The organism is Ruegeria sp. AB8 (assembly GCF_056542605.1).
On sequence record NZ_JBQGAB010000004.1, the window covers coordinates 1 to 230,686 of the forward strand.

General features: G+C 57.3%; 199 protein-coding genes and 3 pseudogenes (1 of these 202 cut by a window edge). 112 read left to right on the plus strand and 90 right to left on the minus strand.

The features are described from left to right. Window positions 1–52: 52 nt before the first annotated feature. Window positions 53–460 (minus strand): adenylate/guanylate cyclase domain-containing protein, encoded by a 408-nt coding sequence (locus ACR0CG_RS05365; RefSeq protein WP_480523183.1) that lies wholly within the window; start codon window positions 458–460, stop codon window positions 53–55. Between the two features lie 351 nt (window positions 461–811). Between ACR0CG_RS05365 and ACR0CG_RS05370 the strand changes: the two genes are divergently transcribed. Further along, window positions 812–1,738, plus strand: a complete 927-nt coding sequence (locus ACR0CG_RS05370) for an adenylate/guanylate cyclase domain-containing protein (RefSeq protein ID WP_480523185.1) — start codon at window positions 812–814, stop codon at window positions 1,736–1,738. Between the two features lie 322 nt (window positions 1,739–2,060). Here ACR0CG_RS05370 and ACR0CG_RS05375 read toward each other — a convergent pair whose 3' ends face one another. Next, a complete protein-coding gene (locus ACR0CG_RS05375; protein ID WP_480523186.1) occupies window positions 2,061–3,941 on the minus strand; it encodes an adenylate/guanylate cyclase domain-containing protein in 1,881 nt (626 codons plus the stop codon). A gap of 208 nt (window positions 3,942–4,149) precedes the next feature. Here ACR0CG_RS05375 and ACR0CG_RS05380 point away from each other — a divergent pair, with 208 nt between their 5' ends. The 3 genes from ACR0CG_RS05380 to ACR0CG_RS05390 all read left to right on the plus strand — a co-directional run bounded on the left by ACR0CG_RS05380 (window position 4,150) and on the right by ACR0CG_RS05390 (window position 6,755). Then, entirely contained in the window at window positions 4,150–4,782 is a 633-nt protein-coding gene (locus ACR0CG_RS05380; protein WP_480523188.1) for a tyrosine-type recombinase/integrase, read from the plus strand. 350 nt (window positions 4,783–5,132) lie between these two features. Then, on the plus strand, window positions 5,133–6,485 hold the full coding sequence (locus ACR0CG_RS05385; protein ID WP_480523190.1) for a DEAD/DEAH box helicase: 1,353 nt from the start codon (window positions 5,133–5,135) through the stop codon (window positions 6,483–6,485). Window positions 6,486–6,545: 60 nt separating this feature from the next. Further along, entirely contained in the window at window positions 6,546–6,755 is a 210-nt protein-coding gene (locus tag ACR0CG_RS05390) for a cold-shock protein (protein ID WP_170329064.1), read from the plus strand. 324 nt (window positions 6,756–7,079) lie between these two features. Here the strand turns inward: ACR0CG_RS05390 and ACR0CG_RS05395 are convergent, their stop codons facing one another. Then, a complete protein-coding gene (locus ACR0CG_RS05395) occupies window positions 7,080–7,556 on the minus strand; it encodes a MarR family winged helix-turn-helix transcriptional regulator (protein ID WP_480523191.1) in 477 nt (158 codons plus the stop codon). A gap of 209 nt (window positions 7,557–7,765) precedes the next feature. Here ACR0CG_RS05395 and ACR0CG_RS05400 point away from each other — a divergent pair, with 209 nt between their 5' ends. From ACR0CG_RS05400 to ACR0CG_RS05430, 7 genes are all read left to right on the plus strand, one after another. Further along, complete coding sequence (locus ACR0CG_RS05400) at window positions 7,766–8,296, plus strand: GNAT family N-acetyltransferase (RefSeq protein WP_480523193.1); 531 nt, start codon at window positions 7,766–7,768, stop codon at window positions 8,294–8,296. Window positions 8,297–8,334: 38 nt separating this feature from the next. Continuing rightward, window positions 8,335–8,733, plus strand: coding sequence for a helix-turn-helix domain-containing protein (locus ACR0CG_RS05405; RefSeq protein ID WP_480523195.1), 399 nt, complete (start codon window positions 8,335–8,337; stop codon window positions 8,731–8,733). Between the two features lie 67 nt (window positions 8,734–8,800). Next, a complete protein-coding gene (locus ACR0CG_RS05410; protein WP_480523196.1) occupies window positions 8,801–9,076 on the plus strand; it encodes a helix-turn-helix domain-containing protein in 276 nt (91 codons plus the stop codon). A gap of 643 nt (window positions 9,077–9,719) precedes the next feature. Continuing rightward, the gene (locus tag ACR0CG_RS05415) at window positions 9,720–10,508 is read left to right on the plus strand and encodes a hypothetical protein (protein ID WP_480523198.1); all 789 of its coding nucleotides are present in this window, start codon (window positions 9,720–9,722) and stop codon (window positions 10,506–10,508) included. A 46-nt stretch (window positions 10,509–10,554) separates the two neighbouring features. Then, window positions 10,555–10,692, plus strand: a complete 138-nt coding sequence (locus ACR0CG_RS05420) for a hypothetical protein (protein WP_170712025.1) — start codon at window positions 10,555–10,557, stop codon at window positions 10,690–10,692. Next, a complete protein-coding gene (locus ACR0CG_RS05425; protein ID WP_480523199.1) occupies window positions 10,692–11,381 on the plus strand; it encodes a hypothetical protein in 690 nt (229 codons plus the stop codon). The genes ACR0CG_RS05420 and ACR0CG_RS05425 overlap by 1 nt, the downstream gene beginning before the upstream one ends. 74 nt (window positions 11,382–11,455) lie before the next feature. After that, entirely contained in the window at window positions 11,456–11,704 is a 249-nt protein-coding gene (locus ACR0CG_RS05430; protein WP_170678917.1) for a ParB N-terminal domain-containing protein, read from the plus strand. Here the strand turns inward: ACR0CG_RS05430 and ACR0CG_RS05435 are convergent. Further along, a pseudogene (locus tag ACR0CG_RS05435) lies at window positions 11,696–12,589 on the minus strand (fatty acid desaturase). The gene ACR0CG_RS05430 and the pseudogene ACR0CG_RS05435 overlap by 9 nt on opposite strands. Before the next feature lie 191 nt (window positions 12,590–12,780). Next, on the minus strand, window positions 12,781–12,987 hold the full coding sequence (locus ACR0CG_RS05440; RefSeq protein ID WP_170766031.1) for a cold-shock protein: 207 nt from the start codon (window positions 12,985–12,987) through the stop codon (window positions 12,781–12,783). A gap of 592 nt (window positions 12,988–13,579) precedes the next feature. Between ACR0CG_RS05440 and ACR0CG_RS05445 the strand changes: the two genes are divergently transcribed. The 5 genes from ACR0CG_RS05445 to ACR0CG_RS05465 all read left to right on the plus strand — a co-directional run bounded on the left by ACR0CG_RS05445 (window position 13,580) and on the right by ACR0CG_RS05465 (window position 20,825). Beyond that, the gene (locus tag ACR0CG_RS05445) at window positions 13,580–14,260 is read left to right on the plus strand and encodes an IS6 family transposase (RefSeq protein WP_480523202.1); all 681 of its coding nucleotides are present in this window, start codon (window positions 13,580–13,582) and stop codon (window positions 14,258–14,260) included. A 345-nt stretch (window positions 14,261–14,605) separates the two neighbouring features. Then, window positions 14,606–15,574, plus strand: a complete 969-nt coding sequence (locus ACR0CG_RS05450) for a carbon-nitrogen hydrolase family protein (RefSeq protein ID WP_170682689.1) — start codon at window positions 14,606–14,608, stop codon at window positions 15,572–15,574. 50 nt (window positions 15,575–15,624) lie between these two features. Continuing rightward, on the plus strand, window positions 15,625–18,369 hold the full coding sequence (locus tag ACR0CG_RS05455; RefSeq protein WP_480523204.1) for an aminotransferase class I/II-fold pyridoxal phosphate-dependent enzyme: 2,745 nt from the start codon (window positions 15,625–15,627) through the stop codon (window positions 18,367–18,369). Between the two features lie 18 nt (window positions 18,370–18,387). After that, entirely contained in the window at window positions 18,388–19,839 is a 1,452-nt protein-coding gene (locus ACR0CG_RS05460) for a biotin carboxylase (protein ID WP_480523206.1), read from the plus strand. Window positions 19,840–19,844: 5 nt separating this feature from the next. Continuing rightward, on the plus strand, window positions 19,845–20,825 hold the full coding sequence (locus ACR0CG_RS05465) for a C45 family autoproteolytic acyltransferase/hydolase (protein ID WP_480523208.1): 981 nt from the start codon (window positions 19,845–19,847) through the stop codon (window positions 20,823–20,825). Between the two features lie 57 nt (window positions 20,826–20,882). On the opposite strand, the gene ACR0CG_RS05470 is transcribed toward ACR0CG_RS05465, so the two are convergent. Further along, entirely contained in the window at window positions 20,883–22,634 is a 1,752-nt protein-coding gene (locus tag ACR0CG_RS05470; protein WP_480523210.1) for an adenylate/guanylate cyclase domain-containing protein, read from the minus strand. A 238-nt stretch (window positions 22,635–22,872) separates the two neighbouring features. Between ACR0CG_RS05470 and ACR0CG_RS05475 the strand changes: the two genes are divergently transcribed. From ACR0CG_RS05475 to ACR0CG_RS05490, 4 genes are all read left to right on the plus strand, one after another. Further along, window positions 22,873–23,781: a sterol desaturase family protein gene (locus ACR0CG_RS05475; protein WP_480523212.1), complete on the plus strand. Its 909-nt coding sequence runs from the start codon at window positions 22,873–22,875 to the stop codon at window positions 23,779–23,781. A gap of 4 nt (window positions 23,782–23,785) precedes the next feature. Next, entirely contained in the window at window positions 23,786–24,307 is a 522-nt protein-coding gene (locus ACR0CG_RS05480; protein WP_480523214.1) for a DUF2141 domain-containing protein, read from the plus strand. Window positions 24,308–24,611: 304 nt separating this feature from the next. Next, window positions 24,612–25,199, plus strand: coding sequence for a TetR/AcrR family transcriptional regulator (locus ACR0CG_RS05485; protein WP_480523216.1), 588 nt, complete (start codon window positions 24,612–24,614; stop codon window positions 25,197–25,199). Between the two features lie 211 nt (window positions 25,200–25,410). Further along, window positions 25,411–26,661: an aminotransferase class V-fold PLP-dependent enzyme gene (locus ACR0CG_RS05490; protein WP_480523218.1), complete on the plus strand. Its 1,251-nt coding sequence runs from the start codon at window positions 25,411–25,413 to the stop codon at window positions 26,659–26,661. Window positions 26,662–26,843: 182 nt separating this feature from the next. Here ACR0CG_RS05490 and ACR0CG_RS05495 read toward each other — a convergent pair whose 3' ends face one another. From ACR0CG_RS05495 to ACR0CG_RS05510, 4 genes are read right to left on the minus strand one after another with little or no spacing between them, the layout of a single operon-like run. Continuing rightward, window positions 26,844–27,407 (minus strand): ABC-type transport auxiliary lipoprotein family protein, encoded by a 564-nt coding sequence (locus ACR0CG_RS05495; protein WP_170806813.1) that lies wholly within the window; start codon window positions 27,405–27,407, stop codon window positions 26,844–26,846. A gap of 2 nt (window positions 27,408–27,409) precedes the next feature. Then, a complete protein-coding gene (locus ACR0CG_RS05500) occupies window positions 27,410–29,491 on the minus strand; it encodes a PqiB family protein (RefSeq protein WP_480523220.1) in 2,082 nt (693 codons plus the stop codon). After that, window positions 29,488–30,138 carry a paraquat-inducible protein A gene (locus ACR0CG_RS05505; RefSeq protein ID WP_480523222.1) on the minus strand — a complete coding sequence of 217 codons (651 nt, stop codon included), beginning with the start codon at window positions 30,136–30,138 and terminating at the stop codon, window positions 29,488–29,490. The genes ACR0CG_RS05500 and ACR0CG_RS05505 overlap by 4 nt, the downstream gene beginning before the upstream one ends. Next, window positions 30,099–30,581, minus strand: a complete 483-nt coding sequence (locus tag ACR0CG_RS05510; protein WP_480523224.1) for a paraquat-inducible protein A — start codon at window positions 30,579–30,581, stop codon at window positions 30,099–30,101. Before ACR0CG_RS05510 ends, ACR0CG_RS05505 begins: the two co-directional genes overlap by 40 nt. A gap of 604 nt (window positions 30,582–31,185) precedes the next feature. Here ACR0CG_RS05510 and ACR0CG_RS05515 point away from each other — a divergent pair. Then, window positions 31,186–31,920, plus strand: a complete 735-nt coding sequence (locus ACR0CG_RS05515; protein WP_480523226.1) for an MFS transporter — start codon at window positions 31,186–31,188, stop codon at window positions 31,918–31,920. A gap of 32 nt (window positions 31,921–31,952) precedes the next feature. On the opposite strand, the pseudogene ACR0CG_RS05520 reads toward ACR0CG_RS05515, so the two are convergent. The 3 genes and pseudogenes from ACR0CG_RS05520 to ACR0CG_RS05530 all read right to left on the minus strand — a co-directional run. Continuing rightward, window positions 31,953–32,180 (minus strand): annotated as a pseudogene (locus ACR0CG_RS05520) (thioesterase family protein); the annotation flags it as partial. Beyond that, window positions 32,177–33,067, minus strand: coding sequence for an amidohydrolase family protein (locus tag ACR0CG_RS05525; RefSeq protein ID WP_480523227.1), 891 nt, complete (start codon window positions 33,065–33,067; stop codon window positions 32,177–32,179). The gene ACR0CG_RS05525 and the pseudogene ACR0CG_RS05520, both read right to left, overlap by 4 nt. Then, window positions 33,064–34,065 carry a nuclear transport factor 2 family protein gene (locus tag ACR0CG_RS05530; protein ID WP_480523229.1) on the minus strand — a complete coding sequence of 334 codons (1,002 nt, stop codon included), beginning with the start codon at window positions 34,063–34,065 and terminating at the stop codon, window positions 33,064–33,066. Before ACR0CG_RS05530 ends, ACR0CG_RS05525 begins: the two co-directional genes overlap by 4 nt. Before the next feature lie 162 nt (window positions 34,066–34,227). Here ACR0CG_RS05530 and ACR0CG_RS05535 point away from each other — a divergent pair, with 162 nt between their 5' ends. From ACR0CG_RS05535 to ACR0CG_RS05600, 14 genes are all read left to right on the plus strand, one after another. Continuing rightward, window positions 34,228–35,274: an ABC transporter ATP-binding protein gene (locus ACR0CG_RS05535; protein WP_170463835.1), complete on the plus strand. Its 1,047-nt coding sequence runs from the start codon at window positions 34,228–34,230 to the stop codon at window positions 35,272–35,274. Window positions 35,275–35,372: 98 nt separating this feature from the next. Then, window positions 35,373–36,617, plus strand: a complete 1,245-nt coding sequence (locus tag ACR0CG_RS05540) for an extracellular solute-binding protein (RefSeq protein WP_170463833.1) — start codon at window positions 35,373–35,375, stop codon at window positions 36,615–36,617. A 71-nt stretch (window positions 36,618–36,688) separates the two neighbouring features. Next, window positions 36,689–37,720: a carbohydrate ABC transporter permease gene (locus ACR0CG_RS05545; RefSeq protein ID WP_170611510.1), complete on the plus strand. Its 1,032-nt coding sequence runs from the start codon at window positions 36,689–36,691 to the stop codon at window positions 37,718–37,720. A 9-nt stretch (window positions 37,721–37,729) separates the two neighbouring features. Beyond that, the gene (locus tag ACR0CG_RS05550) at window positions 37,730–38,611 is read left to right on the plus strand and encodes a carbohydrate ABC transporter permease (protein ID WP_170463829.1); all 882 of its coding nucleotides are present in this window, start codon (window positions 37,730–37,732) and stop codon (window positions 38,609–38,611) included. Window positions 38,612–38,746: 135 nt separating this feature from the next. After that, on the plus strand, window positions 38,747–39,277 hold the full coding sequence (locus ACR0CG_RS05555) for an ester cyclase (RefSeq protein WP_170682669.1): 531 nt from the start codon (window positions 38,747–38,749) through the stop codon (window positions 39,275–39,277). Between the two features lie 11 nt (window positions 39,278–39,288). After that, the gene (gene hisD / locus ACR0CG_RS05560) at window positions 39,289–40,626 is read left to right on the plus strand and encodes a histidinol dehydrogenase (RefSeq protein WP_480523231.1); all 1,338 of its coding nucleotides are present in this window, start codon (window positions 39,289–39,291) and stop codon (window positions 40,624–40,626) included. Between the two features lie 98 nt (window positions 40,627–40,724). After that, entirely contained in the window at window positions 40,725–41,774 is a 1,050-nt protein-coding gene (locus ACR0CG_RS05565) for an ester cyclase (protein WP_480523233.1), read from the plus strand. 1 nt (window position 41,775) lies between these two features. After that, window positions 41,776–42,543 (plus strand): SDR family NAD(P)-dependent oxidoreductase, encoded by a 768-nt coding sequence (locus ACR0CG_RS05570; RefSeq protein ID WP_480523235.1) that lies wholly within the window; start codon window positions 41,776–41,778, stop codon window positions 42,541–42,543. Further along, the gene (locus ACR0CG_RS05575) at window positions 42,543–43,562 is read left to right on the plus strand and encodes a LacI family DNA-binding transcriptional regulator (RefSeq protein WP_170817123.1); all 1,020 of its coding nucleotides are present in this window, start codon (window positions 42,543–42,545) and stop codon (window positions 43,560–43,562) included. Before ACR0CG_RS05570 ends, ACR0CG_RS05575 begins: the two co-directional genes overlap by 1 nt. Next, window positions 43,559–44,533 (plus strand): nuclear transport factor 2 family protein, encoded by a 975-nt coding sequence (locus tag ACR0CG_RS05580; protein WP_480523237.1) that lies wholly within the window; start codon window positions 43,559–43,561, stop codon window positions 44,531–44,533. Before ACR0CG_RS05575 ends, ACR0CG_RS05580 begins: the two co-directional genes overlap by 4 nt. Window positions 44,534–44,684: 151 nt before the next feature. Beyond that, on the plus strand, window positions 44,685–45,647 hold the full coding sequence (locus ACR0CG_RS05585; protein WP_480523239.1) for a cupin domain-containing protein: 963 nt from the start codon (window positions 44,685–44,687) through the stop codon (window positions 45,645–45,647). A 102-nt stretch (window positions 45,648–45,749) separates the two neighbouring features. Beyond that, entirely contained in the window at window positions 45,750–46,874 is a 1,125-nt protein-coding gene (locus ACR0CG_RS05590) for a cobalamin-independent methionine synthase II family protein (protein WP_480523241.1), read from the plus strand. Further along, entirely contained in the window at window positions 46,871–47,566 is a 696-nt protein-coding gene (locus tag ACR0CG_RS05595) for an alpha/beta fold hydrolase (RefSeq protein ID WP_480523243.1), read from the plus strand. The genes ACR0CG_RS05590 and ACR0CG_RS05595 overlap by 4 nt, the downstream gene beginning before the upstream one ends. After that, complete coding sequence (locus ACR0CG_RS05600; RefSeq protein WP_480523244.1) at window positions 47,563–48,258, plus strand: RraA family protein; 696 nt, start codon at window positions 47,563–47,565, stop codon at window positions 48,256–48,258. Before ACR0CG_RS05595 ends, ACR0CG_RS05600 begins: the two co-directional genes overlap by 4 nt. A 50-nt stretch (window positions 48,259–48,308) precedes the next feature. Here the strand turns inward: ACR0CG_RS05600 and ACR0CG_RS05605 are convergent, their stop codons facing one another. From ACR0CG_RS05605 to ACR0CG_RS05615, 3 genes are all read right to left on the minus strand, one after another. Continuing rightward, window positions 48,309–51,629: an ATP-binding protein gene (locus ACR0CG_RS05605; RefSeq protein ID WP_480523246.1), complete on the minus strand. Its 3,321-nt coding sequence runs from the start codon at window positions 51,627–51,629 to the stop codon at window positions 48,309–48,311. A 357-nt stretch (window positions 51,630–51,986) separates the two neighbouring features. Further along, window positions 51,987–53,111 carry an amidohydrolase gene (locus ACR0CG_RS05610; protein WP_480523248.1) on the minus strand — a complete coding sequence of 375 codons (1,125 nt, stop codon included), beginning with the start codon at window positions 53,109–53,111 and terminating at the stop codon, window positions 51,987–51,989. Beyond that, the gene (locus ACR0CG_RS05615) at window positions 53,104–54,114 is read right to left on the minus strand and encodes a pyridoxal-phosphate dependent enzyme (RefSeq protein ID WP_480523250.1); all 1,011 of its coding nucleotides are present in this window, start codon (window positions 54,112–54,114) and stop codon (window positions 53,104–53,106) included. Before ACR0CG_RS05615 ends, ACR0CG_RS05610 begins: the two co-directional genes overlap by 8 nt. An 88-nt stretch (window positions 54,115–54,202) precedes the next feature. Here ACR0CG_RS05615 and ACR0CG_RS05620 point away from each other — a divergent pair, with 88 nt between their 5' ends. After that, entirely contained in the window at window positions 54,203–54,679 is a 477-nt protein-coding gene (locus ACR0CG_RS05620; protein ID WP_480523252.1) for an Lrp/AsnC family transcriptional regulator, read from the plus strand. Window positions 54,680–54,863: 184 nt separating this feature from the next. Next, window positions 54,864–55,013, plus strand: coding sequence for a hypothetical protein (locus ACR0CG_RS05625; RefSeq protein WP_480523254.1), 150 nt, complete (start codon window positions 54,864–54,866; stop codon window positions 55,011–55,013). Window positions 55,014–55,033: 20 nt separating this feature from the next. Here ACR0CG_RS05625 and ACR0CG_RS05630 read toward each other — a convergent pair whose 3' ends face one another. The 6 genes from ACR0CG_RS05630 to ACR0CG_RS05655 all read right to left on the minus strand — a co-directional run bounded on the left by ACR0CG_RS05630 (window position 55,034) and on the right by ACR0CG_RS05655 (window position 62,004). Beyond that, a complete protein-coding gene (locus tag ACR0CG_RS05630) occupies window positions 55,034–55,219 on the minus strand; it encodes a hypothetical protein (RefSeq protein ID WP_480523255.1) in 186 nt (61 codons plus the stop codon). A 47-nt stretch (window positions 55,220–55,266) separates the two neighbouring features. Continuing rightward, window positions 55,267–56,358, minus strand: a complete 1,092-nt coding sequence (locus ACR0CG_RS05635) for a peptidoglycan-binding domain-containing protein (RefSeq protein ID WP_480523257.1) — start codon at window positions 56,356–56,358, stop codon at window positions 55,267–55,269. A 332-nt stretch (window positions 56,359–56,690) separates the two neighbouring features. Next, a complete protein-coding gene (locus ACR0CG_RS05640) occupies window positions 56,691–57,431 on the minus strand; it encodes an aspartate/glutamate racemase family protein (RefSeq protein ID WP_480523258.1) in 741 nt (246 codons plus the stop codon). A gap of 28 nt (window positions 57,432–57,459) precedes the next feature. Continuing rightward, window positions 57,460–58,698, minus strand: a complete 1,239-nt coding sequence (locus tag ACR0CG_RS05645; protein WP_480523260.1) for an NAD(P)/FAD-dependent oxidoreductase — start codon at window positions 58,696–58,698, stop codon at window positions 57,460–57,462. 4 nt (window positions 58,699–58,702) lie between these two features. Beyond that, window positions 58,703–60,916, minus strand: a complete 2,214-nt coding sequence (locus ACR0CG_RS05650) for a TRAP transporter permease (protein ID WP_480523261.1) — start codon at window positions 60,914–60,916, stop codon at window positions 58,703–58,705. Window positions 60,917–60,996: 80 nt separating this feature from the next. After that, the gene (locus ACR0CG_RS05655; protein WP_480523263.1) at window positions 60,997–62,004 is read right to left on the minus strand and encodes a TAXI family TRAP transporter solute-binding subunit; all 1,008 of its coding nucleotides are present in this window, start codon (window positions 62,002–62,004) and stop codon (window positions 60,997–60,999) included. Window positions 62,005–62,133: 129 nt separating this feature from the next. Here ACR0CG_RS05655 and ACR0CG_RS05660 point away from each other — a divergent pair, with 129 nt between their 5' ends. Both ACR0CG_RS05660 and ACR0CG_RS05665 read left to right on the plus strand, forming a co-directional pair. Further along, window positions 62,134–63,102, plus strand: coding sequence for a LysR family transcriptional regulator (locus tag ACR0CG_RS05660; protein WP_480523265.1), 969 nt, complete (start codon window positions 62,134–62,136; stop codon window positions 63,100–63,102). A 230-nt stretch (window positions 63,103–63,332) separates the two neighbouring features. Beyond that, window positions 63,333–64,029 (plus strand): annotated as a pseudogene (locus ACR0CG_RS05665) (IS5 family transposase); the annotation flags it as partial. Window positions 64,030–64,119: 90 nt separating this feature from the next. Here ACR0CG_RS05665 and ACR0CG_RS05670 read toward each other — a convergent pair. From ACR0CG_RS05670 to ACR0CG_RS05695, 6 genes are all read right to left on the minus strand, one after another. After that, entirely contained in the window at window positions 64,120–64,512 is a 393-nt protein-coding gene (locus ACR0CG_RS05670) for a hypothetical protein (protein WP_480523516.1), read from the minus strand. 221 nt (window positions 64,513–64,733) lie between these two features. After that, on the minus strand, window positions 64,734–66,710 hold the full coding sequence (locus ACR0CG_RS05675; protein ID WP_480523267.1) for a CocE/NonD family hydrolase: 1,977 nt from the start codon (window positions 66,708–66,710) through the stop codon (window positions 64,734–64,736). 125 nt (window positions 66,711–66,835) lie between these two features. Then, window positions 66,836–69,220: a GcvT family protein gene (locus tag ACR0CG_RS05680; RefSeq protein WP_480523268.1), complete on the minus strand. Its 2,385-nt coding sequence runs from the start codon at window positions 69,218–69,220 to the stop codon at window positions 66,836–66,838. 175 nt (window positions 69,221–69,395) lie between these two features. Continuing rightward, entirely contained in the window at window positions 69,396–70,238 is an 843-nt protein-coding gene (locus ACR0CG_RS05685; protein ID WP_480523270.1) for a carbon-nitrogen hydrolase family protein, read from the minus strand. Between the two features lie 2 nt (window positions 70,239–70,240). Further along, window positions 70,241–71,125 (minus strand): MurR/RpiR family transcriptional regulator, encoded by an 885-nt coding sequence (locus ACR0CG_RS05690; RefSeq protein ID WP_170611449.1) that lies wholly within the window; start codon window positions 71,123–71,125, stop codon window positions 70,241–70,243. Between the two features lie 175 nt (window positions 71,126–71,300). Continuing rightward, a complete protein-coding gene (locus ACR0CG_RS05695) occupies window positions 71,301–72,287 on the minus strand; it encodes a LysR family transcriptional regulator (RefSeq protein ID WP_480523272.1) in 987 nt (328 codons plus the stop codon). A gap of 81 nt (window positions 72,288–72,368) precedes the next feature. Between ACR0CG_RS05695 and ACR0CG_RS05700 the strand changes: the two genes are divergently transcribed. From ACR0CG_RS05700 to ACR0CG_RS05730, 7 genes are all read left to right on the plus strand, one after another. Then, entirely contained in the window at window positions 72,369–73,709 is a 1,341-nt protein-coding gene (locus ACR0CG_RS05700) for an aminotransferase family protein (RefSeq protein WP_480523511.1), read from the plus strand. 2 nt (window positions 73,710–73,711) lie between these two features. After that, window positions 73,712–74,641 (plus strand): 3,5-dioxohexanoate:acetyl-CoA acetone transferase, encoded by a 930-nt coding sequence (kce, locus tag ACR0CG_RS05705; RefSeq protein WP_480523274.1) that lies wholly within the window; start codon window positions 73,712–73,714, stop codon window positions 74,639–74,641. 9 nt (window positions 74,642–74,650) lie between these two features. After that, a complete protein-coding gene (locus ACR0CG_RS05710) occupies window positions 74,651–75,673 on the plus strand; it encodes a histone deacetylase family protein (RefSeq protein WP_480523276.1) in 1,023 nt (340 codons plus the stop codon). Window positions 75,674–75,751: 78 nt separating this feature from the next. Next, a complete protein-coding gene (locus ACR0CG_RS05715; RefSeq protein WP_480523278.1) occupies window positions 75,752–76,054 on the plus strand; it encodes a hypothetical protein in 303 nt (100 codons plus the stop codon). After that, on the plus strand, window positions 76,051–77,055 hold the full coding sequence (gene dctP, locus ACR0CG_RS05720) for a TRAP transporter substrate-binding protein DctP (protein ID WP_170611440.1): 1,005 nt from the start codon (window positions 76,051–76,053) through the stop codon (window positions 77,053–77,055). Before ACR0CG_RS05715 ends, dctP begins: the two co-directional genes overlap by 4 nt. A gap of 81 nt (window positions 77,056–77,136) precedes the next feature. Then, a complete protein-coding gene (locus ACR0CG_RS05725) occupies window positions 77,137–77,751 on the plus strand; it encodes a TRAP transporter small permease subunit (protein WP_170611438.1) in 615 nt (204 codons plus the stop codon). Next, complete coding sequence (locus ACR0CG_RS05730) at window positions 77,748–79,040, plus strand: TRAP transporter large permease (RefSeq protein ID WP_170807514.1); 1,293 nt, start codon at window positions 77,748–77,750, stop codon at window positions 79,038–79,040. The genes ACR0CG_RS05725 and ACR0CG_RS05730 overlap by 4 nt, the downstream gene beginning before the upstream one ends. Before the next feature lie 567 nt (window positions 79,041–79,607). On the opposite strand, the gene ACR0CG_RS05735 is transcribed toward ACR0CG_RS05730, so the two are convergent. From ACR0CG_RS05735 to ACR0CG_RS05755, 5 genes are all read right to left on the minus strand, one after another. Next, window positions 79,608–82,811, minus strand: coding sequence for a tetratricopeptide repeat protein (locus ACR0CG_RS05735; protein WP_480523280.1), 3,204 nt, complete (start codon window positions 82,809–82,811; stop codon window positions 79,608–79,610). Window positions 82,812–82,983: 172 nt separating this feature from the next. Further along, entirely contained in the window at window positions 82,984–83,763 is a 780-nt protein-coding gene (locus ACR0CG_RS05740; RefSeq protein WP_480523282.1) for an IclR family transcriptional regulator, read from the minus strand. Between the two features lie 11 nt (window positions 83,764–83,774). Next, window positions 83,775–85,133, minus strand: coding sequence for a TRAP transporter large permease (locus ACR0CG_RS05745; RefSeq protein ID WP_480523284.1), 1,359 nt, complete (start codon window positions 85,131–85,133; stop codon window positions 83,775–83,777). After that, window positions 85,133–85,798 (minus strand): TRAP transporter small permease, encoded by a 666-nt coding sequence (locus ACR0CG_RS05750; protein WP_480523286.1) that lies wholly within the window; start codon window positions 85,796–85,798, stop codon window positions 85,133–85,135. The genes ACR0CG_RS05745 and ACR0CG_RS05750 overlap by 1 nt, the downstream gene beginning before the upstream one ends. A gap of 65 nt (window positions 85,799–85,863) precedes the next feature. Next, window positions 85,864–87,102 carry a TRAP transporter substrate-binding protein gene (locus ACR0CG_RS05755; RefSeq protein WP_170611426.1) on the minus strand — a complete coding sequence of 413 codons (1,239 nt, stop codon included), beginning with the start codon at window positions 87,100–87,102 and terminating at the stop codon, window positions 85,864–85,866. Window positions 87,103–87,210: 108 nt separating this feature from the next. On the opposite strand from ACR0CG_RS05755, the gene ACR0CG_RS05760 reads away from it, so the two are divergent. The 10 genes from ACR0CG_RS05760 to ACR0CG_RS05805 all read left to right on the plus strand — a co-directional run bounded on the left by ACR0CG_RS05760 (window position 87,211) and on the right by ACR0CG_RS05805 (window position 100,161). Further along, window positions 87,211–88,806 carry a GMC family oxidoreductase gene (locus ACR0CG_RS05760; RefSeq protein ID WP_480523287.1) on the plus strand — a complete coding sequence of 532 codons (1,596 nt, stop codon included), beginning with the start codon at window positions 87,211–87,213 and terminating at the stop codon, window positions 88,804–88,806. Between the two features lie 170 nt (window positions 88,807–88,976). Further along, on the plus strand, window positions 88,977–89,444 hold the full coding sequence (locus tag ACR0CG_RS05765; RefSeq protein WP_480523289.1) for a MarR family winged helix-turn-helix transcriptional regulator: 468 nt from the start codon (window positions 88,977–88,979) through the stop codon (window positions 89,442–89,444). Next, window positions 89,441–90,478, plus strand: a complete 1,038-nt coding sequence (locus tag ACR0CG_RS05770) for an efflux RND transporter periplasmic adaptor subunit (RefSeq protein ID WP_480523291.1) — start codon at window positions 89,441–89,443, stop codon at window positions 90,476–90,478. The genes ACR0CG_RS05765 and ACR0CG_RS05770 overlap by 4 nt, the downstream gene beginning before the upstream one ends. A gap of 11 nt (window positions 90,479–90,489) precedes the next feature. Then, complete coding sequence (locus tag ACR0CG_RS05775) at window positions 90,490–93,537, plus strand: efflux RND transporter permease subunit (protein WP_480523293.1); 3,048 nt, start codon at window positions 90,490–90,492, stop codon at window positions 93,535–93,537. A 164-nt stretch (window positions 93,538–93,701) separates the two neighbouring features. Further along, entirely contained in the window at window positions 93,702–94,709 is a 1,008-nt protein-coding gene (locus ACR0CG_RS05780) for a GlxA family transcriptional regulator (protein ID WP_480523513.1), read from the plus strand. A gap of 135 nt (window positions 94,710–94,844) precedes the next feature. Further along, on the plus strand, window positions 94,845–95,984 hold the full coding sequence (locus tag ACR0CG_RS05785) for an aromatic ring-hydroxylating oxygenase subunit alpha (protein WP_480523294.1): 1,140 nt from the start codon (window positions 94,845–94,847) through the stop codon (window positions 95,982–95,984). Next, window positions 95,981–97,516, plus strand: a complete 1,536-nt coding sequence (betC, locus tag ACR0CG_RS05790; RefSeq protein WP_480523296.1) for a choline-sulfatase — start codon at window positions 95,981–95,983, stop codon at window positions 97,514–97,516. Before ACR0CG_RS05785 ends, betC begins: the two co-directional genes overlap by 4 nt. Then, window positions 97,513–98,307, plus strand: a complete 795-nt coding sequence (locus ACR0CG_RS05795; RefSeq protein WP_480523298.1) for an SDR family NAD(P)-dependent oxidoreductase — start codon at window positions 97,513–97,515, stop codon at window positions 98,305–98,307. The genes betC and ACR0CG_RS05795 overlap by 4 nt, the downstream gene beginning before the upstream one ends. 187 nt (window positions 98,308–98,494) lie before the next feature. Beyond that, window positions 98,495–99,235, plus strand: coding sequence for an SDR family NAD(P)-dependent oxidoreductase (locus ACR0CG_RS05800; RefSeq protein ID WP_480523300.1), 741 nt, complete (start codon window positions 98,495–98,497; stop codon window positions 99,233–99,235). After that, window positions 99,235–100,161: a 3-hydroxyacyl-CoA dehydrogenase NAD-binding domain-containing protein gene (locus ACR0CG_RS05805; protein ID WP_480523302.1), complete on the plus strand. Its 927-nt coding sequence runs from the start codon at window positions 99,235–99,237 to the stop codon at window positions 100,159–100,161. Before ACR0CG_RS05800 ends, ACR0CG_RS05805 begins: the two co-directional genes overlap by 1 nt. Before the next feature lie 377 nt (window positions 100,162–100,538). Here ACR0CG_RS05805 and ACR0CG_RS05810 read toward each other — a convergent pair whose 3' ends face one another. The 3 genes from ACR0CG_RS05810 to ACR0CG_RS05820 form a co-directional block, all read right to left on the minus strand. Beyond that, a complete protein-coding gene (locus ACR0CG_RS05810; protein WP_480523304.1) occupies window positions 100,539–102,845 on the minus strand; it encodes a Tex family protein in 2,307 nt (768 codons plus the stop codon). Window positions 102,846–102,930: 85 nt separating this feature from the next. Then, window positions 102,931–103,944, minus strand: coding sequence for an Ldh family oxidoreductase (locus ACR0CG_RS05815; protein ID WP_480523305.1), 1,014 nt, complete (start codon window positions 103,942–103,944; stop codon window positions 102,931–102,933). Window positions 103,945–104,018: 74 nt separating this feature from the next. Then, window positions 104,019–104,957, minus strand: coding sequence for a c-type cytochrome (locus ACR0CG_RS05820; protein WP_480523307.1), 939 nt, complete (start codon window positions 104,955–104,957; stop codon window positions 104,019–104,021). Window positions 104,958–105,005: 48 nt separating this feature from the next. Between ACR0CG_RS05820 and ACR0CG_RS05825 the strand changes: the two genes are divergently transcribed. Genes ACR0CG_RS05825 through ACR0CG_RS05835 form a run of 3 tightly spaced genes read left to right on the plus strand, consistent with a single transcriptional unit; the run spans window position 105,006 to window position 107,451 of the window. Then, entirely contained in the window at window positions 105,006–105,578 is a 573-nt protein-coding gene (locus tag ACR0CG_RS05825; RefSeq protein ID WP_480523309.1) for an RNA polymerase sigma factor, read from the plus strand. Next, complete coding sequence (locus ACR0CG_RS05830) at window positions 105,575–106,321, plus strand: hypothetical protein (RefSeq protein ID WP_480523311.1); 747 nt, start codon at window positions 105,575–105,577, stop codon at window positions 106,319–106,321. The genes ACR0CG_RS05825 and ACR0CG_RS05830 overlap by 4 nt, the downstream gene beginning before the upstream one ends. Window positions 106,322–106,371: 50 nt before the next feature. After that, window positions 106,372–107,451 carry a helix-turn-helix domain-containing protein gene (locus ACR0CG_RS05835; RefSeq protein WP_480523313.1) on the plus strand — a complete coding sequence of 360 codons (1,080 nt, stop codon included), beginning with the start codon at window positions 106,372–106,374 and terminating at the stop codon, window positions 107,449–107,451. Here the strand turns inward: ACR0CG_RS05835 and ACR0CG_RS05840 are convergent. Further along, window positions 107,424–108,314 (minus strand): LysR family transcriptional regulator, encoded by an 891-nt coding sequence (locus tag ACR0CG_RS05840; RefSeq protein ID WP_480523315.1) that lies wholly within the window; start codon window positions 108,312–108,314, stop codon window positions 107,424–107,426. The two genes, ACR0CG_RS05835 and ACR0CG_RS05840, sit on opposite strands and share 28 nt — an antisense overlap. Window positions 108,315–108,422: 108 nt before the next feature. Between ACR0CG_RS05840 and ACR0CG_RS05845 the strand changes: the two genes are divergently transcribed. Continuing rightward, complete coding sequence (locus tag ACR0CG_RS05845; protein ID WP_480523316.1) at window positions 108,423–109,424, plus strand: sterol desaturase family protein; 1,002 nt, start codon at window positions 108,423–108,425, stop codon at window positions 109,422–109,424. Window positions 109,425–109,493: 69 nt separating this feature from the next. Next, entirely contained in the window at window positions 109,494–110,318 is an 825-nt protein-coding gene (locus tag ACR0CG_RS05850) for a 3-methyl-2-oxobutanoate hydroxymethyltransferase (RefSeq protein ID WP_480523318.1), read from the plus strand. Window positions 110,319–110,336: 18 nt separating this feature from the next. On the opposite strand, the gene ACR0CG_RS05855 is transcribed toward ACR0CG_RS05850, so the two are convergent. After that, the gene (locus ACR0CG_RS05855) at window positions 110,337–111,641 is read right to left on the minus strand and encodes a UDP-glucose dehydrogenase family protein (protein WP_480523320.1); all 1,305 of its coding nucleotides are present in this window, start codon (window positions 111,639–111,641) and stop codon (window positions 110,337–110,339) included. A 160-nt stretch (window positions 111,642–111,801) separates the two neighbouring features. Here ACR0CG_RS05855 and gmd point away from each other — a divergent pair, with 160 nt between their 5' ends. Both gmd and fcl read left to right on the plus strand, forming a co-directional pair. Then, entirely contained in the window at window positions 111,802–112,926 is a 1,125-nt protein-coding gene (gmd, locus tag ACR0CG_RS05860) for a GDP-mannose 4,6-dehydratase (RefSeq protein ID WP_480523321.1), read from the plus strand. 11 nt (window positions 112,927–112,937) lie between these two features. Continuing rightward, window positions 112,938–113,915 carry a GDP-L-fucose synthase gene (gene fcl, locus ACR0CG_RS05865; RefSeq protein WP_480523323.1) on the plus strand — a complete coding sequence of 326 codons (978 nt, stop codon included), beginning with the start codon at window positions 112,938–112,940 and terminating at the stop codon, window positions 113,913–113,915. A 32-nt stretch (window positions 113,916–113,947) separates the two neighbouring features. On the opposite strand, the gene ACR0CG_RS05870 is transcribed toward fcl, so the two are convergent. From ACR0CG_RS05870 to ACR0CG_RS05905, 8 genes are all read right to left on the minus strand, one after another. After that, complete coding sequence (locus ACR0CG_RS05870) at window positions 113,948–115,024, minus strand: DUF2793 domain-containing protein (RefSeq protein ID WP_480523325.1); 1,077 nt, start codon at window positions 115,022–115,024, stop codon at window positions 113,948–113,950. A gap of 165 nt (window positions 115,025–115,189) precedes the next feature. Continuing rightward, window positions 115,190–116,623, minus strand: a complete 1,434-nt coding sequence (locus tag ACR0CG_RS05875; RefSeq protein ID WP_480523326.1) for a mannose-1-phosphate guanylyltransferase/mannose-6-phosphate isomerase — start codon at window positions 116,621–116,623, stop codon at window positions 115,190–115,192. A gap of 57 nt (window positions 116,624–116,680) precedes the next feature. After that, window positions 116,681–117,574: a UTP--glucose-1-phosphate uridylyltransferase GalU gene (galU, locus tag ACR0CG_RS05880; protein WP_480523328.1), complete on the minus strand. Its 894-nt coding sequence runs from the start codon at window positions 117,572–117,574 to the stop codon at window positions 116,681–116,683. Between the two features lie 215 nt (window positions 117,575–117,789). Further along, window positions 117,790–119,595: an ABC transporter ATP-binding protein gene (locus ACR0CG_RS05885; protein ID WP_170681233.1), complete on the minus strand. Its 1,806-nt coding sequence runs from the start codon at window positions 119,593–119,595 to the stop codon at window positions 117,790–117,792. A 1-nt stretch (window position 119,596) separates the two neighbouring features. After that, window positions 119,597–120,526, minus strand: a complete 930-nt coding sequence (locus ACR0CG_RS05890; protein WP_170611380.1) for an ABC transporter permease subunit — start codon at window positions 120,524–120,526, stop codon at window positions 119,597–119,599. 10 nt (window positions 120,527–120,536) lie between these two features. Beyond that, the gene (gene oppB, locus ACR0CG_RS05895; RefSeq protein WP_039543927.1) at window positions 120,537–121,460 is read right to left on the minus strand and encodes an oligopeptide ABC transporter permease OppB; all 924 of its coding nucleotides are present in this window, start codon (window positions 121,458–121,460) and stop codon (window positions 120,537–120,539) included. A gap of 66 nt (window positions 121,461–121,526) precedes the next feature. Then, window positions 121,527–123,155: a peptide ABC transporter substrate-binding protein gene (locus ACR0CG_RS05900; protein ID WP_480523330.1), complete on the minus strand. Its 1,629-nt coding sequence runs from the start codon at window positions 123,153–123,155 to the stop codon at window positions 121,527–121,529. A 429-nt stretch (window positions 123,156–123,584) separates the two neighbouring features. Beyond that, window positions 123,585–124,820, minus strand: coding sequence for a lytic murein transglycosylase (locus ACR0CG_RS05905; protein WP_480523514.1), 1,236 nt, complete (start codon window positions 124,818–124,820; stop codon window positions 123,585–123,587). A 159-nt stretch (window positions 124,821–124,979) separates the two neighbouring features. Between ACR0CG_RS05905 and ACR0CG_RS05910 the strand changes: the two genes are divergently transcribed. The 6 genes from ACR0CG_RS05910 to ACR0CG_RS05935 are packed head-to-tail and all read left to right on the plus strand — an operon-like array spanning window position 124,980 to window position 131,537. Further along, window positions 124,980–125,960, plus strand: a complete 981-nt coding sequence (locus ACR0CG_RS05910) for a cytochrome ubiquinol oxidase subunit II (protein WP_480523332.1) — start codon at window positions 124,980–124,982, stop codon at window positions 125,958–125,960. Continuing rightward, a complete protein-coding gene (locus ACR0CG_RS05915) occupies window positions 125,957–128,047 on the plus strand; it encodes a cbb3-type cytochrome c oxidase subunit I (RefSeq protein ID WP_480523333.1) in 2,091 nt (696 codons plus the stop codon). Before ACR0CG_RS05910 ends, ACR0CG_RS05915 begins: the two co-directional genes overlap by 4 nt. After that, window positions 128,044–128,676, plus strand: coding sequence for a cytochrome c oxidase subunit 3 (locus ACR0CG_RS05920; RefSeq protein ID WP_170611372.1), 633 nt, complete (start codon window positions 128,044–128,046; stop codon window positions 128,674–128,676). Before ACR0CG_RS05915 ends, ACR0CG_RS05920 begins: the two co-directional genes overlap by 4 nt. Beyond that, complete coding sequence (locus ACR0CG_RS05925; RefSeq protein ID WP_480523335.1) at window positions 128,669–128,995, plus strand: cytochrome o ubiquinol oxidase subunit IV; 327 nt, start codon at window positions 128,669–128,671, stop codon at window positions 128,993–128,995. Before ACR0CG_RS05920 ends, ACR0CG_RS05925 begins: the two co-directional genes overlap by 8 nt. Window positions 128,996–129,033: 38 nt before the next feature. Beyond that, window positions 129,034–130,017, plus strand: a complete 984-nt coding sequence (locus tag ACR0CG_RS05930; protein ID WP_480523337.1) for an HlyD family secretion protein — start codon at window positions 129,034–129,036, stop codon at window positions 130,015–130,017. Then, window positions 130,014–131,537, plus strand: a complete 1,524-nt coding sequence (locus ACR0CG_RS05935) for a DHA2 family efflux MFS transporter permease subunit (RefSeq protein WP_480523339.1) — start codon at window positions 130,014–130,016, stop codon at window positions 131,535–131,537. Before ACR0CG_RS05930 ends, ACR0CG_RS05935 begins: the two co-directional genes overlap by 4 nt. Here ACR0CG_RS05935 and crcB read toward each other — a convergent pair. Both crcB and ACR0CG_RS05945 read right to left on the minus strand, forming a co-directional pair. Then, window positions 131,534–131,896: a fluoride efflux transporter CrcB gene (gene crcB, locus ACR0CG_RS05940; protein ID WP_480523340.1), complete on the minus strand. Its 363-nt coding sequence runs from the start codon at window positions 131,894–131,896 to the stop codon at window positions 131,534–131,536. The two genes, ACR0CG_RS05935 and crcB, sit on opposite strands and share 4 nt — an antisense overlap. After that, a complete protein-coding gene (locus ACR0CG_RS05945; RefSeq protein ID WP_480523342.1) occupies window positions 131,893–132,261 on the minus strand; it encodes a fluoride efflux transporter FluC in 369 nt (122 codons plus the stop codon). Before ACR0CG_RS05945 ends, crcB begins: the two co-directional genes overlap by 4 nt. A gap of 241 nt (window positions 132,262–132,502) precedes the next feature. Between ACR0CG_RS05945 and ACR0CG_RS05950 the strand changes: the two genes are divergently transcribed. Genes ACR0CG_RS05950 through ACR0CG_RS05960 form a run of 3 tightly spaced genes read left to right on the plus strand, consistent with a single transcriptional unit; the run spans window position 132,503 to window position 136,626 of the window. Further along, window positions 132,503–134,083, plus strand: a complete 1,581-nt coding sequence (locus ACR0CG_RS05950; protein WP_480523344.1) for an FMN-binding glutamate synthase family protein — start codon at window positions 132,503–132,505, stop codon at window positions 134,081–134,083. Between the two features lie 60 nt (window positions 134,084–134,143). After that, a complete protein-coding gene (locus tag ACR0CG_RS05955; RefSeq protein WP_170611360.1) occupies window positions 134,144–134,683 on the plus strand; it encodes an RNA polymerase sigma factor in 540 nt (179 codons plus the stop codon). Continuing rightward, window positions 134,680–136,626: a vWA domain-containing protein gene (locus ACR0CG_RS05960; RefSeq protein WP_480523346.1), complete on the plus strand. Its 1,947-nt coding sequence runs from the start codon at window positions 134,680–134,682 to the stop codon at window positions 136,624–136,626. The genes ACR0CG_RS05955 and ACR0CG_RS05960 overlap by 4 nt, the downstream gene beginning before the upstream one ends. Window positions 136,627–136,640: 14 nt before the next feature. Here ACR0CG_RS05960 and ACR0CG_RS05965 read toward each other — a convergent pair whose 3' ends face one another. The 8 genes from ACR0CG_RS05965 to ACR0CG_RS06000 form a co-directional block, all read right to left on the minus strand. Beyond that, window positions 136,641–137,291 (minus strand): ABC-type transport auxiliary lipoprotein family protein, encoded by a 651-nt coding sequence (locus ACR0CG_RS05965; protein ID WP_170611356.1) that lies wholly within the window; start codon window positions 137,289–137,291, stop codon window positions 136,641–136,643. After that, entirely contained in the window at window positions 137,288–138,604 is a 1,317-nt protein-coding gene (locus tag ACR0CG_RS05970; protein ID WP_480523349.1) for an MlaD family protein, read from the minus strand. Before ACR0CG_RS05970 ends, ACR0CG_RS05965 begins: the two co-directional genes overlap by 4 nt. A gap of 5 nt (window positions 138,605–138,609) precedes the next feature. After that, window positions 138,610–139,425, minus strand: coding sequence for an ABC transporter ATP-binding protein (locus ACR0CG_RS05975; protein WP_480523350.1), 816 nt, complete (start codon window positions 139,423–139,425; stop codon window positions 138,610–138,612). Between the two features lies 1 nt (window position 139,426). Then, complete coding sequence (locus tag ACR0CG_RS05980) at window positions 139,427–140,551, minus strand: ABC transporter permease (protein ID WP_480523351.1); 1,125 nt, start codon at window positions 140,549–140,551, stop codon at window positions 139,427–139,429. Between the two features lie 201 nt (window positions 140,552–140,752). Next, entirely contained in the window at window positions 140,753–141,208 is a 456-nt protein-coding gene (locus ACR0CG_RS05985; RefSeq protein WP_480523353.1) for a YaiI/YqxD family protein, read from the minus strand. Continuing rightward, the gene (gene sthA / locus ACR0CG_RS05990; RefSeq protein WP_170681244.1) at window positions 141,205–142,662 is read right to left on the minus strand and encodes a Si-specific NAD(P)(+) transhydrogenase; all 1,458 of its coding nucleotides are present in this window, start codon (window positions 142,660–142,662) and stop codon (window positions 141,205–141,207) included. Before sthA ends, ACR0CG_RS05985 begins: the two co-directional genes overlap by 4 nt. A 3-nt stretch (window positions 142,663–142,665) precedes the next feature. Next, complete coding sequence (fghA, locus tag ACR0CG_RS05995) at window positions 142,666–143,499, minus strand: S-formylglutathione hydrolase (protein WP_480523355.1); 834 nt, start codon at window positions 143,497–143,499, stop codon at window positions 142,666–142,668. Window positions 143,500–143,602: 103 nt separating this feature from the next. Continuing rightward, the gene (locus tag ACR0CG_RS06000) at window positions 143,603–144,532 is read right to left on the minus strand and encodes an AEC family transporter (protein ID WP_480523357.1); all 930 of its coding nucleotides are present in this window, start codon (window positions 144,530–144,532) and stop codon (window positions 143,603–143,605) included. A gap of 206 nt (window positions 144,533–144,738) precedes the next feature. Between ACR0CG_RS06000 and ACR0CG_RS06005 the strand changes: the two genes are divergently transcribed. From ACR0CG_RS06005 to ACR0CG_RS06035, 7 genes are all read left to right on the plus strand, one after another. Beyond that, window positions 144,739–145,356, plus strand: a complete 618-nt coding sequence (locus ACR0CG_RS06005; protein ID WP_170611340.1) for a TetR/AcrR family transcriptional regulator — start codon at window positions 144,739–144,741, stop codon at window positions 145,354–145,356. 287 nt (window positions 145,357–145,643) lie between these two features. Further along, a complete protein-coding gene (locus ACR0CG_RS06010; RefSeq protein ID WP_480523360.1) occupies window positions 145,644–147,227 on the plus strand; it encodes an ABC transporter substrate-binding protein in 1,584 nt (527 codons plus the stop codon). A gap of 70 nt (window positions 147,228–147,297) precedes the next feature. Then, entirely contained in the window at window positions 147,298–148,392 is a 1,095-nt protein-coding gene (locus tag ACR0CG_RS06015; RefSeq protein WP_480523362.1) for a M24 family metallopeptidase, read from the plus strand. Then, complete coding sequence (locus ACR0CG_RS06020) at window positions 148,392–149,399, plus strand: ABC transporter permease subunit (protein ID WP_480523363.1); 1,008 nt, start codon at window positions 148,392–148,394, stop codon at window positions 149,397–149,399. The genes ACR0CG_RS06015 and ACR0CG_RS06020 overlap by 1 nt, the downstream gene beginning before the upstream one ends. Further along, window positions 149,399–150,301: an ABC transporter permease subunit gene (locus ACR0CG_RS06025; protein ID WP_480523365.1), complete on the plus strand. Its 903-nt coding sequence runs from the start codon at window positions 149,399–149,401 to the stop codon at window positions 150,299–150,301. The genes ACR0CG_RS06020 and ACR0CG_RS06025 overlap by 1 nt, the downstream gene beginning before the upstream one ends. A gap of 4 nt (window positions 150,302–150,305) precedes the next feature. Continuing rightward, window positions 150,306–151,283 carry an ABC transporter ATP-binding protein gene (locus ACR0CG_RS06030; RefSeq protein WP_480523367.1) on the plus strand — a complete coding sequence of 326 codons (978 nt, stop codon included), beginning with the start codon at window positions 150,306–150,308 and terminating at the stop codon, window positions 151,281–151,283. Further along, window positions 151,280–152,236: a dipeptide ABC transporter ATP-binding protein gene (locus ACR0CG_RS06035; RefSeq protein WP_480523369.1), complete on the plus strand. Its 957-nt coding sequence runs from the start codon at window positions 151,280–151,282 to the stop codon at window positions 152,234–152,236. Before ACR0CG_RS06030 ends, ACR0CG_RS06035 begins: the two co-directional genes overlap by 4 nt. A gap of 4 nt (window positions 152,237–152,240) precedes the next feature. On the opposite strand, the gene ACR0CG_RS06040 is transcribed toward ACR0CG_RS06035, so the two are convergent. The 4 genes from ACR0CG_RS06040 to ACR0CG_RS06055 form a co-directional block, all read right to left on the minus strand. Beyond that, on the minus strand, window positions 152,241–152,921 hold the full coding sequence (locus tag ACR0CG_RS06040) for a GntR family transcriptional regulator (protein ID WP_480523370.1): 681 nt from the start codon (window positions 152,919–152,921) through the stop codon (window positions 152,241–152,243). 178 nt (window positions 152,922–153,099) lie between these two features. After that, the gene (locus tag ACR0CG_RS06045) at window positions 153,100–153,726 is read right to left on the minus strand and encodes a class II aldolase/adducin family protein (RefSeq protein WP_480523372.1); all 627 of its coding nucleotides are present in this window, start codon (window positions 153,724–153,726) and stop codon (window positions 153,100–153,102) included. Continuing rightward, complete coding sequence (locus ACR0CG_RS06050) at window positions 153,723–154,382, minus strand: class II aldolase/adducin family protein (protein WP_480523374.1); 660 nt, start codon at window positions 154,380–154,382, stop codon at window positions 153,723–153,725. Before ACR0CG_RS06050 ends, ACR0CG_RS06045 begins: the two co-directional genes overlap by 4 nt. A gap of 21 nt (window positions 154,383–154,403) precedes the next feature. Beyond that, complete coding sequence (locus ACR0CG_RS06055) at window positions 154,404–155,177, minus strand: FadR/GntR family transcriptional regulator (protein WP_480523376.1); 774 nt, start codon at window positions 155,175–155,177, stop codon at window positions 154,404–154,406. Window positions 155,178–155,505: 328 nt separating this feature from the next. On the opposite strand from ACR0CG_RS06055, the gene ACR0CG_RS06060 reads away from it, so the two are divergent. The 4 genes from ACR0CG_RS06060 (at window position 155,506) to ACR0CG_RS06075 (ending at window position 161,180) form a co-directional block, all read left to right on the plus strand. Further along, complete coding sequence (locus tag ACR0CG_RS06060; RefSeq protein ID WP_170611325.1) at window positions 155,506–156,558, plus strand: TRAP transporter substrate-binding protein; 1,053 nt, start codon at window positions 155,506–155,508, stop codon at window positions 156,556–156,558. A 124-nt stretch (window positions 156,559–156,682) separates the two neighbouring features. Continuing rightward, on the plus strand, window positions 156,683–158,749 hold the full coding sequence (locus ACR0CG_RS06065; RefSeq protein WP_480523378.1) for a TRAP transporter large permease subunit: 2,067 nt from the start codon (window positions 156,683–156,685) through the stop codon (window positions 158,747–158,749). A 10-nt stretch (window positions 158,750–158,759) separates the two neighbouring features. Next, on the plus strand, window positions 158,760–160,442 hold the full coding sequence (gene dld, locus ACR0CG_RS06070) for a D-lactate dehydrogenase (protein WP_480523380.1): 1,683 nt from the start codon (window positions 158,760–158,762) through the stop codon (window positions 160,440–160,442). A gap of 366 nt (window positions 160,443–160,808) precedes the next feature. After that, entirely contained in the window at window positions 160,809–161,180 is a 372-nt protein-coding gene (locus ACR0CG_RS06075; RefSeq protein WP_480523382.1) for a hypothetical protein, read from the plus strand. Here the strand turns inward: ACR0CG_RS06075 and ACR0CG_RS06080 are convergent. The 8 genes from ACR0CG_RS06080 to ACR0CG_RS06115 all read right to left on the minus strand — a co-directional run bounded on the left by ACR0CG_RS06080 (window position 161,094) and on the right by ACR0CG_RS06115 (window position 169,867). Further along, a complete protein-coding gene (locus ACR0CG_RS06080) occupies window positions 161,094–161,930 on the minus strand; it encodes an alpha/beta hydrolase (RefSeq protein WP_480523384.1) in 837 nt (278 codons plus the stop codon). The two genes, ACR0CG_RS06075 and ACR0CG_RS06080, sit on opposite strands and share 87 nt — an antisense overlap. After that, window positions 161,927–162,820 carry a tryptophan 2,3-dioxygenase gene (locus ACR0CG_RS06085; protein ID WP_480523386.1) on the minus strand — a complete coding sequence of 298 codons (894 nt, stop codon included), beginning with the start codon at window positions 162,818–162,820 and terminating at the stop codon, window positions 161,927–161,929. The genes ACR0CG_RS06080 and ACR0CG_RS06085 overlap by 4 nt, the downstream gene beginning before the upstream one ends. A gap of 280 nt (window positions 162,821–163,100) precedes the next feature. Beyond that, window positions 163,101–164,033, minus strand: a complete 933-nt coding sequence (locus tag ACR0CG_RS06090; RefSeq protein ID WP_480523388.1) for a phosphotransferase enzyme family protein — start codon at window positions 164,031–164,033, stop codon at window positions 163,101–163,103. After that, the gene (locus ACR0CG_RS06095; RefSeq protein WP_480523390.1) at window positions 164,030–165,322 is read right to left on the minus strand and encodes an aspartate aminotransferase family protein; all 1,293 of its coding nucleotides are present in this window, start codon (window positions 165,320–165,322) and stop codon (window positions 164,030–164,032) included. The genes ACR0CG_RS06090 and ACR0CG_RS06095 overlap by 4 nt, the downstream gene beginning before the upstream one ends. A 1-nt stretch (window position 165,323) precedes the next feature. After that, the gene (locus ACR0CG_RS06100) at window positions 165,324–166,808 is read right to left on the minus strand and encodes an aldehyde dehydrogenase (RefSeq protein WP_480523392.1); all 1,485 of its coding nucleotides are present in this window, start codon (window positions 166,806–166,808) and stop codon (window positions 165,324–165,326) included. A gap of 5 nt (window positions 166,809–166,813) precedes the next feature. After that, on the minus strand, window positions 166,814–168,334 hold the full coding sequence (locus ACR0CG_RS06105; protein ID WP_480523394.1) for a tripartite tricarboxylate transporter permease: 1,521 nt from the start codon (window positions 168,332–168,334) through the stop codon (window positions 166,814–166,816). A 7-nt stretch (window positions 168,335–168,341) separates the two neighbouring features. After that, complete coding sequence (locus ACR0CG_RS06110; RefSeq protein ID WP_480441575.1) at window positions 168,342–168,881, minus strand: tripartite tricarboxylate transporter TctB family protein; 540 nt, start codon at window positions 168,879–168,881, stop codon at window positions 168,342–168,344. 56 nt (window positions 168,882–168,937) lie between these two features. After that, complete coding sequence (locus ACR0CG_RS06115; RefSeq protein WP_170611300.1) at window positions 168,938–169,867, minus strand: tripartite tricarboxylate transporter substrate binding protein; 930 nt, start codon at window positions 169,865–169,867, stop codon at window positions 168,938–168,940. A gap of 106 nt (window positions 169,868–169,973) precedes the next feature. Here ACR0CG_RS06115 and ACR0CG_RS06120 point away from each other — a divergent pair, with 106 nt between their 5' ends. After that, on the plus strand, window positions 169,974–170,753 hold the full coding sequence (locus ACR0CG_RS06120) for an IclR family transcriptional regulator (RefSeq protein WP_480523396.1): 780 nt from the start codon (window positions 169,974–169,976) through the stop codon (window positions 170,751–170,753). A gap of 35 nt (window positions 170,754–170,788) precedes the next feature. After that, the gene (locus tag ACR0CG_RS06125) at window positions 170,789–172,141 is read left to right on the plus strand and encodes an aminotransferase class III-fold pyridoxal phosphate-dependent enzyme (RefSeq protein ID WP_480523398.1); all 1,353 of its coding nucleotides are present in this window, start codon (window positions 170,789–170,791) and stop codon (window positions 172,139–172,141) included. A gap of 33 nt (window positions 172,142–172,174) precedes the next feature. On the opposite strand, the gene hpaR is transcribed toward ACR0CG_RS06125, so the two are convergent. Then, on the minus strand, window positions 172,175–172,615 hold the full coding sequence (gene hpaR / locus ACR0CG_RS06130; RefSeq protein WP_480523400.1) for a homoprotocatechuate degradation operon regulator HpaR: 441 nt from the start codon (window positions 172,613–172,615) through the stop codon (window positions 172,175–172,177). Window positions 172,616–172,724: 109 nt separating this feature from the next. Between hpaR and ACR0CG_RS06135 the strand changes: the two genes are divergently transcribed. The 9 genes from ACR0CG_RS06135 to ACR0CG_RS06175 all read left to right on the plus strand — a co-directional run bounded on the left by ACR0CG_RS06135 (window position 172,725) and on the right by ACR0CG_RS06175 (window position 183,198). Then, window positions 172,725–173,138, plus strand: coding sequence for a 5-carboxymethyl-2-hydroxymuconate Delta-isomerase (locus ACR0CG_RS06135; RefSeq protein WP_480523401.1), 414 nt, complete (start codon window positions 172,725–172,727; stop codon window positions 173,136–173,138). A 3-nt stretch (window positions 173,139–173,141) separates the two neighbouring features. Next, window positions 173,142–174,650: a 5-carboxymethyl-2-hydroxymuconate semialdehyde dehydrogenase gene (gene hpaE, locus ACR0CG_RS06140; protein WP_480523403.1), complete on the plus strand. Its 1,509-nt coding sequence runs from the start codon at window positions 173,142–173,144 to the stop codon at window positions 174,648–174,650. A gap of 141 nt (window positions 174,651–174,791) precedes the next feature. Next, window positions 174,792–175,634 carry a 3,4-dihydroxyphenylacetate 2,3-dioxygenase gene (gene hpaD, locus ACR0CG_RS06145; RefSeq protein ID WP_170611288.1) on the plus strand — a complete coding sequence of 281 codons (843 nt, stop codon included), beginning with the start codon at window positions 174,792–174,794 and terminating at the stop codon, window positions 175,632–175,634. Between the two features lie 69 nt (window positions 175,635–175,703). Then, a complete protein-coding gene (locus ACR0CG_RS06150; protein ID WP_480523405.1) occupies window positions 175,704–176,558 on the plus strand; it encodes a fumarylacetoacetate hydrolase family protein in 855 nt (284 codons plus the stop codon). Beyond that, entirely contained in the window at window positions 176,555–177,355 is an 801-nt protein-coding gene (hpaH, locus tag ACR0CG_RS06155) for a 2-oxo-hept-4-ene-1,7-dioate hydratase (protein WP_480523407.1), read from the plus strand. Before ACR0CG_RS06150 ends, hpaH begins: the two co-directional genes overlap by 4 nt. A 12-nt stretch (window positions 177,356–177,367) precedes the next feature. Next, window positions 177,368–178,423: an aldolase/citrate lyase family protein gene (locus tag ACR0CG_RS06160; RefSeq protein WP_480523409.1), complete on the plus strand. Its 1,056-nt coding sequence runs from the start codon at window positions 177,368–177,370 to the stop codon at window positions 178,421–178,423. Between the two features lie 81 nt (window positions 178,424–178,504). Next, entirely contained in the window at window positions 178,505–179,257 is a 753-nt protein-coding gene (locus ACR0CG_RS06165; RefSeq protein WP_480523411.1) for an IclR family transcriptional regulator, read from the plus strand. Between the two features lie 152 nt (window positions 179,258–179,409). Then, window positions 179,410–181,872, plus strand: a complete 2,463-nt coding sequence (locus tag ACR0CG_RS06170; RefSeq protein ID WP_480523413.1) for an FAD-dependent oxidoreductase — start codon at window positions 179,410–179,412, stop codon at window positions 181,870–181,872. A gap of 78 nt (window positions 181,873–181,950) precedes the next feature. After that, window positions 181,951–183,198, plus strand: a complete 1,248-nt coding sequence (locus ACR0CG_RS06175; protein WP_480523415.1) for a Tm-1-like ATP-binding domain-containing protein — start codon at window positions 181,951–181,953, stop codon at window positions 183,196–183,198. 162 nt (window positions 183,199–183,360) lie between these two features. Here ACR0CG_RS06175 and ACR0CG_RS06180 read toward each other — a convergent pair whose 3' ends face one another. Both ACR0CG_RS06180 and ACR0CG_RS06185 read right to left on the minus strand, forming a co-directional pair. Then, window positions 183,361–183,837: a phage holin family protein gene (locus ACR0CG_RS06180; RefSeq protein WP_170611275.1), complete on the minus strand. Its 477-nt coding sequence runs from the start codon at window positions 183,835–183,837 to the stop codon at window positions 183,361–183,363. A 9-nt stretch (window positions 183,838–183,846) separates the two neighbouring features. Then, entirely contained in the window at window positions 183,847–184,125 is a 279-nt protein-coding gene (locus ACR0CG_RS06185) for a hypothetical protein (protein ID WP_480523417.1), read from the minus strand. Window positions 184,126–184,341: 216 nt separating this feature from the next. Here ACR0CG_RS06185 and ACR0CG_RS06190 point away from each other — a divergent pair, with 216 nt between their 5' ends. Next, a complete protein-coding gene (locus tag ACR0CG_RS06190; RefSeq protein WP_480523419.1) occupies window positions 184,342–185,394 on the plus strand; it encodes a Hint domain-containing protein in 1,053 nt (350 codons plus the stop codon). 256 nt (window positions 185,395–185,650) lie between these two features. On the opposite strand, the gene ACR0CG_RS06195 is transcribed toward ACR0CG_RS06190, so the two are convergent. Beyond that, a complete protein-coding gene (locus ACR0CG_RS06195) occupies window positions 185,651–187,705 on the minus strand; it encodes an alkyl/aryl-sulfatase (RefSeq protein WP_480523421.1) in 2,055 nt (684 codons plus the stop codon). A gap of 261 nt (window positions 187,706–187,966) precedes the next feature. Here ACR0CG_RS06195 and ACR0CG_RS06200 point away from each other — a divergent pair, with 261 nt between their 5' ends. Further along, complete coding sequence (locus ACR0CG_RS06200; RefSeq protein WP_480523422.1) at window positions 187,967–189,667, plus strand: tetratricopeptide repeat protein; 1,701 nt, start codon at window positions 187,967–187,969, stop codon at window positions 189,665–189,667. Window position 189,668: 1 nt separating this feature from the next. On the opposite strand, the gene ACR0CG_RS06205 is transcribed toward ACR0CG_RS06200, so the two are convergent. The 3 genes from ACR0CG_RS06205 to ACR0CG_RS06215 are packed head-to-tail and all read right to left on the minus strand — an operon-like array spanning window position 189,669 to window position 193,502. Further along, on the minus strand, window positions 189,669–190,334 hold the full coding sequence (locus ACR0CG_RS06205) for a D-lyxose/D-mannose family sugar isomerase (RefSeq protein WP_480523424.1): 666 nt from the start codon (window positions 190,332–190,334) through the stop codon (window positions 189,669–189,671). Window positions 190,335–190,351: 17 nt separating this feature from the next. Next, window positions 190,352–191,278, minus strand: coding sequence for a carbohydrate kinase family protein (locus tag ACR0CG_RS06210; protein ID WP_480523426.1), 927 nt, complete (start codon window positions 191,276–191,278; stop codon window positions 190,352–190,354). Window positions 191,279–191,303: 25 nt separating this feature from the next. Beyond that, complete coding sequence (locus tag ACR0CG_RS06215; protein WP_480523428.1) at window positions 191,304–193,502, minus strand: family 1 glycosylhydrolase; 2,199 nt, start codon at window positions 193,500–193,502, stop codon at window positions 191,304–191,306. A gap of 213 nt (window positions 193,503–193,715) precedes the next feature. Between ACR0CG_RS06215 and ACR0CG_RS06220 the strand changes: the two genes are divergently transcribed. From ACR0CG_RS06220 to ACR0CG_RS06260, 9 genes are all read left to right on the plus strand, one after another. Next, window positions 193,716–194,468 carry a sugar phosphate isomerase/epimerase family protein gene (locus tag ACR0CG_RS06220; RefSeq protein WP_480523430.1) on the plus strand — a complete coding sequence of 251 codons (753 nt, stop codon included), beginning with the start codon at window positions 193,716–193,718 and terminating at the stop codon, window positions 194,466–194,468. After that, window positions 194,468–195,514, plus strand: coding sequence for a LacI family DNA-binding transcriptional regulator (locus tag ACR0CG_RS06225; protein ID WP_170681324.1), 1,047 nt, complete (start codon window positions 194,468–194,470; stop codon window positions 195,512–195,514). The genes ACR0CG_RS06220 and ACR0CG_RS06225 overlap by 1 nt, the downstream gene beginning before the upstream one ends. A gap of 22 nt (window positions 195,515–195,536) precedes the next feature. Continuing rightward, window positions 195,537–196,286 carry a basic amino acid ABC transporter substrate-binding protein gene (locus tag ACR0CG_RS06230; RefSeq protein WP_170611251.1) on the plus strand — a complete coding sequence of 250 codons (750 nt, stop codon included), beginning with the start codon at window positions 195,537–195,539 and terminating at the stop codon, window positions 196,284–196,286. A gap of 74 nt (window positions 196,287–196,360) precedes the next feature. Continuing rightward, window positions 196,361–198,007, plus strand: a complete 1,647-nt coding sequence (locus ACR0CG_RS06235) for an amino acid ABC transporter permease (RefSeq protein WP_480523432.1) — start codon at window positions 196,361–196,363, stop codon at window positions 198,005–198,007. Beyond that, entirely contained in the window at window positions 198,004–199,977 is a 1,974-nt protein-coding gene (locus ACR0CG_RS06240; protein ID WP_480523434.1) for a beta-galactosidase, read from the plus strand. The genes ACR0CG_RS06235 and ACR0CG_RS06240 overlap by 4 nt, the downstream gene beginning before the upstream one ends. Before the next feature lie 142 nt (window positions 199,978–200,119). Next, entirely contained in the window at window positions 200,120–201,244 is a 1,125-nt protein-coding gene (locus ACR0CG_RS06245) for an extracellular solute-binding protein (RefSeq protein ID WP_170611241.1), read from the plus strand. Between the two features lie 116 nt (window positions 201,245–201,360). Then, a complete protein-coding gene (locus ACR0CG_RS06250) occupies window positions 201,361–202,473 on the plus strand; it encodes an ABC transporter ATP-binding protein (RefSeq protein ID WP_170681330.1) in 1,113 nt (370 codons plus the stop codon). Between the two features lie 12 nt (window positions 202,474–202,485). Further along, on the plus strand, window positions 202,486–203,406 hold the full coding sequence (locus ACR0CG_RS06255; protein ID WP_170611235.1) for an ABC transporter permease: 921 nt from the start codon (window positions 202,486–202,488) through the stop codon (window positions 203,404–203,406). Continuing rightward, window positions 203,403–204,680, plus strand: coding sequence for an ABC transporter permease subunit (locus ACR0CG_RS06260; protein ID WP_170611232.1), 1,278 nt, complete (start codon window positions 203,403–203,405; stop codon window positions 204,678–204,680). Before ACR0CG_RS06255 ends, ACR0CG_RS06260 begins: the two co-directional genes overlap by 4 nt. A gap of 38 nt (window positions 204,681–204,718) precedes the next feature. On the opposite strand, the gene ACR0CG_RS06265 is transcribed toward ACR0CG_RS06260, so the two are convergent. From ACR0CG_RS06265 to ACR0CG_RS06310, 10 genes are all read right to left on the minus strand, one after another. Beyond that, a complete protein-coding gene (locus ACR0CG_RS06265; protein ID WP_480523437.1) occupies window positions 204,719–206,638 on the minus strand; it encodes a beta-galactosidase in 1,920 nt (639 codons plus the stop codon). Continuing rightward, window positions 206,635–207,495 (minus strand): SMP-30/gluconolactonase/LRE family protein, encoded by an 861-nt coding sequence (locus ACR0CG_RS06270; RefSeq protein ID WP_480523439.1) that lies wholly within the window; start codon window positions 207,493–207,495, stop codon window positions 206,635–206,637. Before ACR0CG_RS06270 ends, ACR0CG_RS06265 begins: the two co-directional genes overlap by 4 nt. Continuing rightward, on the minus strand, window positions 207,492–208,097 hold the full coding sequence (locus tag ACR0CG_RS06275; RefSeq protein WP_480523440.1) for a 2-dehydro-3-deoxy-6-phosphogalactonate aldolase: 606 nt from the start codon (window positions 208,095–208,097) through the stop codon (window positions 207,492–207,494). Before ACR0CG_RS06275 ends, ACR0CG_RS06270 begins: the two co-directional genes overlap by 4 nt. Continuing rightward, window positions 208,094–208,987 carry a 2-dehydro-3-deoxygalactonokinase gene (locus ACR0CG_RS06280; protein WP_480523442.1) on the minus strand — a complete coding sequence of 298 codons (894 nt, stop codon included), beginning with the start codon at window positions 208,985–208,987 and terminating at the stop codon, window positions 208,094–208,096. Before ACR0CG_RS06280 ends, ACR0CG_RS06275 begins: the two co-directional genes overlap by 4 nt. 4 nt (window positions 208,988–208,991) lie before the next feature. After that, the gene (locus tag ACR0CG_RS06285; RefSeq protein ID WP_480523444.1) at window positions 208,992–209,759 is read right to left on the minus strand and encodes an SDR family NAD(P)-dependent oxidoreductase; all 768 of its coding nucleotides are present in this window, start codon (window positions 209,757–209,759) and stop codon (window positions 208,992–208,994) included. Next, the gene (locus ACR0CG_RS06290; RefSeq protein ID WP_480523446.1) at window positions 209,759–211,465 is read right to left on the minus strand and encodes an IlvD/Edd family dehydratase; all 1,707 of its coding nucleotides are present in this window, start codon (window positions 211,463–211,465) and stop codon (window positions 209,759–209,761) included. The genes ACR0CG_RS06285 and ACR0CG_RS06290 overlap by 1 nt, the downstream gene beginning before the upstream one ends. A gap of 58 nt (window positions 211,466–211,523) precedes the next feature. Beyond that, the gene (melA, locus tag ACR0CG_RS06295; protein ID WP_480523447.1) at window positions 211,524–212,864 is read right to left on the minus strand and encodes an alpha-galactosidase; all 1,341 of its coding nucleotides are present in this window, start codon (window positions 212,862–212,864) and stop codon (window positions 211,524–211,526) included. Further along, window positions 212,861–213,709, minus strand: coding sequence for a carbohydrate ABC transporter permease (locus ACR0CG_RS06300; protein ID WP_170619379.1), 849 nt, complete (start codon window positions 213,707–213,709; stop codon window positions 212,861–212,863). The genes melA and ACR0CG_RS06300 overlap by 4 nt, the downstream gene beginning before the upstream one ends. Before the next feature lies 1 nt (window position 213,710). Continuing rightward, complete coding sequence (locus ACR0CG_RS06305; RefSeq protein ID WP_480523450.1) at window positions 213,711–214,634, minus strand: carbohydrate ABC transporter permease; 924 nt, start codon at window positions 214,632–214,634, stop codon at window positions 213,711–213,713. Between the two features lie 97 nt (window positions 214,635–214,731). After that, window positions 214,732–215,991, minus strand: coding sequence for an ABC transporter substrate-binding protein (locus ACR0CG_RS06310; protein WP_480523452.1), 1,260 nt, complete (start codon window positions 215,989–215,991; stop codon window positions 214,732–214,734). Window positions 215,992–216,131: 140 nt separating this feature from the next. Here ACR0CG_RS06310 and ACR0CG_RS06315 point away from each other — a divergent pair, with 140 nt between their 5' ends. From ACR0CG_RS06315 to ACR0CG_RS06345, 7 genes are all read left to right on the plus strand, one after another. Continuing rightward, window positions 216,132–216,938 carry an IclR family transcriptional regulator gene (locus tag ACR0CG_RS06315; protein ID WP_170611200.1) on the plus strand — a complete coding sequence of 269 codons (807 nt, stop codon included), beginning with the start codon at window positions 216,132–216,134 and terminating at the stop codon, window positions 216,936–216,938. After that, the gene (locus tag ACR0CG_RS06320) at window positions 216,935–217,993 is read left to right on the plus strand and encodes an ABC transporter ATP-binding protein (RefSeq protein WP_480523454.1); all 1,059 of its coding nucleotides are present in this window, start codon (window positions 216,935–216,937) and stop codon (window positions 217,991–217,993) included. Before ACR0CG_RS06315 ends, ACR0CG_RS06320 begins: the two co-directional genes overlap by 4 nt. A gap of 173 nt (window positions 217,994–218,166) precedes the next feature. After that, window positions 218,167–219,126 carry a dihydrodipicolinate synthase family protein gene (locus ACR0CG_RS06325; RefSeq protein ID WP_480523456.1) on the plus strand — a complete coding sequence of 320 codons (960 nt, stop codon included), beginning with the start codon at window positions 218,167–218,169 and terminating at the stop codon, window positions 219,124–219,126. Next, a complete protein-coding gene (locus tag ACR0CG_RS06330) occupies window positions 219,117–220,049 on the plus strand; it encodes a 4-hydroxyproline epimerase (RefSeq protein ID WP_480523458.1) in 933 nt (310 codons plus the stop codon). Before ACR0CG_RS06325 ends, ACR0CG_RS06330 begins: the two co-directional genes overlap by 10 nt. Continuing rightward, window positions 220,046–221,287: an NAD(P)/FAD-dependent oxidoreductase gene (locus ACR0CG_RS06335; RefSeq protein WP_480523460.1), complete on the plus strand. Its 1,242-nt coding sequence runs from the start codon at window positions 220,046–220,048 to the stop codon at window positions 221,285–221,287. Before ACR0CG_RS06330 ends, ACR0CG_RS06335 begins: the two co-directional genes overlap by 4 nt. A gap of 9 nt (window positions 221,288–221,296) precedes the next feature. Next, window positions 221,297–222,322, plus strand: coding sequence for a trans-3-hydroxy-L-proline dehydratase (locus tag ACR0CG_RS06340; protein ID WP_480523461.1), 1,026 nt, complete (start codon window positions 221,297–221,299; stop codon window positions 222,320–222,322). A gap of 231 nt (window positions 222,323–222,553) precedes the next feature. Continuing rightward, entirely contained in the window at window positions 222,554–224,767 is a 2,214-nt protein-coding gene (locus ACR0CG_RS06345; RefSeq protein ID WP_480523462.1) for an NADP-dependent isocitrate dehydrogenase, read from the plus strand. Between the two features lie 469 nt (window positions 224,768–225,236). Here ACR0CG_RS06345 and ACR0CG_RS06350 read toward each other — a convergent pair whose 3' ends face one another. From ACR0CG_RS06350 to ACR0CG_RS06370, 5 genes are all read right to left on the minus strand, one after another. Next, entirely contained in the window at window positions 225,237–226,346 is a 1,110-nt protein-coding gene (locus tag ACR0CG_RS06350; protein WP_170611179.1) for a transporter substrate-binding domain-containing protein, read from the minus strand. 45 nt (window positions 226,347–226,391) lie between these two features. Then, window positions 226,392–227,654 (minus strand): type 2 periplasmic-binding domain-containing protein, encoded by a 1,263-nt coding sequence (locus ACR0CG_RS06355; RefSeq protein WP_480523464.1) that lies wholly within the window; start codon window positions 227,652–227,654, stop codon window positions 226,392–226,394. Between the two features lie 22 nt (window positions 227,655–227,676). Continuing rightward, window positions 227,677–228,462, minus strand: coding sequence for a PP2C family protein-serine/threonine phosphatase (locus ACR0CG_RS06360; RefSeq protein ID WP_480523466.1), 786 nt, complete (start codon window positions 228,460–228,462; stop codon window positions 227,677–227,679). Between the two features lie 3 nt (window positions 228,463–228,465). After that, window positions 228,466–229,515, minus strand: coding sequence for an FHA domain-containing protein (locus tag ACR0CG_RS06365; RefSeq protein WP_480523468.1), 1,050 nt, complete (start codon window positions 229,513–229,515; stop codon window positions 228,466–228,468). Window positions 229,516–229,724: 209 nt separating this feature from the next. Beyond that, a protein-coding gene (locus tag ACR0CG_RS06370) for a protein kinase domain-containing protein (RefSeq protein ID WP_480523470.1) crosses the window boundary here: on the minus strand, window positions 229,725–230,686 show its final stretch. It continues 1,258 nt past the right edge of the window; the window shows 962 of its 2,220 coding nt (coding positions 1,259–2,220); its start codon lies beyond the right edge, outside the window; the stop codon is at window positions 229,725–229,727.

Below are 230,686 nucleotides of genomic sequence, written 5' to 3' on the forward strand. Positions count from 1 at the left end.
GCAAATCCGCCGCATAATCAAACCAACCAGATGAGCCACATCCTCTCTTAGATCAGAGCGCCATCTGTCCCAAAATCCCTGACGACGGACACTCCTCAAGCCGTGCTGCGACATTGACACCGTCACCGTAAAGATCATCGCCGTCGATCATCACGTCGCCAAGGTTTATGCCTATCCTCAGTTCAAGCCGCTCTTCAGGAGGCAGGTCTCCGTTTCGCTTTGTCAGTTCCGCTTGGATATCAGTCGCGCAGTTCACTGCATCAACGACCGAAGCAAACTCGACGAGCGTTCCGTCACCCATTAACTTAACGATGCGACCATGATGTTTTTCGAGCTGCGGATCGAACAGCTCCGAACGAAGTGCTTTTAGAGCGTTCAAGACGCCAACCTCGTCTGCGCCCATCAAGCGTGAGTAGCCAACCACATCGGCGGCCATGATAGCGGCAAGTCGACGTTCCATTGGTGGAGCTTACGCCAGAAAGGTTTGCCATTCCAAGAAACGCCGAAATTCAATCTGGTATGCTTGCTTGTTTGGCGGACGCTCTGGTCACAATCAAAAAACCTCTGACTGTTGAAACACCGGACCTGAACGAATTCTTCAGCACTGTCCGGGCATACACCAAGTGTTTTCACGGTTTCCACCGAACGCAGATACGTGAGGATCTGTACCACCGCAATCAACTGGATCGACAGTGTGCTCTCACAAAAACAGAAACGACGTATGTTCCTATTGGACGCAATTGAGACTGCCCATATTTTTGCGAATCGCCAAAAATGGTAGTCTGCCGGACATCTACAAATCGGATTGATGATGAAAAACGCCCGACTCATCGAAGCAGGTGTTTTAACCTTTCAGATCGCGTTTTTGGCAGCGGCGATCTACGTGGCGCTCAAGTTTTCGATACTCGCAGGAACCCTTTTGTTTCTCGGCCTTGCTATTGGTTTTACGGTATTAATTTACAATCATGACGCTTGGTTGATCAAAAAGCTGACTTCGGACGATCAGCCACTTGCGTTCAGTCTTTGTCAGAGCGGTTTCGTGGGACGCGTACGGAGGTTCACTCGATTGCTCCCCGCGTCTCCCAGGTGCCGTCTATGCCTTGTGCCATTTCGAGGTTTTGGCAGAGTTTTCGGTATTAAACCCTCCTCAGAAAACCCGAACTTTTGTAGAAGCTGTTTTGAAGGCTTGCCGACAAAAACACTTGATGCCGAGGTGGGTTTGCTATTTGCCGACATGAGAGGCTTTACGCCTTGGTCCGAACAGCATTCGCCAGCCGAAGCCGCCGACATGCTAACTCGGTTCTATGGTATTGCGGAAAAAGAAATTGCCCGTGACGATGCTTTGATCGAGTTTATCGGAGATCAGGTCATGGCGATTTATCCAGTTCAGATGGCGTCGCTTAGGGAACGAACGGCAGATGTAATGCTTCGGGCGGCGCAACGCCTGTTGGATAGCATAAAGTCTGAACCCAGCATGCTGAGCGTTGGGATTGGTATTAATATGGGCGTTGCGCAAGTCGGGGAAATGGCAACCGGCTCATCCAGAAGTTTTACTGCCGTTGGCGATGTTGTGAACACGGCTGCCCGCCTCCAAAGCCAAGCTTCGGAAAATGAAATCCTCCTTTCAGAATGTGTGTACAACAAACTAAGTTCTCGAACGCTCAACTTCGAAACAAGCGAGATCTTTCTGAAGGGCAAGTCCGAAGCGATGCGAACCTATCTTCTGAAAATGGTTTGAGTGCTCCCCTAAACCCGATTTCGATCAACTACAGGTACGCAAGTAGCCGCTTGTCAACTTTCCGTCTCATCTTCATTCCTTAACGGTTCAGATGAGCCAGAAACCTTCCGTTATGCAAATCCTTCAATCAGGCCCAAAGGTGCTGATGTCAGACAATATTGCCGTTTTCTGCGGTTTACATGGTTGGCGGGTCGCAGCCCAAACCAGACATTCATCAGCGAACTTTGTTGATCCCGAGGAGCGGATTGGTCCGTTCATGCAACGATGCTACCAAAAGTGGAAACCGCGCATAAAGCCAGTATTCGGGGATATGAAAATCTTTCTATTCGGGCAATCCACCAGCAACCATCGCACCAAAATACCGGTCCTGGTCCTCAGTATGCATAAAGGGTGTGTTTCTGTGTGTAGAAACACGGAAGTCCGGCCGGATTTCGAGTAATTTCTTTGCTTCAACCTGTGCATCTTCCAGACGTCCCATTTCAGCAAGGGTTGCGACCAAGATACGGCGCGGAGGAAGCGACTTTGGATAAGTTGAGATACCGGTTTTTGCCAGCAGAATTGCCTGTTCGTAATCTCTGATGAGGAAATGAGAAAGGGCCGCGTTAAAATTGTACCAGCCGGGATAACGCGGATTGACCTTTTTTGCCTTGTTGTTCCACTCAATCGCTTCGGCTGGCTCACCCATAAGCGACCGTAGAAAGCCCATACCATATAGAACCTCAGGATCATTGGAGTTCTCCCGTATTGCCCGCTGAAATGCCTGGTATGCAAGTTGATGATCGTGGTCAGCAAACAAATGTAGCTGGCCCAAGCGGTGTTGAACGCGATAGTCCGATTGATCCAGTTCTAACGCACGCTGTGCGTGCCTACGGGCTTTGTTCAGCGCGGTTTCTGGATCGTCCGACCCACCAAAGCGCCAGAGGCCAAGATAACGGCCGCTCAGTTCAATATGGGTAGAAAGGTAGTCTGGATCGAGAACAATGGCTTGCTCCAGAAGTTCTATTGCCTCTTGCCGACTTGCAGTATTCAACAGTTTGCTTTTGGCGACAGCCCTCAGAAACAGCTCATAAGCTTCTAGATCATCGGTCGGCCGTTTCTTCAGCGACGCGATTTCTTCTTCCTCAACTACTATTTTCAGCGTGGATGCGATTTCCCGAACAAGGTCGGCCTGAGCAGCAAACAGTTCTTCGATCCCAACATCATATTGCTCCGACCACAGAGCGTGCCCCGATGCCGTCTCTATGAGTGTTGAGTTGATTGAAATATTCGCGCCAACGCTCTGCATGCTACCTGAAAGGACATATCCCACACCTAGCTCTCGGCCTATTTCCAATGGTTTGACCGCGCTGTCGGCAAAGGTAATCGAAGTCGAACCAGCGATCACAAATAGCTGTGGAAACTTCGAAAGCTGCGTCGTGATCGCTGTTCCAAAGCCTTCCGCCAGATAGCCGACCTCTTCAACTGGTGAGCGGTTCTCAAAGGGCAAAACGACAATGGAAGGTTCGTCCGGGATGGCAAGCGCCAACTCCTCTTGGTCGGTCAGGGGGCCCACATCTCTGGATCGCCACCATATTACCGCAACCAGCACCAAGCAGATGCATATTGCACCGACCAGAGTTAGCGCCCATTTGGATATGTGTGGTTTCGTATGCGCAACTGGCTCCGATACAGCCAAAGCCTTGGCCTTGTCATCCAGTACGACTTCGAAGGCTCGGACTGGTCTCTCTATGTTCTTGACTTCGGTCTCACCCAGATCCTCGAAATTCAGATCCAGTTTGTCCTGCACCTGATCCCGCACGCTGCGGTGAATGCAAATACCTCCGGGCTCAGCCAAACCTTCAAGGCGGGCAGCGACATTGACGCCATCACCATATATGTCTCCGTCCTCGGCAATCACATCTCCGATATTTATGCCGATCCGAAAAACAATTCTTTCACTTTCTGGAACGTCCGAGTTTCGAGAAAGCATTTCGTTTTGTACAGAAACGGCAAATTTCATTGCCTGTACGGTGCTTTCAAACTCCAGCAGTGCACCATCACCCATCAGCTTGATTGTCTTGCCGCCAAAACTCGCCGCAAAGGGTTCAATGAGTTCCAGCCGATGCGACTTTAGTGCAGCCAGCGTCGATGCCTCATCGCGTTCCATCAGCCGCGAGTAGCCCACGACGTCAATACTCAAGATAGTGGTAAGGCGGCGTTCCACTCCCGTTCTCCCCTACACCGAAGATTATCCACCCTGATCTATTGAATCCATAGTTCTGCTATTCGCCCTACACCAAATCGCATATTTGTGGCGCTGGTCGGGCTTCGACAAAGTCAGATTATTCATGACGGAGACCAAGCATGGTAACCAATAGACGCTGACACTGTGTGGGCGATGAGGTTGTGCGTGGCGGTGTGGAGTATTCGTCATGCAAGTTTTAAATCTACCCGTCATTCGAGTTGGCCGATCTGCGTGGAACAAAGGTCGGGTTATTGGCCAGAAGCGCCCGCTTTTGCCAAGGCATGTCTGGGCAATACGCGTTCGCTTAGAAATTTCAGAAGATCATAGGAACTTAGCACTCTTCAATTTAGCAATAGATAGTAAGCTCCGTGGTTGCGATCTAGTTCGCCTGAAAGTCGCAGACGTGTTTACTGCGGGAAAAGTAAAGGAACGAGCGTCAGTCAACCAAAGCAAGACACAGAAACCAGTTCGCTTTGAAATTAGCAGTGGTACACGAAACTCGCTTCTGAGATGGTTGAAACAACCTGCAATGAAAAGATCCGAGTACTTGTGGCCGGGACGGTTTCAGTATCGGCTGCATATTTCTACTCGTCAGTACGCGAGGTTGGTTCAGTCATGGGTCGCTTCGATTGGGCTTGATCCCAGCCAAAATGGGACCCATTCAATGCGACGCACAAAAGTGGCGCAGATTTATCGTAGAACAGGTAACTTGCGAGCCGTGCAGCTATTGCTTGGTCACACCAAGATGGACAGTACAGTGCGTTACCTGGGTGTAGACATCGAAGACGCGCTCGCCATCGCGGAAGCCACCGTGGTGTAATCCATCAGGCCGCTTTCGAGCGGCCTTTTTTGCGCGCCCCCCCCTAGAGTAGAACTATCAGCCCAAACCGGACATTCAATCCAAGACTTTGCTATTCCGGCTTTGCGACAAACGTAACCTTGGCAAATGTCTGCTCTATGAATGAGTTGTTGCTTTCTTAACCTTTGCCCTGTAGGTGAGGCGCAACGCCGCGTGTGGATGAACAAATCAGCGGTAAAGTATTCTCGCCCGTGATCCCCAGATCGTTGTCTTGAATAGCTCCTTGAGAGCAACGAAACGACGGCGGCTATTTCATACGAGCTTCCCAGTAGATTAGAGAGACCAAGTGCCGATAGCGGTGAACCGCGTTTATGGCACGAGACCAAACGCTTTTGACGACATTTGACACCCTCGGCCTTGCCGAGCCCATCCTGAAGGCCATCAAGGCTCAAGGATATTCGACCCCTACGCCCATTCAGGCCAAGGTCATTCCGCTGCTGCAATCTAAGCGCGACGTGATCGGTATTGCCCAGACCGGCACAGGAAAAACCGCCTCATTTGTATTGCCCCTGTTGCATCGGATTGAGCGTGAGAGATCAAAACCCGCTCCGAAACAGTGCACAGCCCTGATCCTTACGCCCACGCGTGAGCTTGCGGCGCAGATCGTGGACAACATCCTCGCTTACAGCAAGTTCAGCTTGATCACGGCGACACTTGTCGTCGGTGGCGTACGCCCCGGCGGGCAGATCAAGGCTCTCAGCGGCGGTGTGGACATTGTGGTGGCAACGCCTGGTCGCTTGCTGGATCATCTTGGCACAGGCGTCATCAATCTGTCTCAGACCAAGGCCATCGTGGTGGATGAGGCCGATCAGATGCTGGACTTGGGTTTTCTGCCCAGCATCCGAAAGATCATGGCCAAGCTGCCTGAAAAGCGACTGACTGCGCTTCTTTCGGCAACAATGCCGGGGCAGATCAGAAAGCTTGCCGATGATTTCCTGAACGATCCGGCAGAGGTTCAGGTAGCGGCTGTTTCAAAGCCGATTGAACGGATTGCGCAGAGCGTCAGACATGTTGCCAAGCAGGACAAACGCCGTGTCCTGGCAGACATTCTGTCGGACAAAGCTGTTCACCGCGCGGTCGTTTTTACACGCACCAAACGCGGTGCCGATAATGTCTGCAAACACTTGATTGCAGCCGGGATCAACTCAGCTGCCATTCATGGGAACAAAAGCCAGCCTCAGCGCGAACGTGCCATGGCAGGATTCCGGTCGGGATCAACCACCGTCCTTGTTGCCACCGATATTGCCGCACGGGGCATCGACATCGACGATGTATCCCATGTGGTGAATTATGAGCTTCCGAATGTGCCGGAATCCTATGTGCATCGCATTGGCCGGACCGCCCGCGCGGGCAGAACCGGCACCGCGATTTCACTGTGTGATCGTGAAGAGATGCCCCTCCTGCAGGATATTGAAAGGCTGATCGGCAACAGGCTGCCAAATGGCGATGAAATGCAAGCCGAACCTGCGAAACGCGGTCGCAATGCAAAACCGCAAAAGCCCAGCGTTGCCAATCTTGCACCTTCGCCAAAGCCGCGAACCGTTGGCCACGCGACGCACCAGCGAAACGGACACCGACAACACCAGATCGACCCCTCCCAAGCGCAGGACGGTCTTATGCGAATGCTCTCCAACATTGGTGAGTTTACCCAACCTGCTGCCTGAGCGTAGCAAACAGCCCCGACTAATCCCGGCGGGCGCACATGTCATTGAAAGGATAATCTCATGACGACCGGAACAGTAAAATGGTTCAACGAAACTAAAGGCTACGGCTTCATCGAATTGGATAACGGCAGCGGCGACGCATTTGTGCACATCAGCGCGGTTCAGCGCTCCGGCCTCGACAGCCTGAAAGAAGGTGCAAAGGTCGGCTTCGATCTGAAAGAAGACAGGATGCGCGGCAAGACCTCCGCCGAAAACCTGCAATTGCAGTAGGCAATTCACAGACGATGCCAGGCTGCGGCTGCAACTGTCGCTGTCTGGAGGCCCAGGCATTCTGAACCTGCCACTTGCTGCGCAGCGACTAACTGACATGTTAGGTTTAGAGCTGCCGATACCGGCGGTAAGCATGATGGGCCGGTCGAAGTCCAAAGAGGAAGTGTCGTTCCAAAAGGAGATATCGTCTGCTAGCCCGCAATGAATGCGTGGCAATGAAAGATCGACTAAGTTGACGTCGGGTTCGTTTAAGCTGCCAAATCCTTTCTTGATAAAAGCCTCGACAAAAAAAGGTGCGCTAATAGGATCGGTCATTCCGGCCCATTATTCCGCCTTGTTCAAGTCGCCGGTTGTCAAGATCGCGCCGGCCTGAAGGTCTTCGGCGTCTAGCATCGTTGCAACCCTTTCGAGCGCGGCAACAAGCATTGCCTGCTCCCAGTCCTCCATTTGCTTGAACCGCTGCACATAGAGCTGTTGCAGTGGATCAGGGGCGTCCTCAAGGGTTTTCCGCCCTTGATCGGTGATCAGGATATTGGTCTGCCGTCGGTCGGTCATGGATTTCTCGCGCACGACCATGCCGCCCGAAACCAGCTTGTCCACCAGCGCAGTGACAGTTGCCTGGCTGACATGCATGCGCATTGAAATCGCCTTGGCCGTGGTTTGCCCGGTCTCGCCAATCACTTGCAGCACACGAAGCTGGACCGCAGTCAGCCCGGCGGATTGCGCCAGTTCCCGGCCGGACATCTCGGTGGCGCGCAGGATTCGGCGCAGGGCGACAAGGCTGCTGTCGATACGATCCATGTATCTACTCCGCATTCGAATGGAGTGAGATTGTCAAAATTGCATTGATTTCTCAAGCGTTAACGGAAAATGAAATAATTAGTCCTACTAATTAAAATATCACTAATAGAAGTAGATTTACGACGCTTTAGTAAAAAATAGCTTCGTCTTTTGAAGTTTCGACTTTCCTGTGTTACTTAGCTAGTCAAAGTTTATTGATGGAGCGGTACATGCAGCATTCTTTGGAGTTGTTCGAACAACCTATTCCGGTTTTGCGTCCCCCTTTACCGGAAGACGGCGCAGCGGTGTCTTCGCTGGCCAGAACCGAGGATCAGGAAGCTATAGGTGGTTTTCTGGGCGAACTGGCAGCCTTTGATGACTACAAAGAATTCTCGATCATTGCGGAACTGGATGGAAACCTGGTCGGAGCGATGCTGGCTTATGTTCTGCCATATGACCTGGAAACCCTGTTTATCTGGCAGGTCGGCGTTTCAGAGGATGAGGCGGACAAGGGTCTTGCGTCGTTGATGCTGGGGCAGGTGATGCGTCGGGACGTCTGCACCGATGTCACCCGTGTTCAGACCGTAATTGCGTCCAACGACGAGCGAACCTGGGCTTGTTTCCGCCGGTTTGCGCGGTCGCAGCAATCCCGGATGGATATCCAGCCCTTAATCACGCAGGCACTGACCCCATATCGCCGCCATGAATGCAGCAATCTTGTGACGATCCGTCTTGCGGATCGCAATGATCTCGCGGTCTGACCGCGCCACGACATTTTCAACTAAAGTGAGAGAGCAGAATGAACGTAGCCACGACTATATCAAACGACACCTCATACTACGGTGATGAAGCGGCAACTCTGGGCGACCGGATCGTCGCCGCGCGCGAAGCCGTTGGATACTCGCAAAAGAAGCTTGCCAGTCGCCTGGGCGTCAAACTGAAAACCGTGCAGGGATGGGAAGAAGATCGTACCGAGCCACGTGCAAACAAGGCGCAGATGATGTCCGGCATTCTTGGGGTCTCTCTGGTTTGGCTTCTGAGCGGTGAGGGAGAAGGTGTGCTTGAACCGACCGATACCATTTCCGGATCGGAGGATATTCAGGGCGTCCTTGATGAAATCCGGACCCTCCGGACAGATATGGCTCAGACCACCCGCAGGCTGGGCACTGTTGAAAAACGACTGCGCGCCAGACTTTGACATCGGCGCAAGTGCGAACTTCAGGCATGACCTACGGCCATGCCTCAAATGACAAAAAAAGGAGCAGATGATGACAGGACCGGATTCCAGCCTTGTGCCCGTTGATCCGGCGCAAGGCAACCGTTCGGACACCAATTCCGAGCCCTTCGCTACACCGCTGGAGGTCCGCGAAAAGGCAGGTTTGACCGCGGCGGAAATAGCCGAACTTATCGGGATGAGCGAATCTGGTTACAAATTGTGGGAGAGCGGCGTCCGCCGCCCCGGAGGACCAGCGTATAAACTCCTTGCGCTACTGGATGCTCATCCAAAAGAAACAGTTACTCGTCTTCGGGAACAGATTTGAACGATACCCGTGCAGATCGCTTTGTTTTGCTTGCCAGCCGTGGACACGATTGGTCTCGTTGTCAGGCCAGGAACAGAATTGAAATTTACTTTGGCAATGGGCCGATCACACTGCGGTATCAATGTGCCCAGAATTCCTGTCTCGCCATTGTGCCTTAGTACCCGAAATTGGCCTTTGAAGCAGACTTTAAACGCAATGCGTTTGTGCAGTTGTACTGCGCATCACGGAAATCGTTTTCTGCCAGTTTGCCAATAGCTCCGTTTCAAAGGTGGTATCCCGCTGAATTTTGTCTCTCAGTTATTCTCAAAGCCACCTAATAACTCGCCGGTCTCAAAAATTGACCATTCCGCAGCACGCGCTTCTTGACGAGCGTGCGTCCTTGACTCTTCACAGACTAGGAACGACAAGAGTGTATTGGTAAAAAATTACTCGCCGCCGCGATGCTGCCGGTTACGATAATCCAATGGCATTCAGACTAATTGTAGCATGAGCCTCAGCCTAGGAACGGGTTTCGCTGGGGTTTTCGCTATGAGCTCGTTCCTCGCAAGCATTCGCAACTGTCACCTGACGTGCTCCAGTCATCGCGTGACCCATGAAAGAAGGCGCCGTATGAACAGCACATGGCTCTTATATTGCGTGCTTGATGCCCGATAGATCAGGTCTCAGGCTCGGTTTCGACCATTCATTCATCGTGTTTGCTCGCTGCATTCTTTGTTTGTTCCCAACACTTTTGGTGATTCTCTCAGGAACGCAGCTTCCTGCTCAGGTCGCAGGTAATGCCGACGGAACGGTTTGTGACGAAGGTTTCGAAAACAAGAACGGATCCTGCCAAATAACAGACTTGCCAGAAAACGCATTTTTGACGGGTAGCGCCTATGGCAGCGGCTGGGAATGCAATCACGGTTTTCAGAATGTCGGAGAACTCTGCGAGGAAATAAGAGTTCCTGAAAATGCCTATCTTGCATCAACCGGAGATCAGTGGGAGTGCAATCGGCTGTTCCAGCGTGTCGGAGATCAATGTGAAGAAGTGAGTTCGCCTCAAAATGGGTACGTCGAAACCCGGTTTGGCGTGCAGGAAATACACTGCAACTGGGGATTTCGTAAGGAGAACCAGGATTGTGTTGCAATAGAGGTCCCAGAAAACGGCCGTCTGAGCGACAGAGGAAACTCGGATGGTTGGGTATGCCTCAGAGGTTACAGGGCAGCGGAGAGCGGCTGTGAGCCTGTGGCTGTTCCACTGCATGCATACCTTGCGCCTGAAACTTATTCCGGATGGAAATGCGAACGTGGTTTTCGCGCAAACCGGGACAAGTGCGTTGCGATCCTTGTCCCTTCAAACGCGCATTTGAATCGAAGAGGTGATGGTTGGGAATGTAATCGGCCGTTCACGAGACAGAACGACAAGTGCACCGAAAATTTGCCGAGAAAATAGGTTGCTGGAAATCAATATCGCCTGACAAATTCGGAAGGATCAAGCCGTGAACCATAACTCGATTGACGAAAACCTGGGCAAAATGCTCAAGGCCGAAAGGGCGCATCGCTGGTCCTACAGAGCGAAGATGTTTATCGCGTTATTGGTGTTTGTTGCGGCCATAATTGTGGTGGTGTTTCTCTAATGCGCAAAAATGCCCCTCAAGTAACCCTTCCCGGTTCAAAGATGTCAGCTCGTGATCTGGAACAAAGAGCATTTCAGGACCGCAGTGTTCGTAAGTCGCGGAACGCTGACGTAGCAGGAGTGATTGAAGAAGAATTTGGAAAGTACTTGATTAAGGCTGGCATCCTGAGCGGTAACAGCGTTGCGCGCGCATTTCCCAAGCCACCGGCTAAAACGCAGACAATGATTGCCGATGCAGTCGGCGAAACACCAGCATTGGCCATCGAAGCCTTAAAAGAAATTCTCGGTGAACGAGACAGGAAACGTAGTGGTCAACGCCGTTTGGAGGGTAACTCCGGCACTCTCGTTCCCAGCGAAAGAGAATATGCCGAGGCACTGCGACAGATCAGGCTCACCCCTGCGCAGGTCACAATGCTCAAAGCACTTACAATCGCAGGCAAGGACGGCCTGACCATTGGTCACTTGTCTCAGGCGGCTGGTTACAAATCGCGCGAGGCCTCCATCAAGGTTTTCAAGAAAATCGGACTATTGATCGCAGAATATCTGGAACTGGACCTACCCGAAGCTGGATCGGCTCAGAATGATGGAGCCGCTCAGGTCCTGGCATTTTCTCACATCGAAAGTGACGATAAGCCAGCAACTTGGATTATGCATCAGGAACTGCGCGACGCTGTTCGCTCGGTTCTATGACGTACGTTCCAGCCCCCGCTTTGGAAGCGAGCTCTGAACCGGAACAAATGCACGAAAGGTTGCCCACGTAGCTAATGTTGGAAAAAAGACCATATCCGCTCGACCTGATCTATGTTCCTGCGAAACGGGCGAAAACGCTTGATCAACAAAAAGTTCTGACGCTGGCCGAAGATATTCTGAAGAACGGCCAGAAGACCCCGATCCAGATACGCTCGGACAACAAGAGGTTCGTGCTAATTGAAGGCCTTCACCGACTAGAGGCCATTCGCGCCTTGGGCGGTGATACGGTCGAAGCCTATCTGGTACGTGCCAGACTACACTAATTGCCTATTGGAATTGGCGTTCGACAAAGCCTCAGAAAATGTCAGCAGACGTTGACTTTTTTCATCCCAAAGATGCAATCGTGCACAATGAAAGCTCTCATATAGAGTAATACGCTGGCAATTTTCTAACGCAGAATGGTCACGCAAAACTTCGTTTAGTCGGTAAAACGGGATGCGGCTGGCAAGGTGGTGAACATGGTGTACGCCGATATTAGCAGAGAACCACCGCAGGATGCCTGGTAGAGCATAGTGAGAACTTCCATAGAATGCGGCGTTCTGAAGGTTCCACCCCTCTTCCCGTTCCCAGGTCGTGTGTTCAAACTGGTGTTGAATATAGAAAAGCCAAATACCAATCGATGATGCGACAATCATGGTTGGTAGGAAAACATACGCTAAAACCTCAATGCCTCCGGCCCAAAAAACTAGGGCCAATATCCCTGCAATTGCAGCGTTTGTTCCCATCGCACTTGCCCAGTACAGCCAGCCCGAACGCATGAAACCAAGAGGTAGACGGTTTTGAATAAAGAACGTATAGATCGGCGCAACACCGAACAGGAAGACGGGGTTCCGGGTCAGACGATAAGCGGCACGCCCGAACCACTTCCGCTTGAGCTATTCTTCAGTGGTCAATGTAGGGATGTCACCCATACCACGCCGATCAAGGTTACCGGTTGAGGCGTGGTGAATCGCATGGCTTTGCCGCCAAACGTCATAGGGTGTCAGGGCAAGAACACCTAGAACCCGACCGGTCCAATTGCAAACAGTGCGACTTCTAAAGAAAGATCCATGACCGCAATCATGCATAATGATGAAGATACGGACCAGAAATGCGGCATTCAGGATGGCCAGTAGTATTGCGATCCAGACACTAAAATATAAAGCCATCCACGCTAGAGCCCATAGCGCGAATAAGGGGACAACGGTGATCGCAATTTCATAAACACTGCGCTTTGCATCGGGCACACGGTATTGCGCGAGCACCCGCGTCTACTCTTTAGGTTGCAACTTACTTGTTCTCCAACGGCGTATAGTAGCCCATTGTTCAAAAGGGCACCCGAAAAGGGTGCCCTAAAAGGTCAGGCGAGTGCCAGATTGGCGGCGCTTTCGCGCCCGTCACGGCCAGCTTCAACGTCGAAGGTAACCTTCTGGCCATCCTTCAATTCGCTGATACCGGAACGTTCAAGTGCTGAGATATGCACGAACACATCGCGCTTGCCATCTTCAGGTTCGATAAAGCCAAAACCTTTGGTCGAGTTGAACCATTTTACTGTGCCATTTGCCATGGTGGAGGTCTCCTAATACTTGCCGCCCGCATCATTGCGGCGACTCGGCGTGGTCGGTCTGAATCGAAAGACTGAACGCCGAATTGGGGAGACAGCAGGTCGAAAAAGAAAAACGTAAGCCTTGTGTATATGGGCTTCGAGTACGCACGATACAAGCCTTGATGCTTTGGCGGACAACAGAGAATTTGAGCCTGTCTGGCTTAGAACTAGGCAAGTAGAGGTGAAACCGTTGCTCTTCGATCCAAACTTGAAGGTGGCTTGGGTCAGCGGCACAGAAGACTAACGATCATTTTTAGGAAATTATCCTGCTGCATACGAAACAGCGATAAGCGTCCATTTTGGTGCCTTGGCGAGACTTTGCAAAGTTCGCTTTCTGCGCATTTCTGACGTTCTGCAGCCGGGATGCTGCTCAGCAGCGAATTGGAGCTTTGCCCCGTCCCTGTATATCCGATCTCCGTTCCTCACCGCGCTCCGGACGAATTGCGGTTATTCGCTCCGCACCGCGACGGATCTGTTGCAAACTTTTTGCCATTGACGCTCAAGAACGCAGAGAGTGAATAGCGGCCGGTGTAATTCAGCCGAAAGTCAGTTCATGATTTCTTTCAAGGGTGCACAGTATCCGAAAGATGTGATCCTATTCGCAGTATTCTTCTACGTTCGATATGGTGTTTCATACCGTGACCTGGAGGAAATCATGGGTGAGCGCGGTGTTTCGGTGGACCACACTACACTGAACCGCTGGGTGAAGAGATACACTAGCGCGATTGCCGAGGCCGCGCGTCGCCGCAAAAAATCTTGCGATCGTTCTTGGAGAGTGGACAAGACCTACATCAAGGTGAAAGGGGCGTGGGTATACCTCTACCGAGCTGTCGACAAGCACGGTAAGACGCTTGATTTCATGCTTTCGCAGCGTCGAAACAAACCCGCCGCCACCAAATTCTTTGCCCGGGCACTGGAGGTCAACGGCCTTCCAAGAAAGATTGTCATCGACAAGAGCGGAGCCAACACAGCCGGCATCAAGGCCATAAACAAGATGTTGAAAGGCTTTGGTTGCCCAGTCCAAATTGAAATGGTCCGGCGGAAATACTTGAACAACATTGTGGAACAGGACCACCGTTTCATCAAAAGACGAACTCGCCCGATGCTGGGGTTCAAAGCCTTCGCATCAGCAGCGGCAACGTTGGATGGAATTGAAGTGGCGCACATGATCCGCAAAGGTCAACTCACGCCCGGAATCTGTCCGTTTCGTCAATTTGCAGAACTGGCGGCATAGGCAGCGGGTTCGGTGTCAACTCTTCGTTTAGTCAGAAACTTCGCAACAGAGCCCTATTTTGCCAATCGGGTGATACGACATGAATGACCGGAAAATTGTCGATCATCGCGCTGCCATTCCGACCGGGGCAGGGCGGGCAGATTGGCGACAAGCCCTAGCATGGACGCAAGACACGAACAGACTGGCACCTTGCCAATTCCCTAAATCACTCATCGGCTAAGTTCACGAGTGCCAGCGATCAAACAGTTTGCGACAGAAATCTGGGGTGCTCAAAAAAACAGGCTGGTAACGGGGTTCACCTGAAAATAAGGTGATCAGACAGCTTTCTCGGGAGAGATGCCCAATATGACTCCATTTGCGATCGCCGGCGTTCAGATGCACGTCGCAGCGCTTCATTCGAACGTAGAGGCGATGCGCCATCGTATTGAAATTCTGATGGCCCGGTTTCCATGGACTCAGATGGTTCTGTTTTCCGAACTTGCGCCCTATGGGCCACTGGACCGTTTCGCGCAGCCGTTCCCGAATGACGCAATATTGCAGTTTCAGGAGGATGCGCGCCGCTTCGGTATTTGGCTGATCCCCGGGTCGATGTTCGAAAAAACCGAAGATGGGCGTATTCTGAACACGTCTGTCGTCATCAATCCCGACGGCGAAATTGTTGCCAAGTATTCGAAGATGTTTCCCTTCCGCCCGTATGAGGCCGGGATTTCGGCCGGGACTGATTTCTGTGTTTTTGATGTCCCGAATGTCGGGCGCTTTGGCCTTTCCATCTGCTATGACATTTGGTTCCCGGAAACGACACGGCAACTGACCAGTCAGGGTGTTGAGGTTCTTCTTCACCCGGTCCTGACCGGGACCACTGACCGCGAAGCGGAACTTGCCATTGCAAGGGCGACCGCGGCGCAGTTTCAGTGTTACGTCATTGACGTGAATGGCCTGGGGGCCGGTGGCGTCGGTCGTTCGCTGGTGGTCGACCCATCAGCAACGGTGTTGCACCAGTCCGCCGGACAGGAAGACATGTTCCCGATCGAAATCGATCTGGATCAGGTGCGGCGTCAACGGGAAACCGGTCTCAAGGGACTTGGGCAAGTTCTCAAGAGCTTCCGGGATCGCGACGCGGATTTCACGGTTTATGATCGCACAAGCGGTGCCGATGCTTACCTGAACACGCTCGGACCGCTGGAAATTCCCCGGCAGGGCTCGGATCGCGGTTTGCTGGCATCCGACCCCAGAACTTCGATTGAAGAAGCGGAAAGAGATTTGCTGACGCCGCCTAACCTTTCTGTCTTACACGGAAAGACGGGTTCGGATTAATCGGATCAGGAGGCGGCACTGATCCGGACGCGACAGAAAGGAGGCAGGTATTGAACTTGCACTCGCAGAAGAAGAAGTTGCCGTCCCTACGAGATTATTACAGCGCCACGCAACTTCGCGCTGATCGATGGAGCGCCTTACGAGAGGCCGCTGAAGGCCTCGCCCTTCATGGCCGGGAAAAACGCCAGAGCCAGAAGCTGATGGCGACGGCGGAGCATCTGTTTGATGTTCTGGAACCGATCGAGCTTTACTGGGCGTTCCCCGGAATCCACGCGTTCGAGCATCTGCGGCGTCTTCTGCAAAATGGCAATGTTCAGGATCTGTCGATCTGCGTTCGTCGTATTGCGCGGGCGCTGACGTCGGGCGCTTACAGGCGGCGGTCGATTCCGCTGTCTTCCGATGAAATAGACAATGAGGACTATGAAGACGAAGCCTCGCTTGCGCCAGAAGCCCGTGCATTGGGGCGGCCATATTTTGAGGTGCTGATCGTCGATGACGTTACTGAACATCAGGAAAGATTCCTGCGGCAAAACCTGCTGCGCATGCGTCGGCTGGAAGATTCCTTCATTTATGAACCGGTCATTGTTCCGTCGCTGGAGGACGCCCTGATCGGGGTTCTGTTCAACTACAACGTTCAGGCCGTGGTGATCCGGCCGGGCTTGTCGCTCAAGTCGAAGATCGATCTTCCGATCCTGAATCAGTACCTGACGCGTGTCAGCGAGGACGAGGATGTTGACGGTCTCGACCCGCATGAATACGGACCTGAAGCCTGTCGGCTTATCGAGAAGATCCGACCCGAACTGGACGCATATCTTGTCACAGACCGTTCTGCCGAAGATATAGCCGGGCTGGATTTGGGCCGCTGCCGACGCGTCTTTTACAATCAGGAAGACTTTCAGGAACTGCACCTCAACATCCTTCGCGGCGTCGATCGCAGATTCAAAACGCCGTTTTTTTCGGCCCTGAAGGAATATTCGAAACAGCCAACAGGTGTTTTCCACGCCATGCCGATCAGCCGCGGCAAATCGATCAGCCGTTCGCACTGGATTCAGGACATGGGGGCATTCTACGGGTCGAACATCTTTCTGGCTGAAACATCCGCGACCTCGGGCGGGCTGGACAGCCTGCTGGAACCGCGCGGCCCGATCAAGGAAGCGCAGGACATGGCCGCCCGCGCTTTTGGGGCGAAACACACGTTCTTTGCCACCAACGGCACTTCGACGTGCAACAAGATCGTTGTTCAGTCGGTCGTTCGACCCGGTGACATTGTTCTGGTCGACCGGGATTGCCACAAATCGCACCATTACGGCATGGTTCTGGCCGGGGCGAGCGTCGTCTATATGGACAGCTATCCGCTGCACGAACACTCGATGTACGGTGCCGTGCCGCTGAAAGAGATCAAGCACACCCTGTTGAAGCTGAAAGATGCCGGAAAGCTGGATCGCGTCCGGATGGTGCTGTTGACCAACTGCACCTTCGACGGGGTTGTCTACAATGTTCAGCGTGTCATGGAAGAGTGTCTGGCCATCAAGAAGGACTTGATCTTTCTGTGGGACGAAGCCTGGTTCGGTTTTGCGCGGTTTGACCCGACCTACCGCCAGCGTACCGCCATGGGGGTTGCAAACGTGTTGCGGCAAACGCTGCGCACGCCGGAAGCGGCCAGCGCCTGGGCGGCCCAGCAGGAAAAGCTTGAGAGTGCGAGCCACGAAAAGCTGCTCGAGACCCGGCTGGTTCCGCCACCCGATGCCCGCGTCCGCGTCTATGCCACGCAATCGACCCACAAGACTCTGACGTCATTGCGGCAGGGGTCGATGATTCACGTCAACGATCAGGACTTCAAAGGCGAGGTGGAGCAGGCTTTCCACGAGGCCTACATGACCCACACCTCGACTTCACCAAACTACCAGATCATCGCTTCTCTGGACGTGGGGCGCCGACAGGTCGAACTGGAAGGTTTCGAATTTGTGCAAAAGCAGATCGAGACAGCCATGTCGATCCGGCGCGCCATCTCGGACCATCCGGTTTTGCAGAAGTATTTCAAGGTGGTGACTGCCGGCGAAATGATTCCGGAACAGTTCCGGGAGAGCGGCGTCGAGGCTTACTATGATCCTGATCACGGTTGGGTCGAAAAGTGGACGATGTGGAGCCAGGACGAATTTGTACTGGACCCGACACGCATAACGCTGGCCGTGGGTGGAACAGGCTGGGACGGCGACACGTTCAAGACCAAGATCCTGATGGACAAATATGGCATCCAGATCAACAAGACGTCGCGGAACACCGTGCTGTTCATGACCAATATCGGGACAACCCGATCCTCGGTCGCATACCTGATCGAAGTGCTGGTCGAAATTGCCAATGACCTGGACGAGCTTCTGGACGATGCCTCGAAAATGGAACGCAGGTCATTTGAAAACCGGGTCCAGGCTTTGGTCGAAGACGTGCCGCCGTTGCCGGATTTCAGCCGGTTCCACGATGCCTTCAGGGATGGATCAGATACGCCCGAAGGAGATATCCGGACCGCGTTTTTCCTCGCTTATGACGAGGACAACTGCGACTATATTCCGACCGATGACAAGCTGATGGCGCGGCTTGAAGCGGGTGAGGAGCTTGTCTCGTCCAGCTTCATTATTCCCTATCCGCCAGGCTTCCCGATTCTGGTGCCCGGTCAGGTCATCAGTCCGGAAATCCTGTCATTCATGCGGGCGCTGGACGTCAGTGAAATTCATGGTTTCCGCGAAGACCTGGGTCTGCGCGTGTTTACCCAAGAGGCCTTGGAGTCCGTCAAAAAATAATATCAGGGGAGAGGTTAAATGCCCAAGAAGGTACTCAAGAACATTTCGGAAATCCGTCGTTACTTTCACACGAATTCGGACCCGATCTACTTTGTCTCGGCGACCAATTTCAACCTGCTCGGTCTGGATGAATGGGTCAAGAATTTCAAGTACATCTGCTACATGGATTGCTTTGACGGACGCCATCCCAACGTTCTGGTTCCTTCCGAACTTCCCCATGACGAGTTTCAGTCGATCGAAGACATCAACAACTATCTGCTTCAGCACAAGGAAGTTGTCGAATACGTCAAGGCGCGCGGCGGCAAGCCGAAATTCGTTTTCCTGATGTTCGACGAAAAGACGGAAAAACTGGTCAAGGAACTGGGCGGCGAGGTCTGGTTCCCCAAGGCGAAGCTGCGCACCAAGATGGACAACAAAATCGAAACTGTCCGGGTCGGCAACAAAGCGGGTGTCCCGTCGGTTCCCAACACGCTGTCCAAGGTCGACAGCTATGACCAGTTGAAAAAGGTCTGCAAAAAGGCGGGGCTCGGCGATGATCTTGTCCTGCAAAGTGCGTTTGGAGACTCGGGCCACACCACCTTTTTCATCAAGTCCGAGGCCGATTTCCGCAAACACGAACATGAGATCGTGGGCCAGGGCGAAATCAAAATCATGAAACGCATCGATTGCCGGGGTTCGGCGATCGAAGCCTGCGCCACGTCCGAAGGCACGATTGTCGGCCCCCTGATGACGGAACTAGTCGGGTTCAAGGAATTGACCCCCTATCGCGGAGGCTGGTGCGGAAACGAGATTTTCTCGACTGCGTTCCCGCCGAAGACGCGCGAGAAAGCGCGGGAACTGACGTTCAAATTTGGCGAACAACTTCGCAAGGAAGGATATCGCGGCTATTTCGAACTGGATTTCCTGATCGACAAAAAGACCGGCGACATCTGGTTGGGCGAGCTCAACCCCCGGATCACGGGCGCGTCCTCGATGACCAACCACGCGGCTTTCGCGCATGCAGATGCGCCGCTGTTCCTGTTTCACCTGCTGGAGTTCTCGAAAAAACCATTCAACCTGGGTGTCGAGGAACTGAACGCACGCTGGGCCGATCCCGACATGATCGATTCCTGGTCGCAAATGGTGATCAAGCACACCGAGGACACGGTCGATATCATCACCAATGCCCCGGAATCCGGGATCTACAAGATGTTGCCGGACGGGCGGGTGGTGTTCGACCGGTTCGACTATCACCGGCGCGCGGTGGAAAGCGAAGACGAAGCGTTCTTTTTGCGGATATCGAATGTTGGCGACTACCGGTACGAAGGGGCCGATCTGGGCATCCTGGTCACACGCGGCCGGTCGATGACCAAGGGTTTTCAGCTTACGGCTAAGTCGAAGCATTGGATCAATGGCATCAAGAACGCGTTCTCGGCACGTCCGCTGCCATCGGCTCAGGCATTTGAGGATCCGGCGTTTAAGATTATGTAGAGTGCATGAAGCTAACCTTTCGCGCCGTAGAAGAAAAGAAACCCGGACAGAAACTGTCCGGGATTTTCTCCGAGTATCGAAATGCCTACCTTAAATGGTGGGCAAGCGAAGGGTTGTCATCACGCCCGACATATTCCGAGTGCCGTCATGCGCTGAAAACATATATGCCGGAAATGCTCGAGCCGTATGACATGTTGTGCGCCGCCTTTGGCGCCGGCGATCTGGAGGCGCGGTTCCTGAGCTTCTTTTGCCCGCCGCGCTATCTGGCCGGGTGCAGCCAGGCGATTTGGCAGGGGCCAGAACCGTTGATGGTGCGGAACTACGACTACAACCCGTCGGCCTTTGATGGAATATTCCTGAAGACCGAATGGAACGGGCGTCAGGTCATGGGCACCTCGGATGGCTTGTTTGGATTGCTGGATGGCATGAATGATGCAGGGCTAACCGTTTCCCTGACGTTCGGTGGCCGCCGCGCGGTCGGCGAAGGCTTTGGGGTTCCCGTGATCCTGCGATACCTGTTGCAGACCTGTTCGACGCTGGAAGAGGCGAAAGAGGTTCTGCTACGGGTTCCGTGCCACATGAGCTACAACGTTACGGTCCTGAACCGGGACCGGCAGTTCTTTACGGCGTTTCTTGCACCGGACCGGCCGACGCTTTTTACCCATGCGGCTGTTTCCACCAACCATCAGGAGCGCGTGGAATGGAAAAGCCATGCACGCCTTACCGCCACTGTCGAGCGTGAGCGTTTCCTGCTGCATCGCCTGACATTGCACCCAGAGACGAAAGAGGTTTTTGTCGGGTCTTTCCTGAAGCCGCCGCTGTATTCTCTGGCTTTCGATCAGGGTTTCGGAACCCTATACACCGCAGCCTACCATCCCCACGATCTGACAGCCGAACTGCTGTGGCCGGGCCGGAGATGGAAAAAGAGCATTGCTCAATTTCACACGGACAGTCTGCAGGTCATTTACCCGCGGGATCCGGTCTGAAACTTGACAGATCGGACATGGCGGGCTGTTCCAATACGGTACCACTGATCCCATCATCTATTCAGTTTTGACACGGTAAACGGTCACCTGTTTCGACCGACCTTTCACATGGAAATCGCCGACATGTTCCAGCTGGAACGACGCGCTGAGGCGTCGCGCAGTTGCGTCGCTGACCAGGATGTTGGTTGGCTCTTCCGTGGCAAGATCACCGGCCAAAGTCTCTATCCTCGCGCAGGTGTTAACCGTATCTCCGATCACGGTGTAATTCATCCGCTCGACTGCTCCGATATTCCCGACGATGAGCGGACCGGTGTGAATCGCAATCTTCAGGCCATAGCCAACTTTCGCCTCAGCCAGCGCCTGCTTGATGGCCACCGCTGCACGGCAGGCCCGCTCGGCGTGGTCGACCTGTTCCTGAGGAGCACCCCAGAACGCCATCACGGCGTCGCCGATATACTTGTCGAGCGTTCCTCCCTCGGCCTGGATGCAACGGTTCAAAATCGCGAAATGGCTATTCAACATGTCGGCCGTGGCCTGCGGTGTCATCGTTTCTGACGCAGCCGTAAAGCCCACAATGTCGGCGAACATGACAGTCAGCTCGACCTCGCGAGGCCTGACAACATCAGGGTCTCCGGAATTCAACAATTGTCGCACCAGAGTGCGTGGCAGATAGGTTTCAAACCAGCGCAACCCGTCGAGCATCTTGTTGAATGCCACGGCCTGCAGGTTTACCTCCTCAACGCGAGAGGGGGGAAGATAGTCGATCTGATCCAGATTGAGTTCGCTGATCTTGATGGCTTCTTCGGTTGATTTTTTGATTGGGGCCGAAAGCTTTCTGGCAAGCACAATCGCCGCAATCATTGACGCTATTAAGAACCCAATGCTGACAAAGGCAGCGTCGCTGAGGCGGGTCCATTGACTGCTCCAATCGCTTAGCGGGGAATACTGGCCAATGACCCATGGTTCCGAACCGTACTCATCCATCGTACTGGTCAGAACCAAGTACTCGCCGTCTGCGATTTCGACCACATACCCGTCAAAAGAGCTGTCGCCCCCCTGAAACTCGGGGTCTTGTTTTAGCACTTGCGAGATCACCGCGTCATCGAGCGCAGCGATTGAATGCAAAGGTGTGTCCGGACTTAAGGAACTTCCGGACAGGTTCAGCAGCTTCGGATGTGCCAGGACGCGGTTATCGCCATAGAGAATGAAACCGGTCGCGCTGAACTTGCTGCCCAACTCATCGATGGTGTCCGAGAAATGATGCACGGTTGAAGACACAAAAATGGCACCCAGGAACACATCGTCCCGATAGGCCGGTACGGTGGCCGAAATATGCGTCCGGCCTTCATCGAAGAAGGGTTCGTTCCAAAACAGGCCCTCATAACTTTTAATATCTTCAAGATACCGCAACCGCCCATCCACCGATGGCTCCGTGATGGTGACAAAGGAAATTCCGTCGGAATCGACGATTTGACTGGTCACAAAAAGGCTGCCGTCCGGGTAAACAACGGCAAGGTCCGTCAGATAGGGGGCGGAGGCTGCGACGCCCTTGAAATATGCCTTCAGAAAGTCAGTGTTGGACAATTCGACGTCGCCCGAACTTGCATCTTTCTGGAGAGAACTTGCCAATTCCTCGATAGGGGTCGTCAGGCTAACGACCCTGTCCTCAATGGCCTCGACGATCATCGAGGCTGAGGTGTTTAACAATTCAGTCGTGTTTTGAACATTGGCGTGGGTTGATACCAGAAGCACCGCGCTGACCGAAAGTGCCACCAACCCGCCTATGGCCAGCGCCAGAAGCGTGGACATTCCAATTCGGACTTTTGATTGCGGGCCAGCTTTGGGCATTTGCTAAACTTGTAATGGGTAGGTGTCTGTTTTGACGAACGGTTTCTTTCAGGAATTACCTATGTCGAGCATGATCGCAAGACAGCGCAATGGATAGGGCTGTGTCGGCATCAAGATAGAGCGTTGGCGTGGGGGCCACTTGACACGGGGCTAAAACTATTTAATTGTCAAAAAAGACAATTTAATAGGATCTACCTAAATGGACTTCCTCAACACGTATGTCAGCGACTTCCAGATCAGCTATTGGGAGACGATGATCGACGACTGGTTTTTCGTCTTTGCCATCGGATTTCTGGTGTTTGAACTTGCGCGTTACGCGATTGGCAAAAAGCTGACGTTCGCGATGGTTGGCGATACCGTCACCAACTTCATCACGCTGGGATTCTTCCTTGCGATCACTTTTGTTTTGATGGCCGGCTTCTACGTCGGTGCCTATGTCTGGGCGTCGCAATATGCGTTCTTTGACATCCCCACCACATGGGCTTCGTTCCTGATCGTGCTGATCCTCGCGGATCTGGCCTATTATTGGGAGCATCGTATCCTGCATCGGATAAACATCTTGTGGGCCACACATTCGGTGCACCACAGCTCACCCTTCTTTAACATTTCGGTAGCCTACCGGCATGGTCCGCTGGATGGGTTTTGGCCCTTGTTCTTTCATATTCCCCTGGTGCTTTTGGGCTTCAATCCATTTGTTGTCCTGGTCGCGGAATTGCTGGTGCAACTCTACCAGACCGCTTTGCACACCGAAGTCATCGGCAAGCTTTGGAAACCCATTGAATACATAATGAACACGCCGTCGCATCACCGTGTGCATCACGGGTCCAACCGCAAGTATCTGGACAAGAATTACGCCGGAATCTTCATCATCTGGGACCGCATGTTCGGCACGTTCGAAGAAGAAAAAGAAGAAGTCACTTACGGTCTGGTTACGCCGATCAATTCGGTCAATCCGTTTGTAGCCTTTTTTCATGGCTTTGCCCGCGCCTTTGGCGACGCCTGGCGAATGCCGGGGTTCCGAAACAAGCTGGGGGTTCTGTTTGGTCCGCCGGGCTGGCGACCCCAAAAACAAGGCGCCAACGCTTCGGCAAGCGATAAACGGGGTTAAAGCCATGCCTTCAAATTCACAGAGAATGGTCGCGGCGCTGGTAACAACGGCCCTGTTCGTCGGCGGAGCTTGGATGGCCTCGGGATTTGGTACGGACATCCCCCGGACATCGGCATCCTCGACCGGTACGTCTTCGGACAGTGGGTTGGTGATTAACCTGCACAGTGCTCGTATCGACAGAGGCCAGTTTGTTGTCATGGCCTTTGACAACGCGGCTTCTTTTGACGCGTTTGATTTCAACACGGCGGCTGGCTACGTCACGCTTCCCGCCAGCACGGAACCGCAGCGCGTCGATTTCCCGGACCTGAATGACAACTACTACAGCGTGGTGGCTTTTCATGACGAAGACAGTGATTATCAGATGGGTCTCGATGAGAGTTGGACGCCAACGGAAGGCTATGCGGTTTCCGGATTGAATGATCTCTACGATGACCCTGTATTCGAGCACTCACTGATCAGCCCGGGTATTCCGGTGGATCTGGCGTTCTTTTACTGGCCAGATCAGTATTTTACGGGTTGGTTCTGATCATCCTGCCGGTAGGTTATGGTTGTCTTGAACCGGGGCATTTCGGTGTGGTGACGCCGCTTTGCCCCGGGGTCTGGCTGCCAATCAGCGGGTCAGGGCGCTACTCACTTTCCTCGGGTATCTGCGGGGCTTGCAAATGCCTAAAGGCAGGCGGCAAAATGCACATACGCCAGCTTTGCGCTTGATGAAAAATAGCTGGAAAAAGCATAGTTCCGGCCTGCCAGACACTGGGCAGTTCAGAATAGTTGACGGTCTGTTTTGACGGATCCGCCCGGTTCGAAATTGAAGAGACGGAGAAATACCAATGGGGCGTCCCTCGGTTCAGAAACAGCGCAAAGCCGAAGTGCTGGATGCGTTCATGACGCTGGTGGCCCGTTTCGGGGTTGAGGGCGCAACGCTTGAGAGAATTGCGGAGGAATCCGGACTTAAGCGGCCGTTGATACGGCACCATCTTGGAAACCGGGACGAGATGTTACGCGCCTTGGCCCTGCATGTTGTGGAAGAACAGCGCGTCTCTCTGGAGAATTTGCGAACAGCTTTGCAGGATTATCCGGGGCTAATGAACTTCGTGGACGCCCTGTTCAGCGAGGAAAGCGAAACTGACACGCGACTGAACAACGCTTATCAGGCTTTGGTTATGGTCGTGGAACAGTACCCGGACCTCAGACAAATTCTGACGGGTGTTATGGCTGAGTTCTACGCGCTTGCCCGCCAAATTGTCCAGAAAGAGTATCCGTCGGCGGACCCGGAGGATGTCCAGACAGTGGCGCACGGAGTCGTCGACCTTTATCTTACGGCCGATGCCTTGTCGCCGCTGAACCCCCCGCCCGATTGGCGTCGATCGGCCTATCTGGGGGCTGTGAAGTTGGCGCAGTCGCTTGGAAGCCCTTGAGAGGGACAGTATCGAAATAAAGGGAGGATCACGGGAATTCGGGTGCCAGCTTACCAAAGTCAGGCACCGTATTCGTTGGTCGGGGCTGCCGATACCTGATCGTCCGATAAAGCATGAAAAATGCAAAGGCATTGCCCATTCATTTTTTGTGAGAAAACCGGGCCCGCGAACAATATATGTCAGACAGAAGTATTTACACGAATGAGTCCCCATGCCCGAGATCAACACACCGCTGCTTGAGCAGATCCGCGATCGCTTTGCCCAGATCGACCATTGCCCGCAACAGGGACCCCGGATTTTCTTCGAAAACGCGGGCGGCGCGCTGACGTTGAACTCAGTGGTGAAAACCTCGCAGGACTATGCGGCCATTCCCGACAATCAGGGGCGCGACAATCCGGGCAGCCATGAACTGGTGCGCGTGATCAACAAGGCCAAGGAAGATATGGCCGTGTTCATGAATGCGCCGGGCGGGCAGTTCTTTGTGGGCGAAAGTGGCACCGAATTGCTGTTCCGCCTGATCATGAACGCCTGTCTGGGCACCGGCGCGGGTCAGGTTCTGGGGACGACCCTGGAACACCCGGCCACCCGCAGCGCCTGCGACCGCTGGGCGCGCGTCGCCGGGCAGAGCCACGTTCTGGTCGAACATGACGACGTCACCGGCGCCGTGACCGCCGATGCCTATACCGCCAAAGTCACGCCCGACACCAAAGTTGCGACCATCGTCCACACCTCGCCGGTGACCGGTATGGGTGTCGATGTGGCCGCCGTGGCCGCCGCCATCCGGGCAGTTGCGCCCGAATGCTACATCATCGTCGACGGCATCCAGCACGCCGCCCATGGCCGGATCGACCTGACGGCCTATGACGTGGATGGCTATGTGATCTCGCCCTACAAGGTGTTCTCGCGCCATGGTTACGGTGTTGCCTGGATCTCGGACCGGCTGACGGCCTTGCCGCATAACAGCCTGCTGGATGGCCCTGCCGACAACTGGGAAATGGGAACCCGCGACACCGGTTCTTACGCCACCATGTCCGACGTGGTCAGCTATTTCGAATGGCTGGGCGAGCAGGTCAGCGACGCCACCGACCGCCGGGCCAAATTCGTTGCCGCGGGTGAGGCGATCCACGCGCAAGAAAAGGCGCTGACGGATGCGATGATCCACGGCACCGGCAACCTGCCGGGTCTGGCCGAGATGGAGAAGGTGACCATTCTGGGCGGCATCGACAACCCGGCGCGCGAAGGTCTGGTGTCGCTGCGGGTCGAGGGTGTGCCTTCAGTCGACGTGGTGCGAATGCTGAACGAGCAGGGTATCCGAACGCATCTGCGCAAGGCAGATCACTACTCTGGCAACATCCTGACTCCGCTTGGCCTGGACAGCTGTGTGCGCGTGTCAATGTGCCACTACAACAGCGTTGCCGAAGTCGCCCAGTTCCTGGGCGCAATGAAATCCATCGCCGCCTGAATCCGCAGGCGGGAACGCCCTTTGAAAATACATGCCTGGGCAGCAGTGATTGGGGCAGGCCTGGTTTGCGCTCGTTTGGAGCGCGGTGCGCTGGAATGAAGCCCTCAAAACGCCCGTATCTGACCGGCCTTCACCCCTTTGCGCGTTCCCCTTGTCACATGGACAACCGCCCGGCCAAAGGACTATTTCAGTGCATTGCTTGCCAGGAACCGGGCAAGGTTTGCGACGGCTCGTCCCCGGGCCTTGGCGATGTTGGTGCTGTTCAGCGGTTCGCCGATTGGCTCAACCAGTTCAAACAACCCTGACCGTTCTCGCCCGCCGTCGAGCCGACCCAGGAAATACTGCCCTGAGACAAAAAAGGTGCCGTCGGCCCGTGCCACGAAGGATTCAAACCGCAGGTCCAGAATTCCTGCAGGCGGTTCCTCGAATGGCCACGGTGAGGATGCAATCCGAGTTCTGGTCAGGCCGGTAAGATGACGGGTCAGTTCCAGCGCAATCGCGCGTGAAGGTTTGTCCGCCCAGAGAACCGACCCCTCGGTAACCAGAAGACCGCCTTCGCCCTCGATCGAAATCTCGTCCGCCACGGCGTAACCGGGCAGTGATGGTTCTTTGATCTCAAGCGATGAAACGCCTATTCTGACACGGCCTTCCAAAGTTGGTTCATTGACTGAAACCCGGTCGTTCAGCCCGCCGCAGCCCGCCAACAGCACCAGGCTCAGGCACGTGAGGAATTTTTGTAGCGGCATGTCTATCGTCCCTTGATCAATATGCTTGGATCGCGTTCCAGCGTTCGAAGCAGCGCCGCAAGCGCATTGGCCGCCTGCTGAATGTCGCGCAGCGCCGCTCGTGCATCGCGGCTGAGTGCTTCACCCTTGTTGAATCCACTGATGGTGGCAGATGCCTCGTCCATCAGTTTGCTGGCTCTCTCGGCCAGAGCGGGCAGTTCGCTGGTCGAGCTGGCAATCGCGTCGGCGGCATTGCGCGCCGAGGTCAGGGTTGCGTTTACGTTGTCGACCGCGCCACCCTCGCGCAAATCGACCAAAGCGGCGTTGACTTCGGCCAGTGTCGCATTCAGTTGCACAGGCAGGTCCTGAACGCCTTCGGTTTGAATGAGCTCATCCAATGTTGCGACAATCCCGGTCAGTTCGGTGACCAACTGGTCCAGGGGCAAAGCACTGGCCCTTGAAGCCAGAGTGTTCAGGCTCGACAACAGCTCTGGAAGGCCGGCAATGGATGTGTCCACGGATTCCATGGCGTTTGTCGCCGCATCCACGGCGCCGAGCAGGCGCTGTGTGACCTGCTCGGTCCTGAGTTCGGTCAACATTGCATCGACCTGATCCAGCAGTTTATTGATATTCCCCGCGACCGAGCGAACGTCGTCAGATTCAACCACGGCCGTGGCTGCAGCCAGCAGCTTACGCAGGTCTTCGGGCGTTTCCCGGATCGCGTCGCTGGCCACAAAAGCGCGGGCAGTGTCAAGAAACGCGACGGCACTGGACATCAACTCTTCGACCGGAAGCGCCTGGATACGCGTCAGAACACGCTCGACCGAGGCTTCCCCCGACTGGATTTCGCTCTGGGTGGTAGGCAGGATTGTTATCCCTTCGGCGGTTTCATTCCAGTCGAACGGATCATCATCGGTGTTGTCGACAAATTGCACCTTCAAGCCACCGGAAAGCAGGCTGGCAGAGGCCAGTTGCGCGCGCATCCCCTCATCGGCCCGCGTTTTCAGAAACTCAAGCGCGGCAGCGGGTGAAACTTCATCTGGCAGGCCAAGACGCGTCGGTTGTATGGCCAGGACCGCATTCAGGCGCACCCGGTTGTCCCCGAAAGCCTCCTCATCAATAAGACCGATGACGCTGTTCACCGTTCCAATCCTCAGACCCGCCAGTTCAACGGGTGCGTCCACACTGAGGCCCGAGATGTTGTCGTCAAAGATCACACTGACAAACAGTTCATCGACCTGCGACTGGTTGAAGATGCTGTCCCGTGCGGCTTCGGAGTCTTCATAGACCTGGAACAACGTACCGTCAGATACGGTCGAGCCTCCTGACACGAACGTGTCGAATGTGACGCCTCCTGCCACGAGGCTGGCTATGGAAGTGAAATCGACAGATGCCCCGGCCGCGCCGACTGAAATGCTGAAACCGGACGTGTCCCAGAACCGCGTCGTGTCATTGATGAGACGTTGGTGCGGATTGTAGATGATCGCCTCGGCCACGGCAAAATTTCCGCGCGGATCGATCGAGGCTTTGCCGACCCGCCCAACCTCGATGCCACGAAAAAGAATGGGCGCATCATCCGTCAACTGGCCACGGGCCGAGCTGCGCAAGGTCAGCTGCAATCCGGGCTTGTCTGCCCGGAACAATGGCGGCTGCGGTCTGCCTTTGAAGAGTTTGGTCGGTTCGCCCGGATTCGCATCCCAGCTGCCTTCGATGTAGACGCCGCTTAGAACCGTTTCGAGTCCAGACACGCCTTGGGTGGTGAGTTCAGGCCGAACCACCCAGAACTGGGCAGAAGCATCGACATATGGCGAAATCTCTTTGCTGAGACGGATTTGTGCCTCGACGGCCTTAAGCCCTTCGGTCAGGCCGACCTTTTCGACCAACCCGACAGCCACATCGCGAAAGCGCAGCTCGGTCGAGTTTGCGACAAGGCCCGCGCCGTCCTCGAATGTGACATGAATTACCCGGCCCTGACTGGAAAGAGACTGCCAGGCAACCGCCAGCGCGACCGCAACCGCCGCAATCGGGATGACCCATATCAGCGATACACGGTCCCATATCCGGCGCGGTTGCCGTTCGATCGGTACATCGGGAACATCGTTCATTTGGCTTCCTGACGTTGGCGTGAATCCCAGATCAACCTTGAATCAAAGTTTTGGGCGGAGAGCATGGTGAATATCACCGAGAGTGCAAAAAAGAGACTGGCGGTGCCGGGTCTGATCGATGCCAGGCTGCTGAGCTGAACCAGAGAGGACAGGGTTGCAACTACAAAAATGTCGATCATCGACCAGCGCCCCACATATTCCACGACCTCGTGCACCAGTCGGAGCTGCGTCATGGAGAGTGAAGACCGGCGGGATAGGCTGAGCGCCAATAGGGCGATAGCGGCAAACTTGCCCAACGGAATGGCGACGCTGGCCAGCAGGATTATGGCCGCAATTCCGAATGCGCCGTGATGGATCAGATCCACGGCCCCACCCACGATGGTGTCTGCTTGCCGGGTGAAAAGCGTGCGTGTTTCCAGCATCGGGTACAGATTGGCCGGTATGTACGCCATGACGCCGACCAACCACCATGCCCAAACACGCTGGATCGCCAATTCATCACGCGACCGGAGTTTTCGCCCGCATCTTTGACAGGTGCGGGTTTCGCCCAGGCGATGCACCTTTGTGCAGGATCGGCAGGCGACCAGCCCAAGCTCGCGCGCGCTGACTATTTTCTGGGATGAATCAGAGAGTTCCATACAGACCATCTACACAGAAGACTGTCCTGCACGATGACGAGCAGGACAAGTGCGGTGAACATCCAGAAGGCAGCGCCGAACTGAATTTCGGCGACGTCAGCAACTTTGGTCAGCGCAACGGCGCAGCCCAGCACAAAGATCTCGGCCATGGACCAGGGGCGCAGCGCTTCGACCCATCGAAACGCGGGCTTTGCCCCGGGCAGTAAGGGGCGTTCCAGCACGATCGGCAGAAGTACATAGATGCTGAGGACTGCGCGGGCCAGCGGGATCAGAACGATCAGCAGGATCATGGCCAACACGAGAGGGCCGTAAATGCCGCCTCGGAACGCCAGCGCGGTGCTCATGATCGACACCGAGTTGTGAACGCCACCCGCCCTGACGGTGAGAAACGGAAAGAACATTGCTGCGACCACAAGTACAGCGACCGAAAAAGCCAGGGCAATGATCTGCATACCGGCCTTCCGCTTCGGAGTAATGAGCACAGTGTGACATCTGGCGCATCTGGCACGCTCGGCGAATTCGGGCTTAACCAGCCGAAATGCGGCATCACAGTTCGGGCACACGATCACATCCGTCGGGGTGACAGGTTCATGAGACGCGTTTGTTATCTGACCTTCTCCCCCAATGCTTGCCTTGGGACGGACCAAAAAAGGTGCACCTAGGATGTGTGCTTTAGATCATATTGATTTATCCTGACAGATGTTTTTTTGAAATCGGTCAACTTAAATCACTTTGTCAGATTTCGCGGAGCCGTCTTTGAACACGACTGCGTGGATATGCTGATGCCTTTGTCATGAGGCCCATGCGCCTGTCTTGTCAATCGAGCGGCGTCTTCCCGCTGTTCGCACCGGGACGACTTGCGCAGGTCCGCGGATATGACTATGCGCGCGTTTGAAAACCTTGCTGATGTCGGCAAGAACAGTGTCTCAGAAAATTGCGGCTCGCAAAGTGCCAAACTCCTCTGAGCGGTCCAGGTTCTGGTGATTGACCGGGTGCTGTTCTCTGATTTTCACAGGGTTTTTTGATTTCTCTCGCAGACCCGGTGATAGTCATCCCATGGCACGACAGCTACTTCCATTGGCGGCCCTTCTTCTGGGGTCTGGTTTTCTTCTGCTTGCAGGGGGCATGAACAGCCTGATTCTGCCCGTGCGTGGAGAAAAGGAGGGGTTTTCGGCCGCCTCGCTGGGTCTTCTCGGGACCGGATGGGCGATCGGTTATGTCCTTGGGTGTTTGCAGACGCCGTATTTGGTGGCGAAGGTTGGCCATGTCAGGTCCTTCGGCGTTATGTGCGCCCTGGCGGCGATCACCGTTTTGCTTTCGCTTCTTCTGATGACACCGTGGGTGTGGATTCCGCTTCGCGCGGTCTCTGGGTTCTGTTTTGCCGGCGCGGCGATGATTGTGGAAAGCTGGCTGAACGAAAGAACCGACAGCACATCGCGGGGGCGGGTTTTCGGAATATACACAATGGTGAACCTCGCCGCCTCGACCGCTGGTCAGATGCTGCTCGTGACGGGTGATACCTCGGGTTATTTCTTCTTTGTTCTGGCGGCCATCGTCTACTGCGCCGCGCTGCTGCCAACCGCCATTTCTGCCGGGGCAACACCTGCCGCGCTGGTCAGCGTATCACTTGATTTGCCGGGGCTGTGGCGAAATTCGCCCGTGGCCGTCTTTTCGGTATTCATGGTTGGTATTTCCAACGCGGCATTCGGCACGCTGGCTGCCGTATATGCATCGCGCGTCGGGCTGGATGTTTCAGGTATCGCGTTTTTTGCCAGCTGCATGTGCAGATGAAAGCGTTTTTCATCACAGTCCAGAACTCGGGTTTCAATGCGAAGCCGGTCCGCTTCCTTGACTTCTCGCAGGTAAAACTTGTGATCTTCCAGCAGGTAGATCGTACATCCGGTGCGTGTGCGATAATCGGCATCAAAGCCGACCTCATCCTGCATTGCATCGACCGCAAGGCTGAAGACCAGCCCGTAATAGGCATCCCGCATGTGGCCGTTGTAGTCGATCCACTCGGGATTCACGGAAGTTTCAAAGATGAATATCATGCCGTTGGGGCCTTCAGGTCATAAAACCGCGCGGCAGTATCGTGGAATACGGCCGCCTGAACCTCAGCCGGAATCAGATCACAGTAAGCCTGCACCAGAGTCGCGTAATCGCTGTAGAGTTTGTCGACCGGGAAGTTCGATCCGAACATGACCCGCTCTGGTCCGAATTGTTCAAGACAGACTTCCACGATGGGGTGAATACTGTCGGTGGTCCAGGTGTGATCGAACATGCCCAGACCGGACAGCTTGCAGGTTACATGCGGCAAGTCGGACAGGACGCGCAATTGTACGGCCCAGCTTTTCAGGCCCGTTGGGCTGCGGTCATGGGGCGATCCGGCATGGCAGAGCGCAATCGGCGTCTCCGGCGCCTGCGCAAGAACGCGGGCGGTCTTCTCCATCAATTCAGGAATTAGTTGCAGATCGAAGCTGAGCTTTCGTCGTCCGGCTTCCTGCAAGCCAGCCAGGAAGTGTGGATCGTCCAGCAAAGCATTGGTGCCGGTTTGCGCGTCCTCTCCGGGCGCGCGACCGACGATCTGGCGCACGCCACGCACAGTCGGCAGGGTCTGAAATGTGTCCAGTCGGTCGGACAGATCGGACGATGTCAGGTCGCAGAACACTACCTGCGCCATCGGCCAGTCCGGGGAGGTGCCGGCGACGGATTGAACCCATCTGGCTTCGTCCAGACTGTTCTCGGCCCCCACCTGGATATGCACCGAAGCGCGGATGCCGCAGGCTGCGGCGTCTGCGCGAAATTCGTTCAACTGGTAATCCCGCTGAATGGGTTTCGGGTCACCAAAGAACCTGTCCACCCCGCGCGCCATCAGCCATGGGTAATGCACCGCGGTAAGATCCCAAAGGTGGTGATGCGCGTCGATCCAGCCGGTCATGTTCGCGGCACCTTTGCCATGCGCCCCAGAATGTCGACACCCTGTTGTTTCCAGAAATGCAGAAGGTCGATGAAAATCCAGTTCTCGGCAAGTTTGTCACCCTTACGGCGATAGATGTCGATCACCCGGAACTCGGCAGCTTTGTCGGTGGCAGGCATCCCCATAAACCCGCCGGTGGGACGGGCCGTGAAATTCGGCCATCCGAAAAACCCGCCATAACAACCTTCCGCCATCCGACAAATGTGCTTGGTTTTCGACCGATCCGTAAATCCTGCGCGGAAGGGGCCTGAATGCTGCTGTGCGTAGCGCTCGATTGTGTAGGTTGCACCGATACCGGACGGACCCCACCAGATCATGTCTTCGCACCATGTGCGCCGCAGCTCGTCCTCAAGGCTGAGACCGCTATCCCATTGGCCCAGATCGGAAATCATGGCGTTGATGGCCGCCAGGGTCCGTTCTCCTTCCTCGGCGGGTTGGGGTCCGAACATCAGACCGTCGTGCGTCATCGGCCCGGGCTGGACAAGCTGAGCTGCGGTCTGCGGCGGGAATGGCCGCAACCCGGCCTGCATCATGAGATGAGGAATGTCGAAATACATCGCCGTCTCGGTGATCTTGCCGTTCTCGACCTTGTTGAACTCGCAATATCGCAGAAACGCCATCTTGCCTGTGGGGGCGATGCCCAGCCAGGCATTGTCGAACAGCCCCATCAGATGGCCCATGGAAACAACCCAGACCGAGGAAAATCCGTCCATCTCGTTTCGGCCGGCCATGAACACGTCCATCCGTCGCTGCATATGTCGCAGGCTGTGCCTTAGCGGTTGCCAGAATCTCTGTACCACCGCGTCGGTGCCACGCAATTCATCAAACGGATGAAATCCGCGCCACAAGTAGTCTTCGGCACAGAACTCGGACATCGCGTCAGCGGCGGCCGATTCTCCGTTCTTGCTGAGTGCTTCATAGTAATCGACGACGACGGCTTTTTGGGCTTCGTAGGACATTTTCAATTTCTTTCAGTGCTCTAAGCGCTGGGATGGAGCTGTATGCCACGGATGGCAAGGGGTGATTTTGCATGCGCATGCAAAAAAAACTTGCCAGATGTTTCTTTTGCTGTCTATGCTTTTTGCAAACGTATGCACGCTAGGTCCAGCTGGGAGGGCAGAATGGCCGAAATTCAACTTCGCAATGTTGGAAAGCGTTGGGGTTCTTTTGTGGGGGTTGATAATTTTGACCTGACGATTTCCGACAAGGAGTTTCTGGTTCTTCTTGGCCCGTCAGGCTGCGGCAAGACGACAACCATGCGCATGATCGCCGGTCTGGAAGATGCCAGCGAGGGCGACATTCTGATCGACGGGACTCGCGTGAACGACATGGAGCCCAAGGATCGTGACGTGGCGATGGTGTTCCAGTCCTATGCACTGTACCCGAACATGAACGTCTACGAGAACATCCGGTTCCCGCTGAAGGTCCGCGGAATCGACCCGTCCACGCATGACGAAAAAGTACGCCGTGCATCGGCGATGGTGGAACTGGACGACTTCCTGCATCGCAAGCCTGCGGAATTGTCAGGTGGTCAGCGTCAGCGCGTCGCGCTTGCCCGCGCCATCGTGCGCGAGCCGAACGTATTCCTGATGGACGAGCCGCTGTCCAACCTTGACGCCAAGCTGCGCGTGTCCACCCGGGCACAGATCAAGAACCTCAGCCACGAACTGGCGGTGACCACGATCTATGTGACCCACGACCAGATCGAAGCGATGACGCTGGCCGATCGTGTTGTGGTCATGAAACAAGGCGTGGTGCAGCAGGTTGGAAGCCCGACCGACATTTACGACACTCCGGCCAACACTTTTGTCGCCAGCTTCATCGGCAACCCTGCGATGAACCTGATGGAAGGTGAGGCACGGGGCGGCACCTTCACGGCCAAAAACGTTGAAATTTCCGGGCTGAACGCTCCGGACGGCCCGCTGACATTAGGCTTCCGGGCCGAAGATGCCGGCCTTGCTGCCGAAGGGCAGGGGCAGATCAACGCCCCGATCTACACGCAGGAATTGCTGGGGGACGCCACTATGATTTCGGTTCGCGTTGGCGGTGCCCTCATATCGGTGAAGGCAGACAAGAATTTCCGGGCAGAGATCGACGACATGGTTTCAATCTCGGTTCCGGCCGAAATCTGCCATCTGTTTGATGGCAAGACCGGCGCCCGGATCTGAACAGGGCCCTGCTCAATGATCGGGGCGAACCCCGGCAACAAAACTTCATGCGCGAACGGGCCTCGCGCTCAAATTCTCAAAACAACAGGGAGACAGAAATGTTCCTAAGAAAAATCGCTACAGCAACCGCCTTTGTGGGCCTGATGGGCTCGGCAGCTTATGCCGCCAATTGTGGCCCCGAGGGGCAATCGATCCGCATTCTGGCCAGTGACTTTCCGGCGATCCACGCCGTCGCGGGAGCCGCCGAAGCCAATTGTGGTGGGGCAGCGGCTGAATTCAACACCAACCACACCACCGAAGCGCGCTCGATCATGAACGCCGCTCTGACCCCGAACCCGTCGGAATATACATCGGTGATCCTGGCCAACTCGACGTTGACCCAGCTGATGAACGACGGTCTGGTGCGGCCGCTGAACGATCTGGTCGAAAAATACAAAGACAGCATCCCGCCGAACCTGCTGATCACCATCGATGGCAATGTCATGGCTGTGGCCTTCATGGCGAACTCGCAGCACCTGTTCTCGCGCAAGGATATCCTGGAACAAGCTGGTTTCGACGGCATCCCGGCCACCTATGAAGAAGTTCTGGAAGCCGCTGAGAAAATCCGTGCTGCCGGTATCATGGAACATCCGATCGCAATGAACCTTCAGACCGGATGGAACCTGGCCGAGGTGTTCAACATGATCTATCTCGGTCATGGCGGTGAGTTCTTTGTACCCGGTTCGGCCGAGCCGTCGATCAACAACGAAAAAGGCGTGGCCGCACTGGAAGTCATGAAGGCTCTGGCGGAATACGCCCACCCCGACCACCTGACCCACGCGTCAAACGAAACGCAGGGTCTCTGGGAATCCGGTCAGGCGGCTCTGGCCGTCATGTGGGGTTCGCGCGGCGCGCCAATTCTGGATGATGAAGGGTCCACCGAAGAGGTGACCTCGAATACAGTTTTGTCGGCTGCACCAACCGTTGGCGGCGGATCGATCCCATCTGCCACGCTGTGGTGGGACGGTATTACCATCGCATCCAACGTGTCGGATGAAGAGGCCGAGGCATCCTTTGCTGCACTGATCAGCGCCCTGACCCCGGAAATGGTTGCAGCAAACAACGATGATGCCGTCTGGCTGCTTGACGGGTTCCAGCCCGGACCGGCTGCAGCAGGGGTTGCAGAGACCGTTAGCGGTGGTGCGAAACCCTATCCGATGATCCCGCAAATTGGCCTTCTGCATGCGGCACTTGGTGCGGAGCTGGCGGATTTTCTGAAGGGTGACGAAAGCGCTGAACAGGCGTTGGCGGATGTCGAAGCCGCCTACCGGACGTCGGCCAAAGAAGCCGGCTTTCTCAAGTAACACTCCCCGACTTGAGGGGGCGCAATCTGCCCCCCTCATCTTTTTCCGGACTAAAGACTGGGACGTACGCCATGAAGCACCGCACCTTTTTCTGGTTCATTCTGCCCACGCTTTCCGCGATGATCCTGTTCATCGCTCTGCCGATCGTCTCGGTTTTCGTCCAATCGCTCTTTGTCGAGCATGAGCAGGTTCTGCTGGTTTCTGAAAGCTGCGGACCATTTGGGTGTACCCCGACCACCACGGTCGACACCGAGGCCACTGCAAAGCTGCGCGCAGAACAACCCCTTGGGCGGTTTAACGGTCTGGGCACATACATCAACCGTTCACACCTGGCTTTTGCCGAGATCGGAGAAGCGTGGGCAAGCTCTGAAAGCCTGGGTGATTTTTGGGCTAAGGTGTATAACCTGCCGTTCTACAGCGCCCTGACATTCACCCTGGCCTATACCTTTATTGTCACGCCGTTGGTGTTGGCCCTTGGGCTGGCCATTGCCGTTGGCGTCAACAACCTGCCCCGCGCGCTCAAAGGGGTTGCGATCTTCATTTCGCTACTGCCGTTTCTTGTCACTCCGCTTGTCGGTTCGCTGATCCTGTTCTGGATGGTCGATGGTGATGGTGTAATCGGCGCCACCATTCAACGCATATTCAATGATCCGACACTCAGCTTGAAGGCGTCGACGGCGCTGACATGGACCATGCTGATGGTTTACGGCGTGTGGCATACCCTGCCGTTCAGTTTCATCACCTTCTACGCGGGTCTGCAAACCGTCCCCGATGATACGATGGAAGCGGCACAGATCGATGGCGCGACGAAGTGGCAGCGCTTGATCCATGTGATCGTTCCACACCTGATGCCGCTGGTTTCGTTTGTGACGCTCATGCTGATCATGGATAACTTCCGCGTTTTTGAGCCGATCGTCAGCTTCAAAGCCGAGGCCCACGCACAGTCGCTCAGCTGGATCATCTACAACGATCTGCGCGAAAGCGGCAATCCGCTCTATGCCTCAGCAGGTGCGACTTCGCTGATAACTATCATCCTTGCGGTCATCCTGATGTCTCCGGTGCTTGTTCGCACCTGGCGCGACTTCACCCGTAAATCTCACTGAGGACACGACATGGCGACCAAAGCACAATCCCGCATGACCCCGCTAAAGCTGTTCTCTTACGGTTTCGTGGCCCTCTGGCTGCTGATCGCTGCCTTCCCGTTCTTCTGGACCTTCTGGGGCAGCTTCAAGGTACAGGCCGACTTCTTGTCCAAGGCCAACTGGATGAATGCCCTGACCGGTGCCAACACGATAGAGCAAACCGGCAGCGCCTTTACCGGTGCCGGCTATCACGGGGCGTGGGTTCTGGAAGATTTCTGGTTCAACTTCAAGAACACCGGCATTGTGGTCTTCTTCACCGTGCTGATCTCGCTGACCTTCGGAACGCTGGGGGGATATGCGTTGGCGCGATCCGGTTTCCGCTATGCGTTCTGGATCCTGATGGCTGCGCTGGTCTTCCGCGCGATGCCGCATATGACGCTGGTCTCGGGTTACCTGCTGTGGTTCTTCGAGTGGAATGTCTGGGGCATCCTGCCGACCACCATCATCGTGCTTGTGGCGATCAACCAGCCCTTTACCCTGTGGATGCTGCACTCGTTCTTCAAGAACATTCCCAAGGACATGGACGAAAGCGCCATGGTTGATGGCTGCACCCGGTTTCAGGCCTTCCGGCATGTTATTGTCCCGGTCATGTGGCCCGGCGTGATCACCACAGGCCTGTTCAGCTTCCTGCTGGCCTATAACGACTTTACCGTGGCCGTGATGCTGCTGAGTGAAGAGAACGAGACCATCATTCCCGCCATCAACAGCTTCATGGGCACAACCCAGGTTGAAGGCAAGGTCATGTACGCGGTCGCAGCCGTGGTTTCGGCCACTGCCCCGTTGTTCGTACTGATCCTGTTCTTCCAGCGCCAGATCGTCAGCGGTCTTACAGCAGGGGCGGTCAAGGGCTGATGAGCGCATCTGCAAGACATAATGCCATTGCGCGCCACCCGGCGCTCAACCGGATGCCAAGGGATTTTCTGACGGCCGACTAACCCTCCCCGTCCACACAGAAAACCTCTTGGCAACCAGATAAGGAATAGAGACATGAAGGGTTCCCGCCCTGAACAGGCCGTGCTGACACGCGACACGGACATGAGCAAAACCGAACAAACCCGGGCCGTGATCGAGGGGATGGTCGACGGTCTGAACGACCACCGCATTGACGATATCGGCGAGTTTTTCGCGGAAGGGTTCCGTTGGCTGGGCAACCAGGGCTGCGGCACCAAGACCGGGCTGAAGGAATTTCAGGAAAACTGGCAGCGCCCGTTTCAGGCGGCGTTTTCCGACAAGACCTGCATCGACGAAGCGCGCCTCTACATGGGCGAGTGGGCCGCAGCCTTTGGCCGGCAGGAGGCGACACATTCGGGCGAGTTTCTGGGTATCGCCCCCACCGGCAAGCGGGTCGAGATCCGCTACATGGACTTCTGGAAAGTCGTTGACGGCAAGATCGTCGACAATTGGGTGAATGTCGATTTTGCCCACGTTGCCGCGCAGCTGGGCGTTGATCTGTTCAATGGAGAAGGCTGGGAAGCATTTGACCGGGGAGAGAAGGTTCCGCCCCGGCCCGAAAACTGAGGATTAGGACAATGGCAATTGAACACCTGAAACGCGGCAAACCCGAGGCTGACCGGGCCGACGACGATGCCAAAACCCGCGCCGTTGTCGAGGCAACGCTGAAGGACATCGAAACCCGAGGCGATACCGCGGTTCGCGAGTTGTCGGAGAAATTCGACAGCTACTCGCCCGAAAGCTTTCGCCTGAGCCAGCAACAGATCGACGATCTGATTGCGTCTTTGTCCGAGCGTGAACTGGCCGATATCAAATTCGCCCAGAAGCAGGTGATGAATTTCGCCCAGGCGCAGCGCGACTCGATGCTGGATATCGAGATTGAAACCCTGCCCGGCGTGATCCTGGGGCACAAGAATATCCCGGTGCAGTCCGTGGGCTGCTACGTCCCCGGTGGCAAGTTCCCGATGGTCGCTTCGGCGCATATGTCTGTGGCAACGGCAAAGGTTGCGGGTGTTCCCCGGATCATCGCCTGCACGCCGCCATTTCAGGGTAGGCCGAACGCGGCTGTAATCGCGGCGATGCATCTGGGCGGTGCGCATGAGATTTATGTCATGGGCGGCATTCAGGCGATTGGCGCCATGGCGATCGGTACGGAAACCATCGATCCGGTTCACATGCTGGTTGGACCCGGCAATGCCTTTGTTGCCGAAGCCAAGCGCCAGTTGTTTGGCCGCGTCGGTATCGATCTTTTCGCGGGTCCGACCGAGACGATGGTCATCGCCGATGAGACCGCAGCCGATGCCGAGCTTTGCGCCACCGATCTGCTGGGGCAGGCCGAGCATGGCTATAACAGTCCCTGCGTTCTGGTCACCAACTCGCGCAAGCTGGCCGAAGACACGCTGAGCGAGATCGACCGTATCCTCGGCATCCTGCCCACCGCCGGTACTGCCAAGGTCAGTTGGGAGGAATATGGTGAGGTCATCCTCTGCGATACCTATGACGAGATGCTGCAAGTGGCTGATGACATCGCGTCCGAGCATGTTCAGGTCATGACCGACCGCGATGACTGGTTCCTGGAAAACATGACCTGCTACGGCGCGCTTTTCCTCGGGCCACGCACCAACGTTGCCAATGGCGACAAGGTAATCGGCACCAACCACACGCTGCCGACCAAGAAAGCCGGGCGTTACACTGGCGGCCTCTGGGTGGGCAAGTTCCTGAAAACCCACAGCTATCAGAAGGTTCTGACCGACGAGGCCGCAACAATGGTCGGCGAATACGGTTCGCGGCTTTGCATGCTGGAAGGTTTTGTCGGCCACGCCGAACAGTGCAACATCCGCGTCCGCCGTTTTGGCGGCATCAACGTGCCGTATGGAGAGGGTGCTGTGTATCGCGAGACCGCCGAGGCCACCTGACAGGCGCGGCGGAAATCGCTGTCAAACCAGCGCCCGGGATTGGCCCGGGCGTCACGAAATTTCTGAAGTAAGCAGTAAAAGCAATGCGAGATTTCGCAATGGACAAACACTCTACCCACAAGGCCCTGATCGCGCCTCTGCGCGAGGCCATGTACAACTTCGATGAAACCGGCGTTCGCGCGGCATTGGGTGCGGTGATCGCGCCGGATGCCATCGTTCACATGCCGCACCCGTTTGGTGACCTGACCGGACCGCAGGAACTCTATGACACCTGTTATGCGCCGCTGCTGAGATCCATGCCCGATCTGGAGCGTCGTGACTGGATCGTGATGGGTGGCCGGACCGAACAGGGCAATGATTGGGTCGGCTGTGGCGGCCACTACGTTGGTACCTTCGTCGCCCCCTGGCTGGACATCCCGCCGACGGGGCATCTGACCCATATGCGGTTCCACGAATTCTATCGCTTCGAAGGCGACAAGGTTGTGGAAATCCAGACGCTCTGGGACATCCCCGAAGTGATGATGCAGGCCAAGGCCTGGCCGATGGTTCCGTCACTGGGGCTGGAGTTCTGTATTCCCGGCCCTGCGACGCTCGACGGGATGGTGCCAGGTCCGTGGGATGAAGCGAAGTCAAAGACTTCATGCGCCCATATCGTCGACATGTTGGACCATCTGAAGAAACACCCCAGCCAGGGTGGGCCTGAAGTGATGGAGATGGAGAAGTTCTGGCATCCGCGCATGAACTGGTACGGCCCCGCCGGGATTGGAACCGGGCGCGGCATCGCGGGTTTCCGCAACTGGCACCAGATCCCCTTTCTGAACGGTATGCCCGACCGCGGCAAATACGTCGATGAAATCACCTACCACTTCTTTGGCGATGGTGATTATGCCGCCGTGACCGGTTGGCCGGACATGATTCAGACCGTCACGCATGATGGCTGGATGGGAATTGCGCCGTCCGGCAAGCGGATCACCATGCGCAGCCTTGATTTCTGGAGGCTCGAGGATGGCCTGATCCGAGAAAACTGGGTGATGGTCGATCTGCTGGACGCCTACCGCCAACTGGGCGTAGATGTCTTTGCCCGCCTGCGCGAGTTCAACAAGGCACGTGTTCCGGGCACAATTCCGTTCCCGGTCGGCGAGGTCTGATATGCCCCAATTCCCCAGCACCCCAAGTTTCAGTCTGAGCGGCAAGCGCGCTCTGGTCGCCGGCGCCTCATCTGGCATCGGCATGGCCTGCGCTGTAGCCCTTGCGGAACATGGTGCTGAGGTCACATTGGCAGCGCGCCGCGTTGGCGCGTTGCAAGACATCGCGAATGAGATGTCAGCGCGCGGATGGTCAGCCAAGACACTTGAGCTGGACGTCTCGGACGTTGCAGCCACAGCCGCGGCCGTGGCGCAAAACGGACCTTTCGACATTTTGCTGAACTCGGCCGGCCTTGCCCGCCACAGCAAGGCTGTGGACACGCAACCGGATGATTTTGACGCCGTCATGGGCGTTAATGTCAAAGGGGCCTATTTCCTGACCCAAGCCGTTGCCAAAGGGTTGTTGGAGGTCGGCCGCCCCGGTTCGCTGATCAACATCTCAAGCCAGATGGGTCATGTGGGGGGCCGGGAACGCGCCGTGTACTGCGCGTCGAAATTCGCCGTCGAGGGGTTTTCAAAGGCGATGGCGCTGGAGTTCGGATCCGCAAAGATCCGCGTCAACACCATCTGTCCCACATTCATCTTGACCGACCTGACCAGGTCAACGTTCGACGATCCGGACAAACGAACCTGGATTCTGGACAAGATCAAGCTGGGCCGGCCGGGTGAGATTGAGGACATCATGGGGGCGGTGGTCTACCTGGCGTCGGATGCATCGGCCTTGGTGACCGGCACGGCGCTTATGGTTGACGGGGGTTGGACGGCGGACTGATGGCGACACACAAGGTTACATCACTGGAAGTCGCCCGCCTCGCAGGGGTCAGCCAATCTGCGGTCAGCCGGGTCTTCACCCCTGGTGCATCGGCATCAAAGAAAACCGTGGAAAAGGTGCGCAAGGCCGCCAAGGAACTGGGGTATCGCCCGAACGTTCTGGCCCGCGCCGTGGTGTCTGGGAAAAGCCGGATCATCGGGCTTGTTGTCGCATATCTGAACAATCAGTTCTATCCTGAGGCGCTGGAAAAGCTGACAAACACACTGCAGGAGCGTGGGTACCACGTGCTGATTTTCATGGCCTCGCATCAGGCTGGAAATATCGACAACGTGGTCGAGGAAATACTCGACTTTCAGGTCGACGGGATCATCGCGGCCTCGGTTGCACTGTCGTCGGATCTGTCCGACCGCTGCCGAACCGCAGGCGTACCGATGGTGCTGTTCAATCGGGCACAGGACGATACTGCCATGTCGTCAGTTACGTCCGACAATGTGGCCGGAGGACGAAAGGCCGCCGAGTTCCTGTTGGCCGGCGGGCACCAAAAGATTGGTTACATCGCCGGATGGGAAGGTGCTTCGACCCAGAGGGATCGCGAAGCAGGGTTCGTGGCGGCCTTGAAGGAGGCTGGGGTCACGCTGCACGCCCGCGAAGTCGGGAATTTTGTGGCCGAAGAAGCCCGGCAAGCGACGCTTAAGATGTTCAACTCCGATGCGCCTGATGCTGTGTTTGTCGCCAACGATCACATGGCCATTTCCGTGATGGACACGCTGCGCTTCGAGTTGGGTTTGAATGTCCCGGGCGACGTTTCGGTCATCGGATATGACGATGTCGCCGTGGCGTCATGGCCGGCGTACAACCTGACCACCATTCGCCAACCCGCCAACCGCATGGTCGCTGAGACCGTCGATATTCTGCTCAGCAAAATCGAAGATCCTGATGTCAGTCCGCGCCGGGTCGAGATTGACGGACCTCTTATTGTTCGCGGCTCGGCCCGCATACCTGAAGGATGGAAGACATGAAGGGGTTTGATCCCAAATTCAAAGACTTTCCCGATTACATCATCGGCATCACCAAGGAGATCTGGGAGGATCGCGGCATAGCCACGCTGCATCACTATTACGCGCCGGACATCGTGGTGCGCTCACCTGGATCGGTTGTGGTTGGCAATCAGGGTGTTATCGCCGCCACGATGGCCACCCTTGCCGAGTTTCCCGACCGTACGCTTCTGGGCGAGGATGTAATCTGGTCCGGAACCCCGGAAGCAGGGATGCTGTCCTCGCACCGGTTGCTGTCAACGGCGACCCATCTGGGCGATGGCGTTTACGGTAAGGCCACAGGGAAAAAGCTGGTTTACCGGATTCTGGCCGATTGCCACGCCATCAACAACCAGATCAACGACGAATGGCTGATCCGCGACCAGAGCGCGATTGTTCAGCAGATGGGCTGGGATCCCAAGGAATACGCCCGAGACCTGATCGCCCGTGAAGGTGGGCCAGACGCCTGCGTGCAACCCTACACGCCCGCAAATGACAAGCCAGGCCCTTACAAAGGGCGTGGAAATGACAACGAGTGGGGTCAGAAATACGCTGATATTCTGACCCGTATCATGAATGCCGACATGGGTGTGATCGAGGCAGAGTATGACCGCGCCGTCTTGTCGGAATATCCCGGCGGCACCACAGGACACAGCTGGGGTCCGGTGGACCGGTTCTGGATGGGCCTGCGCGCCTCGTTCCCGAATGCAGAATTCAAGATTCAGCACCAGATTGGCCGCGACGATCCGGTAATGCCGCCGCGCGCCGCGATCCGCTGGACGCTGCACGGCAAGCACGACGGCTGGGGTGTCTTTGGCGTTCCAACCGGGGCCGAGGTCTTTGTTCTGGGTATCAGCCAGGCCGAGTTTGGCCCCTGGGGTCTGCGCAGGGAATACACCCTTTTTGACGAAACATCGATCTGGAAACAGATCCTTTTGAAAACTGGCGATCTCTAGCATGCCGTGCCGTATCTCAAATCTGGATGCCGGGCAGGCGATGCGGCGTTACCACGCCCACCGCGCCAGCCTGCGCGCCCGGCGGCTGAACAATCGCCCGCCGGGTGGAACGGTTTGATCCGATCAAACCCCCCGCAAAAGGAAGAAAGATATGAGTACCATCGAAAGCCGCATTGTCCGCTATGGCGAACTGAAACCCTGTAAAGCCGCATTTATCGACGCCCACACGCCGGGCTCGGACCAGAAAGAGAACTTTACCATCATCGGTGGCGGGGTCAGCGAAAGCCCGGACCAGCACGTCCACATCACCGACAAGATCGGGTTCAACATCGGCGCAGCGGGGCAGCCCCCGAAATGCCGCAACTCGCTTCACAGCCACACCACGGCCGAGGTTTTCTTTGTTGCCAAAGGCCGGTGGCGGTTCTTCTGGGGCCGTTATGGCACTGCAGGCGAGTTCATCGCCGAGGAAGGTGACATCTTCAACATCCCGACGGGCATCTTCCGCGGCTTCGAGAATGTGGGCCAGGACTATGGGATGATCATGTCGATGCTGGGTGGCGACGATGCCGGTGGCGGCGTGACCTGGGCACCGCAGGTGATCGAGGACGCACAGGCACATGGTCTGATGCTGGGCAATAACGGTGTTCTGTACGACAGCAAAAAGGGCGAGGACCTGCCGCACAATGTGCAGCCCATGCCGCTGCTGACCGAAGAAGAACTGAAAGCGTACCCCGAGGTTCCCGTCGACGCGGTGATCGGCAAATATGTCGCCCGCTACTGGGACCTGATGGCACTGGCGGCGCACAAGCCGGCGGTTGTGATCGGCGAAAAGGGTCTGATCAAGGACAAGCCCGGGTTCGAGGTTGATTTTCTGACACGCGGCTCGGCCGTGACCGAGGCGGTCGTGGCTGAAAAACCGGTCGTATTGATGCCCGCAAGCGGTCACTGGCGCATCCGGATCAACGATGTTGAGACCACCCTGTCGAACGGCGACACTGCCTTGGCCTTGCCCGGCGAAAGCTACAGCGCCGAGCCTTCGATGACCGGCGAAGCGGGCCTGTACCGGATCACTGCAACCGATGATCCGGCCGGGGCGACCTGGACGGGTGCTTAATGGTGCCAGCGCGCGTTCCCCTTCCGGTTGGGGCGCGCCAAATAGAACCTGCGTCGGGCATCCGTCCCGGCGCGGGACTGAGTTTCGAAGGGAGATGAACAAATGACCCGCATATTGACCACCCACGTGGGAAGCTTGCCGCGCAGTCAGGAGGTCGTGGACTTCATCTTCGCACGCGAGCGGGAGGAGCCGTTCGATCAGGCCAAATTTGACACCTGCATGACCGCAGCCGTGTCCGATACCGTGCGCAAACAGGCGGCGGCCGGGATTGATATCGTATCGGACGGTGAAACCTCGAAAATCTCGTACGCCACCTATGTCAAGGACCGCTACACCGGCTTTGCCGGTGACAGCCCGCGCAACGCGCCAGCGGACCTCAAGATGTTCCCGGGCTTTCTGCAGCGGCTGGCGAATGACGGCGGAACCCCGCAATATGCCCGGCCCATGTGCGTGGGCGAGGTGCGTTCAAAAGGGCAGGATGAGTTGCAGAAGGATATTGCCAATCTCAAGGCGGCGATGGCCGAACACGGGGTGGCGCGCGGCTTCATGAACGCCGCCAGCCCCGGGGTGATATCCCTGTTCCTGCAAAACGACTTTTACCCAACGCGCGAGGCCTATCTGGTAGCGCTGGCCGACGTGATGAAGACGGAATACGAAACCATTGTTGGTGCGGGTCTTGATCTGCAACTGGATTGCCCCGATCTTGCTCTGTCGCGGCATATGTTGTTCACCGATCTGTCCGACGATGAGTTCCTGAAAATCGCCAACATGCATGTCGAGGCGCTGAACCACGCGTTGCAGGATGTGCCGGCCGACAAGGTGCGTGTTCACATTTGCTGGGGCAATTACGAAGGTCCGCATTGCTGCGATATCGGCATGGACAAGGTGTTTTCGACACTGATGTCGACAAAGTCGCGCTATGTGCTGTTCGAAACCTCGAACCCGCGCCATGCCCACGAATGGACCGTGTTTCGTGACCGCAAAGCCGAAATTCCAGCCGACAAGATTCTGGTGCCGGGCGTCGTCGACACCACGACGAACTTTGTCGAACATCCCGAACTGATCGCGCAGCGGGTTGAACGCTTTGCGGATATCGTAGGGGGCGACCGGGTGATTGCGGGATCGGATTGCGGCTTTGGCACTTTTGCCGGCTTCGGCGCGGTCGACCCGGACATAGCCTATGCCAAGCTGGGCGCGCTTGCCGAAGGGGCCGCATTGGTCAAATGACGCCACTTGTTCTGTTGCCTGGGATGATGTGTGACGCGCGACTTTTCAGCGCCCAAATCGCGGCTTTGTCGGGCAGGGTTCCAATTCTGACTGCGCCAATCGGGGGCCATGACACGATGGCGGCTCTTGCCAAAGACGTGCTGGCCTGCGCGCCGCAACGGTTTGCTGTGGCGGGGCTCTCAATGGGCGGTATCGTGGCTATGGAAATCCTGCGGCAGGCACCGGACCGTGTGGTGGGCCTGGCGCTGATGGACACCAACCATTTGGCCGAAACGGATGAGGTCAAAGCCAGGCGCGGTCCGCAGATTGCGGCTGTCGAACGAGGAGACCTGCGCATCGTGATGGCGGACGAGATGAAACCCAACTATCTGACCGATGGCCCGGACAAAGCTGCAATTCTGAACCTTTGCATGGATATGGCAGAGGGTCTTGGTCCCGATGTCTTTGTCAATCAATCCAAAGCGTTGCGAGATCGGCCAGACCAAAGCGAAACGCTGCAAAACTTCAACGGTGAAGCCCTTGTTCTGTGTGGGCGCGACGATGCCTTATGTCCGGTATCGCGGCACGAAATGATGCACACGCTGATGCCGCAGAGCCGGCTCGAGGTTATCGAACGGGCTGGTCACCTGCCGACTTTGGAACAACCGCAACAAACCACGGCGGCTCTGACCCGCTGGCTGGAGGCGATATGAAGAATTCCCTGCTGAACCTGCTGAAAAAGGTCGATACCGCCACGGTTTGCAACGCCATCGAAGTGGCGCAAGGCAAACGAGGGTTCAATGATTTCACCCGGGGCACCATGTTGTGCTCTGATCCCGGTGCGGGCGCGATGGTGGGATATGCACGCACCGCGAAGATTGCCGCCGTGAACCCGCCGACCGAGGCGCCAGAGGTGATCCGAAAGCGTCGGATGGACTACTACCGGAACATGGCTTCGGGGACCGGTCCGGTCGTGACCGTGGTCGAGGATACGGATTACCCGCACTGCATCGGTGCCTATTGGGGTGAGATCAACACCACGATCCACAAGGGTTTTGGCATCAGTGGCGCATTAACCAACGGGGTTATGCGCGACCTCGGCGATTTGCCCGACGGGTTTCCGGTTGTGGCGGGCTCGGTCGGGCCAAGCCACGGTTTCGTGCACGTGAAAGAGGTTGGAACGCAGGTGTCGATCTTCGGACTTTCAATCAGGGACGGGGACCTTGTGCATGCAGACCGGCATGGCGCACTGGTGGTTCCGCCCGAGGTGATGGACGTGCTTGAACAGGCGATCATCAAGTTGCTTGAAACTGAGAAGCTTATCCTGGTGCCCGCGCGTCAATCAGGGTTCGATTTCGACGCCTTTGAAAAAGCGTGGGCGGCGTTTGAAGCCTCTCGAACCTAGGAGGCGCAAGGGACGAGTTACCCGTCCGTGTCATCTTGAGCAGACGTGCGTTAGCCGACGGTTGTTTCATCAAGCCATTTCAAGGCATCGCTCACGTCAATTGTATGCTCTCCGCCCGTGACCGTTTGCAAGACGGCACGAAGATCGGAAGTGGGAAAGGCAGCTCGACCGTATTTTTGGCAGTGCTTGACATAGTCCAATGCCGTTCGAAGTTCGAACATCTTGGCATTCTGTTGTCGCGCGACATCCAAACCCAAACGAAACTCGTTTTCAGCGACCCCATTCTCTGAAGATGCGAGGGCATAGACCCGTTCCGTCTCAGCTTGGGCCCATCCCTCATTGGTCAGTCCGTGGTGTTTGCGTGCTTCGGCGAGGCAATCCAGCGCACCTTCCCGGTCGCCGGATTTCAGCGTGAGCTCCGCAATCAAGGTAAGAAAGAACGGCTTGTAGTTTCCCGCGCCGCTGGCCCACCATGCTTCTGATGCCTTGCGTAATGCGCGGATCGTTTCCGGCTGGGGTGAAACATGGGCATCCACCCAGCTTCGCCAGAGGGATGCCGTCAAAGTCATGAATGTGAAGGAGTGCTTGGAGGAAAGCTGCTCAAGTTGATCAGTAACCTCGATAACCTGTTCCGGTTCGCGGCGCAGAAGATGAAGCATGCACAGGTAGGTCAGCGCCTGCGCGATGCTGTGGGCGTGCTGAAGGTCCTTTGCGGCAACGACCGCTTTTTTCTGGACTTCAAGCGCCTTGTCCGGCGCACCGCGCATCCAGATCGCAAGGCTCAGGAAACATGAGGTAATCGCGGCGTGGTCCGATCCGTAAATAAACGCCAGATGCCCATCGCGTTCCCGGCTGTAGAGTTCCAGCGCCTTGCTCAGATGCGCGTAGGCCGGGTCTAGTTCCCCGATATGAAATAGTACCGCGCCCATCGCCCGGTGCGCCACCATTTGATGTTGCGTCTGGCCAGTCGAATGCGCCAGATCCAGCAATTGCCCAGCAACATTTCTGGCCAAATCGTACTCGGCGCGCACCAAATGAAAGGAATACAAACCGTTCAGAACCGGGAACAAATGTTCTGTCTCTTCAACGCGTTCACAAAGGTCGCGTATTCTTGAGTAGACAGAACCGGTTTCATCAGCGGCAATACCAGCCGTTGATCGCAGAACACCTGCCCTGAGAACCTGTATCTCGATTTCTTTTCGGTCCCGATCGGTGCTTTGGCTCAGTTCCGCCAACTGCTCAATCGCCAGGGACAATTGTGTACCTGCCTCGATGTTGGCAGATCGTTGAACCGCGTGCTGGCCCGCAAGATGCCGGTAGTCGATTGCTTCCTTGTTCATGCCCGCCATCGTGTAGTGGTGTGCCAGAATTTCCGGGCTGGCATCACCCGTATGAACCTCCTTGTCTTCCAGTCTTCGGGCAACACGAGCGTGCAAAACACGGCGTTCGCTTTTCAGAAGACTGTTGTAGGCGGTGTCGCGAATAAGCGCGTGACGGTAACTGAAGGTTTCATGATCATCGGCATCAGAAACCGTGACTATGCCTGCATCCAACAAAAGCTCCAAACCCGCGCGCAACGCTGTATCTTCAATGCGGGCCACCTTGGCGATAAGCGGATACGAAAACTGAGGTCCAATGACAGCTCCGATCTGGGCCACTTCCTTGGCCGAACTCAACCGGTCAAGGCGCGCCATCAACGCATCGTGCAAGGCACTGGGAACCGAGTTCGCCGGAGAAACTAGACCCATTGAATACGCGTCTGTTCCTTCGGTCAAACCGCCGGATTCCAGAAGGTCTTTGGTCACTTCTTCCACGTATAGAGGCACACCGTCGGATCTGGCCGCAACGAGGTCATACATTTCGTCCGAGATCGACTGGCCTTTGGCGACTTCATCCACAATGTTCTTGACCTGGTGGAAATCCAACTGCTTCAAAACCACTTTCGAAAGATTTGATTGCAGCGCCCAGCCCGGGTCGAACTCGGGTCTGAATGTCATGACAACCAGCACCGGAAGGTCATGAATCCGGTCCACGATCCGATCCAGCAACAGCTTGGTCGTCGGATCAATCCAATGCGCATCCTCGAACAGGAACAGCAGCGGTTTTTTCCCGGCCACTGCCGTCAGATTGCTCAGCAGCATTTCCAGCGTCTGCTCCATGAGATGCTGCGGAGTCAGATTCAACGGGCCCAATTGATCTTCAAATGGAACCGACAGAAGCGACGCTGCCAATTTCAATGCATGGTCAGACTGATCGCCAAGAACGGCAGAGATTTTTTTGAGTTTTACGTCGCTTGAATCGTCGGAACGGAGTCCCGCCGCAATTTTGAGTTGGCGAATGACAGGATAAAACGCACTTGCGTAATGGTAAGGCGAACACTGGTATCGAGTTTGAGTGTGCGGCACCCCCGCAATACTCTGTCGTAATTCCTCAACCAATCGCGACTTGCCAATTCCAGGCTCGCCTGACACCAGCACAACCTGTCCCTGACCGTTCCTGGCCAACCGCCACTTTTCGTTCAGGGTCTCAAACTCTGCGGTGCGGCCGACCAAAGGCTTGAGCAACTCGTCATCCAAGGCCAAAAAGCGGCTGACGGTTTCCCGCGTTCCGGTAACCTGCCAGGCTTCAACCTCCCTGGCGAAACCTTTGAGTTTAAATGCGCCGCGCAGAACGTAGTTGAAAGCGTCGCCCGCCAATTGTTGCGTGCTTGGAGCGACGATCAGAGTTCCCGGGTCCGCCATAGTCTGCAGACGGGCGGCCAGATTGGGCGTCTCGCCCATGGCGGTTCCATCCTCAAACATTTTTTCGCCGCGCAAATCACCAACGACGACCAATCCGGTCGCTATCCCAATTCTGACATTCAGTTTCGCGTGAGTGCGAATAGCCGGTACTTCCTGGATAATGCGAAGCCCCGCACGAACGGCACGCTCCGCATCATCTTCATGGGCGTGAGGAAACCCGAAAAAGACCATGATTCCATCGCCATAATAACTTGCAATATGGCCGTCAAAGGCCGCAACGGACGCAGCGCATGTTTCCTTGAAAAGCCGAAGTACCTCCGCCAGATCTTCGGGATCGACGCGCTGGGCAATTTCAGTTGACCCGACCAGATCGATGAACATTACAGTAAGCTGCCGGCGCTCGGCCACGATTGTCGGGCCGTCAGGACCCTTGGGCTGGCTTTGCCCGGCCTCTGCATCGACACGAACCGCTTTCAGGAAACGCCGTCTCGGACCAAGGGGAAGTCCGATCGTGACAAGATCCTGGTCCGTTAATTCGGATAGATCGCTCAGTTCGATTTCATGCTCGGCAAAGGCCTTGGCGTACTTAGTCAAACCGTGTTTCTCAAGCCAAAGCGCGATATCGGACATTCGGTGGTTTCACTTGCCGTCGTGGCAGGGCGCAATGTCTGCGCGCCAACAACAGGCATCTCCCTGTTAGCTTAGCTTTCAATACACTCGTTACAAATTACGATGACATCCTAGGAAATATTCTTTCAATGAAGAAGCCCAGTTTGTTAACGGGTCAAGGGCTTCGATGCGCCTTTTTAACCCGGCCCAACATAAACTTCTCGGCGGGGCGCTTTGACGGCCCTTGTAATGGTTGCCGTAATCCTTGGATGCCTGTGCTTCATCCGGAAGCGTTTCATTGGCCTGACGTATCACCCATATAAGATCGGCGTAACAATGCCGCCGTTCAGATCATGTGCTTGAACACAGGCTTCCGTATCAGAAGTCCCGCCGTGCAAGGTTGGTCCAAAACGCAATTCCATGGCGGATAGCATCATCGTTGAAATCATATGACGGGTTGTGAAGCGGCATCGCATTGTTCCCCTCAACCCCGTTACCCATCAGGATGAATGCCCCCGGACGATGTGCAAGAAACTCGGCGAAGTCTTCCGAAAAACCGACCCGGCCATAACTGGCGTTTATTCTGCCAACGTCACGGGCCGCGCCCGAAATACAATCGGTTGCCCTGTCGTCGTTCACCAGCGGCCGGAAGGAAGTCGAGTAATCAACTTGCGCCTCTGCAGCATGCGCCGCGCTGACACCGGCCACAATCGCGCGCATTCTGCGTTCTATGCTTTCAGACACATCCCCGGTGAACCCTCGGCAGTCCCCGCGCAGTGTTACATTGCTGGGCAGGATATTGCGCGCACCGTCCGTCAGGAATTCGGTGATGGAAACCACGGCGTGTTCGCTGGCTGGAAGCGAGCGAGAGACGATCGATTGCAATTGCTGCACAATCGCGGCCCCGACCACAATCGGATCGATGCCCTTTTCGGGCATGGAAGCGTGCCCGCCCCGACCCTGAATATGGATCTCGAAATTATCCTCAAACGCACAGAATGGCCCTGCCTGCGTCGCGAAATGACCAAGCTCCATTCCCGGCATGTTGTGAAGACCGACGATTGCGGCCATGGGGAAGCGGTCGAACAAACCATCCGCGATCATCGCGGCGGCTCCATTTCCGTTTTCTTCGTCCGGCTGAAAGATGAAGTGAATGGTCCGTTTCAATGATGGATCCGCCGCAAGTTCCAGCGCGGCCCCAAGCAGCATGGTGCTGTGACCATCGTGCCCGCATCCATGAAACTTGCCTTCCGTTTCAGAGCGATAGGGCAAGTTTGTCGCCTCATGTATCGGCAGGGCGTCCATATCGGCACGAAAGCCGATCGCAGTTTCATCGGGACCCCGTCGCAGGGTCGCGACGAGACCAGTCCGGCCAACCCCACGGGTGACTTCAAGCCCTGCGTCTTCCAACGCTGCTGCGATCTGTCCAGAGGTCCGGTCAAGATCGAAACCGGTTTCCGGGTTGGCATGCAAATCCCGACGAAATGCGGTGAGGTCAAGCATCGGCCACACTTCCTTCGGACAGGATGATCAGCGGCAGGTCGGTTTCAACCATCAAGCAGGCTGCCAAACCTGCCGCACCGGAAGGTGTCGTGGAGAAACCCAGGTCCTGGGCCTGTTTTACGGCATCCAAAGCCTGTTGGTCGCTGACCGTACCCCAATCATCGGCGCACTGTTTCAAAATATCCAGGGCCAACATGGACGGCGTCTTGCAATCGAGCCGCCCCATGTTTGACACAGGTCCTTCGACGGTGACGATCTCACCCGCCATGGCGCTTTCCTTGAGGCAAGGCGCGGCATCCGGTTCGACGACTATGATCTTTGGCTGAACCGGCCAGTTGGACCGGATCATATAAGCGACCCCTGCGGCCAGGCCGCCAACGCCAGCCTGCAAAAATACATGGCTGGGCCAGGTTCCGGCGGTCACCAACGCCAGCCGAATTTCTTCGGCAATGACGGTATAACCTTCCATAACCAGCCGGGGTGGTTCGGTGTATCCGGGCCAGGAGCCGTCGGCGAGGTGGATGGCGCCGGTTGCCTCGGCATCGGCAATGGCTTCCGCAACACTTTCCTCGTAGTCGTCGCCGGACCGAACTACCTCTGCGCCCTTGTCCCGCAGACGAATGGCGAAGTCCTCGGGCACCGTTTCGGCGAGGTGAATGCGGGCCTTTGCTCCAAACAGACGCGCGCCAGCGGCCACAGCCATGCCGTGATTACCTGCGCTGGCGCAAACAAAAGTCATCGAGCGTGCGATGTCCTTTACAGTGTCGTCCAAAAAGGCGTTTGCTTCTACGGGGTGGCCAACGCGCGCTTCGATCAGCTTGGCGACAGCATAAACACCACCGAGCGCTTTGAATGCGCCCAAGCCCATTCTGCCGGTTTCGTCCTTGATCAGCATCGGTCTTCCCTGGAAACTGCGGGTCTCCAAGGGGCTTGGCCTGTAGGCAGGGCATGCAGCAAGCAGAGCCAGCGGTTTTGCGACGTCGAGTATATTTGAGTTTTTCATGGAGAGGGTTGTACGCGCAAACGATGATCTATTATGGTCAAATTTGCCAAATTTGCGGGAAAATTTCTCTAAATGATGAAGGTGTCGTGTGAAACTCGATCAGTTTGACCGAAAGCTGCTTCAACTGATGCAGGCCGATGCAAAGATGGGCCTCGAAGCCCTTGCGTCAGAGACGGGCTTGTCTGTCGCATCCGTACAAAGGCGTCTGAAGGCGCTCAGAACCTCGGGGGCTATTCTGTCCGAAGTGGCGATTGTTGACGCTAAAAAACTTGGCGTCGCGATGAGCTTCATTGTCATGGTTGAACTGGAGCGGGAACGTCAGGATCAGATAGACGCGTTCTCACGACAGGTGCAGTCCGAGCCTATGGTCCAGCAGTGCTATTACATCACAGGAGACGCCGACTTCTGTCTGGTCTGCACTGCAAAGGACATGGATGATTTTCAAGAACTTACGAAGCGCCTGTTTTTCGACAATTCAAACGTCCGTCGCTTTCGAACATCTGTGGTCATGGGCCGGAAAAAAATCGGGTTGGGTATTCCGGTTGATGGGGACAGGCCGGGGTGACGAAAACCCTCGTGAAGTCGTTCACTCTGTACGGCACGGCTTTGGGCGACTTTTGTTGAAATCTCTTACCATATGGAAGTGTCAGTCACGCCAAAGTTCGGAAGCGAACTCGGTTTTCACCGCCAGCTTTGATCAGCCACCGCAAATGCCGCTTATATCGCCGTCGTTTTGCTCTGGACGATGAATGGAGTGGCTTGCGACCCTGTTGCAGACTGGCGGTTCGAACACGCCGCTTGCCAAGTACACAGTGGATGACGTTGCAAAGGACGGTGTCCGGTTGGGCAATCCCTGCGACTTCCAGACGTTCAACCGGGCAATGAATATGACGGCCTGAACGCTGACCAACGGCGGTTGTTATGTCGGATTTGACCACGGAATACCCGACAGCCATTCCTTCATGACTGCCACGGATGCGCGTCCGCCTTGATCGGCATGGGTAAACAGCCAGACATCCAGGAATATCGGTGAGGTTTCCGGTGTTTCGTCTGTGCCAGACGACAGCCTTTGCGACCCAACCGTCAGTGCGAGAACGTGTGGCAAGTCTGGTTTGGTGAAGACGGTTGAAACCAGTCCAAGTCAAAACAGTACTAACTGGTTTTTGCCGCATAGAACGAACAACCGTTTGAATCGCGTCCGCTGATTGCCAGTTTTTGATCCGCGACAACGCCGTTGCTGCGAACACGCCCCAAAAGGAAGCCATAATTAATCTCACCCGACATTCGACGCCCCGACAGCCGACCGTTGAATCGCCCAGTAAAACCTTGCGAGGTTTTCACCTGACCCGTGTAATTGCCGCCACCGACATGTCTGACCTTCATCGCGCCCGTTATTTTTTGTTGTCCGATTTTGCTGCGGGTTCCGCAAGTTGTTGTGAAACGCCAGTTCCCCGACATTTCCGTTGGCCCAATCGGAATCGGGGGCGGAGGGTTGTAGAGGTCGCTGTTGTCGGGAAACGCTAGCCAGGATTGCAATTGCGCTTCCGACTGGATCCTGAGTGCTACCAGTTGGCTGGCTGAAAGGTAACCCGTTGCCGGAAAACCCCGGCTGGCCTGCCACGCCTGTATTGCCCCTCTAGTCCCGCGACCCATAACACCGTCTATTCCATTCGGATCATGGCCCAGAACACTCAGCCGAGCCTGAATGTCGCGGATCGCCTGTTTGTCCAGCGCCAAAGCAGTTTCCGATTCAGCTGTACCATTTTCCGGCACCGGTTTCAGCGGTGGCAGCGGTCTTAGCGGCGGAAGCTGTTTCAGCGCAGGCGGGGTTTCCTGGAGCAATGCGGTCTGTGCCGCTGGCGCACCGGTTATGGTCAGGTTGCCCTGGCTGTACTTGGCTTTGTATAGTTTGCCTTCCATGCCATCCCGGAACGGCGCGCAACCCTCCAGCGCAGACGCGAAGAAAAAGTAGAACTGACGATGCGCGGACCGGGCGGCCGCCGGCGCGGTCATCACCGGCAGCCTCACGATGTCGCCGGCTGGACCAACTTCGAATTCAATCTCAACGTCGATCTGAGGATCCTCTGAGATCGCTTTTCGGATGCAATCCGCGGCGGCCGCCAACTGCGCGGGGTCAGCAACCTGAGCGGTGGATACCCCATGAAGGCAAACCCAAAGCAGCAGGGCGTAGGCCAGAGTTGAAACTCGTCGTTTCGAGGTCTTGTCGCACGTCAGATTTGGCATTCGTCTCCGCAAGAAGGTCTCCAAGGTTCAGAAGCTTTGCGTTCAGAGTAACCGATTGTTCCCCTTCCAGCGACGCAAATCCGCTCTGTGGGACACTCTGACTTCGATTGTCTCTGCCGGGGCCGGGTGTCATTGCGGTGTCGGGCAGCCCTTCAAGACCGGACTTGTTTCCGAGGGCCTGCCGCGAATACGCAAACAGGTTTTGCCCATCCGTCAGGATCATAACTGTTGGGATGCGCGCGTCTAATTTAGTGTATCAGCGAAAGCCGCCGACACTTGTAACGTCGCCATCTCGTGCTTTTGGGCACCTCCAACAGCGTGCCTTTTCACCTTTAAGACCAGGGCATGATCCCTGAATACGAACTGCGCGTGCTTACGGAATGCGCCATCTGTGCCAGTGTCGTCAGGTCAAAAACGGGAAGCTGCAGTTCTTCCTGAATCCGCGCGGCATAGGGCGGCAGATCGGTGCATTCCAGAACCAATGACCGGATGCCCGGGTCTCTCCGCTTCAGGTTGCGAACCGCTTGCATGACTTCAACTTCAATCAGATCAGTGTCCATACGCGTTCGCGTGTTTTGCAGGATCACTTCGGCAAATTCGGTACTGTCCTCCAACCCTTGTACCGCGACGGGGATGCCCGCGGCACCGACGCCTTCGAAATGCTTGGGCGTCAGGGCCGACGCATCTGCGGTCAGCACGCCCACTGGTGCATTCGCGCCGGTCATGTGAAACGCCAATGGCACCTGTATCAGACTGGATGCAAACACAGGGACGGAAACAGCAGCCGCCAGTTCCTTTTGAAAGAGCGCCAGAAAACCGCAACTGCCGGTGATGGCCCGTACACCCTCGGCCTCAAGGCGCCGTGCCCCGGCGATAAAGGGGTCCAGCAGTTCAGGGGTCGGGTTTTTCAACAGGGTCGGGACGGTAACGCCATCTATCATTTCGTACAGCACCGAAAACGGCAGGCTGGACGGGTTCTTGATATGACCCGGAGGTTTGGGGAAATAGCTCTCTAGGCATAAAACGCCTATCGAGGCACCACAGATGTTCTGGCCGCCTTCGTAAATTGGCATGGTCGTCAGCTCCTTTCGGATCAGAGGTTCAAAACCGGGCCAGTGAAAACGGGTCCAGGTCGATATTTGGGCTGCGGTCGGAGATGATGTCGGCCACAAGCTCGCCGGTTTTCGGTGCCATCATCAACCCATAGTGGGAATGGCCAAACGCGGTGTAGAGACCATCTTTTCCGTTCAAAGGTCCGATTGCGGGAAGGCTGTCCGGAAAGGACGGACGCCGCCCCATCCAGAACCTTGCGCCGCTTGCATCAAGGTCCGGAACCATGGACTTGGCTTGCGCGGTCAGTGTCTTTTCCTTTCCGGGATCGGCGGGCGCGTCGACGCTTGCGAACTCGGCTGTTCCCGCGACACGAAGGCCACCCTGCATCGAGCTTGCGACAACTTTTGCGTCCACATCCATGACCGAATTGTTCAGGCTGGCGGAAGGCGTTGGAAACTCGACATGATATCCGCGCTCGGCGACCAGCGGGATCGACAAGCCAAGGGGTTTCAGGATTTCGGCTGACCAGACCCCGGCGGCCAGAACGACTTTGTCTGCATGAAGGAGCCCTTGCGCTGTGGCAAGCTGCCAGCCGCCATCCTGCGCGCGGCTCAGCCCTTTTAGCTCGGTTTGGACGATTTCTGCGCCTTGCATTCGGGCCTTGTCGGCCAGAACCGCAGCCAACCGTCCCGGAGATGTGACGCGTGCCTGACCCTTGATCACAATGGCAGCCTTGAAATCACGGCTCAGCGCAGGTTCGATACGCCGCAATTCAACGCCGTCGATGCGGTCGAGGTCGCCGCCCTTTTCCCGCCGAATGAGGTAGTCCAGCCCATCCAGGTTGGCCTGTTCCGGATGGCGGAACGCGTGGACATAGAAGCTGTCGGTGATCAGATCCTCGTGACCGGTGCCCTGTAGATGCCGCCGGTACAGATCAATGGAAGGACGGCACAACAGCTCCATCGCATCCGAGATCTCACGCACCGTCTTTTCGCCGGAGTTACCCAGAAAGCGCATCCCCCAGGGAACCATCTTTGGCCAAAACGAAAGCCGGACAGACAGCGCGCTTTTTGGGTTCAGCAGCATAGCCGGCAGCTTTTTCCAGATCCCCGGCACGGCTTGCGGGATGATCGACCACGGAGAGACAACGCCTGCGTTTCCGAACGAGGTTTCCTGCCCCGGTTCGCTTCTGTCCAAAAGTCGGACGGGAATGCCGCGCTCCTGCAGGGACAACGCGCAACAGATGCCGACGATGCCAGCGCCGATGATGGTGACTTCTTTCGCCATGTTGTTATGCCGGGGAATGACTGCGGTTGCGGGTGATCATCTGGGTGACGATGACCGGAGAGGCCACGGCCAGCGCGATCAGATCAGCGGTCAGGCTAGGCGCGACAAAGATAACGCCTGCCAATGCCATCAAGACACGTGAGGCTATGTTCAGCGGCTTTAGCCAATATCCCACCACGGCGGCGGACAGGGCGATGACCCCTGCAATGCAGCTGGCGGCAGTGTAGGTGAACTCCCACAGATTGAACCCGGTTGACGACACGAACAGCAGAACCGGTGCATAGACAAAGGCCATGGGCGCGATGACTTTGCCAAGCCCAAGCGTAAAGGCGGACAGCCCGGTTCGGAACGGGTTGGAATTGGCAATGGCCGCGGCCGCATAGGCCGAGGTGCAGACCGGCGGCGTGATCTCGGACACGACACCGTAGTAGAGCACGAACAGGTGGCTGGCGATGGGCGGCACGCCCAATTGCGCCAACGCGGGCTGTGCGACCGAAACCAGCATGATGTATAACGCTGTGGTCGGGATGCCTGCGCCCATCAGGATGCAGACGATGGCGATGAAGACCAGTGAGATGAACAATTGCAGGTCTTCCATCGTAAATAGCTGGAAGCTGCCGAACGAGATCATGTTGTACAGATCCGCCGCCAGGTTGCCCGCGCCCTGCGTCACCATGAACCCGATGCGGAACCCGATGCCAGTGGTGTTGATCACACCGACCACGATGCCCACGGCAGCAGCCGCGGCACCTACAGCCAGCGAGTATTTCACACCCAATTCGACCGCCTGCAGCATCTCAGGCACTTCGATCCGTTTTTGCGGATTGAGCGTTGCGACCACAGACAAGGCGCAAAGAATGGCCGTCATGGTCAGATCGAACCCGCCATCCGAGAACTTCCAGAGGACACAGGCTAGGAATGCGGCTGCGTAGATCAGCGTCGGAGGCTGCTTGATCCGCGACATACCTGCAATCACCGCCAGCGAGATACCACAGAAAGCTGACATAAATGGCGTGTAACCAGTGAACAGTACCACCAGCAGACCGATCAGAGGGACAATGTTCGCCCAGCCTTCGGCCCAGACAGCCTTGAGCTGCGGCAGTTGCTCTTTCGCCAGACCCTTCAGGTTCAGCTTGCGCGCCATCAGGTGCACGACAGCAAAGACACCGACATAGTGCAGGATGGCCGGGAAGATCGCCGCGATCACGATGGTTGTATAGGGAACCTCGAGGAACTCGGCCATGATGAAGGCGGCCGCCCCCATGATCGGCGGAGTGATCTGGCCACCGGCCGAGGACGCGGCCTCGACCCCGCCTGCAAAATGGCCGGGGTATCCCAGGCGCTTCATGTTGGGAATTGTCAGCGCGCCGGTCGAAACGGTGTTGGCCACCGAAGAACCCGAAATCGTGCCGAAGAACGCCGAGGATACCACCGACACTTTTGCCGGACCGCCGGTATAACGGCCCGCCAAAATGGTTGCGTTGTCGATGAAAAGCTGTCCCAGCCCTGTGCGCTGGGCAATGACGCCAAACAGCACAAAGTGGAACACGATGGTGGAAACAACCCAAAGTGTGACGCCGTAGATGCCTTCCTGCGGGAAGTACATCGACGATACGAAAGTTTTGAAATTCACGCCGGGATGCTGCAGCAGGCCGGGGAAATAGGGACCCAGCAGGGCGTATGAGATAAAGACACAGATGATCAGCGGCAGCACCCAGCCCAAAGTACGGCGCGCGATGTCCAGAACCAGCAGGATGATGATTACGCCCAAAATCACGTCGTACGTGTTGGGGTTGCCCATGCGGAACGTCTGTTCCTCGAGCCCGAGAAACGGAATGCCGCGCCATGCGAGTCCGACATACAGCGCAGCGATGATCCCCAACGCCATGAAGACCAAGTCGTAGAGTGGAATGTTACCGATGCGGAAGCGGCTGACCTTGAGCGCATAGAGACTTTTGGCCCCGATAATCGGGATTGTCGCATAAACCAGAATGAACAGCAGGGCCAGATAGATGCCCATGTGCCAGTGATCGGCGGGCAGGCCGAAACCGGCGGTGAAGAATTCATAGAATGCAAAGATCAGAGCGACGACTCGCAGAACCTTGCCGGTTGCGGGCGACACTTGCCGGACGGCGGCGCCTTCGTCGAATTGTTCTTCGATGGCAGCCAGTTCCTCGGCTGTCAGCTCGTGGTCATCAAGTTTCAGTGTCTCGGACATGATGGCCCCCTGATTGCGCGTATTTCGAGAACCCGGTGCCCCAGGCGGGGCACCGGGTGTTTGAGTTTCCTGAGATCGGATTACTGAAGAAGTCCGGCTTCTTTATAGAACTTCTCAGCACCTGGATGCAGCGGAACACCCAGCGCCTCGACACCGTCCAGCGCTGTCTCAGCAGTGATCTGCTTGCCCTTAGCATGGCCGTTATCCAGCAGCTTGCGGGTGTTGTCGTTCCACAGGGCTTTGGTCAGTTCATAGACCAGATCTTCAGATAGGTCCGAGGATACAACCAGCATCGCGCTGACCGCAGGGGTTTTGGTCTCGGTATCGATCCCTTCATAGACACCACCCGGAATGGCCGAGGGGATATAGGCCGGGATGATCTCGTTGATCTTCGCCAGATCCTCGTCCGAGAAGGAATGCAGGTTCATGCCCTTGGTCGAGGACAGCTGAACCATCGCGGCGACCGGCCAGCCCGCAGCATAGAAATAGGCGTCCAGTTGACCGTCGGCCAGACGCTCCGCGCTCTGGCTGTTGTTCAGCTCGGCCTCGTCCATGTTGTCGCGGTTGACGCCCCAGGCGTCCAGCATCTGCAGAACGGCCACCTGAGTGCCCGAACCCGCCTGCGCGATACCAACACGTTTGCCTTCCAGATCGCCAAGATCATTGATCGTCTGACCTGCCGGCAGAACCAAATGCAGGTCCTCGGGGAAGAGATTGGCTACGATGCGCAGGTTAGGATGCGGTTTGCCTTCGAATTTGCCCTCACCCAGATACATCGAGCGCGTGACGTCGGCGGCGGCCAGACCGGCCTCCAACTCGCCGTTTTGAACGGCCGCATTGTTAAAGACAGACGCAGTGGTGGATTGCGCAATCGCGATCAGACCGGGCACGCCGCACTGGCCGCCTTCTTCACACGGGCGCGAACCCGGAGGGGCAGAAATCCCGTTTGCGATTGTGCCGCCGATGGGGAAGTAGGTTCCGCCAGCCCCGCCGGTACCGATGCGGAAAAAGGTCGGGTCCTGTGCCAGCGCCGGTGCGGCCAGCGCGCCAGCCAGAGCGATGCCTGCCAGGCATTTCGATAGTCTCATCGTTTCCTCCAAGTTGTGGATCATCGGATTCGGTTTGCCCGAAATTTGATCCCGCCAGCGTAGAGGGAATTCACATAAATACAAATTTGTTATATTTCACAAAATTTAAATTTAGCTTATATATAGCGCATGAATCTTACCCAACTGGCCGTATTTCGCGAAGTGATGGAAACCGGTTCCATTTCTCAGACGGCGAAAAAACTGAACCGCACGCAACCAGCGATCAGCCTGGCATTGAAGAACCTTGAAAAGAACTTGGGTCTTACGTTGTTCGAACGCAAAGGGCGGCGTCTGGTGCCGGTTCCCGAAGCGCACTACCTTCTTGCGGAAACTACGGGTATCCTGGATCGGCTTTCGACGATTTCCAATACCATGGAAGGGCTGATCAAAGGGCATTCCGGCAGTTTGAACATCGCCACAATGCCTGGTCCTTCGGCGTTTCTGTTCCCGCGGTTCATCAGCCAGTCGGTCGGGGAAAACCCCAATATACGCATCACGCTGTCCACACGCAGTTCGCCCCAGATCATGGAGCTTGCAGGTACCCAGAATATCGATTTTGGTTTCGCTGATTTTGAACACTCTGCCGGCAGAAAACCGCAATATTCAGCCGAACTCATCGGGGCTGACTGTTTTTGCGCCATAGACAGCGCGCACCCTCTGGCGTCCCGGAAAAGCATAACGATTTCTGATCTGGATGGGATCCCCATGGGCGGGTTGCACGAAACCCATCCGTTCCAGCGTAAGATCCGGCAAGAGTTTCAGGACGAATCTGCAAACTACAAACCGACTGTCACCTGCCAGTACTTTCTTCCGTTGATCCCCTTTGTAAGTTCGGGTCAGTGCTGCACCATCGTTGATCCGCTGACCTTTGCCACCGAACGTGAATTGGGGCTGTCTCAGGGGAAGGTTGCGTTTTTGCCGTTCGAAAACCCGCTCAGATATGAATACGCGATCCTTCAGCCTGACCACCGACCAGCGTCACAGCTCGCGCTCAACATCAAGGCAGGCTGGAAAGCCGAAGTTTTGAAGAAACTGGATGAAGTGGGGGCCAATCCCCGTGCAGAATGGGTTGATGAAACCGAAGGCAAGCAAGACTGAATAATCGTGATCATCAAAGGCAGGCGTCGAGATACCTTGCGACGATCACGCCGGTTTTCTTTTCCTTGCGCTCTGCCTGTCCCGGCGACCAGCGTCCATATTAATGTATAATGAAAGGTAACAAAAAAAGCAAATAACTGTTTTTGATCGGCGGCATTGGTCTATAGGGTCAATATGCATTGATTCTTAATGCGCTGCGTGAATCACGGCTTGGAAAACGGAGCTGTGACATGAGTGACCTTTTCTGGCTAGGCGACGAGCAGGTGGCCAAGTTTTCCCCTTTCTTCCTGAAGGCAGACTGCAGGCCACGGGTCGATGTTAGAAGGGTGTCGAGCGGGATTATCTTATTCAACCGTAATGGGTTGCGATGGCGAGATGCGCCGGAGGTATACGGGTCGCACAAGACGCTCTTCAGCCGGTGGAAACGTTGGAGCGAGAAAGGCATCTTCACCCAGAAGATGGTGCGCCTGGCCGCCTAACACGGCGAGAATAAGACCGTGATGATCGAGGCAACAGACCCCACCACGACCAGTATGGTCGCGAAAGAGGGGGCGTGGCCGCCTGATTGGTCGAACCAAGGGCGGCATGAACACCAAACGGCATACTATCTGTGATAGCCAAGGGCTACCACTCAGCCTTTTCGTCACCGCTGGTCAATTCAGTGACTACATCGGCGCGCGAGCACTGCTGAGCAGCTTGCCAAGGGTCAACTGGTTGCTTGGAAATCGTGGCTATGACGCCGATTAGTTCCGAGATGCGTTAAAAGACAAAGGTATACGCGTCGGTATCCTGAGTCGAAACCAACGCAAGACAACCTTGAAATACGATAAACGTCAACAAAAACGGCGTGACAGGATTGAATTCATGTTCGGCAGGCTCAAGGACTGGCGGCGTGTAGCCACACGCTGCGACCGTCATCCATTGGTTATGAATCCTGACCCTAGGGTGTCTGTCTCTCGATTTACGCGATCCTTAATAGGAACTTCACGTGTCGCCCGCGATAGACCCCCACCGGTTCTAGGTTTTCGATGCTCTTGTGGTATCGATGTTTGTTGTCACAGTCACAAGTACGCCGATCTGTTGTTTCATGTAGTGTGATAGGTGGTAATTGTCCAAGAGCGCCCAGTTCTTCATGGTTTGAATCAACCGCTCGACCTTGCCTGTGCTTTGCAGGCGATGCGGAGCGCTGATAGCGCGACCCGTTTTCTGGTTGACTGGGTATTCAGTCAGATCTGCCAAGACGTAAGTTGATCCTTTGCCGTCGAGCATCAGGGCTTCTGAGTAACCGTCGCACAGTTGAATCCGGGCGCTTTCCATGCAAGTTCCAACATGTTGTGCACATCCCAAGTATTTTTCTTCGTGCGGAGCCAGAACGCGATGGACGAGCTGAGCCAGAAGATGAACTTTCACTTCTTGTCTCCGCCGACAGGTCAGGGCTTGATCCTGAAAACCTGAAATTTGAATGCCGGACACTTGGCGCGTCACGCGTCCGGCACTTTCGCCAAGCAAAGGGTGCCATTTCTGTTTTGCGGTTGTTGTAGGGCGCGATTCTTCAAAGCGAAAACCTAAATCCGGATCCTAGGAACGGGTTAGTGAGTTTCGAGACGATTAACCTTTCGTGATCAGTAATCTCAAAGAAGTCCACGCGGGATTGTCTCGCGCCATTCCTTTGTCAGGACTTCGGATTTTTCGGAGCCTTCGGTCGCGCGCAATTTTCTTTCCAGGTAAAAATTCTGCTCATCGCAGGTCATCTGGCCTTCCGTATGTATCTCAACCTGCCAATCGCCTCGTGCGAACGTAAATGACCAATTGGCTTTGTACTGTGCCGTTGTCGGATCATTTGGGTGGATCGCGTAACGCATGGCCACATGGCTGCCAACTGTCATGCCATGATAAGGGTCGGTGGCCTTGCCGTAATCGTCAAATGTCGTAAGGACCACGGTTCCGTCGTCTTCCACTGAGCGCTCCGAACGTCCAGAAGGTGGCCGCAGTTGACTGGCCTGAAGTGTCGGATAATCCTGAACCGGCCCGGGATTTGATGGTGCGATTTCCTCGTGTACGTCCCGCACAGGCAACAGCAGGGTTGAGTGTTCCAGCAGCAGCGTCACTTGTGCAGCGTCGGGTGCAGGCCAGACTATTGGCCAATATGAGTTGGACAGCGCCAGACGCAGAACGTGCCCCGGTAGCAGGCGGTGGGCGCATTCGTTCAATACGATTTCAGCCTCATAGACCTTGCCGGGCACCAGGGCCTCGGGCGTTTCATGGCTGTTGTGATGCGTCAGGCTCAGCGCGCGGTAGGTAATCCGCTGCGACGTTCCGTCGGGGGCAACGTCACACAGACGCGCGACCAGTTGCGCCACCGGCTTGTCCACGGTGAAGGACAGTTTCAGCCGGGCGCGCCCCAACAGGTCCAGCGGTTTTTGTATTGCTGTGCTGTCGAAGCAAAGTGACAGTGCATCATCCTGAGATTGATCCTCGGACAACTCGTTATCTATCCGCATGCCCGGACAGAAATACCCGCTTGCCTGTCCGATATGCGAGGGGCTGGCCACCGTCGCTTTTTCGGCGAAAGGAGCGTCCGCAAATCCACCCGGTCGCAGGTGCCAGTGCTGGGTACCTACATTGGGTGAGGGCCATTGGCTTTCGGCGATCCAGTGCCCCTGTCTTGGCTTGTTTTCCTTGGTCGGATTGAAATGTTGCTGCATATACGTCCGATAGGCGGGCAAATCCTCGGCCCCGTTCTGTTGCCCTTTCAGCCATCGGTCGAACCACCTGATGACTTCCGAGTGGAAGTCCCCGGCATCCAGTTTGGCAATATGCGGATAGCGGTGTTCCCAGGGCCCGATTATAGCCTTTGCGGGTACTTCAAGATTGGCGGCCAGCGCGGGGGGCGCGTTGACATAGGCGTCCGCCCAGCCGGTGATTGCCAGAACGGGTGTCCGAATGGCTGACCAGTCTTCACAGACCGAGCCATGTTTCCAAAACCCATCTCGGGTGGGATGGCGCAGCCAGTCGGCGGCTGAAAATGGCACGTTTTCAAGCCGTTTCAGCCAGTCCTCGCGCCAATCAGGTCGCAAAGCGGGGTCAGCCGGGCGTGTCAGGTAGGCGAACATCTGGCACCCCCAGTTGACGTTGTCGCTGAGCAGGCACCCGCCCATGAAATGAATGTCGTCGGCGTAACGATCGACTGTCGAGGCGACACTGACGACCGCTTTCAACGCGGCAGGACGGCGGAAAGCCAGTTGCAACCCGTTGAACCCGCCCCAGGAAATTCCGATCATGCCGACGTTTCCGTCGCACCAGCCTTGTGCTGCGATCCAGTTCAGAACGGCTTCGCCATCGCTGAGTTCCTGCTCGGAATATTCATCATCGAACTGGCCTTCGCTGTCGCCGGTTCCGGCAATGTCGACCCGGATGCAGGCATATCCGGCCTTGGCAAACACAGGATGGGTTGTTTCATCCCGCGGCGCAGTCCCATCACGCTTTCGGTATGGAAGGTACTCCAGAATCGCAGGGGAAGGCCCTGTTTCCGGCAACCAGATCCTTGCGGCAAGCTTTCGCCCGTCCGGTAGTGGTATCCATGTGTTTTCGATGATTTCAACTGGCATTTTCGGACGTCACCCTTTCTGCGACCGGCTTGCCTACCCGGATACCAGTGAATTCGGAACTTGGCGACGTCTTACATGTTTCGGTTCCACCGCGCCGGATTTTTTCACCACGGCGCGGTGGCGTCTTATCTGCGCATCCGTGCGCCTTCCGGATCAAACGCACACGCATATTGAAGTTTCGCCGCAAACCGGCTGCCCGCTATATCCAAATGGACCCTGACGCCATCAGCGTCTTTCAGTTTGACATGGGCGAGTGCAACCGGCTTGCCGATACGATAGCCAAAAGCGGCGGACGTCGTATGACCCACAATCTTGTCTCCGGCATAGATGGGCTCATGTCCCAGTGGCAGCGCCGCCTCGTCGTCGATGATCACCGTGACCAGATGGCGTGAACTCGTTTCGCGGCGCTGTGCCAGCGCTTCGGAACCGATAAAGGGCTTCTTCTTCGACACCAGACTGTCCAGCCCGGCCTCGACAGGGGACGTGTCGCTGTCCAGCTCATGACCCATGGCGGCAAATCCCTTTTCGATCCGCATGGCGGTCTGAGCGTACAGGCCCGCCGGTTTTGCGCCCGCTGCCGTCAGCACTGCATAAACCGCGGGGGTGTTTTCGGCGCGCATGGTGATTTCCCAGCCCGGTTCCCCGACATATGACATGCGCACGGCCCGAACATGGCATCCGGCGATGTGCGCGGGACCGACCTTGAAATAGCCCAGTCTGGTCAGTTCGGGCGCACCGGCCTCGGTGATGATCCGTGCGGCGTCAGGACCCATCAGGCCCAGAACGGCGTAGTCCTCGGTGCTGTCGGTCAGGGTCACATCAAACCCTTCCGAGTGGCGGCGGAACCAGGCGAGGTCCCGTTTGATCGCATTGGTGCCGACGAACAGTCGATAGTGATTATCGGCAATCCGATGGGCGGTAATGTCGCTTTCATAGGTGCCGCGTTCATTCAGGACCGCAGTATAGACAGCACTGCCCGGCGGCTTGGCCATGTTGGACGCGCATGTATGTTGCAGAAACGCCTCGGCATCCGGGCCTTCAACCTCGATCTTGCCGAAGGATGACGCATCGAAGACAGCCGCTTGCTCGTGCGCGGCTTTGACTTCATTCGCCACGTTTTCGAACCAGTCGGGTTTGCCGAAACTCATTGCGGGCTCGGCGGTTTTTCCGAAGTAGAGCGGGCGCTCCCAGCCATAAAACTGGCCAAAATGCGCGCTCGCAGCCTTGTATTCCGTCTCGAGCGGCAGGGCACGCAGGTTCCGCGCGGTTGTGAGCTGACGGCCGGGATATGCGATTTCGTAGTGGGTTCCCAGAATTTCCGGCGCCCGGGCCATCAGATGATCCAGCGAGTTGAACACAGGCGCAAAACGTTTGGCATCCGCTTCGCCCAAATCATACGTCGTGTGCCCATGAACGATGCAATGGGCCAGGTTCATCCCGGCGCCGCCACCCGAAGCGATCCCGACCGAGTTCAGACCACAGCCCAGATACAGCCCGCGTGTCTCCGCCGTCTCGCCCAGCATGAACATGCCGTCCGGGGTAAAACTCTCGGGCCCGTTGAGCAGCATTTTGACCTCGGCCGTCTCAAGCGCCGGTAACCGGTGCAGCGCGTTCATCATCATCGGCTCGAAGTGGTCCCAGTCCTCGGGCAGTAGGCTGAATTCAAAGTTTTCATCCAGAATGCCGGGTTTCACCGGTTTGCCCATGGGTTCAAAGCAACCCACCAGCAAGCCGCCTGAATCGTCGCGGATGTACAGATGGCTGTCGTGGTCGCTGAGCGTTGGAGTATTTCCGACAATTCCGTCGATTGGCTTGGTCAGCAGGTAGAAATGTTCGCAGGCAAGCGCAGGCACGGCGGAGCCGGCCATGGCGCCCACTTCGCGTGACCAAAGCCCGGTGCACAAGGCAATGGCATCGCATGTGATCGTACCGGCCGTTGTTTCAACGCCCTTGATGCGGCCATTTTCAGTCAGGATGCCAGTGACCCCGGTATCCTCGAAAATCCTTGCGCCCAAACCTTTCGCAGCCTTGATCAGTGCGGCGCACACGTCCGAAGGGCTGACTCGGCCGTCGTCCGGCGACCAGACAGCGCCGATGACATCTTCGGCATTCATCAGCGGCCAGCGTTCCTTGGCCTCGCCTACGCTGATGGATTGCGCAGTGACCCCATAGGCTCTGGCCAGCGCCTCTTGCCGTCGGATATGTGTCATACGCCCGTCCGAGGTGGCGATGGACAGGCTGCCTTTCTGGATCCAGCCAACATTCTGGCCCGTTTCCTGTTCAAGCCGGGAATAAAGATCGACCGAATACTGGATCATACGGGTCAGGTTCTGCGAATGGCGAAGGGCGCGTACCTGTGCAGCAGAGTGCCACGTCGTACCGCTGGTCAGCTTGTTGCGTTCCAGCAGGATCGCATCGCCGACCCCCATTTTTGCCAGGTGGTACAGGGTCGAGCACCCCATAATTCCGCCGCCGATAACAATTACTGAAGCGTGGCTTGGGACAGTCATTTCGCTTTCCTGTGATTCTGATTCAAAGCCAATTTTACTCAGAATATTAAATTTGAAAAATTAGTCTAACAAATTTTATCATTCGTTAAATTATGTGAACAAGCGTACAGTTCACCACCATTCCGGAATTGTCCCGAGCGGTCCTGAGCCAATCGTTTGCGTATTGCGAGGTTTGTTAGGTCAGGGTCGGAAGACGATCATAGTCTTCCAGCCGGTCCCTCAGGAAAGAATAATCGGTGCGGGCCTGATTCAGAACGGATCGTTCCAAAACGATGTGTTTCAAGGCTTCTTCATGCTGTGGAAACGCGACGGGGCTCTTGTTTTCGTCCATCCAGGGCCAGCAGAACAGCGAATTTCCATACTGCTCACCGGCGCGGTTGAGTGACATCAGGAACACCTGATTCTCCATCGCTCGGGTGGTCGCGAAGGCGTGCCAGGTGGGGAAGGATTCATCCCGGAAATAGGCGCCGCAATGGGTTATCAGATCAACACCCCTGTCGACAACCAGGGTGCGGCATAGCTCGGGAATGCGGATGTCGTAGCAAATGATAGGGGCGATCCTGAATCCACGGACTTCGTAAGTCAGCAGATGCGCGCCGCGCTCAAAATACTCTTTCTCCATCGAGGCGCCGTATTGGGCCAGATGTAGTTTGTCATAATGCCCGACAAGATTGCCGTCCGGTCCCACAACCGCAATCGAGATATAGTTGCCGTCTGTCCCTCTGCGCGCGAAGCTGTAGGAAACGAAAACGCCGAACTTTAGCGCCACATCACGCCACGCGCGGAATGAAGCACCGTCCAGGGGTTCGGCAATATCGTCCAGACGCGAAAACGCCGCGCGGGAATAATCTATGCTCGACAATTCGGGCAAGACCACCAGGTCCGCAGGCCTGGCGGCCAGTTCCTCGGATACTCTTTGCGTGGACTGCGTCAGATGATCGTCGCGTTCCTGCGCAGAGTTCGTTTGCGGAATGCGGATCTGACACGCCAGAATTGCCAGTGTTTCTTCCTTCGACATTGTCAGACTTCCTTGTCCTTCCAATACTCGCCCAGCCTGATGCGATCCGCTTCAATCTGTTTGATTCTGTCTGTTGCGCTGGCCCGTTCCTCGATCGTGAAGAACCCGATCAGTGCCTCGATCAGCACCGTTACGCCGGCAAAGGAGCCAAAGAAAAACGGGGCCTGATCCTGAGCCAGCAGTGTGTGATCTGCCATGATCGCAATAGGCGACGCGGGACTGTCGGTGATCGCGATTACCTTCGCCTTTCGTTCCTGCGCAAATTCGGACACCTGAATGGCCGCGTTGGCGCAAGGTTGCAGGCTGATTGTTATCACGGTGTCCTTTTCCGAGATATCGGTGATTGAGTCGGCCAGAACTCCGCCAGCGGCCTGAAGCAGGCGGAATTTGCCGCTGGTCATTCCCGCCAGATAGTGCAGGTAAGACGCGTGGGTTTGCGAAGCCTGCATTCCCACCAGATAGACATGTCTGCTTTTGCTTAACATGCGGGCGATCTCGGCGATGTGTTCCGGGTCGTTGGCTTCGAACAGAGAAGATACGTTGGTCAGCGCTGCGTCGCGCAACTGCTCCCAGAACCTGATGTTGCTGCGGCTGTCTTCCGAGTCGCTCATGGTTACGGCGCGCAGGTGATAATCCTTGATGTCGTGCTGCTGCACCTGTTTGCGATAGACGTCACGCAGCTCGCTATAGGTCTCGTACCCCAGAATTTTTGCCATGCGGGAAAAATTCGGCAGGGAAACGCCCGCATTTGTTGCCACACGGCGCATGGACAGTGTCGCGATGTCGCCCGGATGCTCAAGCATGTAGGTCGCGACGATTTTCAGAACGCGGGGAAGGTCGGGGTAAAGGTCCCTCAGGCGTTCGCCGATTTGCTGATAATCGCTCATACTACAAGTGCTCAGAACAGGAGGTTGCTCACGTTGATGTTTCCGGGTGTATTGACATGGCCCCAACCCAACAGCCTGAGCGCGATGCTAGGATGATTTTCACGTTCGTGCAATATTTCCTGACAACTGTATCATTTGAAAACATCCGGGCCGGACGATGCCCTGTGTCGGGATGTCAGTCCGAGTATGTGCGTTTGCTTAGCGGAGTACTGGATATTCTGGCCTTCAACATTTCAAGAAAGGCGAATTCTGCGGGGTTCAGACGCGCGTTGCCATGGTGGACCATGAAAAAATCGATCACCGGTTCGTTGGTGTAAGGCGGCAGGCGCCAGAGTTTGCCTTGCGCCACATATTGACGGGCGAAGTGGACGGGCAGGGGGCCAAACCCCAGCCCGGCAATGATCATCCGCAAGGCCTCGTCCAGATTAGACGTGTATCCGATAACCTTCTTGTCCAACGCCTGCTGCGCCCGCAAAAGGGCCACCGGCCTTAGGGCATCCCACAACTGGTCGGTTTTGAACGAGACCGACGAATACTCTCTCAGGTCGCTCAGCTTCAAATCCGCTTGCCCAAAAAGAGGATGCGTCGGGCCGCAAAAGAAGCTGAAGAATGATCTATACATGATCTCGTGATTCAGTCTGGGGTGAATTTCGTGGGCCAGGCAAAAGCCCACGGCCGCGTTCTTCTCCAGAAGACTGCGCTGGACGTTTGCGCTGGACATGACGTTGATTTCAAATGTCACGTTGGGATTCTGTTCGTGAAAATCAGACAGAACCCTGTCGTAGAAAGGGCTTTCAATTCGGCTGGTTGTGGCGATGGAGACCTGACCGGTCAGATGATCCCGTGTGGTTTGGGCTGTCTGCACGGCGCGCGTGATGGTTCCGAACACTTCAACACATTCCTGATACAGGGTTTCGCCGGCCGGCGTGACCCGAAAACTTGACGGACTGCGCTCGATCAGCTTGGTGCCGGTGCGGGCTTCAAGCCGCTGCAAGGCCTGGCTTATCGTCGGCTGGCGCAATCTCAGTCGGTTGGCTGCGCTGGTCAGGCTGCCTTCCTGGACGATAAACATGAAGGTGCGCAGCAGGTTCCAGTCCAGTTCCCGCGCCAGTCTTTCCGCCTTGGATTCCTTCATGCCATTAACCAGATCTATGATATCCATTCATATTATCTATTTGGTCTATGACAGATCTGCGCGCAACATCTTCTTGTCGTCCCGATACGTTCAGGGATTCTCGGAGGCCTGTCAGTGCAGAAATCGAATTTGTTCTATCAATCCCGTCTCCGGCGGCCTCAGGTCGACCGTGCCGAAGGGATCTATTTTTGGGATACGGAAGGCCGACGGTACATTGATGGCTCATCCGGTGCGATGGTTAGCAACATCGGACATTCGAACCCGAACGTTCTGGCTGCGATGAAGGCGCAAATGGGCAGCGCCACGTTCGCTTACAGGCTCCATTTCGAAAACGCCCCGGCCGAAGACCTCGCGTCGGCCATCGCCGCGCGCATGCCGGACGGTCTGAACCGGGTCTTTTTTGTGTCGGGTGGCTCAGAAGCGGTTGAATCCTGCGTGAAGTTTGCGCGCCAATGGGCGGTCGCCACTGGGCAGCAGGACCGCTGGAAAGTGATTTCGCGGTTCCCTTCCTACCACGGAAGCACCTTGGGTGCGCTTGCACTGACCGGGTACGGGCCCTTGGTAGATGTGTTTCGGCCAATGTTTCAGGACATGCCGAAGATCCCGGCACCGCGTTGCTATCTGGACAATGACAACCTGTCCGATGACGCGCGCGGTTTGAAATACGCCGAGATGCTGAGGGATGAGATCATCGCTCAGGGTCCTGAGACCGTGCTGGCCTTTATCATGGAACCGGTGGGTGGCGCGTCGACCGGAGCGTTGGTTGCACCGGACAGCTATTATCGCCGCATCCGGGAAATCTGCGACGAATTCGGTATCCTTTTGATCATGGACGAAGTCATGTCCGGCGTTGGACGGACGGGCAAATTCATGGCGTCCGAACATTGGGATGTTCGTCCGGATCTGGCCGCTGTGTCCAAGGGCTTTGCCGCCGGTTATGCGCCGCTGGGCGCGATGATTGCCGACGAACGGATGGTGGACGCCGTCCTGGCCGCTGGCGGTTTTGCGCACGGTCACACCTATGCAGGCAACCCGCTGGCCTGCGCGGCGGGTCTGGCAGTGCTGGGTGAAATCGAACGCCTGAATCTGCTTGAGAACGCGACCCGGATGGGTGGTGTTCTGATGGCCGGGCTGCACGAGTTGATGGGACGCTATTCCTTCATCGGCGATGTGCGGGGCAAAGGTTTGCTGATGGCGTTTGAAATGGTTTCGGATCGCAACAGCATGACGCCGCTTCCCAAGCAACTGGATGCGTATTCCCGGTTTGTGGACATCTGCTACGATCGAGGTCTGATCACCTATTCCCGCCGGACCAGAGGTGGGCTGGAAGGGGATCATTTCCTGATCTGCCCGCCGATGATCGTAACCGAAGATCAGGTTGGCGACATTCTGAACATTCTGGATGACAGCCTTTCCGTATTTGCGCGGGAAGCCGGGCTGGAGAGCTGAATATGACAAGAAAAATCATCATAACCTGTGCGGTCACAGGTTCGATCCACACCCCTAGCATGAGCCCGTATCTGCCGGTGACACCGGATGAGATCGCGACTGCGGCTATCGGGGCAGCCGAAGCAGGGGCCTCGGTGTTGCATCTTCACGCGCGCGACCCGGAAACCGGGAAGCCAAGCGCGGATATCGACGTATTCCGGCAGTTTTTGCCGCGCATCAAACAGGCTACAGATGCGGTCATCAACATCACGACAGGTGGTAGTTCGCAGATGACGATCGAAGAGCGCCTGTCCGCTCCGTCGCAACTGTCGCCTGAGATGTGTTCGCTCAACATGGGGTCAATGAATTTCGGTCTTTTCCCGATGCGCGAACGTTTCTCGGACTGGCAACACGACTGGGAAGAGCCATTTCTGGAAAACTCTCGCGACAATGTTTTCAAGAACACGTTTCATGATATCGAGCGTCTTTTCACGCTGATGGGGGATGGGTGCGGAACACGGTTCGAGCTGGAGTGTTACGACGTTGGTCACATCCAGACCGTCGCCTACTATCTTCGGAAAAAACGGATCAAGGCACCCGTCTTCCTTCAGTTTGTCATGGGTGTCTTTGGCGGCATGGATGCCAGCCCCGAGAACTTGATGCACATGAAATCAACCGCGGACCGTTTGCTGGGTGATCAGTACCAGTTTTCCGTTCTCGCTGCCGGGCGCCAGCAGATGCCTTTGGGGACAATGAGCGTGGTGCTGGGAGGGAACGTGCGCGTCGGGCTGGAAGACAACCTGATGAACGCGAAAGGGGAACTGGCCACAAGCAATGCGCAGCAGGTGCAGAAAATTCGACGCATTGTCGAAGAATTGGGGTTCGATGTCGCATCACCCACGGATGTACGCGAAACACTGGGTCTAAAAGGCCCGGATCAGGTCGCGTTTTAGGGGGATGGCATGAAAGTCTTTGTTGAACAGGAAAAACAGCGCCAACACTTTCCTTCGGGATTTCTGGTGAATGGCCTCATGCAGCCCATTCCGGAAAAACCTGAACGGCTGGAACGGTTTCTGGATGGGGTCGCGACAGGCGGGCATGACATTCTGGCCCCCGAGGATCATGGCCTGGGTCCGATTGCGGCGGTCCACGCTCCGGCCTATCTGAAGTTTCTGTCGACGGTTTACCCGCGCTGGCAACGTATTCCGGATGCGGCGCCAGAGATTTTCCCGAACATTCATCCCGACCGCCGCACGGCGAGCTATCCGTTATCCGCCGTGGCGCAAGCGGGATACCACATCGCGGATATGTCCTGTCCTATCGGAGAGCACACCTGGGAAGCGTCGCGCTGGTCTGCGAACTGCGCTGTTTCCGCAGCGCAGGCCGTGAGCGAAGGCGACGATGTCGCCTATGCGATGTGCCGCCCGCCCGGGCATCACTGTTTCAGCGATCTGGCGGGTGGGTTCTGTTATCTCAACAACAGCGCAATCGCAGCGCAATACCTGCGAAAGCAGCATGACCGCGTGGCGATCATCGATGTGGATCTGCACCATGGAAACGGTACGCAGGGCATTTTCTATGAACGCAGTGACGTCTTCACGCTTTCCATCCACGCGGATCCCGCGCGGTTCTATCCATTCTTCTGGGGCCACGCGCATGAACGCGGTGAGGGCGCCGGATTTGGTTATAACCTCAATATTCCCCTACCGCGCGGAACCGGGGATGACGGGTTCATGAAGGGGCTGGAAAGCGGGCTTGAACATGTCCGGGCCTTTGCGCCGGGCGCGGTCGTGATCGCGCTGGGCCTCGACGCTTTCGAAGGTGATCCGTTTGGCGGGCTGGCGGTATCAACGCCGGGCTTCACCAGAATTGCGGAGAAGCTGAATGAGTTGGCCGTTCCGACCGTCATCGTACAGGAGGGGGGCTATCTTTGCGATGAACTGGGTGAAAATCTGAACGCATTCCTGTCCGGGTACTCAGGTTGATGTTGAAACGCCCCAGGGGATTTAGCAAGATGACGATCTGCAATTGTTGCAACGTCCGGTGCCGATGGAGTGGTCCGAATGAGTGCGATCCTTAGCTGTTCGGGATTCAGTTCAAATCCACCGCTGACGCGTGGGCCTGCAACAATTGTTGGCGGGCTCACATTCACAGGGTTGAAATCAAACTGTTTTTCGTCGGCCAAATTCGCCTTTCAGATGTTTCAATCGAAAAAGATTCGCAAAAACAAATTGCAGATGATAAATTCCAGCTTTAGTGATAACAAAATATTAAGAACTGGCCACGTGGCGATGCTGCTGGCCAAAACGATTCTAAAAGCCCGGTGTTCAAGGGCAAAAACCCTAAAGGGAGGAAAATTCTCATGAAATTCGACAAACTGGCCAAAGGGCTGGTCATTGGCGCCACCAGCGCGCTGATGGCCACCGCTGCATTCGCCGAAGATATGACTTTGCGGTTTGCCGGTGTTTTCCCAATCGACCATCAGGGTACAAAGATGATGGAACAGGTTGCGGCGGACGTCGCGGCGGCAAACGTCGGTCTGAAGATCGAAGTGTTCCCCGCAAACCAGCTGGGCTCGGGCGAGGCGCTGTTTGAAGACGTGGCCCGCGGCAACATCGATCTGGCGGCGGCCTTTATCTATGCCGACACCGACCCGCGCCTGGAGTTCCTGTCGATGCCGTTCCTCGTGGGTGGCTGGGACGACATGAACAACATCATGCGCAACATGGATTCCGAATATAACAAAATCCTGCAGGAAATCACCGACGAGTATGGTGTGAGCGTGATGGCCCAGAACCCCGAAGGGTTTGTCGGCATCGTGGCCACGCAGGAGCCGACCAACTGGAACACTTTTGACGACAAAGGCATGAACATTCGCGTCTGGTCGTCTCCGGCTGTAAAAGCCATGGTGGAAGCACTTGGTTACAAGGCGACGACCATGGCATGGGGCGACATCTTCCCCGCGATCCAGTCCGGTATCGTGGACGGCGCGATCTGCTGCACCAAGACGGCAACCTACTCGATCTTCGCGCAGTCGGATGTCGGCACGCATTTCGTAGAGTACAACTCGATCTCGGAACTGACCACGTTCTATGCCTCGCAGCGTACACTGGACAAGCTGAACGACGAGCAGCGGGCGGCATTGCAGGCCGCAATGACCAAGGCTTCCGACGACTTCTTCCAGTATAACCGCGACAACGATGCGGCCTTTGGGGAGAAGTTGATCGAAAAAGGCTATACTATCCTGTCCCTGAACGAAGAAGAGCAGGCCGCAATGGCTGCCCACATTCAGGAAAATATCTGGCCCATGATGGCGCAAAGCGTCGGTCAGGATGTGATTGACCGTTTGCTTGCAAGCAAAAACTGATAGTCTGAAACCCAGGTGGGCCGGCAAACTTGCCGGCCCTTTTTCTAATACCTGACAAAAAAACAAAAAGCGGGGACAGACATGTCGATAGAAGACGATGACATGACGAGATGGGTTGGCGACGAAGACGCCGATAAACCGCAGAAAGTTACCGACGAATTGCCGCCCGTCATCGGGTATCCCATGAAAGTGATCGCGTTTGTTTGCAGACAAATCGTCATGGCCTGCGGCTTCCTGATGGCCTTCACCTTTGGCGCTGTTGTTGTAATCCGATACGGTTTCGGCGGCGACCTGTTCGCTTATGAAGAATGGCTCCTGGCCTTCTCGATCATCGGCTTCTTTGCCGGTGCGGTTCTGGCCTCTGCGCGCAATCTGCATATCAACGCCGATATTCTGGGTATCGTGATACACAATCCCCGGATGATCTGGTGGCGCGGCTTCGTGGTGCTATTGGTCGAGCTTCTTGTGATCCTCTTTATGGTCTACGCCTGCTACGTGTCACTGCTTGACGACTTCTCTTTCCCCCGGCTGCGATCCACTCCGGTCCTGCGAATTCCGTTCGTCTCCTGGCGCATTGCGATCATGTGCTCTTTCGGCTTCATGGCGATGTTCACGGCTGCGTATCTCTACGTTCATATCCGCAAGGGGCTCGGGCTTCCGTTGCGCTCTGAAATTCTTAAGGGAGCCGCGAAATGATTATCGCCGGAAGTCTTGTTATTGTCTGCCTGATGCTCTTGCTGGGTGTCAGCGTTTATGTGGCGTTCGGAGCCGTCCTGATCTTTATCGCGATGGTGGGAGACCAATCCATCACAGGATATCTGCCGACCGGAGCGACGGGGATCCGCTCTCTGGTGCTGCTCGCCATTCCGCTTTTCATGATTGCCGGTGGCATTATGGAGAAAGGCAGAATTGCGGCGCCTCTGGTGGCGCTGGCCGAGATGTTCATTGGCCACATCAAAGGTGGACTGAACGCGGCCTCCGTGTTGGCCTGCGGCGTGTTCGGCTCGATCTCGGGCAGTGCGAATGCGACCCTGACCTGCATCGGCGGTATTATGATGCCGCACCTGAAAAAGGCGAATTACCCGAAAGGGCAATCCGCGGCCCTGATTGTGTCGGCAAGCCCCCTGGGCCTTCTGATCCCGCCCAGTTCATCGCACATCCTCTACGGCTGGGTCGCACAGCAACACGTGCTGAAGTGCTTCCTGTCGACAGTCATTCCCGCAATCATTCTGATCACGCTGCTGATCATCACCAATCAGTTCATGCTGCGAAAGTATGACGATATCCAACTGAAAGAGCGCCCGAATCCCTTCATGCCTGCATTGTTGGGCCAGGGTCGGTTGGCGGGTCCGGCGCTGATGATGCCGATCATCATCCTGGGCGGTATCTACGGCGGTATCATGACACCGACCGAAGCCGCTGGTATCGCCGTTGTTTACGCGATTCCCGTGGCAATCTACTTCTATCGCGGCCTGACCTGGAAAACCCTGGCCCAGACCATCCAGACTTCGGGTGTTACGATCGGGGTGGTCATGGTGATGATTTTCATGGTGCTGATCGTATCAGACAACCTGATCTCGCAGGGTGCGCCGCAGATGGCCAAGGATATGGTCTATTCGGTTTCGGACAACCCGGTCGTGATTTTGCTGATGATCAATGTTGTCATGATCCTGATCGGCATGCTGATGGACGATATCTCGGGGCTGCTGCTGTCCACGCCGATTCTGCTGCCGATTGCGCAGAGCGTGGGTGTGGATCCGATCCACTTTGCCGCGATCATCGGCGTCAATCTTGGTATGGCCAACATCACGCCGCCCACGGCGCCGCTGCTGTACTTGGGGGCGCAGGTTTGCGACACGCCGGTTGCCAAGATGCTGTGGCCGACTTTGATCTTCATCGTGTTTGCATGGCTGCCGACACTGATGCTGACCACGTTTATTCCTGAACTGGCATTGTGGTTGCCGGACCTGTTGCTGGGCCGGTAATCCGACACTCAAAATCCAAAAAAGGTATCCGACCCGTGCGGGTTCGGATGCCTTTTTTTCAGAGCGGCCGTTTCCGTTGAGGGTGTGACTGCCTGACCTCACATGGGCACCGCTGAGAACACCCGGTTCAATGGCGCAAGCCTAATAAAAAAGCCGGAGTGTTCCTCCGGCTTTCAGACAATTCGAAAGTGATGCCTGTCTTTAGGCCGCTTTGCCCGATTAGCTGTAAAATAGGATCGAGAGTGCGGCAATGAATGCCAGCCCGGCAACAACAAAGCTGACGTAGTGTACGGTTTCACGTAGTTCTTTGGTCATCGTGTCATTCCAAGTGTTTCAGGGACAGAAGTTCTTGTTTCTGCATCTATCCCTAAAACCTATGAAAAATAAGTACGTGCAATGCATGTCCGGCATGCGTCGCGGGCATGACTTGGTTGCAGGATCTGACGGCCAACAGGGGTTGCTCCACGCTTTGCCTAACGAGTAGGTCACTGCCACAGATATGCAACGGCAGGAAAACGGCCAAGACCTGCGCTCAGTTTTTTCGCATGGCTGTGAAAGCGGATTTGTTCAACCGGCACCAACCAGTTGAAAGCCAGCCCAGTTCCCGGGATGCGCCAACGGGCGTTCGTGGTGATCTTCGCTGGTGTCCTGTATCAGCACCTCAATTTCCTGACGCAGCGCTTCGCTGCGAACCCGGTCGGTCGAGGGCGTTACAACCTCGGTGATCAGGCGGGATGTCAGATCATCCCGAACCGGCCAGTGAGTCACCAGGAGGTTCCTGGCACCGGCAAAAAAGAAGGCGCGGGCCAGCCCGGACAGCCCTTCCGCCCCCGGTTTTGCCCCCGCCGCGGTGTTGCATGCAGACAAAAGAACCCATTCTGTATCTAAGGACAACGCGGCCGCTTCGGATGCGGTCAAAAGTCCGTCAAACTTGGGACTGCGCGGCGAAGGCGGGGGCGAAAGCGCCAGGGCAGGCTCGTCCAGATTGTCGAAATCACCGGAAATCAGCCCGTGCGTTGCGAAATGCAGAACGTGCGTCTGGCGCAATTGCCCGGAAGCGTCCAGTTTTCTGAGTTCACTTTCGTTGGCCCGAGATCCAAGAAAAACGGAATGCTCGCCTGCCCCAAACTGCGATGCCAGCGACAGGATCTCGGTCCGCGTTCCGGGCAGTCTTGGCAGGTTCTTCAACCCGTCGCGCAGGTCTTGGGCCGATCTGTGAAGATTGCGGGTCTCCAGCCGCAGGGGTTTGGGTGTCCCGTGAAAATCGGGATCGCCGAACCCGACGTAACTGACGCCCGTGTCTGCCCGAGCCGTGGTGCTTGTGTTGTCTCGCAACACCAGTTGCAGGGAAGGGATGACACTCAGGGCGCGTTCGACGCCAAGCCAGCGTGTATTTCGAAGGGTTTCCGCCACGGACCCGAATTCCTTTTGAGGGGCGGTCGCCAGCGCGCCGAATGGCAGGCTCAGCAGCGAACCTTGCGGGGCAATCAGCCACCGCTTTTTCGGCGCGATTGCCTCTGAAATCTCCGGTGCGCCGAACAGGTCAAGAAACAGATCGTGGGCCAGTTCAATGTCAAACCTGCGTGTGCTGTCCTGTCGCGCGGGACCGGAGGGGTTAATGGGTGCGCGTGCCGCGACAAGGAACTCCTCGTTTGGGTTGATGGAACGGCGAAGGGCCGAGACTCGGGCTTCCAGCTCTGTTGCATCGAATTCCAATCGGGACCATGTGACGCCTTCACGGGTTACGGCCCAGACAAAGCCGGGTCCGAAATGCGTTGAACGATCATTTCCACCTTCCGGAACGATCAGGATCAGCGCCTCGTCGTCATCGAGTTCGGCATCGCCACCCGGCAGGAAATCAGTCACCCGGACCACGCGCGGATTTATCAGGTCAAAAAACGCGGGAAAGGCATTCTGCAAGGCTTGCGTTGTTCTATCCAATCTGTCCGTCAGCCGATCAAGCGTATCGGGCGCGGCCACTATCGATGTCCCTGCGCCGGATGCGGCGGCAACGGACTTGGTCTCAAATGCCGCCAAATCGCGTTTGGCGCCAATCCAGTCGTTCAAAAAGGGCTCGACGCGGGCATTGTCTGCCGCAATGCGCCCGGCAGCCCGCGATATGGCAAAGGCCGAAGGCCCAAGCCCGATCGTTTGTGCTGCCTCGAAAGCATCCCGCGCCAACTGGTCAGCCTCGGCTTTGTCAGCCCGTTGGGAAACCGCCCAGGACGCCTGAATGAAAGCCCACGCCGCGCGGGAGGCCTGTTCCAGCGCAACCCGCTGTTCGTCGGCCGTGAGGTTGCCGGTGCGGCGCAATCGATCTGCCAAGACGGAATGGGCGTGACGGGACAAGTGCAGTGCCTTCAGGATCGAACCCGAAGCCAGAGAGGATTCGGCCAGCCGCAACCGGAACAATTGTGGCCTGACGGACGTCGGGCCGTATACGGCGTCCGCTTTGGGAAGCATCCCCTCAAGCTCCTGTGCTGCTTCAAGTGGCAGTCCGGCATCGTGAAGGGTTGAAGACAGATTGAACGCCAACCGCAATTCCTCAACCGGTCCGAAATGCGGGTGCGTACCAAGATGTTTGCGGATGTCACGCAGCAACGCGATGGCGGCTTCGCTATCTCCGGCCTGTGCCTGAATGGCCGCAAGGTTTATGGCGGATTCTATCGTTCGGGGATGGGCAGCCCCGTACAGTCCCACAAATCCATCAAGGGCGCGCTCCATCAACTCCCTTGCCTGCGCAACCTGACCGCTTTCCATCAGGTCGAGGGCAACATCGTTCATGGCAATCAACGTGTCTTCGCTACGCTCGCCATTGGTTTTCCGGGAAATCGCCAAAACGCGTTGGCGGATGGTTTGGGCATCCGCTAACCGCCCAACCGCCTCCAGCGCGCTGGCATAGTTTCGCATCGCCCGAACCGTATAGTCGTGCTCCGGGCCTGCCGAGCTGATCATGAGGTCCAGATCCCGCCTGCGCAACGCAAGCGCTTCGTCCCCCCGGCCCAGTTTGGACAAAGCGTTTCCCAACATGATCCGCGCCGTCATCGTCTGAGGATGTTGAGGCCCCAAGGTTTGCTCATAAGTATTCAGGACCTCGGTAAACAACGGAGCAGCCTCAAGCATTCGGCCCTGACTCATGAGGCTGAAACCAAAATTGTTCTTTGCCGTCAGAACTCTGGGTGAAGTCGGACCCTGCCGGCGACTGAGGCCAGCGATAATTCTCGCGTTCAAGGCGTTTGCATCTTCAAAATGCGCCATTGTGTCCAGTGCCAGAGCCAGATTGACGGACCAGGACAGGACCTCGGCATTGTCTTCACCAAGCGTTTGGCCGCCCAGTTCCACCGCGCGCCTCAGAACCTGCTCGGCCCGCTCTGGCTGATTGGCGCGCAACAGGGTATGGCCCAGCATGTTCATGCGGGCCAATGTCTCGGGCGCCGTCTCGCCGTGGGTAATGTTTGACCCTGCGATTGACGCGTCGAGTATTTCGACCGCTTCTTGAAACCTGTTGAGATCCCGAAGAGTGGTTCCCAGATTGCTCATCGCCCGAAGTGTGGCGGGTGAGTTTGGGCCAAGATGCTTGCGGCGCGTCTGAAGAACCAAGCGATGCAACGGTTCCGCTTCATCGGGTCGCCCTAGAATATCCAGCACAACGGCCAGGTTTTCGGTTGTGTCGACCGTATTCGGATGGGTTGGCCCAAGGTTCGCACGGTCTTGCGCCAGAGTTCTGCGCAAAAGCGCTTCGGCCTCGGCATAACGTCCCTGATTTGCCATTTGTACGGCCAGTGCATCTTGCGGTCGGTCGGTTGCATATGACTGTGAAATCAGTGGCCCGGGCCACACAACGGTAAGTGCAATGACAAATGAAACAACGAACCTAAAACGCAACATGGACAGAGAGTGTAGCGTTTTGAAATGATTAGTCCATTGCCCCGCGGCGGACTGGTCAGGACAAGAGCAGCCTTCTGAGCTTGTCCGCCCCATCCTGCAAGGTGTTCAGGAATTTCTTCAAGCTTTCAAGATCGTGGCGTTGGGTGGGTGCGTGAACGGACAGTGTCGCGGCCAGCCTGTCCTGATCGTCGGTAACAGGCACGGCGACGGCGGCCATTCCCGGCATGAATTCCTCGTTGTCGGTGGAATACCCGTTTTGCGCAATGTGCCCGATCTCGGTGCGCAGGGTCTCGGGGTCCGTCAATGTCCGCTCGGTTTGCGGAAGAAGCTTCCGCGCTGAAAGAAAGCCGTCCAGCGTGGCCTTGCGCAGGGTGGACAGATACATCTTTCCGCTGGCGGTACAATGGAACGGAACCTGGGTGCCGATCGGCAACTGAATGCGGAGCGGCCATTTGGTTTCGACCCGATCCAGATAGATCATCCCCTCGCGATCCGGGATCGCGAGGTTGCAGGTCTCTCCGATTTCGTCCGCAACCCCGCGCAGGATTGCTAGACGCGCAGTGCGCAGGTGTTCAGCAGACATTGTGTTGACGGACAGCCTGCGCAGACGTGGACCGGGCCCGAACGAGCGTCCGTCCAGATCGCGTTGCAGGAACCCCTCCGCTTCGGCTGTTTGCAGCAGCCTGTGAACTGTTGGTTTCGCCAGCCCCAGGGTGTCGATCAGGTCGGCCGGTTTAACAGCAACGCCGCGCTTTGCGACTTCTTCCAGGATGAGAAGCAATCGCAGATTTGTCGGTATTTGAATTTCTCGTTCCGAAGTGTCCGTGTCGACCATCCCCTTACATTCTATTTGTTTGGCAGCAGGATCAAGGCCAGATCAGGCACCAGAGACACCAATATCCAGACCGAAAGCAGCGCGATCAGATAGGGTACGGTGTAACGCAGCAGCCGGAAATAGGGCACGCCCGTTACGCCTGACGCGACATAAAGATTCAGGCCATATGGCGGCGTAATGAACCCGATTGATGCGCCGACAAGGAAGATCACCGAGAAGTGGATGGGATCTACGCCGACCGATGCCGCAATGGGGGCCAGAATCGGTGCGAGGATGATGGTCACCGGAAGGCTCTCCAGCACCATGCCCGAGAAAAAGACGATGACCATCGAGGTGAACAGCACCGCATGGTACCCGCCCATCGAAGTCACGAAATCCCCGATGGTTTGCTGCGCGCCGAGCAGCGACAGGATTTGTTGCATGACGACCGAAATAGCGATCAGCGGTGCCAGGATCCCTGTAATTTGCGCGGAACGGATCACGATCGATGGGATTTCCGGGATCGTGAACCCTTCGACGACCATCATTTCCGCATAGCTCTTGTCAGTCGGGGAAATGTCGTCGCGCGCACCCATGATGCGGTTGATCGGATAGCTCACCAGACCGGCGATGACGCAGAAGCCGACGGTCACACCCGCCGCTTCGGTCGGAGAGAATTTGCCGGTGTAGATGCCCCACAGCACCAGCCCGATTGCAAAGAAACCCAGCCAGGCACCAAAGGCGGTTTTCAGAACGCGGTTCAGTTGCAGCGGGATCAGATGGCCCCAGCCGTTGATACGGCAGATGATCCAGCATGCGACCTGCATTCCGATAACCATCAGCGCACCGGGCAGGATGCCGGCCACAAACAGTTCGGAAATGGGCAGGTTCATAAGGAAGCCATAGACAATGAAAATGATCGACGGCGGAATGATGATCCCGACCGTGCCGCCTGCCGCTGCCGTGGCGGCGCTGAACCGTTCGTCATACCCGCCCTTGACCATCTCGGGGTGCAGCATCGATCCGATTGTTGCCGTCGTCGCCGAGTTCGAGCCCGAAATCGCGGCGAACAGCCCGCATGCGCCAAGCGAGGCCATCGCCAGCCCCCCGCGTATCCAGCCCAGACAGGCATATGCGAAATCGCTCAGCCGTCGTGCGATGCCCGATTTGTTGATCAGATCGCCGGTGAGAATGAACAGCGGCATCGCCAGCAAGGCAAAGCCCTTGTTGAACACATTCAGAAGCTCGGCCCCCATGTTGTCGAGTGTCAGACCCAGAACAAATGAACAGCCTATGACCCAATAGCCGATTACCAGCAGGACCGGCACGCCCAGCATGAACAAGAACGTCACGCCCAGTGAAATCAATGTAACCCAGGTTCCGTCTGCCATCAGTCCGCCCCAATCACGGCTTGCTTGATCAAGGGCTCGCCGGTTTTCCAGTTGTGTAAATCGTCCGCCAGATTCTGAAACACGCGGCCGACCATCAGAAAAAACGACAGTGGCGCTGCAAGCAGGAACCACCACTGCATCACGTTGTCGGTGCCAAGCACGATCTGGAAGTTCGAAGCCGACAGCGCCACCAGCCGAGATGTTGTTACGATGACGATCACCGCAAAGATGAACCACAGGATCGCATCCAGGATCAGACAGGCCAGTTGCCCACCGCGCGGCATCGAGGTGCGGAATTCGCTGAAACTCAGATGCGTGCGCAGGCGAACGTTGTAGGACGCGCCGAACCACGCCATAACCATGAACAGAAGCGGCGGAATGGTTGTGGACCACGGCTCCTGGTCGTTGAACACAAAGCGGTCGATCACGCCCCAGAAAATGATAAGCGCAATGGCCAGATAGGAATAGACCATGACCGACCGCTCCAGTTGGCGTTCAATGAAGGGAACCTTTCGATAGATCGCCATAACGATAAGACCGCCCAGGGCAGCGACCACGTTCCCTACCACCCATGTCGCGTCAGACTGCAGCGCAGACTGAATCTCGAACGAATCCTGGCTTAGAATGGCGCTGAATATTGCGCCAACATCGGTCCAAAATGACATGAACCCCGTCCTCCCAGTCGGTGTTTAGTGGAACCGGCCCGCGTGGGGCCGGTTCGGTAGTCTTATCAGGCTTCGCCTTTCCACCAACGGCGTGGCTCGACATTTTCCGGCAACATGTCCGCCGGAATCTCACGCGCGATGTCGTAGATTTCCTGATATGTGTCGATGCCGCCAGCCCATTTGTCCAACCGCTCGCGCCATTGTGCCCATGGATCGGGGTTGAAGTTCGGAGCGCACATCTCTTCGGCCAGTTTGATCTGATCGTCCGGCAGGAATGCGGGGCGGACCCCGTTTTCGGCAAAGATCGTCCCCGGCAATTGCGGGTCCGAGAACCCGACGGTGTTCAGCAGCGCGGCTTCGTTTGCGCCCTGAATCAGTGCCTGGGTGAAGTAGGACGATTCCATGACCGCGTCCTGCAGTTCACCGCCCAGACTGTCAAAGACCTTTGCGGACATCGAGGTATGTTCGGTGCCGCAGAAGAACTTGAGGTTCACGGACTGTGACACCACCGGCGACATGTTGGCGTAAGCCACCGCCGAAGCCCAGGTTTCAGCGCCGTCGATCAGCCCGGTCTTGAGCGCGTCCAGCGTCTCTTCCCACGCCACTGGCACCGGGTTCAGGTTCAGCAATTGCATCGCAATGCGGCCGAGCTGAGTTCCGGTAACACGGTTCTTGGTTCCGAACAGTTCCTCAAGCTTGGTGACCGTCGGCTTGTCCGAGAATGTCGAACCCATTTGCAGTCCACGCAGTTCACAGTGGGTGAACAGGAACTTCAGACCGTGCCGTTTTTCCAGCGGGTCCCGCAGAATGCGCTGACTGGCCGGGCTGTAGAAGAAATGATACTGGGCCGCGCGGCTGGGGAACATATAGGCATAGTCCAGCACGTTCAGATAAGGTGCGCCGCCTGCCGAGTTCTGCGTTGAAGCCGCGTAGATGTCGACAATGCCCTGTTGGGTTTTTTCGACACAGCTCAGCTGACCGCAGATCTGGTTGTCGCCGATGAACTCAACACGAATCTCGCCATCGGTCCGTTCTTCAAGGTCGCGTGCAAACTCGATGGCGCCTGCGCGCTCGATCAAAAGGTTGCGGGTGTTGAACCCGGCAGCGCCGAATTTCAGGGTGTGCTTGGGTTCTTTCGAGAACCGTTTTTCATAATTCGATTCAGCGGCCTGCGCCAGATTCGCCAGGCTCATCGCGCCGCCAAACCCTCCTGCAGCCAACAGTGTTGAACTCATGCCGTATCGGCCCGCCACGCGGAAGAAATCCCTCCGTGATATTCCGCTTAGTTTCCGACCAATCTCCATCTTTTTCCTCCCGATGAAAAATTATTGAGACGTTTTGTATCAAAAAATGCTAGTATATTTGATGCAACTTGCATAGACTTTTTTTAATTTCGCTAAGAGGAGACGGTTATGGAGGTGGATTATGCAGTTGTCGGGGCTGGCTCTTCCGGCTGTGTCATCGCCAACCGTCTGAGCGCCGATTCCGGTACGTCCGTTGCACTGCTCGAAGCCGGTGGGCCAGACACTAATCCGTGGATTCATATTCCGGTCGGCTATTTCAAAACCATGCATAACCCGTCGGTGGACTGGTGCTACCGGACCGAGCCAGACGCCGGTCTGAACGGTCGGTCAATCGACTGGCCGCGCGGCAAGGTTCTTGGGGGGTCGTCCTCGTTGAACGGATTGCTCTATGTGCGCGGTCAGAAAGAGGATTACGACCGCTGGCGGCAGATGGGGAATATCGGCTGGGGCTGGGATGATGTTCTGCCACTGTTCAGGCGCAGCGAAGATCAGGAGCGCGGAGAAGACGATTTCCACGGGGTCGGAGGCCCACTTGCCGTATCCAACATGCGTATCCAGCGCCCGATTTGTGATGCCTGGGTCGCTGCCGCGCAAGAAGCGGGCTACCCGTTCAATCCGGACTACAATGGTGCGCAACAGGAAGGTGTCGGCTATTTTCAGCTGACAACGCGCAACGGACGCAGGTGCAGTTCGGCGGTGGCGTATCTGAAGCCGATCCGGAACCGACAGAATCTGAAGATCATAACGCGTGCCCTAGTGACGCGCATAAAGCTGGAAGGAAAACGCGCGGTCGGTGTGGTGTATCGGGACCGTTCAGGTGCCGAACAGACTTTGACCGTACGGCGTGAAATTATTCTGTCTGGCGGTGCGATCAATTCCCCGCAGATTCTGATGCTGTCAGGTATCGGCGATCCGGATCACCTGAGGGAAAACGGGATCGAACCGCGACACGCGCTGCCCAAAGTGGGGAAAGGTCTGCAGGATCACCTTCAGGCGCGGCTTGTGTTCAAATGTAACGAACCCACTTTGAACGACGAGGTGAGGAACCTGTTCAATCAGGCGCGAATAGCCTTGAAATACGCGTTGTTCCGTGCCGGTCCGATGACAATGGCCGCCAGTTTGGCGACAGGCTTTCTGAAAACGCGACCAGAAGTTCAGACGCCCGATATTCAGTTCCATGTCCAACCCTGGTCGGCCGACAGCCCCGGAGAGGGCGTTCACCCGTTCTCGGCATTTACAATGTCGGTCTGCCAACTGCGCCCCGAAAGCCGGGGAGAGCTGCGTCTGAATGGCCCGGACCCGTCGAGTTATGTCAAGATTTTCCCGAACTACCTGTCGACCGAGACGGATTGCCGAACCATTGTCGATGGCGTCAACATTGCGCGCACCATTGCCAAGGCAAACCCGCTTGCGTCCAAGATTTCCGAAGAGTTTCGGCCATCTGCCGATCTGGCCATGGACGATTATGACGGAACGCTGGATTGGGTCAGGTCCAACTCGGCATCGATTTACCATCCGACAGGCACTTGCGCGATGGGAGTATCGGATGACGCCGTCGTTGATCCGCAGCTCAAGGTCAGAGGCATTGAAAGCCTGCGGGTGGCTGATTGTTCCATCATGCCCGAAATTGTCAGCGGAAACACAAACGCACCTGCGATCATGATCGGCGAAAAGGCCAGCGATCTGCTTTCCGCGGCAAGGTGAATTCCGGCCCTCGACGAAACCCACTCGTGTTTGGGCATTCCCAAACGCGCCTAATAAGGACGTTCACGTTCCAAGGGTGATGTGGCGCGACCATGAGTAGTCTTCACTTCGCATCTTGAATATTTCATTATTTGAAGTATACCGCGCCCAACCTATCCGAGGGCACCGAAATGACCGAGACGGTCGAACCATCAACGCAGAAGTACAGTCCTGCAATTCAATCGATGATGGGCGTCTACGCGCTTTATTGGAAGTTGGAGGAAAGCATCGATCTGTTGCGGACCGATCTGAGCCATCAGGAATGCCACATGCTGATCAAGCTGGAACAGCCCAAGCGGATGGGCGTTCTGGCACATGACATGTTATCTTTGCCCTCTACGATAACCGCGACTGCGGATTCGCTGGCCAAGGCCGGTTACCTGGTTCGACAGCGCGATCCCGAGGACCGCCGCGCGTGGCTGCTGGTTCTGACCGGGCAGGGCGAAGATGCCCGAAAACAACTTGTGACCGAAGCCGGGGAACTGTTTCGCCGTGCCTCGGGGCTCAATGATGAAGAAACCGCTGAATTCGCGCGATTGGCGCAGAAGATCCGCGAAACCGTCCTGAAAACAGGCATACCCGAAGGTTTGAAGAAATGAAGATCCTGTCAACTTTGGCTCTTGGCCTGATCGTGCTGGCGACATCGCTGACCGCACAGCAAGCCCCGAAACCGGTGAAACTGCTGATGGTCAGTGAAACGTCACCCGGCTTTTCGCGACAGTTCTTTGGCCGGGTCGCGGCCCGCCAAACGGTCGATCTGGCCTTTCAGGTGGCCGGACAGATTATCGAGATGCCCGTCACCGAAGGTCTGGTTATTCCGAAAGGCGGGCTGATCGCCAGACTCGATCAGGAACCGTTCGAGCTGCAGCTCAACCGCGCCCGACTGCAAAAGGATCAGGCCGACCGCACGGTTGCACGCCTGTCCCGGCTCAGGGGGACCACGGTCAGTCAGGTGGCCCTGGATGATGCGGATACAAACGCCCAGCTGGCGGCAATTGCCACACGTGACGCGGAATACGCGCTTGAACATGCGACCCTCACGGCCCCCTTCGACGCGCTAGTTTCCAGCCGCACGGTCGAGGCATTCACCACCGTTTCCGCCGGAACGCCCATCGTACGTATCCACGACATGTCTGAATTGCGGATCGAAGTCGATGTGCCCGAAATCTTGTTTCAGCGCCGGGGCAGTCAGGATGACGTGACGATTACTGCCAAATTTCCCGCCAGCGATGAAGTTTTTCCGCTGCAAATTCGCGAATTCGATGCTGAAACGTCCAGCGTCGGTCAGACGTTCCGGATCAACTTCGGATTGACACCGCCGGAAGGCATTCAGGTTCTTCCCGGTTCGTCGGTAACGGTAAACGTGCAGGTTCAGGATAATCAAACCGGCATCGTCGTCCCGCCGACCGCCATTGTTGCGGATGCCGAAGGTCGTCTGGGTGTCTTGCTGTTTTCCCCGGCGGGCGCGGACGAAGGAACCGTGCAGCGCGTGCCGGTCGAGATCGAACCCACCCAATCGGGGGATGTGCGTGTCGTGTCCGGTCTTTCCGACGGGGACGAAATCGTTGTAGCTGGCGGCAACGCGCTGAGTGACGGACAGGCGGTGCGCCGCTTTGCCGGGTTTGCGAACTGAAGGGCGGATCGATGAACATCGCGCGCGCATCCATCGACAGGCCGCTTTATACGTGGCTCATCATTCTCGTCGCACTGTTTGGCGGTATCTGGGGCTTTTTCTCGCTCGGAAGGCTGGAGGATCCGGCCTTTACCATCAAACAGGCCGTCATTGTGACAGCCTATCCCGGCGCCACCGCCGAGCAGGTTGCATTGGAAGTGTCCGAACCGCTGGAATCGGCCATCCAGCAAATGGGCGAGGTGGACACCATCACCTCGGTCAACCGCCCCGGACAGTCTCTGATCGAGGTCGAGATCAAGTCGACCTATGACGGCAGCGAGCTGCCGGATATCTGGACCCAGCTTCGGGCCAAGGTCAGGGACGCCGCCCGCGGATTGCCGCAGGGCGTGGACCAGCCATATGTGAACGATGGCTTCGGCGATGTGTTCGGCCTGTTCTATGCGGTGACCGCCGAAGGTTTTTCCGACGCCGAAAAGCACGAATTGGCCACTTACCTTCGACGGGAGTTGCTGACCGTTGACGGGGTTGCCGATGTCGAGGTTCAGGGCCTTCCCGAGGAAGCAATCTTTATTGAACCGGACCTCGCCATTTCCGTAAACCAGAACGTACCGCTGCAGGCGATCAACGAAGCGATTGCCAACGCCAACTCGGTCAACGCTTCTGGTTCACTTCGATCCGAGAACAATCTGACGACGCTGCTGACGGCCGAAGGCTCGGACAGTGTATCCGCAATCGCCGGTTTGTCGGTCGGCTCTCAGGGCCACGTGATCAACCTGTTCGACATGTCAGATGTCTATCGCGGCCGCCAGAACGATCCTGACCTGATCGTCCGTTTTGACGGCGTCGAGGCATTCACGCTTGGGATTGCGGGTCTGGCGACCGAGAACATTGTCGAAGTCGGCAAACGCGTTGACACCAAGATGGCAGAGCTGGATCCGAATATCCCCTTTGGTGTCGATATTCTGCCAATCTACCAGCAGCACGTCGTGGTTGAACAGGCGTCCAACGACTTTCTGGTGAATCTGGCGATGTCGGTTGCGATCGTGGTTGCGGTGCTTGGCCTGTTCATGGGGTGGCGCGCCGCAATCGTTGTCGGCAGCACGCTGTTGCTGACCGTTGTGGGCACGGTTCTGTTCATGTCGATGTTCTCGATCGAGATGGAGCGGATTTCGCTTGGCGCGCTGATCATTGCGATGGGAATGCTTGTCGACAACGCCATCGTTGTCGCCGAAGGCATGCAGATTGCCATGCTGCGCGGTAAAAACTCGCGCGATGCCGCAGACGACGCGGCATCCAAAACCCAGATACCATTGCTTGGCGCGACTGTGATCGGAATCATGGCCTTTGCCGGCATCGGCCTGAGCCCCGATGCTACAGGTGAATTTCTGTTCTCGCTGTTCGCAGTGATCGGAATTTCGCTGCTGCTGAGCTGGGTTCTGGCGCTGACCGTCACTCCGCTGTTGGGCCACTACTTTTTCAAGCAGGGTAAGGAAGGCGAAATCGACGCCTATGGCGGTTTGCTGTTTCGGATCTATGGCACGATCCTCAGAGCAGCGCTCAGGTTCCGCTGGCTGGTAATCATCGCACTGGTCGCGGTGACGGCGGCCTGTTTTGCGGGCTTCGGTCTGATGAAGCAGCAGTTTTTCCCGAACTCGAACACCCCGCTTTTCTTTGTCCATTACAAGCTGCCGCAAGGCACCCCGATTGCGCGGACGTCCGAGGATCTGGCGCAGATCGAGGACTGGCTAAGCAAGCGCGACGATGTGGTCTCGGTGGCGACCTTTGTGGGGCAGGGGGCGACCCGTTTCATGCTGACCTATTCCGCTGAAAAGCCCAATCCCAGTTACGGGCATATGATCATACGTACGGAAACTCTGGACGATATCCCGCAGCTTCAGGCTGACCTGGAAGAGTATGGCATGGCGTTGTACCCCGAAGGAGAGTTCCGCACCAAGCGGCTGGTCTTCGGCCCCGGCGGTGGTGATCCGATTCAGGCCCGGTTTTCCGGCAGCGATCCGATGGTGCTCCGCCAACTCGCCGAAGAGGCCAAGCGGCGCATGGCTGATGCTTCGGACAATGTCATCGGCGTTCGTCACGACTGGCGCGAGAAAGAACTGGCGCTTCAGCCAATCTACGCAACCGAGCGGGCGCAAACCGCTGGTGTGACGCGCGAAGACGTTGCGGCGACACTTTTGTTTTCCACCGACGGCATCACCGGCGGAGTGTTCCGTGAACGCGACCGCCTGATCCCGATCATCCTGCGCAGACCGGTTGATGGCGACTATTCCGTGGTCGATCAGGTTGTCTATTCAACGCAGGCCGAAAAGTGGGTGCCAATCGAACAAATGGTCGATGGATTTGAGTACAAAACCCAAAATACACGTGTACATCGCCGAAATCGTGTCCTTACGATAACCGTCGGTGCCGACATTCCGCCGGACATGACAGCCGCGCAAGTGCACGCCGAGGTGCGCGAAGCGATCGAGGCAATGGAAATTCCACCCGGATATAAAATGGAGTGGGGCGGTGAATACGAGAACTCGCGCGATGCTCAGGAAAGCCTTGGAAAACAATTACCGCTGAGCCTGCTGATTATGGTGCTGATATCGGTGTTGCTGTTCAACGCCATCCGCCAGCCTCTGATCATATGGCTGCTGGTGCCCATGTCCGTTAACGGAGTGGTGATCGGCCTTCTGGGTACCGGGTTGCCCTTTACGTTTACCGCGTTGCTGGGGCTGCTCAGCCTGTCAGGGATGCTTATCAAGAACGGGATTGTGCTGGTCGAAGAAATCGATCTGGTCCGCGCGACCGGAAAGCCGTTGAAAGACTCGATCATCGAAGCGTCGATTTCGCGCTTGCGCCCTGTCATTCTGGCCGCGATCACCACCATTCTGGGAATGGCACCCTTGTTGACGGATGCGTTCTTTGTATCGATGGCGGTCACGATCATGGGAGGCCTGGCCTTTGCCACAATCCTGACAATGGTTGCCGCGCCGGTCCTCTACGCGGTGTTTTTCGCAAGGGATGAACGGCAAGAGGTTGCCGCGGTCGCTGCCTAGGTTGAGATATCAGCCAGGTTGACCGCGCCGTTTTGTACACGTCGCCCACCCCAAATCCATAGGTTTTGGGGTGGGCAGCGTTGCAAATCCACACCCGCAGGTCGAAGGTAGGGCGATCGTACTTCGATTGAGATTTGTGGCCGGAAAACGCGACCGTGAAGACTATGGATGGCAAAACCCGATTGTTGGTGATTGTTGCGCCAAGTTTCAATTTGTCCGCAACCATGAGCTTTATTGACCCGTTTCGCGCGGCAAATTACCTGGACGGACGGTCTTATTTCAGTTGGGAATTTGTCTCAGAATCCGGTGGGTATTGCACCTCAAGCAATGGTGCTGGGATAGAAACCAAGGCGATCGATCAAAGCGTTGCAGGTCAGCGGGATATCGTGATCGTTTCGACCAGCTGGACCCCGGAAAAACACCTGACGCCCAAGATCGGCAATACGTTGCGCGGTTGGGCGCGAGGTGGCGTAACGCTGGGCGCACTGGATACGGGCGCGTTCATTCTGGCGCAGGCCGGGTTGCTTTCCGGTCGCCGGGCGACTGTTCACTATGAACATATCGACGCATTTCAGGAACTGTTCCCAGGCGTGGAAGTGGTTGAGAACCTCTACGTTTTAGACGGCAACCGGATCACGTGCTGCGGCGGCAGTGCTTCGGTGGATTTTGCGCTGCAGATACTGCAGGGCATTCACGGCAGCGCGCTGGCCAACGCGGCCGCCAGATACATTTTTCACGACCGCTTGCGGGGCCCCGCTTCGATGCAGCAACCTGAAGGCAGCGAGCCTTTAGGGGCGGTTGTTCCGGCGACGTTGAAATCTGCGATCCAGATCATGGAGGCACATCTGGAAGAAACAGTGTCTATCCCCGAGATATGCAGGCGCGCGGGTGTCTCGCACCGTCAACTTGATCGGATGTTTGCCACATTTATCAAGAAAACTCCGGCGCTTTATTATCGCGATATCCGGCTGGACCGGGCGCGGGGGCTTGTGACGCAAACAGAAATGCCGATTTCCGAGATTGCAATGGCGTCGGGGTTTTCCAGCCCGGTGCATTTCAGCCGCTCGTACAGAGACAGGTTTGGCCTGCCACCCAGTCAGGATCGGATCGAAGGGCGGGTCCCGTTTGAATACCGGGCTTGGCCGATGCATCGCAAGCCCAGGCAGCCTTGAAGCACAACTCTGTTGATGGCGGAAATAGTCATTTGAGAGGCGAAAAAAGTCAACAACGTAAATTGATTTCAAAGGATTATACGCTTCGCAAGCCAGCCCACCGGACCGCGCGGGTCCGAAATCTTGGAGTCACCAATGAACGAGCTGCCAACCCAAGAACAATTCGAGCGGATTTCCGATGGATTCAGTCCAGATCCATTCAACACAAGCTCGTTGAAGGCCGAGGCCTATGTTGATCCGGTTTGGCATCAGGTGGATTTGAATGAAATCCTTGCCAAGACATGGCAATGGGTTTGTCACGTCGAAAAGCTGCGCGCGCCAGGATCTTATGTGACGGTTGAAATTGCCGGGCGGCCCATTGCCATCGTGTGCGACCGCGAGGGGGAATTGCGCGCTTTCTACAACGTCTGCAAGCACCGCGCGCATCACCTGCTGTCGGGTGAGGGGGAAACAACCCGCATCATGTGCCCCTACCACGCCTGGGTTTATAGGCTGGACGGCCAATTGGTGCGCGCGCCCGAAACAGAAAACCTGACCGGGTTCAGCACCCGGGACATTTGCCTTGATCAAGTGCAAGTCGAAGAATTTGCAGGTTTCGTTTATGTTAACCTGGACACCCAAGCGCGCCCCCTGCGCGAAGTGTCGGGCAACCTTGAAACGGAAATTCGCCATTGGGCCCCGGATATCGAACGGCTGACTTTCGGCCATCGCCTGACCTATGACATCAAGTCGAACTGGAAGAACGTCGTCGATAATTTTCTTGAATGTTATCACTGCCCGACCGCGCACAAGGATTTTTGCGATCTGGTGGATATGGACACCTACAAAGTGACCACCTATGGCATCTATTCCAGTCATATGGCCGATGCAGGCAAAGGCGCAAACTCTGCCTATGACGTGTCGAATGCGTCTGTGCGCACTCATGCCGTCTGGTGGTTGTGGCCCACGACCTGCCTGATGCGTTACCCGGGCCGGTCATCGATGATCGTGCTGAACATCATCCCCGTGGGTCCTGACCGCACGCTTGAGACCTATGACTTCTTCCTCGAAACTCCGGAACCGGACGAGGCAGAGCAGGAGGCGATCCGCTATCTCGACGAGGTTTTGCAACGCGAAGACATCGATATCGTCGAAAGCGTTCAGCGCGGGATGGGTACGCCTGCCTTTACGCAAGGGCGTATCGTTCATGACCCGAGCGGCTCGGGCAAGTCCGAACATGCGGTGCATCACTTCCATGGGCTGGTTCTGGACGCTTACGCAAGGGCCGCGCCGTGACGCGGCCCAACATCGTTGTGGTCATGGCCGATCAACTTGCCCCGCATTTCTGCGGGGCTTACGGCCACCCTACGGTCAGGACACCAAACATCGATGCGCTGGCGGCACGCGGTATGCGGTTTGATGCGGCTTACTGCAACTCTCCTCTGTGTGCGCCGTCCCGCTTTGCCTTCATGTCTGGGCAGTTGATCAGTCGGATTGCGGCCTATGACAATGCCAGTGAGTTTCCCGCTTCGGTCCCGACGTTTGCCCATTACCTTAAGGCGCTGGGATACCGAACCTGCCTGTCAGGCAAGATGCATTTTGTCGGACCGGATCAGAAACACGGATTTCAGGACCGCATTACAACGGACATCTACCCTGCCGATTTCGCCTGGACACCAGATTGGGAAGCCCCGGATGAACGGATCGACAAGTGGTATCACAATATGCAAACGGTCAAGGAAAGCGGCGAAGCCATCGCGACGTTCCAGACCGATTACGATGATGAGGTCGAGTTCGCAGCCCGCCGCTGGCTGATTGACCGGGGCCGCGATCGGGCGGCCGGGGACAAAGCGCCGTTCTGCCTGGTCGCCAGCTTCATCCACCCGCATGACCCCTACGTGGCCAAGCCTGAATGGTGGAACCTGTATACGGATGCGGATGTTCCGATGCCGGACACCCCCCTGACGCCCGAGGAACAGGACCCGTTCTCGCGCAGGGTAATGGACGGAATCGAGGCGAGCTACGTCTCTTTGACGGATGAGGAGGTGCGCCGCGCCCGCCGCGCTTATCTGGCCAATGTCAGCTATTTCGACAGCAAGGTCGGGGCGATTGCGAAGGCGCTGGAAGATATACGCGAACTGGACAACACTATCGTCGTCGTGACCGCCGATCACGGGGATATGCTGGGCGAGCGGGGGTTGTGGTACAAGATGAACTTCTTCGAGCATTCTGCCCGCGTCCCACTGATTATGGCCGGGCCGGGTGTTGCGCAAGGGACAGCACTCAACGCCTGTTCGCTGCTGGACCTGCTGCCGACTTTCGTTGAAATCGCTGGGGGGCAAGAAGAGATGTTTGGCGAACCGGTGGATGGTCGTTCACTCATGCCGCTGGCCCGCGGCGAAGCTGACATCGTCGACGAAGCGATCGGTGAGTATTGTGCAGAGATGACCCCTTATCCGGTCTTCATGATCCGGCGCGGGCCGCTGAAATACATCCATTGTGACCCCGACCCGCCGCAACTTTACGACCTGTCCGTTGATCCACTGGAAACGGTGAATGTCGCGGACGATCCGGCTTATGCCGCCCATTCTGCTGCTTTCGCCGCCGAAACCGACCAGCGCTGGGATAGTGAAAAGCTGCGTGCGGATATCATCGCAACACAAAAATCCCGTCGTGCGCTTCATGCCGCGATGGAAGCCGGGGCGGGTGAGGCCTGGGATTACAATCCGCCGCGCGACGCTTCTCAGGAATATGTGCGCAATCACATGGACTGGACTGTTGCCGCGGCCAGATACCGCTTTTCACCTTTGAAGGAGAACCAAGAATGATGCTGAAGGGCAAAACCGCGCTGGTCACAGGCGGCCGAGGCGGCATCGGGCGCGCCATCGTCGCCCGTTTTCTGCGAGAAGGTGCACGGGTCTATGCGGCTGACCTGACGCCCGAGGGATCGTTGGCCACCCATGACGGCGACGGCAGCGTGTTTGTCAAACTCGACGTCACGCAGGAGGCGGATGCCGTTGCGGCTATGGAGCAGGTCGCCGAAAACGCGGGCCAGTTGGACATTCTGGTCAACGCGGCTGGGATCGAGATCGAAAAGACGATCGAACAGACCACTCTGGAAGAATGGAACCTGTCCTTTGCCGTCAACGTGACCGGCACCTTCCTGACGTCAAAACATGCCCTGCCCTTGATGCGAAAAGCCACTGCCGCCGGGACGACGGCATCGATCATCAATTTTGGCAGCTACGACGGATTCATCGCTGACCCGGGACTGGCGGCTTATTGCGCAACCAAAGGCGCGGTTCACGCCCTGACCAGGGCAATGGCCTGCGACCACGGGCCCGAAGGTATTCGGGTCAACGCAATCTGCCCGGGCTATGTCGACACACCCATGCTGCAAAGCTTTTTTACCGGCGAGGGTTCGGGTGGCGGCGGCAAAACCATCGACCAATTGCAGAAGGCGGTCCGCGATGTGCATCCGATGCGCACCTATGGCACACCGGACGACATCGCCAACCTGGTCAACTGGCTGGCATCGGACGAGGCGCGCTATGCCAGCGGCCAGCTTTGGGTTCTTGACGGAGGGCTGAGCGCGCAGGTCCAGCAGATGAAGCTATGAGTGAAGCGTTGGGATACGAAACGAGAAACCCCTTCTTTGGTGCTTGGAAATCGCGATGTTGTGCAATCATCCGGACCGCTCCATCGGCTAAACTGGATATCAACCGGGACGGCGCCGAGATCGTGCGCAGCGCGATGTTAGGGCCTGTCGGAACACGTCCGCGTGGCAAGGCAATGGTGGCGAACTGATGCGGCTGGCTGGAAAAAGAGCACTTGTGACTGGTGGCCGCCAAGGCATCGGGCGCGGGATTGTCGAGGCCTTTCTGCGCGAATATGCGACGGTTTCGACCTGCGGGCGTGGCCCGAGACCCGAAGGGCTGCCAGACAGTGTCACTTGGTACCCGCTGGACGTCACGGACGCCGCTGCCGTAGAGGAACTGGCCAGCGCGACGGACGGGATGGATATTCTGGTCAACAACGCTGGCGTTCAGGTCGAAAGAACGGTGGCTGACAGCACCGACGCTGACTGGGATACCGTGATCGGGACCAATTGCCGGGGCGTGTTCAATATGTGTCGCGCATATATCCCCCGAATGCCCCTAGGCGGGTCGATCATCAACATCGGCTCGATCTCGGGGCAGGTCGCGGATCCTTCGATGGCGCTTTACAATGCGTCCAAAGCCTTTGTGCATGGGCTGACCCGGTCGATCGCGGTGGATCATGGTCCCCGAATACGCTGTAACGCAATCTGCCCGGGCTGGATCGAAACGGGCATGCTGGATGCAGGTTTCGACCTTGCATCAAACCCCGAGGCCGCGCGGCAGGATGCACTTGCCCGACATGCGATGCGCCGGTTCGGCAAGCCCGAGGACATCGCCAGCATGGCGGTCTGGCTTGCCTCGGACGAAGCGAGTTTCGCTACAGGCCAGTTGTTTACCGTGGATGGCGGCATGACCGCCGCATCCCCTCTCAATCCGGGATTGTTCTGATGGAGTTCAAACACACGGCCTGCCTTGGCGGCGGGGTGATCGGCGCCAGTTGGGCGGCCTTGTTTCTGGCATCCGGCCGTTCGGTCGCGATGTTCGACCCGGCCCCCGATGTTGAGCGTAAGGTGCGCGACTACATCGAAACGGCGTGGCCCACGATGACCGAGCTTGGATTGACCCTAGATGGCACGTCCGACGCGATCACCTTCCACACAAACGCGGCCAGCGCGGTCGAGGGCGCCGGATTCGTGCAGGAAAATGTGCCTGAGCGGCTGCCGGTCAAGCATGAAACCTTTTCCGTGATCGAGCCCGCCCTGGCCCCCGGTGCAATTGTTGCCAGTTCGGCGTCCGGCCTGACTCTGAGCCAGATGCAGCCCGGCTGGAAGGATCCTTCGCGCTTTGTGCTAGGCCATCCGTTCAATCCGCCGCACCTGATCCCCTTGGTCGAGGTGTTGGGAAACGAAAAAACGGCCCCCGGGGTGGTCGAGACGGCGCAGGGGTTCTACGAAAGCGTTGGAAAAACAACGATCCGTTTGCGCAAGGAAGTGCCCGGTCACGTGGCCAACCGTCTGCAGGCGGCCATTTGGCGCGAGGCCGTTAGTTTGGTTGTCTCGGGCGTGGCTTCGGTCGAGGATGTCGACAAGGCCGTCTGGGCCGGTCCCGGGCTCAGATGGGCGGCTATGGGGCCGACCATGCTGTTCAACCTTGGGGCGGGTGAAGGTGGGCTAAAGGCGTTTTGCGATCACTTCGCCGATACGTTCAACGGCTGGTGGGACGATCTGGGCCAGATCCATCTGTCCGATCAGGTCGCTCAACAATTGACCGAGGGTGTTCAGGCCGAAGGAAGGGGCATGACACCGGGTGAGTTGTCGCAAAAACGCGATGCTTTGATTGTAGCCATGCAAAAGTCAATTGCGGGGATGCGTTGAGGAAACGGGTCGTTTCGCGCCGATGTCATGTGACCGCCGAACCGGTGAAGGTGCGGGGCCGTGTCGAGTCAAATCCAACGGTTTTACAACTGGCCAGCAGAAAGCGCAGAAGTCACAGGAAACCTCATAACAAACCTTTGTTAAACAATTAATTGCGCGGGCCTGTTGGTGGCTTCCGCCATCATACCCGCGCGTATATCTGGACGATCTGTCTGTAGGCACCCGAAACTGTTTCCGAAACCGAACGTCATTCTGCGTGCCATTAATTTTCGAAAAAATCAAATTTGAGTGCCAGGACTCGACCCAGAACCAACGGCAAGTCCCGCCCACGAAATGGCAGTGCGACCAGCTTGTCACCAAACGCTGGCCAGCGACGTTTAACGGTTTTTGAGCGCAGAGCGCAGAGCGTCACCCAATGCGCCGTTCTGCGCGTTTCCGCCTGATTCCGCTCGCTGCGTGTTGCGGTGTTTTGGTTGACCGCTGGCCTTTCCCGCGCCGCGCGAGGTTTGCTCCTGACGCGCAGAGGCGCCTCCGTCCTTGCGCATGGTCAGACCGATCCTTTTGCGGGGTACGTCGACCTCAACCACACGAACCCTGACGACCTGACCGGTCTTGACGATCTCGTGCGGGTCTTTGACAAACCGGTCGGCCAGCTGGCTGACATGCACCAGCCCATCTTGATGAACGCCGATATCCACGAATGCCCCGAAGGCCGCAACGTTGGTGACGGTCCCTTCCAGCATCATGCCGGGTTTGAGATCAGTGATGTCTTCCACCCCGTCGGTGAATGAGGCGGTCACAAAGCTTGGGCGCGGGTCGCGTCCGGGCTTTTCCAGCTCGGAAAAAATGTCCCGTACCGTCGGCAGGCCAAAGCGGTCGTCGACGAACTGCTCGGCCCGCAGACCTTTCAGGGCGCCGTCATGTCCCATGATTTGCCGTATGTCACGTCCACATGCCGCCACGACGCGGCGCGCGACGTCATAGGCCTCGGGGTGGACCGAGGACGCGTCTAGCGGGTCGGCCCCGTCGCGGATACGCAGGAAGCCCGCACATTGTTCGAAGGCCCGCGGACCAAGGCGGGCGACATCCAGCAGCTCTTTGCGAGACTGAAACGCGCCATGCAGGTCGCGGTGCATCACAATCGCTTCGGCCAGCCCAGGCCCCAGACCGGAAACATGCGACAGCAACGGGGCCGAGGCCGTGTTCAGGTCGACGCCCACGGCGTTCACCACATCCTCGATCACGGAATCCAGCGATTGAGAAAGGCGGTGCTGGTCGACGTCGTGCTGGTACTGCCCGACACCGATCGATTTCGGCTCGATCTTGACCAATTCGGCCAAGGGGTCCTGCAGCCGCCGGGCGATCGACACCGCGCCGCGTAGTGACACATCGAGGTCGGGAAACTCCCGCGCGGCCAGTTCCGATGCCGAATAGACCGAGGCACCGGCTTCCGAGACCACAACCTTTGTCGGGGCCTTCACCGTCTTGGGCAAAAGGTTCAGCGTGTCAGCCACCAATCGCTCGGTCTCGCGGCTGGCGGTGCCGTTGCCGATCGCAATCAGTTCGATCTTATGGGCCGAGATCAGGTTCAGGATTGCCGCCTGCGACCCGCGCAGATCGTTTTTGGGCTGGAACGGATACAAGGTATCCGTGGCCACCACTTTCCCGGTTGCATCCACCACAGCCGCCTTAACACCGGTACGAATTCCAGGGTCCAGGCCCAGCGTTGCGCGTGCGCCGGCAGGCGCCGCGAACAGAAGGTCCTTGAGGTTGCGGGAGAACACCTGAATGGCCTCTTCCTGCGCCCGGCCGCGCAGGTCCGCCATCAGTTCGACCATCATCGACAGTGACAGTTTCACCCGCCAGGTCCAGCCCGCCACCTTGCGAAGCCATTTATCTGCCGGCCCATCGCTGCGTGTCTGCAGATGTGCGGCCACAATCGCTTCGGCCCGTGTTGCGCCGGTTTCGGGTTCGGGCGCGATGTCCAGCGTCACGATCCCCTCTTTCGAGGCGCGCAGCATTGCCAGCGCGCGATGCGAGGGCACTTTGGACCACAGCTCGGAATGGTCGAAGTAATCGCTGAATTTCGCGCCTTCCTGCTGCTTGCCGTCAATCACCTTTGCGCTCAGCACTGCCTCGCGTTGCATGAAGCTGCGCAGTTCACCCAGCAGCGAAGCATTTTCGGTCAGGCGTTCAGTGATGATGTCGCGGGCACCGTTCAGCGCGTCCCTGGTTGTAGGTACCGCATCGCTCACAAAACCTTGGGCCAGGGCTTCGGGGTCGGCAGAACGGTCGGCCAGAATGGCATCGGCCAGCGGCTCCAGACCGTTTTCGCGGGCGATCATCGCCTTGGTCCGGCGTTTGGGTTTATACGGCAGATAGATGTCTTCCAGCTGCGCTTTGGTGTCCGCCTGCGCGATGGATTTGGCCAGGTCTTCGGTCAGCTTTCCCTGATCCTTGATCGAGTTCAGGATGCTGTCGCGGCGGGTATCCAGTTCGCGCAGATAGGTCAGGCGGTCCGACAGAACCCGCAGTTGCGTATCATCCAGCCCGCCCGTCGCCTCTTTCCGGTAACGGGCGACAAAAGGCACGGTGGCCCCGTCGTCCAGCAGCTTGACCGCTGCGCCCACCTGTCCGGGACGCGCGTTGATCTCGGTAGCGATAGTGCGGGCGATGCGGTCCAATGAGGCCTCCTGAACTACGGTTGGAAGGACTTCTTATCCAGCGCCGCCCAAGAGGGGAAGAGGTGAAAACGACCCGCCTCTACAGTTACAACAAAGCCTGCAAATCGTCGTACAGGTTTTTGGAGATTTCGACATACCCGCGTGCAGTATTGCGGGCGCGGGCCGCAAATCGCCGCTGCGACGGCAACCGCGCGCCCTGATCCAGAATGTCGGCAAAAAGCCGTTCGGCCCTTGCGTCGTTTTCCTGCGTTTTGCCGCCGCTGAACTGATCGGGGTCAAATGCCAGAATGATCTCGCCGTGATAGGGCGCACCGCCAGCGCCCTCGGCAAAAGCCATGCTTTCCAGACTGGTCAGGTCGTCGATCAGGGGACCGGCCAGCAACTCGATCATGATCGACAAGGCCGACCCCTTGTAGCTGCCGAAGGTCAGCATGGCACCGTCCATGGCCGCCTGAGGATCAGTAGTCGGATTGCCGTTTTTGTCGATGGCAACGCCCTCGGGCAGCGGTTTTCCTGCCCTTCTATAGAGTTCGATCTCACCGCGGGCAAAGGCGCTGGTGGCGAAATCGAAGGTGAACGGATCTTTTCCTGACCGAGGCCAGCTGAAGGCGAGCGGGTTGGTGCCCAGACTGCCGCGTGTTCCGCCTGCGGGGGCCACCCACGAATGGCTTGGAACCATTGCCATCGCAGCAAGCCCGGCCGATGACAGGCGTTCGACTTCGGGCCAGAGCGCAGAGAAGTGAAAGCATCGATTGATCGCCATCGCGGCGATGCCGTGGGTGCGGGTCTTTTCAATCAGAACCGGCAAGGCCTGCTGAAACGCCAGCAGCGACATGCCGCCCTGCGCGTCGACCCGCATGATCGCGTTGTCCGATGGGGCCAAAACCGGCGCGGCATGGCCATCGATCTTGCCCGCCTGCATCGTCTCGGTACACATGAACAGGCGAAACAGTCCGTGTGACTGGCAATCATCGATCTGGCAAGTGGTCAGCATGGCTGCGATGGCCGCTGAGTGGGCTGATCCAAACCCGGATTTTATGAGTACGTTCAGGCTTAGCTGCCGAATTTCGTCCAGATTTAGTTTGACCGTATCGCTCATGCCTGTCCCCTGTGCCGGTAATTCAGCACAAGGGATAGCGTGGCAACCCAGCGATTGAAAAGCGGGATTTCGGTTCAGCTCTGCGATTCAGATTGTAGATAGGCGATGAGATTGGTGATCTCTGTCTGGTTCTTCAGTCCGGGAAACTGCATCCGGTTGCCGGGAACGGTGTTTTTCGGATCGGACAGAAACGCGCTGAGCGCGTCTGCCGTCCAGACAATTTCAGAGGTCTGCAAGGGGCCGGAGTATTTGAAACCGTCGCTCCGACCCGCTTTTGCGCCGATGATCCCGTGCAGCGAGGGGCCGACACCGTGGCGGCCCTCTTTCAGTTGGTGACAGGCCTTGCATTTGCGATAGACCTTCTTGCCCGCCTTGATATCGCCCTCGACGGCGGCGAGGGTGATCGGGGTCGAGGGTTCTGTCTCGGCCTTTTTGTCGTCCTTGTTGAAGATCAGTCGCGCGGTGATCGGCACGGTTCGGGTAATGCCCGGCAGGTCCGCAAGTTCCATCAGCGTATCGATCCCGGCGTTGACGCCTGCATCTTCCGTGCTGAGGAACACCATATCGTTGGTTGAGACCATGACCGATGTTTCGGACAGGCGCGCCACGAACATTTCGGCATCGAACGCGACGTCTGTGCCTGCCAGCGACAAGATGGCCTCGGCATCGATGGTGGTGGTTTCGCCCGCGCCAAGGCCCGAGACCTCATCCATATCGAACTGGGCCGTCAGCGTTGCGCTTCCGGCTTTGCGAAACACGTATTCGATCATCCGTTCATTTCGAATGTCGATATTCGTTTCGACTGAAGACAGGTCGATCTTAATGTCCGCCTTGCCATCCGGGCTGACGTGACCGCTGAGGCGGGTAAAGCTGTTGACCTCGCCCACCGTGTCTTTCTTGATCGAGCCATATGCCAGGTGCGAGCCTTCCGGGGCCAGTGTCCAGCTGTCCGCCAGCGCCGGGCCTGCAACAATTGCCGACGCAATCGTGACTGCTGTAAGCAGAAGTTTCATTTCTTTCCCCCTGAGTCTGTGTCAATCCTGACCCCGCGGGCCCGGTCCGTGAAAAACAAACACACACAGGTCGCATATTATTCGATGAGTGGTGAGATCAGTTCTGAACAGGCCGTGCGTGGCGCGATCCAGATACATTCGAAACGTGTCTGGCGGTTTGGTCTGGCATTGTCGGGCGCGTCGGACGTTGCAGACGATCTTTTGCAGTCCACATGCCTGCGTGCGCTGGAGCGTTACCATCAGGTGACATCGCATGATCGGCTGGACAGCTGGCTGATGACGATCTGTCGCTCGATCTGGCTGAACGAGGTGCGCGCGCGATCGGTTCGCAAGGCCCAGGCGCTGTCGGTCACGCCCGAGGCGGATTTAATTGCACCCGGAAACGATTCTGAGACGAATATTTTCGCCACTGAAGTGTTTACACAGGTGATGCAACTGCCAGAAGCGCAGCGCGAGACGGTAATGCTTGTGTTTGTCGAAGGCTATAGCTACCGCGAGGCCGCCGCGTTGTTGGAGGTGCCGATAGGGACAATCATGAGCCGGCTTTCCAACGCCCGGCAGAAACTGAAAAACGTGATGCAGCAAGACGCAGCGGATGTCGTTCGACGGAGTGGCAAATGAAGTTTTCCGACGAGACGCTAGTGGCGTATCTGGAAGGCACCCTGGACGAGGGTGAGGCCCGTGCGATCGAAGATGCGGTTGCGGATGACCCTGCATTGGAACAACGTCTGATGGCGCTGGACCCGTTTGCACCGGTGGTGAAGCAGGTGTTCGAGGCGGTGCCTGCCCAAACGCCGCACGTCGATTTGCCGGATACCTACGCATCAACGTCTGCAAGGTCGGTCGCTGGCTCATGGCGTCTGCTTGCGGTTGCGGCTTCGGTTGCTGTCATTGCGGTGTCAGCGACGTTCTGGGCAACGCGCCCGGTCGAGATGGGCTGGGCGGAACAGGCCGCGATCTATCAGTCGCTACACGTGCCGGATACGATTGCAACGCTGGACAGCTCTCCAGCCGCTTTGGATGTGCAATTCGCACAGGCCGAGGAACAGCTTGGACGATCGTTGAACCGTGATGCGCTCGAGGCGCTGCCGGGCCTTGATCTGAAGCGGGCGCAGGTCCTGTCGTTCAAGGGCAAACCTCTGATCCAGATTGTATTCGCGGATGCGCAGGGGCAGCCTTTGGCCTTTTGTGTCATACGGCAGGGACCGGCGGCCCCGAATAAGGACGTAGAACAGGCGGTTCTCAGTGGGTTGGCCACGGCCACATGGGCGCAGGGTGGCTATGGTTACATGCTGCTGGGCAGCGACGCGCAAACTGACCTTGGTGGGCAGTTGGACACGTTGACTGCGCTGTTTGCTGGCTGAGCCGCGAAATAGCCTTGTGAACCCGCGAATTTGCCCGAAGAATAGCGGGCATGAAGCCCCGAACCGTCCTTCCTGACCCGGATGATGAGGCCGATCCGCTCGGCCCGCAAAGTATCTATGACGCGGACCCGTCCGAGGACGAAGATCTTTGGTTCCTGCCTCCGGACGAAGATGAAGTGCTTCCGGAGTATCTGCCGCCTGGAACGCGGATGCAGGAACGCCTGCTGTTCGATCCACGCGACTGGTATGCAGGGCAGTCGGAGTTGTCCAATGAACTGGCCGATGTCGCGGTCACCTTCGGTGCATTGGACGAGCGTCTGCGGGCCGGGCCCAAAGGATGGGGCCATCGTCTGGCCTTGATGGAAGTGTCTGACCTGGGTTGGTGGACGGGGGACCGGATCAGCGCCGATCGTCTGGCGCTGTGGACCGGTTTGCGGCTGGGCTCGACCGGCGATGACATTCAGGCCCTGTTTCGCGCGGGCTGGGCCGTGCGTCGCCTGACGACAGGTGCCGACCCGTCAGAAGGCGGGTGGGAGTCCGGATTGACAGCTTTTCTGGACCGAATGGGTCAGGGGGTCGAAGAAGTACCCGAAGCAGTGGCCGATCTGGCTGACGTCATGCGCAACACGGACAGTTTGCACCCGATAACGCAGGCAGCAGTTGGGTTTCACGCGTGGCGCAGTCTGGCGCAGGGCATCGGACAGGACACCGAGGCGGCAATCATAGCCGCGCGCCTTGCCGCGAAGATGGGGCGGGGCGGGGCACTGTTTCTTCCACTTGCGCTGTCCGGCCCGGGCGCGTTGCGCGGGACTGGCGAGCCTAAAGAAAAACTGGAGGCATGGCTGAGCGGAGCAGGGCAGGCGGTTCTGGCCGCACTGTTGCATCTGGATCGTGTGAGCGCGTGGGAACAGCGCGCGCGTGACGCCACGCAGGATCTGAGCGGCCGGACGCCTCCGCTATTGCTTGACGCGTTGACGGCCTGGCCCATGATATCGGCACCTTTGGCGGAGGAACTGACCCAAGCCTCGCGTGCGGCAGTTCAGAGAAACCTCGACCGTTTCACGCGTCGCGGCCTGATCCGGGAGGTCACGGGGCAAGGACGTTACCGCGTCTGGACGGCTGCACTATAGTCCAGCAGCCAATCGCGAAACACACGAGCCGGAGGACGCAGCGCGGTACGCGATGGATAGATCAAATGATAGGCTTCCTGTCCCGGAACACTGATGCCGGGCAGGCAGGGGACAAGTCCCGACAGTTGCATTATCCTGTCCGATGCGGGCGCGCGGGCCAGCGCAATGCCGCCGCCACTGGCCGACAACTCGGCCGCCATCAGGGAATTGTCGGCGAAGAAATAGCGGGCTTGACCGGCGGGCAGGCGCAGGGCCTCGAACAGGTGCGGCCAGCTTGCGCGGTGTGTTGAGACCTCGATCAAGGTGAATTTGAACAGGTCCTGGGGCGATCTGATCTGCGCGGCTATCTCTGGTGGAGCGATCGGGAAAAGGCGCTCTTTCAGCAACTCGTCCCATTCGGTGTTCAAGAGGGCCGGATTGCCGAACACGATTTGCAGATCAGAAAACTGGTTTGCGAAATCCGAGATCATGTTGCCTGTGGACAGCGACAAGTTGATGCGAGGTTGTTCCGCCTGAAAGGCAGGCAGACCACCGGCAAGAACCCCATGTGCGAACAACAGAACGGATTGAACGTAGAGGCGTTGTTCCCGGGTCTCGCCGAACAGGCCCGTCGTGGCCGTTTCCAGCATCAGCAGTGATTGCTGAACCGATGGCAGATAGGCGCGGCCTGCCTCGGTCAGTGTCACTGCGTGGGCGTGGCGGTGAAACAGTGGTGTACCAAGGCGGGTTTCCAGCGCCTTGACCTGCTGGCTGACGGCGGCGGCGGACATGTTCAGCTGCGCGGCCGCGCGGGAAAAGCTTTCGGTACGTGCTGCTGCTTCGAAAACGCGCAGCCAGTTCAGCGAAGGAATTCGGGTTGCCATGAAATCAGGCTAAGCAAAACTTAGGCTGACCGGCAAGACAATAAGTTCTGAGCTTTCCCTCACAGATCCTAAGGTGGCGATCAGCAAATTGAACAGACGAGCCACATCATGTCGGATTCACCCCCCCAGCCGCGTCCAAAGCGCAAGATCTGGAACTATACCCCGCAATTGCCAATTCAGACCTCGCCCTATTGGGACTGGCCGATGAAGCCTCTGGCCACCTTGCGATACCTGCTGCAAAGCTGGAATCCATTGGCGCTGCGCGCGTTGCTTTTGGTCTTCGCGATCATCACGTGGACCTATCTGACCCCGTCTCTGGCCCGGATCGAAACGCTGAGTTGGGATTGGGTGGCCGAGATCTGGTTCCGCAATTTCTGCATCCTTATGGTGGTTGCGGGCGGCTTGCATTTGGCCTTGTGGAAATTCCGCACCCAGCAGGACGAATACCGATATGACATGCGCCCGATGATGAAAGGCGCCAAGGTCTTTACCTTCAAAAACCAGGTCTGGGACAACATGTTCTGGACCCTGGGTCCGGCGCTGACATTCTGGACGTTCTGGGAATGCTTCATTCTGTATGCCTACGCCAATGGGTGGGTGACGATGATTTCCCTTGATGGCAATCCGATCTGGTTCATTGCCATGGTTGTGTTCATTCCGATCTGGGCAGGTTTCCATTTCTACTGGCTGCACCGGCTGCTGCATGTCGGCCCGCTTTATACCAAGGTGCACGCCTGGCATCACCGCAACATCAATACCGGTCCATGGTCAGGTCTGGCGATGCATCCGGTTGAAAGCTTCTTTCTGATGTTCGACACGATGATTTTCTTCCTTCTACCGTCTCACCCGATCCATGCCATCTTTCTGCTGTTTCACCACGGGATTGGCGCGCCGACCTCTCATGCCGGGTTCGAGCACGTGAAGTTCGGCAACAAGGGTAAATTCCTGGTCGGAGACTTTTTTCATCAGCTGCACCACAGGTTCTTTGACTGCAATTACGGCACCTGGGAAACGCCGTGGGATGAGTGGTTCAATACTTTCCATGACGGAACCGACGAGGGCAACGAGATGGTCAAGAAACGCCGCCGTAAGATCTGGGCAGCCGAGTAAGCCAACCGAAAACGGTCATTGCCGGGTCTTATTTGGCCCGGCAACTGCTATTTGAAAACAGGGAAGATCATGAAAAACATCTATACTTTCGGCCGCCGCCCGGCCCGGCGAAACTATACCGTCAAGGATCTGCTGGACCTGAAGAAAACCGGCCAGCGTTTGACTATGTGCAACCCGGCGAACGAGGCCGAGATACAGGCCTGCGTGGATGCGGGGATTGACCTGCTGACGCTGTGGGATGTGCACCTGGACATGGCGCGTGAGATTGCACCGACCCATTTCGCCGGTACTGCCATGAACTGGGGCCAGTTCGCCACCAATGACGAGATCATGCGCCATGCCATCGAGTGTATGGAAAAGGGCGCGGACATGTATTTCACCAACCGCTCGTACGACGTGGTGGAAATGCTGGCGCGTGAAAGCATTCCGGTTCAGGTTCATATGGGGCTGGTTCCGTCGCTCAGCCATTGGGCCGGGGGATTGCGGGCCTTTGGCCGTACCGCCGATGAGGCGATGCAGATCTACAAGACCTTCAAGCGCTATGAGGACGCAGGCGCGATGGCCTGCGAAATCGAATGTGTCGCCGAAGACACTTTGAACCTGCTGAACGACAAGACTTCGATCGTCACGGTTTCATTGGGGTCGGGCAATGCGGGTGACGTGATTTTCCTGTTCATGGCCGATATTTGCGGCGAAGCGGAAAATCCTCCGCGTCACGCCCATGCCTTTGGCAATCTGGGCCGTCTGCACAAGCAGATGTATCACGAGCGGGTCGTGGCGCTGAAGGCATTTCAATCCGAGGTGCAGGCCAAAGCCTTTCCATATCCGGCGCAGTCCATTGAGATGCACGAAGGTGAGATGGCAAAACTGCAGGAAGAGTTGGATAAGGTCTGATGGATTAGTCGGGCGCGTTCAGCGCCCGACACCTACATAGGTATCAAAACCGGATTTCAACGCAGTGCTGCCGGAATAGACGTTGCGCAAATCGACCATCCTTGCGGTTTTCATGGTCCCGGCCAGTTCCGTCAGGTTCAGTGCGCGAAACTCGTTCCATTCCGTCAGTATTACCACCGCATCCGCATCCTTTGCCGCGGTATACGGATCGTCGGACCACTCGACGCCGGGCAACAGTGCTTCACCCTCGGACCGGCCCTGCGGATCGACAACGCGGACCTTTGCGCCACCGCCGATCAGGGCAGGGACGATGGTCAGTGACGGAGCATCCCGCATGTCGTCGGTATTGGGTTTGAACGTCACGCCCAGAACCGCAATGGTCTTGCCGTTGAAACTGTCGTCACAGGCGTCCCAGATCTTGCCAATCATGCGTTTCTTGACCTCGTCGTTCACGCGAATGACGGTTTCGGTGATCTGCATCGGGTGCGCATGCTCCTGCCCGATCCGGGCCAGCGCAGCGGTGTCCTTGGGAAAACACGAACCGCCATAGCCGGGGCCTGCGTGCAGGAACTTGTTGCCGATCCGGCCATCGAGGCCAATGCCGCGCGCCACTTCCTTGACGTCGCCCCCCGCCTTTTCACACAGGCCCGCGATTTCGTTCATGAAGGTGATTTTGGTCGCAAGAAAGGCGTTCGCCGCGTATTTGATCATCTCGGCGCTTTCCAGATCGGTAGTCAGGATCGGGAAATCGCGCAAATAGAGCGGGCGGTAGATTTCGGCCATCACGTCTGCCGCGCGGTCGCTTTCGACGCCGACAACCACACGGTCGGGGCGCATGAAGTCGTCAATTGCGGCACCCTCGCGCAAAAACTCGGGGTTCGAGGCGACGTCGAAATCGGCTTGGGGATTTGCGGCAGAAACGACCTGATGCACCCGGCGATTGGTTCCGACCGGAACGGTCGATTTGGTGACAACAACGGTGTAGCCGGTTATGGCTCGTGCGATCTCTTCTGCGGCGGCCATCACATAAGTCAGGTCCGCGTGTCCGTCGCCCCGACGGGTGGGTGTCCCAACAGCTATGAAAACGGCATCCGCGCCATCGACAGCTGAAGTCAAATCAGTGGTAAAGCTCAGCCGGCCGGCCGCCACGTTCTTGGCCATAAGCACATCAAGGCCCGGCTCATAGATCGGAACCTTTCCGGCCTGCAGCATCTCGATTTTTTCCCGGGCCTTGTCGACGCAAATCACGTCATGGCCAAAATCCGAGAAACAGACACCGGATACCAAACCGACATAGCCAGTTCCGATCATTGCAATACGCATTCGTTAAAATCCTTCTTACCAATTACCAAGTCTGGCGACCGCACATTCGAAGAATCTTCCGCCGGATTCAATGCCTGACTGTGACCTTGGCTTGCATTCCATGGTTTCTTGCTGTTTTTGAGACGCTAAACTGACACATTGATATTTGTGAGGCGCAGATATGACCAAAAAGGCATTGATTACCGGTATCACGGGCCAGGATGGGTCGTATCTGGCCGAGTTTCTGCTGGAAAAAGGCTACGAAGTTCACGGAATCAAACGACGGGCATCGTCCTTCAACACGCAGCGCATCGATCACATTTATCAGGATCCGCATGTACCGAACCCGAAGCTGCATTTGCATTACGGGGACCTGAGCGACACCTCGAATCTGACCCGGATCATGCAGGAGGTGCAGCCTGACGAGGTCTACAACCTTGGTGCACAGTCTCATGTTGCCGTCAGTTTTGAAGCTCCGGAATACACCGCCGATGTGGATGCAATTGGCACCCTGCGCCTGCTTGAAGCGATCCGGTTTCTCGGGCTCGAGGACAAGACGCGGTTCTATCAGGCCTCGACGTCGGAATTGTATGGTCTGGTTCAGGAAACACCGCAGCGGGAAACGACGCCGTTCCACCCCAGATCGCCCTATGCGGTGGCCAAGCTGTATTCCTACTGGATCACTGTGAACTACCGCGAGGCTTATGGTCTTTATGCCTGCAACGGAATTCTGTTCAATCATGAAAGCCCACGCCGAGGCGAAACCTTCGTGACGCGCAAGATCACCCGCGGTCTGGCCAACATCGCGCAGGGGCTTGAAGATTGCCTTTATATGGGCAACATCGACAGTTTGCGCGACTGGGGACATGCCAAGGATTATGTCCGTATGCAGTGGATGATGTTGCAACAGGACAATCCCGAGGATTTCGTGATTGCAACCGGCAAGCAGTATTCTGTGCGTCAATTCGTTGAATGGTCAGCGGCTGAACTCGGCATTTCGCTGAAGTTTTCGGGCGAAGGGGTGGATGAGGTTGCTACGGTCACCGCCATTGAAGGCAACGATGCGCCGGCTTTGAAACCCGGTGATGTCATCCTGCGGATCAACCCCCGTTATTTCCGCCCGGCCGAGGTGGAGACGCTGTTGGGTGATCCGTCAAAGGCGAAACAGAAGCTCGGGTGGGAGCCGGAGTTGACCGTGCAGGAAATGTGCGCCGAGATGGTTCTGGAAGACCTGAAAACAGCCAAACGCCATGCGCTGTTGAAAGAGCACGGGTTCGAGCTGCCGGTCAGCCTGGAAAACGGCTGAGGGGGGACGCCATGCGCAAGATCTACGTAGCAGGGCATCGCGGCATGGTCGGCGGTGCCATCCTGCGCCGATTGCAGGATCGTCAGGCTGGGGGTGAAGCGATTGAGCTTGTGACCCGAACGTCAGCCGAGCTCAATCTGACGGACCAGACAGCTGTGCGGGAATTCATGCAGGATGAACGACCTGATGTGGTCATTTTGGCGGCGGCCAAGGTTGGCGGCATTCACGCCAACAATACGTACCCCGCTGATTTCATTTATGAAAACCTGATGATTGAATGCAATGTGATTCATCAGGCCTTTTCGGCCGGGGTCACAAGCCTGCTGCAACTGGGCAGTTCCTGCATCTATCCACGCGCAGTTCCGCAGCCGATGCGGGAAGATGCATTGCTGACGGGCGTGTTAGAGCCGACAAACGAACCGTATGCGATTGCCAAGATCGCGGGGATCAAGCTGTGCGAAAGCTACAACCGTCAGCACGGTGTCGACTACCGCTCGGTCATGCCCACGAACCTCTATGGTCCGGGGGACAATTTCCACCCCGAAAACAGCCATGTTCTGCCTGCCCTGATCCGGCGGTTTCACGAGGCACAGCGCGACGGGCTGGACGAGGTTGTGATATGGGGAACCGGAAAACCGAGGCGCGAGTTCCTGCATGTGGATGACATGGCCGAGGCATCGCTGTTCGTCCTCGACCTGCCGCGCGAAAAATATGAGACAAACACGCAACCGATGCTGAGCCACATCAATGTTGGCACCGGCTCGGACATCTCGATTGCGGATCTGGCGGCGCTGGTGGCTGAAGTCACGGGGTTTGAGGGGCGGATCACACAGGATGTGTCCAAACCTGATGGCACAATGCGCAAGCTGATGGACGTCACGCGATTGGCAGATATGGGCTGGCGCTCGCGCGTGTCGCTTGAGGATGGTTTGCGCGAAACTTATGCGTGGTTTCTTGAACAGAACGACGTAGATCTGCGTTCGAAGTGATTGCCCGGACTAAAGCCCGGGCAGCCTGATGTTCAGAACCAGCGACCGATTGCAATGGCCGTTGGCGCGTGCGTGTCTGCATCCGAGGATGCCGACAACACCTTGTACGTTACCTGTGTTTCTGAAGGCCCATCAAAACCTGCAAATCGGGATGTCGCACCCCCTGAGCCACTGATGACTGGAACCGAACCCGCGGCGAAGCTTACAGGGAAGGTCCAGGTGTCTGTATTGCTTGCAAACATCGTCCCTTCGGCGGTGGTACACGCAACGGCATTCAATGCGGCGGTGCAGATCTGCGTCCCATCGGCAAAACGAACATAGTCACCGTTTGCTGTACTGCCCCGTTCGATGACCGCACCAGTTGGAATGCCGCCGGACTCGGATACAGACCCCAGCAAATTGCCCGGACCATATCCGTAGTCCGCCCGCATCAGGCGGCCTGTCGTTGTGTCGTCGGCACTGGCCTGTATGGCGGCGCCGTCCGCGATACCGGTGGTCGGATCAAGGCGCAGCGCTTCGGTCCAACTGCCCCCATCAGGAGAGACCTTGATGGAAAACCCTGTGTTTCCAGCCAACCCCATTTCCGCATGGCCGGTCCAGTTGGACTGGAACAAAAGCGATGCGGTATCACCGGAACCGGCCTTGTTGATCTTGACCTGATGTCCGCCGCCATCATGGCTGAACAGCGTGGCGGGGCCGCGCACTGATAGGCGGTTTGTGCCGTCATAGCTGGTGGCGATGCCGACACCGTTCAGATTCTGTGTCGCCACCGGCGGATCAGTCCAGGCAGATCCGTCCCAAATCCTGATCTGGCCAGCGGTCTGATCCCAGGCGCGCCATCCGATGCCGGGGGAAAGGAAGTGCCAGGCGTTGTCCAGCCAAGCTGCAAGGTTACCTGCCTGACCCGCCCATTCATCGGTTGGCGCAGATCCCAGCGCATGAACCTCGCCCTGTTCCGGAACCGGCGGAGGCGTGGTCGCGTTGGTGGCCACCACGCTGAGCTGCACCACGAGATCCAGCCGGCGCAGGGCCTCGTTATGGGTGACGTGTTTCTGGGCCTGCGAAGGTTGTAGAAATGGCAGGTCCAATCGGGGTGAGGTCTGTGACACGGGCGTCCTCCTGCGGTTGTCGGTCCGACAATTGCATTGCGCGCCACCCTGCCGTGACACACATGAATCCTGTCCGACTGGGCCGAACGCCCGCGAAACGATTTGCTAATTAACTAATGGTTGCCTGACACAGGGCCAGGAACCGCGTGCGAGAACATCGGTCGCCTAGTCGCGCGCGTAGATATCCTCGTAACGGATGATGTCATCCTCACCCAGATATGTTCCGGTCTGCACCTCGATCAGAACCATCGGCACCTTTCCGGGGTTTTCCATCCGGTGCGTGGCACCCAGCGGGATGTAGACCGACTGGTTCTCGGACACGAGGCGCACGTCGTCGTCAATCGTGACTTTGGCCGTGCCTTCCACAACGATCCAGTGCTCCGAGCGATGGTGGTGTGACTGAAGGCTCAGCGCGGCACCGGGATGGACATGGATACGCTTCACCTGAAACCGGTCCCCGATCACAAGGCTTTCGAACCAGCCCCACGGGCGATGATCCACCGGCAGAGATTCCGCCTGCTTCGCGCCTTTCGCTTTCAGTGCAGCGACGGCCAGTTTTACGTCCTGCGCCTTGTCCATGCTGGCCACAAGAACCGCATCGGGCATGGCAACCGTAATCACGTTTTCCAGCCCCATGGCCACAACTTCCTGCGTCGGGGATTCCGACCGGATCAGGACATTGCGGCAATCGATTGCAGTCACTTCTCCGGTCGTGGCGACGCCATCGGCGTCAGGATTGCTCAACTCCTGCACAGCGGACCAGCTTCCGACGTCAGACCAGCCAGCGGCATAGGGCACGACGCTCAGGTTAGTTGCTCTTTCCATGACCGCGTAGTCGATCGAGATATCGTTGACCTCACTCCAAGCGGTCGCATCGAGACGCAGAAATCCAAGGTCGGTCTGCGCATCGGTAACCGCTTTTTGCACCGGCGGGATCAGGTCCGGGGCGTGTTGTTCGAAACTTGCAATGATGTCTTTCACCGCAAACAGGAAAATACCCGAGTTCCAGAGATAGCTGCCATCGGCGACCATTGCCTGGGCGTTTTCGAGATCGGGCTTTTCAACAAACCGGTCCAGCGGAACTGCGGTGTCTGCGTTCGGGGCGTGGCTGAGTTTCAGATACCCATACCCCGTTTCCGGTCGGTTCGGAGTGATGCCGAAGGTCACAAGATCACCGCGTTCGCGGATGGCTTCGACACCTTTGGCAACAGCCGCGTGGAACGCGGCTTTGTCCGGGATCACGTGATCGGAAGGGGCGACAAGCATGATGGCGTCCGGGTTTTCAGCAGCCAAGTATAGCGCAGCCGCCAATACGGCTGGGGCAGTATTGCGGCCCTCGGGTTCGATCAGGACCGGGCCGGGATCGATGCCAATGCCGTTTAGCTGCTCGGGTACAACGAACCGAAACGCTTCATTGGTCAGGATCAGCGGTTTGGCATAAGGCGCGTCAGATGGTCCGCACATCCGCGCGGCACAATCCTGCAACAGGCTGGTTTCGCCAAGCAGCGGCACAAATTGCTTGGGATAGCTTTTGCGGGATAAGGGCCACAGCCGGGTCCCGGAGCCACCGCAGAGAATGACGGGATGGACAGTTGTCATGACGTTTGCCTTTGGATTTCATTTGCCCTGAAAGAGGGGTTCGGGTTGCGCAAAGGTCTATTGCGCCGCCTTTCCCGCAACAACGACATCATGGAGATACTGGCTCAGATCGTCGCGCAAATCGTTGCGTGCCAACGCAAAGGCCACGGTGGCTTGCAGGAACCCGGATTTGGAACCGCAATCGAACCTCTGACCGTTGAACTTGTATCCGAAAACAGGGACACCGTTCACAATGTCTTCGGCAATCGCGTCAGTCAGCTGGATTTCACCGCCGCTGCCCTTCTTTTTCTGATTGAGGTTATACAGGACCGACGGCCCCAGAATATAACGCCCGATCACCGCCAGGTTGGACGGGGCCTCATTGGGGTTTGGCTTTTCGACCATGCCCTTGGTCCGGACAACCGTACCGATATTCTCGCCAACATCGAGAACACCGTAGGAACTGGTTTTGTCCTTGGGAATTTCCATTGCGGCGACCATGTTGCCACCGGTTTCTTCATAGGCCTCGACCATTTGCTGCAGGCAGGGTTTGTCCGCCGCGATCACATCGTCGGGCAACATGACGGCAAAGGGCTCGTCCCCGATCAGACGCCGCGCGCACCAGACCGCGTGACCCAGGCCCAGTGCCTTGTGCTGGCGGATATAGGCGATGGCGCCGCTTTCCATGTTGGTCGCGCTCAGGATTTCAAGCAGGTCGTCCTTGCCCTTGGCCTTGAGTTCCTGTTCGAGCACGAGATTGTGATCGAAATAATCCTCAAGCGCGGATTTCCCGCGCGAGGTGACAAAGATGAATTCGGTAATTCCCGCGGCACGTGCTTCGTCGATGGCGTATTGAACCAGCGGCCGGTCAACCAATGTCATGATCTCTTTCGGAACTGATTTTGTTGCGGGCAAAAATCGCGTACCCAGCCCTGCAACCGGGAAAATCGCCTTTGTGACCTTACGTGCCATGTTACCTCTCAAATTCAATACGAGCCCGACAGAGTGTGGTGAGGCCGGTCTCTCCTCTTAGGCTGCAATGCCTGAACAATCAACGTCGCCCGGATTCCCAGGCTAGAAGTGATCGGAAAGGTGCCATCTCGATGCGGAGGAGTCAAAACATCCGGTCCAAACCCAGTTCAGAAAAACGTACCTCCGGCGCCTGCAATCAGGCGCCGGAAGCAGTATCAGGACGCCTTCATGATAATCTCCAGCGGATCATGTTCGGCCACGTAGTGATCGGGTGCGATCTCGCTGAGTTGCGGAACATAGTCCGGTTGACCGGCCGACAGGCGACTCGGCAGAAACCGCAGGGCCGCCTTCGGATCCATGGGCGACGGCAATTCTCCCGGTAATTTCAGACGTTGGCGTGTTCGCTCCACATCGGGGTCGGGTATCGGTACCGCCGAAATCAGCGACTTTGTGTATGGGTGAACCGGATCGGAACAAATCACTTCGCCATCGCCCAGTTCGACGATACGGCCAAGATACAGGACCATGATCCGGTTCGACACCGCGCGCACTACGGACAGATCATGGCTGATGAAGATCATCGACAGGCCAAATTCCTGTTGCAATTCTCGCAACAATTCCACGATCTGAGCTTGAATGGACACATCCAGAGCCGAAACCGCTTCATCGCAGATGATCAGCTTTGGCTTGTTGATCATCGCCCGGGCGATTCCCACACGCTGGTTTTGTCCGCCAGACAATTCGTGCGGATAACGGTTGATCATGTTCGCCTTGAGGCCGACCCGCTCCATCATCTCGGCGACCAGTTCCTTGCGTTCCCGCTCGGTCAGGTCGGGGCGGTAGGTTTTCAGCGGCTCGGCAATCGAGGCCGAGATCGTCATGCGCGGATCCAGACTGGCCAGCGGATCCTGGAACACGATCTGCAGGTCCTTGCGATACTTGTTCAGCTCTGCCCGTCTCAGTCCGACGATCGGATGCCCCAGCCAGCTGACATTGCCCGCACTGGGCTCGATCAGTTGAAGTACGGCCCGTGCCAGCGTGGATTTTCCGCAACCCGACTCGCCAACAACGCCCAGCGTTTCACCCTTGCGGATATCGAAGCTGACACCGTCGACCGCCTTTAGTGGAACCTTGCGCCCGAACAAACCGCCCTTGACGTGGATCGGGAAGTGAACCTTGACGTTATCGACCTTGAGCAGCGGCTCTTCGACCTTGGCCAAAGCTTTGGGGGCATCACCGGCGTCGATGCGCGGCATCGCCTCAAGCAATGTGCGGGTATATTCATGCTGAGGCGCGCGGAAAATTTCCCGGGTGTCACCGGCCTCGACGAATTGACCAAGCCGCATGACCTGAATGCGGTCGCACATCCGCGCCACGACGCCCATGTCATGGGTGATGAGCGCGATCGCCGTACCCTCGTCCTTTTGCAGTCGAACCATCAGGTCCAGAATGTCGGCCTGTACCGTTACATCAAGGGCGGTCGTTGGTTCGTCCGCGATCAGCAGCTTGGGATTGCATAGCATCGACATGGCGATCATGACCCGCTGGCGCATCCCGCCGGACAACTCGTGCGGGTATTGATCCAACCGGCGCGCGGCTTCGGGGATGCGCACGCGGTCCAGCCAGTCCAGACACCGGGCACGAGCAGCCGAACCTTGCAAGCCTTCGTGAACCTGCAGCACTTCGCGCATTTGCTGGCCGACCCGCAAATGCGGCGTCAGGGCCGTAAGGGGATCCTGAAAGATCATTCCCACATCGGCACCACGGATCTGATTGAGCTTTTGTACCGGCAGGTTCAGGATTTCCTTGCCGTTCAGCATTGCCGACCCGCTCGCGTGGCCTGCAGATGGCAACAGCCCCATCGCGGCCATAAAGGTCTGGCTTTTGCCCGAACCACTTTCGCCAACAATGCCCAGGCACTCACCCGGATTTATGTCGAAGCTGATGCCGTTGACGGCTTCGACCACGCCATCTGGAGTGTCGAACCGGACGCTCAGGTCTTTTACGGAAAACAGGCTCATATCAGCGATCCTTCGGGTCCAGAGCGTCACGCAGACCGTCACCGATGAAGAACATGGTGATGATGATGGCGACATAGAATGTCAGGGGGTACATCAACTGCCACAGCGTGCCATAGCTCATCGTGCCGGCCCCTTCGGCAATCAGACGGCCCAATGAGGTGTAAGGTTCCGAAATCCCGAGACCCAGGAACGAGATGAAGCTTTCGGTCAGGATCATCTCGGGCACCAGTAGCGAGGCATAGACGATCACCACGCCCAGCAGGTTGGGCAGGATGTGGCGGTACATGATGGTAAACTCGCTGACCCCGGCGGCGCGGGCGGCCTCGATAAACTCGCGGTTTTTAAGAGTCAGAGTTTGTCCCCGCACGATCCGCGCCATGGTCAGCCAGCCGACCGCCCCAAGGGCGATGAACAGCATGAAGAATGACCGCCCTGCCACGACAAGCAGCAGGATGATGACCAGCGTAGCCGGGATCGCCAGCAGGATGTCGACAAAGCGCATCATGACACTGTCGGTGCGGCCGCCGATATAACCTGCAGCGATGCCGTAGCAGGTGCCCACGATCAGCGCCGTTGCCGCCCCGATCAGACCCACCAGCAGCGACGTCGTGGTTGCCTGAATGACACGGCTGTACAGATCGCGCCCCAGATCATCGACGCCGAAATAGTGTCCGGTCTCGATGGACGGCATTCCCATGCCGCGCACGTCACCCATGACGTTCCAGTCGATCTCTTCGTTGTTCCAGGCTGCGAAATAGGGTCCGATAATCGTGAACAGGACGATCATCCCCAGAATGAAGACACTGGCCATCGCGGCCTTGTTGCGGACAAAACGCATCCGCGCGTCCTGCCAGAGTGAGCGCCCCTGAATGACCGTGTAATCGGTGATTTCCTCGGCCAGATGGGCGGCTTTTTGAGATTTTCCAAGCATTGCCTGCCCCTCAGTAACGGATTTTCGGATCGAACCAGGCATAGGCCAGGTCGGTAAGCAGGTTCACGACAACGGTCAGCGCGCCGTACAGGATCGTAACCCCCAGCAGCACGGCATAGTCACGCGACAGGGCCGAGCCGACGTAGGCCTGACCCAGACCGCCGGTCGAAAAATAGATGTCGACAAAGACCGAGCCGGTCAGCACGTAAACGAAGACCGGTCCCAGATAGGACACGACCGGCAGCAGCGTGGGTTTCAGCGCATGGCGCCAGATCACGGTTCTGGTCGGCAGCCCCTTGGCGCGGGCGGTTCGGATGAAGTTCGAGTTCAGAACCTCCAGCATCGATGACCGGGTAATCCGCGCGATCGAGCCCATATAGGACGTCGCCAGCGCGATGACCGGCATGATCAGGTACTGCCACTGACCGCCATTCCAGCCGCCGCCCGGCAGCCAGCCCAGCCACAGGGTAAAGGTCAGGATAAGGATCGGGCCCATGATGAAGTTGGGCAGCGCTTGCGCCGCGATACCCAGACCAACCGCGAAATAATCGATCCAGCTATTGTGCTTGATCGCGGCGGCAATCCCAAGGCTCACACCGACTGCGGTCGCCACAAGAAACGACAGCGAACCATAGGTCAGCGAGATCGGGAAACCCTGCGCGATGATGTCGTTGACGTCCCGGTCCTTGAACTTGAAGGACGGGCCGAAGTCAAAATGAACGACGATGTTGTAAAGGTAGTCCCACAGCTGCTTCCACAGCGGCTGGTCCAACCCGTACCGCGCCTCGATATTGGCCAGAACCTGCGGCGGCAGCGGCCGTTCCGAGGTGAAGGGCCCGCCGGGCGCGAAGTGCATCAGAAAGAAACAGGCGACGATCAGCAACAGGATCGTCGGAATGGCGACGAGCAATCGCCGCAAACTATAGGCAAGCATTTCATGCCCCCATTTTTATTGGCCCTGCCCCGGATGTGACCGGGACAGGGCGCGGTTCAAAAACGATTATTCAGCGAGCTTGTAGAGGTTTCTCGAGTACCAGTTCTGCTCGACATTTTTCACCGGCCAGTTACCGACGTCACTGTCCATCATGTAGACACCGGCGTAGTGGTAGATCGGGATCACAGGGGTTTCATGCGCGATAATGCGCTCGACTTCCGTGTAAAGCGGTGCCGGATCGTTCGAGGTTTTGGCCTCGGCCAGCAACTCGTCGACGCGCGCGTTATTGTACTTGCCGTCGTTATAACCGGAATCGGATTGCAGCAGGTCAAGGAAAGTGGACGCTTCGTTATAGTCGCCACACCATGCGCCACGAGCCAGATCAAAGTTCTGGTTGCCGCGCTCATCCAGGAAGACTTTCCACTCCATGTTGGCGAGTTCGACCTGAACACCCAGTTTCTGTTTCCACATCTGGCTCAGTGCCACGGCAACCTTCTTGTGGTCTTCCGAGGTGTTGTAGACCATCTCGAAGCTCAGCGGATTGTCGGGGCCAAAACCTGCTTCGGCCAGCAGTTCCTTGGCCAGCTCGTCCCGTTCTGGCTGGGTCATCGAAGCCATTTCTACAGCCGGAACTGTGAAGCCGGCAGTTGCCTCGGGCGCAAAGGTGTATGCCTGCGGCTGTCCGCCCGCCATGACCTTTTCAGTGATGATTGCGCGGTCGACTGCAAGAGACAAGGCTTGACGGACGTTGGGGTCCTTGAATGCCTCAGGGCCACCCTCGGACAGGTTGAACGTGTAATAGTAGTTGCAAAGACGCGGGAAGCTGATGGCTTCTTCAGGGTGTTCCTCTTTCAGGCGCGGGTACTGACCGGCGGGAATTTCGGTGCGGTCAAGTTCACCAGCCAGATACCGGGTCAGGGCGACGTTTTCGTCGTTGATCACCAGTGACACAACCTTGTCGATGATGGTGTTGTCGTTGTCCCAGTACATTTCATTGCGTTCGCGTACCGAACGTTCCTGCGGCAAATGCTCGGTCAGGACATAGGCACCGTTCGATACGATGTTTCCGGGCTTGGTCCATGCATCGCCGAACTCTTCGATCACTTTCTGCGGGGCAGGGAAGGTGGTCGAATGTGTGGTCATCTGCGGGAAATATGGCAGCGGGGCGCTCAGGCGGACTTCCAGAGTCTTGTCGTCGATTGCCTTGACGCCCAGTTCATCCACGGGCTTTTCACCGGCAATAATTGCGGCGGCGTTCTCGATCGACATCAGTTCCATGAACCAGGCGTAGGGCGAGGACAGTTCGGGATCGACCGCGCGCTTCCAGGCATAAACGAAATCACCCGCCGTGACCGGATCGCCGTTCGACCACTTTGCATTGTCACGCAATGTGAAGGTGTAGACGTCCTTGGTGTCATTGACGGAATATTCCGTAGCCACACCAGGCACCAGGTTGCCGTCTTCGTCCTGGTTCATCAAACCCTCGAACAGGTCGCGAACGATTTCCGCGCCCGAGACATCTTCGACAACCTGCGGATCGACCGAGCTGTGTTCGTCCAGAATGCGATAGGTAAAGGTCTGGTCGTCGGCCAGTGCCTCACCGGTTAGAGGATGGGTTCCGGCGGCAAAGGCCACGCCTGCGATAATGGTCGAGGACAACAGCCCCGCCAGCGACATCCGAATAGTCTTTTTCATGTTATGTACTCCCGTTTTTTGAAGCAAAGGCGCAAAACCCTTTTAGGGGTGGCGTGCGCCTGCCTTGGTTGTCCGACTCCGAACAAAACCGGGAGGGGTCCATATGTCTTGTTACTGATCGCAATGAACACCGCGTCGCAGTCTTTCGGTATGCAGTCGGGAACTGTTTGCGAAAGTCGCCTTTCACTGCGGCAGAAGGTGACATTGTTTTCGAAAAGGTTAAAGCCTTGGCCGTTCGTTTGAACAACCAAAGGTGGATTACTTCCTAAACCGTGGGTGCGTCGGAAATTTTAGGAAGGAACCCCGGGGGGTCCGTGACATTTTCGTGAACCTGCATCCAGAATGTGTCTTTGGAAAACCGCCAAGACCTGCGCTTCCAAGGCCGGGAGACAGCGAATCGCTATACCCTTGGTGCCGATCGAATGACGCTCAGCCCCTCAGGTCCGCTTTCATGTGCGCTTGCGGAAAGCAGGTGGGGGACTGACCTGTCGAAGACTGCCAGCGCCCGATTGACCGGCGCGTTTTGAATCCCGGCAGCCCGTCCGCTCCCCCGACATCGTGCCCCTGTTTCTCCAGCGCCCTTTGCATCGTGGCAACGTCTGATCGAAAAAGCCCGCCGACCTTGCCCCAGCGCCCGGTGAAATCGCCGACCCCATATTGAATACGGTCGCCGACGTGGCCCACGAACAGGGCGTAGAGGTCGCTTTTGTTGTACTCTTTGAGCACATAGAAATTGGGTGTCACGACAAAGGCTGGCCCGAACCGTCCCGCCGGCATCATCAGATACCCAACGCCGTCCCTTTCGTGGGCCGGAAATGGTTTGCCGGAGACACGCGTGATCCCCATTGCCTCCCATTCATGAATGGGGCGACCCTGATCGGGACCTTCAAGCGCACAGGAAACCGACCCGGGAACATCAACCTCGAACCCCCAGTCCCGACCGGAGATCCAGCCATGACGGTGCAGATAGTTCCCGATTGACGCTATGGTGTCTTCCGCCGAGCCCCAGATGTCGGCGCGCCCATCGCCGTTTCCATCTGCTGCATAGGTCAGGAAGTTCGATGGCATGAATTGTGGCTGCCCAAGCGCCCCGGCCCAACTGCTTTTCATGGTGCGCGCAGGCATGTGGCCGGCCTGTGCGATCTGCAGGGCGGCGACCAGTTCGGCTGTGAAGTACTCGGCGCGTGTGCTCATGAACCCCTTGGTGCCAAGAACCTCGAACGCGTCGTACCGGATCGGCACCTGACCATACCCGCTTTCACGACCCCATATCGCCAGAATGATCCGGCCAGGCACACCCGTCTGTCTTTCGACCTGGTCTAGTGTGGTGGAATGGCGGGCCGCCATTCTTCGCCCTTCCGATGTGGCGCCGTTTACGGAACCCGCGTTGAAGTAACGTCCCGGGGACCCGAACTCGGCCTGTTTTTGCTGCCTGGGGGTTTTTGCCTTTGTACCGGGAGGGACGAGGTCGGGCAGATCCCAATTCAGGGTCACGCCCTCAAACGCCTGTTCCATCGTGCGACGCAAAACGCCTTTGGCGCGGGCCTGAGGCCATACCGTGGTGTTCAGCCAGGTTTGAAACTGTTTTTCAACCGTGGCGCGATCCTGCGCCAGTGTTGCGGCTGGCAGGCACAGAAGGGAAAGAACAAAAACAACCAGTTTCATCACCACTCCGGTTTCGACTCTGGCGCAGTCCAAGTCAACAGCCATGACCTCCGTTTGTCGGCTTTGGTTGAGCCGCCAGCGCGCCGATCAATCTCCGGTACGGTAAAAAACCTTGAGAAAATCTGTGACAGTGTCGATAGTTGGGCGGAAAACAACGGCATGAGGGGACGGGCAGGCGTGACCAGTTTCAGGATCTCTCCTGCGCCAGTTTCAATACTGGCGGCATTGGTGGTTTTGTTTGCCTCGCCCCAATTGGCTGGCGCAAGCGACAGTTTCATGAACCCGCAAGGGCCAATTGCGGCTGTTCAGAAAACCCATCTGCTGCGCGCAACAATATTGATCATGGTCGCTGTCATTCCTGTCCTGGTGTTGGTTCCCTTGATTGCCCAGCGTTACCGCCGCCACAAGGGCAGCACTGCCCAGTATCGACCAAACTGGGATTTTTCGTTCAGGCTTGAATTCCTGATGTGGGGGGTGCCTGTTGTCATAGTGGCGATACTGTCCTTCTACCTGTGGAAGGCGACCCATCGTCTTGACCCTTATGCCGCGCCTTTCGGTGATGCGCCCGCGTTGGAGGTGCAGGTTGTCGGGCTCGACTGGAAATGGCTGTTCATCTACCCCGACCTGGGCATCGCAAGTGTCGGAGAGCTGGGCATCCCGGTCAAGCAGCAGGTGGCGATGACGCTGACAACCGACACTGTGATGCAGTCCTTCATGATCCCGGCCTTGGCGGGTCAGATCTATGCGATGCCGGGGATGACAACCAAACTGCACCTTGTTGCTGACCATCCTGAACGGATGCAGGGGGAAAACACGCAGTACAATGGTCGGGGTTTTACAAAACAGAAGTTTCAGACGCTGGCGATGCAGCCTGACGATTTCAATGCATGGGTGGAAAGTGTGCGTTCCAATGGTATCCCGCTTGACCCTGAAACCTATCGGACTTTGGCCAAGCGAACTGACCGGGATGAGGTTCAGGCGGCGCTTGGCACGGCGCAAATGCCGGAAAACGCGCTCTATTTTACTCTGGATGACAAAGATCTGTTCATGTCCATTCTTCACCGATACCACAGCGGCAAACCGTTGCCTCGGGATCAACAGCCGGGAACCGCGCAGTTCGGGCAGGAGGTCAGTCAATGACGACGGTCGGATCAGGGTTCTTTGGCCGCCTCGACTGGGATGCCTTTCCGATCAGCGGACTGATCCGGGATCCCAACGCCAATGAAATCGTTGCCAATGTGGCGGCGGGCATCGTGATCGTCGGTGCCATTGCGGTTTTGGGCCTGCTGACATGGTTCCGCCTTTGGGGACCATTGTGGCGCGACTGGCTGACCAGCGCGGATCACAAGAAGATCGGCATCATGTATATCGTCTTCGCCATCGTCATGTTGGCACGCGGCGTATTGGAGGGCGTTGTCATGCGCGCCCAGCAGGCGGCGGGACCGGGCGACGGATTTCTTGAAGCCGAGCATTTTGCGGAACTGTTCAGCACCCATGGTACAATCATGGTGTTTTTTGTCGCCGTTCCGTTTGTCTTTGGGGTCGCAAATTATCTAGTCCCGTTGATGATTGGCGCGCGGGATGTGGCGTTTCCGGTGATGAACCAGATCGGGTTGGGACTGACCGTTTCGGCTGGCATGATGCTGATGGTGTCGTTGGTTGTGGGTGAGTTCTCGACGGGCGGCTGGACGGCCTATCCGCCCTACACGGGTGCAACCTTCAATCCGGGCGTTGGACCGGATTACTGGATCTGGGCCATTGTCGTCTCGGGCGTCGGCACAACGCTGACGGGCATCAACTTTGCCGTCACGATTTACAAACTGCGCGCGCCCGGAATGACGTTCATGCGGCTTCCGATGTACTGCTGGACGATCATCTGCAGTTCGATCCTGATCATCTTCGCCATGCCGCCGCTTGGGGTCGCCGCGCTGTTGCTGGCGGCCGATCGCTATCTCGACTTCCACTTTTTCACCAACGACCTTGGCGGCAACATGATGAACTATGCCAACCTGTTCTGGCTATTCGGCCACCCCGAGGTCTACCTTTTGGTTCTGCCCGCCTATGGTATCTATTCCGAGATCTTCGCGACCTTTTCGGCCAAACGGTTGTATGGATACAACTCACTGGTTATCGCCACGATGTCGATTGCGGTGCTGTCCTTTACCGTCTGGTTGCACCACTTCTTCACCATGGGCCAAAGCGCCCTGATCAACGCGGTTTTCGGCATCGCGACCATGCTGATTGCCATCCCGACCGGCGTAAAGGTCTATGACTGGATGGCGACTCTGTACCGTGGCCGTATCCGGTTCTCGGTTCCGATGCTGTATGGCCTGTCGTTTCTGATGCTGTTTGTCATCGGCGGGCTTAGCGGCGTGATACTGGCTAATCCCACCGTGGATTATCAGGTACACAATACCCTGTTTCTGGTGGCTCATTTCCACAACGTGCTGTTGCCGGGTGTCCTGTTTGGCCTGTTGGCCGGATACAATTACTGGTTCCCCAAGGCGTTTGGCTTTCGGCTAAGCGAGTTTTGGGGCAGGGTGTCTGTGGCCCTGTGGACCGTCGGCTTTATGCTGACCTTCCTGCCGCTTTACTTTGTTGGCCTGATGGGTATGCCGCGCCGGTCCTTCAGTTGGGAGGATCCGAGCTTCCACCCCTATATGATCGCCGCAGTTGTCGGCTCGCTCGTCATTCTGATGGCGCTGTTGTCGGTGCTGGTGCAACTTTGGGTCAGTATCAGGGATCGCGCAAAGACACTTGTACCGGTTGGCGACCCGTGGGACGCGCGAACGCTGGAATGGGCGACACCGGCACCGCCGCCGGCTTACAATTTTGCGATCATTCCGCAGGTGTCCGACCGGGATGACTTTGCCGCGGCCAAGGAAAACGGAACGGTCTACCCATCCCCGGATGCCTATGAAGACATCGAGATGCCCCGCAATACGGCCATCGGCTTTGCGCTTTGCGTGCTCAGCGGTGTTTGGATGTTCGCTTTGGTCTGGTGGATCTGGTGGCTGGCCATCCTGATGACCGTTCTGATGATCCTGGCGGTCATCATCTGGACCTTCAACACCGACACCGAGGAGGTGATCCCGGCCGAAGAGGTCCGCAAACAGCACGAAGCCTGGCTGGATCTGGTGCGCAAATCCCAACCCGTGAACCGCGATCTGGAAACCGCCTCGGAAAACCGCGGTCTTGCCGGCCCCGATCTGGAGGCCGCGACATGAGACGCGCACCCTCACACAGCTATCCGGGTCTGAATCTGGGCGAAAACCACGCCAGCGCCGATAAATCGAGCGAGGTCGTAACATTCGGATTCTGGGTCTTCCTGATGAGCGATCTGGTCTATTTCGGCCTGATGTTTGCGATCTACATCACGATGATCGACGCGCAGGCGGGTGGCCCCGGACCACATGAACTGTTCGACCTTTACAGCATCTTCGCCCAGACCATGATCCTGCTGACAAGCAGCCTGACGGTTGGTCTGGCCATGCTGGCGTTGAAATACAACCGGCCGCGCGTGCGTGTCATTTTCTGGTTCTGCCTGACATTGCTGCTGGGCATCAGCTTTCTGGTGCTCGAGGTTCGCGACTTCATGGCCATGGCGGAAAAGGGCGGGGTGCCACAGCGCAGCGGGTTTCTGTCTGCCTTCTTCGGGCTGGTCCCGCTGCACGGGTTGCATGTGGCCGCTGGCTGTGTCTGGCTCGTCGTGCTGGGCATTCAGCTGCGGGTGATGGGGATGACCGACAAGGTGATCTCGCGCGTCATAAGGCTGGCGCTGTTCTGGCATTTCCTTGACCTGATCTGGATCGGCATCATCACCATCGTCTACTTCGGAGGGCTGACTTATGGATAAGCAGACCGAGATGTTCCGCCGCGAACGGCGCCGATATCTGATAGGGTATGGCGGGTCGCTGGTGCTGACCCTGGCCGTATTCATGATCGCCTATCGGTACGGTATCGAAACCCCCGGGGTCTATCTGACCATTGGCCTTCTGGGTCTGGCGCAGCTGATCGTTCAACTGGTCTATTTCCTGCATATTGATCGTCGCCGCAGCAGTCGCGAGGATCTGGATCTGGTCCTGTTTTCGACATTGGTCCTGCTCATCATCATCCTTGGAACTGTCTGGATTCTGGGCAATCTGTCTGTGCGGATGCACACGATCCCGATGTGACGGACCCTCAACTTCGGCACTCATTTGGAACGGATCACATGAAATCCCTGAAAACCGTCGCTGTCATTGCCATGCTGGGCGCGATTGCCGCCGGACTGCTTCTGTACTGGCGCCATGAGGAGCGTTACCCGTCGACCAAGGACGCCTATATCGGGGCCAACATCATTTATGTGGCCGCGCAGGTCACAGGGCAGGTGTCCGGCCTTTCTGTCGTAGAAAACCAAAAGGTCAACGCGGGCGATCTTTTGTTTGAAATCGATGCCACACAATTCAACGCGTCGGTCGATCAGGCCCAGGCCGATCTGGACAGCGCCAGGCAGCAGGCTCAGTCCTATTCAACCCAGATCGCGGCGGCCGAAGCATCAGTGAAGTCGGCGCAATCCGCATTTGATACTGCACAGAAGAATTTCGAGCGCTCCAAGGCGTTGTTCGCCAGCGGGGATGTCGCGCAGGTCTCGCTGGATCAGGCCACGACCGATGCTGCGCAGGCCTCGGCACGGCTGACAACAAGCCAGTCCAGCCTTCTGGCATTGCGCAGCGGATTGGCGGCAAAAAAGGACGATGTGCTGGCGACACAGGCGCAGCTTGAAATTGCGAAGGCGAACCTGAACTGGACCAAAGTTTACGCGGCGGCAGACGGCTGGATCGCCAATCTGACCCTACGGCCCGGCTCAGCTGTATCTGCCAACGCCCCGCAATTTTCAATTATCGAGTCTTCTGATTGGTGGGTGGATGCCAATTTCAAGGAAACTGCATTGCCGCGTATTCGTCCGGGACAGCCCGTGACCGTCAGGGTCGATATGTTGCCGGGCATGTCACTGACCGGCAAGATCGCCTCGATCGGTCGGGGGTCGGGGGATACATTCTCTCTATTGCCGTCCGAGAATTCCAGCGGGAATTGGGTCAAGGTTACACGCCGGTTTCCCGTGCGCATCGCGCTGGATCCGACCGACGCACCCTTGCGCGTCGGTGGCAGCAGTAAAGTGACGGTGGACACTACGTCTGCTCAGGCTGAAAAGTGACATATACGGTCGCCAGCCATGTGAATCCGGTGATCGTTATCGCCGTATTGCTGAGCGCCATCCTTGAGGTGCTGGACAGTACGATCGTCAACGTTGCTCTGCCTCATATTCAGGCGGCATTCGGAGCGACCACCGATCAGGCGACATGGATATTGACCAGCTATATCGTCTCGGCTGTTGTGGTTATGCCTTTGACCGGGTTTGTTGCGCGGCGAGTGGGCCGCCGCCGCCTGATCCTGACCGCTGTTACCGGGTTCGCCACCATGTCGGTGATGTGTGGCCTGTCCTGGAGCCTTGAGACCATAGTTGCATTCCGTCTGGCGCAAGGCATGTTCGGAGCGTTCCTGATCCCCCTGTCGCAATCCATCCTGTTTGATGCGTTTCCAAAGGAAAAACGCGGCAATGCAATGGCTGTATTCGGGTTGGGTGTGGTCGTCGCGCCGGTTCTTGGGCCTACAGTCGGTGCAATCCTGACCGAGTATTTCTCGTGGCGCATGGTGTTCTTCGTCAACCTTCCCGTGGCGGCCATGGCACTGTTGCTGCTGGCCGGGGAACTGCCTGATGACAAGACCGAAGAAGTTCGGATTGACTGGAAAGGTCTTGCGCTGCTGGCGGTCGGGATCGGATGCCTTCAATTCATACTCGATCAGGGCGAGACCAAGGATTGGCTGTCCTCTCGGGTCATTCAGGTCGCGTTGATCGCCTCGGTTCTGGGCGCGCTTGGTTTTATTGTTCATGCCCTGTCCGCCAAAAACGCGGTTGTCGATCTGCGGCTGTTTGCGGATCGCAATTTCGCGCTGTGCAATCTGATCATCGCAGGTTTTGCGATTTCCCTGTTCGGCGGGATCGCGATCCTGCCGACCTTTGTCCAGAATCTTCTGGACTTTCCCGTCATCGAGTCCGGGCATTTGTTCATCCCGCGCGGGATTGCGGCGGGACTTTCGATGGTGTTGACGGGGTCCGTGCTGGTTACACGGTTCGATCCCCGGCTTTTGACCGGTCTGGGTTTATTGCTGACAGCCATCGGGAACTTCATGCTGGGCGCGCTCAATCTGAATGCCGGTTTCTGGCAATTGGCCTGGCCAGGTGCGGTCAGCGGATTGGGCATGGGACTGGTTTTTGTACCCATGTCCATTCTTGCCTTCGAAAGCATCAGCAAGGCCCGCCAGGATGAAGCCTCGGGGCTGTTCAACGTGACCCGGCAGTTGGGCTCGTCAGTTGGCATATCGCTGGTCGGTACTTGGGTCGTGCGTGGTCTGCAGACGAATACCGCGACCCTCAGCCAGAACGTGACACCTTACAATCCCGCCGCACAGGCATATCTGAAGCCGCTTGGCCTGGCACCGGACAGCCCGCAAGGGGCGGCAATTCTGGGGCAGGAGATCGCGCGGCAGGCTGAGATGATCTCTTATCTGACTGTGTTCAACAACCTGGGGCTTCTGGCATTGGCGACGATCCCACTGGTATTCTTTTGTCGGGCGCCGAAACCGGGTACGGAAGTCAGCGTTCACGCACATTAGCGCATGACCGTCAGACCCAGCCACAAGCTCGCCCAGCACAAAACAAGGCTGAGCAGGATATTCGCGGCTGCCAAAGCGATTGTCCGTTCGCGGTGCAGCTCCAGCGACTGATAGGCGAAGCTGGAAAAGGTCGTGAACCCGCCGCAAAACCCGAAAACCAGCCGTTTTTCTTCTTCGCCCATGTCTGCGGCACCGCCCAGATACCCTATCCACAGGCCCAAAAAGAGACTGCCCAGAATATTCACGATCAGGGTGGACAATGGCAGTTGGTGCGTGACTTTGAGCGCAAGCCAATGCCGCATCACGGCGCCAAGACCCCCGCCCAGGCCAAACATTGCGTGCAGATACAGGTCGGTCATGTCCGGAAACCACCTGATTGGAACCGCCGCCCCGTCATCTCACCCAGAATGGCGGCACCCAGACCGACAGCAATTTCCGCCACGGCGGCGACAGCGGCCATGCAGCCGCTGGACATTGCCATGACTTCAAGATCAGCGACGAAGGAGGAAAAGGTCGAAAGCCCCCCGCAAAACCCGACCGCACCCAAATGCAACACATGCGCGTGGACACGGTGGCGGACGGAATACAGCCAGCCCAGAACAAAACACGCAACCACGTTGATCCCGAAAGTTGAGGTTAGGTAGGGCAACCCGGGTAAGTTGACGGCAAACACCTCGCGCAGCAGCGACCCTGCCGCTCCGCCTACGAATACGGCAATGAACATAAGTGCCTGGTGCCGGTATGTTGCCTGTTTTGCTCGCTCTGCCAAGGATCGGGCCTGTTCTGGTGTCTGCTTCGGCATACAGACTGGCTGGTGTGGGATCAACCAAAGGCGGGACCCATCGCAGATCATCACAATTCCGTCTGATCAGAATGCAGAACATACAAAGGCTTGCAATCCATAACCAAAAAGCCTCTCGTTAAGCCAAGCAAACCCCGGCCAGCCAAGCGCAAGGAGACCGAAAATGATCGTTCGCAGGCTTTATTTCGTGCTCAGTTGCGTCGTTTTGCCGTTGACCCTGCTGCTGGGATTTTTCTGGTCTCCGATCCATTGGCTGCTGGTCCTGCTGGTGCCCTATGCCGTGGTTGGGGCATATGACTTGATGACAACCCGGCACAATGTGCTGAACAACTATCCGGTCCTTGGGCACTTCCGCTATATGCTGGAATTTGTGAGCCCAGAAATCCGCCAATATTTCGTGGAAACCAATGAAAGCGGTCGGCCTTACAACCGGATCGTCCGATCGTTGGTCTATTCCCGCGCCAAGGGACAGGTGGATACCCAGGCCTTCGGAACACAATACGATATCCTCACCGTTGGCTACACACGCGCTGCCCATTCACTTGCACCCAAACACGTGCCCGAAAGCGAAGAAAGGGTAACGCTGGGCGGGTCGCAATGCGACCAACCCTACAGCGCGTCCCGACTGAATGTTTCTGCCATGAGCTTTGGGGCCCTCAGCGCCAACGCGATCCGGGCGCTGAACGGCGGCGCCAAGGATGGTGGGTTTGCACACAACACAGGCGAAGGCGGGCTGTCGCCGCACCATCTGGCCGAAGGTGGGGATATCATCTGGCAGATCGGGACCGGTTATTTCGGATGCCGTACCTCGGAGGGTGATTTTGACAAGGATCTCTTTGCCGAAAAAGCAAAAAAAGAGGTGGTCAAGGCCATCGAAATCAAGCTGTCACAGGGGGCAAAGCCTTCGCATGGTGGCGTTCTGCCCGCGGTCAAGGTTGATGAAGAGATTGCCGAAATTCGTGGTGTACCGGTGCACCAGGATGTCATCTCACCCCCCACGCATTCTGCGTTTGAAGGCCCGACGGGTCTGATGCATTTCGTTCAGCACCTGCGGGAAATGTCGGGCGGCAAACCGGTGGGGTTCAAGCTGTGCATCGGCAAACCGTCCGAATTCATGGCGATCTGCAAGGCCATGCTGGAGACTGGTATTCTGCCCGATTTCATTACCGTTGACGGTGCGGAGGGTGGCACCGGGGCGGCCCCTGTCGAGTTTACCAACCGGTTGGGCATGCCTCTGAATGAGGCTCTGATCTTTGTGAACAACTGCCTGCGCGGCGTAGGTTTGCGCGACCAGATACGCGTCATCTGCTCGGGCAAGGTAGCAACTGGTTATGACATGATCGAGAAATTCGCTTTGGGGGCGGATATGTGTAACGCGGCGCGGGCCATGATGTTCGCGGTGGGCTGTATCCAGGCCTTGCACTGCAACACCAACCGCTGTCCTTCGGGCGTGGCGACACAGGATCCGATCCGGGGTCGGGCCGTGAACGTCCCGCAGAAGCGTCAGCGCGTTCACCGGTATCACGACGCCACGTTGGAAAGCTTTCGCGAATTGCTTGGCGCGATGGGTAAAGAAAAGGTTGCCGACCTGCGTCCTTCGGATATTCACCGCCGCACGGCGGATGAGTGCGAGCGGACATATGCCGAGCTCTATTCCTTCATCGACGACGGTGCTCTGCTGACTGAAGCGATACCCGAGATGTTTGCAGAAGACTGGAAAACAGCCTCGGCCGCTCATTTTTGATTCTTTTTCGGAACGCGCCAAGGATTGACGCCTGGTATCCGTCTTATCAACGTGATGCGGATGACGACGTCTGACGAAAACCTGGCAAAGGCGGCAGCCAAAGGCGACGCGAACGCGTTCGCCACCTTGTTGGCGCGCCACTATGATCTCGTCTTCCGATTGGCATTTCGGCTGACCGGTCACGCGGACAGGGCCGAGGATCTGACGCAGGATATCTGTGCCGCTCTACCGGCCAAGATCAAGGGGTTTCGGGCACAGGCAAAGTTCACCACGTGGCTGTACCGCGTCGTGGTCAACGCGGCAGAAGATGCGCGACGACGCCGGGCAAGTCATGAAAAAGCCGCGGCGGGGTGGGGCGATGTCGAACAAATGCGCCGCGCGGAGGCGGCAGAAACCACAGAAGCCATGGATTGGCTGCAACGGGCTATGCGGTCGCTGCCGCAGGAGCTGCAGGACACACTGGCACTGACGCTTGAGGATGAAATGACCCACGCCGAGGCGGCTCAGGTCCTGGGTGTCTCGGAAGGGACGATATCCTGGCGGATGTCGGATGTCCGCAAACGCCTGAAGGCAATGCGGCAAGAGGAGTTGGCGCAATGACCGACGATCTGGATGATCTCAAGGCGCTGATGGATGCGGCAACCCCCGCACCGGATGCCCGGCGCCGGGCTGAAAATCTGGCCATGGCGCAAAAAAATTTCTACCGCGCCCAAGGATCGGGCAACGGGACGCGTCCCACTGTCAAGCGAGGCCTCTTGGCCCGCATGACTGAAGGAGCGAAATCGATGTTGAATGCCCTCTCCCACCGTGGCGCGCTAACCGCGACCACCGCGATAGCCGCTGTTGCCCTGATCCTGATCGTACCGCAGGCGCAGGACCTCGTGGTCAATCCATTGTCCCGCAGCGAAAGCAACGCGTCATCTCCACAAGTGGGTTCAAAACCGGAGGCAGATATTGCCCATGCTGTGCCCCAGCCCCTGCTGGAGGAGCCGATTGCCGATGTTCCTGCAGCAGAGGCCATCGTGCCGTCTGCAAAACCCGAGAGGGGCATGGCTGAGGCGCTCGTTGGCGGTGTCGTCCTGGGATATGCGACCGGCGCGTCCGAACATTCTGCGAAACGCATGCTTGCACCGGTTGCCGAACAAGAACAAAACACAGAAACCTTTTCTAACACCGAAACCAACCCGTTGAAGATCACCACCGACGATCCGGTCTCTACGTTCTCAATTGATGTGGATACGGCGTCCTATGGCATCGTCCGATCCTCTCTGATGAACGGTCGGCTGCCGTCCAAAGATGCGGTGCGGGTCGAAGAGATGGTGAACTATTTCCCCTACACGTATCCTGCTCCCGAAGGAGATGCGCCTTTCCGGCCGACGATCACGGTGACACCGACGCCCTGGAACGAGGGCACTCAGCTTGTGCATATCGGTATTCAGGGCGCGTTGCCGCAGATTGAAGATCGGCCGCCGCTGAACCTTGTTTTTCTGATCGATACGTCCGGGTCCATGCAGCAGCCGAACAAGTTGCCACTGCTCAAGCAATCCTTCCGCCTGTTGTTGTCTGAGCTTCGTCCCGAAGATCAGGTCTCGATCGTGACATATGCCGGTAGTGCTGGTCAGGTTCTGGAGCCGACCGCAGCGGCGGATCGGACCAAGATCATGAACGCCCTTGATCAGTTGCAGGCGGGTGGATCGACGGCAGGTCAGGCGGGGTTGCAGCAGGCTTATCAGGTTGCCGAGGCCATGGCAGATGACGGGGACGTCACGCGCGTGATCCTGGCGACGGACGGTGATTTCAATGTGGGTCCGTCCGACCCGGACGCACTGAAGGATTTCATTGCCCGCAAACGGGACAGCGGAACCTATCTCAGCGTGCTTGGTTTTGGCCGGGGTAATCTGGATGACGCGACCATGCAGGCGCTGGCGCAATATGGAAACGGCCAGGCGGCCTATATCGATACGCTGGGCGAGGCGCGTAAAGTTCTGGTCGATCAACTGACCGGGGCGCTGTTCCCCATTGCCAACGACGTCAAGATACAGGTCGAGTTCAATCCTGCACAAATCGCTGAATACCGTCTGATCGGCTATGAAACCCGTGCCCTGCGGCGCGAGGACTTTTCAAACGATAAGGTGGACGCCGGAGATATCGGTGCGGGCCATAGCGTGACCGCGATCTACGAGGTGACGCCCACAGGCTCGGACGCCATTCGAAACGGACCGCTGCGCTATGCAAATGAAACCGCGCCGGACGGCTTGGATGAGATCGGGTTTTTCAAGTTGCGCTACAAGGTCCCGGGTGCCAGCCAAAGCCAGCTGATCGAGCAACCTATTCTGCTGGGGCAGGGGGTGCCGACCGATGATGTACGCTTTTCAACTGCGATTGCCGGGTTTGGCCAGTTGTTGCGCGGCGGTGAATATTTGGGCACCTGGTCCTACGACGACGCCATTTCACTGGCAAATGCAGCCAAAGGCGATGACCCGTTCGGCTACCGTGCGGAAGCCGTGACGCTGATGCGGCTGGCCGAGTCGCTGTTCGAGTAGTCTTTGGTGCAGGATCAGAATGCGCGGGGGTTGCTGGCCGCGTGATTGTTGATCCTGCGGACACTCCATTCCACGGCGTCGCGCATGGTTTTTCCCAGTGCGACGTCAAAAGCCTCGACCAGATCTGGCGTCTGGTCGCTGGCTGAGACGACAAATTCCTGGAACGAGTTCGAAGCGATGATCTTGTCGTCGAAATCATCGATGATCTTGATGTTCATCCGCACTTCGACACGCACGGTTTTGGTGTTCTCGGTATCGGCGACCACGATCCCCTGAAACTCGCGCAGATCAGGCACAATCACATAATCAGCGCGCAGACCGACTGTGGACCGACCCACTGCGGCCACCTTGTTGCTGTTTTCAAAGCTCTCCACCAAAAGGGCCTGAACGATCAACGGCGCACGGTCGACCCATCTGGCACGTGGAAGGTATTGGACCTGCAACGGGTTAGGCTGCACCGCAATCTGGTCGGTGTTGACGGCCGCCGTTGCCGTTGGCTCCTCGACGACGATCTGCTTGCTGATGCGCGGCAGCGATGACGAAAACGTGCTTTTGGGCGTCAGCAGATACAGATCGTTCGGCTTCGACGCCTGTTTCAGCGTACCCAACCCCGTGCAACCGCCAAGCGCCCCGATCATCAGAGCCAGAGAGAGGCGTTTAATCATTGGCGAAACTCCGAAGCTTGTGTGCCCAGCAGGAAGCGCGCCGGGTCACGCTCGACCTTGTCGACCAGGCGATCCAGACTGATGACCAGACGCTGGGATTCCTCGATGAAGCGGACGAATTGCGGCAATCCGACCCGCAGGAAATCCGAGACCTGCCGGCGGTTGTCCTGCACGATGCCATCGATCGTTTCCAGCAATTCGGATGCGGATTTCGAGGCATTGAGAATGTCGTCAGATATCTTGTCGATCCGCTCCGTGACATTTGAAACTGTCTCCGCCACCTGATTGGCTGCGTTCCGAATGTCTTCCACGACGACCGAAACATCTTCGTCCATGACACGGTTGGCTGAATCAAAAGCACGCTCGGCCGAAGCGAGCGCCCCATTGGCCGTGTCCATTGTCGATGAGATCGTGGCCAAGGTCGAATTTGCGTTCAGCACCGTTTCCGAAATTACGCCCAGTGCCACGCTGCCCTCGTCAGACAGGCCGATCAGACGTTCGGCCAGTTGTGAGCCACGATCCAGGAACGGCTTGATGTCCTGCTTCAACACCTGATCGGCCGTGGCCAGAGTTGTCTTGGCCTCACCCAATGCGCCGACAGCTGAATCTGAGGCGGTTTTTATGCTTTGCAGCGTGTCCGTGCCCGCCTTCAGGGTGGTGTCCGCGGTGTCTGCCAACTGGTCCAGCCGATCGGTAAACGCGCCGATGTTCTTTGCGGCTCCGCTGATGTCTTTTGAAAGGCTTTCGAAATCCGACAAAGTGTTATCCAGCCGCCCGGACGCTGACGCCAGATTGTCCAAAATATCCGAGACTGCCTTGCGGTTTTTTTCGTCCACCACGGCGCTCAGGTCTTCCAAAAGCACGATCGCCTGATCCAGAACCTTCGGGGCTCCTTCGAACAGTGACTGTATCGTGCTGCGTTTGCTTTTGATGACGCTGTTTTCCGGCAGCCGCTGCGCATTGACCGATCCCCCGGTCAGTTCGACATAGCCAACTCCCGTGACGCCAAGCGACTGAAGCTGGGCGACGGTTTCCGATGTTACGGGAATGTCGGCGTCCACCTCGAGCTTAACGCGGACTTTTGAGGGGTCACCCTCATCCAGCCTGAGTGAAACCACCTGACCAACGGGCAGACCATTGAAACTGACGCCGCCAGCTGCTGACAGACCTGACACGTTTTCGAACAGAACGTCGTAATAGGCGTATTGGCGATTGACCTCGAACTTGGCCAGCCAAAGGAAAAACCCAAACACGCCCAATATGCCCGCCAGGGTAAACGCGCCGATCAGGATATAGTTCGCCCGAGTTTCCATCGCCTCTACCTGTCCTGCCCCTTCTGTTGCGCTGCGCGCGCACGGGGGCCTGTGAAATACTCCTGCACCCAAGGATGATCTACTTTGACCATATCCTCAATCGGACCTTCAACCAGCACGCGTTTTTCTGCAAGCACGGCAATGCGGTCGCAAATCGCATAAAGGCTGTCCAGATCATGCGTTACCATGAAGACCGTCAGCCCAAGCGCCTGCTGCAATTCACCGATCAGATCGTCATAGGCAGCAGCCCCGATCGGGTCCAGCCCGGCGGTCGGCTCATCCAGAAACACGATCTCGGGGTCCAGTGCCAGAGCCCGTGCCAAAGCCGCGCGTTTGCGCATACCGCCTGATAGCTCGGACGGAAACTTGCCGCAGCTCAGTTGTGGCAACCCGACAAGACTTATCTTCAGGCTTCCCAGTGCTTCCATCAGCTTTTCGCTGATCCCGGTGTGTTCACGCAGCGGGGCCATGACATTCTGCAGCACGCTGAGCGACGAAAACAAGGCCCCATCCTGAAAGGCCACCCCCCAGCGTTTTTCGATCCGTTGACGTTCTTCATCGGGCGCGTTCAGTACATCGACACCCAGAACCTCGATACTACCGGCGGCGGGTCTGTTCAGCCCCACAATGGTTCGCAACAGCACCGATTTCCCGGTGCCCGAACCCCCGACAATGCCCAGTACCTCACCGCGCCAGACATCAAGATCCAGGCCGTCATGCACAACCTGCGGTCCGAACTGGTTTCTCAATCCGCGCACTCGGATTACCGCTTCGCGCTGCGTATTCGCCTGTTGGGATTTCTGAGGGGCCGTACCGTCCATGTCAGACCCCGATCTCGGAGAAAAAGATCGAAAACAGGGCGTCGATGGCGATCACCAAGAAAATGGACTGCACGACGGACGCGGTTGTTCTCTGGCCCACGCTTTGGGCTGATCCTTTCACCTGCATTGCCTGCCAGCAGGAAATGATGCCGATCACAAAGGCGAAAAACGGGGCCTTGATCAGTCCGACCGCCAGTTGCCAGACACCTGTATTTTCCTTCAGGCGCGTCAGAAACATTCCCGGGCTGACGCCAAGGTCGATCCAGCTCATCAACGCGCCGCCGATCAGGCCGGCCATGTCGGCGACGAAGCCGAGGATCGGCAACATGATCAACAGCGCCAGCACACGCGGCACCACCAGTACCTCGATCGGATCCAGGCCCAACGTGCGCATGGCGTCGATTTCTTCCTGAACCTTCATTGATCCGATAGACGCGGTAAAGGCCGAGCCGGACCGGCCCGCAACGATGATGGCCGTCAGCAGGATCCCCAGTTCCCGCAGAACCGAGATCGAGATCAGTTCGACCACAAAAATCTCGGCGCCGAACTGTTTGAGCTGCGTCGCCCCCTGAAACGCCAGAACCACGCCGATCAGGAAACCCATCAATCCAACAATTGGCAGGGCTTTGAAGCCGGTCTCCTCCATATGGGTGACCAACGCCGCGCGGCGCAGCCGCCATGGTTTCAGCAGTGTCCGGGTCAGGCGGTGCAAAGTCAGCCCCGTGAATTCCAGAATAGACAGGGCATCTTTTCCTGCACCAACGGTTTTCTCGCCCAGATGTTCGACCCAGTCGACAAAGCTGCGGCGCCCCTCCACCGTGCTGGACTTTTCCGGCATGTTTCGGGATACGGTATCGATCAGCGCGGAATGAGCGGGAGAAGCGCCCAAAAACTGCGTTTCAGCCCCCGCAGCCTTGTATCGGCGCGCGAGATCGGCCACCAGCCATGCGCCGCCGGTATCCAGAGAGTCAACGGCTGACAGGTCCAAGGTCACGTCTTTGCCTGACGTTGGCATCGCGGCAAATGCGCGCTCAATGTGTTCCAACGACTGAGTCACCAGATCGCCGGCCACTGATATGCGCAGGCCGTCGCCGTTTTGCTCTGATGTGATCGTTGGCAGAGTCATGGGCGTATGTGATTGTAATTGCGCGGTCGCTGCAACGGCAATGTGCAGGGTCTTCCGGTTTTCGCGCGGCGCAATTGCGTCAGAGTGACAGTTTGGGATTCCATTGTGTCACGCAGCCGGTCCGCCCAAATCCAGCACGTCGTGCCGCCTGACACCATAGAGAGAAGCGCGTTTGCAACGTGGCCGCACCCAGCAAGAGCACTAACTCCTGAGTGCTGCGCGCAACTCACGTTCCAGCGCGTCCAGAAACCGCGACCGGTCCGCTTTTCCAAACGGTTTTCCGCCGCCTCCCGAACCCAGGGGATTGGCGGCCCGCAGATCCGCCATCAGGTCCCGCATGGCAAGTTGCTGTCCGATATTGGCGGCAGTGAACGCTTCGCCATTCGGGCGCAGAACCCGTGCGCCTGCTTCAACGCATTTCGCAGCCAAAGGAATGTCCGAAGTGATCACCACATCCCCCGGCCCGCACCGTTCGGCGATCCACTTGTCTGCCTCGTCGGCCCCTTCGGCGACGATGACGATCTGCACCAAGGGGTTCGCCGATGGACGAAGTCCGCCGTTCGACACCAGCGCCATGGGCACCTTGTGCCGCGTGGCCACTCGTTCAGCCTCGGCCTTCACCGGGCAGGCATCGCCATCGACGTAAAGGGTCGTCACGCCTTTGTTGCCTCTTTCTTGGAGGGTTCAGTAGATTTCTTACGGACCTTGAACTCTTCGGGGATGGGCATCCGGTTGAACGCGTCCAGACCGGCGATCTTGTAGGCCTCGGCCAGCGTCGGATAGTTGAACGTGTTCTGAACAAAGTAGTCCACCGTGCCTTTCAGGTTCAGCACCGCCTGTGCGATGTGGATCAGTTCGGTCGCACCTTCGCCGACGATCTGAACCCCCAGAACCCGGCGGGTTTTCAACGAGAACAGCATTTTCAACATGCCATGCTCGAGCCCCATGATATGCCCGCGCGAAGTCTCTCGGAATCGGGCCACACCGACTTCGTAGGGAATACCGCGTTCCTGCAACTCTTCCTCGGACATGCCGCAGGTGGAAATCTCGGGAACAGAATAGATGCCGTAAGGATACCAGGGGCTTTCCGGCAGTGTGGGCGTCTCGAGTGCGTGACAAGCGGCGACGCGGCCCTGTTGCAACGAGGTCGAGGCCAGCGACGGATGCCCGATCACATCGCCGGTGGCATAGATATGAGGCACAGCGGTCTGATAGGTTTTCCGATCCACTTCAATCCGGTTGCGATGGTCGGTTGCCAGCCCGACCGCGTCCAGATTAAGGGCCGAGGTCGCGCCCATGCGACCGGCGGCAAACAGCAGCATCTCGGCCCGGACGTGGCGTCCATTGTCCAGCGTGATCTCAACATGCCCGCCGGCATCCTCGATCTTTTCGACCGCCGAACCAAGACGAAGATCGACCCCGTTTTCGCGAATCTGATGGGTGAAGTCGTGAATCAGACGCTTGTCGATGAAATCGAGGAACGTCTCGCGCGGTTCGATCAGCGTGACACGCACGTCCAGAGCCGAAAACATGGTGGCGTATTCCACACCGATCACCCCGGCGCCGATCACGCAAAGCGAACGTGGAATTTCGGCCATCTCCAGAAACTCGTCGCCATCGACAACCGTTCTGCCGTTGAAGGGAACGTAATCGGGGCGATAAGTTTTGGTGCCTGTGGCAATCAGAAATTTGGCGGCGGTCAGTCGCGTCGTTTCACCCGCATCGGTCGCAACTTCAAGCTCGTGCGGGCCGATGAATTTCGCCAGACCGTTCAGGGTCTCCACGTGATTGCGGTTGAACTGGTGCTCCAGCACATCGACCTCGTGGTCCAAAGTCATGTGCAATCGCGCCTTCAGATCCTCGGCGCGGATCTGGTCCTTGACCCGGTAGGAGCGCCCGTAAAAGCTGCGCTCGCGCCAGCCGGACAAGTTCAGAACAGTTTCGCGCAAGGTCTTTGACGGGATTGTTCCAGTGTGAACGGAAACACCTCCCAACCGGTCCTTGCGGTCGATCACCAGAACACGGCGTTGCAGTTTGCCCGCCTGAATTGCCGCAGCACGACCCGAAGGGCCGGACCCGATGATGATCAGGTCATAGTCAAACTTGCTCATTCCTCAGTCTCCGTACAGGGCCTCGGCATGGAAGGTGATGTGGTCTTCCATGAAAGTGGATACGAAGAAATACGAATGATCATAACCAGGCTGCAGGCGGCAGATCGCCTGTTGACGGCGCTCGGCGATGGCCTGCGCCAGCGTTTCCGGGCGTAGAAGATCGATGAACTGATCATCGGTTCCGGTATCGATCAGGATTGGGCCGTCAAAGCCCTTTTCCTTCATCAGCAAGGACGCATCATGTTTGGCCCAAACCGCTTCGTCATCGCCCAGATAAGCGCCAAGCTGCTTGCGGCCCCAATCTGCGCCAGTCGGGTTGGAGATCGGGGCAAAAGCCGAAACCGACCGGAACCGGCCGGGCAGATTCATCGCCAGCGTCAATGCGCCATGCCCGCCCATAGAGTGTCCGGTGATGGCTTGCCGGTCGCTGTCGATGGCGAAGTTTTCAACCAGCAGGGCGGGTAGTTCCTCGGCAACGTAGTCCCACATGTTGAAATGCGGTGCCCATGGGGTCTGGGTTGCGTTCACGTAGAAACCCGCGCCTTGGCCCAGATCATAGTCTTCGTGATCTGCGATGCCTTCGCCCCGGGGTGATGTGTCAGGAAATACCACGGCAATGCCCTGTTCCGCGGCCCAGGCCTGCGCACCGGCCTTGGTCATGGCGTTTTCGTGGGTGCAGGTCAGGCCAGACAGATACCACAGGACAGGAACCGGGCCGTCCTTGGCCTCGGCCGGCAAAAACAGCCCAAAGGTCATGTCACATTTGCACGCGGCTGAGGCATGGCGATAAACGCCCTGTACGCCGCCGAAACAGGCATTCTCGGAAAGGGTTTCCATCAGGTATTGTCCTCGTATTGGGTTCGACCCATGGCTAACGGTCACAGGCCCTGCCGTAAAGTGCAGGTGCCTTCGGCGAGAGTATTTTTCGAAAAGGTGAAGATCAGAGAGTGCCCACCCAGGCAATGACAAGCGGTATCGTCAGGATGCTGGTAGTCGTCGACAACAAAATCGCGGCCGAGGCCCGATGCGGTGCGACCCCATAATGGGCTGCCAGCATATACACGTTGCCTGCAACAGGAAGGGCGGCAGCGGCGATTGCAACCGAAGCGGGGAAGGCGGCGACAGGGATCAGCCAGATCAAGGCAATGGCCACGCAGATCGGATGCGCAATCAGTTTGCAAAAGCTCAGCCAGGCGGCGATTTGCACGCGTTCAGCCGATTTGCCCGCCAAAGATGCGCCGATGGCAAACAATGCACCCGGTGTCGCCGCACCTCCGAGGATTGTCAGGAAGTCATTCAACGGCGCAGGCACGGGGACCTGCAGGGCTGACCATATCAAACCGGCAGAGATCGACACGATCATCGGGTTTTTCAGAAGACCCATGCCGATCAGTCGAAGGGTTGCGGGTTTCAGCGCACCGTCCCGTCCGCCATTGATCAGGATTACGATCAGCGACGAAAACACCACAAGGTCGACCGTCAGGACCAGCATGACAGGGCCGATCGCGGCCTGCCCGAACAGCATCGCCAGCATAGGTAAACCCAGAAAGCCCACATTTCCGATGGCTGCGCATTGCGCCTCGACCGCGGCGGTCGGAACATCCAAACCACGCAGCCACGCCACAAACGTGGCCAGCAAGTAAACGGTGACAGTGCCAATCAGATATCCCAGCACCAGCCGTCCGTTGAAAATCTCGGCAAAGGACAATGTGGCCGCAAATCGGAACAACATGGCCGACAGCGCGAAGTAGAAAACGAACTTGGTTAGATATGCGGTCGCTTCCTCGGAAAAAAACCGACTGCGCCCGGCCCAGTATCCTAGGCCGATAATCGCGAAGAAGGGCAGCGTGCGCAGGAAAATATCGACCATGGGCAGACTGGTAGCACGGATTTTTCGCGTCGCAAGCCTTCGGCGTATGAAGATCGAATTTTCGGAAGGGCTTGTTGTTCTTTTAGCGGGGAAATGGCACTCGGTTCGTTGCAATTGCCGGTTTGAACCGCTTGGAAATACGAGAATCGTTGTATCTGAACTGAACGGTTTATAAATTCAGGTCAGGCACCACCTCAGGAGAAGACATGACCCAAGCCGCCACAATTCTGCGCACAGGCCGGAAATTCGATCAGGTTCTGCGCGGCGCCCGAGAGGTTTTTTTGGCGGATGGGTTCGAGGGTGCAAGTGTCGACGACATAGCTCGGGTGGCCGGGGTGTCGAAGGCGACTTTGTACAGCTACTTTCCGGACAAAAGGCTGCTGTTCATGGAGGTCGCCCAAACCGAATGTACCCGCATGGCTGATCGTGTGGTTGCGATGGTGGACGACAGCAAACCGGCAAGGGAAGTGCTGACTATCGCAGCAACACAACTGACGGAATTTCTGGTTTCGGATATTGCCCAGCAAATGTTTCGGATCTGTGTTGCTGAACGTGACAGGTTCCCTGAGTTGGTTCGGGCGTTTTATGATGCGGGTCCCCGAAATGGTCAGTGCCAGTTGGCGGAGTATCTTGAGAAAGCGGTCTCCAAGGGAGAATTGGCCATCGACGATGTCCTTATCGCCGCCGAACAATTTTCGGAGTTGTGCAAGGTGCGGATCTGGACCCGGGCGATTTTTGGTTTTCAGAAAAGCTTCACCCGGGCCGAGATCGATGAAGTCGCGCAGCAGGCCGTTGACATGTTCATGGCGCGCTACGGGGCCTGACTTACACACAGTTTCACAAAGATTCTGATGCCGACGCGGAGGTGTATTCCGCAATCCAATTTACTGAAACTGCATTTGATGTCGCGCAAAGACATCGGACTCCTCGATAGGGATAACTGGAATGCATTTCCCGAAAACCAAGATTGCAGCAGCCCGCCAGTTGACAATGGATATTGTATTTTGGATACATTGCTGAGATAGATCGCATCGACCTATGCTGTCACTGAATGCTCTGACGACAATGAGCCCTGCGATTGTCTTGAGAAGTCCATTTCTGGGAGAAAATCATGAAACTCAAATTGCTGGCCGCAACCACGGCGATTGCCCTGACGGGTGCCGTAGCGCAGGCAAACACTCTGGTCTATTGCTCTGAGGGATCACCTGAGGGGTTCGACCCGGCGCTGTTCACGGCCGGGACGACCTTTGATGCCTCTTCGCACCCGATCTATAACCGACTGCTCGAGTTTGAAACCGGCACGACGAATGTGATCCCCGGTCTGGCCGAAAGTGTCGAGGCCAGCGATGATGGTCTAGTTTATACATTCAAACTGCGTCAGGGCGTGAAATTCCATTCCAATGACGAGTTCACCCCGACCCGTGATTTCAACGCGGATGACGTGATTTTCTCGTTCATGCGCCAGAAAGAAGAAAGCCACCCCTATAATCAGGTCTCGGGCGGCACCTGGGAGTATTTCCAGGGTATGGGTATGCCGGATCTGGTCGAGTCGGTGGAAAAGATCGACGACTACACGGTGAAATTTACACTCTCCAAGCCTGAAGCGCCGTTTGTGGCCAACATGGCGATGGATTTCGCCTCGATCCTGTCGGCGGAATATGCGGACGCGATGATGGCGGCCGGGACACCTGAAAAGCTGAACACAGCGCCCATCGGCACCGGACCGTTCTCGTTCGTGGCCTATCAGAAGGACGCGGTGATCCGTTATGCTCAGAATGCCGATTACTGGAAAAATCCGGCGCAGGTTGAAAACCTGATTTTCGCAATCACTCCGGACGCGTCGGTACGCTATCAGAAACTGAAAGCGGGCGAATGCCACGTGATGCCGTATCCGAACCCTGCCGATATTCAGGCGATGAAGGATGACGCCGACATCAACATGATGGAGCAGGAAGGTCTGAACGTTGGTTATCTGGCCTACAACACCACCATGGCGCCGTTCGACAATCCGAAGGTGCGCAAGGCGCTGAACATGGCGATCGACAAGCAGGCGATCATCGACGTGGTCTTCCAGGGCTCGGGCCAGGCGGCCAAGAACCCGATCCCGCCAACCATGTGGGGCTATAACGATGCCATCGAAGACGACGCCTATGACCCGGAAGCGGCCAAGGCGATGCTGGAAGCTGAAGGCGTGTCTGATCTGTCGATGAAGGTCTGGGCGATGCCTGTGCAGCGTCCCTACAACCCGAATGCACGTCGTATGGCCGAGCTGATACAAGAAGACTTTTCCAAGGTCGGTGTCGACGTCGAAATCGTGTCCTACGAATGGGGCGAGTACCTGTCGCGCTCGAAAGAGCTGAACCGGGATGGCGCGGTTCTGCTGGGTTGGACAGGTGACAATGGCGACCCGGACAATTTCCTGGCCGTGCTGCTGGGCTGTGACGGTCGCGAAGCGTCCAACCGCGCACAATGGTGCCACGAGCCCTTTGAAGACCTGATCCAGAAAGCCAAGCAAAGCACTGATCAGGCCGAGCGTACCAAACTCTACGAAGACGCGCAGGTTATCTTCAAGGATCAAGCGCCCTGGGCAACCATCGCGCATTCGGTTGTCTACATGCCGATGAGCAACAAGGTGCAGGGCTACAAAGTGCACCCGTTGGGCGGCCACATCTTCTATGGTGTGAGCGTCGAATAAACCACCACTCACTAGCCAGAGTCGCCTGATATGGCGGCTCTGGTTTTCTTGTTGTTGGAGGCTGACCAAAATGCCGAATTTGTCCGAATACAGCCAATTGGCACGCGACATGTCAGTTGATGCCGTGGCGCTGGTGCCCGGCCCGAATTTCACCCGCGCGTTGGGCAAGGCCTTCATGAGCCACGAGCGGCCGTTTCTGGTTGTGATCCCCGCAAAGGGCGTACCGGCGGCCATCGTACCCAATCTTGAACTTGGTTCGTGGGAACTGGTTGGATTTGAGGGCGCAGTGTTCGACTGGTTTGATCAGACCGGGTATGATGGTGCTTTTGCGGCGCTGGCTGAACACATGCCAGTGTCGTCCGTGGCGGTAGAAGGCCAGGTGATGCGGGTGTTTGTGTCCAAAGCGCTGACCCGCGCGATGCCGAAACTGAGGATCGTGGATGGCGAGCGCCAGATTTCAGGGTTACGGACCGTCAAGACCGACGATGATATCGCTGCATTACAGGCAGCAATCGATGTTTCCGAACGCGCGCTGGAGAAAGTCATCGAAAATGTGCGCATCGGCCAGACCGAAAAGCAGGTTGAGCAGGCGCTGATACAGGCATTGTTCGCCGAAGGGGCGGAGACGCTGGCATTCAACCCAATCGTGGCGGCCGGGGACAACTCGGCCTGTCCGCATGGCAAGGCGCGAGCGGACTACAAGATACAGTCAGGAGATGCGCTGCTTTTCGACTTTGGAGCCCGTAAGCACGGCTTTGCAGCGGATATCACACGTACATTTTTTGTAGGCGAGGTCTCGGACGAGGGCAGGGCGGTTTATGACACCGTGCTGCGGGCAAATCTGAAGGGATTTGAAGTGTGCCGTCCGGGCGTGACCGCTCATGACATCGACGACGCGGTTACCGGCGTGCTTGAGGCATCGCCATTCGCCGACCGTATCCGTACCAAGACCGGCCACGGGCTGGGCCGTGATGTGCACGAGGCACCCTATATCATGCGCGGGAACGATCAGGTGATCTGTGCTGGCATGGTCTGGACCAATGAGCCCGGCCTTTATGAACTGGGCAACTTCGGTGTGCGCATCGAGGATGACGTACTGGTGACGGATGATGGTTGCCGGTCGCTGACCAGCTTTCCCAAGGATCTCAGAATCATAGGTCACTGATGTTTGGCTATTTTCTCACCCGACTGGGTATGTTCATCCCGACCTTTCTGGGTGTGACGCTGATTTCCTTCATGTTCATCCGGGTTCTTCCGGGCGATCCCATCATTGTCATGGCTGGTGAACGCGGCATGACCGAGGAACGCTATCAGGAAATGGTCGAGAAGCTGGGCTTCGACAAGCCGGTGCTGCAGCAGTACTGGGACTATCTGACCGGCGTTCTTCAAGGCGATCTGGGCGAAAGCTTTGTCACCAAGAAGCCAGTCTGGGATGAGTTCTTTGCCCTGTTTCCGGCAACGCTCGAATTGTCGCTCTGCGCGATGATATTTGCGGTTGTTCTTGGTCTGCCGGCAGGCGTCATCGCGGCAGTGAACCGCGGCAAGTTCTTTGACCGGGCACTGATGTCCTCGGCGCTGGTTGGTTATTCCATGCCCATCTTCTGGTGGGCGCTGCTGCTGATCATCGTTTTTTCCGGCAATCTGGGCTGGACACCGGTCTCGGGGCGGATTGATCTGCTGTACTACTTCCCAAGTGTCACGGGCTTCATGCTGATCGACAGTCTGCTGTCTGGGCAGGCGGGGGCGTTCGGGTCGGCTGTGCGACATCTGATCCTGCCGACCATTGTTCTGGGTACGATCCCCCTTGCGGTGATTGCCCGGCAGACACGTTCGGCGATGCTGGAAGTTCTGGGCGAAGACTATATCCGAACGGCTCGTGCCAAGGGTCTGTCTCCGGCTCGGATCAACGGGCTTCATGCCTTGCGCAACGCATTGATTCCGGTGGTTACGGTGATCGGTCTGTCCGTCGGCACCTTGTTGGCCGGTGCGATCCTGACCGAGACGATCTTTAGCTGGCCGGGTATCGGCAAGTGGATGGTCGACAGCATTTTCCGCCGTGACTATCCGGTGGTGCAGGGCGGTCTGCTGATGATTGCAGTGATCGTGATGCTGGTGAACCTGCTGGTCGATGTCCTTTACGGCGTCATCAACCCCAAGATCCGGAGGCGGTGATGGCCGAGCTTTCCGCAACCCAACCCAAATCCGAAAGCCGCCCCAGCGCACTGCGTGAGTTCTGGTATTATTTTAGCGAAAACCGAGGCGCGGTCATCGGTTTGTGGGTCTTTGCCGTCTTTGTCTTTTGTGCAGCCTTCGCGCCCCTGTTGGCCCCGTATGACCCGACCGAACAATTCCGCGAACACATCCTGCAACCTCCCGCCTGGCAAGAGGGCGGTAGCTGGGCTTTCCCGTTGGGTACAGACCCACTCGGCCGGGACATGCTGTCACGGTTGATCATGGGGTCACGTTATTCCTTCTTTGTGGGGATTGTCGTGGTCTGTGTCGCAGTGTCGGGCGGGGTGATGATCGGATTGCTGTCAGGGTTCGCACCGAAATGGGTGGACACTCTGATCATGCGGGTGATGGACATCATTCTGGCCTTCCCGTCATTGCTGTTGGCTCTGGTTCTGGTTGCAATCCTCGGGCCTTCGCTGACCAACGCGATGATCGCCATCGCCATCGTGTTCCAGCCGCATTACGTGCGTCTGACCCGGGCTTCGGTTTTGGCAGAACGCCAGAAAGACTATGTCACTTCCGCCCGGGTGGCCGGAGCGGGTAAAGCGCGGCTGATGTTCATCACGGTGCTGCCCAATTGCCTTGCGCCGATCATCGTGCAGGCAGCGCTGTCGTTTTCAACTGCCATTCTGGATGCGGCCGCTCTTGGCTTTCTGGGCATGGGCGCACAGCCGCCCACACCGGAATGGGGCACCATGCTTGCCGAAGCGCGCGAATTCATTCTGCGCGCCTGGTGGGTGGTCACTTTTCCGGGTCTGGCCATCCTGATCACGGTACTTGCCATCAACCTGATGGGCGATGGGCTGCGCGACGCGTTGGACCCGAAACTGAAACGGAGCTGATCGCATGAGCCTTTTGCAGATCCGCAATCTGACAGTGGAATTCGCTACCGCCTCGGGCAAGTTCCGCGCCGTCGACGGTGTCGACCTGTCGGTCAACAAGGGCGAGTTGCTGGCCATCGTGGGTGAAAGCGGTTCTGGCAAATCGGTGTCGATGCTGGCTCTGATGGGCCTGTTGCCGTGGACAGCGACAATCACGGCTGATGAGATGAGCTTTGAAGGACGCGATCTTGTCGGTATTTCGGCCCGCGAACGGCGCAAGATCATCGGCAAGGATATGGCGATGATCTTTCAGGAGCCAATGTCATCGCTGAATCCTTGTTTCACGGTCGGCTTCCAGATCAAAGAAGCGCTGCGCATCCATCTTGGACTGAATCGCAAGGAACGGCACGAACGCGCGATCGAACTGTTCGATCAGGTGGGTATTCCCGCTGCGGCCAGCCGTCTGAACACGTTTCCGCACCAGATGTCCGGTGGTATGAATCAGCGGGTCATGATCGCCATGGCCATCGCCTGTAAGCCCAAGCTTCTGATCGCGGATGAGCCGACCACGGCGCTGGACGTGACCATTCAGGCGCAGATCCTCGATCTGCTGGTCCGGTTGCGGGACGAGCAGGACATGGGGCTGGTCCTGATCACCCACGACATGGGTGTGGTGGCAGAAACCGCCGAGCGGGTTCAGGTTCAATATGCCGGGCAGAAGGTCGAAGAACAGCCGGTGGGCGATCTGTTCCGCACGCCGCGCCACCCCTACACTTCGGCTTTGCTGAGCGCTCTGCCTGAACGGGCGACGTCCAAGACGCTGCCAACAATTCCCGGCGTGGTGCCGGGGCAGTTCGACCGGCCCAAGGGTTGCCTGTTCGGCCCGCGATGCCGTTTCGCCGACGAAACCTGTGTCCAGACTCCCCCGACACCGCATAGTGACGCCTTCGGTAAGGCGCGATGCCATCACGTCGAAAAGATTGCAGCCGGAGAAATCGCATGACTGCACCTATCGTACAGGCGACCGCGCTTGCGCGGTTCTACACCGTCAAGGGCGGGCTGCTGTCCAGACCGGCTACGGTCAAAGCCTTGTCTGGGGTCGATTTTGATCTGAAACCCGGAAAAACACTGGCCGTTGTCGGCGAATCGGGATGCGGCAAGTCAACTCTGGCCCGGCTGGTAACGATGATCGAAGAGCCGACTTCGGGAAGTCTGACAATTGATGGAATCGACATAACACCGTCGAAATGGGCGCAAATGCGCGAAATGGTGCAGATCGTGTTTCAGGATCCATACGGCTCCTTGAACCCGCGTCAGAGGATCGGTCAGATCCTTCAGGAGCCATTGATCATCAACCGACCCGATATGTCCGCTGCGGATCGCGAAGCCAGCGCGCGAAAAATGATCGAGATGGTTGGCCTGCGACCAGAGCACTATGACCGTTATCCTCACATGTTCTCGGGTGGTCAGCGTCAGCGGATCGCCATTGCCCGCGCATTGATGCTGAACCCCAAGGTTCTGGTGTTGGATGAGCCGGTTTCGGCACTGGACGTTTCCATTCAGTCGCAAATCCTGAACCTTCTGGTGGATTTGCAGGAGAGGCTGAACCTGGCTTACCTGTTCATTTCTCACGACCTTTCGGTTGTCAGGCATTTTGCTGATGACGTGATTGTCATGTATCTGGGCCGCGCAGTGGAAAAAGCCCCCAAAGAGCAACTGTTCGCCGCCCCGCGTCATCCCTATTCCAAGGCGCTGTTGTCCACGACACCCCGGGCCGATCCGGATGCCCGCAAGGAAAGAATCAAGCTGGAGGGGGAACTGCCATCGCCGATGAACGTTCCAAAAGGTTGCGCATTTGCCCAGCGATGCTGGCTGGCAACTGACCGGTGCCGAGCGGCTCCACCGGATCTGCGCGGTACCGACCATCAGGTCGCCTGCCTTTATCCGTTGTCCTGATCTGTCAGCGGTCTTCGGCTGCACGAGTGGCGACGACCATTTCCAACAGTTGATCCTTGGTGCGCTGAATGTGTCTGGTCAGCAGATCGCATGCTTCGTCTACACGACCTTCGCGTGCCAGAGACAACAGCTGCTGATGGTCCTTTTTGGCGGGCTCGCGCTGTTTCATGACGCTCAGATGCAGCCGGACATAACGGTCTGACTGACGATTGACCCGTTGCAGAATTTCGTTCGTCAACCCACGCCCCGCGGCGGCGTAAAGGGCCATATGATATTGATAGTTCAGTCTGCCCCACCGCCCGACATCATAAGCGTCATAAGACTTTTCCATCTCATCCAGCAGTTTTTCGCATTTTGAAAAATCAGCGTCGGTCATATGTGGAATTGCGCGCTTGAACAAATCGACCTCCATCAAAACGCGCAGGTCGAAGATTTCACCGATCTCGGACAGGGAGTGCGTTGTGACGGATGCGCCCCGGTTGTTGGTCAACTGCACCAACCCTTCGGCATCCAACCGTTTCAGTGCTTCGCGAATTGGCATGCGGGATACGTCGTATTCTTCCGCCAGCGCTTCCTGCCTGATGGCTTCACCCTCGGCCATTTCCCCGTTCAGTATTCTTTCGCGCAAGTCGTTGGTGATGACATCCGGCAGGCTTTGTCTTGAAATTGCGCGCGTGTTGGGCATTGAGTGATCTCGAGCTTGGGTGGCTTTGTATCCAAAATACAAAAACGGGCGCTGAATTTCAAAGAGGTTTTGCGGCCCGTTGTTCCGGCGCCAACTGGTTGGCCACTGGAGGTGGACGATAAGATGGTCAAAAACAACAAGGTTGAAACCCTCACCTTTGCTGGCGGGCGCCGGTGGTTCAGTAGCCTTTGGTCAGAATGGAATAGAGCCCTTGACGGTGTCGCGCGGCTGCGGCGTCTTCTTCGTTCTTCAGGCGGTCTGCGGCCATGTCTTGCTCTGCGATGGGAATTTCGTGCACCGGCTGGCCCGAAGCCCGGGCCAGCACAAAGGCTTTAGCGCATTTTTCCAGCAACTCGGCGTTCAGCAACAACCTTTCCAGGCCTGTTCCGAAGCAAAACGTAGTATCGTTGCAGACCAAGGCGTTGTTTTGTCCTTCGATGGCAGGGATCAGAAGGTCATCGTCGCTTGAGATGCCGAGACAGGGAACATAGCGTCCCAATCGGATCATCTGTTCATCGAAAACTGAGGGCATTGAGGCGCGCATTTCATGCATGGCGCGGGTCCAGATAAGATCGAACTGCAACACCGCGCCGACATCGGGACGCGCCGCGTAGATACGCGCATGCGTGGTTCCGGATGCTTCGATTTCGCTACGACTGAACGAGCCGTCCGCATGTACGCTGACCGTCGCATTCTCGTCAGGCATCCGCATCGACATCATGTCGCCGGATTGCAGCAAGCCTTTGCCCGCCAACCGAGATGCAGCCAACTGCAATTGATGTTCGACGCCCTCATTGCTGGTCATGACGTGAGCCCTTGTTCGTGGACCATGCTCAGCGTTTCAGATACCAACTGACGAGTCATATCAGGCAATTCATTGGAGTTGCGGATCAAGGCAGCAAGGTATTGCGCGGCGGCAAATTCGATCGCAGCCACCAATTCCGCGCCTTTTTCCAGAGATGCGGCCGAAGCGATGACACCATGGCTGGCAAGTAGGTAACAGAACACATTCGGGCGCAAAGCCTGTTTCAGAGCGTTGACCAGTTTTTTGGTGCCAGAGAACTGATATTCCGCAAGCCCGACGTGATCCCCGTTCAGTTCCGTGTCCGTGCCTTCTGGCCACTCAAGTCGCTGATGCAGCAGTGCAACGGCACTTGCCACCGGTTGATGCGTGTGAATGCAGGCCCGGCGGCCGGGAAATGCATGGTGCAATTGCGCGTGCATTGCTTTTTCAATGGAGGCCGGTTTGGTACCATCCACTTGTTCCAAAGTATCCAGCCTCAGCACCGCGATGTCTTCAGGTGTCAGCGACGGATATTCCGTAGCGGACGGTGTGATGGCAAATAGCTCATCACTCAGACGCAAGGAGGCATTGCCACCGGTACCCGCAAGATACCCTTCACCGGCTAGTCGCAAACAGGTTTTGATTACTGATTGGCGTTGCTGCTCGAATTCAACCATATCCGCTCTCCACTGGCAGGCTCAGTTGGAAAACTGACGGCGCTTCGCGGCCCTGATTTCCCGGGCCTGTTGTTCCTGCCCTGTCCGAAACGAAGTTTCCACAAAGTCCATATGGTTTCGCGCGGCGGCCTCGGCCCTGTCCGGGTCGCCATCCACAATAGCCTGCGCAATGTCCTTGTGCTGTTGCAACAGCACTTCTCCGGTCCCGTCCATCGTGCGCAAGAACCTTCGATTGTAGAATACGCCCTGGCGCGTCAGATCGTAGATCGAGGCCATCATATGAATAAGGGTCGTGTTCTGGCTGGCGTCGACCACGGCGGTGTGCAGGCGAAAATCAGCTTCCTGGCTGGCGTCGGTATCATCTTCCTCCCAGGCTTTCTGCATTTCCGCGATAATGTCCGAGATGCGTTCCTTGTCGGATTGTGTCGCGCGCTGCGCCGCAAGCCGGCTGGCAAAGGCTTCCTGTTCGCGTCGGTACTCAAGATAGTCATAAAATGCGCCGCCATGGCGGGCGTAAAGCGACAGCAGTGCGGGCGACATAGCCCGCCCAGTCAGAGGCGCGATAAATGTCCCTTCGCCGTGACGGACAGTTACCAGCCCCTGTTGCTCCAGAGTTTGCAACGCTTCACGCAGTTTTGGGCGCGATACGCCCATCGCTTCTGCAAGATCCCGTTCCGATGGTAATCTGCGCCCTTCCTTGAGGATGCCATCGACGATCATCGTCTCGATTTGTTCGACCACCGCGTCGGCGATTGATTCGTGGCCGACAGGTTCAAAAGGCCCGCTGGTGCTCAATTCTTTTCCTCGCTTGCCGGAAATCACAAAAATCTAGTTGTCTTTAAAATTTACCACTGAACGTCTGTAATGCAAGGAAAAATACCCAAAAATACGGATGGGTGGAAACAGTATATATATCTGTAAAATTTGAATAATGAGAATCTTGGGCCAATTTCGACTTTTCGAAAGCGAATGATCGCCTGAGCTCGAAAACCAAGAATGTGGCGTCAAGAGGTAAATAAAATTGTTGACTGAATAAAGTGGTCAACAATATTTACCTCATATACCGCCACTGCGGTGAGACCGGTCAGATCTGATGGCTGACCTGCACTTTGGAGGAGTACACATGAAAACCACCCTGACCTCGCTCGCCGTTGCGGCCTCGCTTCTGGCCGCACCCGCCGTTCAGGCCGCTGACAAGATGTTGCTGAAAACCCCGATTGCGTTTTCCACGGCGCTTCCGGGCCTTGGCTCGCCGATCCCGCGCGTGGCCGAGCAACTGGACCTGATGTCCGGCGGCACTTTGAAAATGAAAGTTTATGAGCCGGGAAAGCTGGTTCCGCCGTTTGAAATTCTGGACGCCGTATCCTCGGGTAAGATCAATTCGGGCTACACCACGGCCGGGTACTGGGCTGGCAAAATCCCCGCCGCTCCGCTGTTCTCGGCCGTGCCTTTCGGCCCGGAAGCCGGCGAATACATGGCATGGCTTTACTATGGCAACGGGCTGAGCCTGTATCAGGAGATGTATGATCAGGCCGGATTCAACGTCCATGTCATCCCCTGCGCGATCATTGCACCGGAAACCTCGGGCTGGTTCGCAAATGAAATCAACAGCCCCGAAGACCTGAATGGCCTGAAGATGCGCTTCTTCGGCCTGGGCGGTGAAGTCATGCAGAAGCTGGGCGTTGCCACGTCGCTGCTGCCTGGTGGTGAGATCTTCCCGGCTCTTGAAAAAGGCGCGATTGACGCGACTGAATTCTCGATGCCTGCCATCGATGCGCGTCTGGGGTTCCACAAACTGGTCAAGTACAACTACTTCCCCGGCTGGCACCAGCAGGCGACCGTGTTCGAACTGATGATCAACAAGGATGTGTGGAGCGAGGCAAGCGATCAGCACAAAGCGATCATCGAAAACGCATGTAAGGCTTCGATGGCGGACAGTTTTGCCGAAGGCGAGGCGATCCAGCACGCAGCACTGATCGACAACGTCGAAAACAACGACGTGCAGATCAAACAGTGGAATGACGAGATGCTGGCCACCTTCCGCACCACCTGGGAAGAGGTTGCCGCCGAACAGGCCGCCAATGACGAATTCTTCAACAAGGTTCTGACCGATATGAACGAATTCCGGGATGGCTATGCCGTATGGAAAGAAAACGCGTTCCTCCCTCGCAAGTGACCTGAGCACTTGCGCCTCCCTGGGGGCGGCTTATTTCGCCGCCCCCACCTTTCCCGACCTTCGTCATTTCCAAACTGATACGGGCGTATTCCCGCCCCGAAGCCTGCATCTTTAGGAGGAGACCATGGCTGAGACCAAGCGGACACGTCACGACCCGATCGAAATCTACGAGGACATTCTTGAACACGATGAGCCTGACCGTCAGAAACTGGCAGTCGCCGTTGACGATGTGGTCAAGACCGTGGGTCACGTGGTCATGTGGGCCAACCTGTTGCTTGTTGCCGCCATCGTTTCGCAGGTAGCCCTGCGCTATCTGCTGAACCAGAACTACCCGAAGCTGGATGAAATCCAGTGGCATTTTTACGGTCTGGTCACGATGATCGGCATCTCTTATGCGCTGGTCACGGACAGCCATGTGCGCGTGGACCTGCTGCACATGCAACTCAGCCAGCGTGCCCGCCGGATTATCGAGATCATCGGGATCTTCACGCTGCTGGTGCCGTTCATCTGGCTCATGATCGATCAGGGCTATGACTATTTCTATGAAAGCTGGCGTGTAAACGAGTCGTCGGACAGCCCGACTGGTCTGCCTGCGCGTTGGGCCTTGAAGGGCGTGATCCCGGCCAGTTTCATTCTGCTGGCTCTGGCAGCGGGCGCGCGGCTTATCCACGACATCCACGCTCTGTTCATGAATTTGGATGAAGAGCGTCAGGGCAAGGGCCTGCGCCTGATCATCTGGGCGCTCTTGGGCTTCGCCGTCGTGGCGACCGCGTTGACCTTCCTGGTTGAGACGACCGAGGAAAAGCTGGTCATCGCCATGTTCCTGACCTTCATCGCGCTGTTGTTCACCGGTTTCCCGGTGGCATGGACGCTGGCTGGCGTCGGGGTCGCGTATTGCGGACTGGCCTATCTGTTCGACAACGGAATGATGAATTGGACAGGTCTGGAGGAAACTCTGACCGGACTGGATTATCTGACGCTGGGCGCCGTGGTAAACCGTGTCTACGCCACGATGTCGAACGCGGTTCTGGTGGCCTTGCCGATGTTCATTTTCATGGGCCTGATGCTGGACGAATCCGGCGTGGCCGAGCGGCTGATGTCTTCGATGCAGCGCCTGTTCGGCACGGTGCGCGGCGGGCTGGCGATCACGGTGACGATGATTGGTATCATTCTTGCCGCCTCAACAGGCATCATCGGTGCCTCTGTAGTTTTGCTGGGTGTGTTGTCTCTGCCGTCGATGATAGAGCAGAAATACAGCCCCTCTCTGGCCGCCGGTGTGGTTAGCGCATCAGGCACGCTGGGTATCCTGATCCCGCCCTCGATCATGCTGGTGATCATGGCGGACCAGATGGCCCTGTCAGTTGGCGACCTGTTCATGGCCGCGGTGTTCCCCGGGGTGATCATCGGAGTATTGTATTTGACTTATATCTTTGTGATCGCCTTGATCAAACGCGAAGTCGCTCCAGTGCCCGAAGGGGCCACTCGTCCCGATTGGGCGGCGGTCAAGGATGTGCTGATTGCTGTACTGCCGACCCTTGCCCTGATCCTTGCCGTTCTGGGTTCAATCTTTGCGGGCCTGACCACACCGACCGAAGCCTCGGGCGTGGGCGCATTGGGCGCGACCCTGCTGGCGCTGGGATATCGCAAACTGACGCTGGCAAAACTGATCAATGTTCTGAAAGCTACGTTCAACACCACCGCTTATATCTTTGCGATCTTCCTGGGTGCGACGGTGTTTTCCTATGTCCTGCGGGAACTGGGTGGCGATGCACTGATCGAAGACATGATCCACGGCACGGGTCTTGGCCCCAACGGCACTGTCTTCATGATCCTGTTCATCGTTTTTCTTCTGGGCTTTGTTCTGGATTGGATCGAGATCACCCTGATCGTTCTGCCCCTGATGCGCCCCATTGTGAACGGGCTGGGTCTGGATATCGAAGGCTTTGGCGTCATCGACGAACCGGCGCTGGTATGGTTTGTGATCCTTGTCGCGGTCACGTTGCAAACCTCGTTCCTGACGCCGCCCGTGGGGTTTGCACTGTTCTACCTGAAAGGCGTGTGCCCGCCTGAAATCAAGTTGACCGACATTTACAAAGGCATCGTTCCTTTTGTGATCCTGCAGTTGACCGGCTTGTTCTTCGTGTTCCTCTGGCCGCAACTGGCCACGTGGCTGCCTTCGGTGGCGTACTGAGGAGTTCCGGATGACCGATACCGATCTGATCAAGCGCTTTCAGGCCATTTGCGGGCGGCGTCATGTGCTGACAACTGCCCGCAACACCCGCCGTTTTCGCCGGGGATTCAGATCGGGGGAAGGGGACGCGCTGGCGGTGGTGCGGCCCGCCACGTTGCTGGAACAATGGAAGGTGCTTGAGGCCTGTGTTGAGGCGGACAAAATCGTCATCATGCAGGCGGCCAACACCGGACTGACCGAAGGCTCCACACCAAAGGGGTGCTATGATCGCGATGTGGTGCTGATCAACACCCGCCGGATGAACGGCCTGCATCTGATAAACGAAGGCAAACAGGTTATCAGTTTGCCTGGCTCGACCCTTTTCGCACTGGAAAAGTTGCTAGACCCGATCGGGCGGCAGCCACATTCGGTGATCGGTTCGTCCTGTATCGGGGCGTCGGTTGTCGGGGGCGTGTGCAACAACTCGGGTGGGTCGCTGGTCGAACGTGGGCCATCCTATACTGAACTGTCGCTATATGCGCGTATTACGCAGGATGGAAAGCTGGAGTTGGTCAATCATCTGGGCATCCACCTGGGCGACACGGTCGAAGAAATTCTGACCCGCTTGCAACAGGGCGACTTCGGGCCGGGCGATACTGAAACCGACAACCGAAAAGCCTCGGACACAGACTATGGCAGGCGCGTAAGGAATGTCGACGCGGATACACCGGCGCGCTTCAATGCCGATAAATCGCGGCTCTACGAAGCGTCCGGTTGCGCCGGGAAACTGGCTGTCTTTGCAGTCCGGCTGGACACCTACCCGAAGAACGAAAATGAGCGCACGTTCTATGTTGGCGCTGAGGACACCGATGCCCTGACCGAATTGCGCCGCTGCATCCTGTCGACATTCAAGACCTTGCCGGTCAGCGCTGAATACATGCACCAGGAGGTTTTCGATATCTCGGACCGATACGGCAAGGATACCATGGTAATGATCGACAAGCTGGGAACGGACCGGCTGCCGACTTTCTTTGCCATCAAGGGCGCGGTAGATGCGCGGCTTGAAGATATTCCCGGTCTGACAAACTTCACTGACCGAGTCATGCAGTTTGCGATGCGGTTTTGGCCTGATATCCTTCCGCAGCGGATGCGCGGGTTTCGCAAGCGATACCCGCACCACTTGATCCTGAAAATGCGCGACGGCGGTATCGACGAGGCCCGTGCCTTGCTCAGCGATATGGCGGGCAAGAAAAAGCTGGACTACTTCGAGTGTGATCCGCGTGAAGCGAAAATCGCGGGTTTGCACCGTTTTGCAGCGGCTGGCGCCGCCGTTCGTTACATGAAGGTACATGCGCATGAAGTTGAAGACATCATTGCGCTCGACATAGCGTTACGCCGCAATGACACCGACTGGTTCGAGAAGTTGCCGCCGGAACTGGCAAAGCAACTTGTGGGCAAGCTGTATTATGGTCACTTCATGTGCCACGTTCTGCACCAGGACTATATTGTGAAGAAAGGTGCTGATCCCAAGGCGATCAAAGCCGAGATGCTTAAGATCCTCGACCGCCGCGGCGCCGAATACCCGGCCGAGCACAATGTTGGCCATCTGTACCCCGCCAAACCCGATCTGGCTGATTTTTACAAATCTGTGGATCCCACGAACAGCATGAATCCGGGGATTGGCAGGATGTCCAGGAACAAGCATTATTCCTGATCCAGTTTCCAATGTTCTGCACACAGATGCCCTTAAATGTTTCGGGTATCAGCCTTTCTGTGCTGTAACGCCTGTCAATCCAGACCCTGAGCGTTTCTGGACAACTCGACTTCAATCTTAGGTTTCGGTTTTCAGTCAGGCTTAGGTCCCAATGTGGTCTTTGATCCGCCGGAGGAACTGACGTGAATTGCCGGTTCACAAGGCACGAAAATTGTTCTTGAGTTCAATCCTACTGGTCGCGGTGGCTGTCCTCGGACTGAGACCCGATCTGTCGGACGCACAATATGATCTTACGCTTGTCAATTTCGGGGCGGTGCAGCACGTGCACAGATGCTTTCGCTGCCACTGATGGTGGTACTGGTCCTGATGACCATGTCGCTGACAAAGCGGCTGAAAGAAGACTATCCAACCGACGAGCTGGAAGGCCGCAAAGACGTGCGTATTCCCATCTCGCCAACCAAACCAACGCCGGGAGAGTCAACCGTGTCACAACGTATTGCTTCGCCTTTCGGCACCGTCATATTGTTGGAAAACCGCTACGAAAACGTGCTGGAACGGATGTTTGGCGAGGACATGCCCGAAGGGCTGCCACGCAATTCACGGGTCCCGGCAGTGGGTGTCTATGAGACTAAAGATGCTTTTATCCTGCTGCTATACCTGAGTTCTGGGTGCCGGGAAGAAGCTGTTTGGATGCATAATAATATCGAAATGGTGCATCCCCTTTTGCACGTCAAATGATACATCCCGACCGGCCTTGCGCAGTAGCGCAGAAAAATCCCGGCTTTGCCGGATAAATTCGCGTGTATCACGTTCGGCGACTGTGACGCGGGTGCGAACATCCGCTGGTGGCAGGTGATGGATCGGTGAGAGGCTGAGGATATCGTCGTCGGTCAACTGCAGGGGGTTGTTGACCGATGTCTGCGCGATCGGCTCCAGATCATAAATGCCACTGATCAGAACCAGGTCTCCGATCATCAAACCCGCCTGCTTCAGGTCTTCGCCAAAGCGGTTCAGTGCCATTGCTGCCAAATGCGCCCCGGCACTGTGGCCGGACAAAGTGATCCGGCCGGGGTCAAACCCCAGTTTCTCGGCCCTTTCTGCAAGCCACAACAGCGCCCGGCCGCATTCCGTGATCATCTCGTCCAGACGCGCTTTGGGGGCCAGTGTATAATTCAGTGTTGCAAAGGCCTGACCCGCGCGAACCAGCGGCTTCGCGACCAAAGCTGACTCACGCTGGCTGAGCGCCTGCCAATACCCGCCGTGGACGAAAACGTGCAGCGGCGCGTTGGCTTCGCTTGCGGGAAAGAAATCCAAAATATTGGACTTGAGGTTCCCGTATTTCAGGTTTTCCAGCACTTCCAGCTCGACACGTGCGGCTGCACTCATATCCGCGTAGGCCGCCAGATAATGAGAGATATCTCCGCCAACCATGACACTTGGAGAGTATTGTCTTTCCAGCTCGTCCGGGGAAAACCCGCGATAGGTCACTTCTTTTCTCCGCCCGCATAGAAAAGCTCGGAACGCATGTCGTACAAGTCGTGGAAGAACTTGAGCTCCAGCGCCTTTTTCAGGAAGGCGACACCGCTGGACCCGCCTGTTCCCGGTTGCATTCCGATGACCCGCTCAACGGCTGTTGCGTGGTCAAAGCGCCATCTTTGGAACAGTGTTTCCACATCCATCAGCTTTTCAGCCAGGGCATACAAGTCCCAATACTTGTCTTTGTTCCTGTAAACTTCGACCCAGATGTTTACGATGCGCGGATCACCCGCATATGGTTGGGAAAAATCACGTTCGACAAGGTCCTGCGGAACATCGAAGCCCTTTCGCGCCAGCATCATGATGACCTCGTCGTACAAAGACGGCTTGGTCAACGCTGCGGTCAACTCCTCCATTACCTCGGGGTCGTGTGCATGAACCTTGAGCGTCGAGGTGTCCTTGTTGCCCAGAATGAACTCGATCTGGCGATAGCCATAACTCTGGAAACCCGATGAACTTCCCAGCGCATCGCGGAACGTCATGTAGTCTGCCGGGGTCATGGTCAGCAGCGTTTCCCAGGCCGCAATCAGCTGACGCTGGATTGCCTTGATCCGATCAATGTTCTTGAGAGCGGGGCCAAAGGCGTCTTGGCGCAGAAAACGCCGGACTTCCACAAGTTGGTGATGCATCAGTTTCAGCCAAAGCTCGCTGACTTGGTGAATGATCACAAACAACAGCTCATCCGGTTCCGCAGGGTCCTGAAAGGTCTTCTGAATGCTCAGCAGGGTCTTGAGTTCCAAAAAGTCTCCATAGCTGCTGCGGTGCTTGGTTGCGAAATCGGTAACCAGAGTGTCCTCGATGCCGCGCTTCAAAAGCCGCTGGTCCTTTTCCTCACTCGCCATTTTTGATCTCCTGAAAGCGGCGTTAACGCTATGCGTTTTCTATTCTTAACCTCTCTATGCCGACTTGGGCTGTGAGGCTACCGCGACATGCAGGGTCCGTTGCCTAAATGGCGTGATTAAGCCGCGTCATTACGACCTATACGGGACGGTCCAATCCGAAGCCTAAATGAAACAGGAACCCGAACGTGGGTAAGGCCTGAATTTTGCGGTGCCACTTCAAAGTTGGGAGTCGGCTGGCGAGCGTGGACGACCTCGAAACTGAGGCTCCATGTCAACCGTTTTACCTGAGGTATCGGCGCGCCAGTTTTCTGGTGTTTTCCACAAATCGGCTGTTCCGATCTTCTGAGCCATCTTCGTGCAACCGGGTCGAAACCCAGCCTACATAAGTTGCCGATCTCAATGCCAGAAACAGATCAAGATGGTTGGTGTCAATCGGACGCTGTGATCGGTATCCGGCCAAAAGCGCAGCCTGCAGTCGATCATAATCGGGTTCCGCGAGGTTTTTGATCAAACTGGTGGCGATGTCAAAAAGGCGAAAACCGAAGCCGGAATCGTCAAAATCGATCAATGAGACCTGATCATTCGCAATCATTACGTTCTCACGGACCAGATCCGCATGGATCAGGCCATAGTCCAGTTCCGATTCAATGCGTTTCAAATCCCGCTCTGCCGTTTCACGGAAGCGCGTGAACAGCGCACGATCGTCATCGCCAAGCGTCGGGTTTTCCCAGAACCGGCCCCAAACGGGTTCCTGGCCGACCAATCCCGGTCGGTCCCAGGACCAGCGCGAAAACCCTGCAGGGCGCTCCCACTCGTCGCTGATGGAGTGCAGGCGGGCCATTTCCCGGCCCAAGGAATGGAAAAGGCCGATGCGGTCTTCGTGATCGATCCCGGTTGTTGTGGACCCCAGTGGCCGCCCCGGCAACCAGGTCAGAACATCGATTTGCATGTTCTCAATGACCTCGAGAAAGTTGCCCCGGTTGCTGGCAATGGGTTCAGGTACCCCGACATGTTCTGCGGCCAACACACCCATCCATTCCAGTTCCGACCACAGTTCGGCATCTGTGCGATAGCCGGGACGATGCAATCGCAGCGCAAAGCTGCGCCCATCCAGCTGTACCTGATAAACGTGGTTTTCGCGGGCCGCTGCCAACGTGCAAACTGCGTCTTGAAACCCCCATAGCGCCAGTGCCTTTTCTGCCGCGTCTATCATGAGCAAATCGGTGTTTCGGCCAGAACTTCATCCAGCGTTTCAAACAGCAAGTCGGCATTCTCGACCGAGAAAGGCATCGGCGGGCGGATTTTCAGAGTGTTCTTGTGACGCCCCAGCTTGGAATGAATGATCCCACGCTGCCGCATTTCGTTGATCACCCGGTCGGTGAAGGCGCTGGCCGGTTCCTTGCTGTCCCGATCCAGCACCATCTCCGCTCCGAAGATCAGGCCCGAGCCGCGCACGTCGCCGATGAAATCATACTTCCGGGCCAAAGCCCTCATGCGCGATCGGGCGTGTTTCCCGACCGTTCTGGCATTTTCCAGCAATTGCTTGTCTTCAATCTCTTCCAGCACGGCCATGGCCGCTGCGCACGAGACCGGGTTGCCGCCAAACGTATTGAAATAGCGATAGCCCTTGCGGAATTTGGTCAGTATTTCGGTGCGTGTGACGACACCACCCACCGGGTGACCATTGGCCATCGGCTTGCCAAGTGTCATGATATCCGGCACCGCGCCCATTTTCTGATGCGCCCACATATGGGTGCCGGTGCGGCCAAAACCGGATTGCACCTCGTCGCAAATCAGCAGCCCGCCGGCCTTGCGGACAATATCGGCGGCGGGTTTCAGCCAGCCATCGGGATGGTCCGGGAACCCTTCGTTCAGGAAATACGGGCAGACAATCAGGGCCGCAAACCCAAGACCGGACTTCTTATGTTCGGCGATTTGTTCGGCCACCGCATCCGCGAACCTGGTGCCGTCCGGGTCCGGGTTGCGAAAGCTGTCGGGCGCTTCGACAAAGCGGAAATACTGGCCCAGCCCAAAACCCACGGCGGGGATGTTCGATTTGCTCAACTGACTGACCAGCGAGGTGTTGCCGTGATAGGTCGCATCGGTTGCGATGATGCCGCGCCTGCCAGTCATGCCCTCGGCCATGCGCAGGGCGATGTCATTGGCCTCGGATCCGGTGCAGGTCAGGATCGCCGTGTCCAGCGAGACATCCATTGTCCCGGTCAGCCTTTCTACATAATCCAAGATCCCGTCATGCAGGTATCGCGTGTGTGTATTGAGCGTACTTGCCTGTCGGCAGATCGCCTCGACCACGCGCGGGTTGCAGTGGCCCACATGTGGAACGTTGTTGTAGCAATCCAGGTATCTGCGCCCTTCGGCGTCCCACAGCCAGACGCCTTCGCCTTTCACAAAATGAACAGGCTCGTCATAAAAGGTCGAGACGTTGGGACCCAGCAGCCTGGTTCTGCGTTCGATCAGTTCTGCGGATTGTTCAGACAACATTTCAGAGCTTTATCCAGGCTGTTTTCAAGTCCACATATTTTTCAAGCGCGTGCAGTGATTTGTCGTGCCCGTTGCCCGATTGACGTATCCCGCCCAGCGGCACCGTCAGATCGGAACCGCCATAAGTGTTCACATGCACGACACCCGCCCGCACGCCTGCCACCATGCGGTGCGCCCGGCTGAGGTTTGACGTCCATACGCCTCCAGCAAGCCCGTATACAGTGGCATTGGCCAGGCGGATCGCTTCTTCCTCGTCCTTGAAGGGTGTCACCGCAAGAACCGGGCCGAATACTTCGTTCTGAAACAGGCTATCGGTCTCTTTCACACCCGCCATCACCGTCGGCGCCATATAGTAGCCGCCGGATTCGGTCAGGATACGGTGACCGCCGGTGCGGCGTTCGGCACCTTCAGCTTCGGCCCTGGTGACGAAGTCCAGATTGGCTTCCAACTCGGGCAGGCTGTGAACGGCGCCGATCTGGCTGTTCAGATCCAGCGGATCACCCACGCGGAAACTCTCGGCGTGGCGCGAGATTTCGGCCACGAAGTCTTCATAGATGTCTTCCTGCACCAGCAGGCGAGACCCCGCAACGCAGACCTGTCCAGAGTTGCGGAAGATACCCGCTGCCGAAACCTTCGCGGCCTCGGCCAGATCGGGGGCATCGTTGAAGACGATGTTGGCGGATTTTCCGCCAAGTTCCAGATAGCAGCGTTTCAAGTTCGACCGTGCGGAATATTCCAGCAGACGGCGGCCTGTTGCGCCTGATCCTGTGAACACCATGATGTCCACGTCCATCGACAGCGCCAGCGCCTCGCCCACGACTGATCCGCGCCCCGTAACAACGTTGAACACGCCGTCCGGAACGCCTGCCGCAGACGCAAGTTCGGCGATTTTCAGCAGGCTGAGAGAGGCGCTCTCTGCCGGTTTCAGAACAATGGAATTGCCCGCAGCCAGAGCAGGTGCGATCTTCCAGCTTCCGATCATCAGCGGAAAGTTCCAAGGCACAATTGCACACACGACACCCACCGGAGCGTGATGGATCAGTCCCAGCACGTCATGTCCGGTCGGGGCGACCTGACCGTAAACCTTGTCTATCGCCTCGGCGTAATAGCGAAAGGTGCCGGTGGCCGAGAGCGCCTCGGCCTTATAGGCCATGTTTATCTCGGTTCCGTTGTCCCGCACGCCCATAACGGCGATCTCGAGTGCGTGGCTTTCGATGAGATCGGCCAGCTTCAGCAGCACTTTCTTGCGGCCGGCAGGCGACATACGGGACCAGCGGCCATCTTCGAACGCCAGGCGCGCGGCGTGCACCGCCGTGTCAACGTCCGATAGCGTTCCCTCGGCAATGCGTGCCAGGGGCTGACCGTCGATGGGCGACAACACTTCGTGCTGCGCGCCGTTCTCTGCGGCCTGATAGGCACCATTGATGAAATGACCACGAGGGGAGATTTCCTGCGCGCGCAGCGCATCAATCGAGGTCTGGTCCATGAGGGTTATCCTTGCTGTGTCGAGTCTTCGTCGCCAATCGGCTGCGGTTTGATCCGTTCCTTGTGTTCCTTCACCAGCGTGCGGATATGCAGCAGAATGACGCCCAGGATCATGATGAACAGGATCGCTGCGATTGGCCTGTCAATGAAATCGAGCGGCGTTTTGACCCGCGCCATGGCGCTGCGCAGCTTGACCTCCATGATGCCGCCCAGAACCATGCCCAGAATGATCGGCACGATCGGCAGGTTCAGACGTTTGAGGATCAGACCAAACACTCCGAACCCTGCCGCAATGGCGCAGTCGGTGACTGAATTGCGCAGACTGAACACCCCGACAAAAGACAAAGTCAGGATCATGATGCCCAGGAACCGGGTCGGGATCTGAATTATCTTCAGCAGCAGATTTGTCGAGAACAACAGAAAGACCAGAACGATCACGTTCAGCAGGATCAGCGACATGTACAGAGCCAGAACAAAATCCATCTGCTCGGCAAACAGTTGCGGCCCGGGGACCACGTTGTGGACATAAAAGACCGACAGCATCATCGCCGTCAGCGCCTCACCCGGGATACCCAACGCCAGCAAGGGGATCATTGCGGCACCTGGGACCGCATTGTTAGCAGCCTCAGAGGCAACCAGACCTTCGGGAGAGCCATTGCCGAAAGCTTCCGGAGTCTTCGAGCTTTTCTGCGCATAGGTGTAGGACAGGAATTGCGAAGTGAATTCGCCTGTTCCGGGAATCATGCCCATCAGGACACCTAACGAAGACGACACCGTCGCGATGCGCTTGATGCCCAACAGTTCTTTGAGGCCGGCGAAGATGTTGCCTCGAACGTGCGCCTCACCGGGCGCGTGTTCCTTGTCGACCAGAAGCAATAGCGCCTGGCTGATGGCAAACAAACCCAGCACAACGACAATAAGGTCGATCCCCGAAGACAACCAGCTTTGGTCAAACGTAAAACGCTTTGTGTATTTGACGGGCTCCAGCCCGACCGTGTTCAGGAAGATGCCGAAGAAGGCCAGCATTGCCGCCGAAAATGTCTGGCCACGATGGGCCAGGATCACCAGAAGGATGCCCAGAAACGCGGCCAGAAAGATCTCGCGGCTGCCGAAATGCGGGGCGACCCATGCCAGAACCGGGGACAGGATGATCAGGCAGAGGATCGAGAAGATGCCGCCAAAGAACGACGCGGAATAAGCCAGCGACAGCGCGCGATGGCCCTCGCCCCGCTTTGTCATTGGATAACCGTCATAGGTTGTCAGCGCATTCACTGCCGTGCCCGGCGTGTTGATCAGAATTGCAGGGATTGCGCCGCCGTACATCGATGAGCCGTAGATACCCAGCAGCAGGGTCAGACCAACAATAGGCTCGAAGGCGAACGTAGCAGGCAGCAGAATGGCGATGGCGACAGCCGCCCCGACGCCGGGCAGTGCGCCGATGATGACTCCGCCAACAGACCCGATGAGCAGTGCGATCAAAACCTGCCATTGGGCCAGAATTGCAAAGCCGGAAATCAGATTGTCCATAGCGGCCTCACAGATAGGTCAGGGCAAAGACGCGGACGGAGTCCGGAAGGAACTCGTAAACCCGACCTGCCGGGATATTCACCTGAAGAAATGCTCTGAAAAGAATGGCGACGCTGGCGCCGAACAGCAGTGAAATCCCGATTGTGCCGGGCGTTCGAAAACCGGTGCGCGCGGCCAGAAAAGCGGCGAACAGCATGGTCGAGGGCAAGTACCCCAGCCACGGCACGGCCACCACGTAGATCAGGAAATAGACAACATATTCAAGAGACATGAGCCAGAAAGTAAGCTCTCTCCAGCGCCCGGGAATACGGGGGGAAACGGCTGAGCCGATCAGATGCAGGGCGCTGAAAATCACCATGCCCCATATGGCGATGGTCGGCCACAGCGACGGCTGCGCAAACCACTTGGTGCGCTTTACCAACTTTGTCTCGGTGCCCAACTGGCTGAGCAGGAACAACGAGAAGGCAAGGAAAAAGACGGCAAAGATGATGTCGCCAGGTCGGCGATACCTTCTGAACATGTCCTGAAGCGTTTTTGCAATCATCATGTCCCTCCCCGACATGCAACAAGGCGCGGGCTTTCCACCCGCGCCCTGTTAGGTGCTTATTCGCCCAGAATCTCTTCGATTTTCGCGAACGACGCTTTGTCCTGTTCGATTTGCGCATTTGACGCGTCAGGGTCCTGCCAATAGATCAACGCACCGGTTTCTTCAGCCAGCTTTTTGGCCTTGTCGGACTCCAACGCCTTTTGCGCGGCGGCAGTGATCTTTTCACGGGCATCTGCCGGAGTGTCCTTGTGCACGAACAACCCGTTCCACAACGCAAGCGGCAGGTCCGGGTTCATTTCGACAACCGTTGGTGTGTCCGGTACAAGCGAAATTCGTTCACCACCGATGCTGGCCAGAATGTTCACATTGTCGAGGCAGGGCAGCACGAGTTGCAGCGTGGTATTGATGACGTCCACGTCACCTGACGCCAATGTGTTGCAGTCCAGCGCGTCGAACGCCGCTTCGCTTGCAAAGTCGAAGCCGCTGCTCACCGCAGCCGCAAACGTAACCTGTGTGGGCGGCAGGACCGAGCCGAAATGGCCAAGAGCCACATCGTTTTCCTTACCGTGCGCTACAAGTTCGTCCCAATTCGAGAATGGCGCATCTTTGCTGGATGCGATCACGAACGGATAGGTCAGGAAAATTCCGATAGGGTCGAATGGATTTGGGTTCAGCTCCGGGATTCCGATCTCGGGCCCGATGACAGGAACGCCAATAACGAAGGATCCGATGGTGTAGCCATCTGCCGGAGCCGTTGCGACCTCAACCGCGCCGGGGAAGGGGCCGCCTCCGCCGCCAGGCTTGTTCACAACCGCGGCCGGAACGCCGTACATGGCCTGGAATTCATCTGCGATCATCCGGGTTAACACGTCTTCCAGATCGCCCGGAGGCCACGGAACCACAAAGGTCACCGGCTTTTCCGGGTATTCAGCAAGTGCTGCTGTTGCAGAGGCTGCAAAAACGGCAGCGGTTAGAATTTTTTTCATTGACGCCTCCCTGGCTTGGTTCATTTTTTGAACCGAAGTAACAACAATAATGTTGCTTTGTTAAATGCTTTCTGTCAAGTATTACGTGCGAAGGAGAGAAAAGCGCATGGGCACCGCTCTTAATGCTTTGAAATTGCTCGAGTTGTTTTCAAGTGCTCAGCCGGAGATCGGTCTGAGCAACCTTGCCCGGCTGTCCGGTATGAACAAGGCAACGACTCTGCGCCACCTTCGCGCATTGGAAGAGTTTGGCCTGATCGAACAAAACCCGCACTCCAAGTCCTATGCGATCGGACCGGCTGTGGTGCGTCTTGCCGCGCTGCGGGAAATCGCAAATCCGGGGCTTGAAGGCGCGCGCGTAAGGATGCAGTCCGCCATGCAGGTAATCGGCGAAAGCATGCACCTTTCGCTGCTGCAACAAGGCAAATTGCAGACCGCTCTGGCGCTGGAAACCACGCGGTACACCGTGCGGGTCAGCCTTGATCCGGCGGAAATTCTGCCGATCAATGCAACGGCCTCCGGCCTGTGCCTGCTGAGTTTTGGCCCCGCTCACCTGCTTGAAGATCTGGATCGCCAGGCCTTGACGTCCTACACAGCGGAAACCCTGGTGTCCCCTGACCTGATACGTGAACGGGTTTCTGAGATCAGGCGCAAGGGCTGGTCAAACAGCGCAGGCGGGTTTGAAGCAGGCGTTTATGGATACGCTGCGCCTGTCTTTGGAATTGATCAGGTGGCGATAGGCACAATCGCAATTGCGGTGCCTGAAATTCGTGCAAACGGCGATCACCTGCCTTTGATCCTGACGACATTGCATTCCCTTTCGCTCGAACTGACTGCGAATTTCGGTGGTCAGTTTCCGCGAAACTTCCCAACCGCGTTCCAGCCCTGACCGATGGGCGGACAAGATCCTCGGAGACCCGTGATATGAAAGACTCCAATTTCCTGAAGGAAAACAACGCGCGCCATTTCTGGCACCCGATGGCACATCCTGCCGACAGTCAAAACAATCCGCCCACCATCCTGACCGGAGGGGAAGGGGTCAGCATCATCGATATTGACGGCCACAAGGCCATCGACGCGGTTGGCGGGTTGTGGAACGTCAATCTGGGTTATTCCTGTGATCCGGTTAAGCAGGCCATTACCGATCAGTTGAATGCGCTGCCGTATTACTCGACCTTCCGGGGCACCAGCAACGACAAGGCGATTGAGCTGTCCTATGAGTTGGCGCAGTTTTTCAAGCCTGATGGTCTGACCCGAGCTTTTTTCACTTCGGGCGGATCGGATTCAGTTGAAATCGCACTGAAGCTTGCGCGACAGTATCACAAAGTGCGGGGCGAGGCCGGTCGGACAAAGTTCATCAGCCTCAAGCAAGGATACCACGGCACCCATTTCGCGGCCGCTTCGGTCAATGGCAACCAGAAGTTCCGCGCGGCTTACGAGCCGATGATGCCGGGCTGTTTCCATGTGCCCGCGCCGTGGACCTATCGCAATCCGTTCGACGAAACAGACCCCGAGCGTCTGGCGCAACTTTGCGTCAAGGCGCTGGAGGCCGAGATCGCATTCCAGGGGGCAAATACCGTCGCCGCATTCATCATGGAGCCGATTCTGGGCGCAGGCGGCGTGATCCCACCACACAAAAGCTTCATGCCGATGGTGCGCGAGGTCTGTTCGAAAAACGGTATTCTTCTTATATCGGACGAGATCATCACTGCTTTTGGTCGTACCGGCAGCGAAAGCGGCGCGCGGCATTGGGGTGTGCAGCCCGACATCATGACGACAGCCAAGGCGATCACCAACGGTTATTTCCCATTCGGTGCGGCAATGATTTCGGGCGCGGTCGCCGAGGTTTTTGAAAGCGACACCACAGGTATGGCGTCAGTCGATCAGGGCTATACCTATTCCGGCCATCCGGTCGGCGCAGCGGCTGCGCTGGCGGCTCTGTCTGAAATCAATCGTTTGCGTGTTTGGGAAAACGCCGCGGCCCGCGGTGAAGAACTTTTTACCGGATTGAAAAATTTGGCTGAAAAACACGACGCAATCGGAGATGTGCGCGGAGGCGAGGGCTTGATGTGTGCGCTGGAACTGGTATCTGATCGTGCAACCAAGGCGCCGGTTGCCAAGCATCTGCCCTTGCAGGTGCAGAAGGCGGCATACGAAGATGGCGTGATGGTCCGTGTGTCGGGCAACAACATCATCCTGTCACCACCGCTGGTCATCACGTCCGAGGACGTGGCCAAGATTCTGTCGGCACTGGATACCGGTCTGTCGACACTTTAGATGCGTGGCTGGCCCCGCCCGGTTTGTGTGTGGTCAGATCTTGACGGCCTGCAACTCCTCAAGCAGGTCCAGAAGGTCGTCCAGCTTGTCCTGACCCATCTGTTCTTCAATGCGATCATAAATTGCAAGGGATGTCGGAAGGTTCTCGGTCAGGATTCCACGACCTGTATCCGTGATCTTCACCATAGACCGGCGCTTGTCCTGACTGTCCTGGCGGCGTGTAATCTGGCCGTCTGCTTCCATGGCGCGCAGAATGCGGGTGAGGCTGGGCAACAGAAGACAGGCCTCTTTCGAGATGGCGCTTTGTTCCATTTCACCAAACTCATCCAGAACGCGAAGAATGCGCCACTTCTGTTCTGTAAGCTGAATGTTGTTCAACATGTCCCGAATGGGCGCCATGACTGTTTCGCGGGCACGCAGCAGCGCGATCGGAAGCGCGCGGGAAGTGCTCTTGGTGTGGCTTTGTGTGGTCATGCCGTTTTCTAGAGCGCTGCTTCCGGAATTGCAAAGATTAACAAGTCAAGTTCTTGACACGTGGTGACGTAATTACTAAACATGTTTACTAATTGAAGGGAAGGGAACCATGCCGCATTTCCACATCGATTACTCTGGTAACCTAGAAGACTGGGTCGATATGGATGGTTTGTGCGAGTGTGTGCGCGCAACAGCAGCAGCAATTGACACGTTCCCGATGGCGGGTATTCGCGTACGCGCCACGCGGGTGCATCACTATTCCATTGCCGACGGGAACCCGGCGCATGGTTTTGTCGATATTTCGATCCGACTGCGCGCCGGTCGCCCCGAAGACGTCAAGCAGGACGCAACGCAGCGCATATTCGAAGCGGTAAGGGCGTATCTTGAACCGGCCCTTTCGATGCACTCCATCGCTCTGTCGCTTGAGATGCGTGACATCGATCCGGACCTTTCGCCCAAGACCGGCACTATCAGAGAGCATCTGGGCCGGGACCAATTGGCTGCAACCCAGCAGGAGACCTGAACCATGAGCGCCTTGGACACCAATATCAAAAAATTGGCGGGGTTTCTGGCCCGGTTCAAAGAGACAGGCATCAAGAACCGCATTGCGGGCGAAGATCGCGACGGGGCGGCCGGAGTGTTTCAATCCACTTCGCCAGTGGACAAGTCCGTGATCTGCGATGTTGCCCATGGGACGGCGGATGACATCGATGCGGCGGCCAAGGCAGCCCACTCGGCATTCGCCGCGTGGCGCGATATGCCCGCTACTGAACGCCGCCGTATCCTGCTGAACGTGGCCGACGCGATCGAGGCGCGTGCCGAGGAAATTGCCCTTTGTGAGTGCTGGGACACCGGTCAGACCCTGCGTTTCATGTCCAAGGCGGCACTGCGCGGTGCCGAGAACTTCCGTTATTTCGCTGATCAGGTGGTGCAGGCAAGGGATGGACAGTATCTTAAGTCACCGACCCTGATGAACATCACCACCCGCGTTCCAATTGGCCCGGTTGGTGTCATTACTCCGTGGAACACGCCGTTCATGCTGTCGACCTGGAAGATCGCGCCGGCACTGGCAGCGGGTTGTACCGTCGTTCACAAACCGGCCGAAGATTCACCGCTGTCGGCGCGTTTACTGGTCGAAATCGCGGAAGAGGCCGGTCTGCCCAAGGGTGTTCTGAACATCGTGAACGGGTTTGGACCGGATGCCGGTAAGACGTTGACCGAACATCCGCTGATCAAGGCCATTGCTTTTGTCGGAGAAAGCCGCACCGGCAGCATAATCACAAAGCAGGGCGCGGATACGCTCAAGCGGATGCATCTGGAACTGGGCGGCAAGAACCCGGTGATTGTCTTCGATGACGCCGACCTGGACCGCGCGCTGGATGCCGTGATTTTCATGATCTACTCGATCAATGGGGAACGTTGCACATCGTCTTCGCGTTTGCTGGTACAAGACACCATCAAAAACGAGTTCGAGGCCAAGCTGGTAGAACGCGTGAACAGCATCAAGGTCGGTCACCCGTTGGACCCGGCGACCGAGATCGGCCCGCTGGTAACGGAAGAGCACTACAATAAAGTCACCTCGTATTTCGACATCGCCAAAGACGATGGCGCGACTATCGCAGCCGGCGGCGTCAAAGTGGGGGACGAAGGGTATTTCGTGCGGCCAACCTTGTTTACAAATGCCAACAACCAGATGCGCATCGCGCGCGAGGAAATATTTGGCCCGGTTCTGACGTCCATCCCGTTCTCGACCGAAGAAGAGGCGCTACAGATCGCAAATGACACGCCTTACGGCCTTACCGGTTACGTCTGGACCAACGACCTGACGCGTGCCCTGCGGTTCACGGACAAACTGGAAGCAGGTATGATCTGGGTGAATTCGGAAAATGTGCGCCACCTGCCCACGCCCTTCGGCGGCGTCAAGGCGTCGGGTATCGGCCGGGACGGCGGCGACTGGAGCTTTGAATTCTACATGGAACAAAAGCATGTTGGCTTTGCCACCGGTCAGCACAAGATCATGCAACTTGGGAAATAGTATCGTGCAGCCTGATCCCTTGGCAGGGGTTGGCTGACTATAGTTGAATCAGGAAGTGCGCATCATTGGTCCATCAAACGCTCGGACCATAGGACGTTCTGGCAGTCAGGCCAGACGTCACGATCATAAGGAGGAACCGTCATGGGAAAGATTGTACAGGCCGCGAAAATCACGCATGTGCCCAGCATCTGGATGTCCCACACGATGCCGAAATACAAAGGCATCCGGCAACCCGCCATCGACGGATATGCGCGCCTGCGTCAGGATGCAATTGACCGCAAGGTGGATACGTTTGTTGTGTTCGACACCCACTGGATCACCAATCAGGGGTTCCATCTGAACACGAAAGAGCACCACAAAGGCCGTTTCATCAGCCACGAGTTGCCGCACATGCTGGCGGACATGGAGTTTGACTATCGCGGGGATCACGAATTGGGGGAAACCATCCTTGACGTCTTGCGTGAGCGGGGGGAGAGGGCCCTTGGCCATTCACATCCCGATATGGGCATGGAATACGGCACCCTTTTGCCCATGCATTTCATCAATGACGGTGTAAATGCGCGGGTGCTACCCGTCGCGGTCAACCAGTTCTCGTCGATTGCCGAAAACCGTGTCTGGGGCGAGGCCATCGCCGAAGGTATCCGTCGTTCCGACCGCAATGTGTCAATTCTCGCATCGGGTTCGCTGAGCCATGACTTTACGCCCAACGAGCGCTCGGTCGAAGGGCTGAACGCCGTGAATGGCGAGTTCAATCGTCAGATGGATATGCGTGTACTGGAGCTGTGGGAACAGGGTCGGTTTGAAGAGTTTTTGGAAATGCTTCCCGACTACGCCAGGAAATGCACGGGTGAGTGTGCGATGAACGACACCGCATTGCTGTTCGGCGCGCTGGGTTGGGGCAGCTACAAGGGCCAGATCGATATTTACACACCGTATTTCGGAAGCTCCGGCACGGGGCAGGCCAACATCAGCTTCTCGGTCTGAGGTCGGGACGCGGGTTCGTATGCTATGTTTTCTCTGCATGGGTGGCAGCAAGGCCGCCGAGGAGGCCTGATGCGCTTTGCAACTTACACCGCCAATGGCGCAACCTTTTTCGGTGCCATTACCAAGGACGGCGCAATTGCGCTGAATGGCGAATTTCCAAACCACAGCAGCTTGTACGAAGTTATCGCCGCCGGAGCGTTCGACCAACTGGCCGAAAAAGCGGATGGTAAACCCGTAACTCATGAAGATTTCACCTATGAAATGGTGATGCCCGACGCCCGCCGTATCCTCTGCGTCGGCGTGAACTTCCCTGACCGCAATGCGGAATACAAGGATGGCAGCGCGCAACCGAAATACATGTCTTTGTTCCCGCGTTTTGCCAGCGGCTTTACGGGACATGACTGCCCTCTGATCCGCCCGCCGGAAAACCACACGCTGGATTACGAAGGCGAGGTGGCCATCGTGATTGGCAAGGCGGGCCGCAGGATTTCACAAGACGACGCCTATGATCACATCGCGGCACTCACGCTTTGCAATGAGGGTACGATCCGCGATTGGGTGCGCCACGCCAAGTTCAACGTCACACAGGGCAAGAACTGGGACAGAACCGGCGCGATCGGCCCTTGGCTTGTGCCTTTCACCGACGCGGCCCAGTTGGACGACGCCCGCATTCAGACGCATGTCAACGGCGAGTTGCGTCAGGACGATACGTTGAATCGTATGATGTTCCCGATCCGGCGCGAGATCGAGTACATCTCGACCTTCATGACTTTGCACCCCGGCGATATCATTGTCACCGGGACGCCAACCGGCGCAGGTGCACGGTTTGACCCGCCGAAATACCTGGTCCCCGGCGATGTGGTCGAGGTTTCTGTCGACGGCATCGGCGCACTGCGCAACACTGTCGAGGATGAACAGGTATGACCCCCGAAGATCACGCTTGCGCGGCCGCCGATCTGTTGCGGGCCGAGCAGACGCGCGAACAGATCGGTCTGCTGACACTGCGGCATCCCGAGATGGGAATGGACGATGCCTATGCGGTGCAGAACGCCATCCATCGCGCCAAACTGGCCGAAGGGCGCAAGGTGATCGGCTGGAAGATCGGGCTGACCTCGAAGGCGATGCAATATGCGCTGAATATCGACATTCCCGACAGTGGCATCCTGTTCGATGACATGGCCTTTGAAAATGGTGGCACTGTGCCTGCGGGCCGTTTCATCCAGCCTCGGATCGAGGCCGAGATTGCCTTTGTCGTGAAGTCTGCCTTGGCTGGGGAACATGTAACCCGCGCGGACGTCATTGCTGCGACTGATTATGTCGCGCCGTCCATCGAAATCCTCGACACTCGCATTCAGCGGGTCGATCCAAAGACCAGCAAGGCACGCACCGTGTTTGACACGATCAGCGACAACGCCGCCAATGCCGGCATCGTACTGGGTGCAGAACGCCACGCCTTTGAGACTTTCGATCTGCGCTGGGTCGGCGCACTGACATTCCGCAATGGCGAGATCGAAGAAACCGGCCTGGGTGCAGGTGTTCTGAATGATCCTGTCGAAAGCGTTGTCTGGCTTGCCCGGCGCATGGCACAATATGGTCAGAGCATCGAGCCGGGCCAGGTGATCCTGTCGGGTAGCTTCATTCGCCCTGTCGAATGTCCTTCGGGCACCGAAATCCACGCCGATTTCGGCTCGTTCGGCTCGGTCGACATACAATTCGCTTAAAGGAGGCTCAGAATGTCCGCGCCACAGAACCCGTTCAAAGCCGCACTGAAGGCCGGGCAACCTCAGATCGGTTGCTGGTTGGGTATGGCCGATGCCTATGCCGCTGAAATAGCGGCCACATCACGGTTCGACTGGCTATTGGTGGATGGTGAGCATGCGCCCAACGACCTGCGCACGGTATTGGAGCAAGTGCGCGTTATCGACGGTTCGGGCAGCCATCCGGTGGCCCGGTTGCCGATTGGCGAGACCTGGATGATCAAGCAGTATCTGGATGCCGGGGTGCAGACCATTCTTGTGCCGATGGTCGAAAGCGGTGATCAGGCGAGGGTACTGGTTCGGGCTGTACAATACCCGCCGCTAGGTGTCCGGGGGGTTGGTTCTTCAATGGCGCGGGCTTCGCGATTTGGCGCAATTCCGGACTACCTGACAACAGCGGACGAACAGGTGTGCCTGCTGGTTCAGGTTGAGAACCGACTGGGCATGGCCGCTCTGGATGACATACTGACAACGGATGTGGACGGTGTTTTTATTGGCCCTGCCGATCTTGCCGCGGATATGGGCCACCTGGGTAACGCCAGTCATCCCGATGTGGTCGAGGCAATTTTTGATGCCCTGACGCGGATCACCGCCGCTGGCAAGGCCGCGGGTATCCTGACACTCGACCCCGGAATGCAGCGCAAATGCCTGGATCTGGGCGTGACCTTTCTGGCGACAAGTATTGATGTAACCCTGTTTGCCTCGGCTATGCGCGGCGCTGCCGACGCGGCGCTGGCGTTGTTGCCGGACCAAAGTGTCACGGGCGTTGCACAGACAAGTACTGGCAGCAAATATCTGCAGCAGTTGTGCAAGCATTGGTCCCACAAGGCCGAAGTTTTCTTTGACGACACCGAAGGGAGTGTGGCCTTCGAGAACGGCAATGCTGTCACGCTGACGGCGGACGAAACCAGCCTGACCATCTCGGCCGCAACCGGACCCCGGGGCGACCTTGCCCGGTGGCAAGAGGTGATCGAAGCCCACCTGGCAAGGTTTGCTTTTCGTGAGGAGTTCAGCATCGACTGGGCGTCTTAATCACGTTCTGACATGCAGACGAGGGTGCGGTGGCATGATCGTCGTGTCATTTCTGGATTATGCCTTTGAGGGGAGATCGAAATGAAAACTGTCGACAAAGCCATGATGCTGCTGCGCCAGTTTTCTTTGGAAAGCCTCGAAATTGGTCTGAATGACCTGGCAAGGGCAACAGGGCAGGACAAGGCGGTCACGCGCAGGCTGCTGGTCTCACTCATCAGTCACGGGTTCATCGAACAGAACCCGGAGAACCGAAAATACCGGTTGGGCCACGGATTCCTCTCGCTGGCCAGGTTGAGAGAGGCCACCGTACCGATGGTGAATGCAACGCAAATCGTATCGCAATGGTTGTCCGCCCAGGCAAATGAAACAGTGCATGTCGGTATTCCCGGCGACAAGGGGATGGCGACTGCGGCCTTCACCTTGCCGCCGCGTGGGAATGTGATCAACCTGCGGCCCGCGGATTCCTACCCATTTCATTCGTCGTCTTCCGGCCTTGCGTATTTGTCGTTCTGTTCGGATCAGACACGCGAGCAATTGTTGGCACTCAAACGGGAAAAGCTGACGCCGTACACCGTGACGGATTTGGAGACGCTCAGGAAGCTGATCTCGGAGACCCGAGCCCGAGGGTTTGCCTGCAGTCGCAATGCGGTTGACATCGGCGTTGCCAGCGTAGCGATGCCGTTCTTCACTGACGGTAAAGATCCTGCGGGAACCGTTGCCATTGCCGTTCCCGACGCGAGTTTGGATGAAGCCCGAACAGTGGAACTTGCCGTGTTTCTCCAAACCGCAGTGGAAAAGCTTGAAATCGCACTGACTGGCGCACCAAGGCCCTGATGAAGAAATGGTGCGATTTATTGTGATTCCTGACCATTCTTTGGCACATAACACCCGACAGCGCAGGGTGGATCCGGCACAGCTTGACCCCACGGCGTTTGTGATCCGAAACCCCGAAGATCGGCTGCCTTGCAGACTGAAGGATTGTTTTGATGCCCAACTCTTTTCCTGAACAAGCGCCTGTGGTGATCATCGGTGGTGGTATCATCGGCATTTCGACCCTGTATCATCTGGCAAAGCGCGGCGTTCCCGCAGTTCTGGTCGAGCGACGGAAGATCGCCAGCGGAACAACCTGGCATGCAGCCGGGATCGTCGGGCAGTTACGCGACAGCACGGCACAGACCGAGCTGGGCAAATATACAGCGCGCCTTTTCAGCGATTTGGAAATCGAAACCGGACAGGCGACCGGCTACAAGACAAACGGCACGATCAATCTGGCAATCGGCGATGTGCGCCACGAACAACTGCTGCGCAGCCACGACCACGCAGCCCGCATGGGGATCGAGACTTTCATGCTGTCTCGCGACGAGTTGAAAGAGAAATGGCCATGGATCGAAACCGATGACGTGAAATCCGCATTCTTTGTTCCGTCGAATGGCCAGGTGAACCCGCTTGACGTTACGGTCGCGCTTAGCAAGGGCGCGCGGGCCATGGGGGCACAGGTGTTCGAAAACACCAGGGTTGATCGTCTGGTCATCCGGGATGGCAAGGTGGTTGGTATCGACACAGAAAGGGGCGTGATCGCGACCAACAAAGTGTTGCTGGCGGGCGGCATGTGGAGCCACCTGTTTGCCAAGGCACACGGAGTAACCGTGCCGCTGCACGCGACTGAACATTTCTACATTGTTACTGAACCTGTGGGCGGCTTGCTTAGGACCCAGCCGATTCTGAACATCGCCGAAGAGCGGACCTATTGGAAAGAAGACACTGGCAAGCTGCTGATCGGGTCATTCGAAAAGCATGGCAAGCCCTATGGCAGGAACGGCATCCCCGAAGACTTCGAATTCGACGAGCTGCCGTTTGACATGGAACATGTCGAACCGAATCTTGAGAAGATGTTCGAACGCATGCCTGCACTGGGCGAGATGGGCATACAGACTTTTTTCAACGGGCCCGAGAGTTTTACACCCGATGGCCGCCCCTATCTGGGTCCGACCGGCGAGATCGAGGGCCTGTTTGTGGCAGCCGGCATGAACTCGAACGGAATCCTGAACTCGGGTGGTGTTGGCCTGACAATGGCGGAATGGATAACCGACGGCGCGCCGTCGCGGGGCATGGGCCCGATGCTGGCCCGCCGGGCGCACCCATTCCAGCGCAATACCAAATACAATCATGACCGCAGCGCCGAGTCAGTAGGCTTCCACTATGGCGTCAACTGGGTCGGACGGCAGGTCCATTCGGCACGCAGAGTGCGTCGGGTGCCGTTGCATGATCGGCTGAAAGAGGCAGGCGCGACATTTGCCGAGCGGATCGGCTGGGAGGTGCCGATGTACTTCGACCCCGAAAAAAAGGGTTGGAATGAAGAACCGAGCCTGCGGCGCAAAGACTGGGCACCGCACGTCAGGGCCGAATGTCTGGCCGCCCGGGATGCTGCTGTGCTGATCGATCAATCGATGTATTCGAAAATTCAGGTGCAGGGTCCGTACGCGGTCAAAGCGCTGAACAAGGTCTGCGGCGCGCAGATGGATGTCACGGTCGGCACCTCGGTCTACACCCAGTTCCTGAACGCGCGCGGCGGGATCGAGGCCGATGTGACCGTGACCCGAACAGCGCAGGATTGTTTCATGGTAATTACAGGCCATCCCAGCCAGATGCGCGATCAGGCATGGATCAAGGATCACGCCGAACCGGGCTGGCGGTTCGAGGTGTTCGACGCGACCTCGGGCTATGGCCTGATCACGATCCACGGTCCAAGATCGCGCGACATTCTGTCTGCCATCTCGGGCGATGACCTGTCGAACGAGGCCTTCCCCTTTGGCGCGGCACGAGAAATCGACATGGCTTATGCCCGCGGGTGGGCCATCCGGCGCTCGTTCATTGGTGAACTCGGGTACGAGCTGATGATACCCACCGAGTTCGTCGCTGGTGTTTATGAAGCGCTGATTGCAGCGGGCAAATCGCACGGAATGCTCCATATGGGAATGTTCGCCATGAACGCTTGCAGGCTCGAGAAGGGCTTCCGACATTTCGGGCATGACATCGCCGAGGATGACACGCCTTATGAAACCGGGCTGGGTTTTGCAGTAGCGCTGGATAAGGCTGGCAACTTCCTCGGCAAGGACGTTCTGACTGAACAGAAGGCTGGCGGTGCCGCGACTGCGCACCGCACCGTATCCTGCAAAGTTGACGACCTGGATGCTGAAACCGGTCCGTATCTGATTCACAACGAGCCTGTGTGGAAGAATGGCAGGATTGTGGGGCATGTCACCTCGGGCGACTGGGGCTTCCGGTTGCAGGCGATGGTCGGTTTGGCCAGCCTGCACCATGAGGAAGGTGTCTCGAAGGCCTGGATCGACGAGGGCGGCTTTGACGTTCAAATCGCCGGGGAAATGTACCCGCTAAGGGTTCAGTTTGCGCCGTACTACGACCCCAAAGGAGAGTTGATGCGGGGCTGACACCAGACCAGGGAAGCTCAATTGACAATCGCGCAGCCTAGTTCTTAATATGTTAATTAAAATTCAGCGGAGGACCTCATGGCGGACAAGACGATCCTTGTCGTTGGGACATATGACACCAAAAACGACGAGTTGGAGTTCATGGCGGCAAAGATCCGTTCCTTGGGCGGTGGTGTGCTGACCCTGGACGTCAGTGTTCTGGGCGACCCCGCCAATCCCACCGACTATTCGAAACATGATGTGGCCAAGGCGGGTGGCAGCTCGATCCAGGCCGCCATAGACAGTGGTAGCGAACATGTGGCTATGCAGATCATGTCCGCCGGTGCCTGTGTCCTGACCCGCCGCTTGCACGATCAGGGCCTGATTGACGGTGTGATCTTACTGGGCGGCACCATGGGTACCGATCTTGCGCTGGATGTCTGTCAATCGTTGCCTATCGGAGTGCCCAAATACGTCGTCTCTACCGTGTCCTTCTCGGCCCTGATCCCGGCCGAGCGTCTTTCGCCGGACATCCAGATGATCCTCTGGGCCGGGGGGCTGTATGGGTTGAACGCGATCTGCAAATCGTCGCTGTCACAGGCGGCAGGCGCCGTTTTGGGGGCCGCACGCGCGGCAGAACCGGCCAAAAGCGGGCGTCCGATGGTGGGTGTCACCTCGTTGGGGACCTCATGCCTCAAGTACATCAAGACACTCAAACCTGCGTTGGAAGAGCGCGGTTATGAAGTTGCCGTATTTCATGCCATGGGCATGGGCGGCATGGCCTTTGAACAGATCGCAGGCCAAAACGGCTTTGTCTGCGTTATGGACTTTGCCGGGTGCGAATTGGGCAATCTGCTGGCCGGTTCCGTCGTGAACGCAGGCAAGGACCGGCATCGCGGGGCAGGGCGGGCCGGCATTCCGCAGATCGTGGCCCCGGGATGTATGGACCTGATAGATTTTGCGGGCTGGCAAGACATCCCGGAACGGTTTTTGAACCGTCCGATCCACACCCACAACAAATTGGTCAAGAACACCTACTACACTGCTGACGAGCGGCGCGAAATTGCCCACGAACTGAACAAGCGCCTTGGCGAAAGTCCCGCGCCCACCCATCTGATCATACCGCGCGGCGGCATCGAGGAATGGGATCGCCCGGGTGGAGATTGTTACGACCCAGATGGCCTGAGCGCGTTTATTGAGGCTCTGACAACTACTGTCGCACCTTCGGTTCAGGCAACCGAACTGGACGCCCATATCAATGACCCGGAATTCTGCATCACCGCCCTGGAGATATTCGACCAATGGGTCGCGCAGGGCATTGTTCCCGCCGGTGAACCAGCAGCCTAAAGCGCGCTGATTCCGTCCGGAGTGCGCTTGGGAACCTTTGGCCTTTCGACTGTGACCCTCGCACAGCCCGTAGGCGCGAGGGCATCGGCGAAGGACATTTCGACCTCTGTAGCGGCCGTTCGTTTAGTTAGATTAGGCGTCAGTCTTTGACTCTTAGGCTTTCTAGTCCGTTTTTGAGCGATCGGAAGCGCGTCGCGCCAGTATCTTAACAATTACGGCGGCCAGTTCGGGCGCGATTGTACCAAAAGGGTCCCGTGACATTTTTTTGACATGCGTAATCGCGTCCTGCGCCTGTGTCAGCCCGTCGCGGATTTCTTCTTCGATGTCTGCCAGCGCCATGTCGCGCAATTCAGTCACTGTTTCACTGTCGGACTGCGAGGACATTGATTTGGCAAAGAGGGCCAGCAAAACCGCCAACACAAGGTTCGCTGCGGCAACCAGAAGCGCCGACAGCGGTTTCGATAGTGTTTCTGACAATGCGAAATAGCCTGCGACATTCAGCATGATCACAGCCAGCCCCACGGCCAGACCGGCCGCGGCATATAGCCCGGTGCGGCGCGCCGCGATGGTAAATTGCCGCTGGGCAATCAGCCGTTCTGAACGTAGGACGATCGACAAGTTTCTGGAAATACGGCTCATGATACGCTCCTACCGGGACCGGCCAATCAAATACCCAAGGGCAAAGACACCAAGGGCAAACAGAATCGGCTTTTTGTGGGGCAAATCTTCCAGTTCGGTCAGCACATCTTCGATCTGCCCGGGAAGATGTCGCAGATTTTCGGCCCAAGCTTCTGAAATCATCTCGTGATCAGGTGTCTGTGGGTCATTGGTTTCGCGATATTCAATCGGCTTCTCGTTGCGGGAATACTCCGCCAATTGGCGCTTTAACTCAGCAACCTGCTGTTCAAGCTCTGCTTTTGTGACCATCCCTTTGGACCCTTCTGCCCCGGTGTTCTGTTTGGCTACCCGAGCCTCGCGGTTGGTGTCCGGGGTCTCTGTTCATCAAGAATTAATCGATTGGCGTGCAAGGTAGCAACTTCGTGGACATGTGTGACCGGTTCCGCTGCACAAAAGTTCCTTATTTAAGCCCAACTTAACTCAGTATAACAAATGAAGCGTGTTTCGCGAGTGTGAGGTCACTTTATGGCGAATTATTCGTATATCGGGTATGATCCCAGCGTAATAACCGTCTCGTTTTTTGGCGGCGGTGTTACGCTGTCCAATACGTATGACCCGAATGCGGACCGGGTATTGTTTTCGGTGGTTGACGGCGCCGGAGGGACGCTGGTCAATGGCGCGCCGGACAATGGCACGGATTTCAACGGTGACAGATTCAACAACGAAGTTGGCGATGACCTGACGCAGACAGGCGACGTGACCAGTCTGGACGGGTCTGTCACGTTCCTGAGTGGCAATATCTACCTCGAAGAATCCTATCAGCTTTTCAAACCGGGCGGCGGGACGATCGACGTGTTCCGGGTCGAGGTCGACGGCACCTTGGCCGGTTATATCACGTCCGAACCGCTTGTTCCGGGCACCAGCTACCCGTTCTCAATCTCGAATGTAACGCCTGGAAACGCGCCGGATACCACTGACCCTGACGCAATTGTCGATGTACCCTGTTTCGTGAAAGGTACCCTGATCGGCACACCAGACGGTTCAAGGCCTGTCGAAAGCCTGATGGCCGGAGATCTGGTTGATACGGCAGACGGGCAGGCCCGGAAAATTCGATGGATCGGATCACGCACTCTGGATTTGTCCGCACAGCGGCATCTAACACCGATCCGGATAGCGCAAGGGGCACTCGCGCCGAACTCTCCGTCGTCGGATCTGATGGTATCACCAAACCACCGGATGCTGGTGACGAAGCCTGTCAATGAAATCCACTTTGGTGACAAGGCGGTGCTGGTCGCGGCCAAGCATTTGCTGGGCTTACCCGGCGTGTCAGTCGCGGCGGACGTGTCGCAGGTAACCTATTTCCATTTCATCTTCGACAGGCATGAAATCGTGCATTCAAATGGCGCGTTTTCTGAAAGTCTTTATCCCGGTGACATCGCCGCGCGAGGCTTCTCAGAGGAGTCCTGGAACGAGATCGTCGAGATTTTTCCCGAGATTGCCGATGGCGTTTGTAGGAACTACGGCCCGACGGCGGCGCGGGTTCTGAAAAAACACGAAGCCAGCATCATGGTGGGCTGACTTCCGGACTGGAAACAACCTGAAGATCGTTGATTGCGGGGGCCTGAAGGCTCACGAAGCGCCATTGTTTTGGGGATGAGGTCTGATTTTACGCACGTCCCTGTGGTGGCGTTCGGCGGCAAAAAAGACATTCTAGCCTCACAAGAAAGGCGAAAAAGACGGGCCGCTGGGGCAGCCCGTCTTCCGGCAGGACAAACCTGCCCTCCACAACGTTGCCGGTTCGTTGTGACAAGGAACCGGTTGGCTGATCGGGGAATCAGCCGCCGTTGGAGTTCGCAAGAGGTGGCTGAGCAAAATCGTTGGCAGGGGCCGTCAGGTCCTGCGCGCCGGTCCCGGGCATTAGCTCAAACCCCAGATCGAACTGGTCCAGAGTTGAGGCCAGTTGCGCCACCAGATCCGCATTGCCTTCGGACTTCGCCGTTCCGTCCGCCAGCATATCTGTCAGCTTCCGCTCTCCGGTCATGACCTGTTCCAGGTCGGTACGGTTCAGAGCAATCGAAAGGTCGGCGTCATCAGCTTTTTGGCCCACGATGTGGGTCAGCGTGGCGTTGCTCATCTCGACGACGATGTTTTCGTCCCGATCGGGGATCGTCAGATTAATCGTGAACTCCATCCCTGCCGCTTTGGCGCTGTTGACGCGGATGCCAAGAAAGTCCAGCCACATGCTTGTCGGCATGGCCTTGATCGTATCCGGGCCGGTGGTTTCGATGGTGGCGCCCTGAGGGATGCCATTGCGCAGTTCATAGGCCGCGCCCAGGAACGAATTGCGGACCGATGGGCTTTCCTTCTGATATCCAATCTGTTCGAAGGCATCGGCCAGCAAGTCCTTGGCGGTCTGGTTCTGCGGCTCGGCGTAGACAAGTTTGTTGAGGATCTCGGTCGCTTCGAGATATCTCCCGGCAGCCACCAGTTCCTGACCTTTTGCCATGATCGGTCCGGCGCCGCCCATCATCTCGACAAACAATGGTGCGCTGTCTTCGGGCGAAAGGGGCGTCAGCGTCGTCGGGTTGGCATCCCAATAACCCAGATAGCGGTTGATCACCGCGCGGCTGTTATGCTCGACCGAGCCATGATAGCTGCGTGCCGCCCATTGATCTTGAAGGCTCTGCGGCACCTCATAGACGTTGTGGACCTGATTGATGGTCACGCCCTTGTTGGCCAGGTTCAGAACCCCGTTGTTGAGGTTGGCATAGGTGTCGCGCTGTGCCCGCATCACCTCCTGAATACGATCATTGCCGAAACGCGGCCATGAGTGCGAGGCGAACATCAGTTCGGCATCCTGCCCGAATTCGTAAAGCGCATCGTTGATATGCTTGGACCAGCTCAGCGCATCACGGACCAGCGCACCGCGCAGAGTGTAGATGTTATGGATGGTGCCGGTGATGTTTTCAGCCGCCCAGAACGCTTTGAGGTCGGGGAAGTAGGTATTCATCTCCGCCGGGGCCTCGGTACCCGGTGTGTTCTGGAAGATCATGCGCACGCCGTCGATGGTGATCTCTTCATAGTCATCCGAGACATAGCGGGTCGGTTCAATCAGGCCGGTGGTTCCGGCCGAGATGTTCTTGCCGATCGACTGGTCCACATGGCCGTAAGGATTTCGCGGCAGCAGAACGCCGTATTGGAAGAACAGCCGGCGGTTCATCACGTTGCCCGCATAAACGTTCTCGGAAACGGCATGTTCCATGAAACCGGCAGGCGCGATGACTTCAACGCCATCGGCGACATCTTCGTCGGTGATGACACCGCGCACACCGCCATAGTGGTCGGCGTGAGAGTGTGAATAAACCACCGCTTTGACCGGCAACTCACCCACCGTGTCGTTCAACAGTTTCAATGCGGCCGCGGCGGTTTCCTTCGACGCCAGCGGGTCAAAGATGATCCAGCCGCTTTCGCCGCGGATAAAGGAAATATTTGACAGGTCAAAGCCACGCACCTGATAAATCTGGCCTTCCAGAATTTCAAACAGGCCATAGTTCATGTTCAAAACTGCCTGGCGTTGCAGCGACGGGTGGATCGAATCGAACTCCTGTCCGTCTTCCAGCAGGAAGTCATAGCTGCCGATATCCCAGGCCACTGTGCCGTCCTCGGTCGTGATCTGGCGATAATCGGGAACGGCGATCAGGCCTTTACGGCTTTCTTCAAAATCCCGCTGATCCTCGAACGGCAGGGTGTTGCGCAATTTTTCCTGAAAATTGACCGTGAATTCCGAGGGCAGTTTACCCTTGGGATCAAAATGCTCCTGTGCGGCTACAAGACTGGCGGAGACAGTCAGCAATGCGGTGGAAAGGGCCAGAATGTGTCGACGTGCCATAGGTTGGGCAGCTCCAATTGATAAATGCTCGATCGTGGTTTTCAGGAGCGTGTTCAGATGTTCCGTTCCGCATTCGTGGAAGTTTGGAAAGACAAACCGATCACCTGCAGCAACTCCTGTTGAAGCAAAGGCTGTTATGCATTCGCGCGCGCTCGTGAAGTGCGAACATGTTGCTACCTGGGCGGTAGTAGATGTAAAAGCGGCGAAACATTTGCCATAAGAGACTATAACAAAACCATTTTTCAGAACTGGATGCCGGATTTGGCCATATCAGAGCGGGATATCCGCACGCAGCTGCAGCGCCTTCTTGACCACCCAGAGTTTTCAGCGACGCCCCAGCGCAGGGCCTTTTTGGCTTATGTGGTCGACGAATACCTGGCCGGCCGGGCCGGCCATATCAAGGGCGTGTCGATTGCCATGTCGGTCTTTGACCGCGATGCCAGTTTCGATCAGCAATCCGATCCGGTTGTCCGGCTTGAAGCGCGCCGTCTACGTCAGGACATCGATGGGTACTATGCCGGTCCTGGTCGCGACGATCCGATACGTCTCAGCATTCCCAAGGGCGGTTATGCGCCGCGGTTCGAACGGATGACGTTTGCCCAACCCAGTTCTGTTCAACCCGCATCAGAGCCTATGAAAAAGGAAGGCCGGTCGCGATCCACCAGAATAATTCTGGCGTCGTGCCTTGGGATGGTATGTGCAGTGATCTGGGCGGGATGGTCTGTCTTGTATGACCCGCCCTCGGAACGAGACCCGGGGTTGCCCAAGGGGCCAATCATTGCGGTCTTGCCGTTTGACTCATTGGGCGAGGCGTCCTTGGTTCTGGCTGATGGCATTACGCAACAACTGACGACCGAACTGATCAGGTTCAACGATTTGTGGGTTCTGCCACTGGGGACGGTTGGCCGTTTTCGGGGCGGCGACACCGACCCGCAGACGCTCCGGACTGAATTCAAAGCGGACTACGCGCTTGAAGGCAGCGTTCTGGAAACCAGAGATTCCCTGCGCTTGTCAGCGCGGCTGATCAATCTGGCCGAGGCGCGGTATGTCTGGGTGCGCAGTTATTCTGTCGGGCGGTCCCCGTCCGAGATCTATCGTGCTCAGGATCAGATAGTCCGGGACGTTACCGGGCAGTTGGCCGGCAAATACGGATTGCTGACACATGACGCGATGCGGTCCGCAGCCCGTACACCGCCCAGAAACCGGGACGCCTATGACTGCGTTCTCGAGTATTACGCCTATCAGATCCGCATAAACCTCAGTCGCCACGCCGAGGTCAAATCCTGCATTCTGAAAGCGGTTGACCAAAATCCTGACTACGCCGAGGCATGGGCGGTTCTGTCGAACCTTTATCTGCAGCAGGTCCGGTTCAATCTGGGTGGCGATCGCACTCAGGTACTGCAATCTGCAAACGTGGCTGCGCGCCGGGCGTTGCAGATCGATCCCAACCTGCCGACGGCTCATCTGATGCTGGCGAACCTGAGGTTTGTCATGGGTGACATGGATGGTTTCCGGAAGTCGGGTGCGGCAGCAATTGACCTTAATCCAAATGATGCGGCCATCTTGGCACATTATGGTATGCGCCGGGCCTTCGGCGGAGACTGGGATGAGGGGTTGGCACTGGTGGATCGCGCGATTGCGCTGAATCCGGTTTACCCCCATTGGTATCGGTTCCCGCGTGTCTTCTACCTGTTTGATCAGGGTGAATTCGAACAGGCCCTGACCGAGCTGAACCAGATCGAGATGCCGGATTTTTTCTGGACGCATCTGTGGCACGCCGCCCTCAGTCACGAAGCCGGTCAGCCGGATCGCGCCAAGGCTGCAATCCGTGACCTGCTGAGACTTCAGCCGGAGTTTTCCGCCAACGCGCTGAAAACACTCTCTATCTGGCAACTGGATGAAGCATTCAAGCAGAAACTGCTGCGCAGTCTCAGCAACGCCGGACTGCCCGGCGACACCTGATTTAATAGTCTGCAACCAGCAAAAAGTCGGGGGCCACGTCTTCCTCAATTGAGGCGAAGCGGGGAATGGGATCTTCGAACACGTTGTCGGTACGGTCATCATTAACCGTGGACACCTCACCAATCAGACAATCGCCCTGTTCCGCCCAGAAAGCATGCCAGATACCGGGCATGAGTGTGACACTCTGGCCCGGTTTCAGCCGCAGATGCTCGCCCGGTTGGATTGTCACGGGGCAACTGTCGCTGGGTACGGTCACGGCATTATCGCGGTCTATGCCGCCCCCGGCGTCAGATCCATAGATTTCCATAACCAGGTCACCACCACCACGGTTGATGATGTCTTCAGCCTTGATGATATGCCGGTGCATGGGCGAAAGCTGTTTGTCCCGCGAAATCAGCAGTTTCTCAGCATACAGCATGCCACGCCCCTGATTTAGTTGGGTCACGTCGCCATTGCGCAGGGTGAACAGAAACAAACCCAGTTCATCAAACCGACCTTGTCCGTAATCGGTGATATCCCAGCCCAACCCTCGTTCGCGGATACCTGAAGCTTGCGGGCTGCGGATTTCGTCGGGCGACCAGTCCGCAAAGGGTGGCAGAACCGCCCCGAAAGACTGGATGAAAGCCTGAGCTTCTGCCTTGATGCGATTGATTTCGGATCGTTTCACGAAAGACCTTCCTTTTCTTATAGCTCGTGCCGCCACGGCGGATTTGCCCCGGCGCGGGATACGGTAACGGCGGCTACTTCGGCCCCCATTTCAAGGGCCGCGCACAACTGGGTGCGGGACAGATTACGCAAGCCCGGTTTGGTCAGATGACCCGACCCGTTCAACTGGGCCAACACGCCTGCATTGAATGTGTCGCCGGCGCCTACCGTGTCGACCACCTCTGCCGGTTTCACTGGCACCGAGACGTTCGATCCATCAGCAAGATACCCGGAAGCGCCATCGCTGCCCCGAGTGACCAAAACCACGGCAGGACCGGCCTGCAGCAGCAAAGGCACCTTTTCTTCCAAAGGTTCCGGGCCCGGTATGATCCAGTTCAAATCTTCGTCCGAAACCTTGAGGATATCGGTTTGCGAAATCATGCGGTTCAGGCGGGTGCGGTATCTGGTCGGTTCCTTGATAAAGCCCGGGCGGATATTCGGATCCAGCATGACAGCGCGATCCGATCCGTGGCGGTCAAGCAACGCGGCATACGCATCAGCACAAGGCTCACACGCCAGACTTATCCCGCCGAAATACATTGCTGATACCGTTGTCAGCTGTTCTGGCATGTCTTCGGGGCGCAGCATGCGTCCTGCGGTGTTCTCGTCAACGAAACTGTATGTGGCTTGCCCGTTCTGCAATTGCACAAAGGCCAGCGTTGTTGGGCGGTCTGATGCTATCAGATGCGTGGTATCGACATGACTGTCGTTGAGCGCCTTTTCCAGTTGTCGGCCAAACATGTCCGTAGACAAACCTGTCAGCATCGCGGCCGGCGCGCCAAGACGGCCCAGTGCAATGGCTGTATTGAAGACGGCACCGCCGGAATGGGGCACAAACCCCTGTTCCCCGGACAGCGTCGGAGAGGCAATCATATCAATCAAAGCTTCGCCACAACACAGGATCAAGATAGGAGTCCTTTCGGATTGGAGATCAGATGCCCTTGCCCCGCAGGGCGTTATTGCAGAAGTTGTTTGCACCGATTATGCCGAATTCAGACTGCTCTGAAACATAGAGGTTCATGGACCGGCGCAACTCACTGAAGCGGCCACCTGCATTGAAGGCCGCACGAAATGCGTCACGAAACAGCCAGCGGTTCTTTTCTGCCACGCCGCCAACCAGGTAAACGCCACCTATTGGCATGAGGGTCACCGCCAGATCGCCCATCATGGCGCCAAGATGCGTGGTGAACATTTGCGCCGCCTTCGCCGCGAACGGATCAGTTTGCGCGCGCGCATCCTGCAGGATGTCCCGGGCGTTGCGTTTTGGCGTGTCGGCATGACCCGCGGCCAGGCCAATAGCCTGATACAGAACCGGCAGGCCGGTGCCGCTCAGAAACATCTCGGCCTCCAGCACCAGACTGCCGTCAAAGAAACAGTCGGGCGCGATGCTTCGGGCAGCGCGGAAGACCTCGACCTCGTCATCATGGCGCGGGGACAGGCCGATATGGCCGCCTTCGCCCGACACAGTATGGTAGCGCCCTTCCGAGTAGAGCAATGCGCCAACGCCAAGACCAGTGCCCGGTCCAACCACCAGACGGGTTCCGGGCGGAGGTGTTTCGGACCCTTGCAGGACATCGACATCACTTGATGAGATTTCCGCCACCGACCAGGCGGCCGCGGTGAAGTCATTAATGACGAATGTATTCTGCGCGCCCGTTGCCCGCCCGATGTCTGTTTCGGACAGGTCCAGATGGGCGTTGGTCAACCGGATCGTTCCATTTTTTACCGGCCCGGCCCCGGCCGCGACCACCGCGCGCGGGTCAGTTCCGATGTCGTCCCTCAACTCGTGGAAGGCCGTGAGCAACTGGGAAAGATTGCCCGTCGGGTGTTTTCGCAATTCAGTCAGTTGCCCGTTCGAAATCACTCCGAGCCGTGTGTTGGTTCCACCGATATCGGCAACCAGGTTCCAATGTTCGTGCATGCGACCGGCAGGCTGCGCCATGGGACGCGCCAGAACCTCTACTTTTGACAACGCGTTCTTTATTGCCTCGAACGATCCGTTTTCTGCAAACTTATCATCGCCAGGCAAGGATCGGGCGAAAAACCCTTCGACAGGCACGCCTTGACCCGTTGCAGATTGAACCGCTCCAAGAGCTTGGTTCAGGCGTTCGATCCCTTGTTCAACTGCGCGCTGACCGAGGTTCCGCCGAATGCCGTCGGTGACATAGATGGGCAGGTCGCCGGTGTACTCCTGTTGTATGTGTAACAGAAGCTTCGGCAGTTCGGGGCTGGTTTTCTGTTCAAACCCGTCTGGTGGATCGACGACTTCGCACGAAACACAGTTGAGGGCACACCAGTCTATCGGCGCGCCAATCGTTTCGAAATCATCCTGCCAACCGTGTGGCAGAAGTTGCTCCAACTTGTTCGGTTCGTCTACGGGATAGGTTTTGCGGAACAGGGCGTTGTTGACGTGGCGCACGTATGATCGGGAGCCATTCCCGATTGTGCGCTCTCCTTGGTCATCAGCAGTCGCAATTTCAGCCTGATCGATATCCAGCATGACGCCAAGATTTGTCATGCCCAGCCCGCGCATGGACTGGATCGACTGCCCATGCGCCAAAAGCAGATGGTGCATGGTACGCGCCGTAGTTCGTGTAAAGCGCTGTCCAGGGATTTGGCGATTTGATTCAATAACGTCCAGTGGCGAACAAATTGGCGCGACGCTGTACATCCTGTCGCCGACACGGCCCATTATGATTTCCGTAAAGTCAGCGAACCAACCGGCAATGTCGCGATTTCGCCACCCCCCCAGGTCCGCAAGCGCCGTGGGCAAGCCCTGGTGAAACAGGGTGGCGCAGGGGCGTATGCCACGGTCCAGCAAAGCGTCTGCCAGCCGGTCATAATAATCAAGACCATCCGGGCTGGCCGCGCCGCGGCCTTCGGGCATCACCCGCGTCCAGCTGACCGTGAAAGCCAAGCCGTCAAACCCGGCTTCGCTTACCGGATCGAGCCACTGTTCCAGCTTGCTGAGGGGGTCATACGCCGAACCATCCGAGTTTTGTGTCGAAGCCGTAAGTGTTTCCCGCCCCATCTGACGTGCATCATCCCGGTTGGCTTCCTCGCCCTGGCAGGCAGGTGACGCCACGCCAAAGAGGAAATCTTTGGGAAAGTCGCTGCGTTTGAAATTCATGCTCGGAACCTGCCGGGGTCGGGAATGATTGCGCTACCATTTATCAGGTCCTTTTGCGGCAATCCAGATGTATGCGCAGTCAAAAATGACTTCTTCTGCTCAAGTACCCGTCTTGGAATCCGGTCGGGACATCAGCTTTTTTCGGAGCTTGACAAAGAAGGGCGGGTTGTTTCACGGTGATTGAAACGTTTCAATGAACTTAAACCGGTGTAAATGCGGATATCAGCCCAGCTATATACCGTGCGCCAGCTTGGCGATCTGCGATCTCAGCTTGATCTGGTCGCGCGCTGCGGATTTGCCGATGTTGAGACGGTCGGGTTTTACGGTCTCTCTGTATCGGAAATGATTAAGCAGGTGCGGCAATCCGGATTGAAGGTTCGGTCGGCACATTTTGAATGGGAAGACTTCGAAAGCCGGTTCCAAGAAATCATCACCTTGCTGAAGGGTTTGGAATGCCGAGTGGCCGTCATGCCTTGGCTGGCGCCCGAGGCCAGGCCCGACACTGCCCAGGGATGGTGGGTAGTGTCGGGCCAGTTGGCAAGCTGGGCCGCGCGTCTGGCTGAGCACGGCATATGTCTGGCGTATCACAACCATGACTTTGAACTGGTCGGCCCCAGGGGCGAAACGCCGCTGGATATCATATTGTCCAGAAAGGCGTTGTATTGGCAGCCGGATATAGGATGGCTGGCATCTGCCGTTTCGGAACCCCACCATCTACTGAACCGATATTCCAACCGGATAACGTCGGCGCACGCAAAGGACGTGAAGCCCCGAGCCGGGCCCGAGGATGATCTCTGGTGTGCGCCGGGGCAGGGGCTGGTCGACTGGGCGCTGGTGTTGCAGGCCCTGGCCGACAGTGCCTGCACTGACATTTTTGTCGAACATGACGACACGCAAAACCACGCCGAAATACTCAAATCCGGTCGTCTTTTCCTGTGCGACCAGTTTTTGGCCGGGGTCGGGTAATGGCGCGGGCGACGATCAAGTCGATAGCCAGACAAACCGGCTATTCGGTGGGAACCGTTTCCAATGCGCTGCGCGGGGCGGCTTCGGTCAAGGCGGAAACGCGCGAAGTGATCCAGGCCGCAGCAGCTAAAATGGGCTATCGGGTCAATCTGGACGGGCTGAAACTGCGCACCAACAAATCCTATCGCATTGCGGTTTTGGTCAGCGTATCCCCGGACACGGCCGATGAGTGGGAAGGGGTGGAGTTCACCCGTATCGTGGCTGGAATCTCCAGTGCCCTTCAGGGGTCGCGGTATGAGTTGAGTGTGTTCAGCGTCTCGGACGTCACAGATGCAATGGCAAAACTGGGCCGGATTGTTCAGGACGGGCTGGCCGATGGTGTGATCTTCTCCGGTACATTACACGACGATCCGCGCATCGCGTTCCTGCAGAAAAAAGACTTTCCCTTCGTCACCATGGGCATGAGCGAAAGTGAAGCCCCACATGCTTACGTCGATCTGGACAGTCAGGCCGCAGCGCATGATGCAACGGCGCGCCTGATCCGGCTTGGGCACCGACGTATCGCCTTGGCCAACCCGCCAAAGAATCTGATCTATGCGACGCAACGACAGCAAGGCTATGCCACCGCACTGTTGGCCGGTGGTTTGCCGGTAGAGCCGGAACTGATCTTCAACGGTCCGGTCACTGCAAAAACGGGGCAGCGGGTTTTCGATGATCTGATGCGCCTGCCGAACCGACCCAGCGCCTGCATATGCGCAAACGAAGCGATGACGCTTGGTGTATTGTCCGGCGCGCATCGCGCTGGCGTCAGGATTGGGCGGGATCTTGTGGTCATCTCGACCGATGACCTGCAACTCAGTCGGTACTTCGTGCCGCCACCCAGCACCTATTATGTTCCGATCGAAGAGACCAGCCAATTGCTGGGCGAGTACATGCTGAAAACGCTGGAGGGGGCCGACCCCACAAGGACACAAAAAAAGATCAGGGCCAGATTGATCGAGCGGCAACCTGACACCGCCGCGCCGCAAACGGCGCACACAAATTGAACCAACAGAGGAGTAGACGAAAATGTTCAAGAACTTGTTTGCCGCAGCGGCGCTGACCGCGCTGACCGCACCCGTGGCCATGGCCGCCGATCTGGAAGGGCGCGTGCTCAAAATCGGAACCGATGCCACCTATCCACCGATGGAAACCGTTGATGAATCCACCGGCCAGATCGTGGGTTTTGACGTGGATGTGATGAACGCGATCTGTGAAAAGGTGAATTGCGTTCCGAACTTCGTGAACACCGCGTGGGACGGCATCTTTGCGGCGCTTCAACAGGGCGAATTCGATCTGGTGATCTCGGGCGTGTCGATCACGCCGGAACGCGAAGAAACCATGGATTTCTCGGACCCCTATATCGTGGTCAGCCAGGCCATCCTGCTGCAGGTCGATAACTCTGACATGACACTGGATGACTTCAAGGCTGGCGGCCAGAAACTGGCGGCGCAAACCGGTACCACCAATGCGCAGCTGGCCGAAGAACTGGTCGGGCGTGAGAATGTCAGCCTGTATGATAATTTCTCGGCCGCCATTTTGGCGCTGCAGAACGCCGATGTGCAGGGCGTCATCATCGACGGAACTTCGGCTGCGGCGTACGAGCAGGAGTTTGCAGGTGAACTGACCGTGGGCATCACCGGTCTGCAGTCCGATCCGCTGGGCATCGTGTTTCAGGAAGGTGACGCCACCGTTGACGCGATCAACGAAGGGCTGGCGGCGATCAAGGAAGATGGCACGCTGGATGCCCTGGTCGGCAAGTACTGGAGTACCGAGTGATCCTCTGAACGAACAGAAGGTCCGGCGGTTCTGACCGCCGGATCCAACCCCAGCAGAGAGGTCGAAGAAATCCCATGTCCCGCCTCAGCTCGATCCGGCCGAGCAATCTTGTATTGCTCGCCGCGGCTCCGTTTATCATCTATCTCTTTGCAACGTCTTCAAAATATCTGCGATCCCTGATTGCCATTCTGGGTATTGGCAACAATGCAGGCGCGATCTTTGTCGGGTTCCTGCTGATCCTGACAGTAGCCGCGCTGGGTTATCTGTGCGCCCGCAGCGCCCGGTTTCAGACGGTCGCGCCCTTGTGGTTGCGCGGTGCAGCCTTGGCGGCATTGCCAGCGGCCGCAGCGCTGGCGGTTCTGGGCTTCGTGGCCCCACAAATTTTGATGCCATTTGCCGAATCCGTGTTCTTTCACGCACTCAGCGAAAATACGTCAGCGCTTATAGACCGATCAGAACAGACATGGGTTCTTTTTCCGAAAGTGGTTCAACAGGTTCAGAGCGGTTTGCAGATACTGCTTTGCGTTTATGCGGCTTTGGTAGCCGTGATCTTGATTTCGCCAAACCTGCCAACTGCGATGCGCGGGTATGTCCGGTTGGGGCTAGAGATTCTTACCGGTGCCGCACTGTTTTATCTGATGTTCATGGCGCACTGGCAGTTTGCGACCGGTGTCGCAATCACCTTCCGGGCGGCAATATTTGCCTATATCTTTGCCGCGATCCTGGGGCTGATCTGGGTCGGATTGCAATCTTTCAAGCCCAAGGCCAGAACAACGGTGGTCTATGGCTCGATCAGTCTGGCCCTGCTGGCAGTCTCGGCCTTTTTCTTCATGCAGCCGCAGGTCAGCTATGAACTGATCGGTACAACCGAGGCCCGCATTGCCATTGTGCGCGGTACGCCGCAGGCGCAGGCAGACATCATTCGGTTTGGCGAATTCGAGGGCGGCGAAGGTCAGCAATATCGCATTCGCAGCGCACCCGATGCCGCCAGCGCACTGGATCAGATCGAGTCCGTGGACAGCGTGTCGGGTGCCTTTGTTCCCGCCGGGACAAATACCAAAGGGTATCCGGTGATCTGGCAGACCACTTTCCTACCCGACAAATACCGAAACCCGGCACTGGCCTTTGCGGTTTTCGGCTTTCTGCTTCTGACCCTGACGATAGGTGGGGCGCAGCACAAGCTGCATCCTCTTGCGGTCGGGGCCGAGTTCTTTGTGGACACGATACGGGGCATACCGATGCTGGTGATCATCCTTTATATCGGTCTCCCGTTGGCGGGCGCGGTCAAGGATGCCACTGGCGGCGGCATCGACATGACCAATATGACCCGCGGTATCATCGCCATTTCGGTGGGCTATTCGGCTTATATGGCCGAAATCTTCCGGTCCGGCATCGAAGCCATCCCACGTGGACAGATCGAGGCGGGCGGATCACTGGGCCTGTCGCGCTGGCAGACCGCGCGGCTGATCATTCTGCCACAAGCGCTGCGGATCGTGACCCCCCCATTGGGCAATGAATTCATCGCCATGATCAAAGATACGTCATTGCTGTCAATTCTGTCGGTGCGCGATATGACTCAGCGCATGCGCGAGTTTCAGGCCGCCAGCTTTCTGCCGTTCGCTCCGTTTAACACCGCGGCCATTCTGTACGTGGTCATTACCCTTGGCTGCGCCAGTTTCCTGAAATGGATCGAGCGGCGAACCGCAAGAGAAAACAGATGAGTAAACTGGAACTTGGGGTCTGCTACTACCCGGAACAATGGGACGCGTCACAATGGCGTGACGATGCTGCGCGGATGGCGGACATGGGGCTGGACTGGGTGCGCATTGCCGAGTTCACCTGGGGTCTGATTGAGCCTGAGCGCGGGCGGTTCAAATGGGGCTGGCTGGACGAGGTGATTGGCATTCTGGGCGAGGCTGGCTTGCGCGTGATGATGTCCACGCCAACTGCCGCGCCGCCGAAATGGTTGATTGATCAGCATCCTGAGATCCTTCCTGTGGGTCCGGATGGCCGGGTGCGCGGGTTCGGATCGCGCAGGCATTACTGTTTCTCCAGCGACATTTACCTGGCCGAAGCCAGGCGGATCGCCACCGAATATGCCCGCCGTTACGGGCAAAACCCCTGTGTTCACGCCTGGCAGATCGACAATGAATACAATGACCATGATACCGTTCTCAGCTATTCGGACGCGGCGCGCCGCGGTTTTCAGCGCTGGCTGGCCGAGCGGTACGCGACGATTGAAAACCTGAACCGGACTTGGGGAACGGTTTTCTGGAGCACGGTCTATTCGGACTTTGAGCAGATCGGGCTGCCGAACGGGTTGGTTGCCATGCCCAACCCGACCCACTCGCTTGATTTCGCGCGGTATTCTTCGGACCGGGTGCGGCTGTTCAATCGGACCCAGGTGGATATCCTGCGGCAGTTTTCACCGGGACGGGACATCACGCATAACTTCATGGCGGGCAGTTTCGAGTTTGATCATCACGCCGTTGGTGCTGATCTGGACATCGTGGGTTTTGACAGTTACCCGCTGGGAAACTTGCTAGGTTCGACGCTGACGGACGAGGAAAAGCACCGGTACCTACGCACCGGGGCACCGGATTATCAGGGGTTTCACTGCGATCTTTACCGAAGTCAGGGAAATGGCCGGATGTGGGTGCTGGAACAGCAGCCAGGTCCGGTGGATTGGGCAGAGAAAAACCCCTCGCCAGCGGATGGAATGGTGCGGCTATGGACGTGGGCGGCCTATGCGCACGGCGCGCAGGCAGTGATGTTTTTTCGGTGGCGCCAGGCCAAGTTCGCTCAGGAACAATTCCACACTGCTTTGCAGAGATCGGATGGCAGCCCTGATCAGGCATCGGTTGAGCTGGCGCAGGTTGCAGGGGAACGCGAAAACCTGCCGGAACAAGTCCGTGACCGGGCGCAGGTCGCCATGCTGCTGGATTACGAGTCGATTTGGGCTGCGGACATCCTTCCGCATGACGATGCTTTTCCAAACGCGCAGATCGTGCGTGATTGGTATGCCGCATTCCGGCGGTATGGGGTGGATCTGGATTTCGTGGGGCCGGACAGCGATTTGTCCGACTATGCGCTGGTTGTATTGCCACAAAGCATGATCATCACACCCGATCTTGCCGAGAAGTTGAAGAACTGCACGGCAAAATTGCTGATCGGCGCACGCTCTGGCAGTAAAACGCCCGACATGCATACCCCCGAGGGGCTGGCACCCGGACTTTTGTCAGATTTGACCGGACTGCGTGTCCTGCGGGTGGAGTCGCTGCCGGATTTGGCGGCAGAACGCGTTCGCCTGACTGGTGGAGAGATGCATGTGTTCACAGGCTGGCGCGAGATCGTGGAGACGGATCAGGAGGTTATCGCGCGATTCGAAAGCCCCTACCGCGATGGAAGTCCGGCGGCCGTGCGTTCGGCGCGCGCCACTTACCTGGCGATGATTCCGCGAAAAGGGCTGCTGCACGCGATTGTCGCCGAAACTTTGGACTGGGCAGGAGTAATTGGCAGTGATTTCGGGCCGGACGTGCGCATCACCCGCCGTGGCGACCTGACATTCGCCTTCAATTTTGGTGACGTCGCAGTAACATTGCCAGAAGACAAAAGCCGCCGATTTTTGGTCGGACAAGCCAGTATTGGCCCGTGTGACCTGGCCATCTGGCGTGATGACTCTGCGGCTTAACCAGGTTTTCCAATCGGTTGGCCGGCAATCTGGACCTATTATTTTTGTCAACTGTCACTTTTGGCCTGACAGGCTTGCCGCAAAGTTCTAGCCTGCGACTACAAAACAAAAACAAGTCGTTCCAACAATGGGAGTACACTCAATGGAAAACCGTAAAACTGTAACGCGTCGTACAGTCCTTAAAGGGGCCGGTGCAGCGGCGCTGGCAGCGCCACTATACAGCAAGTCCGCTTTGGCATCTTCGGGTGAGATCAACATCCTGATGTGGTCGGATTACCTGCCGCCGTCCTTCATCGAAGAGTTCGAGACCCTGACTGGTATCAAGGTCAACTACACCGGTATCGGGTCGAACGAAGAAATCATCAACAAGATGAAGGCCACCAAAGGCCAGGGCTTTGACATCATCTCGCCCACTAACAACCGCTCGCTCCAGTGGGAGCCGCTGGAATTGCTGCAGCCGTTTGACATGAACAAGGTTCCGATCGATCTGGTGAACCCGGCGATGGCGAAGATCGGTACGGATGCCTGGAACTTCGGCGATAGTGGCGCGCACTGGCTGCCGCATATCTGGGGCACCGAAGGCATCGCATATCGCACTGATCTGTGGTTGCCTGAAGGCGACGCACCGTCTTATGGCGACGTCTGGTCGGAAGAAAACGCTGGCAAGACCATGGGCCGTGCGCACTCGATGATGCTGGGCGCCGGTCTTTATATGGAGCGTTCCGGTGAGATGGAGCCGGGTTCGGTCTGGGCCGCATATGGCGACGAAGAGACCATGCGCAAGGTTTGGGGTCAGATTGCCGACTGGTGTATCGCGCGCAAGGACCGGATCAAGCTGATCTGGAACGACGCGGACACACAGAAGAACGGCCTTTTGAATGAAGGCGTCGTTGTTGGCCAAACCTGGGACGGCCCGCCGCTGGCGCTCAAGTCCGCAGGTGAGCCTGTGCACTATCAGGCACCTGTCGAAGGCGCGATGGCCTGGGTTGACGGTATTTCGATGCCGTCAGGTGCGGCGAATATCGACCAGGTCTATGCATTCATCGACTTTGCCTATCAAGCCAAGCCTGCCGGTGTTGCAATTGACAGCCACGGCTACAACTCGCCGGTGCTGGGCGCCGACCAATATTCGGGCGACACCTACAAGAAGAACTTCGCCGAGGCTTATCCAGGTGACTCGCTGGCCAACCTCAATCCGTGGCCGGCCGAAGCACCTTGGTACGCGGAAACCCGGACTGAGTTCGTCAACAAGTTCAAGAGCGCCTGATCGCCTTGCAATCTGGCCCCTCGCGCTGGCGCGGGGGGCTGTTTCCGTACGCCGCCCCGGTGCGACGGACAGAAATGTGACACGGTCGCGGGCCGTGCTCCAGGGAGATACCAAAAATGAGTGCAGGGGTCGGAGTCGATCTGGAAAACCTGTGGATCCGTTTCGGTGATTTTGTCGCCGTGCGAGACGCGAACGTAAACATCAACGGGGGCGACTTCTTTTCGTTCCTCGGCCCCTCGGGCTGCGGCAAGACAACCATTCTGCGCGCTGTGTCGGGTTTTCTGGAGCCGAGTGAAGGGAACGTCCTGATCGGCGGCAACAATATGCGGGGGATCGGGCCCAACAAGCGTCCTACTGCGCTGATCTTTCAGAACCTGGCCCTGTTTCCGCTGATGAAGGTCTGGGAAAACATCACCTTCTCGATGGAAATCAAGGGCGCCAGCGCTGCCGAACGTCGCAAACGTGCGGACGAACTGCTGGACATGATCGCGCTGCCGGGGCAGGGCGACAAACTGCCCAGCGAATTGTCGGGCGGCCAGCGTCAGCGTGTGGCAATCGCCCGTGCCCTGTGTGCAGAACCTGATGTTTTATTGCTGGACGAACCACTGTCGGCCCTAGACCTCAAACTGCGCCAGCACATGCGCACCGAACTGCGAGAAATTCAACAGCGTGTGGGCATCACGTTCATCTACATCACCCACGATCAGGGTGAGGCGCTGACCATGTCGGACAACATCGCCGTGATGCGAGCAGGTGTCATCGACCAGATCGCCGACGGTAAAACCATTTACAACGATCCCAATACGGCGTTTGCAGCCTCTTTCGTGGGCGAAAACAATGTCTTCCGCGGCAAGATCAAGCAGGTTATGGGCAACGAGGCCCTAATTTCGACCAACCGCTCGGGTGAGCTGGTTGCACGGATTTCGACCGCCAATCAGGGCAAGATGAAGGAAGGCGACGACGCGATGATGTTCATCCGTCCTGAAGCCTTCGCCATAGCGCCGGACAGTGCAACGGGCAATCATTTCGTCACTGCCCGCGTCAACCACGAAGAATTCGAGGGCAACGTCTTTAACATTTTCACCGAAGGTGAAGGCGGCAAAGAGATCAAAGTATCGATCCCGAACCACGGACAGTCTTTCGAGGATCACACCGGTCGGAACATCACGCTGGAATACGAGACCCGCAACGCGGTTCTGGTTCCTGCTGGTGAGCTGGCAGCGGAATAAGGGGAAGAACTTATGCCCCGGTTTCTGAAAGAATTTTTCAATCGCAACGGCACCGGCATGGGACTGGCAATTTTGGGTTTGGTGGTCTTCTGGACCATTGGCCTGATCATTTTGCCCCAGCTGTCGATGTTGGACTTCTCTTTCCGTCCAAACCTTCCGCCGCCTGAAATCGGCGGGCCCAAGGACGTTTATACGCTGGAGAACTACAAATACCTGATCTATGGTCCCGAAGGTGGTAGTCAGGATTATAACGTGGTCGATCTGCGGGTGTTCTTTCGAACGCTTGTCGCGGCGGTCTGTGTGACGATCTTCAACCTGATCATCTGTTATCCGATTGCCTATTACCTCGGCCAGACCGAGGGTAATCAAATCCGTATTTTCGCGATCATGTTGATCATTCCATACTGGATCAATGAAATCCTGCGCGCCTTTGCCCTGCGGATTATCTTTGGCGAGACCGGTGTTCTGAATACGCTGTTCGTGGGACTGGGGATCTGGGATACGCCGTTCGACTTCATCCGCAACGATATCGCGCTTTATGCGGGTCTGGGCTATGCCTACATCCTGCTGATGATCTTCCCGATGTATAACGTCATTGAAAGTCTGGACAAAAACCAGATCGAAGCGGCGCGGGATCTGGGTGCGCCCTGGTGGCGGATTCACTGGCGCGTGGTCATTCCATATGCCAAACCGGGTATCAGTTCTGGGTGTACCATGGTGTTCATGTTGTCCGCCGGTGCGCTGGCCGCGCCACAGATTCTGGGCGGTCCATCGTCGCTGTGGTTCACGCAGCTGATCTATCAGCAGTTCAACGACAACAATGACTGGCCGCAGGGGGCCGCCTACGCCATCGTGCTGCTGGTGACCTGTATCCTGTTCGTTCTGGCGATGATGCGTGTGTTCAAAGTGAACATGGGGGACATCGGGAAATGAATAATTCCTTCCTCCGCATAAGCATCTGGGTCTATCTGGTCATCTTTTTCCTGTACCTGCTGGGCCCGCTGGTGATCATGTCGATCACCGCTTTCAACTCGTCCGGGTTCCCGAGGATGAGTCCGTGGGAATGCCTGACCTTCCAGTGGTTCGGCGAGTTGTTTCAGGATCAGCGTATTCTGAATGGCATCAAGAACTCGCTAATCATCGGTGCCGGAACGGTTGTTCTGTCGGTGGCGATGGGTCTGGCCGGGGCGCTGATGCTGACCCAGATCTGGCCCAAGCTTCGCGCGACCTACTACACCGTCATCATCGCGCCGATCCTGATCCCAGGTGTTGTTCTGGGTATCTCGACCCTGGTCTTTTGGGACAGGATCAACCGGTTTCTGGGCCTGGGGGCTGACAGCTTCCTGTCCAACGGTATCTTCCTGACGGTGATCGGCCAGTCCACCTTTATTGCCAGCTATTGCATGCTGGTGCTGGTAGCGCGTCTGCAGCGCTATGATGTGGCATTGACCGAAGCGGCGCTGGATCTCGGGGCAAGCCATGCCCAGGCGTTCCGCAAGATTCTGTTGCCCTTCATGCGCCCTGCGATTGCGTCGGCGGCAGTGTTGGCGTTCCTCGCTTCGTTCGAGAACTACAACACGACCACCTTCACCTTCGGTGAATACCCGACCCTGACAATCGAACTGGCGCAGAAGGTCCGCTATGGTATCACGCCTGCGATCTCGGCCCTGGCCTTCATCATCGTGGCGCTGACCGTGTTCTTTGCCTTGCTGAACGAGGCAAAGCTGAAACGTCAGGAACTGGTCGCGGCGGCCCGCAAACAGGCCACGGTTGAGGAATTGGCTGGCAAGATCAAACTGCCCAGCTTCTTTTCAGGCAACACCGCCGCCGTATTGCTGGTTATCTTCTCGGTCGCAACGATCACCGTTGTGGGTACTGCTACGGCGTATAACCCCGCGCAGTGCATTGCCAACGTGAAAGAAGAGAAGCGCCTGGAGGCAGAACAGCGGATTCAGGAGCTGCGCAAGCAGCGCGAAGAACAGCGCAAAAAGCGCGAGGCGGAACAGGCCGAACAGGGCGACGCCCAGCAATCGGCTCCGAAGCCGTCGAACAACAGCGGCTTTGGAAACGTGTTCGCGCCAAATACACTGGGCGGAGAGGAGAGCGACGGTGCTTCGGAACCCGAAGAACAGCCCTCGGATTCGAACGGTGGAAGCGGCGGTTTCGGCGGGGCATTTGACCCCAACAGCCTGAACAGCGGCGACTAGACGTAACTCGCCCAACACCAGACCACCGCCCGGACAAGTCAGTCTTGTTCGGGCGGTTTGCGATTTAGGATGATCACATCGCATCCATCAATTACATGGCCGTTCCATTCCACGGGATCAGCGTTGTAGTTAATCAGGATCTCGTGATCCGCAGTTTCGCGGCGGCGCAGGCCACGTGGCATTGGTTGCAAGGACAGGCCAATCTCTTGAGCGGCCAAAGCAATCACGCGGTCCCAAAGGGCCTCGTCCGGAAACCCCGCCAGATACCAAAGCCCATCAGCGCCTTTCAGCGCCGGGGACTTGTCCTGAAACAGAAGCAGATTGGGGGCGTCCCCTGACACGCGGTCGACCCAGTGTTTCGCAGCTCCGCCGCCGACGACCGCGCGGTCAACGTTGGGGGGTAGCGTTTCCACAAGGTCAACATTGCAACTAAGTGCCTTCAGGCCGGGACGGCCTGTCTGGGGTATTTGAAATTCAGATGTGATTGCCCCTGTTCGGGGCCCGAGGATGGCAAGATCACAGCTTTCCGACAGCCTGCTTTCAAACCCGTCATCCAGCGTTGCCAGACCGGGGGCAAGGATCAGCCTGTACTTTTCCGCGGACTTGTCCGCTGAAGTTACGAAATCAACAGACAACCCAGCACGGCGAAGGGCGCAATAGGCCGAAAAAACCAGCCGAAAGTAATCGAAACCGGCACCTTGCGGCTGTGTTCTCCAAGCCCAGTCCGAGGCGTAGTCGAACACGATTGCAACTGGAGCACGCGATGGCCTCACTTCCCCCAATCCGGTCAGAACGTCTGCGGTCTGCCTGACCTCATCCAATGCAGGAGCGGGGCGATTGTCCGGTGTCAACAGACCGGCATGCATCTGTTCCTGCCCGAACGGGGCCTGCCGCCAACGAAAGTAGCTGATCACCTCGGCACCATGGGCAACGGCCTCAAGGGACCAAAGCCGAACCATTCCGGGCAGGGGGGCTGGGTTATAGGGGGCCCAGTTCACCGGTCCGGGCTGTTGTTCCATCACCCACCAGCGCCCGTGACCAACTGCACGATAAAGATCATGGTGAAAGGCCTGCATGTCCGGATCACCCTGCTGCAGAAACGCAGATTTATGATCCTCATCCGCTTCAAGCCTGTCAGACAGAAAACCGATGGGATAGCTGTCCCACGTGGCGATATCGAGGTCTTTGCCCACCGCGAAATGGTCGAATTCCAACACGCGGCCCATGTAGTTGTGCAGCAATGGTGCACCCGTCAGCGGACGCAGTTCATCTACCTGCACCTTATTGAAAGCCGCGACCTGATCAGAACTGAAGCGACGAAAGGCCAGGACATGCGCCGGGTTCGGCTCGGTCACCGTCAGGTTTGGAAGGTCGATCTGGTCGAATTCACTGTATTCCATTGACCAGAACACGTTACCCCAGGCTTCATTCAGCGCGTCTATGCTCGTGTATTCGGCGGCGAGCCAAAGGCGGAAAGCCTGCAAGGCCGCCGGACTGTAGCTGATTGTGGTGTCATGACAGCCGTATTCGTTGTCGATTTGCCAGGCCACGACATGAGGATTGCGCCCGTACCGCTCACCCATGATCCGGGCGATGCGGCCACATTCGTTCGCGTAACCCTTGTGACTGAAGCAATAGTGACGCCTCGATCCAAACTTTCGAGGGTTCCCCACAACGTCCACTGCCAGCATGTCCGGATGACGGTCCAGCATCCAGCGTGGTGGTGTTGCCGTTGGCGTACCCAGAACAATCTTCAGACCGGCCGAGCCAAGCGTTTCAATCGCCCGGTCCAGCCAGTCGAACTGCAATTCTCCCGGTTGCGGTTCCATCCGGCTCCAGGCAAATTCCCCGATCCGAACCCAATGCAGGCCGGCCTCGATCATGCTTCTGGCGTCATTCTCCCACATTTCCTCGGGCCAATGTTCGGGATAATAGCAAACGCCCAATTCCGGCTTCATAGGATGACCCGATATTCTGCCCGACCCTGACCAGCGCCGTGGGCGGCGAAGGTCATGCCATTGGTGGGTTGTGCTTCGATTGCGTCCGTATCCAGACCCTGGCGGGCCGTTGTGCAGAACAAAGTGGTCAGGTCTTCACCACCGAATGCGGGGCACGAGGTGTGGGCGGCCGGAACGGAAACCGCGCGGAGAAAACTGCCCTCGGGACTGTAAACAGCGACACGGCCAGCCCCCCATTGCGCGATCCAGATGTTGCCTGCGGCATCCGTTACGGCTCCGTCAGGGTTCAGCCCGGCTTCGCGAAAGTCCAGAAACACCGAGCTGTCGCCAATGGGCCAACCGGTTTTGCCCTCCAGTTTCCAACGACGCACCTGCCCGGCAGCGGTGTCCGCGAAATACGCGCAGGACATATCAGGCGAGAAGCAAATCGCGTTCGTGATTGTCACGTCCGGGACCAGTTTTCGCAACTCTCCCCGCCAATATCTGTAGATCGCCCCGGCGCCGTGTTCAGCCTGTTTACCCATGGTCCCGATCCAGAACCCGCCCCAAGGGTCAGCCCGCCCGTCATTCGAACGTGTTACCCGGTTATCGGCTTCAAGCGGTGTGACCAGTTCCTTTCTGCCATTGCTCAGGCCAAAGCGCCACAATCCCGTTTCCGACGCAATCAGTAACGTGTCGAGATCCACCCAGCCAGCTGCAGAAACATGTTCGGCAAGATCCCAGCTTTTTTGCCCGGATTGATCCCTTGTCATCAGGCACCGGTTAAGGATGTCAAACCAGAACAACTGCTGCCGTTCCGGATGCCAGAGCGGCCCTTCGCCCAACGCGCAGGGACGATCGTCATAGATTTCGGTCATTCCACGGCCTCATCATACGCCGCCACGATCTGTCCGGCGCGGTCGGCAATGTCCGTGACACTCATTCCCGGTTTGAACAGGGCTGATCCGATTCCGAAACCGTCCGCGCCAGCCCTGATCCAGTCCCGGAAATTGTCCGGGCCCGCGCCGCCGACGGCAAACACCAGTGTTCCGTCGGGAAGGACAGGGCGCAACGCTGCCAGTCCCATGGGACCGGCAAGAATGCCGGGAAAAAGTTTCAACCCGGTGGCGCCGGCGCGAAGTGCAGCGAATGCCTCGGTTGGTGTGTAGACGCCCGGCCAGCTTTGCATGTTCAGCGCGACCGATTTGCTGATGACATCCACATCGCAATTCGGGGAAACGATCAGTTTTCCACCAGCGGCTGCAACCGCCTCGGCCTGTTCTGGTGTCAGCACGGTTCCTGCACCAATAAGGGCGCGATCGCCGAAGGTGGCGGACAAAATGCGGATGCTCTCCAGCGGGTCAGGAGAGTTCAGGGGGACTTCGATCCGGTCGATACCGGCCTCAAGCAGCGCTTGACCAACTGGGGCTGCCTCATCCGGGCGCAATCCGCGCAAAATGGCTATGATCGGACGGCTCATGCGGTTTGCCTCGTGAGTTGACGCGCTTGAGCCAGACCTGCCAGTGTTACTAAAGTGGCGTCCGCCGTTTCCACAAACGCACCTTGTAGCTGTAGCGCCTTGGCGTAAACCTCTGATGGTCCTTCCGCGCCAATGATGGCCAGTTGTTGGCCCAGCCAGTAGGCGCGCGTGGCTGCAAGTTCCGCACCGATCAGCAGACCGGACAAGCGCGCACGCGCCACGTCCTTGCCCTGGCCATGCAGCAGGTCGGCTGCGCGCAGGCCGAACAGACGGGCCGCCATCTGCTCCGGCTTTGAAAGGATGTCTGTTACGGCTTCCGCAAAAGCGGCATCATCCCAGCCGGTGCCAACCGAGTGTTGCAGGACCGATTGTCCCTGAAGCAGATCAAACATTTCGCCAGTCATGAACGTGCGGAAACTGACGACCTCGCCAGCGCTGACCTGAACCCATTTCGTGTGTGTCCCGGGCAGGCAGATCACACCGTCCCAGTTTGGATGTGTTGCCAGAAATCCTGCGATCTGGGTTTCTTCGCCGCGCATGACATCGGCGGGGTCGTTCTGTTTTAGTCCCGGCACCACAAACGCGCGAATACTCGGATCAGTGCCCGGCACACGGATTGGCATGTCCGGAAGCGGCGCGGACGGAACCGCAGAGTAGGGGGCCTCGACCCAACCCTGCCGGGCGCCAACCATGCCGCAGGCAACCACATCGGTCGGGCCGGCGCCAAGCCAGCCTCCAATCAGGTCCAGCAGGACCTGCTGAAAATCGCGCCCCGCAACACGTGACATGCCTCGGTCAGATTGGGCGTGATCCAGCACGGAATCGCCTTGCATTGTCCAGGCGCGCAGATGGGAGGTTCCCCAATCAACCGCGATCCATTCTGTGTTCATGTTCTCACCCCGTAACAACGACGCCGCCATCGACCACCATGCACTGCCCCGTCATCGCGCGGCTGGCGTCCGAAGCCAGAAACAGTGTCGGCGCAATCATGTCGTCCGGTGTCAGATGCTCTTTCAGACATTGGCGCTCCATATGTGCCGCCAAATCCTCGGGCGTGGCCCACATGTCCAGCTGTTTCTGCGTCAGAACCCAACCGGGGGCCAGCGCGTTCACGCGGATTTTCTGCGGACCCAACTCGCGCGCAAGCGACCTTGTCATCCCCGTGATCCCGGCGTTCGATGTGGTGTAGATCGGATATCCCGCGTTGCCCATCATGTAGCTGATTGAAGAGAAATTGATGATCGACCCGCCGGCCTCCTGCATTTGCCGCGCGGCCTCCTGACAGGCGAAGTAATAAGCCTTGAGGTTCACCTCGATCATCCAGTCCCAGAACTCCGTGGTGGTTTCGGACAGTCCATGCCGTTTGTCGTTCGCGGCGTTATTGACCAGCACCTTGATCGGCCCGTAAGCCTCGGCGGCTTTTGCCATGGTCGCGTGCAGCAACTCTGTATCGGTGATGTCGCCCTGCAAAAACAGCGGTGCGCGCCCGTGCTTCTCCTGCATCTCGTCGACAAAAGCGCTGGCGTCCGAGCGGCCAATGAAGGCAACATTTGCGCCCTGTGCGAGGAACCCGTCGGTCAGGGATGCTCCGACGCCCGATCCGCCGCCGGTGATGAAAACGGACGCGCCGTTGAGGTCGTGAAATGTGGCGGTTTGGGTCATCAGTGGCTCTCTCGGGTCACAAGGCGGGTGTCTTTGCCGACAAGGAAATCAAGGTCTGCTCCCTGATCGGCCTGTAGCACGTGGTCGATATAAAGTTTCGCGTAGCCGCGGGTGTAATGGGGGTCGTCCGGTTGCCACGCGGCACGACGGGCGTCCAGCTCCTTTTCATCGACCAACAGCTCCAGTTCGCCCTTGCTGGCGGAAACCCGGATGCGATCACCGCTTTTGACCAAGCCCAGCGTGCCTCCGGCCTGCGCCTCGGGGCTGACATGCAGGATGACAGTGCCATATGCGGTGCCGGACATGCGGGCGTCGGAAATGCGGATCATGTCGCGCACGCCCTCTTTCACTAGCCTGGCGGGGATCGGCATGTTTCCGACCTCGGGCATCCCCGGATAACCTTTGGGGCCGCATCCTTTGAGGACCAGAATAGTTTCGGGCGTCACCGGCAGATCGTCGCGGTCGATATTGGCCTTCAGGTCTTCGATATTCTCGAAAACATATGCCTCGCCTTCGGTTTCAAGCAGAGCGTCCGTGGCCGCCGAAGGCTTCACGATGGCACCGTTGGGTGCAAGATTGCCGCGAAGAACCCGCAGGCCCGCGGCGGGTTTCACCGGATCGGCAAAGGGACGGATGACGTCTGTGTTGAAGCATTCGGCACCCTCGTAATGGGCGGAAATATCCTTGTTCAAAACCGTTCTGGCCGGGCGCAGAAAGGGTTTGAGCTCGTTCAGAACAACCGGAACGCCGCCTGCGTAACAGAAATCCTCCATCAAGTACTTTCCCGAAGGCATGCAGTTCACTAGCAGGGGAATTTCGGATCCGATTTCGAAATCCTTAAGGCCCAGGTCCACACCGACGCGACCGGCCAGCGCCAGCAGGTGAACCACCGCGTTGGTCGAGCCGCCCACGGCGGCATTGGCAAGAATGGCGTTCTCGAACGCCTCTTTGGTCAGGATGTCCGAGGGTTTGAGGTCTTCGTCGACCATCTCGACAATCCGCTTGCCGGTCAGATGCGCCAGCGCCATGCGGCGGGCATCCACGGCGGGCAGGGCGGCGTTGGTGGGCAGCGACATGCCCATAGCCTCGACCAGAGACGCCATGGTCGAGGCCGTGCCCATGGTCATGCAGACGCCGGCGCTGCGGGACATGCCGGATTCTGCGTTCATGAAATCCTGCAGGGTCATTTCCCCCGCGCGTACAGCCTCGGAGAATTTCCACACGTCGGTGCCGGAACCGATATCCTGCCCGCGATACTTGCCGTTCAGCATCGGGCCCGAACTGACGACGATCGAGGGCAGATCAACCGAGGCCGCACCCATCAACTGGCCCGGCGTGGTCTTGTCGCAACCGCCCAGCAACACGACGCCGTCGATGCCATAGGCGCGGATAGATTCCTCGACATCCATCGCCAGCAGATTGCGGAACAGCATAGCGGTGGGCTTCATCTGGGTTTCGCCCAGCGACATCACCGGGAATTCGACGGGAAAGCCACCGGCCTCCCAAACGCCGCGTTTCACGCCCTCGGCCAGATCGCGCAGGCCTGAATTGCAGGGTGTCAATTCAGACCAGGTGTTGCAAATGCCGATGATCGGGCGCCCGTCAAAGGCATGATCAGGAAATCCCTGGTTTTTCATCCAGGAGCGATGGATGAACCCATCTTTGTCGAGTTTTCCGTACCAGTGTTGTGAGCGGCGCTTTTTCATTTCTTGTTTTGCTTTTCGTGGTTCGGGTTGGGTTTGAGTATTTGTGAAAAGATGAAGGTCAGGCCGCGCGGGCCGGGCGGCACCAATCGGGAAGCCAGTCGGAATGGGCAGTCAGCAGATCGGTAACCAGGCCTCGGATCTGCCGCAGGTCCAGTTCCGCTGCGGTGTGTGGGTCCATCATGGCCGCGTGATAGATAAGCTCCGGGTTCTGCTCGGTCAGGGCGCGGACGGTCAATTCCTGCACGTTGATCTGAGTGCGCATCAGGGCGATCAGTTGTGGCGGAATATCAGCCACAATCGAAGGCTGAACACCGTTGCTGTCCACCAGACATGGCGTTTCCACCGCCGCGCCCAATGGAAGTTGCGGAATCTGGCCGGTGTTTGGCAGGTTGCCGTAGGCCGTATAAGGTTCGTCTGTGATGATGGCGTTCATGAGGTCGGCGGCGAATTCGTGACTGCGGATCACGTCTATGTTGCCCCCATCAGTCAGAGTTTTTGCCTTCTGCTGCCAATCGGCGATCTGTTCCTCGCACCGGGTCGGGTATTCGTCCAGCGGAATCGAGAACTGCTCGATCAGATCGTCGCGCCCGTCCTTGATGAACCACGGAACGTATTCGGCCAGATGCTCGGAGCTTTCCGTGCAGAAATAGCCCAAATGGTCCATCACCTCGTAGCGTACCTTGTTGGGGCAACGCGGCATCAAAAGAGGGGCTTTGGGAAGCTTCCCGGTGGCGTAGCCTTGCCGCAGGGCTGGGTAGAGATCGCGCCCCTCGTACTCGAGCCGCAGGAAGAAGGCGACGTGATTGACGCCGGCCACCCGGTAGCGGATATCGCTTTTGGGCAAGTCCAGATCGTGGGCCAGTTCCTCGACCGTGTTCTGGACCGAATGGCAGAGGCCCACGTGTTTCAGCGTCGGGAATCTTTCCGCCAGGGCCCATGTATTGATCGCCATCGGGTTGACGTATTGCAGCAGCGTCGCGTCGGGACAAAGCTGCATCATGTCCTGCGCCACGTCCCAGAGAACCGGAACGGTCCGTAGCCCGCGCATGATGCCGCCAACCCCCAACGTGTCGGCGATGGTCTGACGTAAGCCGTATTGCTTGGGAATCTCGAAATCGGTGACAGTGCAGGGCTGATATCCCCCGACCTGGAACGCGGTAATTACGAAATCCGCCCCATCCAGGGCCGACCGGCGGTCGGTGTGGGTGGAAACGGTCGCGCCGGTTCCAACCGAACGGATCATCGCCCTTGCCACGGCCTCGCTTTCCGCCAGGCGCACCGGGTTTATATCCATCAGTGCAAAATGACTGTCGGAAAGCGCGGGGGTCAGCAGCGCGTCACCCAGGATGTTTTGCATGAAGATCGTGGAACCCGCGCCGATAAAGGTAATTTTGGTCATTTGACAGCTCCGAGGGTCAGACCCGCGATGAAGTGTTTCTGCATGAGGAAGAACATGGCCACAGGCGGCAAAGCGGCGACGATCGAGCCTGCGCTCATCAACTGGTAGGCGGCCCGGAACTGAGCGTTGAAACTTGTGATACCGGCTGTCACGGGCTGGCTTTCTGCGCCTTGGGTCAGGACCACGGCCCAGAAATAGTCGTTCCAGATGAACGTGAAGATAAGGACGCTGAGGGCAGCGATAGCGGGTTTCATCAGCGGTAGGACGACGTACCAGAAGATGCGCCATTCGCTGATACCTTCGACACGGGCGGCCTCGATCAGTTCAAAGGGCAGGGCGCGGATGAAGTTGCGCATGAAGAGTGTGCAGAACCCGGTCTGGAAGGCGATGTGGAACAGCACAAGCCCGGTTTTGGTGTTGTAGAGACCCAGTTGCAGCGTCAGGTCGCGCACGGGAACCATCAGGATCTGGAACGGCACGAAGTTGCCAGCCACGAACATGAAGAAGATCCAGATGTTTGACTTGAATTTGTAGATCCCCAGCGCAAACCCCGTCATGCAGCTGAGCGCGACCGCTCCGATAACCGTTGGGATGGTGATCATGAACGAGTTCAGCAGATAGCGCGGCATGTCCGAGTTGAAGAATACCTGACCGTAGTTGAACGCGCCTTCAAAGCTGGAGGGCATGCCCCAGTAGTTTGCGTTGGTGAAATCCGCTGCCGGTTTGACGGAGAACAGCGCGACGGCCAGCAAAGGCCCCAGCCACAGAAGCAGCGCCAGGGGCAGCATGGCCTGATAGGTAATCTGCGCCGAGCGGGGTTGTTTTTCGATGGGTTTGGGAAACATCTCAGTGCCCCTTCTCTTCGCGGTACATTGACCAGAGGAAATAAGCGATGAAGCACAGCATGATCAGGAACAGGATGACCGCGATGGCCGCGCCGTACCCCATGCGGAAGCCGTATTCGGACAGGGCGACCTCGAACATGTAGTAAGCCAAGACACGGGAGGAACCGAAGGGGCCGCCCTGCGTCATGATTGAGATCAGGTCAAAGCTGCGCAGAGCACCGATAATTGTGACAACGAAGGCGATGAAAGTAGCGGGCCGCAGTTGCGGCAGGATGATGTGCCAGAGCATCCGCATGCCTTTGGCCCCATCAAGACGCCCGGCTTCGATCTGTTCGGGGTCCACGGCATTCAAACCGGTGAGATACAAGATCATGCAATACGCGGTTTGAGGCCAGAGGCCCGCCAAGATGATGCCATAGGTGACAAAACGTTCGTCTCCCAGGACATTCAGGGGTCCGGCGCCGAAAAACCCCAGGAACTCGTTGAGAAGTCCGAAAGTCGGATCGTAGAACCATGTAAAGACGAGGCCCACAACGACCTGAGAGATGACAAACGGGAAGAAGAAAAGCGACTTGTAGAGGCGAATGCCCCGGACCGTCTGGTTCAGGAACAGCGCAATGAACAAGCCGGCGGGAATCGCAGCCAGATACAGGATCAGCCAGATCAGGTTGTTTTTGAGAGAGATGTAAAATGCATCCCGGTCAACCCATTCCCAGTACAAATCCTCGTAGTTGCGGAACCCGACATATTCAGCCGCACCAAGACCGTCCCATTCATAAAGCGACAGATTAAAGGACTGAAACACCGGAATGATCACATAGACCATAAAGAACAGCAGGCCGGGGGCCAGAAACAGCCAGGGCGCGATGCGCTGCTGATTTCTGTGAAACCAGCTTTCCTGTTCGGGGACGTCGACGGCAGACATGCGGATACTCATGGTTTAGGTGGAAGGAGCAAGGCAGGTTGGCACCCGCCTTGCACAGGTTCAGGTGCAGGCCGGGCGTGTGCCCGGCCCGACCGGATTAGTTTTCGTAAATGCGCTCACGTGCGCGTTCCAGCTTGGCCAGGATACGGTCCAGATTGTCCGGTTTGACCATGAATTCCTGGAAGCCTTCCATAGACACTTTTGCCATTTCCGCCGGTGCATCCCTGTCCCAGAATTGCGCCACCCCGCCCGGGCTGTTCGACGACAACATCTGGAAGCCCTGCTGGAGGAACTTGTCATCATCCACCGAGGATTGTGCGTTTACCGGCAATTGCCCAAGGTTCGAGCCATTGTTGATTTCGGTCTGCTCTTCCGCAGAGACCACAAAGCGCAGGAACTCACGCGCTGCTTCCTTGTTCGATGCATTCGCAGGAATGTGGAATGTATCTGTCGGGGCATCTTCAGCCATTTCGACATCAGGGTTGATGGACACGAACTGGTAGAAGTCCAGCTGATCGTCGGTCAGGCCGCCATCCCTTAGCGGCGCGACAGCGAAATTCCCCATCAGATATGCAGCCGCTTCGCCGTTTACCATGAAGGGAAGAGCCTCTTGCCAGCTATAGGTCTGATGATTGTCGATGAACGCGCCCATGTCGATCAACTGTTTCCAGTTGGCGAAGGTTTGTTTGACCCGGTCGTCTTCCCAGCTGATTTCGCCATTGGCAAGCTGGTTGTGGAAGTCGAAGCCGTTGGTGCGCATATTCAGGTAGTCGAACCAGCCGCCTGCAGTCCACAGGAATTTGGTGCCGATGGTATAGCAGGCGCGGCCTGAGTCGACGATTTTCTGGCAGTTGGCCAGTTCCTCTTCCCAGGTGGTGGGTTCGCTAAGGCCCAACTCATCAAAGATGTCTTTGCGGTAATAAACTCCCCACTGGTAGTAGGTGTAGGGTACACCCCATTGCTTGTCATCGATGGTCATCGCGCCCTTGGTCGAGGCGAGGTTTCCAGCAATCTCAGGCTCGGCCCATAGGTCCGAAACATCCTCGAACAGGCCTGCTTCGACGTAAGGCTTCATGCGGTTGGCGGCATACCACGTGGCAACGTCCGGCGTGTCGGCGGTCAGGAAGTTGCGGATTTGCGTCTTATACGCCTCGCGGTCGATCACTGTGGTTTCGATTTCCAGCCCCGGGTGCTTTTCAGCGAAGCGGCCGATCATCGCTTCCATCGTCGCGCGCGGCGCCGGGTTGGATGTGTCCAGGAAAATCCGCAGCTCACCAGTGAGTTCGGCATAGGCCGGAACGGCAAGTGCAACGCTCATGGCCAGCGCGGCCGTTGTGCGCTTGTAGATGGAATGCATGGTTTCCTCCCTTAGCTTCCACATTTAGGTTCCACATAGTGAAACTTAGTTTTATATATTGAAAACTACACATCGACTCGGTTAGTCTTGTCAAGACCCACGTGCTGTCGGCCGTGGGCAAACGGAGGAGAAAAGCGCCCGTGGCAGGTGAAGGAACAATTGGGAAAGCATGCGATGTGCTGGATCAGGTGGCTGCATTCGGACGCCCGGTCCGTTTCGCGGAGCTGCTGGACAACAGCAGTTTCCCCAAGGCGACGTTGTACCGGTTTCTGCAATCGCTGACCCACCAAAGGATGTTGTCCTACGATCCCGACCGTCAGACCTATGCACCTGGCCTGAGGTTGGTGCGGTTGGCGCATGATGCCTGGACCCAAAGCTCACTGGCCCCGATTGCCCGCCCGTTTCTCGACGCGCTAAGTCAGGAAACAGGGGAAACAGTTCACCTTGCACAGCTTGATTCCAGTCAGGTTTTGTATGTCGACAAACGTAACGCAGCGCAGCCGGTCGAAATGTTCTCGCAAGCTGGCAAAGTCGGCCCCGCATACTGCACAGGCGTCGGCAAGGCGATGTTGGCGCATCTGGATGACGAGGCGTTGACCAAGGCGGTGTCGCAACAAAGCTATCACCGGTTTACCGACAAGACACTGACCTCGGAACAGGCGCTGCGCGCGGATCTGGAACTGATCCGGCAGCGCGGATATGCGATCGACGATGAAGAGCACGAGCCCGGCATCATCTGCATCGCATGCCCGATCCTGACTTCGGGCGGGCGCATGTTGGGCGCAATTTCCGTAACCGGCTTCACGGAACGGATGGATTTCACCCAGCTCGAAGCCTGGATTCCCCGTGTCCGCCATGTGGCCGATCAGATCGGTGCCGAAGCTCAGGCATGGCAATTCCCAGAATCCCGTAGGACCACCCGCAAAGACAGGATGCATGCGACATGACCGGAGTTACACTAAACGGCGCGATCAAGCGGTACGGCCAGACACAGGTCATTCACGGCATAGAACTTGAGATCGAAGATGGTGAATTCTGCGTATTTGTGGGTCCGTCAGGTTGCGGCAAGTCCACCCTTCTTCGCATGATCGCCGGGCTTGAGGAAACGACCGAAGGGCAAATCAACATCGGTTCGCGGGATGTAACCCATATGGACCCGGCCAAACGTGGCGTGGCAATGGTGTTTCAGACCTATGCTCTCTACCCGCACATGTCGGTGGCGGAAAACATGGGCTTCGGTTTGCGCATGAATGGCGTCTCGAAAACCGAAATCGACAGGAAGGTGCACGAGGCATCGGAAATTCTGAAGCTGGACCAGTACCTGAAACGCAAGCCGAAGGCTTTGTCGGGTGGCCAGCGGCAAAGGGTGGCCATCGGGCGCGCCATTGTTCGCGGGCCCGAAGTGTTCCTGTTTGATGAGCCGCTTTCGAACCTCGATGCCGAGTTGCGGGTCGAGATGCGGGTTGAGATTGCGCGACTGCACAACGAAATCGGCGCCACGATGATTTATGTCACGCACGATCAGGTCGAAGCGATGACCATGGCCGACAAGATCGTCGTGCTGCGGGACGGGCGGATCGAGCAGGTCGGCGCTCCGATGGATTTGTACCGTGATCCGGACAATCGGTTTGTGGCCGGTTTCATTGGCTCGCCCGCGATGAATTTTCTAGAATGCGATGTTGTTGATGGTCAGGTCAGTCATCCTGCACTCAATCAGTCGATTCCGGTTACGGCGTCCGTGCCTTCGGGGGCCAACAAGGTCACGCTGGGCATTCGGCCAGAGCATATCCAGATTGACCGCGGCAGCGAGACCTGCACCGTTGACCTGACCGAAGCGCTTGGCGGGGTGTCGTATTCTTACCTGGTAACGCCGAATGGCGACCGGTTGATTGTCGAAGAACGCGACGATCAACGCAGCACGCAGGGCGAGCGAATTGGCATTTCGGTCCGACCTGACCGCGCATTACTGTTCGACCCCGAAACCGGGCAGCGCCTGCGCTGAATCTGACACCCAAACCCTGATCAAACAGCGCGTCGAGCCACCGGTTCGGCGCGTTTTGCTTTGGCGCAGAATTTTTATGGATTTTGTATCCAATATCCGTTATTCCGATTCGAAACGGCTCTGACCTGATTTCCTCCTGCCGTACGAAACGCTGCTTCCAAAGGATTTGCCCCATGCCAAAAAATGTCTTCACCGGCACCATGCCCGCCCTCATGACGCCCTGCACACCGGACCGCAAACCGGATTATGACGCACTGGTCCGCAAGGGTCAGGAGATGATCGATGCAGGGATGTCGGCGGTTGTCTATTGCGGTTCGATGGGGGATTGGCCCCTGCTGACCGACGAACAGCGGATGGAGGGGGTCGAGCGTCTGGTAGCCGCCGGACTTCCGGTTGTCGTGGGCACCGGGGCCATTAACACAAAATCCGCCGTGGCCCATGCCGCCCACGCGCAAAAAGTGGGCGCCGCCGGCCTGATGGTGATCCCGCGCGTTCTGTCACGTGGCAGTTCGCCGGCGGCGCAGAAGAACCATTTTAGGGATATTCTGACTGCGGCGCCCGACATTCCTGCCGTGATCTACAACAGCCCCTATTACGGATTCGCCACCCGCGCCGAGTTGTTCTTTGCGCTGCGGGCCGAACACTCCAATCTGATCGGGTTCAAGGAATTCGGTGGCAAGGATGATCTGCGCTACGCAGCAGAGAACATCACCAGTCAGGATGACAACGTGACCCTGATGGTAGGCGTCGATACCGAAGTCTTTCATGGCTTTGTAAACTGCGGCGCGACCGGTTCGATCACCGGAATCGGCAATGCGCTGCCGCGCGAGGCGCTGTTGCTGGCGGCGTTGTCGCAAAAAGCCGCCACCGGAAGCGCCGAGGCCCGTTTGTGCGCTCAGGAATTGACCGAGGCGTTCCATGTTCTTTCCAGCTTTGACGAAGGCCCCGATCTGGTGCTCTATTACAAGCATCTGTTAGTGCTGAACGGTGAACCGGAATACCGCCTGCACTTTAACGAAAGCGATGAGTTGAATGATGCACAGCGCAACTATTGTGAACAGCAGTATGAACTGTTCAAAAACTGGTTCGCCGACTGGTCAGCGCAGGGCGGGGTGATCGCTGAATGCATGTGATCGACAGCCATACCGGGGGCGAGCCCACGCGGGTGATCCTGGATGGCGCACCTGATCTGGGCAATGGCTCCATTGCGGAACGAGCCCGGCGACTGGCAACCGAGCATGAGGAGTTTTACCGCTCCATCATGCTCGAGCCGCGCGGGCAACCGGCCATGGTTGGCGCATTGCTGGTCGAACCGGTTGATCCGACTTGTGTGACCGGCGTGATCTATTTTGACGTTGACGCAGTGCTTGGCATGTGTGGTCATGGCACCATTGGTCTGACCGTGACATTGGCCCACTTGGGTCGGATCGGGCAGGGCACCCATCGCATCGAAACTCCTGCGGGGGTGGTGACGGTCGAATTGCATGACGCAAACACGGTGACCGTCACAAACATCGAAAGCCGCCGGGTACAGCGCTCAGCCACCATGGACGTGCCAGAGTACGGGCCAGTGACGGGCGATCTGGCTTATGGTGGCAACTGGTTCTTTATTGTCGATCCCAGCCCAATTCCGGTTTGTGTCGGGAATATCGCAAAGCTGACGAATATGGCCGTGGCCATCCGCGAAGCCTCGATCGCGCAGGGTATTGGCGGCGAACAAGGTGAACCCGTTGATCATGTGATCTTTCAGGGAACGTCTTCGACGGATGGCGTTCATAGCCGCAACTTTGTTCTGTGTCCGGATGACAATTACGACCGCTCGCCCTGCGGCACCGGTAGTTCGGCACGGCTGGCCTGTTTGGCGGCGGATGGAAAACTGGCCCCGGGCGAGGAGATCGTGCAGGAATCTGTGATCGGAAGCACCTATCGCCTGTCTTATCAGCCGGGCCCGAATGGAGGTGTCATTCCCTCGATTACCGGGCAGGCCCATGTCATGGCCGAGGCGAAGCTGATCTTTGCCGAAAATGATCCGTTCAAAGATGGGATTGCGACGTGACGCATTCGGACGTGGTGATAATCGGTGCCGGTGTCATCGGCATAACAACTGCGCTTGAGCTGCAGCGTCGGGGTCATAATGTCCGCGTGCTGGACCGCGAAGGCGTCGCGGCGCAGGCTTCTGCCGGCAATGCCGGAGCGTTTGCCCTGACCGAGGTCGAGCCGCTGGCGACGCCGGGCATCATGCGCAAGGCACCTAAATGGTTGCTGGATCCGCTGGGGCCTTTGTCAATTCCCCCTGCATATGCCCTGAAGATCACGCCCTGGATGATGCGGTTCTGGCAGGCCAGCCGTCCGCGCCGGTATCACGAGCTTCTGGCCGCACAGGCGGGCCTCATGCGCCTGTCGGGCGCTGCGCTGGAGCGTCTGATTTCGGACGTCGATGGCGAGGCGCTGATTCAGTGGGATGGTCAGATGCAGCTTTACGAAGGCGAGGCAGAGTTTCGTGCCAGCCTGCCTGGATGGGAAACACGCCGCTGTCACGGGATCGCGTTTGAACTGCTGGAAAACCGTGAAGCCATTGCCGAGTTGCAGCCTGGTCTCAGCCCCCGCTTTACTCATGCCGGTTTCACACCGGGTTGGATGAACACGGTCGATCCAAAAACTTGGGTAGGCCATCTGGCGCAAGCGTTTCTGCATCGCGGCGGCCGGATCGAGCAAATTGAAATTCGCGCCGTTACTCCCTGGGACACATCGGTGCAACTGAGCCATGCCGGTGGAACAGTTGAGGCCGACAAGGTTGTCGTCGCTTCCGGTGCGTGGTCGCATGAACTGGCGCGCACTCTGGGCGATCACATTCCTCTGGAGACCGAGCGCGGCTATAACACGACCCTGCCCGAGGGCGCCTTCGATCTGCGGATGCATCTGACCTTTTCCCGCCACGGATTCGTGGCCAGTCGCATCAACGGCGGCGTGCGCATCGGGGGGGCTGTCGAGCTTGGTGGGCTGAAACTGCCACCGAATTACCGGAGGGCGGAAACCCTTTTGCAAAAGGCGACGCAGTTCCTGCCGGGGCTCAGGACCGAAGGTGGTACGCAATGGATGGGATTCCGCCCGTCGCTGCCCGACAGTATTCCGGTGATCGGCCCTGCACGCCGTTCCCGCAATGTGATTTATGCGTTTGGCCATGGTCATCTGGGTTTGACACAGTCAGCAGGGACCGCTGAAATGGTCGCCGACCTGCTTGTCGATGATACTCCTGAGATTTCCCCTGATCCTTTTTCTGCCACCCGGTTTTAAGGAGCCCTCATGCGCAGCGTGAAGACAATTCATGTGATTTCAGCCCATGCCGGAGGCGAGGTCGGGGATGTGATCGTTGGCGGTGTCGCGCCGCCCCCGGGTGAAACGCTGTGGGACCAGCGTTCGTTCATCGCAAAAGATCAGACCTTACGAAGTTTTGTCCTGAACGAACCGCGGGGCGGAGTATTTCGCCATGTAAACCTGCTGGTGCCGCCCAAACATCCTGACGCTGATGCGGGTTTTATCATCATGGAACCTGAAGATACGCCGCCGATGTCCGGATCGAATTCGATCTGCGTATCGACCGTGTTGCTGGATGGCGGCATCGTCCCGATGCAGGAGCCCGAAACCCATCTGACACTGGAAGCGCCCGGCGGCCTGGTCCGTGTCCGGGCCGAGTGCGAGGGCGGCAAGGCCAGACGTATCTTTGTGCAGAACCTGCCCAGCTTTGCCGACAAGCTTGGCGTTCCACTCGAAGTTCCGGGCGTGGGAACGTTGCAGGTCGATACGGCCTTTGGAGGCGACAGTTTCGTCGTCGTCGATGCCGCCGCTCTGGGCTTTGAGATCACCGAAGACGAGGCGCGTGATATCGCGCGTATGGGTGTTGCAATCACAAATGCGGCGAATGAACAGATTGGTTTTTCCCATCCCGAAAACCCGGATTGGGATCACATCTCCTTCTGTGCCCTCTGCGGTCCTTTGGAGGAAGCTCCCGAAGGGGTGCGCGGCAAGTCCGCCGTGGCCATTCAACCGGGTAAAGTCGATCGCTCACCTACCGGCACGGCGGTCTCGGCACGCATGGCGTTGATGGCCGCCAAAGGACAGATGCAGGTCGGCCAAACGTTCGAAGCCATTTCCATCATCGGTTCGCGTTTTACCGGTCGAATCGTCGAGGCAACACGGCTGGGCGATCGCGCGGCTATTGTCCCGGAGATCAGCGGCCAGGGCTGGATTACCGGCATTCACCAACACATGCTGGATCCCGATGACCCTTGGCCGGGCGGCTATCGTCTGAGCGACACCTGGGGCGTCTGAGGCAGCAAGGCCGACCCTTTTTCTGCGCCGTTTCATCTGGTTCACCCAACCCCGTGTCAATTTGCGCGCGTTCCGGTGATTGATCCCGGGGCCATCCTGTTTTATGGGAGGCCCTGTCAAATCAGAGTAACCAAGGGGCAGCATCCTGATCGTGCCCCTGCCGCGCCACGTTGATGTGGCATCAACTCTTGGATCGCACGCCCCTGAAAGGCTTAAAAAAGGTAAGGGAATATGGCAGAAAAATCGAACTTCGATATATTGTATACCATTGTAGACGAAGCGCCGGAGCTGGCGAGCGCATCGTTCCTGCCCATCATTCGCAAGTTCGCTTCGGCCGCTGGCGTGAGTGTCGGCACCAAGGATATTTCGCTGGCGGGCCGCATTCTGGCAACCTTCCCCGAGAACCTGACCGAAGATCAGCGCATCACAGACGATCTGGCCGCACTGGGTGAGCTGGTGAAGACGCCGGATGCCAATGTGATCAAGCTGCCGAATATTTCGGCGTCGGTCCCGCAGCTGGTTGCAGCCATCGAAGAGCTGCAATCGCAGGGCTACAATATTCCGAACTATCCCGAAGAGCCTTCGACCGATGAGGAAAAGGCGATCCGCGCACGTTATGATGCCATCAAAGGTTCGGCTGTTAACCCGGTACTGCGTGAGGGCAACTCGGATCGTCGCGCGGCCCGTGCGGTCAAGAACTACGCTCAGAAGAACCCGCATTCGATGGGTGAGTGGGTGTCGGACAGCAAAACCAAAGTGTCTTCCATGTCTGGCAACGATTTCTATGCGAATGAGAATTCGGCAACTATCACGGCTGCTCAGGCGGGTGATGCCAAGATCGAATTTGTTGGCAAGGACGGCAGCGTGATCGTTCTGAAAGATGCCTGGCCTCTGGCCGAAGGCACTGTTGCCGACGCGACCTTCATGTCGGTCAAGGCGCTGTCTTCGTTCCTGGCGGACGCCATCGAGGACACTAAAAAAGATGGCACCATGTTCTCGCTGCACATGAAGGCGACGATGATGAAGGTCTCGGACCCGATCATCTTCGGCTATGCGGTCACGGCATGGCTGGCACCGGTGTTCGAGAAGTTCGGCGCGGAACTGGACGCTTTGGGCGTGAACCCGAACTCTGGTCTGGGTGATCTTCTGGATCGCGTGAAGGGCAACGCCGACATCATGGCCGCGATCGACGCGATCAAGACGGACCGTCCGTCGATGTACATGGTCGATAGCGACAAGGGCATCACCAACTTGCACGTCCCGTCGGACGTGATTATCGACGCGTCGATGCCCGCCGTGATCCGTGCAGGCGGCAAGGGTTGGGACGAGACCGGTGCGAAGGGTGATACCAATTGTGTGATACCCGACCGCTGCTATGCGCCCGTCTATGATGAGGCCATCAACTTCTTCAAAGCCAACGGCGCGCTGAACCCGGCAACTGCCGGTGCCGTGGCCAATGTTGGCTTGATGGCGCAGAAGGCGGAAGAATACGGCTCGCACCCGACTACCTTCCAAGCACCCGCCGATGGCACGATCCGTATCGTACTGGCCAATGGTGAGACGCTGCATTCGCATGAGGTCGAAAAGGGCGATATATGGCGCTCCTGCACCGTCAAAAAGGCTCCGATCGAGAACTGGATTGAGCTGGCGAAGGATCGTCAGCGCCTGACCGGTTCCGAGGCGATCTTCTGGTTGGACGCAAACCGCGCCCATGACGCAGAGCTGATCAAATACGTCAAACCGGCGCTTGAGGCGGCTGGCGTTGCGGACAAGTTCCTGATCATGGCCCCGCGTGAGGCTACCCGTCAGTCGCTGCAGACCATTACAGCAGGCAAGGACAGCATCGCGATCACTGGCAACGTGCTGCGCGATTACCTGACCGACCTGTTTCCGATCCTGGAACTGGGCACCTCGGCCAAGATGCTGTCGATCGTCAAGCTGATGAATGGCGGCGGTCTGTTTGAAACCGGCGCGGGTGGCTCGGCGCCCAAACACGTGCAGCAGTTGGTGGAAGAGAACCACCTGCGTTGGGACTCGATGGGTGAGTTCTGTGCGCTGGGTGAATCGCTGAACTTCCTGGCCGACAGCAAAGGCAATGCTAAGGCCGGGGTTCTGGGTTCAGCGGCCGAAGCGGCCACGCAAGGCATTCTGGACAACAACAAATCGCCAAGCCGCAAGGTTGGCCAGCCTGACAACCGCGACAGCCACTACTGGTTTGCACGATATTGGGCCGAGGCGCTGGCTGCGCAATCCGATGACGCCGATCTGGCCGCCGATTTTGCCCAGGTTGCCAAAGAGTTGGCCGACAAGGAAGAGCAAATCCTGTCGGAACTGGCTGCGGCGCAAGGCGCGCCTGCCGATCTGGGTGGATACTATCACGCAGATCCGACGAAGGCAGCTGCAGTTATGCGCCCCAGCGCGACGCTGAACGCCATTATCGGGTAAGATTATCCGGGCCGCGCCCACTGATGCGGCCCTTCACGGATAGTAAGTATTCAATGAGACAAGTAAAAAGGGACTGACCCCCAAAGTCAGTCCCTTTTCAAGTGAGTGGAGAGGCTCAGGCCTCACCGGTGCTGTTGGGGTCAGAATATCAAACCCGGCAGCTTCCGATATTGGGGGTTTCCCGTAGTTGGGGTGTTTTTTGCTTGTCCGAAAGCAGACCGAGTGCCGTTATTTGGATATTGGCGCTGGCAGGCTGAGATAATGCAGCCGCTTCATTTCCCGCCGTCCGACGGTCACCGTGTCCAGAATAATCCCGGATACAAAGGACAAAAAGGCGATCAGCTTAGGCTTCTTTCAGTTCCGTGATGCGGCGCCCAACCACCAAGTCCAGGCCAGGGCACTGGGTTATCACGAACAAAAAAGGGGCCGGTTGCGGAACCGGCCCCAGTGTATCAGCTGAACCGAGGGATCAGTTCGACGCTGCCATAAGTTTCTCGTTGTGCTCGCGCAGCGTGTCAGAAACGATGGCGTACCATTCGCCGGATTCACGCATTTCGTTCAGGCCCTTGTTCAGCATCGCCAGATACTGCTTGCCGAACGGGTTGCTCCGGTGGCTGATGAAGCGCAGCGAAGACAGCGAGGTCACGAAGGGGTTTTCCACCATGTCGTTCTGGTTCAGGCCCATTTCGACCATGGTGTCCGAGAACAACTGAACTTCGAACGTCGCGACGTCGGCGGTACCTGTCAGAACAGCGTCGAGGCATTCGCGCGCGGTGATGGGTTGCATCAGGGTCATGGATTCGCCGTTATGCAAGCCTTCCTGTTCCAGATCGTGGATGAACCAGCCGTCCATGCGGCAGATGGTGGACCCTTTCAGCTCTTCAAAAGTTGTCGCGCTTGCATAGCTGCTTTCCGGCAGGGTGTAGAACCCGACCACGATGTCATAAACCGGAACGGAAGAGTCGAACTGGGTGCAGCGCACTTCAGTTTCCCACGACCATTCGTAGGTGCGGTTGGTGCAGTCGGGCATGTTCCACGCCATGGATACGTCAAACGCCCCCAAAGGCAGCAGCGTTTCCAGGTGCGAGTTCCAGTCGTCCACGAAGCTGACCGAATAGTCGCGGGCGTTGCCGCCACGCTGCAGGGCAGTGGTGCCCAGGCGGGTGATTGCACCGCCGCCGTTCAGCGATTCATCGGCAAACGGCGCCCAGCCATTGCCGGTGACCAGTTTGATCGGCGGTTGGTAGACGCTCGACCGCTTTACGCTGGCCGCGCGCTGTTCTTCCGCCGCGATGATTTCCTGTGCGGTCTGACCGTTGGGCAGGCTGCCGTCCTCACAGGGTAGGGCCAGAACCAGGCCCGGCTCCAGTGCGTTCGGGTTCGTAATGACGTTGCGGTTCGCGTTGAAGATCGGCTGATAGTTCGACGTTCCATAAGCCGCGATGGCGATGGTTGCCATCGTATCGCCATCCTCGACGGTGTAGTTGGTACAGGCTTCCTGTGCCGCCGCCGCGGTTGCGCTCAGTGCTGTGACGGCGGTGGCCGACATTACCACTTTCTTCAGATCAATATTAAACATGTCCACTTCCTCCAGACTTTCTTGTGTGTCAGGCCGATTGCGGCCTTAGCCATTTTCCATTTGGTGACGCAGGGCGGTCGACACGATGTCGCGCCATTCGCCCGATTGCTGCATGATTGCCAGACCCTGGTTCAGCGTCTCAAGGATTGCCTCCCCGTCAGGATTGTCCTTGTGGGTCATGATGTTAAGCGACTTGATCGCCGCCAGATTGGGGTTTTCGATGATGCGGTGTTCGTAACCCAGCCGACCGATTGCCTCGACCGCCAGGTGTGCCTCGATGGCGACGATGTCGGCGGTGCCTTCCATGACGGCGTGAAAGCAGTCATCCGGCGAAACCGGACGCATCAACTTGATCGCCGGCTCGTAAAGGCCGACCGCATCCATGTGCGACAGAGACCAGCCTTCGGGGCGGCAGATCGTGGTGCCCGCGAAATCCGCGTAGGTCAGTGTCTGTTCATAGCCCGAACCTTCGCGGGCGAAGAAGGTGTCAACAACTTCGTAGAACGGGTTGGAAAAATTGTAGGTCTCACACCGCGAACGGTCCTTGTCGGAAAGGGCTTCGGCCTCTTCGCAATTGGGGCGCGACCAGGGGAATGTCGCGTCGAACGCCAGCGTCGGCATAAGCAGATCCAGATGCGACGACCAGTCGTTGACGAACTGGATCTTGTAGGATTGCTCGGGCGCGGCCCGCAGCATCGCGGTTTCGACCAGATAGGTATATAACCCTCGGTTCGGCAGTGCCTCATCCGTGAAGGGTGCATAATTTCCGCCGGTGATCAGCAAAATCTGGCGATCCCGAACCTCGGGCCGCTCATTGTCGCCTGCGTTGCGGATCAGCGCTGCAGCTTCGGCGCGTGCGGCTTCAATTTCTTCTTTGGCCGCCGCTTTGGCCTCGATCACAGCGTCTTCGCTGGCCTTCTTGGCCTCGGCTTCGGCTGCTGCAACGCGGGCTTCGGCGTCGGCAATGGCTTTTTCGGCCCGCTCTTCTGCGGCTTTCACCAACTCGGCAGCCATTTCCGCGGCGATGCGTCCGGCTTTGGTATCCGGCACTGCTGCCTCGCGTCCGACCTCTTCAAGGCAGGGGAAAGTCAGAATATCGCCGACCCGAATGATGTTCGGGTTCGAGCCGATGACATCCCGGTTCGCGTCGTATATAAACCGATAGTCTTCAGTCGAATAGACTTGTATCGCCAGTTCCCGGAGGCTGTCGCCTCGCTGAATCTCATAGGTACTGCACGCCTCTTGCGCCGAGGCCGCGCCCGTCGCGGCTGCGAGAGCCAGACTTGATACGATCAGATGGTTTCTCATGGGTCCTGTTGCTTTGCCTGTGTTAGGGTATTGCCGGTTTCACCACGGCGATTGATACGTTGTCCTGATCGGGGTCGTTTTTGGCTTGCAGGGCGCGAAGCAACGCATCCGCCAGATCCTGTGCCAAGGCCTGCGCATTGTCGGTCACGATGGACCGAATTTCCGCGTCGTTGAGGTATTGCAGCCCATCGCTGCCCAATATCAGGATATCAGCGGCTTCCAGCTTCAAAGGCTGTTCAGGGCAATCGACTTTAGGAATAGCGGCGCCCATAACCACCGAAGTCAGTTGATTACGGTCAGGGTGAGCCTGTGCCTCGGCCAGGGTCAGAGCACCTTCGGCGGCCTGTGCGTCAATCACAGGTGCCATCGAGTGATCTTCATTTATCTGGGTCAGCTGGCCATTCCGGAACAAATAAAGCGGACTGTCACCGATCGAAATCCAGAACGCGCGTTGGCCCAGCAGCAGAAGACCCAGCAGGGTCGAGCCCATGTTGAATCCGTCGCCCTGTTCTTCGCTGTGGTTGGCGATAGCGGCATTGGCCTGCATGGCGGCCAGAGGCAGGGCGTCGATCAGGTTAGCTTCGCTTGGAGTGTCCGTCTCAAGCTCGGCGTCCAGTGCCCCGCGCCAGGCGGCGATCACCAACTCCGAAGCTATTTCACCTGCAGCGTGACCGCCCATTCCGTCGGCCACAATCACGTAACCTGCGTTGCACGCGTCAAACATGCGCGATGCAATCGCATCTTCCTGCGTGTCGCGCTGACCCTGATCCAGGATCAGTGCAATATCATATGCCGGGGTCGCCAGCATCTATCAGGAATCCCGCCAGTCAAAGCCGTCATCACAGAAAGCAGCGAAACGGATCGAAGTTTCGCTGATCCGGATCAGGTCGCCGCTGGACAGAGCCACAGTGCTGAGCACCGGCTTGCCGTTCAGGCGCACAAGATTGGCCTTGCCGCCGTGCCCCAGGTAGCATTTGCGATCTTCGGGGTCATAGGCGATCACGGCGTGGTTGCTGCGCGAAATACCTGTGTCGCCGAAGTCCAGCTGAATGGCCTGATCGTCATTGCGGCCGATCTGCATCAAGCCTTCGGTCAGCGTGATGCACGCACCACGACCCGGGCCGGACGTGACAACCAGCCAGCCAACAGGAAAGGTCTCCTGTGCAGCTTCGGACTTGGCGACCGGTTCGGCCGTTTCCATCAGATCCTGCACATGTGTGTCGGCACGCTCAAACCCCAGGAAGGTTGTCTTCACGCGGCTGCGGCGATCATCGGCGGCAACGGGCGCTGCCGGGGTTTCCTCGACCTCCGGGGCCTGTGCAACTTCCGTTTCAGGCACCTGGACGATTTCCGGTTCGGCGACCTGCATCACTTGAGGTTCGTGTGACTGCACGGCTTCCGGTTCCGGTTGAATTTCCGGCTCTGCAGGGTCTTCGATTACTTCAACTGCGGCTTCGTCGGCCTCAGGGGTTTCTTCAACCGCCTCAACTTCGGTAACTTCAGTCGTCAAGTGCAGAGTTACAACTTGATCGTCCTGTGCCTCTTCGGGTTGTGGAGCTTCCGGTTCTGCGACCGCGTCTTCTACTTCGACCTGCGCTTCGTCATCCGAGGAGTCCACTTCAGTTTCGCCTTCAGCGAATTCTGGCATCTTTTCTTCAGGGATCAGTTCATCGGCTTCTTCGTAGCTTTCGGCCGAGAGGTTTCCACCGCCCAACGCTGCGCGCAGTGCGTTGAAGTCCGCGATCGGCTGCTTGTTTTCCGGGCTTTCTTCCGCCGGGGCGGCAACGTCTTCGGTTTCGGTTTCTCTTGCTTTGCCGGCACCTTCGAGAAGCCGGCTGAGAGGGCTTTTATATTTGAACATGGTGTCGACACCTTTGACTTTGGGCACAGGACGACTGTCCCGCGCGGCTGCTACTCACCTCCGCGCAACATGCGCAGCGGCACCTACGATTTGAGAAACCAGAGAACTAACTTAACTTTCCGCGACGGGCCGGTTCCCGTCAGGGTTGCGGGTTTGACCCGCGACCCTCAGCAAACACACACTGGCAGATCACATTTCAAACTGTCCGATCACTCCCTCGCCAAAGGCATGGTGGCAGACGTGTCCGCACCGTTGCGCAACACAGTCAGCCGTGCCTGGGGCTGATTTTCCGAGACCAGATCGGCCAGTACAGCATCCAGGCTTTCCGGGCCGTCAATGGCCAGACCTGTATGCGTTTCATTCCGCAGAATATCCCCTTGCCGAAGGCCGCCTGCTTCACCTGCAGGGGCACTGGTGACAACCGTCTGCCAGCCGTCACCGTTGTGACGGATATCAAAGGCAAACCCATTCTCCAGCCCGAGCTTGCGATGAGCAGGCAACGCCAGCAATCCGTTCTGAGCGCGGGTCTTGCCCAATGGGCGATAGCGTGCAGATACGCGGATATAGCCGTCCGGATCGACCTTTAGGTCATCCAGAACTTGGGCGGCAAACGTCACATCCGAGCGCACTGGGTTGCCATTCAGTGTGAAAATCGCGGCACCGCGTTGGACCCATTCACCGATGACGCCCATGTCAAGCGACGGATCAACCTCGGTAACGGCGATCACGTTACCGGTCGAGGCGCGGCGTTTGGCGGTCGCAAAAGGAATTTCTACGTCCCAATGAGCGAATGCAACTTGCGTTTCAGCGAGGTTAACCGGTGCCGCCGGGGCCGCGGGTGTTTCTGTTTCCGCTGTTCCCTCGGCGGTCTTTGCTTCGGCCTCGTTCAGGGCCGCCGGTTTGGCCTGTGTCTGCTCGACAGGCTGCTCCTGGGGGTTTTCTTTCTGTATGGTGACGGGTTCGGCAGGTGTGACAACTGCTGTTTCCGTTTCGGTCTGAACGGTCTCGACTGCTGTGGTGTCTGCACTGACCGGCGCCGCAACCTCTGGGGGTTCTTCGACTGGGGCGGCTGCAACTTCGGTCTTTTCTTCGGCGGGTTCCGCGGCAATTACCGCAGGTTCCGCCGTTTCGGCCGCAGGTGTGGCTGTTTCCGTGGTGCTGGAGATATCGG

Excerpts from the sequence above, each read along its gene's own strand:
- ACR0CG_RS05390 (WP_170329064.1), top strand. The coding sequence starts at position 6,546 with ATGACGACCGGAACAGTAAAATGGTTCAACGAAACTAAAGGCTACGGC.
- ACR0CG_RS06135 (WP_480523401.1), top strand. The coding sequence starts at position 172,725 with ATGCCGCATTTCCACATCGATTACTCTGGTAACCTAGAAGACTGGGTC.
- ACR0CG_RS05840 (WP_480523315.1), bottom strand. The coding sequence starts at position 108,314 with ATGGCAACCCGAATTCCTTCGCTGAACTGGCTGCGCGTTTTCGAAGCA.
- ACR0CG_RS05725 (WP_170611438.1), top strand. The coding sequence starts at position 77,137 with ATGTCGATAGAAGACGATGACATGACGAGATGGGTTGGCGACGAAGAC.
- ACR0CG_RS06245 (WP_170611241.1), top strand. The coding sequence starts at position 200,120 with ATGGAAAACCGTAAAACTGTAACGCGTCGTACAGTCCTTAAAGGGGCC.
- ACR0CG_RS05465 (WP_480523208.1), top strand. The coding sequence starts at position 19,845 with ATGAAGCTAACCTTTCGCGCCGTAGAAGAAAAGAAACCCGGACAGAAA.
- ACR0CG_RS06160 (WP_480523409.1), top strand. The coding sequence starts at position 177,368 with ATGTCCGCGCCACAGAACCCGTTCAAAGCCGCACTGAAGGCCGGGCAA.
- ACR0CG_RS05395 (WP_480523191.1), bottom strand. The coding sequence starts at position 7,556 with ATGGATCGTATCGACAGCAGCCTTGTCGCCCTGCGCCGAATCCTGCGC.
- ACR0CG_RS06275 (WP_480523440.1), bottom strand. The coding sequence starts at position 208,097 with ATGAGCCGTCCGATCATAGCCATTTTGCGCGGATTGCGCCCGGATGAG.
- ACR0CG_RS05745 (WP_480523284.1), bottom strand. The coding sequence starts at position 85,133 with ATGGCAGACGGAACCTGGGTTACATTGATTTCACTGGGCGTGACGTTC.
- dld (WP_480523380.1), top strand. The coding sequence starts at position 158,760 with ATGACCGATACCGATCTGATCAAGCGCTTTCAGGCCATTTGCGGGCGG.
- ACR0CG_RS06165 (WP_480523411.1), top strand. The coding sequence starts at position 178,505 with ATGAAAACTGTCGACAAAGCCATGATGCTGCTGCGCCAGTTTTCTTTG.
- ACR0CG_RS06360 (WP_480523466.1), bottom strand. The coding sequence starts at position 228,462 with ATGCTGGCGACCCCGGCATATGATATTGCACTGATCCTGGATCAGGGT.
- ACR0CG_RS05460 (WP_480523206.1), top strand. The coding sequence starts at position 18,388 with ATGCCCAAGAAGGTACTCAAGAACATTTCGGAAATCCGTCGTTACTTT.
- ACR0CG_RS05480 (WP_480523214.1), top strand. The coding sequence starts at position 23,786 with ATGCCTTCAAATTCACAGAGAATGGTCGCGGCGCTGGTAACAACGGCC.
- ACR0CG_RS06255 (WP_170611235.1), top strand. The coding sequence starts at position 202,486 with ATGCCCCGGTTTCTGAAAGAATTTTTCAATCGCAACGGCACCGGCATG.
- ACR0CG_RS05750 (WP_480523286.1), bottom strand. The coding sequence starts at position 85,798 with ATGTCATTTTGGACCGATGTTGGCGCAATATTCAGCGCCATTCTAAGC.
- ACR0CG_RS05930 (WP_480523337.1), top strand. The coding sequence starts at position 129,034 with ATGAAATCCCTGAAAACCGTCGCTGTCATTGCCATGCTGGGCGCGATT.
- ACR0CG_RS06260 (WP_170611232.1), top strand. The coding sequence starts at position 203,403 with ATGAATAATTCCTTCCTCCGCATAAGCATCTGGGTCTATCTGGTCATC.
- ACR0CG_RS06005 (WP_170611340.1), top strand. The coding sequence starts at position 144,739 with ATGACCCAAGCCGCCACAATTCTGCGCACAGGCCGGAAATTCGATCAG.
- ACR0CG_RS06185 (WP_480523417.1), bottom strand. The coding sequence starts at position 184,125 with ATGGTCACAAAAGCAGAGCTTGAACAGCAGGTTGCTGAGTTAAAGCGC.
- ACR0CG_RS05610 (WP_480523248.1), bottom strand. The coding sequence starts at position 53,111 with ATGCTTGACCTCACCGCATTTCGTCGGGATTTGCATGCCAACCCGGAA.
- ACR0CG_RS06075 (WP_480523382.1), top strand. The coding sequence starts at position 160,809 with ATGACCATGTCGCTGACAAAGCGGCTGAAAGAAGACTATCCAACCGAC.
- ACR0CG_RS06025 (WP_480523365.1), top strand. The coding sequence starts at position 149,399 with ATGGCCGAGCTTTCCGCAACCCAACCCAAATCCGAAAGCCGCCCCAGC.
- crcB (WP_480523340.1), bottom strand. The coding sequence starts at position 131,896 with ATGACCGACCTGTATCTGCACGCAATGTTTGGCCTGGGCGGGGGTCTT.
- ACR0CG_RS05830 (WP_480523311.1), top strand. The coding sequence starts at position 105,575 with ATGAAGTTTTCCGACGAGACGCTAGTGGCGTATCTGGAAGGCACCCTG.
- ACR0CG_RS05580 (WP_480523237.1), top strand. The coding sequence starts at position 43,559 with ATGAAGGGGTTTGATCCCAAATTCAAAGACTTTCCCGATTACATCATC.
- ACR0CG_RS05795 (WP_480523298.1), top strand. The coding sequence starts at position 97,513 with ATGATGCTGAAGGGCAAAACCGCGCTGGTCACAGGCGGCCGAGGCGGC.
- ACR0CG_RS05905 (WP_480523514.1), bottom strand. The coding sequence starts at position 124,820 with ATGAAACTGGTTGTTTTTGTTCTTTCCCTTCTGTGCCTGCCAGCCGCA.
- ACR0CG_RS05540 (WP_170463833.1), top strand. The coding sequence starts at position 35,373 with ATGTTCCTAAGAAAAATCGCTACAGCAACCGCCTTTGTGGGCCTGATG.
- ACR0CG_RS05845 (WP_480523316.1), top strand. The coding sequence starts at position 108,423 with ATGTCGGATTCACCCCCCCAGCCGCGTCCAAAGCGCAAGATCTGGAAC.
- ACR0CG_RS05370 (WP_480523185.1), top strand. The coding sequence starts at position 812 with ATGAAAAACGCCCGACTCATCGAAGCAGGTGTTTTAACCTTTCAGATC.
- ACR0CG_RS05915 (WP_480523333.1), top strand. The coding sequence starts at position 125,957 with ATGACGACGGTCGGATCAGGGTTCTTTGGCCGCCTCGACTGGGATGCC.
- kce (WP_480523274.1), top strand. The coding sequence starts at position 73,712 with ATGACAAGAAAAATCATCATAACCTGTGCGGTCACAGGTTCGATCCAC.
- ACR0CG_RS05785 (WP_480523294.1), top strand. The coding sequence starts at position 94,845 with ATGAACGAGCTGCCAACCCAAGAACAATTCGAGCGGATTTCCGATGGA.
- ACR0CG_RS06000 (WP_480523357.1), bottom strand. The coding sequence starts at position 144,532 with ATGGTCGATATTTTCCTGCGCACGCTGCCCTTCTTCGCGATTATCGGC.
- ACR0CG_RS05525 (WP_480523227.1), bottom strand. The coding sequence starts at position 33,067 with ATGACCGGCTGGATCGACGCGCATCACCACCTTTGGGATCTTACCGCG.
- fcl (WP_480523323.1), top strand. The coding sequence starts at position 112,938 with ATGCGCAAGATCTACGTAGCAGGGCATCGCGGCATGGTCGGCGGTGCC.
- ACR0CG_RS05405 (WP_480523195.1), top strand. The coding sequence starts at position 8,335 with ATGAACGTAGCCACGACTATATCAAACGACACCTCATACTACGGTGAT.
- ACR0CG_RS05430 (WP_170678917.1), top strand. The coding sequence starts at position 11,456 with ATGTTGGAAAAAAGACCATATCCGCTCGACCTGATCTATGTTCCTGCG.
- ACR0CG_RS05645 (WP_480523260.1), bottom strand. The coding sequence starts at position 58,698 with ATGGCGAAAGAAGTCACCATCATCGGCGCTGGCATCGTCGGCATCTGT.
- dctP (WP_170611440.1), top strand. The coding sequence starts at position 76,051 with ATGAAATTCGACAAACTGGCCAAAGGGCTGGTCATTGGCGCCACCAGC.
- ACR0CG_RS06040 (WP_480523370.1), bottom strand. The coding sequence starts at position 152,921 with ATGCCCAACACGCGCGCAATTTCAAGACAAAGCCTGCCGGATGTCATC.
- ACR0CG_RS05515 (WP_480523226.1), top strand. The coding sequence starts at position 31,186 with ATGGCACGACAGCTACTTCCATTGGCGGCCCTTCTTCTGGGGTCTGGT.
- ACR0CG_RS05555 (WP_170682669.1), top strand. The coding sequence starts at position 38,747 with ATGAAGGGTTCCCGCCCTGAACAGGCCGTGCTGACACGCGACACGGAC.
- ACR0CG_RS05675 (WP_480523267.1), bottom strand. The coding sequence starts at position 66,710 with ATGCCAGTTGAAATCATCGAAAACACATGGATACCACTACCGGACGGG.
- ACR0CG_RS06355 (WP_480523464.1), bottom strand. The coding sequence starts at position 227,654 with ATGAGAAACCATCTGATCGTATCAAGTCTGGCTCTCGCAGCCGCGACG.
- ACR0CG_RS06060 (WP_170611325.1), top strand. The coding sequence starts at position 155,506 with ATGAAAACCACCCTGACCTCGCTCGCCGTTGCGGCCTCGCTTCTGGCC.
- ACR0CG_RS05505 (WP_480523222.1), bottom strand. The coding sequence starts at position 30,138 with ATGGTCTGTATGGAACTCTCTGATTCATCCCAGAAAATAGTCAGCGCG.
- ACR0CG_RS06325 (WP_480523456.1), top strand. The coding sequence starts at position 218,167 with ATGCCAAAAAATGTCTTCACCGGCACCATGCCCGCCCTCATGACGCCC.
- ACR0CG_RS06285 (WP_480523444.1), bottom strand. The coding sequence starts at position 209,759 with ATGACCCAAACCGCCACATTTCACGACCTCAACGGCGCGTCCGTTTTC.
- ACR0CG_RS05875 (WP_480523326.1), bottom strand. The coding sequence starts at position 116,623 with ATGACAACTGTCCATCCCGTCATTCTCTGCGGTGGCTCCGGGACCCGG.
- ACR0CG_RS06345 (WP_480523462.1), top strand. The coding sequence starts at position 222,554 with ATGGCAGAAAAATCGAACTTCGATATATTGTATACCATTGTAGACGAA.
- hpaH (WP_480523407.1), top strand. The coding sequence starts at position 176,555 with ATGACCCCCGAAGATCACGCTTGCGCGGCCGCCGATCTGTTGCGGGCC.
- ACR0CG_RS06320 (WP_480523454.1), top strand. The coding sequence starts at position 216,935 with ATGACCGGAGTTACACTAAACGGCGCGATCAAGCGGTACGGCCAGACA.
- ACR0CG_RS06265 (WP_480523437.1), bottom strand. The coding sequence starts at position 206,638 with ATGAAGCCGGAATTGGGCGTTTGCTATTATCCCGAACATTGGCCCGAG.
- ACR0CG_RS05820 (WP_480523307.1), bottom strand. The coding sequence starts at position 104,957 with ATGAAACTTCTGCTTACAGCAGTCACGATTGCGTCGGCAATTGTTGCA.
- ACR0CG_RS05380 (WP_480523188.1), top strand. The coding sequence starts at position 4,150 with ATGCAAGTTTTAAATCTACCCGTCATTCGAGTTGGCCGATCTGCGTGG.
- ACR0CG_RS05910 (WP_480523332.1), top strand. The coding sequence starts at position 124,980 with ATGAGGGGACGGGCAGGCGTGACCAGTTTCAGGATCTCTCCTGCGCCA.
- ACR0CG_RS05595 (WP_480523243.1), top strand. The coding sequence starts at position 46,871 with ATGACGCCACTTGTTCTGTTGCCTGGGATGATGTGTGACGCGCGACTT.
- ACR0CG_RS05780 (WP_480523513.1), top strand. The coding sequence starts at position 93,702 with ATGGATGGCAAAACCCGATTGTTGGTGATTGTTGCGCCAAGTTTCAAT.
- ACR0CG_RS05885 (WP_170681233.1), bottom strand. The coding sequence starts at position 119,595 with ATGAGCCTGTTTTCCGTAAAAGACCTGAGCGTCCGGTTCGACACTCCA.
- ACR0CG_RS06020 (WP_480523363.1), top strand. The coding sequence starts at position 148,392 with ATGTTTGGCTATTTTCTCACCCGACTGGGTATGTTCATCCCGACCTTT.
- ACR0CG_RS06305 (WP_480523450.1), bottom strand. The coding sequence starts at position 214,634 with ATGTCTGCCGTCGACGTCCCCGAACAGGAAAGCTGGTTTCACAGAAAT.
- ACR0CG_RS05680 (WP_480523268.1), bottom strand. The coding sequence starts at position 69,220 with ATGACTGTCCCAAGCCACGCTTCAGTAATTGTTATCGGCGGCGGAATT.
- ACR0CG_RS05800 (WP_480523300.1), top strand. The coding sequence starts at position 98,495 with ATGCGGCTGGCTGGAAAAAGAGCACTTGTGACTGGTGGCCGCCAAGGC.
- ACR0CG_RS05590 (WP_480523241.1), top strand. The coding sequence starts at position 45,750 with ATGACCCGCATATTGACCACCCACGTGGGAAGCTTGCCGCGCAGTCAG.
- ACR0CG_RS06220 (WP_480523430.1), top strand. The coding sequence starts at position 193,716 with ATGCGGATATCAGCCCAGCTATATACCGTGCGCCAGCTTGGCGATCTG.
- ACR0CG_RS05445 (WP_480523202.1), top strand. The coding sequence starts at position 13,580 with ATGATTTCTTTCAAGGGTGCACAGTATCCGAAAGATGTGATCCTATTC.
- ACR0CG_RS06340 (WP_480523461.1), top strand. The coding sequence starts at position 221,297 with ATGCGCAGCGTGAAGACAATTCATGTGATTTCAGCCCATGCCGGAGGC.
- ACR0CG_RS05925 (WP_480523335.1), top strand. The coding sequence starts at position 128,669 with ATGGATAAGCAGACCGAGATGTTCCGCCGCGAACGGCGCCGATATCTG.
- ACR0CG_RS05450 (WP_170682689.1), top strand. The coding sequence starts at position 14,606 with ATGACTCCATTTGCGATCGCCGGCGTTCAGATGCACGTCGCAGCGCTT.
- ACR0CG_RS05410 (WP_480523196.1), top strand. The coding sequence starts at position 8,801 with ATGATGACAGGACCGGATTCCAGCCTTGTGCCCGTTGATCCGGCGCAA.
- ACR0CG_RS06195 (WP_480523421.1), bottom strand. The coding sequence starts at position 187,705 with ATGGCACGTCGACACATTCTGGCCCTTTCCACCGCATTGCTGACTGTC.
- ACR0CG_RS06095 (WP_480523390.1), bottom strand. The coding sequence starts at position 165,322 with ATGTTGTCTGAACAATCCGCAGAACTGATCGAACGCAGAACCAGGCTG.
- ACR0CG_RS05640 (WP_480523258.1), bottom strand. The coding sequence starts at position 57,431 with ATGCCAATTTACGAAGGCGGCCAGAACATCTGTGGTGCCTCGATAGGC.
- ACR0CG_RS06240 (WP_480523434.1), top strand. The coding sequence starts at position 198,004 with ATGAGTAAACTGGAACTTGGGGTCTGCTACTACCCGGAACAATGGGAC.
- ACR0CG_RS06270 (WP_480523439.1), bottom strand. The coding sequence starts at position 207,495 with ATGACCGAAATCTATGACGATCGTCCCTGCGCGTTGGGCGAAGGGCCG.
- ACR0CG_RS06035 (WP_480523369.1), top strand. The coding sequence starts at position 151,280 with ATGACTGCACCTATCGTACAGGCGACCGCGCTTGCGCGGTTCTACACC.
- ACR0CG_RS05695 (WP_480523272.1), bottom strand. The coding sequence starts at position 72,287 with ATGGATATCATAGATCTGGTTAATGGCATGAAGGAATCCAAGGCGGAA.
- ACR0CG_RS06280 (WP_480523442.1), bottom strand. The coding sequence starts at position 208,987 with ATGAACACAGAATGGATCGCGGTTGATTGGGGAACCTCCCATCTGCGC.
- ACR0CG_RS05805 (WP_480523302.1), top strand. The coding sequence starts at position 99,235 with ATGGAGTTCAAACACACGGCCTGCCTTGGCGGCGGGGTGATCGGCGCC.
- ACR0CG_RS05740 (WP_480523282.1), bottom strand. The coding sequence starts at position 83,763 with ATGGTCGACACGGACACTTCGGAACGAGAAATTCAAATACCGACAAAT.
- ACR0CG_RS05615 (WP_480523250.1), bottom strand. The coding sequence starts at position 54,114 with ATGAAAAACTCAAATATACTCGACGTCGCAAAACCGCTGGCTCTGCTT.
- fghA (WP_480523355.1), bottom strand. The coding sequence starts at position 143,499 with ATGGAAACCCTTTCCGAGAATGCCTGTTTCGGCGGCGTACAGGGCGTT.
- ACR0CG_RS05765 (WP_480523289.1), top strand. The coding sequence starts at position 88,977 with ATGACCGAGACGGTCGAACCATCAACGCAGAAGTACAGTCCTGCAATT.
- ACR0CG_RS05500 (WP_480523220.1), bottom strand. The coding sequence starts at position 29,491 with ATGAACGATGTTCCCGATGTACCGATCGAACGGCAACCGCGCCGGATA.
- ACR0CG_RS05690 (WP_170611449.1), bottom strand. The coding sequence starts at position 71,125 with ATGAGCGATTATCAGCAAATCGGCGAACGCCTGAGGGACCTTTACCCC.
- ACR0CG_RS05755 (WP_170611426.1), bottom strand. The coding sequence starts at position 87,102 with ATGGAGATTGGTCGGAAACTAAGCGGAATATCACGGAGGGATTTCTTC.
- ACR0CG_RS05365 (WP_480523183.1), bottom strand. The coding sequence starts at position 460 with ATGGAACGTCGACTTGCCGCTATCATGGCCGCCGATGTGGTTGGCTAC.
- ACR0CG_RS05550 (WP_170463829.1), top strand. The coding sequence starts at position 37,730 with ATGGCGACCAAAGCACAATCCCGCATGACCCCGCTAAAGCTGTTCTCT.
- ACR0CG_RS05965 (WP_170611356.1), bottom strand. The coding sequence starts at position 137,291 with ATGATTAAACGCCTCTCTCTGGCTCTGATGATCGGGGCGCTTGGCGGT.
- ACR0CG_RS05625 (WP_480523254.1), top strand. The coding sequence starts at position 54,864 with ATGGAGTGGCTTGCGACCCTGTTGCAGACTGGCGGTTCGAACACGCCG.
- ACR0CG_RS06085 (WP_480523386.1), bottom strand. The coding sequence starts at position 162,820 with ATGGCGAGTGAGGAAAAGGACCAGCGGCTTTTGAAGCGCGGCATCGAG.
- ACR0CG_RS05775 (WP_480523293.1), top strand. The coding sequence starts at position 90,490 with ATGAACATCGCGCGCGCATCCATCGACAGGCCGCTTTATACGTGGCTC.
- ACR0CG_RS05655 (WP_480523263.1), bottom strand. The coding sequence starts at position 62,004 with ATGAGACTATCGAAATGCCTGGCAGGCATCGCTCTGGCTGGCGCGCTG.
- ACR0CG_RS06100 (WP_480523392.1), bottom strand. The coding sequence starts at position 166,808 with ATGGACCAGACCTCGATTGATGCGCTGCGCGCGCAGGAAATCTCCCCT.
- ACR0CG_RS05575 (WP_170817123.1), top strand. The coding sequence starts at position 42,543 with ATGGCGACACACAAGGTTACATCACTGGAAGTCGCCCGCCTCGCAGGG.
- hpaE (WP_480523403.1), top strand. The coding sequence starts at position 173,142 with ATGAGCGCCTTGGACACCAATATCAAAAAATTGGCGGGGTTTCTGGCC.
- ACR0CG_RS05415 (WP_480523198.1), top strand. The coding sequence starts at position 9,720 with ATGCCCGATAGATCAGGTCTCAGGCTCGGTTTCGACCATTCATTCATC.
- ACR0CG_RS06190 (WP_480523419.1), top strand. The coding sequence starts at position 184,342 with ATGGCGAATTATTCGTATATCGGGTATGATCCCAGCGTAATAACCGTC.
- ACR0CG_RS06310 (WP_480523452.1), bottom strand. The coding sequence starts at position 215,991 with ATGCATTCCATCTACAAGCGCACAACGGCCGCGCTGGCCATGAGCGTT.
- ACR0CG_RS06105 (WP_480523394.1), bottom strand. The coding sequence starts at position 168,334 with ATGGACAATCTGATTTCCGGCTTTGCAATTCTGGCCCAATGGCAGGTT.
- ACR0CG_RS05815 (WP_480523305.1), bottom strand. The coding sequence starts at position 103,944 with ATGAGCGATACGGTCAAACTAAATCTGGACGAAATTCGGCAGCTAAGC.
- ACR0CG_RS05835 (WP_480523313.1), top strand. The coding sequence starts at position 106,372 with ATGAAGCCCCGAACCGTCCTTCCTGACCCGGATGATGAGGCCGATCCG.
- ACR0CG_RS06115 (WP_170611300.1), bottom strand. The coding sequence starts at position 169,867 with ATGAAAAAAATTCTAACCGCTGCCGTTTTTGCAGCCTCTGCAACAGCA.
- ACR0CG_RS05650 (WP_480523261.1), bottom strand. The coding sequence starts at position 60,916 with ATGTCCGAGACACTGAAACTTGATGACCACGAGCTGACAGCCGAGGAA.
- ACR0CG_RS05635 (WP_480523257.1), bottom strand. The coding sequence starts at position 56,358 with ATGCCAAATCTGACGTGCGACAAGACCTCGAAACGACGAGTTTCAACT.
- ACR0CG_RS05770 (WP_480523291.1), top strand. The coding sequence starts at position 89,441 with ATGAAGATCCTGTCAACTTTGGCTCTTGGCCTGATCGTGCTGGCGACA.
- ACR0CG_RS06150 (WP_480523405.1), top strand. The coding sequence starts at position 175,704 with ATGCGCTTTGCAACTTACACCGCCAATGGCGCAACCTTTTTCGGTGCC.
- ACR0CG_RS06225 (WP_170681324.1), top strand. The coding sequence starts at position 194,468 with ATGGCGCGGGCGACGATCAAGTCGATAGCCAGACAAACCGGCTATTCG.
- ACR0CG_RS05975 (WP_480523350.1), bottom strand. The coding sequence starts at position 139,425 with ATGGACGGTACGGCCCCTCAGAAATCCCAACAGGCGAATACGCAGCGC.
- ACR0CG_RS05470 (WP_480523210.1), bottom strand. The coding sequence starts at position 22,634 with ATGTCCACGCTTCTGGCGCTGGCCATAGGCGGGTTGGTGGCACTTTCG.
- ACR0CG_RS06365 (WP_480523468.1), bottom strand. The coding sequence starts at position 229,515 with ATGTTCAAATATAAAAGCCCTCTCAGCCGGCTTCTCGAAGGTGCCGGC.
- ACR0CG_RS06010 (WP_480523360.1), top strand. The coding sequence starts at position 145,644 with ATGAAACTCAAATTGCTGGCCGCAACCACGGCGATTGCCCTGACGGGT.
- hpaR (WP_480523400.1), bottom strand. The coding sequence starts at position 172,615 with ATGACCACACAAAGCCACACCAAGAGCACTTCCCGCGCGCTTCCGATC.
- ACR0CG_RS05440 (WP_170766031.1), bottom strand. The coding sequence starts at position 12,987 with ATGGCAAATGGCACAGTAAAATGGTTCAACTCGACCAAAGGTTTTGGC.
- ACR0CG_RS05945 (WP_480523342.1), bottom strand. The coding sequence starts at position 132,261 with ATGTTCATTGCCGTATTCGTAGGCGGAGCGGCAGGGTCGCTGCTGCGC.
- ACR0CG_RS05980 (WP_480523351.1), bottom strand. The coding sequence starts at position 140,551 with ATGACTCTGCCAACGATCACATCAGAGCAAAACGGCGACGGCCTGCGC.
- oppB (WP_039543927.1), bottom strand. The coding sequence starts at position 121,460 with ATGCTTGCCTATAGTTTGCGGCGATTGCTCGTCGCCATTCCGACGATC.
- ACR0CG_RS06350 (WP_170611179.1), bottom strand. The coding sequence starts at position 226,346 with ATGTTTAATATTGATCTGAAGAAAGTGGTAATGTCGGCCACCGCCGTC.
- ACR0CG_RS05970 (WP_480523349.1), bottom strand. The coding sequence starts at position 138,604 with ATGGAAACTCGGGCGAACTATATCCTGATCGGCGCGTTTACCCTGGCG.
- ACR0CG_RS05600 (WP_480523244.1), top strand. The coding sequence starts at position 47,563 with ATGAAGAATTCCCTGCTGAACCTGCTGAAAAAGGTCGATACCGCCACG.
- ACR0CG_RS05850 (WP_480523318.1), top strand. The coding sequence starts at position 109,494 with ATGAAAAACATCTATACTTTCGGCCGCCGCCCGGCCCGGCGAAACTAT.
- ACR0CG_RS05530 (WP_480523229.1), bottom strand. The coding sequence starts at position 34,065 with ATGTCCTACGAAGCCCAAAAAGCCGTCGTCGTCGATTACTATGAAGCA.
- ACR0CG_RS05660 (WP_480523265.1), top strand. The coding sequence starts at position 62,134 with ATGAATCTTACCCAACTGGCCGTATTTCGCGAAGTGATGGAAACCGGT.
- ACR0CG_RS05485 (WP_480523216.1), top strand. The coding sequence starts at position 24,612 with ATGGGGCGTCCCTCGGTTCAGAAACAGCGCAAAGCCGAAGTGCTGGAT.
- hpaD (WP_170611288.1), top strand. The coding sequence starts at position 174,792 with ATGGGAAAGATTGTACAGGCCGCGAAAATCACGCATGTGCCCAGCATC.
- ACR0CG_RS06250 (WP_170681330.1), top strand. The coding sequence starts at position 201,361 with ATGAGTGCAGGGGTCGGAGTCGATCTGGAAAACCTGTGGATCCGTTTC.
- ACR0CG_RS06300 (WP_170619379.1), bottom strand. The coding sequence starts at position 213,709 with ATGTTTCCCAAACCCATCGAAAAACAACCCCGCTCGGCGCAGATTACC.
- gmd (WP_480523321.1), top strand. The coding sequence starts at position 111,802 with ATGACCAAAAAGGCATTGATTACCGGTATCACGGGCCAGGATGGGTCG.
- ACR0CG_RS06030 (WP_480523367.1), top strand. The coding sequence starts at position 150,306 with ATGAGCCTTTTGCAGATCCGCAATCTGACAGTGGAATTCGCTACCGCC.
- ACR0CG_RS05605 (WP_480523246.1), bottom strand. The coding sequence starts at position 51,629 with ATGTCCGATATCGCGCTTTGGCTTGAGAAACACGGTTTGACTAAGTAC.
- ACR0CG_RS05545 (WP_170611510.1), top strand. The coding sequence starts at position 36,689 with ATGAAGCACCGCACCTTTTTCTGGTTCATTCTGCCCACGCTTTCCGCG.
- ACR0CG_RS06045 (WP_480523372.1), bottom strand. The coding sequence starts at position 153,726 with ATGACCAGCAATGAGGGCGTCGAACATCAATTGCAGTTGGCTGCATCT.
- ACR0CG_RS06290 (WP_480523446.1), bottom strand. The coding sequence starts at position 211,465 with ATGAAAAAGCGCCGCTCACAACACTGGTACGGAAAACTCGACAAAGAT.
- ACR0CG_RS05510 (WP_480523224.1), bottom strand. The coding sequence starts at position 30,581 with ATGCAGATCATTGCCCTGGCTTTTTCGGTCGCTGTACTTGTGGTCGCA.
- ACR0CG_RS05900 (WP_480523330.1), bottom strand. The coding sequence starts at position 123,155 with ATGAAAAAGACTATTCGGATGTCGCTGGCGGGGCTGTTGTCCTCGACC.
- ACR0CG_RS06125 (WP_480523398.1), top strand. The coding sequence starts at position 170,789 with ATGAAAGACTCCAATTTCCTGAAGGAAAACAACGCGCGCCATTTCTGG.
- ACR0CG_RS05960 (WP_480523346.1), top strand. The coding sequence starts at position 134,680 with ATGACCGACGATCTGGATGATCTCAAGGCGCTGATGGATGCGGCAACC.
- hisD (WP_480523231.1), top strand. The coding sequence starts at position 39,289 with ATGGCAATTGAACACCTGAAACGCGGCAAACCCGAGGCTGACCGGGCC.
- ACR0CG_RS06215 (WP_480523428.1), bottom strand. The coding sequence starts at position 193,502 with ATGAATTTCAAACGCAGCGACTTTCCCAAAGATTTCCTCTTTGGCGTG.
- ACR0CG_RS05855 (WP_480523320.1), bottom strand. The coding sequence starts at position 111,641 with ATGCGTATTGCAATGATCGGAACTGGCTATGTCGGTTTGGTATCCGGT.
- sthA (WP_170681244.1), bottom strand. The coding sequence starts at position 142,662 with ATGAGCAAGTTTGACTATGACCTGATCATCATCGGGTCCGGCCCTTCG.
- ACR0CG_RS05400 (WP_480523193.1), top strand. The coding sequence starts at position 7,766 with ATGCAGCATTCTTTGGAGTTGTTCGAACAACCTATTCCGGTTTTGCGT.
- ACR0CG_RS06110 (WP_480441575.1), bottom strand. The coding sequence starts at position 168,881 with ATGATGATTGCAAAAACGCTTCAGGACATGTTCAGAAGGTATCGCCGA.
- ACR0CG_RS05715 (WP_480523278.1), top strand. The coding sequence starts at position 75,752 with ATGAGTGCGATCCTTAGCTGTTCGGGATTCAGTTCAAATCCACCGCTG.
- ACR0CG_RS05760 (WP_480523287.1), top strand. The coding sequence starts at position 87,211 with ATGGAGGTGGATTATGCAGTTGTCGGGGCTGGCTCTTCCGGCTGTGTC.
- ACR0CG_RS05585 (WP_480523239.1), top strand. The coding sequence starts at position 44,685 with ATGAGTACCATCGAAAGCCGCATTGTCCGCTATGGCGAACTGAAACCC.
- ACR0CG_RS05955 (WP_170611360.1), top strand. The coding sequence starts at position 134,144 with ATGACGACGTCTGACGAAAACCTGGCAAAGGCGGCAGCCAAAGGCGAC.
- ACR0CG_RS06015 (WP_480523362.1), top strand. The coding sequence starts at position 147,298 with ATGCCGAATTTGTCCGAATACAGCCAATTGGCACGCGACATGTCAGTT.
- ACR0CG_RS05490 (WP_480523218.1), top strand. The coding sequence starts at position 25,411 with ATGCCCGAGATCAACACACCGCTGCTTGAGCAGATCCGCGATCGCTTT.
- ACR0CG_RS06330 (WP_480523458.1), top strand. The coding sequence starts at position 219,117 with ATGCATGTGATCGACAGCCATACCGGGGGCGAGCCCACGCGGGTGATC.
- ACR0CG_RS05730 (WP_170807514.1), top strand. The coding sequence starts at position 77,748 with ATGATTATCGCCGGAAGTCTTGTTATTGTCTGCCTGATGCTCTTGCTG.
- ACR0CG_RS06050 (WP_480523374.1), bottom strand. The coding sequence starts at position 154,382 with ATGGTTGAATTCGAGCAGCAACGCCAATCAGTAATCAAAACCTGTTTG.
- ACR0CG_RS05920 (WP_170611372.1), top strand. The coding sequence starts at position 128,044 with ATGAGACGCGCACCCTCACACAGCTATCCGGGTCTGAATCTGGGCGAA.
- ACR0CG_RS05710 (WP_480523276.1), top strand. The coding sequence starts at position 74,651 with ATGAAAGTCTTTGTTGAACAGGAAAAACAGCGCCAACACTTTCCTTCG.
- ACR0CG_RS06230 (WP_170611251.1), top strand. The coding sequence starts at position 195,537 with ATGTTCAAGAACTTGTTTGCCGCAGCGGCGCTGACCGCGCTGACCGCA.
- ACR0CG_RS06065 (WP_480523378.1), top strand. The coding sequence starts at position 156,683 with ATGGCTGAGACCAAGCGGACACGTCACGACCCGATCGAAATCTACGAG.
- ACR0CG_RS05385 (WP_480523190.1), top strand. The coding sequence starts at position 5,133 with ATGGCACGAGACCAAACGCTTTTGACGACATTTGACACCCTCGGCCTT.
- ACR0CG_RS06175 (WP_480523415.1), top strand. The coding sequence starts at position 181,951 with ATGGCGGACAAGACGATCCTTGTCGTTGGGACATATGACACCAAAAAC.
- melA (WP_480523447.1), bottom strand. The coding sequence starts at position 212,864 with ATGACCAAAATTACCTTTATCGGCGCGGGTTCCACGATCTTCATGCAA.
- ACR0CG_RS05570 (WP_480523235.1), top strand. The coding sequence starts at position 41,776 with ATGCCCCAATTCCCCAGCACCCCAAGTTTCAGTCTGAGCGGCAAGCGC.
- ACR0CG_RS05735 (WP_480523280.1), bottom strand. The coding sequence starts at position 82,811 with ATGGCAAATCAGGGACGTTATGCCGAGGCCGAAGCGCTTTTGCGCAGA.
- ACR0CG_RS05535 (WP_170463835.1), top strand. The coding sequence starts at position 34,228 with ATGGCCGAAATTCAACTTCGCAATGTTGGAAAGCGTTGGGGTTCTTTT.
- ACR0CG_RS06170 (WP_480523413.1), top strand. The coding sequence starts at position 179,410 with ATGCCCAACTCTTTTCCTGAACAAGCGCCTGTGGTGATCATCGGTGGT.
- ACR0CG_RS05495 (WP_170806813.1), bottom strand. The coding sequence starts at position 27,407 with ATGCCGCTACAAAAATTCCTCACGTGCCTGAGCCTGGTGCTGTTGGCG.
- ACR0CG_RS05475 (WP_480523212.1), top strand. The coding sequence starts at position 22,873 with ATGGACTTCCTCAACACGTATGTCAGCGACTTCCAGATCAGCTATTGG.
- ACR0CG_RS06120 (WP_480523396.1), top strand. The coding sequence starts at position 169,974 with ATGGGCACCGCTCTTAATGCTTTGAAATTGCTCGAGTTGTTTTCAAGT.
- ACR0CG_RS06235 (WP_480523432.1), top strand. The coding sequence starts at position 196,361 with ATGTCCCGCCTCAGCTCGATCCGGCCGAGCAATCTTGTATTGCTCGCC.
- ACR0CG_RS06090 (WP_480523388.1), bottom strand. The coding sequence starts at position 164,033 with ATGATAGACGCGGCAGAAAAGGCACTGGCGCTATGGGGGTTTCAAGAC.
- ACR0CG_RS05950 (WP_480523344.1), top strand. The coding sequence starts at position 132,503 with ATGATCGTTCGCAGGCTTTATTTCGTGCTCAGTTGCGTCGTTTTGCCG.
- ACR0CG_RS05425 (WP_480523199.1), top strand. The coding sequence starts at position 10,692 with ATGCGCAAAAATGCCCCTCAAGTAACCCTTCCCGGTTCAAAGATGTCA.
- ACR0CG_RS05565 (WP_480523233.1), top strand. The coding sequence starts at position 40,725 with ATGGACAAACACTCTACCCACAAGGCCCTGATCGCGCCTCTGCGCGAG.
- ACR0CG_RS05685 (WP_480523270.1), bottom strand. The coding sequence starts at position 70,238 with ATGTCGAAGGAAGAAACACTGGCAATTCTGGCGTGTCAGATCCGCATT.
- galU (WP_480523328.1), bottom strand. The coding sequence starts at position 117,574 with ATGGCACGTAAGGTCACAAAGGCGATTTTCCCGGTTGCAGGGCTGGGT.
- ACR0CG_RS05890 (WP_170611380.1), bottom strand. The coding sequence starts at position 120,526 with ATGCTTGGAAAATCTCAAAAAGCCGCCCATCTGGCCGAGGAAATCACC.
- ACR0CG_RS06180 (WP_170611275.1), bottom strand. The coding sequence starts at position 183,837 with ATGAGCCGTATTTCCAGAAACTTGTCGATCGTCCTACGTTCAGAACGG.